The sequence below is a fragment of the Mesorhizobium sp. UC74_2 genome, from assembly GCF_042701485.1.
GTDB lineage: Bacteria > Pseudomonadota > Alphaproteobacteria > Rhizobiales > Rhizobiaceae > Mesorhizobium.
On the sequence record NZ_CP170562.1, the window covers coordinates 1,472,637 to 1,688,512 of the forward strand.

The 215,876-nt window shown below is 61.2% G+C and carries 241 protein-coding genes, 4 tRNA genes, 6 pseudogenes and 2 riboswitches (2 of these 253 cut by a window edge); of the genes and pseudogenes, 152 read left to right on the forward strand and 99 right to left on the reverse strand.

Annotated features, from left to right (window positions below; genetic code table 11):
* Together ACFJIU_RS06905 and ACFJIU_RS06910 are read right to left on the reverse strand one after the other, a co-directional pair.
* Positions 1–941, reverse strand: the beginning of a protein-coding gene (locus ACFJIU_RS06905; protein ID WP_379069136.1) for a N,N-dimethylformamidase beta subunit family domain-containing protein. The gene continues 1,279 nt to the left of window position 1, outside the view; 941 of the gene's 2,220 nt are visible here — the first part of the coding sequence; its start codon is at positions 939–941; its stop codon lies beyond the left edge, outside the window.
* Between the two features lie 10 nt (positions 942–951).
* Positions 952–1,260 carry a hypothetical protein gene (locus ACFJIU_RS06910; RefSeq protein WP_379069139.1) on the reverse strand — a complete coding sequence of 103 codons (309 nt, stop codon included), beginning with the start codon at positions 1,258–1,260 and terminating at the stop codon, positions 952–954.
* A 208-nt stretch (positions 1,261–1,468) separates the two neighbouring features.
* On the opposite strand from ACFJIU_RS06910, the gene ACFJIU_RS06915 reads away from it, so the two are divergent.
* From ACFJIU_RS06915 to ACFJIU_RS06940, 6 genes are all read left to right on the forward strand, one after another.
* Positions 1,469–2,845, forward strand: a complete 1,377-nt coding sequence (locus tag ACFJIU_RS06915; protein WP_379069142.1) for an aminotransferase — start codon at positions 1,469–1,471, stop codon at positions 2,843–2,845.
* A gap of 190 nt (positions 2,846–3,035) precedes the next feature.
* Positions 3,036–4,361 (forward strand): APC family permease, encoded by a 1,326-nt coding sequence (locus ACFJIU_RS06920; protein WP_379069144.1) that lies wholly within the window; start codon positions 3,036–3,038, stop codon positions 4,359–4,361.
* A gap of 78 nt (positions 4,362–4,439) precedes the next feature.
* The gene (locus ACFJIU_RS06925; protein WP_379069147.1) at positions 4,440–4,850 is read left to right on the forward strand and encodes a hypothetical protein; all 411 of its coding nucleotides are present in this window, start codon (positions 4,440–4,442) and stop codon (positions 4,848–4,850) included.
* Positions 4,847–5,869, forward strand: coding sequence for an APC family permease (locus ACFJIU_RS06930; protein WP_379069150.1), 1,023 nt, complete (start codon positions 4,847–4,849; stop codon positions 5,867–5,869). Before ACFJIU_RS06925 ends, ACFJIU_RS06930 begins: the two co-directional genes overlap by 4 nt.
* A 113-nt stretch (positions 5,870–5,982) precedes the next feature.
* Positions 5,983–7,347, forward strand: a complete 1,365-nt coding sequence (locus ACFJIU_RS06935; RefSeq protein WP_379072994.1) for a glutamine synthetase family protein — start codon at positions 5,983–5,985, stop codon at positions 7,345–7,347.
* Between the two features lie 129 nt (positions 7,348–7,476).
* Entirely contained in the window at positions 7,477–8,190 is a 714-nt protein-coding gene (locus ACFJIU_RS06940) for a hypothetical protein (protein ID WP_379069153.1), read from the forward strand.
* A gap of 35 nt (positions 8,191–8,225) precedes the next feature.
* Here the strand turns inward: ACFJIU_RS06940 and ACFJIU_RS06945 are convergent, their stop codons facing one another.
* The 22 genes from ACFJIU_RS06945 to ACFJIU_RS07050 form a co-directional block, all read right to left on the reverse strand.
* Positions 8,226–9,227: an alpha/beta fold hydrolase gene (locus ACFJIU_RS06945; RefSeq protein WP_379069156.1), complete on the reverse strand. Its 1,002-nt coding sequence runs from the start codon at positions 9,225–9,227 to the stop codon at positions 8,226–8,228.
* Between the two features lie 246 nt (positions 9,228–9,473).
* Positions 9,474–10,496: a tyrosine recombinase XerC gene (gene xerC / locus ACFJIU_RS06950; protein ID WP_379069159.1), complete on the reverse strand. Its 1,023-nt coding sequence runs from the start codon at positions 10,494–10,496 to the stop codon at positions 9,474–9,476.
* On the reverse strand, positions 10,483–10,689 hold the full coding sequence (locus ACFJIU_RS06955) for a hypothetical protein (RefSeq protein ID WP_379069162.1): 207 nt from the start codon (positions 10,687–10,689) through the stop codon (positions 10,483–10,485). The genes xerC and ACFJIU_RS06955 overlap by 14 nt, the downstream gene beginning before the upstream one ends.
* A complete protein-coding gene (locus tag ACFJIU_RS06960) occupies positions 10,686–11,084 on the reverse strand; it encodes a hypothetical protein (protein ID WP_379069165.1) in 399 nt (132 codons plus the stop codon). Before ACFJIU_RS06960 ends, ACFJIU_RS06955 begins: the two co-directional genes overlap by 4 nt.
* Entirely contained in the window at positions 11,081–11,290 is a 210-nt protein-coding gene (locus tag ACFJIU_RS06965) for a hypothetical protein (RefSeq protein WP_379069168.1), read from the reverse strand. The genes ACFJIU_RS06960 and ACFJIU_RS06965 overlap by 4 nt, the downstream gene beginning before the upstream one ends.
* Entirely contained in the window at positions 11,287–11,451 is a 165-nt protein-coding gene (locus ACFJIU_RS06970; RefSeq protein WP_379069171.1) for a hypothetical protein, read from the reverse strand. The genes ACFJIU_RS06965 and ACFJIU_RS06970 overlap by 4 nt, the downstream gene beginning before the upstream one ends.
* Positions 11,444–11,707 carry a hypothetical protein gene (locus ACFJIU_RS06975; protein WP_379069174.1) on the reverse strand — a complete coding sequence of 88 codons (264 nt, stop codon included), beginning with the start codon at positions 11,705–11,707 and terminating at the stop codon, positions 11,444–11,446. The genes ACFJIU_RS06970 and ACFJIU_RS06975 overlap by 8 nt, the downstream gene beginning before the upstream one ends.
* The gene (locus ACFJIU_RS06980; RefSeq protein WP_379069177.1) at positions 11,704–12,429 is read right to left on the reverse strand and encodes a hypothetical protein; all 726 of its coding nucleotides are present in this window, start codon (positions 12,427–12,429) and stop codon (positions 11,704–11,706) included. Before ACFJIU_RS06980 ends, ACFJIU_RS06975 begins: the two co-directional genes overlap by 4 nt.
* Positions 12,426–13,115 carry a hypothetical protein gene (locus ACFJIU_RS06985; RefSeq protein WP_379069180.1) on the reverse strand — a complete coding sequence of 230 codons (690 nt, stop codon included), beginning with the start codon at positions 13,113–13,115 and terminating at the stop codon, positions 12,426–12,428. The genes ACFJIU_RS06980 and ACFJIU_RS06985 overlap by 4 nt, the downstream gene beginning before the upstream one ends.
* Positions 13,116–13,119: 4 nt before the next feature.
* Positions 13,120–13,716, reverse strand: a complete 597-nt coding sequence (locus ACFJIU_RS06990) for a Lar family restriction alleviation protein (protein WP_379069183.1) — start codon at positions 13,714–13,716, stop codon at positions 13,120–13,122.
* On the reverse strand, positions 13,713–14,126 hold the full coding sequence (locus ACFJIU_RS06995) for an HNH endonuclease (RefSeq protein WP_379069185.1): 414 nt from the start codon (positions 14,124–14,126) through the stop codon (positions 13,713–13,715). The genes ACFJIU_RS06990 and ACFJIU_RS06995 overlap by 4 nt, the downstream gene beginning before the upstream one ends.
* Positions 14,123–15,058 (reverse strand): phage Gp37/Gp68 family protein, encoded by a 936-nt coding sequence (locus tag ACFJIU_RS07000; protein WP_379069188.1) that lies wholly within the window; start codon positions 15,056–15,058, stop codon positions 14,123–14,125. The genes ACFJIU_RS06995 and ACFJIU_RS07000 overlap by 4 nt, the downstream gene beginning before the upstream one ends.
* A complete protein-coding gene (locus tag ACFJIU_RS07005) occupies positions 15,058–16,230 on the reverse strand; it encodes a recombinase RecT (protein WP_379069191.1) in 1,173 nt (390 codons plus the stop codon). Before ACFJIU_RS07005 ends, ACFJIU_RS07000 begins: the two co-directional genes overlap by 1 nt.
* A complete protein-coding gene (locus ACFJIU_RS07010) occupies positions 16,227–16,406 on the reverse strand; it encodes a hypothetical protein (RefSeq protein WP_379069193.1) in 180 nt (59 codons plus the stop codon). Before ACFJIU_RS07010 ends, ACFJIU_RS07005 begins: the two co-directional genes overlap by 4 nt.
* Complete coding sequence (locus ACFJIU_RS07015; protein WP_379069196.1) at positions 16,406–17,431, reverse strand: PD-(D/E)XK nuclease-like domain-containing protein; 1,026 nt, start codon at positions 17,429–17,431, stop codon at positions 16,406–16,408. Before ACFJIU_RS07015 ends, ACFJIU_RS07010 begins: the two co-directional genes overlap by 1 nt.
* 83 nt (positions 17,432–17,514) lie before the next feature.
* Complete coding sequence (locus tag ACFJIU_RS07020; RefSeq protein ID WP_379069198.1) at positions 17,515–17,865, reverse strand: hypothetical protein; 351 nt, start codon at positions 17,863–17,865, stop codon at positions 17,515–17,517.
* Positions 17,862–18,134 (reverse strand): hypothetical protein, encoded by a 273-nt coding sequence (locus ACFJIU_RS07025; protein ID WP_379069201.1) that lies wholly within the window; start codon positions 18,132–18,134, stop codon positions 17,862–17,864. Before ACFJIU_RS07025 ends, ACFJIU_RS07020 begins: the two co-directional genes overlap by 4 nt.
* On the reverse strand, positions 18,134–18,355 hold the full coding sequence (locus ACFJIU_RS07030) for a hypothetical protein (protein ID WP_379069204.1): 222 nt from the start codon (positions 18,353–18,355) through the stop codon (positions 18,134–18,136). Before ACFJIU_RS07030 ends, ACFJIU_RS07025 begins: the two co-directional genes overlap by 1 nt.
* On the reverse strand, positions 18,355–18,615 hold the full coding sequence (locus ACFJIU_RS07035; protein ID WP_379069207.1) for a hypothetical protein: 261 nt from the start codon (positions 18,613–18,615) through the stop codon (positions 18,355–18,357). Before ACFJIU_RS07035 ends, ACFJIU_RS07030 begins: the two co-directional genes overlap by 1 nt.
* Complete coding sequence (locus ACFJIU_RS07040; protein WP_379069208.1) at positions 18,615–18,878, reverse strand: hypothetical protein; 264 nt, start codon at positions 18,876–18,878, stop codon at positions 18,615–18,617. Before ACFJIU_RS07040 ends, ACFJIU_RS07035 begins: the two co-directional genes overlap by 1 nt.
* A 4-nt stretch (positions 18,879–18,882) precedes the next feature.
* Positions 18,883–19,056: a hypothetical protein gene (locus tag ACFJIU_RS07045; RefSeq protein WP_379069211.1), complete on the reverse strand. Its 174-nt coding sequence runs from the start codon at positions 19,054–19,056 to the stop codon at positions 18,883–18,885.
* Between the two features lie 3 nt (positions 19,057–19,059).
* Positions 19,060–19,437: a hypothetical protein gene (locus ACFJIU_RS07050; protein ID WP_379069214.1), complete on the reverse strand. Its 378-nt coding sequence runs from the start codon at positions 19,435–19,437 to the stop codon at positions 19,060–19,062.
* Between the two features lie 610 nt (positions 19,438–20,047).
* Here ACFJIU_RS07050 and ACFJIU_RS07055 point away from each other — a divergent pair.
* A complete protein-coding gene (locus ACFJIU_RS07055; RefSeq protein ID WP_379069217.1) occupies positions 20,048–20,566 on the forward strand; it encodes an HNH endonuclease in 519 nt (172 codons plus the stop codon).
* 501 nt (positions 20,567–21,067) lie between these two features.
* On the opposite strand, the gene ACFJIU_RS07060 is transcribed toward ACFJIU_RS07055, so the two are convergent.
* From ACFJIU_RS07060 to ACFJIU_RS07070, 3 genes are read right to left on the reverse strand one after another with little or no spacing between them, the layout of a single operon-like run.
* Complete coding sequence (locus ACFJIU_RS07060; RefSeq protein ID WP_379069224.1) at positions 21,068–22,174, reverse strand: macro domain-containing protein; 1,107 nt, start codon at positions 22,172–22,174, stop codon at positions 21,068–21,070.
* Between the two features lie 7 nt (positions 22,175–22,181).
* On the reverse strand, positions 22,182–22,829 hold the full coding sequence (locus ACFJIU_RS07065; protein ID WP_379069227.1) for a DUF4433 domain-containing protein: 648 nt from the start codon (positions 22,827–22,829) through the stop codon (positions 22,182–22,184).
* Positions 22,826–23,443 (reverse strand): S24 family peptidase, encoded by a 618-nt coding sequence (locus ACFJIU_RS07070; protein ID WP_379069229.1) that lies wholly within the window; start codon positions 23,441–23,443, stop codon positions 22,826–22,828. Before ACFJIU_RS07070 ends, ACFJIU_RS07065 begins: the two co-directional genes overlap by 4 nt.
* A gap of 84 nt (positions 23,444–23,527) precedes the next feature.
* Between ACFJIU_RS07070 and ACFJIU_RS07075 the strand changes: the two genes are divergently transcribed.
* From ACFJIU_RS07075 to ACFJIU_RS07135, 13 genes are all read left to right on the forward strand, one after another.
* A complete protein-coding gene (locus ACFJIU_RS07075; RefSeq protein WP_379069232.1) occupies positions 23,528–23,764 on the forward strand; it encodes a hypothetical protein in 237 nt (78 codons plus the stop codon).
* Positions 23,761–24,102, forward strand: a complete 342-nt coding sequence (locus ACFJIU_RS07080; protein ID WP_379069235.1) for a hypothetical protein — start codon at positions 23,761–23,763, stop codon at positions 24,100–24,102. The genes ACFJIU_RS07075 and ACFJIU_RS07080 overlap by 4 nt, the downstream gene beginning before the upstream one ends.
* Entirely contained in the window at positions 24,099–25,340 is a 1,242-nt protein-coding gene (locus tag ACFJIU_RS07085) for a hypothetical protein (RefSeq protein ID WP_379069237.1), read from the forward strand. Before ACFJIU_RS07080 ends, ACFJIU_RS07085 begins: the two co-directional genes overlap by 4 nt.
* Before the next feature lie 11 nt (positions 25,341–25,351).
* Entirely contained in the window at positions 25,352–25,732 is a 381-nt protein-coding gene (locus ACFJIU_RS07090) for a hypothetical protein (protein ID WP_379069240.1), read from the forward strand.
* On the forward strand, positions 25,729–26,016 hold the full coding sequence (locus tag ACFJIU_RS07095) for a hypothetical protein (RefSeq protein ID WP_379069243.1): 288 nt from the start codon (positions 25,729–25,731) through the stop codon (positions 26,014–26,016). Before ACFJIU_RS07090 ends, ACFJIU_RS07095 begins: the two co-directional genes overlap by 4 nt.
* Positions 26,013–26,342, forward strand: coding sequence for a LexA family protein (locus ACFJIU_RS07100; RefSeq protein WP_379069246.1), 330 nt, complete (start codon positions 26,013–26,015; stop codon positions 26,340–26,342). The genes ACFJIU_RS07095 and ACFJIU_RS07100 overlap by 4 nt, the downstream gene beginning before the upstream one ends.
* A complete protein-coding gene (locus ACFJIU_RS07105; protein WP_379069249.1) occupies positions 26,339–26,539 on the forward strand; it encodes a hypothetical protein in 201 nt (66 codons plus the stop codon). Before ACFJIU_RS07100 ends, ACFJIU_RS07105 begins: the two co-directional genes overlap by 4 nt.
* A gap of 198 nt (positions 26,540–26,737) precedes the next feature.
* Positions 26,738–27,121, forward strand: coding sequence for a hypothetical protein (locus tag ACFJIU_RS07110; protein WP_379069251.1), 384 nt, complete (start codon positions 26,738–26,740; stop codon positions 27,119–27,121).
* A gap of 3 nt (positions 27,122–27,124) precedes the next feature.
* Entirely contained in the window at positions 27,125–27,373 is a 249-nt protein-coding gene (locus tag ACFJIU_RS07115; RefSeq protein ID WP_379069253.1) for a hypothetical protein, read from the forward strand.
* A gap of 11 nt (positions 27,374–27,384) precedes the next feature.
* Positions 27,385–27,699 (forward strand): hypothetical protein, encoded by a 315-nt coding sequence (locus ACFJIU_RS07120; RefSeq protein WP_379069255.1) that lies wholly within the window; start codon positions 27,385–27,387, stop codon positions 27,697–27,699.
* Position 27,700: 1 nt separating this feature from the next.
* Positions 27,701–28,270 (forward strand): hypothetical protein, encoded by a 570-nt coding sequence (locus ACFJIU_RS07125; RefSeq protein WP_379069258.1) that lies wholly within the window; start codon positions 27,701–27,703, stop codon positions 28,268–28,270.
* Positions 28,271–28,382: 112 nt separating this feature from the next.
* A complete protein-coding gene (locus tag ACFJIU_RS07130) occupies positions 28,383–28,727 on the forward strand; it encodes a hypothetical protein (protein WP_379069260.1) in 345 nt (114 codons plus the stop codon).
* 3 nt (positions 28,728–28,730) lie between these two features.
* The gene (locus ACFJIU_RS07135) at positions 28,731–29,894 is read left to right on the forward strand and encodes a DNA-methyltransferase (protein ID WP_379069262.1); all 1,164 of its coding nucleotides are present in this window, start codon (positions 28,731–28,733) and stop codon (positions 29,892–29,894) included.
* Between the two features lie 5 nt (positions 29,895–29,899).
* Here the strand turns inward: ACFJIU_RS07135 and ACFJIU_RS07140 are convergent, their stop codons facing one another.
* Both ACFJIU_RS07140 and ACFJIU_RS07145 read right to left on the reverse strand, forming a co-directional pair.
* On the reverse strand, positions 29,900–30,151 hold the full coding sequence (locus ACFJIU_RS07140; RefSeq protein ID WP_379072996.1) for a DUF982 domain-containing protein: 252 nt from the start codon (positions 30,149–30,151) through the stop codon (positions 29,900–29,902).
* A gap of 142 nt (positions 30,152–30,293) precedes the next feature.
* Positions 30,294–30,557 carry a DUF982 domain-containing protein gene (locus ACFJIU_RS07145; protein ID WP_379069264.1) on the reverse strand — a complete coding sequence of 88 codons (264 nt, stop codon included), beginning with the start codon at positions 30,555–30,557 and terminating at the stop codon, positions 30,294–30,296.
* Positions 30,558–30,619: 62 nt separating this feature from the next.
* Here ACFJIU_RS07145 and ACFJIU_RS07150 point away from each other — a divergent pair, with 62 nt between their 5' ends.
* On the forward strand, positions 30,620–31,207 hold the full coding sequence (locus ACFJIU_RS07150; protein WP_379069267.1) for a hypothetical protein: 588 nt from the start codon (positions 30,620–30,622) through the stop codon (positions 31,205–31,207).
* A 14-nt stretch (positions 31,208–31,221) separates the two neighbouring features.
* Here the strand turns inward: ACFJIU_RS07150 and ACFJIU_RS07155 are convergent, their stop codons facing one another.
* The 3 genes from ACFJIU_RS07155 to ACFJIU_RS07165 all read right to left on the reverse strand — a co-directional run bounded on the left by ACFJIU_RS07155 (position 31,222) and on the right by ACFJIU_RS07165 (position 32,633).
* Positions 31,222–31,956, reverse strand: a complete 735-nt coding sequence (locus ACFJIU_RS07155; RefSeq protein WP_379069270.1) for a hypothetical protein — start codon at positions 31,954–31,956, stop codon at positions 31,222–31,224.
* Between the two features lie 71 nt (positions 31,957–32,027).
* Entirely contained in the window at positions 32,028–32,309 is a 282-nt protein-coding gene (locus ACFJIU_RS07160) for a DUF982 domain-containing protein (protein WP_379069273.1), read from the reverse strand.
* A gap of 21 nt (positions 32,310–32,330) precedes the next feature.
* Positions 32,331–32,633 carry a DUF982 domain-containing protein gene (locus ACFJIU_RS07165; protein ID WP_379069274.1) on the reverse strand — a complete coding sequence of 101 codons (303 nt, stop codon included), beginning with the start codon at positions 32,631–32,633 and terminating at the stop codon, positions 32,331–32,333.
* A 122-nt stretch (positions 32,634–32,755) separates the two neighbouring features.
* Here ACFJIU_RS07165 and ACFJIU_RS07170 point away from each other — a divergent pair, with 122 nt between their 5' ends.
* Genes ACFJIU_RS07170 through ACFJIU_RS07210 form a run of 9 tightly spaced genes read left to right on the forward strand, consistent with a single transcriptional unit; the run spans position 32,756 to position 37,634 of the window.
* Positions 32,756–33,151, forward strand: coding sequence for a hypothetical protein (locus tag ACFJIU_RS07170; protein WP_379069276.1), 396 nt, complete (start codon positions 32,756–32,758; stop codon positions 33,149–33,151).
* Complete coding sequence (locus tag ACFJIU_RS07175; protein WP_379069279.1) at positions 33,148–34,599, forward strand: DnaB-like helicase C-terminal domain-containing protein; 1,452 nt, start codon at positions 33,148–33,150, stop codon at positions 34,597–34,599. The genes ACFJIU_RS07170 and ACFJIU_RS07175 overlap by 4 nt, the downstream gene beginning before the upstream one ends.
* A complete protein-coding gene (locus ACFJIU_RS07180) occupies positions 34,599–34,955 on the forward strand; it encodes a hypothetical protein (RefSeq protein WP_379069281.1) in 357 nt (118 codons plus the stop codon). Before ACFJIU_RS07175 ends, ACFJIU_RS07180 begins: the two co-directional genes overlap by 1 nt.
* A complete protein-coding gene (locus ACFJIU_RS07185; protein WP_379069284.1) occupies positions 34,952–35,719 on the forward strand; it encodes a hypothetical protein in 768 nt (255 codons plus the stop codon). The genes ACFJIU_RS07180 and ACFJIU_RS07185 overlap by 4 nt, the downstream gene beginning before the upstream one ends.
* Positions 35,716–35,877 carry a hypothetical protein gene (locus ACFJIU_RS07190; protein WP_379069286.1) on the forward strand — a complete coding sequence of 54 codons (162 nt, stop codon included), beginning with the start codon at positions 35,716–35,718 and terminating at the stop codon, positions 35,875–35,877. Before ACFJIU_RS07185 ends, ACFJIU_RS07190 begins: the two co-directional genes overlap by 4 nt.
* Positions 35,874–36,251 (forward strand): winged helix-turn-helix domain-containing protein, encoded by a 378-nt coding sequence (locus ACFJIU_RS07195; RefSeq protein WP_379069288.1) that lies wholly within the window; start codon positions 35,874–35,876, stop codon positions 36,249–36,251. The genes ACFJIU_RS07190 and ACFJIU_RS07195 overlap by 4 nt, the downstream gene beginning before the upstream one ends.
* On the forward strand, positions 36,248–36,703 hold the full coding sequence (locus ACFJIU_RS07200; RefSeq protein WP_379069291.1) for a hypothetical protein: 456 nt from the start codon (positions 36,248–36,250) through the stop codon (positions 36,701–36,703). The genes ACFJIU_RS07195 and ACFJIU_RS07200 overlap by 4 nt, the downstream gene beginning before the upstream one ends.
* Positions 36,700–36,918 carry a hypothetical protein gene (locus ACFJIU_RS07205; protein ID WP_379069294.1) on the forward strand — a complete coding sequence of 73 codons (219 nt, stop codon included), beginning with the start codon at positions 36,700–36,702 and terminating at the stop codon, positions 36,916–36,918. The genes ACFJIU_RS07200 and ACFJIU_RS07205 overlap by 4 nt, the downstream gene beginning before the upstream one ends.
* Complete coding sequence (locus ACFJIU_RS07210; RefSeq protein WP_379069297.1) at positions 36,915–37,634, forward strand: hypothetical protein; 720 nt, start codon at positions 36,915–36,917, stop codon at positions 37,632–37,634. The genes ACFJIU_RS07205 and ACFJIU_RS07210 overlap by 4 nt, the downstream gene beginning before the upstream one ends.
* On the opposite strand, the gene ACFJIU_RS07215 is transcribed toward ACFJIU_RS07210, so the two are convergent.
* The 3 genes from ACFJIU_RS07215 to ACFJIU_RS07225 form a co-directional block, all read right to left on the reverse strand.
* Positions 37,631–37,822, reverse strand: a complete 192-nt coding sequence (locus tag ACFJIU_RS07215) for a DUF2158 domain-containing protein (protein WP_379069300.1) — start codon at positions 37,820–37,822, stop codon at positions 37,631–37,633. The genes ACFJIU_RS07210 and ACFJIU_RS07215 overlap by 4 nt on opposite strands.
* A gap of 241 nt (positions 37,823–38,063) precedes the next feature.
* Positions 38,064–38,369: a DUF982 domain-containing protein gene (locus ACFJIU_RS07220; RefSeq protein ID WP_379069303.1), complete on the reverse strand. Its 306-nt coding sequence runs from the start codon at positions 38,367–38,369 to the stop codon at positions 38,064–38,066.
* A gap of 428 nt (positions 38,370–38,797) precedes the next feature.
* Positions 38,798–39,013, reverse strand: a complete 216-nt coding sequence (locus ACFJIU_RS07225; protein ID WP_379069306.1) for a hypothetical protein — start codon at positions 39,011–39,013, stop codon at positions 38,798–38,800.
* A 166-nt stretch (positions 39,014–39,179) separates the two neighbouring features.
* On the opposite strand from ACFJIU_RS07225, the gene ACFJIU_RS07230 reads away from it, so the two are divergent.
* Entirely contained in the window at positions 39,180–39,380 is a 201-nt protein-coding gene (locus ACFJIU_RS07230; RefSeq protein ID WP_379069308.1) for a hypothetical protein, read from the forward strand.
* Positions 39,381–39,430: 50 nt separating this feature from the next.
* Here ACFJIU_RS07230 and ACFJIU_RS07235 read toward each other — a convergent pair whose 3' ends face one another.
* From ACFJIU_RS07235 to ACFJIU_RS07250, 4 genes and pseudogenes are all read right to left on the reverse strand, one after another.
* A complete protein-coding gene (locus ACFJIU_RS07235; protein WP_379069310.1) occupies positions 39,431–39,625 on the reverse strand; it encodes a hypothetical protein in 195 nt (64 codons plus the stop codon).
* Positions 39,626–39,834: 209 nt separating this feature from the next.
* Positions 39,835–40,311 carry a hypothetical protein gene (locus ACFJIU_RS07240; protein ID WP_379069313.1) on the reverse strand — a complete coding sequence of 159 codons (477 nt, stop codon included), beginning with the start codon at positions 40,309–40,311 and terminating at the stop codon, positions 39,835–39,837.
* A 74-nt stretch (positions 40,312–40,385) separates the two neighbouring features.
* A complete protein-coding gene (locus ACFJIU_RS07245; RefSeq protein ID WP_379073288.1) occupies positions 40,386–40,910 on the reverse strand; it encodes a hypothetical protein in 525 nt (174 codons plus the stop codon).
* Positions 40,911–41,063: 153 nt separating this feature from the next.
* Positions 41,064–41,186: pseudogene (locus ACFJIU_RS07250) on the reverse strand (HNH endonuclease); the annotation flags it as partial.
* 38 nt (positions 41,187–41,224) lie between these two features.
* Between ACFJIU_RS07250 and ACFJIU_RS07255 the strand changes: the two are divergent.
* The 13 genes from ACFJIU_RS07255 (at position 41,225) to ACFJIU_RS07315 (ending at position 53,818) form a co-directional block, all read left to right on the forward strand.
* On the forward strand, positions 41,225–41,665 hold the full coding sequence (locus ACFJIU_RS07255; protein ID WP_379069316.1) for a terminase small subunit: 441 nt from the start codon (positions 41,225–41,227) through the stop codon (positions 41,663–41,665).
* A complete protein-coding gene (locus tag ACFJIU_RS07260; RefSeq protein ID WP_379069319.1) occupies positions 41,580–42,923 on the forward strand; it encodes a DNA-packaging protein in 1,344 nt (447 codons plus the stop codon). The genes ACFJIU_RS07255 and ACFJIU_RS07260 overlap by 86 nt, the downstream gene beginning before the upstream one ends.
* A 2-nt stretch (positions 42,924–42,925) precedes the next feature.
* On the forward strand, positions 42,926–44,452 hold the full coding sequence (locus ACFJIU_RS07265) for a DUF4055 domain-containing protein (RefSeq protein ID WP_379069321.1): 1,527 nt from the start codon (positions 42,926–42,928) through the stop codon (positions 44,450–44,452).
* Positions 44,453–44,549: 97 nt separating this feature from the next.
* Positions 44,550–45,350 carry a DUF6651 domain-containing protein gene (locus ACFJIU_RS07270; RefSeq protein ID WP_379069323.1) on the forward strand — a complete coding sequence of 267 codons (801 nt, stop codon included), beginning with the start codon at positions 44,550–44,552 and terminating at the stop codon, positions 45,348–45,350.
* A gap of 102 nt (positions 45,351–45,452) precedes the next feature.
* Positions 45,453–46,607, forward strand: a complete 1,155-nt coding sequence (locus ACFJIU_RS07275) for a hypothetical protein (RefSeq protein WP_379069326.1) — start codon at positions 45,453–45,455, stop codon at positions 46,605–46,607.
* A gap of 65 nt (positions 46,608–46,672) precedes the next feature.
* Positions 46,673–46,951 (forward strand): hypothetical protein, encoded by a 279-nt coding sequence (locus ACFJIU_RS07280; RefSeq protein ID WP_379069329.1) that lies wholly within the window; start codon positions 46,673–46,675, stop codon positions 46,949–46,951.
* Positions 46,948–47,391: a hypothetical protein gene (locus ACFJIU_RS07285; protein ID WP_379069331.1), complete on the forward strand. Its 444-nt coding sequence runs from the start codon at positions 46,948–46,950 to the stop codon at positions 47,389–47,391. Before ACFJIU_RS07280 ends, ACFJIU_RS07285 begins: the two co-directional genes overlap by 4 nt.
* A 6-nt stretch (positions 47,392–47,397) precedes the next feature.
* Positions 47,398–47,922, forward strand: coding sequence for a DnaT-like ssDNA-binding protein (locus ACFJIU_RS07290; RefSeq protein WP_379069333.1), 525 nt, complete (start codon positions 47,398–47,400; stop codon positions 47,920–47,922).
* A complete protein-coding gene (locus ACFJIU_RS07295; protein WP_379069336.1) occupies positions 47,922–48,278 on the forward strand; it encodes a hypothetical protein in 357 nt (118 codons plus the stop codon). The genes ACFJIU_RS07290 and ACFJIU_RS07295 overlap by 1 nt, the downstream gene beginning before the upstream one ends.
* Positions 48,279–48,721: 443 nt before the next feature.
* Positions 48,722–49,762, forward strand: a complete 1,041-nt coding sequence (locus ACFJIU_RS07300; protein ID WP_379069338.1) for a head morphogenesis protein — start codon at positions 48,722–48,724, stop codon at positions 49,760–49,762.
* Positions 49,762–50,175, forward strand: a complete 414-nt coding sequence (locus ACFJIU_RS07305; protein ID WP_379069341.1) for an HK97 gp10 family phage protein — start codon at positions 49,762–49,764, stop codon at positions 50,173–50,175. Before ACFJIU_RS07300 ends, ACFJIU_RS07305 begins: the two co-directional genes overlap by 1 nt.
* A 167-nt stretch (positions 50,176–50,342) precedes the next feature.
* A complete protein-coding gene (locus ACFJIU_RS07310; RefSeq protein ID WP_379069343.1) occupies positions 50,343–52,331 on the forward strand; it encodes an ATP-binding protein in 1,989 nt (662 codons plus the stop codon).
* A gap of 68 nt (positions 52,332–52,399) precedes the next feature.
* Positions 52,400–53,818, forward strand: a complete 1,419-nt coding sequence (locus ACFJIU_RS07315; RefSeq protein WP_379069344.1) for a P-loop NTPase fold protein — start codon at positions 52,400–52,402, stop codon at positions 53,816–53,818.
* A gap of 21 nt (positions 53,819–53,839) precedes the next feature.
* Here ACFJIU_RS07315 and ACFJIU_RS07320 read toward each other — a convergent pair whose 3' ends face one another.
* A complete protein-coding gene (locus tag ACFJIU_RS07320) occupies positions 53,840–54,040 on the reverse strand; it encodes a hypothetical protein (RefSeq protein ID WP_379069346.1) in 201 nt (66 codons plus the stop codon).
* Between the two features lie 105 nt (positions 54,041–54,145).
* Between ACFJIU_RS07320 and ACFJIU_RS07325 the strand changes: the two genes are divergently transcribed.
* The 5 genes from ACFJIU_RS07325 to ACFJIU_RS07345 all read left to right on the forward strand — a co-directional run bounded on the left by ACFJIU_RS07325 (position 54,146) and on the right by ACFJIU_RS07345 (position 57,052).
* Entirely contained in the window at positions 54,146–54,658 is a 513-nt protein-coding gene (locus ACFJIU_RS07325) for a hypothetical protein (RefSeq protein WP_379069349.1), read from the forward strand.
* Positions 54,658–54,954, forward strand: a complete 297-nt coding sequence (locus ACFJIU_RS07330) for a hypothetical protein (protein WP_379069351.1) — start codon at positions 54,658–54,660, stop codon at positions 54,952–54,954. The genes ACFJIU_RS07325 and ACFJIU_RS07330 overlap by 1 nt, the downstream gene beginning before the upstream one ends.
* A gap of 138 nt (positions 54,955–55,092) precedes the next feature.
* Positions 55,093–55,749 carry a hypothetical protein gene (locus ACFJIU_RS07335; protein ID WP_379069353.1) on the forward strand — a complete coding sequence of 219 codons (657 nt, stop codon included), beginning with the start codon at positions 55,093–55,095 and terminating at the stop codon, positions 55,747–55,749.
* Positions 55,746–56,261 carry a hypothetical protein gene (locus tag ACFJIU_RS07340; protein ID WP_379069356.1) on the forward strand — a complete coding sequence of 172 codons (516 nt, stop codon included), beginning with the start codon at positions 55,746–55,748 and terminating at the stop codon, positions 56,259–56,261. Before ACFJIU_RS07335 ends, ACFJIU_RS07340 begins: the two co-directional genes overlap by 4 nt.
* 365 nt (positions 56,262–56,626) lie before the next feature.
* On the forward strand, positions 56,627–57,052 hold the full coding sequence (locus ACFJIU_RS07345; RefSeq protein ID WP_379069358.1) for a phage tail terminator-like protein: 426 nt from the start codon (positions 56,627–56,629) through the stop codon (positions 57,050–57,052).
* Here ACFJIU_RS07345 and ACFJIU_RS07350 read toward each other — a convergent pair.
* Both ACFJIU_RS07350 and ACFJIU_RS07355 read right to left on the reverse strand, forming a co-directional pair.
* Positions 57,049–57,351, reverse strand: a complete 303-nt coding sequence (locus ACFJIU_RS07350; protein WP_379069360.1) for an addiction module antidote protein — start codon at positions 57,349–57,351, stop codon at positions 57,049–57,051. The genes ACFJIU_RS07345 and ACFJIU_RS07350 overlap by 4 nt on opposite strands.
* A gap of 2 nt (positions 57,352–57,353) precedes the next feature.
* Positions 57,354–57,641 carry a type II toxin-antitoxin system RelE/ParE family toxin gene (locus tag ACFJIU_RS07355; protein ID WP_379069363.1) on the reverse strand — a complete coding sequence of 96 codons (288 nt, stop codon included), beginning with the start codon at positions 57,639–57,641 and terminating at the stop codon, positions 57,354–57,356.
* Positions 57,642–57,796: 155 nt separating this feature from the next.
* On the opposite strand from ACFJIU_RS07355, the gene ACFJIU_RS07360 reads away from it, so the two are divergent.
* The 3 genes from ACFJIU_RS07360 (at position 57,797) to ACFJIU_RS07370 (ending at position 59,428) form a co-directional block, all read left to right on the forward strand.
* The gene (locus tag ACFJIU_RS07360; protein ID WP_379069366.1) at positions 57,797–58,558 is read left to right on the forward strand and encodes a hypothetical protein; all 762 of its coding nucleotides are present in this window, start codon (positions 57,797–57,799) and stop codon (positions 58,556–58,558) included.
* Between the two features lie 85 nt (positions 58,559–58,643).
* Positions 58,644–59,066 (forward strand): hypothetical protein, encoded by a 423-nt coding sequence (locus ACFJIU_RS07365; protein ID WP_379069369.1) that lies wholly within the window; start codon positions 58,644–58,646, stop codon positions 59,064–59,066.
* A 209-nt stretch (positions 59,067–59,275) separates the two neighbouring features.
* A complete protein-coding gene (locus ACFJIU_RS07370) occupies positions 59,276–59,428 on the forward strand; it encodes a hypothetical protein (RefSeq protein WP_379069372.1) in 153 nt (50 codons plus the stop codon).
* Between the two features lie 60 nt (positions 59,429–59,488).
* On the opposite strand, the gene ACFJIU_RS07375 is transcribed toward ACFJIU_RS07370, so the two are convergent.
* Positions 59,489–59,704, reverse strand: a complete 216-nt coding sequence (locus ACFJIU_RS07375; RefSeq protein WP_379069374.1) for a hypothetical protein — start codon at positions 59,702–59,704, stop codon at positions 59,489–59,491.
* A gap of 193 nt (positions 59,705–59,897) precedes the next feature.
* Here ACFJIU_RS07375 and ACFJIU_RS07380 point away from each other — a divergent pair, with 193 nt between their 5' ends.
* Genes ACFJIU_RS07380 through ACFJIU_RS07405 form a run of 6 tightly spaced genes read left to right on the forward strand, consistent with a single transcriptional unit; the run spans position 59,898 to position 67,174 of the window.
* Positions 59,898–61,976, forward strand: coding sequence for a phage tail length tape measure family protein (locus ACFJIU_RS07380; RefSeq protein ID WP_379069377.1), 2,079 nt, complete (start codon positions 59,898–59,900; stop codon positions 61,974–61,976).
* Positions 61,977–62,687 (forward strand): hypothetical protein, encoded by a 711-nt coding sequence (locus ACFJIU_RS07385; protein WP_379069380.1) that lies wholly within the window; start codon positions 61,977–61,979, stop codon positions 62,685–62,687.
* A 2-nt stretch (positions 62,688–62,689) separates the two neighbouring features.
* Positions 62,690–63,268: a transcriptional regulator gene (locus ACFJIU_RS07390; RefSeq protein WP_379069382.1), complete on the forward strand. Its 579-nt coding sequence runs from the start codon at positions 62,690–62,692 to the stop codon at positions 63,266–63,268.
* Complete coding sequence (locus ACFJIU_RS07395) at positions 63,265–63,654, forward strand: DUF6950 family protein (RefSeq protein WP_379069385.1); 390 nt, start codon at positions 63,265–63,267, stop codon at positions 63,652–63,654. The genes ACFJIU_RS07390 and ACFJIU_RS07395 overlap by 4 nt, the downstream gene beginning before the upstream one ends.
* Positions 63,654–65,792, forward strand: a complete 2,139-nt coding sequence (locus ACFJIU_RS07400) for a phage tail protein (RefSeq protein WP_379069388.1) — start codon at positions 63,654–63,656, stop codon at positions 65,790–65,792. Before ACFJIU_RS07395 ends, ACFJIU_RS07400 begins: the two co-directional genes overlap by 1 nt.
* 56 nt (positions 65,793–65,848) lie before the next feature.
* Entirely contained in the window at positions 65,849–67,174 is a 1,326-nt protein-coding gene (locus ACFJIU_RS07405) for a sialate O-acetylesterase (RefSeq protein ID WP_379069391.1), read from the forward strand.
* Between the two features lie 477 nt (positions 67,175–67,651).
* On the opposite strand, the gene ACFJIU_RS07410 is transcribed toward ACFJIU_RS07405, so the two are convergent.
* Entirely contained in the window at positions 67,652–68,119 is a 468-nt protein-coding gene (locus tag ACFJIU_RS07410) for a hypothetical protein (RefSeq protein ID WP_379069394.1), read from the reverse strand.
* 188 nt (positions 68,120–68,307) lie between these two features.
* Between ACFJIU_RS07410 and ACFJIU_RS07415 the strand changes: the two genes are divergently transcribed.
* From ACFJIU_RS07415 to ACFJIU_RS07425, 3 genes are all read left to right on the forward strand, one after another.
* Entirely contained in the window at positions 68,308–69,123 is an 816-nt protein-coding gene (locus ACFJIU_RS07415) for a hypothetical protein (protein ID WP_379069397.1), read from the forward strand.
* A gap of 2 nt (positions 69,124–69,125) precedes the next feature.
* Entirely contained in the window at positions 69,126–69,434 is a 309-nt protein-coding gene (locus ACFJIU_RS07420) for a hypothetical protein (RefSeq protein ID WP_379069399.1), read from the forward strand.
* A gap of 87 nt (positions 69,435–69,521) precedes the next feature.
* Positions 69,522–69,920, forward strand: a complete 399-nt coding sequence (locus ACFJIU_RS07425) for a hypothetical protein (RefSeq protein WP_379069402.1) — start codon at positions 69,522–69,524, stop codon at positions 69,918–69,920.
* A gap of 19 nt (positions 69,921–69,939) precedes the next feature.
* Here ACFJIU_RS07425 and ACFJIU_RS07430 read toward each other — a convergent pair whose 3' ends face one another.
* The gene (locus tag ACFJIU_RS07430) at positions 69,940–70,410 is read right to left on the reverse strand and encodes a hypothetical protein (protein WP_379069404.1); all 471 of its coding nucleotides are present in this window, start codon (positions 70,408–70,410) and stop codon (positions 69,940–69,942) included.
* A 486-nt stretch (positions 70,411–70,896) separates the two neighbouring features.
* Between ACFJIU_RS07430 and ACFJIU_RS07435 the strand changes: the two genes are divergently transcribed.
* The 4 genes from ACFJIU_RS07435 (at position 70,897) to ACFJIU_RS07450 (ending at position 74,569) form a co-directional block, all read left to right on the forward strand.
* Entirely contained in the window at positions 70,897–72,039 is a 1,143-nt protein-coding gene (locus ACFJIU_RS07435) for a hypothetical protein (RefSeq protein ID WP_379069407.1), read from the forward strand.
* 452 nt (positions 72,040–72,491) lie between these two features.
* Positions 72,492–73,085 carry a hypothetical protein gene (locus ACFJIU_RS07440; RefSeq protein WP_379069409.1) on the forward strand — a complete coding sequence of 198 codons (594 nt, stop codon included), beginning with the start codon at positions 72,492–72,494 and terminating at the stop codon, positions 73,083–73,085.
* 600 nt (positions 73,086–73,685) lie between these two features.
* On the forward strand, positions 73,686–74,090 hold the full coding sequence (locus ACFJIU_RS07445; protein ID WP_379069412.1) for a tyrosine-type recombinase/integrase: 405 nt from the start codon (positions 73,686–73,688) through the stop codon (positions 74,088–74,090).
* Positions 74,090–74,569 carry a hypothetical protein gene (locus ACFJIU_RS07450; RefSeq protein WP_379069415.1) on the forward strand — a complete coding sequence of 160 codons (480 nt, stop codon included), beginning with the start codon at positions 74,090–74,092 and terminating at the stop codon, positions 74,567–74,569. The genes ACFJIU_RS07445 and ACFJIU_RS07450 overlap by 1 nt, the downstream gene beginning before the upstream one ends.
* Before the next feature lie 13 nt (positions 74,570–74,582).
* Here the strand turns inward: ACFJIU_RS07450 and ACFJIU_RS07455 are convergent, their stop codons facing one another.
* The 3 genes from ACFJIU_RS07455 to ACFJIU_RS07465 form a co-directional block, all read right to left on the reverse strand.
* Positions 74,583–75,731, reverse strand: a complete 1,149-nt coding sequence (locus ACFJIU_RS07455) for a helix-turn-helix domain-containing protein (protein ID WP_379069418.1) — start codon at positions 75,729–75,731, stop codon at positions 74,583–74,585.
* A gap of 11 nt (positions 75,732–75,742) precedes the next feature.
* Positions 75,743–76,585, reverse strand: coding sequence for a hypothetical protein (locus ACFJIU_RS07460; protein WP_379069421.1), 843 nt, complete (start codon positions 76,583–76,585; stop codon positions 75,743–75,745).
* 35 nt (positions 76,586–76,620) lie between these two features.
* Positions 76,621–76,694, reverse strand: a tRNA-Gly gene (locus ACFJIU_RS07465).
* Between the two features lie 111 nt (positions 76,695–76,805).
* Here ACFJIU_RS07465 and ACFJIU_RS07470 point away from each other — a divergent pair.
* Positions 76,806–77,069: a DUF6460 domain-containing protein gene (locus ACFJIU_RS07470; protein ID WP_379069424.1), complete on the forward strand. Its 264-nt coding sequence runs from the start codon at positions 76,806–76,808 to the stop codon at positions 77,067–77,069.
* A gap of 15 nt (positions 77,070–77,084) precedes the next feature.
* Here the strand turns inward: ACFJIU_RS07470 and ACFJIU_RS07475 are convergent, their stop codons facing one another.
* A complete protein-coding gene (locus tag ACFJIU_RS07475) occupies positions 77,085–77,981 on the reverse strand; it encodes a histone deacetylase (RefSeq protein WP_379069427.1) in 897 nt (298 codons plus the stop codon).
* 92 nt (positions 77,982–78,073) lie between these two features.
* Here ACFJIU_RS07475 and ACFJIU_RS07480 point away from each other — a divergent pair, with 92 nt between their 5' ends.
* Positions 78,074–79,444 carry an MATE family efflux transporter gene (locus ACFJIU_RS07480; protein WP_379069429.1) on the forward strand — a complete coding sequence of 457 codons (1,371 nt, stop codon included), beginning with the start codon at positions 78,074–78,076 and terminating at the stop codon, positions 79,442–79,444.
* Between the two features lie 53 nt (positions 79,445–79,497).
* Here the strand turns inward: ACFJIU_RS07480 and ACFJIU_RS07485 are convergent, their stop codons facing one another.
* Both ACFJIU_RS07485 and ACFJIU_RS07490 read right to left on the reverse strand, forming a co-directional pair.
* Positions 79,498–80,580, reverse strand: a complete 1,083-nt coding sequence (locus ACFJIU_RS07485; RefSeq protein WP_379069432.1) for a quinone-dependent dihydroorotate dehydrogenase — start codon at positions 80,578–80,580, stop codon at positions 79,498–79,500.
* Entirely contained in the window at positions 80,577–80,927 is a 351-nt protein-coding gene (locus tag ACFJIU_RS07490; RefSeq protein ID WP_379069435.1) for a DUF952 domain-containing protein, read from the reverse strand. Before ACFJIU_RS07490 ends, ACFJIU_RS07485 begins: the two co-directional genes overlap by 4 nt.
* A gap of 109 nt (positions 80,928–81,036) precedes the next feature.
* On the opposite strand from ACFJIU_RS07490, the gene ACFJIU_RS07495 reads away from it, so the two are divergent.
* The gene (locus ACFJIU_RS07495) at positions 81,037–81,468 is read left to right on the forward strand and encodes a hypothetical protein (RefSeq protein ID WP_379069438.1); all 432 of its coding nucleotides are present in this window, start codon (positions 81,037–81,039) and stop codon (positions 81,466–81,468) included.
* Position 81,469: 1 nt separating this feature from the next.
* Here the strand turns inward: ACFJIU_RS07495 and ACFJIU_RS07500 are convergent, their stop codons facing one another.
* Entirely contained in the window at positions 81,470–81,979 is a 510-nt protein-coding gene (locus tag ACFJIU_RS07500; protein WP_379069440.1) for a GNAT family N-acetyltransferase, read from the reverse strand.
* 281 nt (positions 81,980–82,260) lie between these two features.
* On the opposite strand from ACFJIU_RS07500, the gene ACFJIU_RS07505 reads away from it, so the two are divergent.
* Positions 82,261–82,920 (forward strand): response regulator transcription factor, encoded by a 660-nt coding sequence (locus tag ACFJIU_RS07505; RefSeq protein WP_379069442.1) that lies wholly within the window; start codon positions 82,261–82,263, stop codon positions 82,918–82,920.
* Between the two features lie 8 nt (positions 82,921–82,928).
* On the opposite strand, the gene ACFJIU_RS07510 is transcribed toward ACFJIU_RS07505, so the two are convergent.
* Complete coding sequence (locus ACFJIU_RS07510; RefSeq protein WP_379072998.1) at positions 82,929–86,423, reverse strand: NahK/ErcS family hybrid sensor histidine kinase/response regulator; 3,495 nt, start codon at positions 86,421–86,423, stop codon at positions 82,929–82,931.
* Positions 86,424–86,641: 218 nt separating this feature from the next.
* On the opposite strand from ACFJIU_RS07510, the gene mscL reads away from it, so the two are divergent.
* The 3 genes from mscL to ACFJIU_RS07525 all read left to right on the forward strand — a co-directional run bounded on the left by mscL (position 86,642) and on the right by ACFJIU_RS07525 (position 89,525).
* Positions 86,642–87,064 (forward strand): large conductance mechanosensitive channel protein MscL, encoded by a 423-nt coding sequence (gene mscL / locus ACFJIU_RS07515; RefSeq protein WP_379069445.1) that lies wholly within the window; start codon positions 86,642–86,644, stop codon positions 87,062–87,064.
* A 108-nt stretch (positions 87,065–87,172) separates the two neighbouring features.
* Complete coding sequence (locus ACFJIU_RS07520) at positions 87,173–88,339, forward strand: pyridoxal phosphate-dependent aminotransferase (RefSeq protein ID WP_379069448.1); 1,167 nt, start codon at positions 87,173–87,175, stop codon at positions 88,337–88,339.
* Positions 88,340–88,433: 94 nt separating this feature from the next.
* Positions 88,434–89,525: a branched-chain amino acid aminotransferase gene (locus ACFJIU_RS07525; RefSeq protein WP_379069450.1), complete on the forward strand. Its 1,092-nt coding sequence runs from the start codon at positions 88,434–88,436 to the stop codon at positions 89,523–89,525.
* Positions 89,526–89,540: 15 nt separating this feature from the next.
* Here ACFJIU_RS07525 and ACFJIU_RS07530 read toward each other — a convergent pair whose 3' ends face one another.
* Both ACFJIU_RS07530 and ACFJIU_RS07535 read right to left on the reverse strand, forming a co-directional pair.
* A complete protein-coding gene (locus tag ACFJIU_RS07530) occupies positions 89,541–91,040 on the reverse strand; it encodes a hypothetical protein (RefSeq protein ID WP_379069453.1) in 1,500 nt (499 codons plus the stop codon).
* Between the two features lie 91 nt (positions 91,041–91,131).
* Complete coding sequence (locus ACFJIU_RS07535) at positions 91,132–92,694, reverse strand: TerC family protein (protein WP_379069455.1); 1,563 nt, start codon at positions 92,692–92,694, stop codon at positions 91,132–91,134.
* 279 nt (positions 92,695–92,973) lie between these two features.
* Between ACFJIU_RS07535 and ACFJIU_RS07540 the strand changes: the two genes are divergently transcribed.
* The gene (locus ACFJIU_RS07540; protein ID WP_379069458.1) at positions 92,974–94,086 is read left to right on the forward strand and encodes a hypothetical protein; all 1,113 of its coding nucleotides are present in this window, start codon (positions 92,974–92,976) and stop codon (positions 94,084–94,086) included.
* A gap of 83 nt (positions 94,087–94,169) precedes the next feature.
* Here ACFJIU_RS07540 and hemA read toward each other — a convergent pair whose 3' ends face one another.
* Complete coding sequence (hemA, locus tag ACFJIU_RS07545; RefSeq protein ID WP_379069461.1) at positions 94,170–95,447, reverse strand: 5-aminolevulinate synthase; 1,278 nt, start codon at positions 95,445–95,447, stop codon at positions 94,170–94,172.
* A gap of 252 nt (positions 95,448–95,699) precedes the next feature.
* On the opposite strand from hemA, the gene galE reads away from it, so the two are divergent.
* The 5 genes and pseudogenes from galE (at position 95,700) to ACFJIU_RS07570 (ending at position 102,198) form a co-directional block, all read left to right on the forward strand.
* On the forward strand, positions 95,700–96,698 hold the full coding sequence (gene galE / locus ACFJIU_RS07550; protein ID WP_379069464.1) for a UDP-glucose 4-epimerase GalE: 999 nt from the start codon (positions 95,700–95,702) through the stop codon (positions 96,696–96,698).
* A gap of 146 nt (positions 96,699–96,844) precedes the next feature.
* A complete protein-coding gene (locus ACFJIU_RS07555; RefSeq protein ID WP_379069466.1) occupies positions 96,845–98,095 on the forward strand; it encodes a D-amino acid dehydrogenase in 1,251 nt (416 codons plus the stop codon).
* A 179-nt stretch (positions 98,096–98,274) separates the two neighbouring features.
* Positions 98,275–99,450, forward strand: coding sequence for a dipeptidase (locus tag ACFJIU_RS07560; RefSeq protein ID WP_379069468.1), 1,176 nt, complete (start codon positions 98,275–98,277; stop codon positions 99,448–99,450).
* Positions 99,451–99,595: 145 nt separating this feature from the next.
* Positions 99,596–101,340, forward strand: a pseudogene (gene ggt, locus ACFJIU_RS07565) (gamma-glutamyltransferase).
* A gap of 33 nt (positions 101,341–101,373) precedes the next feature.
* Positions 101,374–102,198 (forward strand): hypothetical protein, encoded by an 825-nt coding sequence (locus tag ACFJIU_RS07570; RefSeq protein ID WP_379069471.1) that lies wholly within the window; start codon positions 101,374–101,376, stop codon positions 102,196–102,198.
* A 109-nt stretch (positions 102,199–102,307) separates the two neighbouring features.
* On the opposite strand, the gene ACFJIU_RS07575 is transcribed toward ACFJIU_RS07570, so the two are convergent.
* The gene (locus tag ACFJIU_RS07575) at positions 102,308–105,409 is read right to left on the reverse strand and encodes an efflux RND transporter permease subunit (RefSeq protein WP_379069474.1); all 3,102 of its coding nucleotides are present in this window, start codon (positions 105,407–105,409) and stop codon (positions 102,308–102,310) included.
* Between the two features lie 51 nt (positions 105,410–105,460).
* Positions 105,461–106,618 (reverse strand): efflux RND transporter periplasmic adaptor subunit, encoded by a 1,158-nt coding sequence (locus ACFJIU_RS07580; RefSeq protein ID WP_379069476.1) that lies wholly within the window; start codon positions 106,616–106,618, stop codon positions 105,461–105,463.
* A 186-nt stretch (positions 106,619–106,804) separates the two neighbouring features.
* Between ACFJIU_RS07580 and ACFJIU_RS07585 the strand changes: the two genes are divergently transcribed.
* The 4 genes from ACFJIU_RS07585 to ACFJIU_RS07600 all read left to right on the forward strand — a co-directional run bounded on the left by ACFJIU_RS07585 (position 106,805) and on the right by ACFJIU_RS07600 (position 109,961).
* Positions 106,805–107,416: a TetR/AcrR family transcriptional regulator gene (locus tag ACFJIU_RS07585; RefSeq protein WP_379069479.1), complete on the forward strand. Its 612-nt coding sequence runs from the start codon at positions 106,805–106,807 to the stop codon at positions 107,414–107,416.
* A gap of 71 nt (positions 107,417–107,487) precedes the next feature.
* On the forward strand, positions 107,488–107,682 hold the full coding sequence (locus ACFJIU_RS07590) for a hypothetical protein (RefSeq protein ID WP_379069482.1): 195 nt from the start codon (positions 107,488–107,490) through the stop codon (positions 107,680–107,682).
* 12 nt (positions 107,683–107,694) lie between these two features.
* The gene (locus ACFJIU_RS07595; RefSeq protein WP_379069485.1) at positions 107,695–108,948 is read left to right on the forward strand and encodes an MFS transporter; all 1,254 of its coding nucleotides are present in this window, start codon (positions 107,695–107,697) and stop codon (positions 108,946–108,948) included.
* Positions 108,949–109,412: 464 nt separating this feature from the next.
* A complete protein-coding gene (locus ACFJIU_RS07600; protein WP_379069488.1) occupies positions 109,413–109,961 on the forward strand; it encodes an NADPH-dependent FMN reductase in 549 nt (182 codons plus the stop codon).
* 70 nt (positions 109,962–110,031) lie between these two features.
* Here the strand turns inward: ACFJIU_RS07600 and ACFJIU_RS07605 are convergent, their stop codons facing one another.
* Positions 110,032–110,505 carry a DUF2269 family protein gene (locus tag ACFJIU_RS07605; RefSeq protein ID WP_379069491.1) on the reverse strand — a complete coding sequence of 158 codons (474 nt, stop codon included), beginning with the start codon at positions 110,503–110,505 and terminating at the stop codon, positions 110,032–110,034.
* Between the two features lie 3 nt (positions 110,506–110,508).
* Positions 110,509–111,795: an SDR family oxidoreductase gene (locus ACFJIU_RS07610; protein WP_379069494.1), complete on the reverse strand. Its 1,287-nt coding sequence runs from the start codon at positions 111,793–111,795 to the stop codon at positions 110,509–110,511.
* Between the two features lie 314 nt (positions 111,796–112,109).
* Here ACFJIU_RS07610 and ACFJIU_RS07615 point away from each other — a divergent pair, with 314 nt between their 5' ends.
* Both ACFJIU_RS07615 and ACFJIU_RS07620 read left to right on the forward strand, forming a co-directional pair.
* Entirely contained in the window at positions 112,110–112,994 is an 885-nt protein-coding gene (locus tag ACFJIU_RS07615) for a LysR family transcriptional regulator (protein ID WP_379069497.1), read from the forward strand.
* Positions 112,995–113,061: 67 nt separating this feature from the next.
* Complete coding sequence (locus ACFJIU_RS07620) at positions 113,062–114,189, forward strand: ATP-dependent RecD-like DNA helicase (RefSeq protein ID WP_129414452.1); 1,128 nt, start codon at positions 113,062–113,064, stop codon at positions 114,187–114,189.
* A gap of 24 nt (positions 114,190–114,213) precedes the next feature.
* Here the strand turns inward: ACFJIU_RS07620 and ACFJIU_RS07625 are convergent, their stop codons facing one another.
* Entirely contained in the window at positions 114,214–115,110 is an 897-nt protein-coding gene (locus tag ACFJIU_RS07625; RefSeq protein ID WP_379069500.1) for a hypothetical protein, read from the reverse strand.
* A 120-nt stretch (positions 115,111–115,230) separates the two neighbouring features.
* On the opposite strand from ACFJIU_RS07625, the gene ACFJIU_RS07630 reads away from it, so the two are divergent.
* From ACFJIU_RS07630 to ilvC, 7 genes and pseudogenes are all read left to right on the forward strand, one after another.
* Entirely contained in the window at positions 115,231–115,971 is a 741-nt protein-coding gene (locus ACFJIU_RS07630) for a pyridoxine 5'-phosphate synthase (RefSeq protein ID WP_379069503.1), read from the forward strand.
* A gap of 106 nt (positions 115,972–116,077) precedes the next feature.
* The gene (locus ACFJIU_RS07635; RefSeq protein WP_379069506.1) at positions 116,078–117,997 is read left to right on the forward strand and encodes a potassium transporter Kup; all 1,920 of its coding nucleotides are present in this window, start codon (positions 116,078–116,080) and stop codon (positions 117,995–117,997) included.
* A gap of 153 nt (positions 117,998–118,150) precedes the next feature.
* Complete coding sequence (locus ACFJIU_RS07640; RefSeq protein ID WP_379069508.1) at positions 118,151–119,005, forward strand: alpha/beta hydrolase family protein; 855 nt, start codon at positions 118,151–118,153, stop codon at positions 119,003–119,005.
* Positions 119,006–119,011: 6 nt separating this feature from the next.
* Positions 119,012–120,268, forward strand: a complete 1,257-nt coding sequence (locus tag ACFJIU_RS07645; protein ID WP_379069511.1) for an FAD-dependent oxidoreductase — start codon at positions 119,012–119,014, stop codon at positions 120,266–120,268.
* A gap of 101 nt (positions 120,269–120,369) precedes the next feature.
* Positions 120,370–121,284: a LysR family transcriptional regulator gene (locus tag ACFJIU_RS07650; protein ID WP_379069514.1), complete on the forward strand. Its 915-nt coding sequence runs from the start codon at positions 120,370–120,372 to the stop codon at positions 121,282–121,284.
* A gap of 261 nt (positions 121,285–121,545) precedes the next feature.
* Positions 121,546–122,236: pseudogene (locus ACFJIU_RS07655) on the forward strand (TetR/AcrR family transcriptional regulator).
* A 4-nt stretch (positions 122,237–122,240) separates the two neighbouring features.
* Entirely contained in the window at positions 122,241–123,260 is a 1,020-nt protein-coding gene (gene ilvC, locus ACFJIU_RS07660) for a ketol-acid reductoisomerase (protein ID WP_129414460.1), read from the forward strand.
* 57 nt (positions 123,261–123,317) lie between these two features.
* Here the strand turns inward: ilvC and ACFJIU_RS07665 are convergent, their stop codons facing one another.
* On the reverse strand, positions 123,318–124,163 hold the full coding sequence (locus ACFJIU_RS07665) for a hypothetical protein (protein WP_379069517.1): 846 nt from the start codon (positions 124,161–124,163) through the stop codon (positions 123,318–123,320).
* Positions 124,164–124,351: 188 nt separating this feature from the next.
* Between ACFJIU_RS07665 and ACFJIU_RS07670 the strand changes: the two genes are divergently transcribed.
* From ACFJIU_RS07670 to ACFJIU_RS07680, 3 genes are all read left to right on the forward strand, one after another.
* The gene (locus ACFJIU_RS07670; RefSeq protein ID WP_379069520.1) at positions 124,352–125,461 is read left to right on the forward strand and encodes an endonuclease/exonuclease/phosphatase family protein; all 1,110 of its coding nucleotides are present in this window, start codon (positions 124,352–124,354) and stop codon (positions 125,459–125,461) included.
* A gap of 2 nt (positions 125,462–125,463) precedes the next feature.
* Positions 125,464–126,177 (forward strand): hypothetical protein, encoded by a 714-nt coding sequence (locus tag ACFJIU_RS07675; protein ID WP_379069522.1) that lies wholly within the window; start codon positions 125,464–125,466, stop codon positions 126,175–126,177.
* A 99-nt stretch (positions 126,178–126,276) separates the two neighbouring features.
* Positions 126,277–126,726: a cupin domain-containing protein gene (locus ACFJIU_RS07680; RefSeq protein WP_379069524.1), complete on the forward strand. Its 450-nt coding sequence runs from the start codon at positions 126,277–126,279 to the stop codon at positions 126,724–126,726.
* On the opposite strand, the gene ACFJIU_RS07685 is transcribed toward ACFJIU_RS07680, so the two are convergent.
* From ACFJIU_RS07685 to ACFJIU_RS07695, 3 genes are read right to left on the reverse strand one after another with little or no spacing between them, the layout of a single operon-like run.
* Positions 126,727–127,935 carry an ABC transporter permease gene (locus ACFJIU_RS07685; protein ID WP_379069527.1) on the reverse strand — a complete coding sequence of 403 codons (1,209 nt, stop codon included), beginning with the start codon at positions 127,933–127,935 and terminating at the stop codon, positions 126,727–126,729.
* Complete coding sequence (locus ACFJIU_RS07690) at positions 127,932–128,639, reverse strand: ABC transporter ATP-binding protein (protein ID WP_379069530.1); 708 nt, start codon at positions 128,637–128,639, stop codon at positions 127,932–127,934. The genes ACFJIU_RS07685 and ACFJIU_RS07690 overlap by 4 nt, the downstream gene beginning before the upstream one ends.
* A gap of 2 nt (positions 128,640–128,641) precedes the next feature.
* Positions 128,642–129,937: an efflux RND transporter periplasmic adaptor subunit gene (locus ACFJIU_RS07695; protein WP_379069533.1), complete on the reverse strand. Its 1,296-nt coding sequence runs from the start codon at positions 129,935–129,937 to the stop codon at positions 128,642–128,644.
* A gap of 114 nt (positions 129,938–130,051) precedes the next feature.
* Between ACFJIU_RS07695 and ACFJIU_RS07700 the strand changes: the two genes are divergently transcribed.
* Both ACFJIU_RS07700 and ACFJIU_RS07705 read left to right on the forward strand, forming a co-directional pair.
* On the forward strand, positions 130,052–130,960 hold the full coding sequence (locus tag ACFJIU_RS07700) for a PhzF family phenazine biosynthesis protein (protein WP_379069535.1): 909 nt from the start codon (positions 130,052–130,054) through the stop codon (positions 130,958–130,960).
* 140 nt (positions 130,961–131,100) lie between these two features.
* Positions 131,101–131,176: transfer RNA gene (locus tag ACFJIU_RS07705), tRNA-Lys, on the forward strand.
* A 138-nt stretch (positions 131,177–131,314) separates the two neighbouring features.
* Here the strand turns inward: ACFJIU_RS07705 and ACFJIU_RS07710 are convergent.
* Both ACFJIU_RS07710 and ACFJIU_RS07715 read right to left on the reverse strand, forming a co-directional pair.
* Positions 131,315–131,686, reverse strand: coding sequence for a hypothetical protein (locus ACFJIU_RS07710; protein ID WP_379069538.1), 372 nt, complete (start codon positions 131,684–131,686; stop codon positions 131,315–131,317).
* A gap of 507 nt (positions 131,687–132,193) precedes the next feature.
* Complete coding sequence (locus ACFJIU_RS07715; RefSeq protein WP_379069541.1) at positions 132,194–132,460, reverse strand: hypothetical protein; 267 nt, start codon at positions 132,458–132,460, stop codon at positions 132,194–132,196.
* A gap of 76 nt (positions 132,461–132,536) precedes the next feature.
* On the opposite strand from ACFJIU_RS07715, the gene ACFJIU_RS07720 reads away from it, so the two are divergent.
* Entirely contained in the window at positions 132,537–132,950 is a 414-nt protein-coding gene (locus ACFJIU_RS07720; protein WP_379069544.1) for a hypothetical protein, read from the forward strand.
* 8 nt (positions 132,951–132,958) lie between these two features.
* Here the strand turns inward: ACFJIU_RS07720 and ACFJIU_RS07725 are convergent, their stop codons facing one another.
* Entirely contained in the window at positions 132,959–133,321 is a 363-nt protein-coding gene (locus ACFJIU_RS07725) for a hypothetical protein (RefSeq protein ID WP_379069547.1), read from the reverse strand.
* 356 nt (positions 133,322–133,677) lie between these two features.
* On the opposite strand from ACFJIU_RS07725, the gene ACFJIU_RS07730 reads away from it, so the two are divergent.
* From ACFJIU_RS07730 to ACFJIU_RS07745, 4 genes are all read left to right on the forward strand, one after another.
* A complete protein-coding gene (locus ACFJIU_RS07730; RefSeq protein WP_379069549.1) occupies positions 133,678–134,715 on the forward strand; it encodes a head morphogenesis protein in 1,038 nt (345 codons plus the stop codon).
* Positions 134,716–134,830: 115 nt separating this feature from the next.
* Positions 134,831–135,004 (forward strand): hypothetical protein, encoded by a 174-nt coding sequence (locus ACFJIU_RS07735; RefSeq protein ID WP_379069552.1) that lies wholly within the window; start codon positions 134,831–134,833, stop codon positions 135,002–135,004.
* A 26-nt stretch (positions 135,005–135,030) separates the two neighbouring features.
* Positions 135,031–135,444, forward strand: a complete 414-nt coding sequence (locus ACFJIU_RS07740; protein WP_379069555.1) for an HK97 gp10 family phage protein — start codon at positions 135,031–135,033, stop codon at positions 135,442–135,444.
* Between the two features lie 307 nt (positions 135,445–135,751).
* Positions 135,752–136,165 carry a DUF4128 domain-containing protein gene (locus tag ACFJIU_RS07745; RefSeq protein ID WP_379069558.1) on the forward strand — a complete coding sequence of 138 codons (414 nt, stop codon included), beginning with the start codon at positions 135,752–135,754 and terminating at the stop codon, positions 136,163–136,165.
* Positions 136,166–136,173: 8 nt separating this feature from the next.
* Here ACFJIU_RS07745 and ACFJIU_RS07750 read toward each other — a convergent pair whose 3' ends face one another.
* Positions 136,174–136,899: a hypothetical protein gene (locus tag ACFJIU_RS07750; RefSeq protein ID WP_379069561.1), complete on the reverse strand. Its 726-nt coding sequence runs from the start codon at positions 136,897–136,899 to the stop codon at positions 136,174–136,176.
* Positions 136,900–137,456: 557 nt separating this feature from the next.
* On the opposite strand from ACFJIU_RS07750, the gene ACFJIU_RS07755 reads away from it, so the two are divergent.
* Together ACFJIU_RS07755 and ACFJIU_RS07760 are read left to right on the forward strand one after the other, a co-directional pair.
* Positions 137,457–137,930 carry an iron ABC transporter substrate-binding protein gene (locus tag ACFJIU_RS07755; RefSeq protein WP_379069563.1) on the forward strand — a complete coding sequence of 158 codons (474 nt, stop codon included), beginning with the start codon at positions 137,457–137,459 and terminating at the stop codon, positions 137,928–137,930.
* Positions 137,930–138,145: a hypothetical protein gene (locus ACFJIU_RS07760; protein ID WP_379069566.1), complete on the forward strand. Its 216-nt coding sequence runs from the start codon at positions 137,930–137,932 to the stop codon at positions 138,143–138,145. Before ACFJIU_RS07755 ends, ACFJIU_RS07760 begins: the two co-directional genes overlap by 1 nt.
* 28 nt (positions 138,146–138,173) lie before the next feature.
* On the opposite strand, the gene ACFJIU_RS07765 is transcribed toward ACFJIU_RS07760, so the two are convergent.
* From ACFJIU_RS07765 to cbiE, 8 genes are all read right to left on the reverse strand, one after another.
* A complete protein-coding gene (locus tag ACFJIU_RS07765) occupies positions 138,174–138,461 on the reverse strand; it encodes a hypothetical protein (RefSeq protein ID WP_379069568.1) in 288 nt (95 codons plus the stop codon).
* A 144-nt stretch (positions 138,462–138,605) separates the two neighbouring features.
* Positions 138,606–139,616 (reverse strand): nicotinate-nucleotide--dimethylbenzimidazole phosphoribosyltransferase, encoded by a 1,011-nt coding sequence (gene cobT, locus ACFJIU_RS07770; protein WP_379069571.1) that lies wholly within the window; start codon positions 139,614–139,616, stop codon positions 138,606–138,608.
* Between the two features lie 24 nt (positions 139,617–139,640).
* Positions 139,641–140,408, reverse strand: a complete 768-nt coding sequence (locus tag ACFJIU_RS07775; RefSeq protein ID WP_379069574.1) for an adenosylcobinamide-GDP ribazoletransferase — start codon at positions 140,406–140,408, stop codon at positions 139,641–139,643.
* Complete coding sequence (locus tag ACFJIU_RS07780; protein ID WP_379069577.1) at positions 140,405–141,715, reverse strand: cobyrinate a,c-diamide synthase; 1,311 nt, start codon at positions 141,713–141,715, stop codon at positions 140,405–140,407. The genes ACFJIU_RS07775 and ACFJIU_RS07780 overlap by 4 nt, the downstream gene beginning before the upstream one ends.
* On the reverse strand, positions 141,712–142,497 hold the full coding sequence (gene cobA / locus ACFJIU_RS07785; protein WP_379069579.1) for a uroporphyrinogen-III C-methyltransferase: 786 nt from the start codon (positions 142,495–142,497) through the stop codon (positions 141,712–141,714). The genes ACFJIU_RS07780 and cobA overlap by 4 nt, the downstream gene beginning before the upstream one ends.
* Positions 142,494–143,252 (reverse strand): precorrin-4 C(11)-methyltransferase, encoded by a 759-nt coding sequence (gene cobM / locus ACFJIU_RS07790; protein ID WP_379069582.1) that lies wholly within the window; start codon positions 143,250–143,252, stop codon positions 142,494–142,496. The genes cobA and cobM overlap by 4 nt, the downstream gene beginning before the upstream one ends.
* On the reverse strand, positions 143,249–143,632 hold the full coding sequence (locus tag ACFJIU_RS07795) for a cobalamin biosynthesis protein (RefSeq protein ID WP_379069584.1): 384 nt from the start codon (positions 143,630–143,632) through the stop codon (positions 143,249–143,251). Before ACFJIU_RS07795 ends, cobM begins: the two co-directional genes overlap by 4 nt.
* Positions 143,629–144,864 carry a precorrin-6y C5,15-methyltransferase (decarboxylating) subunit CbiE gene (cbiE, locus tag ACFJIU_RS07800; protein ID WP_379069586.1) on the reverse strand — a complete coding sequence of 412 codons (1,236 nt, stop codon included), beginning with the start codon at positions 144,862–144,864 and terminating at the stop codon, positions 143,629–143,631. The genes ACFJIU_RS07795 and cbiE overlap by 4 nt, the downstream gene beginning before the upstream one ends.
* Position 144,865: 1 nt before the next feature.
* On the opposite strand from cbiE, the pseudogene ACFJIU_RS07805 reads away from it, so the two are divergent.
* Positions 144,866–145,632 (forward strand): annotated as a pseudogene (locus tag ACFJIU_RS07805) (cobalt-precorrin-6A reductase).
* On the opposite strand, the gene ACFJIU_RS07810 reads toward ACFJIU_RS07805, so the two are convergent.
* From ACFJIU_RS07810 to ACFJIU_RS07845, 8 genes are all read right to left on the reverse strand, one after another.
* The gene (locus ACFJIU_RS07810) at positions 145,596–146,360 is read right to left on the reverse strand and encodes a precorrin-3B C(17)-methyltransferase (RefSeq protein ID WP_379069589.1); all 765 of its coding nucleotides are present in this window, start codon (positions 146,358–146,360) and stop codon (positions 145,596–145,598) included. The pseudogene ACFJIU_RS07805 and the gene ACFJIU_RS07810 overlap by 37 nt on opposite strands.
* Positions 146,357–147,106, reverse strand: coding sequence for a precorrin-2 C(20)-methyltransferase (locus ACFJIU_RS07815; protein WP_379069592.1), 750 nt, complete (start codon positions 147,104–147,106; stop codon positions 146,357–146,359). Before ACFJIU_RS07815 ends, ACFJIU_RS07810 begins: the two co-directional genes overlap by 4 nt.
* On the reverse strand, positions 147,103–147,735 hold the full coding sequence (locus tag ACFJIU_RS07820) for a precorrin-8X methylmutase (protein WP_379069594.1): 633 nt from the start codon (positions 147,733–147,735) through the stop codon (positions 147,103–147,105). Before ACFJIU_RS07820 ends, ACFJIU_RS07815 begins: the two co-directional genes overlap by 4 nt.
* Positions 147,736–147,737: 2 nt before the next feature.
* Positions 147,738–149,069 (reverse strand): precorrin-3B synthase, encoded by a 1,332-nt coding sequence (cobG, locus tag ACFJIU_RS07825; protein WP_379069597.1) that lies wholly within the window; start codon positions 149,067–149,069, stop codon positions 147,738–147,740.
* Positions 149,066–152,413 carry a cobaltochelatase subunit CobN gene (gene cobN / locus ACFJIU_RS07830; protein WP_379069600.1) on the reverse strand — a complete coding sequence of 1,116 codons (3,348 nt, stop codon included), beginning with the start codon at positions 152,411–152,413 and terminating at the stop codon, positions 149,066–149,068. The genes cobG and cobN overlap by 4 nt, the downstream gene beginning before the upstream one ends.
* Before the next feature lie 3 nt (positions 152,414–152,416).
* Positions 152,417–153,454: a cobalamin biosynthesis protein CobW gene (gene cobW / locus ACFJIU_RS07835; RefSeq protein WP_379069603.1), complete on the reverse strand. Its 1,038-nt coding sequence runs from the start codon at positions 153,452–153,454 to the stop codon at positions 152,417–152,419.
* On the reverse strand, positions 153,451–153,882 hold the full coding sequence (locus ACFJIU_RS07840; protein WP_379069606.1) for a DUF1636 family protein: 432 nt from the start codon (positions 153,880–153,882) through the stop codon (positions 153,451–153,453). The genes cobW and ACFJIU_RS07840 overlap by 4 nt, the downstream gene beginning before the upstream one ends.
* 34 nt (positions 153,883–153,916) lie before the next feature.
* A riboswitch (cobalamin riboswitch) is annotated at positions 153,917–154,119 on the reverse strand.
* Between the two features lie 83 nt (positions 154,120–154,202).
* The gene (locus tag ACFJIU_RS07845; RefSeq protein ID WP_379069609.1) at positions 154,203–155,117 is read right to left on the reverse strand and encodes a LysR family transcriptional regulator; all 915 of its coding nucleotides are present in this window, start codon (positions 155,115–155,117) and stop codon (positions 154,203–154,205) included.
* A gap of 107 nt (positions 155,118–155,224) precedes the next feature.
* Here ACFJIU_RS07845 and ACFJIU_RS07850 point away from each other — a divergent pair, with 107 nt between their 5' ends.
* On the forward strand, positions 155,225–156,118 hold the full coding sequence (locus tag ACFJIU_RS07850; protein ID WP_379069612.1) for an NmrA family NAD(P)-binding protein: 894 nt from the start codon (positions 155,225–155,227) through the stop codon (positions 156,116–156,118).
* A gap of 32 nt (positions 156,119–156,150) precedes the next feature.
* Here ACFJIU_RS07850 and ACFJIU_RS07855 read toward each other — a convergent pair whose 3' ends face one another.
* Both ACFJIU_RS07855 and ACFJIU_RS07860 read right to left on the reverse strand, forming a co-directional pair.
* Positions 156,151–156,657: a shikimate kinase gene (locus ACFJIU_RS07855; protein WP_379069614.1), complete on the reverse strand. Its 507-nt coding sequence runs from the start codon at positions 156,655–156,657 to the stop codon at positions 156,151–156,153.
* Between the two features lie 24 nt (positions 156,658–156,681).
* A complete protein-coding gene (locus ACFJIU_RS07860) occupies positions 156,682–157,155 on the reverse strand; it encodes a GNAT family N-acetyltransferase (RefSeq protein ID WP_379069616.1) in 474 nt (157 codons plus the stop codon).
* A 186-nt stretch (positions 157,156–157,341) separates the two neighbouring features.
* On the opposite strand from ACFJIU_RS07860, the gene ACFJIU_RS07865 reads away from it, so the two are divergent.
* A complete protein-coding gene (locus ACFJIU_RS07865) occupies positions 157,342–158,205 on the forward strand; it encodes an alpha/beta fold hydrolase (protein ID WP_379069619.1) in 864 nt (287 codons plus the stop codon).
* Between the two features lie 54 nt (positions 158,206–158,259).
* On the opposite strand, the gene ACFJIU_RS07870 is transcribed toward ACFJIU_RS07865, so the two are convergent.
* Complete coding sequence (locus tag ACFJIU_RS07870) at positions 158,260–159,474, reverse strand: winged helix-turn-helix domain-containing protein (protein ID WP_379069622.1); 1,215 nt, start codon at positions 159,472–159,474, stop codon at positions 158,260–158,262.
* Positions 159,475–159,804: 330 nt separating this feature from the next.
* On the opposite strand from ACFJIU_RS07870, the gene ACFJIU_RS07875 reads away from it, so the two are divergent.
* The 23 genes and pseudogenes from ACFJIU_RS07875 to ACFJIU_RS07985 all read left to right on the forward strand — a co-directional run bounded on the left by ACFJIU_RS07875 (position 159,805) and on the right by ACFJIU_RS07985 (position 184,418).
* On the forward strand, positions 159,805–160,170 hold the full coding sequence (locus ACFJIU_RS07875; RefSeq protein ID WP_129414490.1) for an NADH-quinone oxidoreductase subunit A: 366 nt from the start codon (positions 159,805–159,807) through the stop codon (positions 160,168–160,170).
* A complete protein-coding gene (locus ACFJIU_RS07880; protein ID WP_326892764.1) occupies positions 160,161–160,742 on the forward strand; it encodes an NADH-quinone oxidoreductase subunit B in 582 nt (193 codons plus the stop codon). The genes ACFJIU_RS07875 and ACFJIU_RS07880 overlap by 10 nt, the downstream gene beginning before the upstream one ends.
* Before the next feature lie 6 nt (positions 160,743–160,748).
* A complete protein-coding gene (locus tag ACFJIU_RS07885; RefSeq protein ID WP_379069626.1) occupies positions 160,749–161,351 on the forward strand; it encodes an NADH-quinone oxidoreductase subunit C in 603 nt (200 codons plus the stop codon).
* A 126-nt stretch (positions 161,352–161,477) separates the two neighbouring features.
* Positions 161,478–162,669 (forward strand): annotated as a pseudogene (locus ACFJIU_RS07890) (NADH-quinone oxidoreductase subunit D).
* Complete coding sequence (locus ACFJIU_RS07895; RefSeq protein ID WP_379069629.1) at positions 162,670–163,890, forward strand: NADH-quinone oxidoreductase subunit E; 1,221 nt, start codon at positions 162,670–162,672, stop codon at positions 163,888–163,890. It begins immediately after the preceding pseudogene.
* Positions 163,891–163,900: 10 nt separating this feature from the next.
* Entirely contained in the window at positions 163,901–165,205 is a 1,305-nt protein-coding gene (gene nuoF / locus ACFJIU_RS07900; protein WP_144223072.1) for an NADH-quinone oxidoreductase subunit NuoF, read from the forward strand.
* A gap of 170 nt (positions 165,206–165,375) precedes the next feature.
* A complete protein-coding gene (locus ACFJIU_RS07905; protein ID WP_379069632.1) occupies positions 165,376–166,020 on the forward strand; it encodes an NADH-ubiquinone dehydrogenase in 645 nt (214 codons plus the stop codon).
* Positions 166,021–166,117: 97 nt separating this feature from the next.
* The gene (gene nuoG / locus ACFJIU_RS07910) at positions 166,118–168,196 is read left to right on the forward strand and encodes an NADH-quinone oxidoreductase subunit NuoG (RefSeq protein ID WP_379069635.1); all 2,079 of its coding nucleotides are present in this window, start codon (positions 166,118–166,120) and stop codon (positions 168,194–168,196) included.
* Positions 168,197–168,199: 3 nt separating this feature from the next.
* Positions 168,200–169,243 carry an NADH-quinone oxidoreductase subunit NuoH gene (gene nuoH / locus ACFJIU_RS07915; RefSeq protein WP_379069638.1) on the forward strand — a complete coding sequence of 348 codons (1,044 nt, stop codon included), beginning with the start codon at positions 168,200–168,202 and terminating at the stop codon, positions 169,241–169,243.
* Positions 169,243–169,734 (forward strand): NADH-quinone oxidoreductase subunit NuoI, encoded by a 492-nt coding sequence (nuoI, locus tag ACFJIU_RS07920; protein WP_379073000.1) that lies wholly within the window; start codon positions 169,243–169,245, stop codon positions 169,732–169,734. Before nuoH ends, nuoI begins: the two co-directional genes overlap by 1 nt.
* Before the next feature lie 130 nt (positions 169,735–169,864).
* On the forward strand, positions 169,865–170,485 hold the full coding sequence (locus ACFJIU_RS07925) for an NADH-quinone oxidoreductase subunit J (protein WP_326892756.1): 621 nt from the start codon (positions 169,865–169,867) through the stop codon (positions 170,483–170,485).
* Position 170,486: 1 nt separating this feature from the next.
* The gene (gene nuoK / locus ACFJIU_RS07930; protein ID WP_054308100.1) at positions 170,487–170,795 is read left to right on the forward strand and encodes an NADH-quinone oxidoreductase subunit NuoK; all 309 of its coding nucleotides are present in this window, start codon (positions 170,487–170,489) and stop codon (positions 170,793–170,795) included.
* A gap of 11 nt (positions 170,796–170,806) precedes the next feature.
* Positions 170,807–172,798, forward strand: a complete 1,992-nt coding sequence (gene nuoL, locus ACFJIU_RS07935) for an NADH-quinone oxidoreductase subunit L (RefSeq protein WP_379073001.1) — start codon at positions 170,807–170,809, stop codon at positions 172,796–172,798.
* Positions 172,798–174,303, forward strand: a complete 1,506-nt coding sequence (locus tag ACFJIU_RS07940) for an NADH-quinone oxidoreductase subunit M (protein WP_379069641.1) — start codon at positions 172,798–172,800, stop codon at positions 174,301–174,303. Before nuoL ends, ACFJIU_RS07940 begins: the two co-directional genes overlap by 1 nt.
* Positions 174,304–174,313: 10 nt before the next feature.
* Entirely contained in the window at positions 174,314–175,750 is a 1,437-nt protein-coding gene (nuoN, locus tag ACFJIU_RS07945; RefSeq protein WP_379069644.1) for an NADH-quinone oxidoreductase subunit NuoN, read from the forward strand.
* Positions 175,750–176,574 (forward strand): biotin--[acetyl-CoA-carboxylase] ligase, encoded by an 825-nt coding sequence (locus ACFJIU_RS07950; RefSeq protein ID WP_379069647.1) that lies wholly within the window; start codon positions 175,750–175,752, stop codon positions 176,572–176,574. The genes nuoN and ACFJIU_RS07950 overlap by 1 nt, the downstream gene beginning before the upstream one ends.
* 48 nt (positions 176,575–176,622) lie before the next feature.
* The gene (locus tag ACFJIU_RS07955) at positions 176,623–178,293 is read left to right on the forward strand and encodes a ribonuclease J (RefSeq protein WP_379069650.1); all 1,671 of its coding nucleotides are present in this window, start codon (positions 176,623–176,625) and stop codon (positions 178,291–178,293) included.
* A 64-nt stretch (positions 178,294–178,357) separates the two neighbouring features.
* Positions 178,358–178,762, forward strand: a complete 405-nt coding sequence (gene mce / locus ACFJIU_RS07960) for a methylmalonyl-CoA epimerase (RefSeq protein ID WP_379069653.1) — start codon at positions 178,358–178,360, stop codon at positions 178,760–178,762.
* Entirely contained in the window at positions 178,759–179,052 is a 294-nt protein-coding gene (locus ACFJIU_RS07965) for a DUF1467 family protein (protein WP_379069656.1), read from the forward strand. The genes mce and ACFJIU_RS07965 overlap by 4 nt, the downstream gene beginning before the upstream one ends.
* Positions 179,053–179,757: 705 nt before the next feature.
* Positions 179,758–181,086 (forward strand): proline--tRNA ligase, encoded by a 1,329-nt coding sequence (proS, locus tag ACFJIU_RS07970; RefSeq protein WP_379069659.1) that lies wholly within the window; start codon positions 179,758–179,760, stop codon positions 181,084–181,086.
* Complete coding sequence (locus ACFJIU_RS07975; protein ID WP_379069661.1) at positions 181,083–182,369, forward strand: lipoprotein-releasing ABC transporter permease subunit; 1,287 nt, start codon at positions 181,083–181,085, stop codon at positions 182,367–182,369. The genes proS and ACFJIU_RS07975 overlap by 4 nt, the downstream gene beginning before the upstream one ends.
* The gene (locus ACFJIU_RS07980) at positions 182,366–183,049 is read left to right on the forward strand and encodes an ABC transporter ATP-binding protein (RefSeq protein ID WP_379069664.1); all 684 of its coding nucleotides are present in this window, start codon (positions 182,366–182,368) and stop codon (positions 183,047–183,049) included. Before ACFJIU_RS07975 ends, ACFJIU_RS07980 begins: the two co-directional genes overlap by 4 nt.
* Positions 183,050–183,131: 82 nt before the next feature.
* Positions 183,132–184,418 (forward strand): lipoprotein-releasing ABC transporter permease subunit, encoded by a 1,287-nt coding sequence (locus tag ACFJIU_RS07985; RefSeq protein WP_379069666.1) that lies wholly within the window; start codon positions 183,132–183,134, stop codon positions 184,416–184,418.
* A gap of 730 nt (positions 184,419–185,148) precedes the next feature.
* On the opposite strand, the gene lipB is transcribed toward ACFJIU_RS07985, so the two are convergent.
* Both lipB and ACFJIU_RS07995 read right to left on the reverse strand, forming a co-directional pair.
* A complete protein-coding gene (gene lipB / locus ACFJIU_RS07990; RefSeq protein WP_379073002.1) occupies positions 185,149–185,892 on the reverse strand; it encodes a lipoyl(octanoyl) transferase LipB in 744 nt (247 codons plus the stop codon).
* A 253-nt stretch (positions 185,893–186,145) separates the two neighbouring features.
* Positions 186,146–186,230, reverse strand: a tRNA-Leu gene (locus tag ACFJIU_RS07995).
* Between the two features lie 236 nt (positions 186,231–186,466).
* Here ACFJIU_RS07995 and mgtE point away from each other — a divergent pair.
* The 3 genes from mgtE (at position 186,467) to ACFJIU_RS08010 (ending at position 189,723) form a co-directional block, all read left to right on the forward strand.
* On the forward strand, positions 186,467–187,870 hold the full coding sequence (gene mgtE / locus ACFJIU_RS08000) for a magnesium transporter (protein ID WP_379069669.1): 1,404 nt from the start codon (positions 186,467–186,469) through the stop codon (positions 187,868–187,870).
* 245 nt (positions 187,871–188,115) lie between these two features.
* Complete coding sequence (locus tag ACFJIU_RS08005) at positions 188,116–188,502, forward strand: MerR family DNA-binding transcriptional regulator (RefSeq protein ID WP_054308087.1); 387 nt, start codon at positions 188,116–188,118, stop codon at positions 188,500–188,502.
* 123 nt (positions 188,503–188,625) lie between these two features.
* Positions 188,626–189,723, forward strand: coding sequence for a helix-turn-helix transcriptional regulator (locus ACFJIU_RS08010; protein ID WP_379069671.1), 1,098 nt, complete (start codon positions 188,626–188,628; stop codon positions 189,721–189,723).
* A 503-nt stretch (positions 189,724–190,226) separates the two neighbouring features.
* Here ACFJIU_RS08010 and ACFJIU_RS08015 read toward each other — a convergent pair.
* Positions 190,227–190,301 (reverse strand) — tRNA-Glu (locus ACFJIU_RS08015).
* Between the two features lie 44 nt (positions 190,302–190,345).
* On the reverse strand, positions 190,346–190,951 hold the full coding sequence (locus ACFJIU_RS08020) for a hypothetical protein (RefSeq protein WP_379073289.1): 606 nt from the start codon (positions 190,949–190,951) through the stop codon (positions 190,346–190,348).
* Here ACFJIU_RS08020 and ACFJIU_RS08025 point away from each other — a divergent pair.
* Positions 190,952–191,239 (forward strand): annotated as a pseudogene (locus ACFJIU_RS08025) (GNAT family N-acetyltransferase); the annotation flags it as partial.
* A gap of 155 nt (positions 191,240–191,394) precedes the next feature.
* Positions 191,395–191,805, forward strand: a complete 411-nt coding sequence (locus tag ACFJIU_RS08030) for a hypothetical protein (RefSeq protein WP_379069674.1) — start codon at positions 191,395–191,397, stop codon at positions 191,803–191,805.
* 44 nt (positions 191,806–191,849) lie between these two features.
* On the opposite strand, the gene ACFJIU_RS08035 is transcribed toward ACFJIU_RS08030, so the two are convergent.
* The gene (locus tag ACFJIU_RS08035) at positions 191,850–193,088 is read right to left on the reverse strand and encodes a YcbK family protein (protein ID WP_379069676.1); all 1,239 of its coding nucleotides are present in this window, start codon (positions 193,086–193,088) and stop codon (positions 191,850–191,852) included.
* Positions 193,089–193,355: 267 nt separating this feature from the next.
* Positions 193,356–195,188, reverse strand: a complete 1,833-nt coding sequence (gene phaC / locus ACFJIU_RS08040) for a class I poly(R)-hydroxyalkanoic acid synthase (RefSeq protein ID WP_379069679.1) — start codon at positions 195,186–195,188, stop codon at positions 193,356–193,358.
* A 125-nt stretch (positions 195,189–195,313) separates the two neighbouring features.
* On the opposite strand from phaC, the gene ACFJIU_RS08045 reads away from it, so the two are divergent.
* Genes ACFJIU_RS08045 through ACFJIU_RS08055 form a run of 3 tightly spaced genes read left to right on the forward strand, consistent with a single transcriptional unit; the run spans position 195,314 to position 198,342 of the window.
* Entirely contained in the window at positions 195,314–195,718 is a 405-nt protein-coding gene (locus tag ACFJIU_RS08045) for a hypothetical protein (RefSeq protein WP_379069682.1), read from the forward strand.
* Between the two features lie 42 nt (positions 195,719–195,760).
* On the forward strand, positions 195,761–196,978 hold the full coding sequence (locus ACFJIU_RS08050) for an LL-diaminopimelate aminotransferase (RefSeq protein WP_379069686.1): 1,218 nt from the start codon (positions 195,761–195,763) through the stop codon (positions 196,976–196,978).
* Positions 196,979–197,028: 50 nt separating this feature from the next.
* Positions 197,029–198,342 carry a homoserine dehydrogenase gene (locus tag ACFJIU_RS08055; protein ID WP_379069694.1) on the forward strand — a complete coding sequence of 438 codons (1,314 nt, stop codon included), beginning with the start codon at positions 197,029–197,031 and terminating at the stop codon, positions 198,340–198,342.
* A 49-nt stretch (positions 198,343–198,391) separates the two neighbouring features.
* Here the strand turns inward: ACFJIU_RS08055 and ACFJIU_RS08060 are convergent, their stop codons facing one another.
* The gene (locus ACFJIU_RS08060; protein WP_379069697.1) at positions 198,392–198,862 is read right to left on the reverse strand and encodes a methyltransferase family protein; all 471 of its coding nucleotides are present in this window, start codon (positions 198,860–198,862) and stop codon (positions 198,392–198,394) included.
* Entirely contained in the window at positions 198,859–199,848 is a 990-nt protein-coding gene (locus tag ACFJIU_RS08065) for a DUF1624 domain-containing protein (protein WP_379069700.1), read from the reverse strand. The genes ACFJIU_RS08060 and ACFJIU_RS08065 overlap by 4 nt, the downstream gene beginning before the upstream one ends.
* 247 nt (positions 199,849–200,095) lie before the next feature.
* Between ACFJIU_RS08065 and ACFJIU_RS08070 the strand changes: the two genes are divergently transcribed.
* The 6 genes from ACFJIU_RS08070 to cobO all read left to right on the forward strand — a co-directional run bounded on the left by ACFJIU_RS08070 (position 200,096) and on the right by cobO (position 205,160).
* Positions 200,096–201,403, forward strand: coding sequence for an MFS transporter (locus ACFJIU_RS08070; protein WP_379069703.1), 1,308 nt, complete (start codon positions 200,096–200,098; stop codon positions 201,401–201,403).
* Positions 201,404–201,562: 159 nt separating this feature from the next.
* Positions 201,563–202,762 (forward strand): MFS transporter, encoded by a 1,200-nt coding sequence (locus ACFJIU_RS08075; RefSeq protein WP_379069706.1) that lies wholly within the window; start codon positions 201,563–201,565, stop codon positions 202,760–202,762.
* Between the two features lie 79 nt (positions 202,763–202,841).
* Positions 202,842–203,035: riboswitch (cobalamin riboswitch) on the forward strand.
* 33 nt (positions 203,036–203,068) lie between these two features.
* The gene (locus ACFJIU_RS08080) at positions 203,069–203,248 is read left to right on the forward strand and encodes a CbtB-domain containing protein (protein ID WP_129414525.1); all 180 of its coding nucleotides are present in this window, start codon (positions 203,069–203,071) and stop codon (positions 203,246–203,248) included.
* 17 nt (positions 203,249–203,265) lie between these two features.
* A complete protein-coding gene (locus ACFJIU_RS08085; protein WP_379069709.1) occupies positions 203,266–204,042 on the forward strand; it encodes a CbtA family protein in 777 nt (258 codons plus the stop codon).
* On the forward strand, positions 204,035–204,544 hold the full coding sequence (gene cobU / locus ACFJIU_RS08090) for a bifunctional adenosylcobinamide kinase/adenosylcobinamide-phosphate guanylyltransferase (RefSeq protein WP_379069712.1): 510 nt from the start codon (positions 204,035–204,037) through the stop codon (positions 204,542–204,544). The genes ACFJIU_RS08085 and cobU overlap by 8 nt, the downstream gene beginning before the upstream one ends.
* Before the next feature lies 1 nt (position 204,545).
* Positions 204,546–205,160, forward strand: a complete 615-nt coding sequence (gene cobO, locus ACFJIU_RS08095) for a cob(I)yrinic acid a,c-diamide adenosyltransferase (RefSeq protein WP_379069715.1) — start codon at positions 204,546–204,548, stop codon at positions 205,158–205,160.
* A 4-nt stretch (positions 205,161–205,164) separates the two neighbouring features.
* Here the strand turns inward: cobO and cbiB are convergent, their stop codons facing one another.
* Entirely contained in the window at positions 205,165–206,127 is a 963-nt protein-coding gene (gene cbiB / locus ACFJIU_RS08100; protein WP_379069718.1) for an adenosylcobinamide-phosphate synthase CbiB, read from the reverse strand.
* Between cbiB and cobD the strand changes: the two genes are divergently transcribed.
* Together cobD and ACFJIU_RS08110 are read left to right on the forward strand one after the other, a co-directional pair.
* A complete protein-coding gene (cobD, locus tag ACFJIU_RS08105; protein WP_379069721.1) occupies positions 206,126–207,181 on the forward strand; it encodes a threonine-phosphate decarboxylase CobD in 1,056 nt (351 codons plus the stop codon). The two genes, cbiB and cobD, sit on opposite strands and share 2 nt — an antisense overlap.
* Complete coding sequence (locus ACFJIU_RS08110) at positions 207,178–207,684, forward strand: tyrosine phosphatase family protein (RefSeq protein ID WP_379069723.1); 507 nt, start codon at positions 207,178–207,180, stop codon at positions 207,682–207,684. The genes cobD and ACFJIU_RS08110 overlap by 4 nt, the downstream gene beginning before the upstream one ends.
* A 36-nt stretch (positions 207,685–207,720) precedes the next feature.
* Here the strand turns inward: ACFJIU_RS08110 and ACFJIU_RS08115 are convergent, their stop codons facing one another.
* Positions 207,721–208,521, reverse strand: coding sequence for a creatininase family protein (locus ACFJIU_RS08115; protein WP_379069725.1), 801 nt, complete (start codon positions 208,519–208,521; stop codon positions 207,721–207,723).
* A 64-nt stretch (positions 208,522–208,585) separates the two neighbouring features.
* Positions 208,586–208,969 (reverse strand): RidA family protein, encoded by a 384-nt coding sequence (locus tag ACFJIU_RS08120; protein WP_379069728.1) that lies wholly within the window; start codon positions 208,967–208,969, stop codon positions 208,586–208,588.
* A gap of 265 nt (positions 208,970–209,234) precedes the next feature.
* Here ACFJIU_RS08120 and ACFJIU_RS08125 point away from each other — a divergent pair, with 265 nt between their 5' ends.
* The 7 genes from ACFJIU_RS08125 to ACFJIU_RS08155 form a co-directional block, all read left to right on the forward strand.
* Positions 209,235–210,242 carry an ABC transporter substrate-binding protein gene (locus tag ACFJIU_RS08125; protein WP_379069731.1) on the forward strand — a complete coding sequence of 336 codons (1,008 nt, stop codon included), beginning with the start codon at positions 209,235–209,237 and terminating at the stop codon, positions 210,240–210,242.
* 94 nt (positions 210,243–210,336) lie between these two features.
* Positions 210,337–211,149, forward strand: coding sequence for an ABC transporter ATP-binding protein (locus ACFJIU_RS08130; RefSeq protein WP_379069734.1), 813 nt, complete (start codon positions 210,337–210,339; stop codon positions 211,147–211,149).
* Positions 211,146–211,997 (forward strand): ABC transporter permease, encoded by an 852-nt coding sequence (locus tag ACFJIU_RS08135; RefSeq protein ID WP_379069737.1) that lies wholly within the window; start codon positions 211,146–211,148, stop codon positions 211,995–211,997. Before ACFJIU_RS08130 ends, ACFJIU_RS08135 begins: the two co-directional genes overlap by 4 nt.
* Positions 211,998–212,085: 88 nt before the next feature.
* Positions 212,086–213,393, forward strand: a complete 1,308-nt coding sequence (locus ACFJIU_RS08140; RefSeq protein ID WP_379073003.1) for a cytosine deaminase — start codon at positions 212,086–212,088, stop codon at positions 213,391–213,393.
* On the forward strand, positions 213,393–214,796 hold the full coding sequence (locus ACFJIU_RS08145; RefSeq protein WP_379073005.1) for an FAD-binding oxidoreductase: 1,404 nt from the start codon (positions 213,393–213,395) through the stop codon (positions 214,794–214,796). Before ACFJIU_RS08140 ends, ACFJIU_RS08145 begins: the two co-directional genes overlap by 1 nt.
* Positions 214,797–214,804: 8 nt before the next feature.
* Complete coding sequence (locus tag ACFJIU_RS08150) at positions 214,805–215,386, forward strand: NAD(P)H-dependent oxidoreductase (RefSeq protein ID WP_379069739.1); 582 nt, start codon at positions 214,805–214,807, stop codon at positions 215,384–215,386.
* Positions 215,386–215,876 carry the 5' portion of an NAD(P)H-dependent oxidoreductase gene (locus ACFJIU_RS08155; protein WP_379069742.1) on the forward strand. 94 nt of this gene lie beyond the right edge of the window, so 491 of the gene's 585 nt are visible here — the first part of the coding sequence; its start codon is at positions 215,386–215,388; the stop codon falls past the right edge of the window. Before ACFJIU_RS08150 ends, ACFJIU_RS08155 begins: the two co-directional genes overlap by 1 nt.

Below are 215,876 nucleotides of genomic sequence, written 5' to 3' on the forward strand. Positions count from 1 at the left end.
TCGTAGAGATCATCGTCGTGGAAGTGGACCGCGGCATAGCTGGCGGGGTCCTCTGTCCAGCGGTGCAGGCCGCTGCCCCATCCGCAGCCCGAAACGGCCCGGTGCGGCAGGTTGAGGAAACGGCCGTGCAGCCGGTGCGGGCCGCGATCGGAGAAACGATCGCCGCGCATGCCGGCGGCGAAATCCCAGTCTGCCGCCGGCGTCGGCGTCGCCGTCCTGCCGAGTATCGCCTTTACGATGGTTTCGTGCGGATGCACCCCATCATAGATGCGTGGATTCTCGATCTTGCCATTGAAAAAACAGCCGGGAAAACCTTCTTCCGTGTCGGTCGCGCCGAAGCGAAAGGGAGCCTGCGGCGGCGCGGCATGATCGCGGGCGGGCACGCTGGACGAGCCGAGGTCGTCGATATTCGGGAAGCTCTTCACCGGCGTCTGGCTGACGGACAGCCGCCCGCTCTGCATGTCGTAGCTCGCGACGACGACATACCAGGCACGTTCCCGGCAAGGCGTGCCGGAAGCGGCGGTGGTCGCGCGGCCGTCTCCCGTCAGCGTCACCGAGGCCATGGCATCGTCGTCGAGGAAGAGGCAGCAACCATTCTGCGCCGTGCCGGTCGAAACGATCGCCTGCCTGCCTCGCCCCGGCAAAGTCGGCCATATCAGCGCTGCAAGGGTGAAGGAGCCGGACGGGCAGAGCCTGGCCGTCTTCTCGACCAGGCCATGGGAGCCGGTGCGGATTGTCTGCTCGCGTGCCGCAAACGGCCCGCGGAGATCGACCGCGATCAGCTCGTCGCGGTAGCCCGGCCCGTCGGGATTGATGTCGCCCTGGATGATCCGCCTCAGCTCTGCGTCGTATGCAGGCAGGCCGGTCGCGCTGACCTTGATGTCGACCGTTTCGCCGGGAAAGCAGCTGATCCTGTCGGCATAGGCGGTGATCTTGAGCATGAAGGGCTCCTCAGAAGGGAAGTTCTTTTCCGGTCAGCTCGTGCCAGCGGCGGCGAAACACGTCGCGCTCGGCGTCGAGCTGACTGGTGTATTCGACGCCGGAGACGACGCTGACAGGAACGCCGCGGCGTCCCGGCAGTCGCGCCAGCGCCCAGCGGCGACAGGGCTCGATCGTGACCAGCACATATTTGCCGTCGAGCGCGCCGCCGCGCATCAGGTTGAGAACACGCTGAAGACCCGGGCTGTGATAGCCGATCGGACTTTCCATGAATTCGGCGGCATGCGGCAGGTCATCGTCTCCGAGGGTGTATCGCGCCATCTTAAGTGCCTTATACGACGTAAAAGCTCATTTTAGACTCGAGCCTTGTGCGGTGTGGATGCAGGATTTTGCCCGTTTTGTGGGTGCTATCGGCCCGATATGCATATCCCGGATGTCACAATGGCCGGATTTCAAAATTGCATTATTTATTGACAAAGCACATTTTGGCTGGTTTGGTCAATCATCGGATTTCGGAGGAGACGAAAAGATGACCGCAGCAAGCCAGTCGTGGGAGCGGCGCGAGAGCGAAAGCTTCTTTCACACATTCAGTGACCTGCCTTCGTTGAGCGAGGACGGGCCTGTGGTGGTGGAGAGGGGGGAGGGCGCCTACATCGTCGATACCGGCGGCCGCCGCTACTTCGAGGGCAATTCGGGCCTGTGGAACATGACGCTGGGTTTTTCCGAGCGGCGCCTGGCCGACGTTGCGTCCCGCCAGTATGCCGAATTGCCGGGCTATCACACCTTCTTCGGCCGCAACTCCAAGCCGTCGATCGCGCTTGCCGAACGGATGCTGGCGCTGGCGCCGGTGCCGATGAGCCGGGCGTTCTTCACCAATTCAGGCTCGGAAGCCAATGAATCGGTGGTCAAGCTGTTGTGGATGATGTGGGCGTTCGAGGCGCAGCCGCGACGCCGCAAGTTCCTGACCCGCAAGAATGCCTATCACGGTGCGACAGTGATGGCCGCGTCGCTGACGGCCAAGGACTACAACAGGGCGTTCGGCTTGCCGCTGCCCGAAATCGTGGTGCTCGATTGCCCGCACGCCTACCGCTATGCCGCGCCCGGCGAGAGCGACGACGAGTTCTGCGCGCGGCTCGCGGCCAACCTCGAAGCCACGATCCAGGCGGAAGATCCGGAAACCATTGCCGGCATGTTTGCCGAGCCGGTGATGGGGGCCGGGGGCGTCATCGTGCCGCCGAAGAACTATTTCCGGCACATCCAGCCGGTCCTGCGGCGGCACGGCATTCCGCTGGTTGCAGACGAGGTCATCTGCGGATTCGGCCGCACCGGCAATCTTTGGGGAACCGAGACCGTGGCGATGCAGCCGGACATCATGGTGGCCTCCAAGAGCATGTCGGCCGGATATTTCCCAATGGGTGCCGTCATGCTGTCCGAGGACATCGACCGGCGCGCGAAAGCCGCGGCCGAGGCGCTCGAGGAATTTCCGCACGGGTTCACCACCGGTGGGCACCCGGTCGGCTGTGCCGTTTCGCTGGAGGCCATCCGCATCATCACCGAGGAAGGCGTCGTCGATAACATTCGCGATGTCGGCGCGGTGCTCCAGAGCGGTCTGGAGCAGCTTGCCGAACATCCCATGGTCGGCGAGGCGAGGGGTGTCGGGCTGATGGGCGCTCTCGAAATGGTTGCCGACAAGCGAAGCAAGACCCCCTTCGCCGGCCATTTGCGTATCGGCGAACGGATTGCAAAGGCGGCGCGCGAGCGCGGTTTCATCATTCGACCGCTCGGCTCTTCCGTCGTGCTGGCGCCGCCCTTCATTTCGACCGCCGCCGAGATCGTGTCGCTCGTGGCTGCGATGGGAGAAATCCTCGATCTGGTCCACGCCTCGGCCCGCAAGGAGGCGGCCTGACCTCTCGCGTCCAGACCCCAGGCCCGGTCTGGACGTGGTCCAGCGGCGCGCCGCTCCGATCCCTTACGGGACGGCGCGTCGCTGGAACATCAGGACAGCAGGCGCAGGGAACGCGCCCAAACACCAAGACCAAGCCCGGCAAACGGGCGGGAACAGGCCGAAAACGGCTGAAAACAATGGGAACAAGCCAATGACAGACACAAAACCGACGCTGGAGCGGCGCCTCAGCGCGACATCGGCCGCGATGTTCGGCCTTTCCTACATGTCACCCATGGTGGTGATCGCCACATTGGGGGCGATCGCGGTCAAGACCGGCGGCGCCGTCGCACTGGCTTATGTGATCGCCACCGCCGCCATGCTGCTCACGGCCGCCAGCTACGGTTACATGGCGGCACGCAATCCAAAGGCTGGATCGGCGTATACCTATGCGTCCGGCATGTTCGGTCCGATGGCGGGCTTTGCCGTCGGATGGGTGCTGCTGCTCGACTATTTCTTCATCCCGATGGTGATCTGCCTGCTGACGGCCACCGGCCTCTCGACCCTGGCACCTGGCGTGCCGTTCTGGATCTGGGTCGTTGCGGTCGCGGCGCTGTCGACCCTCGTCAACACGCTGGGCATCAGGCTGACCGACCGCATCAACCTGGCGATCATGGCCGTGCAACTGCTGATGGTTCTGGCCCTGATCTATCTCTGCATCCGCTTCGCTCTCGGCACGCCGCAGATCGGCACGCTCGTCTCGACACGCCCGTTCTTCAACGAGGCTACCACCTTGCCCCTGGTGATGGCGGGTGCGGCGGTGGCCTGCTATTCCTTCCTTGGTTTCGACGCGATCTCCACGCTTTCGGAAGAAACCGTCGATCCGCGACGCAACATCCCGCGCGCCATCATGCTGGCCACGTTGCTCGGCGGGGCGATCTTCCTGGCCGCCGCCTACCTCATGATGCTGGTGCATCCCTCGCTCGACTATGCGAGCATCGATACCGCGGCGTATGAGATCGTCGGGCAGATCGGCGGCGAGACGTTCAAGACCGTGTTCACCGTCGTTGTCACCATCGCCTTCTTCGCCGCCGGCCTGTGCGCCCACGCCAGCGCCTCGCGGCTGCTGTATGTGATGGGGCGCGACGCGATCCTGCCGCCCATCGGTTTCGGTTACATCCATCCGTCCTTCAAGACGCCGGTGGTCAACATCGCGGTGGTTGGCGTGGTCATGCTGGGCGCCGCCAGGTTCGATATCGCGACATCGACCTCGTTCATCAACTTCGGCGCCTTCACCGCGTTCTTCGCCGTCAATCTCTGCGTCGTGGCCAGCGTGATGCGCTCGGGCGACGAACCCCGCAACCTCCTCGCCATGCTCCTTGGCCTGGCTGGAGCCGTGTTCTGCGGCTGGCTGTTCTTCAGCCTCGACGGATTGGCTGTCGAACTCGGTCTCGGCTGGCTGGCAGTCGGCTGCCTCTATCTGCTGTTCCGGACACGGGTGCTCACGCGCCCGTTGCCACGCATGGTCGTCGACGTCTGAGGGCCGGCTTCACCTTCACCATCCAGAGCGCCCGTCCGCCGAGGGCTGGCACGCCTCGATCCATCCAGGGAGTCTTCGATGACAGACCATACGGAAAGTGCATCGCCAGGCCTTCAATCCGGCGCGATCCGCATCTGGGAGAGTGTCCTTATCTCCATCGCCTCCTCGGCGCCGGGGCAGGCAACCGCGGTGTCGCTCGGCTTGCTCATTCCGGCCACCGCCTATGCGGGCGGCCTCTCCATCATCGCCACCACCACGGCCATGCTGGCCATCGCCTGGTCCTATCACCGGCTCAACATGTGGCAGCAGAACGCCGGCGGCGCCTATGTCTGGGTCGGCCGCGCCGTCAGTCCTTATCTCGGCTATCTTGTCGGTTGCCTGATGCTGGCCGGATACCTGCTCGGCACGGTCAGCGACATCCTGCCGATCGGCCCGGCGATCCTGACGCTGCTCGGCTTTGCCGACGTCTCCAATGCCGGGGTGAAGTGATTTCGGCGACGCTGCTTGGCGGCATCACGGTGATCTACGCCATCGTCGGCATTCACATGACGGCGCGCTTCCAGACATTCATCTCGCTGGTCGAGCATCTGATCCTGATCAGCTTCTGCGCCGTCGGCGTCTACGTCGTCTTCATCATGAAACGCGCTGGCACGGTCACGCCGACATGGGAATGGCTGTCACCGAAAGGGGTCGGCGGCGCCGGCAGCCTGATCGCCGGCATGATCGTCGCCGTCTATCTCTTCACCGGCTGGGACACGTCGATCTACCTCAACGAAGAGACCGAAAGGCCGGAGGTCAATCCCGGCAAGGCGGCCCTGTGGTCGGTGGCGATCCTCGGTGTCTATTACACGGTGCTGGTGGTGACGCTGCAAGGGGCGGCTTCGCTTGCCGACATCAGCGCCCACCGGGATTCGGCGCTGATCTTCATCGCCCACCAACTTGTCGGCTCGCCGTGGGACAAGGCGATGGCGCTCGCCATCGTGCTGTCGATCCTCGGCACCACCCAGGCCTTCCTGGTCGGCGCTGCCCGTATTTCCTTCGCCATGGCCCGCGACAGGTTGCTGCCCCAGGTTCTCGGCGAGATCAGCCCGAAATACCGCACGCCGGCCAAGGCAACGATCATCTTCGGCATTTCGATGATCGTGGTGACCTGGCTCTACGTCTTCCTGTCGTCGGTAGCCGGCGCCTTCGACACCGTCGTCAGCGTGGTCGGCATCATGTTCGCGCTGTTCTACGCGGTGACCGGCTTCACGGTGACCTGGGCGTTCCGCGCCACCGTGACGTCCAGCCCGCGCAACCTGATCAGCCTCGGCCTGATCCCGGTGCTTGGCGGCGGAGTGCTGCTGGCCATTGCGCTGGTCTCCATTCGCCAGCTCGAGCCGCCGGCATTCTGGTCGCTGATCGCGATCGCCATTGTCAGCTGCGTGATGATGACGGTCGCCAGGTTCGGCGGAGGCGCGGCGTTCTTCCGGACCCGCGCCGCCGAAGTAGGCCCGCAGGCGATCTGACACATCAATTCATCCGCTTTGGAGCATCGCATATGAACTACGATCCTGTGCCGCGTCTCGATCCATCGTCATTTTCCGAGCGCCCTCGGCCTGAAGGGCATTCGCACGCGCCGATCGCCGGGCGGCTGACGCTGAAGCAGCTCGGCCTGGCGATCAGCGACGGCGCGATCGACACGGTGATCGTCGCGATGACCGACATGCAGGGCAGGCTGATCGGCAAGCGCCTGACCGGCAGGTTCTTTCTGGAGACCGGTGCTGGTCGGCAGCTGTTCTGCGACTACTTCCTGGCCACCGACATGGAGATGACGCTGGTGCCCGGGTATGACAGCGCCTCCTGGGAGAAGGGTTATGGCGATTTCGCGCTGGTGCCCGACCTGTCCACGACGCGCGCCATTCCGTGGCTGGAAAAGACGGCGATCGTCCTGGCCGATGTCACAAGCCGCGACGGCGTCACGCTGCATCATTCGCCGCGCCAGATGTTGCGTCGCCAGTTGCAGCGACTGGCCGACATCGGGCTTGCCGCGGATATGGCTGCCGAACTCGAATTCTATCTGTTCAACCAGACCTTCGACGAGGCGCGGGCGGGAAAATACCAGGATCTCAAATTCTCCAGCTGGTATCCGGAGGATGGCCATATCTTCCAGACCAGCAAGGACGAGCCCTATATCCGCGCGATCCGCATCCTGATGGAGCAGGCGGACATTCCGGTCGAGGGCTCCAAGGCCGAATGCAGTCCCGGCCAGCAGGAAATCAACCTGCAATATGCCGGGGCGCTGGAGACATGCGACCGCCTCGTCCTCTACAAGAATGGCTGCAAGGAGATCGCCCACCGGATGGGCAAGGCCGTCAGCTTCATGCCGAAGCTGGACGAGAAGCTGTCCGGCAGCTCATGCCATGTCCATATCTCGCTCAGCGACATCGCCAGCGGCGCCTCGGCCTTTCATGATCCGTCCGCTGCCAATGGCATGTCGGCTACGTTCCGGCATTTCCTCGCCGGCGCCATCGCACATGCGCCGGCCGCGACCTTCTTCTATGCGCCCAACATCAATTCCTACAAACGCTTCACCGAGGGCACGTTCGCGCCGACACGACTGGCCTGGTCGGTCGACAACCGCACGACGGCTTTCCGTGTGCTCGGGCACGGCGCGTCGCTGCGCTTCGAATGCCGGATTCCGGGCGCCGACGCCAATCCCTATCTTGCCTTCGCGGCGCTGATCGCCGGCGGGCTGGCGGGCATCGAGAACAGGCTGGAACTGGACGCCGAACATGTCGGCGATGCCTATGGCGCGATTGCGGCGCCACGTGTTCCGAGGACGATGGCCGACGCGCTGCGGCATCTGGAAACATCGCAGGTGATGCGGACCGGTCTGGGCGACGGCGTCGTCGACCACTACCTGCATTGCGGCCGCTGGGAACTCGGCGCATTCGAGACAGCCGTTACCGATTGGGAACGGATCCGTCTCTTCGAGAGGTGCTGATTGCGGCAGGCGAATTGGACACGGCGACGCGTCGATGCCGATTGACGCCTCATCCCTGGTTCGTCATGAAGCTATTGGTTCGGGAACGCAGTTTCCAAAGACCAAAATATCTGCGCTAGCGTGGGTCAAATGCAGGCCCAAAAATCGATGTCCAGAAATGAATTGAAGGATCATCTGTCGACGCTCGACGCGTCTGACCTGATGGAAAAGGCAAACTACGAAGAGGGTGATGACGGCGTAAGCTACGAAGCGACCTGGGTTCTCATCGGCAGGTGGCGGGAAGGGGAAGACCTGCAGTTTCTCGTCGATCTCCTGGAGTCCGGACAATCCCGAGATCGAAGTTCCGGAGCATATTATCTCGGCGAAGTTGGTCCGGTGAACGGGCTGAAAGCAGCCGTTACAAAGCTCGCGGATGATCCGCTATCAGCCTGCCGGCGCGCCTTCGTCGAGTACGTGACGTATTCCGATGACTACGATGAAGCGATTGCTTCTGGGTTGGCCAGCTGTCTGTGTGATCTGCACCTTGGCGTAAGGTTGGAAGCCATAAGGTGGGCTGCTCGGACCTCCGACGAACGGTTCGAGGATTTTTCGAAGAGAGTTCGATCTGGAGCGGGGTCGTACGTGCCCAGATTTCCCAATCCGTCCAGTGCCGATTTTTGGAATGAAGCGATTGCGAGACGTTCCGTCAGGGCCATAGAGATTATCTGCTGCATTCGGTCTGGCATGCCAGCTGCTGAGATAGCTGCAAATTTCCCCCAGGAAGACAGCTTGATTTTTGAAAGTCTCGTTTTCCGTGAGAAGAGAACGGAAAGATTTGCTGTGTCTAAGACGTCGGCCGAATGAACAGCATCGATTGATTTACCTGAAGTCGTGGACGTTCAGTCCTTGCCGTCATCGGCTATTCTTTTCTCCACCGAGCGCGCGATCGCTTCCAGATCCTGCTTGCGGCCGGCGACCCGTTCGATGGCGGCGACGACGAGATCGCCGGCGACGTAGTCCGGCTTGTGGCCCAGATTGTGGACGACGATCAGTTGCGAGCCGCGTATGTCGCGGGCGAGGTGACGCGAGTGGATTTCGGGCGAGACGATCTTGTCGGCATCGCCCGTTATGATGACTGTCGGCGCCTTGATGTCGGGATAGTCGCGGCTGGCGACCTTGGCCCAGTCGCTGAGCGCGGCGATCTCCTGCGCGTTGTGTCGGAAACGGCCCGGGCTGATCGCCTGCAATGCATGGGTTTTCCTGACATAGTCATCGGGACGGCGGTTGGGCGCGAACACGGCGTCCGCTGCACCTTCGATCGCCGCGAAACCGAGCGGCGGGACCACCAGTGCGCTGAAGACATGACCGATGACCGGGGTCCGGGCGATGTCGTAATACCAGTCGATGCCGGTCGACCAAGGATAGACGGCTGGTGAAAGGAAAACGAGGCCGACCACCTTTTCAGGGTGGCGAACGGCGAAAGCGGCGGCAATCGCCCCGCCGAACGAATGCCCGACGATGACGGCCCTGTCGATGCCGCGCCTTTCCATCAGCACCGAGATCGCATCGGCCTGGCCATAGGGGAGGATGTTCCGTGCGCCGCCTGTGTCAGATGCGCCATGGCCCGGGCGGTCCACGAACAGCAGGGCGGCTCTTCCCTCCAGCCTGTCGCGGAAGCACAGCAGCTGATCATACAGGCTGCTGCTGGCGCCATGGATGAACACGATCGGCGGCAGGTCCGCCCGCGCGCCGGGCTGAAGCAGGACGCTGTTCAGCTTGTAGCCACCGACATCGATCCGCACCGCCTCGACCTCGCTGGCGACGCCACGATGTGCGGGCATGGCCAGAGACACAGCCAGTCCCATCAGCAGCAGCGGTTGCATGAAAGAACGAAAATCCATTCACGAGATCCGATCGGGGCGTCTGTGGGATGTATTCGGCGACGCAGAGGACATTTGGCGACTATACGCCGGAAATGCCCGATCGGATCAAAGCTGGAGCGGGTAGCGGGAATCGAACCCGCGCGTTCAGCTTGGGAAGCTAGAGGCAAGTGAGAGATTTCAGTGCCTTGCTGTAAAACTCGCCCAAATCGGCAACTCTGAACCCGTTGGGAATGCTGGGGTGTGTAAAATCGAAAATCGCTGTTTTCAGCGCTCGCGGAACTCGTCCAGGCGTTTGATTTTGTCCTGTAGCGCTGCCGTCAAACTGACGTAGCGGCGGATGATTTTGCTGACGCTCTCCTCCTCCCAAGCCATCATCTCGGCGATCTCACGGATGCTGAACCCCGCGATATAGAACTTGGTCGCGGCCGTGCCCCGGAAGTCATTAAAGTGAAGGTCCGTTCCCTCGGGCCATGTCTTGGTCTTCGCTTCAACGAAACGGCTTCCAAGGCCGTCCTTGGCCCACGGCTTCTTCAAGCTGCTGGTGAGGATCGCGGCCGATCGCTTCGGGATTCGCGACAACAGGTCGCGCAGTTCCTGGTAGAGCGGGATGATAGCCTCTTTGCGTCCGCGGGACTTGCCCGTGCGAATGATGATCGCATCCTTCCCCACATGCGACCATGAGACCTTGACCAAGTCGCCGGCGCGCAAGCCTGTGTGGGCAGCCAAGTCGATCGCCCATTGCACCTCTTCCGAGCAATGCACCTTGATCCTGGCGATGTCGTCGTCGGTCCAAATGATGTCCGCCCGGGAGTTACTGTATAGCTGCTTGATCCCCTCGCACGGGTTCGCGCCTAGCTCCCCAAGAGGATCGACCGCGTAGGCCAAGACGCGCGACAGCACCTGCAGGCCATAGTCGGCGGTGCGAGGCGTCTGGGCATACTTGCCGCGCCATTTGCGGATGATGGGGCGGATCTTGTCGGGACGGTCAAATTGCTTGGTGTGGAGGTCGCCAAAGTACTCGGCGATCCGTTCCAACCACGACGACCAATTGCGCTTCGTTGATGCAGCCAGACCTTCATAAGCCGGGCTCGCTTTGTAGCGAACCACGACTGAGCGGAAGCGCTTCTTGTCGGGAATGCGATGGTTGGCTACCGCCTCATTGTAGGCGGCCATGAATTCGGGTGTGCCTCGCACACCTTCGATCCTGGGCCCGCCGCGCCAAGCATACACATACTCACGGCCCTTCGCCCTGACGATGTGCAGCCGCTTCAAATCAACCGTCACCATGCTTAGCCTCGAATGCCGCAAGCTCAGCATCGAGGTCGTCGTCGGCTGAAATGTCAACGGGGTCAGGCTTGTGGGTATCGGGGAAGACGAACACGTCACCGTCCCGGTTCAATCTCACGACGACACCATGCTCCTTGCAGAGCTTTGCGGCCGCGGCCAATTCGGCTTTCGTGAAACGGACGATCTTGGTCATGGCTTTGGCTCTCCCTGGAGAGCGGCGCGGGCAGCATCAAGAACGTGCTTGGCGTAATCCTGATACTGGTCATCCTTGTAAAAGGTGCATGCCAGCGTTTCGAGACCACGCCTGTAGCGGTCGCGGTCGGCTTCGGCGGCTGTGGTGCGGCGATGTTCGGTACGGTACGACTTTCGCAGGCCAAAGCTCTCACGATCCATTTCCTTCTGACGGCGAACCGCCTCATCCCTCTCCGCTTTCAAATGACGGATGGTTGCCTGATGTTCGAGTTCCAGCGTCTGGGCTTCGGATAGCTGGCGCTGGAGGTCGGCAATTGTGGACCGAACAGCCGGGATGTGTTCTCGAAAATCGGAGTCTCGCCAGTTGTCGAGATGCCATTGTGTCAATCCGCTCACGGCTGCGCCTCCTTGGCTAGAGCGGCGCGGCCTGCTTGGCGAGGGTCGAATTTGCTGCCGATCAGGCCAAGTGCATCGGCGCGAACTTCCTCCACAGAGTATTTCCCGTTGAGTAATTCGGCCAAATAGCATTGGGCGTATTGCCCCCAGATAGCAGCAATGTCCTCCTCGGTGATCTGGTGTTCGCTCGACTTGGTAGCGCTCATAGCTGTGCCTCTTTCGCCAAAGCGGCGCGCATGGCCGTCACAATCTCTGCCGCCGTTTTTCCAACGTCAGCCGGTGAGAATTTCCATCCTTTGGACTTCAGGTGCGCTTCAGCAATGCGCAGCGCCTCAGCCTGGGTGCGATCTTCGGCCTGCCTAGCCATGGCGCGCATCCTCCTTGGCGGGACGCGGAATGTTGCGTTCGCGGAGAACGACGACAGGCTTGTAGAGGTCAAGCGCATCCTGCCAGTCGGCGTGCGTCATGTTCTTTTCGGCTTGAAAATCGCGGTCCGTGATGACTTCGAGACCGATGGCGCGCAGGGCAATCTCGATTTCGCCTATCACGGCCGATTTGCCGGAGCCCGTCAGGCCAGACACTTCGACATAGACGTGTTGTGATTTGGAAGGAGCTGCGCTCATTTCGCCGTCTCCTTCGAGGAAGGGCCGGCGGGGAGCGGCATCCAGCCGATCATGTCTCCATCTGACCAGCCCCGTATTGGGAAGGGGCCGTGCTTGTTGTCACTGACAACCCAAGACCAAATGTCATCACCGTGAAACTGTGTCTGGCTCGCGGACTGCACGACGATTGATCCGGTCGATACGCTGTTGCGCCAACGCCAGTAGGCGATAAGCACTTCCTCATCCTTCGGCGCGCTGTCCATCGTCTGCCAGCCCTGCACTGGCTGTGCTTTGGGCACGGCGGCGAGGGCGGCTTCAAGTGCATCGCAGATCGTGAGAATGTATTTCGGATCAAGCCGCCATTGGGTATTGGCCGCAAGCATTTCGTTCGCTGCCGCCCGAGCAATGCTGAGGGCTGGTTCCGCCTCCACCGCTCTCTCATCTGAGGCGGGGACGCTGCCGGTGCCGTTGCATTTCGAACAGTCAACAGGAACGCACTTCATGTCGTAGCCAACATAGTCGGCTTCGGCTCCTGTGCCTTTGCACCAAGTGCAGACCTCGATCGCCACCGCCTGCGGCTCTATCGCTGCTAGGCGTAGTGCTACATCAGATGCGCGGGCAAATCTGACCGCTTCAACGACAAACGGGCGCATGTCAGAAGTCGGCGTTACGCCAACTCGGTCAGCAACTTCCTCGGGCGTCAACGGGGCCTGTGCGGCTATATCAGCGGTGTTAGGCATCATGCTGCCTCCCTCATAAGCTCGTCGTTTGCGAAATCGCCCCATTGGGCAGCGCCTGCGGCCATCATTCCTGGGAAGGATCTGCTTCGCAGGCGGGAGCGCTCAGGGCCGGGCGGCATGCGATGGACGCGGTTCCACTGCTTCCATTCTTCCGTGCCACGCTCCGGCGGCTCCAGCATGTCGGTCGGCTGGAGTTCCGGCAGATTATCGAGATACCAGCCGGTCGCCTTGAACTCAGGATGCCCAAACCAATTGGGCTGGACGATGTGCGGCGCCGGGAGGTTCGCCGGCATTCGCGCCCTGGCGAGGTCGTTCATTTCGGGATTTTCGACTGCCTTGCGCTTGATCCGCGCCTTCCAGCATGCAGTGAAGATCGATACGCCTTCTTCGAATTCGGCTTTCAGATCATCCCATGTCCGGCCTACTGGTAACTGCTTGGGAGGCGTCCAAAGGCCCGGCCCACTCATCCACCTGCGGCCCGATCTGCAAAGCCGAGTGCACGGCGGATGCATTACGACGAGCAAATCCCAACCTTCGTCTAGGATGCCATCGCGGATATCGCAGATGATGTGCCTGTTCGTCCGGTCTTCTGCCGGCTCGATGTCGCACGACCACACATCATGCCCGAGAGCTTCGAAGGCACGGCGAGCGATACCGCTGGTCTCACAACCGATGAGAACGCGCGCCATCTGCTCACCCCTCCGCCATTTCATGATGAAGACGGGAGGCGGCACGGAAAATCTTCAACGGTAGCGTGGCGCCGAGAACGTCGAAGTCCGTCCAGACCTGGAATCCGTCGTCTTCCTGATCCGAGTACTCGGCTGCGATTGCCGCAAACGGCTTGATCACCTCCCTTGCTCTATCGAGCAGGGCGGCTTGTGCGGTAAGGGCGGTGGCGGCTCGAAACTCGACAAGGTTTTCCTTGGTGAAAGGGCCTTCATTCAAAGCGCGCCATTCGGCCCTATCGGTCAATTCGCGGACAAGCAGCTTTACGTCTGCCGGGAGGGTGGGAGCGGCACGGCGGTTCCAGGCTGTGGAGACGATCTCTCGCGCTTCGGCCTTGGTCTCTCCGCCGCCATATTGATGCGCACGGGCACTATAGCCACCGCACATGCACGCAATGAAGCACATGAAAGAATGGCGCTCGGCTTCTGTTGCTGCCCTCTCGGTTATTGTCGGCCCGCCTCCGCAGAATGGGCACGGCGCGACGTTCGCTGTCTCATCACGATCCGTTCCCGCTATGGGGCTAATCATGTCAGGGGATTGGCAGGTTTTGGGTGTCTGGGTCATGAGCGGGCGAGCCTCATCAATGGCGATAGCGGAAGCGGCGGTAGCGCCGACTTATCGATCCGCGGTTGCTTTGGGGATTTGGCGAAGCCGGGCGATTGGATCTTGCCGAGCGGCCGGACGGCGCCGGTGTGCTTCTGGCGGACACGAGCGACCTTGGCTTTTTCCTTCACATCGCGGGCCGACTTGCCGACGTGGCAATGACTGTGAGCCGGAGCGAGGTTCGTCTCGCGATGCTCGCCGCCGTTGATCAAGGCGATGACGTGATCAGCCTGCCAGGTCTCGCCCGGCTTGATCATCAGCTTGCACAGGTGGCAGATGCCGTTGTCTCGGTCGAAGATACGCTGGCGAACACGCGGCGGGATGTTCACGCCGTGGTGCTTGCCGATCCATTCAGGGACGGGGCGGCTCATGGCGCCACATCCGGTCGATTGTTGTGCTCGACGCCGTCGAGAAGCCGACCAGAGCGGTGCTTGCCGATCTTGCTGACGATCTCGCCGTTGAGGTTCTGGAAACGAGCCGGGTCTTTGCCGAACGAGAGCATGTTCTGAACGAGACCTTCGCCCTCGTCGAAAACCTGTCCCCAAGCCAGCCACTCGCCGTTCTGCTTGTGGTGGTAGGCCGTTTTACTTTCGGCACATTGGTCGCGCAGGCTGCGATACCAGTCAGGATGCGTTGGGCGCGCTTTGTGGCCGCCCTGGTCGGTCTCGCCGCCGGTGATCACCCAGTCGATTTCAGGTTGGTTCCACGATGGCAGGTCGTTCCAAAGCTTGTTCGGCAGGTACTCGGCAATCTGGATTGGGCCAAGCAGCGGCTCGCATGACAGGAAGGCGAAGGCCGGCTTCAATTCGGCCTTGGCTTCGAGCAGTGCCGGCACGTTGATGTCGGCGCGCTCTTGGTCCTCGACGGTCGCTCCGATCGCTGCATTGCGAGGCCACGGCATATCGAAGGCCGCTCCGTACATCCGCACGATGTTCTGCGGCCGCTTCGTCAGGAGCAGCCAAACAAGATGCGGTGTCGAACGGATCAACTCGAAAAGGTCGGTGCGCCATGCGGTCGGCACCTGGTTGTCGAATACATCGGCAAGGCTGGAGCAGAACACGAACGGACGCGTGCCGTCAGCCTCGGCCTTCTTGTTCCATCGGATAGGCTGGTGCCAGTTGCCCTTGCTGGTGCGGACACGCGTTCCAACGCCTCTGCCAGGGCCGCCCCATGCGACGCGGCCATAGCGCTTGTCCATCAGGGCTTCGGCATAGCAGCCGTCACATGCCGGTGAGACCTTCGTGCAGCCAATCCACGGGTTAAACGTGTGGTCGCACCACGAGATTGCGGTGACTCCGCCCATCACACACCTCCCGCCGGGATCTTGGCCATGAGGTAGGAATGGGCGCGATCACGCTCACCGGGCTTGCCGATCACGCGTCGAGCGGTCTCGTGACACAGGTTCACGAAGTCGGGGGCGTCGCCCAGGTTCTGAGGCTCGAGGAAGACGTTGCGCAGCTTGTCGATCTTCGCCGGCCGCTCGATCGCGGGCTCGCTGAAGGCGTCGCGGAGCATGTTGTCGACAAGCTCCTCGCAGAGCATGCGCTTCATGGCGGAGATAGGTTCGGAGGAAGACGCTGCCTGCTGACCATCAGCGGGCTTGTCCGGGTCGGTTTCCGGTGCGCCTTCCTCCTCATCAGCCTCATCGGCTGGTTCTGATTGGCCGGCAGCGACGGTTTGCTCGGGGGACGGGGAGCCGTCGCTGCCGTTGTCGTCGGCGGGGGTATCCGACGATTGGGAATTGTCTTCGGATTGGGTGCTGGCTGGCTCGCCAGTGAGCGCTGCGGTCTCGCCGGGCATACCTGCCGCCGAGAAGCCTTCCTGTGCCTGTACGGCCTCGTGCTGCTCGATCTTGGCCAGCTTCAACCTGTCGGCCAGAGTCGGTGTTACGTCGCGCGCGTTTTCAGATCCGCGGAACTGCTCGACCTCTTCCCGGTCATAGACGCCAAGGATGACTTCCGGGCAGTGGCGACGTGCCCATGACCGGGCCGAGAAATAGCCAAGCTGTTGCTGAGGATCGGATTTCCAGAGCGGGGAGTTCTTGGTCGTGATCGATCCAATGGTCGGCGAAGTGTATTCGCACTCTTCGCCGTCGAGGATGCCGACGACACGGCATGTCAGTTCAGAGCCTTCACCCTCAAAGAAGTATTTCAGGCGGCCTTGAATGCCCGATCGTGTATTGACCACGGCGGCGATGAGCTGGGCCTCGTAAGCGATGGCCCCGTTGACCGCATAGGACTTGGATGCAACCGCGAATGGAGAGAGGTTCCATTCCATGGCCTGGAGCGCCACGGCCATGCAGGCGCCGGCATTGCCGCGCAGATGCTTGGGCAGGGCGATATCGGCTCGGCACATCACTTCAGCGAACCTGACAACCTCGCCAAGGTTCTGCGGTGCGATAGAAGCCCCGCCAGCACCAGCCATGATGCCGATTTCGCGCGTAGAGGTCTGATCAGCAGGTACGAGCTGGTTCATTCGAAATCCTCGGTTTTTAAGCGGTTGAGACGCCAACTGCGGCGCATTGCGTCGTGCTCTATCCGGCAGTCGTTCCAGGCGAACCAAAGGGCGGATCGCGTTCCAGTCACGAGGCGAGCCGCGATCGCGTAGATCATGATTGGCAGGTACAGGACGATGATGAGGAGGCGGACCATCAAGCCGCCTCCTGCTCGAGGAAGCGGTCGATCTTCTCTTTCGCCCAAGGCTTCATCTGGATATGGCGGGTGCCGTCGTTGAACGGTCGGGCGCCGGGCCACTCGCCGCTGTCGAGACATTCGCGGATCTTGTCGAGCGACCAGCGGACAACCTGCTCGCCTCGGTCGATCTCGTGTACCGACACCTCGGCATGTGTGGTGTCCGGCACGTCATCCTTGAGGATGTAGAGCAGGGCGAAGGTGTCGAATGGCACGTCGAGGCCGCGGCAGACCATGCGGGTGATCGCAGCCTGCAGGTAATAGCAGGCGTCGAAAATCTGCTTCTCAAGGAATTCCTCGTCGAAGCTGGAGGCCGTTTTCAGGTCGGCAAAGACGCCATCGGCGCGCGGGATCGCGTCCGGTCGAGCCTTGAGCCAGATACCGGTCTTCGGGTCTTTCCAGAACATGGACCGTTCGATGCGGCCGTTGAGGATGCCATCCTGAATCAAGGGATGCTGTGCGGCGTCGGCGCGCATGCGCTCGATCAGTTTCAGGTCATCTCGGCTGATGACAGTTCGGCCCTTGGCGTTCGCTTCCAGCCATCCCTTGCAAACATTCGACGAAGGGTGCCAAGGCTTGAAGTTGCCGGTCTTCTCGTCGGGATATGTATCGGGACGGACGACGAACTGCTCCTCGAAGACTTCGTCACCGAGCAGAAGGCAATGCGCGGCCTTTCCGAAGTCGAGCGCCTTTGTCGTCTCCGGCGTGATGTGATCCGGGTTCCACTTCCAGCGACCCCAGAATGCCTTCGGGCTTCCGCCATGGGCTGGCACCAGCCATTTCAGCATGCTCTTGGAGATCGAAGGACCGTCCAACAGATCGCGGTTGCCGTGATAATCTTCGAGCGAAATGCCGCTGTAGATCCCCGGCTCCGAGATCGGCTTGCCATCCCAGACGCGTTCCTTGCGGATGTTGCCTACCAGGGCATTCGCGATTGAGCCGATGGACTGAAACCGATCGTGATCGATGTCGACGTGGGTGTTCATGATGCCTGCTCCTCAATGGTCAGGTGATCAGAGGCGGTTGTGAAAAATCGCGCAAAGCACAGGTTTGGAGGCGGGCGGGTCGATCACGACGCACCGCCTTTCGCCCGCTCGGCGAGCATGGCGTCGGCTAGGCGGTATCGGAGGATCGCGTTAACTTCACAGCCGAAGCGAATGGCGTCGTTTGCGTCTTCGCCGTCGATGCGAGCAATTCCAAGCTTATCAGCAAGGTCATCCGCGTTGTGAAATTCGAACTTGGAAATGTCGGCGTGGATTGCGAAGTAGTCGCGCACGCTCATCCCTTCGACCGTGTACTTCAAATCTTCTGGCGGGTTGTATGGGTCGGTCCACTGCGGCCCGCGCATGGAAGGGCCCATTCCGTATCCGCTCAAATCGTGCTGCGGAAAGGCCGGCCCACCGTCGTTGATGTTGTTCATGGCAGATACCAATCCAGTTGTCCGGCAAGCAGGATCAGCGCGCAAAGCAGGGCGCATGCGATCCGTGGATGCAGGGCGAGAAGGTTGCAGATGGAGGAAAGCGCTTCGTCAGCGCGTGACAGGAATTGGGTGACCGGGCTGCTCGCATGGGGCAGCTCAACCCGGCCATTCCCTCCGAACCGCAAAATGCCGCATGAGGTTCGGGAATGCTGCTCCCGGTAACGTACGCCTGTTGAGGCGGCGCGGCCAGTTAATTCGAAGATGCGCATCACGCAGCCCTCGGCGTGCGGCGCTCGGCCATGGTGTGGAGCGCCAGTTCAAAGGCCTCGTCGAAGGTGTTGCCATTTCTGCCGGCGCATTCACACCGGCCATCATCGCCGTTCCAATGGACGTAGACGGTCATCGGCAAGCGGTCGAATTCCATGAAGATCATGGCCGAGATCGAGGTCAGCCCGTGCTTGGCGCAGAGGTCCTTGAGGAGGGTCTCCATCAGGAGCGCCCCTCTGCCTTGGCGATGGCGTCACGAGCCGCATCAAGGGCAACTTGCTCGCCCCACGTCAGCCTGCGATTGCGGATTTGTGCGATTTCAAGCGCACATTCCTTGAGGGCGGAAAGCAGGTCCGGTGCTGCGGCGAAGAGCGCCGCGTACGCCTCAGGGTTGTCCATGTGCCGGCTGACAGTTGCGATGTGGTAGCTGCCAGATGCGCCAAGAACAGACGGTCCGATGACCTTGAGGGCTACGAACTGCATCACGCTGCCTCCCGCTCAAGCACCCGCTCACGAAGCGGATTGCCAACCGTGTTCAGCTTGGTCTCGGCATCGTTTGCGATCTCGCCTGCGATAGAGCGAGCCCATGGCGTGCCCTGCGAAAGGCTGCGACCGTCGACATACACGGCGTCGATCGTGATCAAGCCGTCGCGCTCGACTGAAACCTCGAGCTCGCACTCGAAGTCGGCGATCAGGTCGATATCCAGGAGTTCATCGCGAATGGTGAGGGCGTAGGGGAGGCGCATGTGATCAGTCCTCTTTCTTGGCGCGACGAGCGAGTTCTTCATCAACCCACTGGCTGGCGCGCTCGAAATGCCTGCGATCCATCCCGGCAAAGTCGCCATTGTCGAAGCCGTCGCCAGCAAGGGCGGCGTCCAGCGCGGCGAGCATCGCGATCAGGAGGGGTTTGGTGAGGCGTGGCATCGGTCAGGCCTCCACCTTGGCGACGGGGCGCGGTGTGCGGCGCCACGCATAACGACGCTCCGGATCGTGTGAGACCCATTCGCGAGCAAAGCGCTCCGCATCTTCCAAAGTCCCGTCGAGTTGACCGGAGCGCGAACCGGCCAGCAATCCGAAGTTCTGCAGGCCGCTGTCGTAGCGAACTGATGCCCCGTAATTGCTGGCGACAATCTCGACACCGACGATCCCGCGACGGGCTTGTCTCTGCTGCAACTCGCAGACCTGCTCGCTGTCGCGGTAGCCGTTGCGGTTTTGGACAACTGCATCTGTTTCGGCCTCCATCGCCGCCAGCAGGTCGTAGCCGGCGACAACGGTGAACAACTCAGGGCGGGAGACGATCTTCATGGCTGTTGCGTCCTCATCGTTTCCGGCAGATCGGCGAAGGCGCTGAGTGCCGGCGGTTAGCCAGATCGGCGCTGGGCGCTTCTTCGTGGCTGATGATGTGTCGTACCAAATGTACGATATGATAGCAAGTACGTTTTGTACGATTCTTGTTGCGTCGTATTTTTTGTACGGTTAAGGATGAGCGTGTCGGGTCGGTATCGAGTTGCCCGACGCCACGGAATGCCTACCTCGAAAGGGATGGCCTCACAGCATGCCGGCGTAGGTTGGAGTGCTCGTGCAGTAGGGTGCGGTGGTTGTCCGTCCGTGGGCAAAGTCGAAGGGCAGGGACCGCAAGCGGCTCACCGGCAATCAGGTGAGAAGGGCGCGCAACGACAACGGGAGATCGGCCCCGGCGCGTGAGGCTCACCAGCCAAAAGAAACCGACCATGAACCGCAGGTGGTCCAGCCCGACATATGGGCAGGCGGGGATGCACGGATACCGCAGAATACTCAGGAGCGTCCTGATCCGTGTAGCACCCTTGGCTCGGTCGTTTCCGGGTCCAAGGGGTTACTGCGCCGTGTTCCGAGAAGCCTTGGAGTTCCTAAAAAGGAGAAAAGGGCAGGGGAGAAGATGGAAGAAACAGAACAGAAGATAGTGCTGGAGAGATTTCTCACTCACCATAATGTTGAGATGCTTCCGTGGGCGCGACCCGCGCAGTTCGGCCGGCGATTTCGAAGGTTCTTTCCCGACATTGCGGACCATGTGAACCCAGATCGGAAATCGTGGCATGCCGCTATGATCAACGCGTTGGCGGAGCACGTGGCCAATCTGGATCCATCAAATTTCGTGAAGGATGACAGCGCACGGCCATTCCACGTTGCGAAGAAGTATCGAAAACTGGATCGAACGAAGACGTTTCTGCTTGGCTGGCAGTGGCGCCAGCTTCGTTACGAGGTCTTGAAGGATCGCGGCGCACGGTGCGAGCTGTGTGGCGCGACTGCTGCAGATAGTCGGATCGAAGTCGACCACATTAAGCCGATTTCAAAACACTGGGATTTGCGGCTCATGAAATCTAATCTCCAGGTGCTCTGCCGGGACTGCAATATGGGGAAAGGGAATCGTTATGCCGACGATTTCCGAGGCGTATAAATGAGCAGCGTTGGCTGGGACCGTCCCTCACCAATTGTCTGGTTTGTCGCGTGGCTTGAAGTGAATGTTGTGTGCATTACATGCACATCAGTTGCAGAAATTGCTACTTGCGCGCAGTATTGGGGTGGCGCGAACTGGAGACGGGTTGCAGCCCATCTCCAGCCTGCGGGCATAGCGCCATCTGGTACTCGGAAGCCCGTGGCTACGTCTTCGTCACAGACACCACGGGTTTCCATCCAGAGCTTGTATTCTACAATCGAATGATCGCGCGTGCTCATTGCCTCAGGCGCTTTTCACAGGCATTTTGTACTCGTTATGTTCTTGGTCGAGCAGCGTCTTTCGTACTGCGGGGGTGGCCCTTGGTTCAGCAAAACCGTGTTCCGATCGGCTGGCTTCGGTGTCGGAAGCCGCAGTCATAGTCCGATCTTGGTATTCCGTGGCTGCCACCGCATACCGTCGGAAGAAATCTCACCTCAACCCGCAAAAATCCGCTGAGATGGCCTATGCGTGCAATTGTGTGCCGATGCTGGGCTTGGCGACGTCTTTCGGCGTCATGGTTGCTGGCTTCTTCGCGTCCAGCCAGCCGCGTTCAATCAGTGTCGTATATGCCAGCGACAACTCTTGAGGCGAGAAGCGTCGTTTATGATGGTTCCACTGATATACGAGGTCTTTCACCTTGCTAAGGGTTGGCGCACCTTCGACCTTGGCGAGCCAGTAGACAGTAGCAAGGAGCTCCAACCCATAAGGCGTCTCGAAGCCGTCGACTAGGCGCGCGACCCGGTCGAACCGCCGCCTCGTTGCATCATCGTTGGCGATGAATTTGTCAGCTTCCTCATAGGCGCCAGGAACGAGTCGCAAAGACTTACCCGGCTCGTCGCCTCCATCACCGTAGCCGGCGATCAAATGGCCCTCTATTGCATTGAGAACATGCCGTAGGTTTTCAGCATAAGGGCCATAGTTGCCTTTATTGAACTGCAGGCGGAGTGGTTGCCCAGCTTCTTGTATGAAGAACAAAAGCTTATGAGCCTCAAGGAGAGTTACGAACGGGTCCATAAGCCCGTTGAGATAGCGCTGAAGTAGCACGACCAATGCTGCCCGCCCCGGAGTCATATCTGGAACGGGACGGTTCCTTGCTAACGCCGCAGAATCCGGAGCGCCTGATGGCTCGTAGATGATGACGTCGGTGTCTGGCAGTTCTTGAACTGCCTTCTCAATCAAAGGACGCACTTCAGTCCATTTCAGACCGCCGAGTCCTGCACCCAACGGGGGGATAGCAACCGACTTGATCTTGCGCGACCGAATGACATCGACGAAATCGACCAACCCGCTCTTGATGTCTTCTATTCGGCTGTTGCCACGCCAATGGCGCTTCGTCGGAAAGTTTATGATGAAGCGAGGACTGAACCTTCCGGTTTCGAACACGAACATGCGACCAGGCTGGACCTCCTTACGACTACAGGCAGCCTCATACGCTTTGAAATTATCAGGATAGGCGTTCTTGAATTGGAGCGCGATACCGCGTCCCATCACGCCAACGCAGTTTACTGTATTCACCAACGCATCCACGTCAGCATCGAGGATGTTGCCGGTACGAAATTCGACCACCATGCCCTCCTCAGTAATACCAGTTGCGTTCTATTACGACCGCAGGCTTGTGCGCGGCTTGCGATATCGCGTTCGTGGCCGCGTTGAATGTCGCTTGATTCTGGACACCAATTCGATCCACGAGGCGCCATGGGAAACTCTTATACACTAAGAATTCCGCTTGTTTCGCTTCTTTGATGGCAGCTTCCTGCCACTTATTGGCAGCAATATGATTCCAGTTGAGGTCGGAAAGCTTCGCCTTGTCGCGCCAAAAGCCTGAATAGGCAGCCCCCGCGTTTGAACTAGATATAGCCCAACTATGCTCGACGGCGTCCAATTCCTGGATCACTTTGTTGAGATCGCATTCCAAATGGACGATGGGCCCTTGCCCGCCCCTGTACGTGAGTTCTGGGCTGTTGGCGCAATGAATGACGTAGAGCATCACCGACCGCGGACAAAAATAGAAAGGCACGAATTGCCCGACGGTTGCATTCGAGTAGCACTTGACAGGAAGCTGCAGCCGCCTCGCCTTAATTGAGCCCATCCCAATTGTGGTGCCGGGCAATTGCCGTTTGACGATTTCAGAATCGCTCAGCAACTTGCCTGTAGCGACAATCGAACTAAGCCGGTCCCAATTGACAATGTGATAGATCTTAGGACTGACCGGGACGGTGTTCATATATCGACCAACACTCTGCGAGCTCGGCCAAAAACGTAAAGCTCGCCCTCGACCGGGATCGAAACGTGATCTGGGTTCGTTGAGAACGGCTGCAGCCGCTCAGGATTACGACGGTACCGCTTGAACGTTGCTGCACCGCCACCGTGCGAGAAGACGTAGTAGCGTCCGTCGATCAGGCGCTCATCGGCGCGGTTCACCAGCAAGGTTGATCCGTCAGGCGCAATTCGATCCATCGAATCGCCTTCCACAATCAGGGCCAGCCAGTCACCAGCAGGCAGATCGGCGACCTTGATCCAGCGCTCGATGTCGGAAGCCGTCACACCGGGCTGGTCACGCAAATTACCGGCGCTCACCATCGAGAGGACCGGGACTTCCGTAATCCCTTCAACCTCTTCAGACGTCACGCCGCCGTTGAACAGGATCCAGCCAGGCTCGACGCCAAATAGGCGACCATACTTCTCGGCTGCTTTGCGAGAGATCGGTCGGTTGCCGTTCTCGTGGCTGATCATAGTGTTCTGATTGATTTCTCGGAAAGCGCGCGCGGCGTCAGTCGGGCTGGCGAAGCCTGCATTGGCTCTTGCTTGCTGCAATCGGAGGCGAGGTTCTTCCTTCATTCGTACAGATTGGCCGAAATCAATCGTCCAAGGTGTACGATTTCGTATTGACCTTCCGTCGTACGTTATGTACGAATGCATTTCATGAGCACTCCCGGTTCCATCCCTGAGCTGATTGCGAACTGGTCGAAACTGACCGAGTTCGCCACCGATGTTGATTGTGGATACGAAGCCGCGCGAAAGATGCGGGACCGCGGGAGCATCGCTCCTGAGCATTGGGCAAAGGTCATCGCCGCCAGTGAAGCCAAGGGTATCCCGGGCATCACGTACGAATGGCTTGCCACGCGCCGTGCCACTCCAGCACCGGAGCAGGCGGCATGAGCTGGTCCGACGCATTCGCGAACTACACGACCGGAATGGCGTTCCACATTGCGCTTAGCCACGATCAAGCATCGATGGTCGTGTATCTTGGCTTCAAGGGTGAGCCATCGCAATGGCAGAGCAGGTCGGGACGGGGAACATTCATCCCGACCGTCAAAGCGTTGATCAAGCGCGGCCTTGTCGAACACAATCCCATGATCGGCACCAGACTTCCTTCTGGTGTGAAGGTGAAGTGGATTTACCGCCTTACGCCAGCCGGCGAGCATGTTTTCTATCTCCTGAAATTCGCAGGTCTCGCTGATCATCAGCCAATCCGTTCGCAGCAGGTGGCCGCATGATCACCTACGGCGCGATCAAGTCGGGCGAGGCGGCGGTGCCTGTGGCGAAAGTGGATGCGAACAGCATTCCATCGCTGATCGACCGAGCATCCCGTCGACTGGCCGAGGCCAAGACCTCCGCCGAGGTGCTGGAAGCTAAGGCCGCCGCAGAACTCGCCTTGCACTACGCCAAGGTGACTAAGGCTGCGAACGAAAGCCACGCTGACTGTCTGCGCATCATCACCCGTGCTGAAATCCGCATGGCGAGCGAGATCGATCGCGGGCAGGCGGCGGGTGAAGTCGCCAAGCCCGGTCGCACTGCAAATGTCCCGGCTTCGGACAATAGAGCTACGTTGGCCGATCTCGGCGTTTCCCGCCAGCGCGTAGGCGAATGGCGCAAGGTTGCGGAAGCAGGTGAGGAGAAGGTAGAGCAGGCGATCTCCGAAGCCTTGGCCGAGGGGCGCGCACCAACCAAGGCTGATGTCCACCGTGCCGCTGGCGTCGTGAAGGACAAGCCGGAGACGGGCGACGCGGATCGCGAGTATTCCGATTTGCAGGCAGCATGGGACAGGGCAGGGCCGCTCGCTCGCCGTCACTTCCTTGCCTGGAACGATCTCCTCGAACAGCCGAAGGCCGGGACGCACGGCGCGGAGGCATGCAAGCCCAACAGCAACGCCGTCGATATTGCGTCCATCAACATAGACGGCCGCGCCAATGCGGGAGGCTCCGATGTAGATCGCAGCGTAGAGCGCGCCAGCAGCGCCGTGGAAGTCGGCGCAACCAATTCGCCCGATGGGGCAAACGAGCTTCTGGGCGGGCTGCCGGTTCCTGCAACGGAAGTAAATGTGGAGAGGACCGGACGTAGTTCTGCCTACACGAGAACGGGCAGGCATGGGACGCCGCATGTATCTGGCGAGACGGGCGGAGAGACGCCTAGCGACACCCGCGAGCGAGCAGCCGCCGGAAGTGGTGTGACGGCGGGAGAGACCGCATCCAATTCCCATTCGCAGCCAGTAGCGACGGATCAGTTGGCCGACGCGAAACCTGCGGATACGGCCGCAGCGGAAACCTCCCCGGTTCCCCTCCCGCCCGCTGCGGCCAACCCTTTCAACAATCCACGCTGTCAGAAGCCCGAAACCTGTCATCTCGTGCACAGCCGGAACGAATGTTTCGACTGCACGATGGCTTGGGCCAAGCGCCCGAGGGACGAGCAGGTCAGGCTTTGGGCAGAAGCGATCCAAGCGGCGAGGGCGGCATGAAGCCCAATCATGTGACCGAAGCCATGCGCGCCGAGATGAAGCGGCTCCGCAATGAGGGAGAGACCTTCACGGAGATCGGCGAGAAGTTCGGGTTCACTGCCAGCACAGTCCATTGCGCTGTCGATCCGGTCTATGCGGAGCATCGCCGGGAGCGCGTCAACTTCAATCGTGACCGAGCCCGTGGTTGCATCGTGGTGCCGTCGGTGCGGGAAAAACCCGAGGAGCGTTCCCAAGAACGCGATCCAATCGCGCTGACGGAAACCTACTCGATCCGGCCATACGCCATGCGAGTTCCGAACCGGGTGGCTTTGGGTTCGAGCACCCTCACCGAAAAGGCTGAATGTCATTGGGTCTCGCTGCCCCGGCTATCGATCCAAGGAGCGGCAGCATGAGCCACCTCGATTGGTATGTCGGCATGGAGGTCGTCTGCGTACAGCTTGATGACGATTGTCCACCGCGCCCAGCTTTGAACGAGGTTTGCACGGTCAGCTTCATCTACGAGGTTGACGGCTACACGATGATCGATCTCGTCGAATATCCGAGCCCGGATACGGACGATTTCTATCGTGGCTACGAGGCGAGTTACTTCCGCCCGGTTCAGCCTCGCCAGACCGACATCAGCTGCTTCACGCAAATGCTCAATCCCTCAAAGGTCAACGTGGGAGAGCCGGCATGACACGCTTCGAGCAGGAGGCTCGCGCCTTCATCAAATCCCGGCCAAGGTTTGCTCGCGAAATTGCGCGGCTCATCAACGCAAACTGGTCTGTTTCGTCTTCGGCTCCTGGCGGCCTCACTCCGCGGCAGCATGAACTGTTCAAGTTCATCAGCCGCCACATTGAAGAGCATGGGGTCGCGCCTTCCTACGACCAGATGAAGGCAGAGCTCGCCCTGGCATCGAAATCCGGCATCGCTCGAATGGTCAAAGGACTGGAGGAAAGAGGCTTCATCGCCCGTCTTCCCCATCATGCTCGGGCGATCACTGTGGTGAGGACCGCAGCATGATCACGACCTTTGCCGATCTCATCTTCGCGCTTTTACCGATCGTGACGGGCATGGTCGGCTATGCCTTGGGCAGGGCCGCTTCTCGCAATCGCATCGCTCAGCGTCAGGCCGCGAAACGCGACCTTGCTGCTGAATTGCGTTCCGCTGTTGACCTCGAACCCTGCGAGTTCACAGCGCACTGGCAGGTGCGGCCATGAGAAGGGATCGTCGTCGTTGTCAGCCCTTCGCCGTCCCCAACCGGGGAACGGCAATATCAGTTGATGCGCTTTCCTTGATGCTTGGCGGCTCCTGTGATCGCGCATTGGCCTTCATTCCCGCTTTGGACTTTTCGCCGGTTTTCGCCGGCTCAGTCGCTGTCTCTGACGGACACAGAGATAGCGAAAGGAAAATCGGAAATGTCCGAAAAGGCGTCGGAGAAATCCAACATGTCCAGCGTTGATTTCGCGCAGCACGCGCTGCGGAACCACATCGCGCCCCCGTCCATCGGGTCAGTGAAAGCCAGGCTGCGGATCGCTGCGCGCCGCCTTGGCTGGAGAGCCAACCGCACGCGAGACGCTTGGTACGCACATCCCCGCATATCGCTTAGCGCCGATGAAATCCGCGAAATCGAAGAAACGACGGGACTCCGCTATGGCCGAGAAGAACTGCGCGCAAACCAAGACCTCATCGACACAGCAGCCGACCTCCTTGCGGACATGGATCCGAATTTCCATCGCCCGTTCCTTGCTGCGATGCGCGCGTTCATTGGCGCTGTGGATCGCCCCGGAATTGAGGGGTGAGTGATGTCGAAGCAGCAAACCAAATTCTGGTTGGTCTGGTCCTTCGGCGGTCGCGCTCCGACCGTGCCGCACTGGACGAAGGAAGCCGCGCAGACTGAGGCCAAACGGCTCGCCGGCAACTATCCCGGAGACGTCTTCACCGTTCTCGCCTGCGTCGACGCCTACGCCAGCCTGATCGCACCCGTCGAGCCAGTCCCCATTGTGAAGCGTCCCCCGACCGACGCCGAGAAAGGCGCAAATATCCCATTTTGAGGAGAACACGCATGTCCGCAACAGCCGATTTCGATCGAGAAATGGCCGCAAGGGCTGAGCTCAACAAGCACCTAGACCCAGAGGGGCGAGACGAAGATCTGGCGAACCAAATCGCCCGACTACTACTCGAACATAACGACGCCGATGGTGCTTACAGCGCCTTGGTCGCCGCGTCGGCTCTCTTCCTCAGCGATCCAGAAATCGACAAGGCCGACGCCGCCGAGGTTGCGAAGGACTTCGGTGAGCACGTCGCGCACGAAGTGAACCTTGGCTTCGAGGCATTCGTCACCAGCCGTCAAGCGGCATATCCCGAAGGAGCAAACTGACATGGCAAAGCGTGCAGAAATGGCGGCCGGCGAAGGCCACAACAGCGGTGAAGTGAGCACCGACACCAAGCGGGTGCTGTTCTTCATGAACAGGTCCGACTACCACGAGGCGCTTGCGGCCAAGAAGGCAGCCGATGCCAAGCTGAAGCTGGTCGGCAAGACCATCAAAGCCGATCTCGGCGACTTCGGCCTTGCGCAGATCAAGGACTACGATCTGGCGCAGACGCCGGAAGGCCAAGCCAAGCTCAAGGCCGAAGTCGACGCCAAGATGCAGGCTATGGCGTTCGCCGGTATGCCTGTCGGAACCCAACTGGATCTGTTGGCAGACCGCGCTGACGGCGTCGAGCGGGCATCACGCGACGGCGAAGAAGCCGGCATGCGCGGCGACAGCCTGACCAATCCCTACAACGAAGCGAGCCCGGAGGGTCAGGCCTATGCCGAGGCATGGCACCGTGGCCAGCGCGCGATCTTCGCCATCCGGCAGCTTCGCTTGAAGGACGATGCCGCGGAACTCATCGCCGGCCACGACAGCGACGATCCATTCGAAGACCAGCGCGAAGCGGCGGAGTGAATATCGCCCGCGTCATGCGCGCCGCGGCAATCATCATGCGATTTCGGCGCGCTGACCTTCCTCGAATTTCCATCCGCCTGCACTGCGCGGGCACTCACCTGAAGGTGTGACCATGAACGCCATTGCCATGAACATCGAAGACGAATTGGCCGAAGAGTTGAACGTGGTCAATTTCCCAGGCCGCCGCGTGTTGAGCGAGCTCGAGCAATTGGCCGATGTCCACCGGCGCGAGGCTGCCGTCGCCAAGCAGCGCATTGCCGACCGCAAGCGCTCGCTCAAAGCCGAGTTGGCCAACCTGGCACTGGCCCGTCGCATCGCCAAGGGCCGGTTCGAAACGGAGATGGCTCAGATCGCGGAGCAGGAAGCGGACGCCAAATTGAGTGCGGCCGAAGCCATCGCCAGTGATGAAAAGCTTGTCACCTACAACCTCGGCGCAATCGAGCTTTTGGCGGAGTAAGCCGTGACCGTTCAGGTACTCATCGGCGACGTCTTTGATCAGCTAGGCTCGATTCCGGCCAAAAGCGTCGATTGCGTCGTCACCTCGCCTCCATACTGGGGTCTGCGCGACTACGGCGTTGAGGGCCAGATAGGCCTTGAGCCTACAATTGGCGAACATCTCGACGTCATGGTCCGAGTGTTCCGCGAGGTCCGACGCGTGCTGAAGCCCCAAGGCACGCTCTGGCTCAATTACGGCGATTGCTATGCTTCGGCGCCGAACGGGCGTGCAGCTGCCGACGTCGAGAACGACGACCGGACATTTCGAGACAAGCCGTTCTCGACGGTAGGCGGTGTGCTGAAACCCAAAGATCTCTGCATGTTGCCAAACCGCCTTGCTATCGCCCTGCAGGAGGACGGCTGGTGGGTGCGCAGCGAAATCATATGGCATAAGCCCAATCCCATGCCGGAAAGCGTCTACGATCGCCCAACAGTCGCGCATGAGAAGGTGTGGCTGCTTACGAAGGGCGAGGACTATTTCTACAATCACGAGGCTATTCGGGAGCCTGTTACAGGTGGTGCGCATCGCCGCGCAAAAGCTCGGGGTACCGACACAGGTGTCGGCTGGGGGCATCAAGACGAAGTTGCCGGAAATCCTCGTGGCCGCGGTAGGATCAAGGTGCCGGGCGGGTGGGATACTAAGCCGGGCTCGCACGGTACCATCAACCGGAGCGGCCGCACTTCAGCGGAGTACCGAAGCCAACCGGGCGTGACCCCGAAGTCGGCACCTGAAAATTCAAACATCAAGGCCAAGGGAAGCTTCCATGCTTCGACCACCGAACTGGTGGAAACACGCAATTCCCGTAATGTTTGGACCATCGCGCCGAAGGCCTTTCGCCAGGCGCACTTCGCGACCTTCCCTCCAGCCCTCGCTGAACGCTGCATCCTTGCCGGCACGCCCGAGACAGTCTGCGGCTGCTGTGGTGCGCCCAACGGCTGCGGACCGATCTGCGAAGTCTTTGGCCGTGAGCCGGGCAAGGTGCTCGACCCATTCGGCGGTGCTGGCACGGTCTCGCTCGTAGCCGAACAGCACGGCCGCGACAGCATCATGATCGAACTCAACCCTGATTACGCAGAGATCGCGAGGGCAAGGCTCGGCCTTGTTCCTGCACGTGAGGAGGCCGCCTGATGACCTCAGTACAGCCGAAGGGACTTATCGACCGCTATTCCAGCCTGCTGCAGAGCCGCCAGGAATGCCTCACTTGCATCAGCAGGTTCCCCGTCACCATCGCACTTGTGCATGGCGTCGCTCCACGCCTTGGAGTCGTTGTCTGTCCAATTGTCGAACAGGAACCTCGACGCTTCTTCCATCGAGTTGATGAGGACAAATCCGCGCGGGTTGTGAGCGTAGATCACGATCGGAACGCGAAATCTTTTTGCGGTCATCACTCACCGTATTCCGCCATTGAGGCGAAAGAGCGTTCGGAGGGGCGGGCATGCTGATCGAAAACAAGCCAGAGTTTGTCGCCGTTGCTCACCGTCGCCTTCAAAACGACGCGCAGCTCTCCGTCGAGGAAGCCGCCTGATGCTATCGCCAGCGAAGTGCAAGACCAACCGTCATACCGGCCTGCTCGACGGCCTTGATAAAGTCTGCCCGCGCCAGCGCTATGCTTGTCGTTCCAGACTTGGCCGCTTCACAACGGTTCATTGCATCGGTCCAGAGTTGACTGTCGTGGCCGGGCCAGTTGTCGAACAGGAAATCCGCCGCTTCCCCCACGGTGGAAACCAAGTGGGAAATCCTCGAATTGACGTCGGCTACGGCAACCGGGGTTTGGAACTTTCCTGTGCTCATGGATCATCCTGCCTCGCAATAGCGGCGGAAGTGAGTGCCCTCGACACTCTGGAGGTGCGGGCATGATCATTCTCGGCCTCGACATCGCAACCACAACCGGCTTCGCCTGGTACGAGCCCGGCTCGTCGCTCGCTTCGATCAAGACTGGCCTGATTAGGGCGATCGGAGAAAGCCCCGAAGAAAAGGCGGCTTCGCTCGGAAAACAACTGCACGAGATGTTCAAGGAGATGCGCCCGGATTTCGTTGCGATCGAGGAACCTCTCCGTAACGTCAAGACGTTCAAGAAGACCATCCAGACCATGTATGGCCCGAGGGTCATTCAAACGGTCAATCCAAACCAGATGCTTCTGTACGGGCTCGTTGGCGCGGCCGTCGTGATCGTCACCGCTTACAAGAAGCCTTGGGAGACCATCCCATCATCTACGTGGCGCAAGTGCTTCTTCGGCACCGGTTTCAAGCCTCCGATCAAGCTCATCGAGAAGGAGGGTGAGGATACCGTCGAGGAGAAACAGTGGAAGAAGGCGGCTGTTGATCGCTGCCGGCTACTGCGGATCGATGTGAAGAATGCTGATGCCGCGGAGGCCGTCGGGGTGGCTATGGCCGGAGAGCGGACCCAGACCTACCGCATGATGATGGCGAGGGCGGCGTGATGGGAGCGGTCGATCTAGTTCTCGGTTGTGGGGCCTATGCCGAGGGCCATCAAGTACGTCAGGTGTGCACGGCTGACACCGTATTTTTCGCAAGCTTCATCAATGGAGGTGGTTTTCGGAGATATGTTAGTAACCTGCCCAGCCTCTTTGAGCTGCTTGCTACACTCCGCAAAACTGTGAGCCAGAACGTCGGCACGAAATGCAATCGCGAGCATTTCGGCCCGGGAAATTCCGGTCCAGTACGTGGCCAATCCTGGCAAACCGGCAGGGCGCCCTTGTTCAAAAACGTTGTCAACTTTTGCCACTTCGAGGCTGTGCCGCTGAACCATGACGGCCATAACCGGGTCAATGGGTACGATGTCAGCGATAAGATTGGTGGCAACCTCAGAAAGGCTCGGGCCGCCATCTCCTTCATTACTCATGAGGCGAAGCCTATTCGCCGTTGCGATCAAATCCAGGGCAACGATTTCGCATACCGACCGAGCTTTGCTAACGCGATCCTCCTTCCTGAACTTGGCGTCTTGAGCGATCTGTTTGAAAAGGACGAAAATCGTGATCGCAGCGGCAATAGCTGCTGCCCAACCGCTCAGGGCACTGATCCATTGCCTGGAGCACTCGGCCAGCACCTCGGTAGCAGGGCAGTAGTTCTGCCAGTTCGGCCACAGCGCAAAAGCGACCGTCGCTGCAACAGCTACGAGCGCAAAAATAACCGGCGGGCCCCAGCCCACGTCTTTCTGATGATCCCCCATGAGCGGATGCGTAGCACGAGCTCGCCGAGCTTGGCGAGGGCGGCCGCATGATTACGACCGCCCCGATCAATTCAGACGTGGCTGCTGCGTCCGCCTTTGATGGGCGGCGGGATCCAGTCCTCGGCAATCAGGCCCTTCTTCTTGGCAAACGCCACGAAGACGCCGCGCGCAGTCTCTGGATCGATCTCTCCGGTCAACGCCGCCTTGCAGGCACGTATTGCAGCGCGCTGTTCCGGGCTGTTGCCGCAATATTCCGTCGCGAACTGATAGGCGTCGACGACGGAGTTGAGTTGCCGGGGGAAGCCCAGACCTACCCACACGCGGACCGGTTCTTTGAAAGGCTGCGAGAGCATCGGAACCTCCCATGCATATCGCTACGCCGTCAGGCCGCCGCTTGGAACAGCCGTCAGCGTCAACGACGGCAGGGGCTTTGGACTTTTTTCGAGAATGCCAACAGATTTGGCGAAGCCGACGAAAGCGTTCCTCGCCGCCAGGATTGGGCGACCTTCGTCATAGGCTTCCTCGCAGGTATCAACCGCGGTGGCGTGAATGGTGCTCCGGTTGGTTTCGGGCCAGTCGTAGAGAAAATCGAGCGCATCTTCCAGCCCCGCGATCTCCTCAACCAGCCCGTCGGTGGTCTTCACATAGACCGGTTCGACAAATGTTTTCTCGCTCATCGAAATCTCCAATGTTCCGAACGATTTCAGGTGTTTGAGGGTTGGTCGCCCCATCAATTTGCAGCGACCTTCTGGAAATATGTGAAAGCTCTTTTTGAGCGTCAAGAGCAGGGAGAGTTGAGATGATGCAACTTGACCTCTTCGCTGCAACGATAGCGCCTCCGCCCACTGACAGCCCAATCATCCTGCGCGTCGATCTGGGTGGCCACAGCTACGGCCAGGTCATCATCGTGATGCTGGATGACGGAACGTGGGGCGTCGGCACCGATGACCAATTCCAAGGCTATTGCGGCCATGGGAGCCCGGTCTGGCCAAAGCACGACGGGTATCCAACGGTGCGCGATGCCGTCGCCGTGGCGCTCGACAAACTGCACGAGGGTTGGACCCGGCTGGCGGCCGATCAGTCATCCTGCTGCACGGATAAGCATCGCACTGCAGCCCGTAAGGGGCTCGAGTGGATCAATCGCCAGTACCTCACCTATGGGCTTGATCCAGAACCGGAGAAGGCTGCTGCATGAACGCCCATAGCCGAGACTTCCTGCCAGCACTTCCCGACGCGATCGACGCGGAGCGTGGTCTGCTCGGCGCACTCCTCGTCAACTCCGAGGCCTACTGGCGTGTCGCTGGTTTCCTGAAGGCGGAACATTTCTTCGAAGCCATCAATGCCGAGATCTACAGGACCATCGGGACGATGCTGAACGAGGGCAGGTCGGTGAACCCGATCACGCTCCGTCCATATCTGCCGGCCGGAACAGGTGAGGCGACATCGGCGGCCTATCTCGCAAACCTGGCTGCTGAAGCAATGCCCGCCGGCGCTGTCTATGACCTCGGCCGCGCGATTATCGAAATGTGGGCGCGTCATCGCCTGATCGGCGTCGCTCAGGATCTCGATGCTTTGGCGCGCAACATGCCGGTGGACATGACGCCGGAAAAGATCATCACCGAGACGACGGATCGGCTGACGCAGATCGCCCAGGAAGGGAACGAGCGGGCAGGGGCGATCAGGTACGGGGTCATCCTTCCAAACGCTATCGGCAAGGTCGCCAGAGCCTCGGGCGACGCTCTGGCGCGCATTCCTTGGTTCTTGCCTGAGATCAGCCAGGCGCTCGGCGATATCCGTCGCGGCAATCTCATTGGATTGATGTCGGATTCGGGCGGGGGCAAAACCTCATTCAGCCTGCAGCAATGCCGTCACGCGGCTGCGCAGGGCTTCCGAAGCGCGTTCTTCTCGATCGAGGTAACCGACGAAGAAGCCGCGCTGCAGGCGGCGGCACAACAGTCCCACATCAGCCTGCCGCGCCTCGATGCCTACACCCTGAACAGCAAAGAGACTGGCGACCTCGAGGACGAGCTCGTCGCGTCGAACGATCTGCCATTTTACATCGTCGGCTTCGGCGAATGCTCGCTGTCGGACATCCGGATCAAGGCGGAGGCGATGACGAAGAGCCAGGGCCTCGACCTGATCATCATCGACCACGCCAAGATGATCACGCTGCCCAATCCGAAGGACATGTTCGCAGAGCGGATCAATGCGCTTTACCGCGGCCTGAAGGCTCTGGCGAAGACGCTGAACATCGCGATCGTAATCCTCATCCAGCGCAACGACGACTGGAAATCCCGCTGGCGGATGGGCGGCAGCCTTCGGCCCGTCATGGGCGATGCCTATGGCGGCGGCTCCATCAAGCAATCCCTGGACGTTTGGTTTTCGATCTATCGCCCCGAGCCGCTTTACCGCGAGCTCATCCCCACGATGCCGCCCGAGCGCGTCAAGGAAGGGGAGCGGACGAAGAAGGAAATCATGATCGGGAAGATGGAGGAGTCTCGGGGCAAGGCCGCCATCATCAACCACAAGCGCAGGCGCGGGGAACCAGGGCAATCACCTCAGATCGGCTTCGATGCCGAGTTCACGATGTTCAAATCGCTGGTCGATGACCTTCCGCCAGCATTCGAAGGGATGGGTTTCTGATGACCAACGCTCCCGATTTCTTGCCCGACTACAGTTCGATGCCGGCCAACGGCCGCTACCGACCGTTGTTCAAGCTGCTCAGCACTGACAACTGGCGCTTCGTCCGCAGGGATGGGAAGCCCATCGAGGTCGATACAGCCCGCCAAGCCATCGAAGCCGCCAAGGAATGCGTGCGGCAGATCCTGAACCCTGAAATCCGCGCAGAGAAGGCGGAGGCTATCGCAGACGTTCTCGGCGTCGAGGAATGGCGACGGGAGAGGGCGGCGCAAGCTGCAGGTGATCAGGAGGCGGTTCTTGGAGCTGTCATCGTTCGCGGAAGGACGGTCAAGATTGAGCGGCGGAGGGCCAGGGCATGAAGCGTGAAGCTCCCCAATTCGCCACTGAGGCCGATCTTTGCAAGGCGTTCATTGAAGCGCTGCCGAAGGAATGGACCGCGTATCCGGAGACAGGCGGCTTTGACATCCTGCTCTCGCGCAACGCCGACGGGTTCCAAATCGGTGTCGAGGCCAAGCTACGGCTCAACGCCAAGGTGATCACCCAAGCTGCTGAATATGCGGGGTATCACTACGTCGACAGGCCCGGCCCCGATTGCCGGGCGGTACTGATCCCTGAAGGCGTCAGCATGGAACTCTCCGCTGTGTGCGAACTCCTTGGCATCACCGTGGTGGCAATGCACACCCCGTCGAAATGGCGAAGGAGCTTTGGGTTCCTGCCTGACCTTCCGAAGCCGGACAACGGAAGCTGGCGGAATGACTGGCAAGAGCTCTGCCCGGCCACGCGCATAGTCCTTCCGGACTGGGTTCCAGATGTCGGCGCCGGCCGTAGCGCACCAGTCGCCCTCACGGACTGGAAAATCCTCGCCATCAAGATCGTCATTACATTGGCGAAGCGTGGGTATGTCACTCGGCAGGACTTCGCATTCTTCAAGATTTCGATGTCGCGATGGACGCAGGAGCGCTGGCTAAAGCAGGACGGTAACGGCGGCTGGATAGCGGGCGACCGCATGCCCGACTTCAAGGCACAGCATCCGGTCAACTATCCCCAAATCGAAGCCGATTTCGAGAAATGGAAGAACCCGTCGACGGTTGAGCGAAAGCCGAAGCAGGAGGCTCTACTGTGACCTTTCCCTACATCTACTTCTGGAACCGCCAGGGCCGCAAAGGCCAGCGCTGCGCAGTCACCGCTCGCGCCAAGGTCATGAACTCAATCCGCGTCGAGTTCGAGGACGGCTTCGTGATGATCACCAGCGGCAACGCGATCAGGAGGGCGCGGGTATGACGATGCACCAACGCGACCTTCATCGCGAGAACGTCGAGCTTCGCCACAAGCTCGACAGCCTTTTGGCCGAATTGGAGCGGAGAGGGGAGCCGTTGCCCTGTGACCTCACGCCGAGCGAGGAAATCGTCGCGCGCCTGCTACGGAGCCGATCGCCCAATCTCGTGACACGGGATGTTCTTCACGCTGCGCTGTATGCCTACAGATCTGAGGCGGATGAGCCGGACGTGCGGGCAGTGGAAGTAATCCTATCTCATGCGCGCAAGAAGATGAGAGCCATCGGCATCGCCATTGAGAACGAATGGGCGCGCGGCTGGAGGATGAATGCTGCATCGGCTGCGCAGTGGGATCAACTCGCAAAGGCTCGGAAGCGATGAGCAAGCCGGGCGGCCACAACGTCTACAATGTCACGCGCCCTTTGGGCGTGAAGGTGCTCGACGCTAGCCTGCACAGCCCGACGTCTGTCCGCCCCAAGCACTGCTTCTGCATGCCGACGCTGCAGAAGGTCATCCGCAACGGCGAAGATCACCTTACGATCGTCCTGCGGCTCATCGTGGAGACCAAGGACAACGCTACCGAACTTTGGGCGGCGACGATCACGGCGATATCCGAATTGCTCCTGGCAATGCCGTGGCTGCCGGCGCGTGGGTTCGACCTTTTCGATGACTTCGACCGGATCGACCTCGGCGCGCTTCGCCGACGGGCAAAGGCCATCAGGCGGGCCAACAAGCAGGAGATCTGGGCGATCATGTTCAATCTGCTCTGCGACCATTTCCATTCCGAAGAGCAGGGGGAGATGTTCCCCGAAGACTGGAGGCGAGCGGCATGAGCCTAGACCTCCATACCGACGTGGAAGACTTGTTCCGGCGGAAGATGATGGAGTTCGTGCAGTGGTGCGACGGTCACTGGAAGATCACACCGACCGACAAGCAAACGGACGACTGGGTGCGCGAGAAGAGCCCGGACTACACTGAAGGCTATAACTCGGCAATCGAGAGCCTGCAGGGTGCATTCGAATGCTGGAATGAGGAGTTTGGCGGATGACCATCCACGTGACCTACCAAGCCTGGACCTATGAGATGGTGCGCGAGCGGATCATCGAAGCGGCCGAGACGCTACTGATGAACCCGGCGTCCTACGGGCCGCGCCTGATCGGTATGGCGCTCTTCGATGAATACCAGGACGACTACCGCCGAGGCGAGGCTACACGCGTTCGCAGCGCTCCCACGGCCCACGCCTTGGCCGAAATGGAGGAGACCTGGACCTGGATCAACACCTACCTGCCGGAGAAGGATCGCAAGCTCGTCTACGACTACGGCTTCATCATGAGCCGGAAAGGGCTCACCCTGAAGGTCTGGTGCGAGCGAAACGGCTGGATAAAGCGAACTTTCGAACGTGCTGTAGCCCGTTGCTGTCAACGGATTGCGGACGAACTCAACCGAAAGCACCAAGTTCGGTTGACAGTGGCGTTTGACTACTTGTCGCAAAATGAGGCAAAACACGCGTCATTCGAGGTAGCCTCGGATAGCCGCGCACCGGTGAAGCCAAAGCTCTACCACCGCGCGGATGATGCTACCCCGACCCATACCCCCGGCAGTGAGGCCGCGATCGCCCAGCACATCGAGAAGGTGAACAAGCAACGCCGCGAAGAAGCGGAGCGGCAGCGTAAGGCCGCGCTCAAGCGAGCCGAGGAAGAGGCCAGGCTTGCCGCCGCTGTAGCCGAGCGGTTGGCCAAGCGGCGCCAGAAGAATGCGGCTTAGGGCTCAAGGAGTTTGAGCGACGTGATAGGGAAGACGGCATTTTCCTTTTTCCAAGGAGCTTTGTCTTGGACGAACCAGTCGCAGGCCGCTGATAAAACCCCATAGTTGTCGTCCGCCCAACTGACCGTCATTTTCGGTCCACCCGACTTCAGTTGAACGACACTGCCAGCTTTGATTTCGTCTGCCATCTTTCCCTCCCGCACGACCCAAGGGAAGAAAAACATACATCGCACCGCCCGACAAGTTGATGTGCCGATATTGAATACCAGGGGAAGCTGCGGAGCCCCGAACTAGCGAAGCCTAAGCCGGGTTGGCAGCCGGCACCTGCAGTCAGCCGGGAGGGTAATCTGGCATCATTTTCGTGAAGTCGCGAAATAGATGGCTGTCGCTAGCGAATGTGAGGCGGTTATTTGCCGCCCCACATGGCAATTAAGTGGTCATGCCGCCGCCTCGACCCGAGTTTGGGCCGGTCATCCAAGGCAGCGGAACCGCCACATCTTCGAAAATCTTCGCGGAGCGCGCGAAGCCTTCAAAGGCAGATTTGGCGTAGGAGAGCGGATAGTCGCTTTGAAAAGCCTGCTGACAGGCGCGCACCGCAGTCTGGTAGATTGAGGTGCGGCGACCTTTCGGCCAATCGTAGAGAAACTCCAGGGCGTCTTCGAGGCACGCTATCTCCTGGATGAGGCTGTTTCCGTTCTTGACGAAAACAGGGCTGTCGAACATCCGATCGTTCATCAGATCCTCCAAATCGAACGATAAGCAAGGTTAGGGGCGGAGTGCCACCGACAGCGGCAGCAATCCCCTTGCGATATGTGAACGCTCCCGACAGACGTCAAGACAATCTGCGAGCAGAACACTCGATGCTGATGGTCTAGGTTGGAGAGGTGGGTTTGAACCTCTTCGCACTCAAATACATGAGCGTAGATGCAGCTTTCGAACGATCCCAACCGGCAGCTTCGGCCTCATCGAGGAGCCTGTCTATAGAGCTGGTCAGAACTTCCTTGCACTCTGTGTCGTAGGCCACCGAGTTGAGTGGGTGTTGAGGTCCCTTAAGAGTTTCCTTTGCCATTTTGTGTAACCTATGCACGTTCACTACGGCTTTGGGTTTTACCGCAATGCGCAATGTCGTCAACGGGTTAGGAGAAAGTTCTGACCACACAGGTTCAATCGGTGGCATCGATCAGCGCGATGGTCTCTTTGAGATTTTCCGCCATGCGCTCATATTCGCTGAGACGGGTTTGGCTCGTGTAGGTCCGAATACCCTGGCCGTCCACCTCATACGTTTCCATCGTTCGGCTTCGGAGTGAGGATATCAGAGCCTCGCAGGTCTGCAGGTCATTGGCGAGCTTGTCGCGAAGCGCTGTCGTCGCTGAGTTCATTGCGGCCCTCCTTGTGGTCAATTCATGCGGGTCTCAAACGTGGATGGTTGCCGCGAGTTCCAGCAGAGTGAGGCTGTCGCTAACCTCCCTGGGTGGTCGTCAAGTAGGGCAATGGGTTTGCTTCGCTTACCTTTCGACTATAGTCGTGGGTTGAAAGGAGAAGCCGATGGTCCTTTTCTGGTTTGATCAGCAAGAACGCCTGAAGACGGCGAAAGGCCGGGAACTACTGTCTGCCGACCGAAGGGGCGATATCGAGCCAACGGCGGTCGCATCGGCACCGGAGCCGGTCGAGGGCAAGATCGCCGTTCGGATCGGCGCTGACGGTCGGCCGATTGTTGTCATCAAAGACGGACCCGCGGGAAAATAGGCGTTGCGTCGTCCATAACGGCAACGAGACGCATCGGGCTGGCACCGTTGCTATTCCTGATCAAGCAGGCGCTGCAGTTCGAGAAAGGTAGAGGCTGCTGCACGGCATTTTTGCAGCGACGGTCCATATCTTGCGACAATCGCCCGGGCTTTAACCTCTGGAAGATCGAATTGATCGACAATGGACGCGACGAAGGCATCACGCTCTTGTACCGCCGATTTCGCTTTCTTCTTTTTCTTGGACATTTCATTTCCCGACTAACGAATTTGGTTTGGGAAATCGGGTGTCAGAAATCAAGTCACGAAGCAGATCGCCGTGCATTAAGGAACACAGCATAACCCCGAGAGAACAACCGCGGGGCGGGATGGGCGATCCGGCTGATCCCGCCTGCGAGTCTTCCAGGGATCACGAATTGCCCGCCAGCGCTCCTTCACCTCGCCCGAAGCGTCAGCTCTTAGTTGGCAGCGTCTTTTATGTTGGATTTGTTCTGTCGAACGTGGTCAAGGAAGCTGGCTCGGTTGCCGCTCCTATCAAGGCACACGTCGCTATAAATCGAAGTCAGAAACTTTCGAATGTTGCCGGTGACTGTGACGCGCTGACTTTCCGTAAAGTCATTCTTGTTCGGGAATATGAGCTTGAAATCGTCCCGCCCCTCGGCAGCTTCAATTGTCACACGTGTAGCGTTGCCTTGGCGAATTTCGGCCTTTGTCCGTCTTGTCTGGTTGTGTCGGTTCATCTGCATGACAATCAATTCGCCGTCTCCCGACGGGCAGGTTAGATCGACAACATAGAAGCCAGTCTTGGACGGTCCTGGGCTGGCTTCTGCGCAAATGCCGATAGATGGCGTCGCCAAAATCAATATGGCTATCGAGAGGAAGCAGGAGATGTTCCGGAAATCCCGTCGGCGCTCCGACCCCGTAGTGCTAAACATGCCCATTCTCCCCAATGTCCGTCATGAGAGCTTCGCCCAGGCGCTGGCAAGGGGCAACGAATTTGAATGACGCACTAGCCATTCAAGGCTGCGAGTGCCGCGTCCCAACTTTCGAAATGTTTGCCAACGACAACGTCGTGCACAAGGGGTAGCGGGGTGTTGGCAAACAAGGTCACTCGGACAACGACAAACCTCCGTTCGATTCGAAGGGCGAGACGGTAGCGTTCGTTGTTTTCGTAAGACTCCGTCTCACCGAAGGGGGCACCGACGTACAAGTCGATGTTCTCATCTTGGCCTGCCAACGCGTCTAGGGCTATGTGCTGAAAAGGCACGTCGCAAAAACACGCATAGCTGTGACCGATCTTGATCAGAGTCCGAGCGAGGGCGTCTATTGATTCGCCATACGCGTGACCCGATAAGATGCCAATTGGTCCTTCGGTTGGGTCGAGGTCCACATGTAAATCTGTGGCTATAGGCGCCTCTGGCGCTCCACTTAACAATCGTGGGGGCTCGATGAAAGCCAATCTAATTGTGGTGCCAGAAAAGCCCTTGACGGGTGTTTCTTCATGAATTTTGACAGCGGTCTTTTCATCGACCATGCGGAAGATGTTTCGGTCGAAAGCCTTCCGATTTCTATTCTTTCGAGAAGGGTAGCCATACCGCACCCGCGATGCCAATAGACTGCGGGTAAGTAGAGGCTGCTCAGCGTACTTGTTGATGCCCTCCTGACACTGGGAACAGCAACATTCTGGCAGAATGTGTCTTCCGCCCAGTGCATAGGGAACGATGTGTTCATCTGTGAGATCTACCCCTGTTCGGCCGCAATAAATGCAAAAACCAACTGGCTCTCCGCGTATTGTTTGCGAGGAATGCATCGGCTCGTCCCAACCAACCCAGCATCAGAAGATCAAAGATGGTGCTCACTGACAAGCAGCAGCGCTTCGTCGCGGAATACCTCGTCGATCTGAACGCAACCCAGGCTGCGATACGCGCCGGATATGCCGCAAAGACAGCCAATCGCGAGGGCTCCCGTCTGCTGTCAAATGTAGACATAGCCGATGCGATCGCTGCCGGGGCGCAAAAGCGCATCCAGCGAGCCGAGGTGAGCGCTCAGGACGTTATCGACGGCCTCTACAAGGAAGCGACACGGGAAGGCGAAGGATCGTCTCACGGCGCACGTGTGTCGGCCTGGGGGCTGCTCGGGAAGTATCACAAGCTGTTCACCGACCGGATCGAGGCAGAGGTGTCGGGCGATATCACGGTGACAGATGCAAGGACCAAGCTTCAATCTCTCCTCGCTCGCCAGCCTGCCGGAACTGCAGCGAAACGCGATCCTGGCGGGGCTGACGGATAAAGAATGTCAGGCACTCCTGCACGACTGGGGATTTCTCGCCAGGCCCGAGCAGCTTGAGCCGGAAGGGGATTGGCAGACATGGATGATCCTCGCCGGCCGTGGATTCGGTAAGACCAGAACCGGCGCTGAGTGGACGAGACAGCAGGTGAGGGCGGGCGCGACTCGGCTTCATCTCATCGCGCCGACGGCATCCGATGCCCGCGACGTCATGGTGGAGGGGGAAAGCGGTCTTCTCGCCGTCTGTTGGTCTGGCGACAAGACGTATGCCGGTGAGCCTATCGGCCGCCCATCCTACGAACCGTCCAAGCGCCGCGTGACATGGGCGAATGGGGCGGTGGCGACACTCTTCTCTGCAGAGGAACCGGAACGCCTCCGCGGGCCACAGGCAGAAGCGATGTGGTGCGATGAGTTAGCGGCGTGGAAATATCTGCGCGAGACCTGGGATATGGCCATGTTCGGCCTGCGTCTCGGGGATCGGCCGCGGACGTGCATTACGACCACGCCGAAACCGTTGAAGATCCTGCGCGAGATCATGCAGGACAGGCTCACGGTGGTGACGCGAGGCTCTACCTTCGCAAACTCTGCCAATCTCGCGCCGACCTTCCTGAAGGCGATCAGGGACAAATACGAAGGCACCCGGCTCGGCCGGCAGGAAATTGAAGCCGAGGTCATGGAAGAGGCCGAGGGCGCGCTATGGAGCCGCGCCATGGTCGAAGCGGCGTTGTGGAAGGGCAGCCTTCCCGAAATGAAGCGGATCGTTGTGGCGGTCGATCCTGCCATCACGGCCAAAGAGGAAAGCGCCGAGAGTGGCATCATTGCAGCTGGGCTGGGGCGCGACGATCGTGGGTACGTCCTTCAGGACGCCTCGGGCCGCATGTCACCCGGCAAATGGGCGGCAACAGCGGTGAAACTCTACCACGACTTAAAAGCTGATCGAATCGTCGCCGAAGGCAACCAGGGCGGTGATCTGGTCAAACATGCGATCCACACGATCGACGCAACCGTGCCAGTCACCATCGTGCATGCTTCGCGTGGCAAAGCAGCTCGAGCCGAGCCTGTGGCCGCGCTCTACGAACAGGGCAAGGTCAGCCATGTCAAAGGTCTGGCTGATCTGGAAGACCAGATGGTGAATTGGGAGCCTCTGTCGGGGATGCCGTCGCCTGATCGCCTTGACGCTGCGGTGTGGGCTCTGACCGCTCTGATGCTGACCCAAGTTGTGCCGACTGCCTATGTCGGAACGTATCAAACCTCACGGTAGCCATGGCACTCGAACCGAAGAACGATCCGTCGAACCCATCGGCGGACTATACGGCTATGGCGCCGGATTGGCAGATGATCGCCGATATCCGGGCGGGTGCGCGCCGGGTGAAGGAGAAGGGCGAGTTGTACCTGCCGCGGTATGAGAATGAGGCCGTGGCGGCGTACAAGAAGCGTCTGGAAGCTACGCCATGGCGGCCTGAGTTCGTCGACGCGCTGCGCAACCTGTGCTCGAAGCCGTTCACTAAGGCCGTGGCGCTACAGGGGACCGTGCCCGATCCGATCAAGGAGATCGCCGAAGACATCGACGGGGAGGGCAACGACCTGCACAGTTTCGCTCGTTCCCAGTTCGTGGAAGGCGTGGCGGCCGGTGTTGTCGGCATCTACGTCACATATCCCGATGCCGAGCCCGCCAAGACAGTGGCCGAGGAGAAGAAGGCGGGCACGCGGCCTTACTGGGTGCCGCTCCTGGCTGAGAACATCCTCGCCCTCTACACGGTCAAGGTGAACGGGCGCGATCTGGTTCAGCATATCCGGCTCCGGGAATGCCACGTCGAGCGCGATGGCTACGCTGAGAAGGAAACCGAGCGGGTCCGCGTCATCGACATCACGACGCCGAGCCAATCTCCGACTTGGGAACTGTTCGAGAAGCAGATCGACCCGACGACAAAGGATGTGACGTGGAACTCGGTCGGGCATGGCACGATCACCCTCGACCTGATCCCGATCGTCTTGTTCTTCACTGGCGAGCGTTCCGGCATCTACAGGGTAAAGCCGCCGCTGATCGACCTCGCAGTCATGCAGATGGAGATTTACCGCGCGCTGAGCCGCGAGGATGAAATCCTGACTTTCGCAGGTTCGCCGATGCTGAAGGCGAAGGGGATGAACCCGCCGGCGCCGAGTACGGCTCCGATCATCGTCGACGGCAGGGAACGGTTGGTGGAGACACCTGCCGCACAGATCACGGTGGGGCCCAAGACTGTCCTTTTCGCTCCTCCCAGCGAGAACAACCAGGCAGATTGGGATTTCATCCAGCCCGATGCGGCAAACATCACGGCGGTATCGAACAGCGTCGACAACAAGATCGACCACTTCAGACGGCTCGCTCTCCAGCCCGCCACGAGGAAGTCGGGCAATTTGGTTGCCACGGTATCGGCGATCGATGCCGCCAAGGCGCACAGCGCTGTCGAGGTGTGGGCGAACGGGTTGAAGGATGTGCTGGAACAGGCTTTCGTCTTCACGTGCATGTGGCTGAAGCTCGCTGCCACGGTCGAGGTGTCGGTCCACACAGACTTCGGCATTGATGCCGGCGGTGGTGACGAAACCAAGAACCTGCTGGACGCCCGGAAGAACGGGGATCTGTCCCAGCGCACTCTTTGGGAAGAGATGCAACGCCGCGGCACGCTCGGACCGCAATTCGATCCTGAAGTGGAAGAGCAGCGCCTGCTGGAAGAAGTCCCAGGCGACGACAGCCAGGAAGATATCGAGAGCGCGACAACACCGCCTCGCAAGCCGGCCAACGCGGCCTAGCACCACAATCTAACCAATTAGCCTGCCCGACGGATGTCTGGCGGGTGTTTCGGCGTGGATGCGCCATAGCCGGGCGGATGCCCAGAAAGACCACCAGATGAAACTGAAACTCGTGACTGTCGAAGGGAAGACCTACGCCGAGGTGCAAGACGGCAAGCCCGTCTTCGTCCATGACGACGGCAAGGAGGTCGCGTTCGACGCGGTCGGCACCGTCGCCACGATCACAAGGCTGAATGGTGAGGCGAAGACCCACCGGGAGGCCAAGGAGGCCGCCGAAATCAAGCTGAAGTCTTTCGAGGGCATCGAGGACGGCGAAGCGGCGAAGGCAGCTCTGGAAACGGTCAAGAACCTCGATGCTGGCAAGCTGATGGAAGCTGGCAAGGTCGAAGAACTTAAGGCCGGTATCAAGAAAGCGGCCGAGGAATCCGTCGCTGCTGCCAACAAGGCAAACGCTGAAGCGCTGGCCGCCGAGAAAGCTCGTGGCGACAAGCTCGAGCTCGCCCTGAATGGCGAAATGATCGGCGGGAGGTTCTCGCGGTCTCAGTACGTTGGCGACAAGCTCGTCCTGCCTGGTCCGGCTGCCCAGAAGGTCTTCGGCGATCACTTCAAGATCGAGGATGGCAAGGTCGTGGCCTACGACGCCGCCGGCAACAAGCTTTTCTCTCGGGCCAAGCCGGGCGAGGTCGCCGAGTTCGACGAGGCAATGGAGATCCTGGTCGATGCCTATCCCTACAAGGACAGCATCCTAAAGGGTACCGGCCATAAGGGCGATGGATCACGCGGCAGCCAGGGCAATGGCCAAGGCGGTTCCAAGACCATGACCCGGCAGGCGTTCGACGCCCTCGATCCGGCTTCCAAGTCCGCAAAGATGCGCGAAGGCTACACGCTCACTGAATAACGCCTCTCGGCGTTGTGACTGCCCCACGCGGATGCGGGAGGGGCGATCGGGCTGGATGGCCCAACCCCAAACCTCAATCCCACAATCTGAAAGGCAATCACCATGAGCAACACGCTCACCGGTCTCATTCCGACCATCTATAACGCGCTCGACGTCGTCTCGCGTGAACTTGTCGGCTTTATCCCGTCCGTGTCGTCGGACATGACCTTCGACCGTGCCGCTGTTGGCCAGACGGTCATGTCTCCCGTTGCCCCACCTGCCACTGGCACCGACATCACCCCGGCCGTTACGCCGCCGAACGATGGCGATCAGACCATCGGCAATGTGCCGATGACCATCACCAAGGCAAAGCGCTCGCCGATCCGCTGGAATGGCGAGGAAAAGAAGGGCCTCGACAACAACGGCGCTTCGTTCAACGTCATCTTCCGCGATCAGGTTGCCCAGTCCATGCGTTGGCTGGTCAATCAGGTCGAGGCGGATATCGCCGCTCTCCATGTATTCGCCTCGCGTGCCTACGGTACGGCCGGAACGACCCCGTTCGCGACTGATCTCAGCGCGCCGGCGAACATGCGCAAGATCCTGGCCGACAATGGTTCCCCTCTCGGCGACATGCAGTTGGTGATCGACACCACTGCTGGCGCCAAGATGCGCACCCTTGCGCAGCTCACCAAAGCCAATGAAGCGGCTGATGCCACTTTGCTGCGTCGAGGTGTCCTGCTCGATATCCACGGCTTTGCAATCCGCGAATCTGCTCAGGTCAAGACGAGCACCGCCGGCACGGGTGCTTCGGCGACCACCAACGCGACCGGTTACGCGGTCGGTGCAACAGCGATCACGCTTGCTTCGGCCGGCACTGGTACGCTCGTTGCTGGTGACGTGATCACCTTCGCCGGTGACACCAACCAGTACATTGTGGCCGCAGGCGACACCGATGTCTCGAACGGTGGCATGGTTACGCTTGCCGCTCCGGGCCTCCGCAAGGCGATCCCGGCTGCTGCAACGGCGATCACGGTTGTTGCTTCTTCGGTTCGGAACATGGCATTCGCGCGTTCCGCCATCGCGCTTGCGACCCGCGCCCCGGCTCTGCCGCCTCAGGGCGACAGTGCTATCGACCGCCAGATCGTGACCGATCCGGATTCGGGACTGTCGTTCGAAATCGCGCAGTACGCCCAGTATCGCCAGATGCAGTACGAAGTATCGCTGGCCTGGGGCGTCGCAGCGATCAAGCCCGAGCACATGGCTATCCTTCTCGGCTGATTGGCAATCACCACGGCGGGCGCGCTTCGGTGCGCCCGTTTCCCTCTCAATCAAGGATCAATGACATGAAAACGATCAAGGTGAAGCCTTGGGGCGAGGATCAGGGCGATTACGTGCTGATCAACGAAGAAGATTTTGACGCTGCTGTTCACGAGCCTTTCGAGCCACCGGTCGCGCTGGAAGCGAAGATCGACCTCGGTACCGACAGCGGCGAGCAATTCAGCGACGAGCAGCTGCGTGGCGCTATTGAGGCCGCTACCGGCCAGAAGCCGCACCACATGCTCGGTCGTGCCAAGCTGATCGAGCAGTTCAACGAGTTGAACGCCAAGGCGGCAGCCGAGTGACGACAGTTGCCTACCGCGATGGTGTGATGGCTGCCGACAGCGGCTCTTGGATCGGCGATGCCTCTCACGGTTGGGCGGTGAAGCTGGCAAAGGGCAAAGACGGCGCGCTCCATGGCGTAGCCGGCAATGCTGCGGAATGCGGCGCATATCTCGACTGGGTGAGAGGCGGATACGAAGGCGATGAGCCCAGGGCGGAATCTCTGCCTGACAATGCGTCGTCATTCATCGCCTTGATCGTTCCTCCAAGCGGGCCGCTTCGCCTTCGAACCGCCAAGGGTGTCGAGGTCTACGAGGCTCCATATTTTGCAATCGGGGCCGGCTCTCCCACCGCATACGGCGCGCTATTCGCCGGCGCGACGGCAGAACAAGCCATCGAGGCCGCCAAGGAACACGCGTCAGGCGCATTCGGCCAAGTCCGAACCATTCGGCACGAGGAATGACCAATCATGCTCATCGTCGAGGATGGCTCCGGCCTTGCCAATGCCGAAAGCTACGTCAGCGCGTCGGACGCGGCGTCGTATGCCGCCGATCGCGGTCTAACGTTCCCCGCGTCGCCAGCAGATAAGGCCGAGGCCGCTCTGCGTAGGGCTACCGCCTATATCGACAACACTTACCGCACCCGCTTCCCTGGGCAGCGGAAGAAGTTCCGCCTGCAGGCTTTGGAATGGCCGCGTGTCGGCGTTGTCGACATGAACGGGTTTCCGGTCACGGGCGATGAAGTGCCGGTCGAGGTCGTCCGCGCTACCTGCGAAGCGGCCGTGCGTGAACTGGCGAGCCCTGGCAGCCTCAATCCCGATGTCACTCCTGGCAAGGTAAAGAAGCGCGCCAAGGTCGGTGAGATCGAAGTTGAGTATGCAGTCGGCGCGGGTGGCGTTGGAAGTCAGCTGCCAATCTCGCCGATTATCGACGGTATCCTCGCCGCGCTCATCGCTATGGCCCAGCCCTATACGGCAACAGCGGTGCGAGGCTGATGGGTTTCTACGATGAGATGCAGGAGGTCGCGACCGATCTCTTGACCGAGTTCCAGCAAGGCTCCGTCCAGCTAAAGCGCGTCACCACCACGCCCGGCCCGAACGAATGGGACCCGCCGACGGAAACGACCGAGACATGGGAACTGAAGGCGGCGGTGCGGCGTGTCCACCAGCGTTACGAGAATGGCGTCCTGATCGTGCAGACGGGAGACATCGTGACGTTCGCAGTTCCGCCTGTAGAGCCCGCGATCACCGATTATCTCGTCATCGACGGCAGGGTATGCGCCATCACGAACCCGGTGAAGATACCAGGAGCCGGCATTGTGGTGGCGTGGAAGGTGTTCTGTGCTGCCTGATCACTTCCTAGAAAGAAAGCGATAGTCCGGTACTTTTGAAGAAGGCGACGACTGGCGAAGCGTACCTTATGGCAATCGAAATGACACCCGAAATCCAGGCCACTGTTACGAGTGACGTCAGAACCATCTGAAAAGACTGCGAGCCTTTTGGACGGAAAACTGTTCGACCCAACCACAAAAGCATCCGCCACACATTGAAAGTACCTGACATGGCTTTCCAGGAGACGACCACAGCACCCACGATGATGTACATCCACGGCTTTTCGTCTTGCGGGCTGTCAGCGAAAGATCTTGCCGCGTAGACCCCTGCGACCAGGACCAGCGTCGTCCATAGCGTCTCCAAGAGCAAAGCTTTTGTGAGGTCGAACAATCGTCGCCCACGACTGTTGTGCCACCTAACACCGCCTGGATACTTCTGAAGCACTGTCTGAGATCCCCCCTCGATGCTTAAACGCCTATCACCCCGCGAGCGCTTCGAACAGCTTGTCGCGACATGGGAACCGTTGCTCCGCGCCGCCTTCATGGAGGCGATAGACGACATCCGGTCGAACATTGTCTTGCGGCGGATTGTGGAGCGCCTCGAGCGCGCTGACATCGCCGGGGCTATCCGAGCTCTGAACCTCGACGAAGCTGCATTCCGGCCGTTGGAAGAGGCGCTGAGGCAGGCATTCAATGGCGGCGGTGTTGCTGCGGTCGAGCAGATGCCGGCGCTGCGCGATCCAGACGGGCACCAGGTCGTGGTGCGGTGGGATGCGCGAAACCTGGCTGCCGAGGCATGGCTTCGGGAGCACAGCGCAACGCTGGTGACGAATATCGTCGAGGATCAGAAGGTCGCGATCCAGTCGGCCCTGGAGGAGGGCCTTAGCCGCGGCGACAATCCGACAAAGACGGCGCTGCAGATCGCGGGTAGGGTCAACCGGGTCACAGGGAAGCGCGAGGGCGGAATCGTCGGCCTGACTGCGCAGCAGAGCCAGTATGTCGCCAAAGCGCGCCAGGAACTGGCTGTGGCCGATCCTGATGGCATCCGGAACTATCTCCAGCGGGGTAGGCGGGATAAGCGCTTCGACCGAACGGTCTTGAAGGCGCTGAAGGAAAGCAAGCCGCTCCCGGCCGAGACCGTGGATAGGATCGTGACGCGGTATGCCGACGGGCTGTTGAAGCTCCGCGCCGACACGATAGCGCTGAACGAGACGTTCGAGGCTCTGGCCACGGCCAAGGAAATCGCGTTCCGCCAGCAGATCGATAAGGGCAGGGTGCAGGCTCAGGCCGTAACCAAGACGTGGCGACATACGCCGGGCGAACACCCTCGGCTTCAACATGTCGCTATGCACGGGCAGAAGGTGCAGTTCGATCAGCCGTTCATCGCTCCCGATGGAACGCCGATCCCGTACCCAAATGCTCCCGGCGTGCCGGGGAAGCACAAGATCGGCTGCAAGTGCTTCTGTGAATATCGAATTGATTTCGTAGCTGAACTGGTGCGCTGATGGCTTCGTTTGCTGCTCAGGTCGGGTCGTGGGCGACCAAGGTCGAGGGCGCGCTCGAGGCGGTGTTCAAAGAGAGCGCTCAGGAACTGGTGAGCCAGTTGAATGAGCTCGCGCCGGTGGCGACTGGCTTCCTGCGTGCGTCGCTGATGGCCTCCACCACAGCGATGCCCCAGATGACACGAGCAAACCCGGGCGTGCCGGTGCCGCAGGACTTGAGTGACATCGTTCTAGTGATCGCGGGCGCGGACATCTCCGACACGCTGTTCCTCGGCTACACCAGCAATTACGCCGCGATGGTCCATTTCGGAACTCAGGGGCGCGCACCTCGGCCATGGGTGACGATGGTGGCGCAGCGCTGGATCGCGATCGTCGAGGCGAAGGCGGCCGAAGTGAAAGCAAGGCTGGGGCTGTGAAGGTTCGTTTGGGAAAGCCCCAACTGCTCAAGGATGTCGCGGCGGTCTCTGGATTGCTGAGGGGGATGGGGGCGATGAGATAGTCTCTTTTTCAGTAACATTGGTTTCTGTCAGTGGCACTCTACATAGAGGCGTCTTATGCTTAGGTCTCTTCGGGGGGGAATTCCATGGCAGAGATGCATTACAAAGTTGAGGTGGAAAGCGACCACATCAGAAAACTTACCAGTTCCAAGCCCGTTCCTGCCCTTGCGGAACTTGTTTGGAATTCGATGGACGCGGATTCAACTCGCGTAGACGTAGAGTTCGATCGGTCTGAGCTCGGAATGCAAAGTATCTTCGTGCGGGATAATGGACACGGGATACCCTATGCGGAAGTGCCGAAACTCTTCGGCAAGCTTGGCGGTTCATGGAAGGCCCACGGAAGTCGCTCAAAGACAAAATCGCGCATGTTGCACGGGAAAGAGGGCAAGGGACGCTTCAAAGCACTTGCTCTAGGTCGCGTCGCTGAGTGGCAAATTACATACCGCGAAGGAAGCAAGACGTTCGGGTACACGATCACGATTATCCGTGACAACTTAGTCGATGTTCGCGTCTCGGAGCTGACCGAAATTGACGCCGCGATAAAGCCTGGCGTCGAGGTGAAGATCACTGAATTGGATCGAGCCTTTAGGTCACTCGAACCCGAGCAATCGCTCTCTTCTCTCGCCCAGATATTCGCTTTGTATCTGACAGATTACTCGGACACCTCGCTTTTCGTTGACTATCAACGCGTCGATCCGTCGGCTTGGATCAAAAGCAGGTCAACGATCTCCCTTGCGGCGATTGAAGAGGATGGGAACAGCTTCCCCGCCGAGGTTGAGTTGATAGAGTGGACCACCGCTTCTGAGCGTTGGCTTTTCCTCTGCGGGCCCGAAGGATTTCCATTCCATCGGATAAGTCCCCACTTCCATACGCCGGGCGTTCAGTTTTCCGCATATCTGAAATCTCCGTTTGTCAGCCATCTCCAGCAGCTTGGAATTTTGGACCTTGCCGAAATGAACATGTCGCTGCAGTCGGCTCTTGATGAAGCTGGGGGCAAAATAAAGCTCTTCTTCCAAGAACGAGATGCCCTTGCCGCTCGTACAGAAATCGATCAATGGAAAGCGGAGAGCGTTTATCCCTATCGAGAAGAACCTCGGACGACGGTAGAGCAGGCAGAGCGCAAGGTTTTCGAGATCGTCGCGCTCACCGTCAATCGGCACCTCCCAGAGTTTTCGGGCGCCAATCGTAAAACGAAGGCGTTTCAGTTGCGTATGCTCCGACAGGCCATTGAGCGAGGCCCAGACGAACTTCAGCACATTCTTACAGAGGTTCTCGATCTCCCCGAGCGAAAGCAGCAGGAACTCTCAAAGTTGTTGGAAGAGGCTGACTTAGCAAGTGTTATCAGCGCTTCAAAATTGGTGTCGGATCGCCTCAAATTTGTGCATGGGCTGGAGACACTGCTCTTCGACCCGGACAGTCGGAAGCTCCTCAAGGAAAGGAGCCAACTCCATCGAATGATTGCGGAAAACAATACCTGGATTTTTGGCGAGGAATTCAATCTCACGGTTGACGATGAATCGCTGACTGAAGTTCTCAGAAAACACCGCAAGTTAGTTGGCGAAGATATTGTCATTGACCAACCTGTGAAGCGAATTGATGGAAAGGTCGGAATTGTCGACTTGATGCTCTCTCGGTCGGTCCCGCAAAATCACGCAGATGAGAGAGAGCATCTGGTGGTCGAATTGAAACGTCCGTCTGTGAAGGTTGGCGCGGACGAAATCACTCAGGTGAAAAAATACGCCTTCACGATCGCAGACGATGAACGATTTAGACATCTGAAGACACGGTGGAGCTTCTGGGTAATATCGAACGACCTTGATGCCTTCGCTCGTCGAGAGACAAGACATATGGGGAAACCCAAAGGCCAAGTGTTTCAGTCCGAGGACGGAAACATAGAGGTTTGGGTAAAGTCCTGGTCCGAAGTCTTAGCAGAGTGCAAGTCGCGGATGAAATTCGTCCAGGATCACTTGCAGGCAAATGTCGACAAGGAAAAGTCGCTTCGGTACCTCCAAAAAACCTACGACAAGTATCTGGCCGGGGTCGTGGAAATTGAAGCACCCGATGAGGCAGCCTGAGGATAACGCGGCCCGCCTAATTGCCGGAGTCCAAACGGCTTGGATATGATCCTCACGGGGTAGGGATCATGACAGAAGACATTTGGGCTGGGGATCATCTCAATCGCAAAGAAGATGCGCAGTTTCTTACTGCCTATCTGCTGCAGCGAAACGAACTTGCGCTTGCTCCCGGCGAGAAAGGCACTTCGATCAACGTGAGCGCACAATGGGGCGCCGGGAAGACGTTCTTTCTGACTAGGCTGGCTAAGCAATTGCGCCAAGACAGCTATCGCGTAGCCGAGGTGAATGCCTGGCGCGATGACCATGCTGACGATCCGATCTTCGCGGTGATGTCAGCCGTCCTGAAGGCGCTCGGAAAGAAGACCAAGACGGCGAAAGTCGGAAAGGCACTGATCGATAGCGCAGGGAAAATTGCCATACGTGCGCTCAAAGGGGGCGTAAAGAGAGCGGCGGCAGTTGTCATCGCCAAGGACGAGATCGACGGAATCGGCGATGATATCGCCAAGGCACTCACTGAAGCCGGCGAGGAGACGATCGGAGAGTTCGCTGACAAGGCTCTGAAGCACTTCGAAGACGGTCAAAAGGCAATTGACGAATTCCGCACCGAGTTGGCGGCTGCGGTAAAAGGCGAGAAGCCCCTTTTCGTCTTAGTCGACGAATTGGACCGCTGCAGGCCCACCTACGCGGTCTCGCTATTGGAGCGGATCAAGCACCTTTTTGACGTCCCCAATGTCATCTTTGTCTTCGGGACGAACAGCGATCAGCTTACCCATACGATCAAGTCTGTCTATGGCATTGGTTTTGATGCTGAGCGATATCTCCATCGTTTTTTCGATCGAACGTATCAGTTCGATGCCCCGTCAACCCGGGCCTTCATCGGAGCCAAGTGTGAGGCCCTCAGTCTCAAGCAAGAGAGGTTTCTAGGGATTTCCAAGCCGGATCAATGGGATTGTCTCGAATACATATCTGAACGGAAGAATCTATCGCTTCGAGACATCGACCAATGCTTGGAGGTGCTTTGGAGCGTTTCTGAGCAATTGGACAAGCGCGTCCCAATTCCGCTTCTCTATCTCTATCCCCTTATTGTCGCGTTCCATTTGAGAAAGATCGGGATTTTCGACGCCGCGTCATCCTCAACATCGCCGAATCCCGCATCACCTGAAGAGCTTTCGACATTCTTCGATAGAACTCCGTTTTTTGACCATCCGAATTATCGGTCGCCTTCCTTTGGACAGCATACGGTTGCTGGCAGTCTCTACGAGGTTTGCGGAAACTTCCGTTCCATCATCCAAAACGGTTTGAACATCGATCTGGCAGAGACTAGCGGCGGCGCTGAATATGCGGAACGATATCGACAAGGTGAACAGTCGATACGATCAGATCGCCACGCTCAAAGGTTCCTGGGGTCGATGCTGCAGGAATATGGAAGTATGATTAGGCGCGCGGGTCGGATCACGACAACGGTCAACCCGAACCAACGGACGTGAAATTCGAGCAAAACGTGAAACTCAGTCCGAAGCTTTGAGATAGCCGTGGCTGATGAGCCAGTCGCGGATGATGCGGCGGATGGCTTCTGGCCGGTTGAGAGTGTCGGCTTGCTCGGCTGCGAAAGCGTCTATGCTGTTGATCACGTCACGCTCGGCGCGGAAACGCAGTAAATCGCTATCTACAGATGGTCGTCCCGGGCCTCGAATATTTTTTGTGCTCATTAATTGACAGCCCTGAATTAATGAGCATATAAATAGCGGACTGGTAGGGCGCTTGCAACACCCATCCAGTCCTAACCGAAGCGACGATCACTGGAGGATCATCGAATGGCTGCGAACAGCAGTACCATGCGCCGGCGTGCGCGCTCAACTCAAACGAAGCAGGAAGCGGCGAAAGCTCAACTTTCTTCGTTTATTCACAAGGTGATGGAGCCGCTGCCTGATGAGTGCCTTGTGGACACTCAATACAACAGCATGCTCCGTCAGCAGCGCTTCACCGCATGGCGAGCCATCTTAAAAGAGCTCCGCTATTTCGAGGCGATCTCCAACTTTTCGCTTTACAGTTTTGACCCTCCCGAGCCGTATCGCGTGCCCGGGTTGAAGCTTGCTCAGCGGCAAGTTTACGTTGATCGGTATCGCGACGTCTTGGCAAGGCTACTCCTCACCCCGAGCCCCAGCCAATTGGAACTCCGGTGGAAGCGGCAGGAACTTAGGAGTATGTCCGGCTGCGTGCCTGTGAAGCGTGAGGACGTCGAAGCTTCTATCGCGGCCGATGAAGTCTTTCTAGCAGCCCATCCGACGAGACGTTCGTCGGGTTCGCAAAGGAAAGAGGCGCTGTGATGGAAAAGCTCACTCGCCGTCTATTCCTCGGCAAATCAGCCGCTGTTGGTGCCGCTACGGTTGCCATGGCAACCACGACATCGGCGATCGAGATTTCGTCGCCCTTGGCTCTGGCGCTGACCAATCTGCAGGCGGCACACCGCAAACAGAAAGACGCCGAAGCGGTGTTCAATTTGTTGCGAAAAACCAAGCGTACCAAGCCGCTCTTTATGTCCCCGGAATACGATGATTTCTGGGACGCGAAACTCGACTGCGACCGTGCGCTGGCCGCGTTCATGAAGGCCTTGGAGGCCTGACCATCTGAACAACTGAATTCCGCCTCTGGCAGGGCGGTTTAGACGCGAAATTCGAGAGCTTCTTCGGCTCCCGGTTTCGCCAACGCGAACCCGTGCGTCTCGGGCCTGCCAGGGCCGGGATGCCGAAGGAGACATCACATGGCACAAGCAGCCAAGAAGGAAATCGGTATCGAACTGCCTCCGCTCAACCTCCAAATGATGGACGTGGTCCTAATCGGAGATAGCCCGCTTATCGTTCACGCGTGGTCGCACAAGGCCAAGAACGAGATGTTGGCGAAGCAACTGAAATTGCCGAAGGGCGCGCGTGAGGCCAAAGACCCGCGTGCAGATTTCGAAGCGTCGATGTATCGCCTCAGCGACGGCGGCTACGGCTTTCCTTCCGTGGCTTTCAAAGCGAGCGCTGTCACCGCAGCAACTTCGGTCGGAGGATTGACGAAAATCGCAGCCCGGCAGGCGTTTGCTGTGATTGGCGAAGACGCTGACATTCGTGGAGCTTTCGAAGGTTCTGTTTCGCGGGTCAATCTTGCGAGGATCTACGGAACGCCACAGATGCGTGAAGACATGGTCAGGGTCGGCTTGGGAACGGCCGACCTGCGTTACCGTGCCGAGTTTCCCGATTGGCATGCTCGCATCTTGGTCAAGTACAACGCCAATGTGTTGAGCGAGGCCCAAATCCTCAACTTGCTGAATGTCGCCGGTTTCGCGGTCGGCTGCGGCGAATGGCGTCCTGAGCGTGACGGCCAATATGGCTGCTTCCACGTCGCGACCGAAACTGACTTGGAGAAGCTGTCATGAGGATCGGCGGCTTCGAATTCAGCGACGGCGCACGGTTCCAGGCCGGAGCCCCGCACGATGCGAAGGCAGCGAAGGCGGTCGGGGACCATCTAGAGTTGCTACGGAAGCAGCACCAGAACGAGTTGACGCCTGAGGATGTCTTGGAGGACGCGAAGCACGACAACTCACCTTTGCATCCGTACTTTGAATGGTCAGACAGTGCCGCTGCGCATCAGCACCGGCTCGCGCAAGCGCGAGGGTTAATCAGGAGCGTCGTCGCGATCTATGTCAGCGAGGATAAGCCGGCCGTGAGGACGAAGGCGTTCGTGCATATCGCTGAACCGTCTGCACCTCACTATCGAGAAGCATCGCACGCGATGAGTCAGCAGAAGACACGAAAGATGGTTCTTCAGCAGGCGTGGCGAGAGCTCCAAGCTTGGAAGTCCCGCTACAAACATCTGCAGGAATTTTCTGATCTTATCACCGTCATCGACGAGGTAGATCGGCATCTGCCAAAGGCCGCAAAGCATTAGGGCTTCAAGGCAGGCGGGGTCTGGCATGTCCGGGTTCGGTGTGCCGTGGCGCGCCATGGTTAGGCAGGTGAAATGCGCGGAGCCGGATGCCCATCCGGCTGGCGAGGATCAAGGTAGGGCAGGCTAGGTAAGTTTTGGCTAGGCGGGTTGCGGCTAGTCGCGGCACGGCAGGCAAGGCATCCCGAGGTTAGGCTAGTCACGGCTCGTTTGGGCAGGCAAGGCATTGCGAGTTGAGGCTGTGCAAGGCACGGCACGGCAGGGCAGGCGAGGCACGTCCAGGCGTGCTCTGGCGTGCTCCGGTGTGTCACGGCCGGTAAACAGTAGGGCGGTTCCAACGCGGAGCCGCCCATTTCATTGGGTGAAGCATGTCCGTTCCGACAATTGAAGCAGCGATGCGCGAAGCCATAGAGGATCGTGTGGCAACATTGCCATTGGCCGGCACGTATCCCATAGTCTGGACCGACGGACCAACATACACGCCAAATGCAGACAGGCCCTACATTCGGGCGACATGGATACCGAACGTGACCCGCCGGTTGTTTATCGGGTCAACCGATCCGCATCAGCGCTTGGGCCTTCTACAGGTTGACATGATGGCAAAGAAGACCTGGACCGGAAAGCAAGCCACTCAGGTCGCGGCACAGATCGCAGCCCATTTTCCTGCTGATTTGAAGATGACGTACAGTGGCGTGACGTGTCGCGTAACCAGCGCGCCGCATGTAGTTGGCGCAATTGCTGGTGATGTCTTCTTGCAGGTGCCGGTGACAGTGCCTATCGAATGCTTCGCTTAGGCAGCTTCTGCCGGCTCGCGGGCGGCAATGGAAAGGCGCAGGCCCATCGCCTCAAGGACAGAGGCAACGGTTGCCAAGGAGGGATTACCATTCTCGCTGAGGGCCTTGTAGAGGCTTTCGCGAGACATGCCGGTCTTCTTGGCGATTTCAGTCATGCCATGGGAACGAGCAGCATTACCGAGGGCCTTGTAGATAAGAGGCAGGTCGCCGTCCTCCATGGCCGCATCGATATAGGCCAGAACGTCTTCCTCGGTCTTGAGGTATTCCGTTACGTCCCACTTCTTGGTTGTGATGGCCATTTCTAGACCTCCTTTGCAATTTCGAGCGCCCGTTTGATGTCTCGATCCTGACTGCCTTTGTCGCCGCCGCACAGAAGGATAACGACCACATCGCCGCGCTTGACGAAGTAGACGCGGTATCCGGGGCCGTGGGCGATACGAAGCTCGCCGATTCCGGAAAAGAACTTGTGATCACCGAGGTTTCCTTCCTCGACACGGTCGATCCGAGCTTGAATGAGCGACCTCGCGCGACGGTCGCGAAGCCTGCCCAGCCATTCATCAAAGACATTGGTTGTGACGACTTCGACCATGAATATTTGTAGTCTATAGGATACGAAATTGCAAGCCAAATCCTCTGGCTCGCTCGCCTAACCGCCCTTCGGCAAGGTATCCTCATTCCCGACGTGATCGGGTCAATCGCCCCGCCATCGAGCGGGGTTTTCTTATGCCATAGGAGACCCCAGACATGGCAAATACGAACAAGGGCCGGAAGTTCTACGTTGCGGTAACGGCTCCCGGTGGCACCACGCCGGCGCCGCAGCCGACAGACCTCAATCAGGCTCAATACGAGGCGCTGAACTGGCTAGAAGTGAAGAACGTCGGCAGCATCGGCGAATCCGGCACGGACACCAACCTTCCGACCTATGACGAGTTGGCGACGGAAGTCACCCAGAAGCAGAAGGGCATTTCGAACGCCGGTGATCCTGACGTCGAGGTCGCGCGCAACGCGGCCGACGATGGCCAGAAAGCCATGCGTGCCGCGGCGAAGACAAAATTCAACTATGCGTTCAAGACTGAGGACAACGACGCGCCGGATGCGAACCACACCAATTCAGTCTACTATAACCGCGGAGTCGTGACAGGTCCCCGCCGTCCGAACGGCCGAAACGAGGACTTCGTGCTCGAGGTCTACAAGCTCGGCCTCAACCAGATCGAAATCGTCGTCGATCCGGTATCGCTCGTCGCGCCAGCCAACACGCAACTGCCGTCGATCGCTGGCGTCCTGACGCAGGGCTCTACGTTGACAGCCATTCCTGGCAAGTGGACCGGCGAGCCAGCCTTCACCTACCAGTGGAAGCGGGACGGGACGAACATCGCTGGCGCAACTTCGGCCAGCTATACGCTCGTGGTCGCAGATGCCACCAAGAGCATCAGCGTGTCTGTCACCGGTACCAACCCGGCCGGCAATGCCTCGGCGACCTCCGCCGCTACCGCTGCCGTCGTCTAGCCGCATTCTGCGCAGGAACGGGCCGCTGGCGCTGTCGGGGCGCTGGCGGCCTATCCCCGACACCCGACATTCCGACAGGTGAACAATGGACATTCTTTCCCTTCAGCCGGGGAATATCTCGGTTGAGATCAAGCATCCGGCCACCGGAGCCCCGATCGGCCTGACGATCGAGTGCGTCAGCCTGGAAGACGATCGTGTGAAAGCGGTCGAGCGCCAGATAAAGAATCGTGCCCTTCGTGGCGGCCGCAACACCGTCACGGCCGAGAAGATCGAAGACAATACGGTCGAGATCCTTGCCGCCGCCATTGTCGGCTGGAAATGGGAGCGCCCACTGCTTGCCCCGGCCGTTGGCAAGAAGGAGGCGGTCTACGGCGAACAACCCAACCTCGATGGTGACGAGAACCCGCAACTGACGAAGATCAACGTCAGCAAGCTGCTCGCCGTCAGCTGGATCGCGAAACAGGTCGACACTGCGCTCGGAGACGAAGCCGCTTTTTTCTTGAAATAGGGCCGGTTCTGGCTGAGCACATCGCTCAGATAACACGGCTCAATATCGCAGATGAGAAGGGCGAGACGCGACGACAGCGGAACGAGCGGTTCGGGATTGAGACCGTCGAGCCTGATCCTCTACCACCAGACCTGCAATACCTGCTGGAATGGTTCTGGGATATTGCCTCGGCCCGGTCACAGGGCATCAACGGTCCAAATCCGCTCTCCATGACCGAGATAGCCAATTGGTCGGTCCTAACCGGCACGATCATAAGGCGCGAGGAGGTCGGCATCATCCGCGACATGGATGCCTCCTATCTCGACACGATCGCCAAAGAGCAAGCTGACCGGCGGCGCTCCGATCCCCAGAAGAAGGAGTAGAAAATGAATAAGCCCGACAAAAAGCCTTCGCCCTATTCGCAGGCTAAGGCGATCGGACAATCAGTCAGCCTTCTTCTCAAATGGCTTAAGCCGATCAAAGGCTAGTTTCCCGGCGACTGTGTCCGTGTCGAAGGTCGTCTTCATTGCTTCGATGCTGTCGTGATCGAAGACGCCCTTCCGCATAAGCTCGGCAATGATAGCGCTCTGAACGAGCATGATGGCGCCGAGCGTCTGTGTAATCCGCTCTGCTGGTGGAATGTCTGGAAAGTCGGTCATGGAATTCCCCATTAGTGCCCGCTTCATCAAAGCAGTGGGCAGGACCAGAGTCGAGAAGCTACTTAAACTCTTCCTTGGTGCCGTCGGCGTAGAGCACGGCGCGCACGCAGGTATAGGGCGAAACCTCGTTCTTCTTGAGCGTCAAGAGCCGTTCGAACGTAGATAGCGCCGGCACACCGCAAAGGTAAAGCCCATGGCAGACGTGGCAACTCTTGGCCTTGAGGTCCGAAGTGACCAGGTTGAGAAGGGCACCCGCGCCCTTGATCAGCTCACGAACTCGGCGAAGCGTGCCCAGGTAGCCGCAACGGGTGTGTCCAATGGCGCCCAGAACGCTGCTGCTGCTATCAACGCCGAGGCTGCGGCGGCGAACAAGGCTGCCCAGGCCATGCGTGCCCACGGCGTAGCGGCCAATTCTAACGTGAAGTCGCTCAGCAAATTCAACACGGCGAATATAGCGGCGCAGTTTCAGGACATCGCTGTCAGTGCCCAGATGGGCATGGGTGCGCTTCAGATCGGCTTGCAGCAGGGCACTCAGTTGGCGGCTGTGTTGGCCACCATGGAGAACCCGGTGCGTGGCCTCGGCGCTGCGTTTCTTTCGGTTCTTTCGCCGGTAAGCCTGATTGTCATTGGCCTGACATCGCTTCTCGCTGCCGGCCTTCAGTTGGTGAACTGGGCGAGCGTGGCGGCATCAGCTTTGAATGGTCTTGCCAGCATTCTGCCCACTATCGCACCCTATGCCGTGGCCGCTGCTGCCGGCCTCGCGCTGCTTTATGCTCCTGCGATCCTCGGTGGCCTGACGCTCCTCTCGGAGATGATCCTCGGCATCACGGCTCGGCTCATCGGTCTGGCGGCGGGCTTTGCAATGGCCAATCCGGCAACGGCTTTTGTCCTCGGCATTGCTGCAGCTGTGACGGCCGCAGTCATTTTCCGGGATGAACTCGCTCAAATCTTCGGCGTCGATATCGTCGGCGCTGCAAAGACCGGCGTGAACTACATCATCGGCAGCTTCGTTGCGTCGTTCCACGATATCCAATTCATCTGGAACCAGCTTCCGAACATCGTTGGTGCCGCTGCGGTGGGCGCGGCCAACGCTGCGATATCCGCCATTCAACAGATGATTAATGCAGCCTCGGGGATGCTTGATAGCCTCATCGAGAAGGTCAATGGTGCCCTTGCGAAACTCCCCGGCGGGTTCAACATCGGGAAGATCGGCACAGTTGACTTCGGCCAGATCGCCAATCCTTATGCAGATGCACTGTCAAAGGCGAACAACACGCATTTCGGGCAAATCCAGAAGGACCTGTCGCGCGACTACCTTGGAGATATTGGCGGGGCTATCGCCAAGGGCGCTTCAGCCGCATCCGCAAAGCTCAAGGAACTGGCGAGCAACCTGACTGCCGTCGACGACGCAGGCAAGAAGGGTAAGGGCGCCAAGGAAAAGGCCGACCCCTACAAAGAGATCGTTGATGGCGCAAACAGGCGCATCGCTTCGCTAAAAGCGGAGCAGGCGGCAATTGGTCAGACCGAGGAAGAAGCCCTTCGGTTGAAATACACGCAAGACCTGCTCAACCAGGCACAGCAGAAGCATATCACGCTATCTGCAGCGCAACGGGCAGAACTTGGCGCGCTCGCGGCCGAGATGGCTCATGTAGAGGTCCAGACCAAGGCGGCGAAGGCAGTTCAGGACGCTTGGAACGAGGCCGGCAAGGGCTTTGGTGGCGTCCTGAAGGGACTACTCGACGGAACGGTTTCGTGGCGTGATGCGCTCCAGCAGACAATCCCGATTGTGCTCAAGCTGCTCAACGACATGAACGTTGCCGGCGGCGGCAAAGGCATATTCGGCGGCGGCTTCTTCCAAAGCCTGCTTGGTGGCCTACTGGGTTTTGCTCGAGGCGGCGTTTTCATGAACGGGAATGTGACGGCATTCGCGCGCGGCGGTGTGGTCAACACACCGACAGTGTTCCCGATGGCCAAAGGTATGGGCCTGATGGGCGAAGCAGGACCGGAGGCCGTGATGCCTCTTCGCCGTGGTGCTGGCGGCCGTCTTGGCGTCTCGGCCGCAGGTGCACCGGTCTATGCCAACCAGAATTCGCGTCCTTCCAATGTCACAATCCAGGGCTCCACTGTCGTAATCCAAGGCAATGCCGATCAGAATACCGCCACGCAATTTAAGCGCATTTTAGACGAGCGCGATCGGAAGATGGCCAAGGATTTCCCCAAGTTGGTCGATGGCCGCAACAAGGTTGCGCAAATCCGTGGAACGAGGCCGTAAATGGCGCGACTACTCTCCTGGCCCGTCGATCTCAGGGTCATACGTGTTGAACGGCTGAAAGGTCCGAGATCCATCAACTCTGGTATCACTGAATCACTGGCGGGTGGCGAGCAGACCTACTCGTCCCCCTTCGGATCTATCTCGCTGCAGATCACATTTCAGCCCATGCAGGATCGGCTTGCGCGACAGCATCGCGGTTGGATTAGCGCGCTCCATGGCGGCGCCAACGCTACCCGTTTCAACTACGTCGATGCAGATCGAATGGAGCCTGTTGAAGCCGGTATCGTTGGCGAGTACGAACCCCAACGCTGGTCGAACGGCCAGCCATGGTCAAACGGGCAATGGTGGAAGCCGTCTTATCCCGTTGTTCCAGTCGTAAGTGGCGCGGCGAGGGGTGGCACAATCGTCTCGCTCGATAATGTGTTTTGGGGCCATGCGCTTGGCATGGGAGACCTCGTTGGGTTCTTCCCCTTTCACTTTGGTATGTACGAGATCACAGAGGTTTTCGAACAGGGGCGCTACCGCATCTGGCCTCCGCTGCGCAAGACGATCAGCGTCGACGAGTTTTGCACTCTTTCTCCTACGCTCGCGTTGCGCCTAGTCGGGATGGACGGAGCAACCGTGTATCGGGAGCAGCCTGCGGCACAAGGGCTGACGGCGACGTTCATCGAGGCGTTCGACTACGACGTGCGCGAGTACTTTGCGGATTGACCATGCCAATGTTCTCCGAAGCCGACTTTGACTGGCTCTCCGGGCCGCATGTGGCGCGGCTGTGGTTCGCCGAGATCGATCTGCCATCAGGCATCAGGCGCCTACACAACGGCGTGGGCCGTGTCACGGTTGGCGGTTACGAGTGGCGAGGCGTGACCGATCCAATCGGCAGCCAGTTGATCGCAGTGGATGCTGTCGAGGATCCGCGCTTTGGACAGGCCGCCGCCGTCAAGATCACACTTGGCGGGATATCTGTCGACTTCTGGAAAGAGATCAAGGCGACTGCACGCCAGATCGAGGGCCGGCGTTGCGACTTGTTCTGGGCGGCGTTCGACCCTGAGACGGCGGAAAACACCATCAGCCTGAAGAAGATGTTTCCCGGCAAGATCACCGCGCCGCAGTTGCAGCACGCCGGCATTGGCATTCGTGCCGCCGCTTTCACGATCGAAAGCCTGTGGCAGAGCCAGAACTATCCATTCGGTGGTCGCTGGAATGCTTCCGACCAGGAACGCCGTTATCCCGGTGACAAAGGCGGCCAGTTCATCGGCGTGAAGGTGCAAGAGGTCTTCAATCCATCATGAGAGAAAAGCTCGCTGCCTTTCTCGCCGGCTATGAAAACAAGCCGGTGGTGTGGGGCAAGGACGATTGCTCGGCATGCCCGCACGCATGGCTGCGCGAAAATGACATCGCCGCCCCTCTCCCGCCCTATTCCAGCCAGGCCGAGGCGCACGCGCTCATAGCCAAAGCTGGCGGCCTGGTCGCTATGTGGGATGATTGCCTTGTCGGCACCGGCGTCATGGAACGCTTCGGTGCGCCTCAGCTGGGCGACATCGCAGTTATCGACACGCGCCGGCTTGGACCGATCGGCGTCATTTGCGCCGCCGGCAGCGTCTGCTGCTGGCGCAAGGAAGGCGGGTTCTTCTGGATCGCGCCACGAACTTATCTGAAAGTCTGGGCTATCTCCTGATGAAATGGATCAAGCTTGCCTTGGCCGGCTGCGTGTCGCTGCTGGCGATGACAGCACATGCGCAGGCGGATTTCATCATCACGCCGATCGCATTCTCGCTGTTCGCCGGGCCGCTCGGCGCCGTGGCTTCCTTCGGCGCGATCTACACTGGAGTCCAGATAGCTGCCTATGCTGCTGTAATCGGCGCGCAACTGGCGTTCGGCCCGAAGCAGCAGAAGATCGACCCCGGAGAGATGAAGAACACCTTTCAGGAGGCGGAGACTTCTGAGTTCAACGCGGTGGGACGGGTGAAGCTTGGCGGACTTAAAGCCTTCGGCAACACCAAGGCGAATGTCATTTCCAGACTGATCTGGCATGTCAAAGGGCCGATGGTCGCGGTTGAGCAGTATTTCCTCGGTGGAAGGGAAGTGACTGTCGAGCATGACGGTCAAGTCAGTTCGCCACCTTGGGCCAAGTCATCCGGCTCATGGGCGTACATCCGAAGCAAAGTCGGTGATGGAGACGAGGTCGCATGGTCCGAACTTGCGGCGGATTTTCCTTCATTGTGGACTTCGGCGCATCGATGTCGGGGAATTTTTCAATCGTTGGTGCGCTTCGTTGTTCCGGATTTTTCCAGCGAGGACGGCAATAAGAAGTTCCAGAAGTTGTACCAGGGCGGTGCGCCCGATTGCGAAGTGGTAGCCCGCGTTTCGCTTATCTACGACCCTCGCGATCCAACGCAGCATGTCACCAACTGGATAACCTGGAAATGGTCGGACAACGGCATCCTGTGTGCCGCCCACATCATGCGTTCATTCCCCGATTTGACCAGTGAAGACTTCGATTGGGAATTCATCAAGACGGAGGCCAGCCGTGCGGATGTGCTGGTGGGCACACAGACCGTCCCTGAACATCGGGCAAGATGTTGGGGCATCTGGCCGTCAGAGAGCAAGCGCGCTGACACGATGCAGCAGGTGCTCGACTCCATCGGCGCAGAGATCGTTTTGAGCCAGTCCGGCCTTATTCGTATTCGTTTGATCGATGATGCTCCGGTCAAGGAACTGACGTTTACCGATCGTCATATCCAGGAGTTGAACTGGAAGTCAGGCCCCGAGGCTGTCGAGCGTCCCAACGTCTGCCGCATAAAATATTATTCGCCAGAACGCGGCTACGACATGGGCGAGATCAACATGACAGGCATCGCCTGGGCTCGGGTTGATGATGAAGTCGCTCGATACGGTGAGAAGATATTCGATGTCGAGTTGCCGTTCTGCCCCTCTCCATCTCAGGCCCAACGCATTGCGCGCCGGTTGTTCCTGCAAGCCCGGGCCGATGCCGGCGGATTGAAAACCAACATGGCCGGCCTTGCCGCTTGGGGCGTCACATATTGCGAGATCGAGGACAGCCTTGACGATAAGATGATGCTCTGCCGCATCGCGTCGCCGCGCATAGACGATGAAGCAGGCATGGTGGAAATACCCTACATCGTTTGGCCACAGACCTTGATCGCTCAACCATGGGACCCCGGCACCATGGAGGCACCGGCACCACTCAGCGCCCCTGATATTCAGTACGAGTCGGAATTGCCGACGCCAGATGCGCCATCTGACGCGACCGTTGTGCAGTACCCCGATGGATCATTCGAGACGAGAGTTCGCTTTGTTGCTGTGGTCGGCGGAACGACTGCGGAAGCGGTATATCGAACCTACACGGCCGGAAACCCAAATCCCTATGCTTCTATGGGTGAATACAACGGAATTGGAAGTGAACGTTTCGGCTACGCCGGCTTGAACAGCGTTGGTTTGAAGGTCGACTTCAAGTGCCGGTTTTTCAATGCTGATGATGAGGGTTCCTACTACTCGTCACCACTGTCCATCGATCCGATGGTGATCGAAAATACGGCGCCAGACGCACCCACTCTAAACGTCACTGGTTCCTGGACAGCCAATGTCACCGCGCCTGGTAACCTCAATGTCGCTCGCGTGGAGTTGTGGCGCAAAGTCGGGGCCGGCTCATGGGCGCTGTTTGACACGTATCAAAGCGTGCGTCCTCGCGAGGTCAAGTCCTGGTCTTCGACTGGAGCATGCCAGTTACAGGCCTTCGCCTACACGTCGAACGGCACCGTTTCGCCAGGGTCTTCAATCGTCACAGTTGCTTGATGTTTGAGTGCTGCATCGAGAAGTTTTTCAACATATTGCCCACTTGGAGACCCTAGATGTCGTTCACGCCCACAAAGCCGGCCGTAGTTGTTTTTGCGCCGACTACGGCCGGAGGAGCCCCTCGCGGTGCCAGCATGGCCGAAGCCCAAACTTGGGGCACCGAGATGGAAACATACGCCGAAAGTATAGAAGCGCGCCTCGTAACGCAGCTTGGTACTGACACCATTGTTGTCGGCGTTTTTGGACAGTCCAATGTCGAACGCATTCTGGCATATAGCTGGACACCGCCGCCAAACCTGTTTCTCTGGAACTCAGACTCCGCCAACCCGGGAACAATTCTGGCACCCGTCCCTGGTTCGATTATGGGAGTCGGGTATTCGTTCGGCGCCGAGATCGCGCGACGCAATCCGACAAAGCGCGTCGTGGTGATCAACGTTGGTCGCGGCTCGACACCGATCGCAAATTGGGTGGTCACTTCCGGCGCAACGCCGAATATGTATGCCGCCAGCAAGGCCGCTGTCGAAGCGTGCCTTGCCTACCTCGGCAAGACGTCCATTGACTATGTTTTGTGGTGGCAAGGTGAAAGCGATTATCTCGCTGGTGCCGCCACGATTGCCAACTACGTCAAGAGCTGGAGCGCCATGTGGTTTCAGTTCTTCGGTGAAGTTTGGTTTCCTCGCGAAACCCCATTTGCCATCATGGCCGTTTCGGAACGTTATGTTCCCGATCCGCTTATGAAGTCGTTCAATCGCGAACTTAGACGCGTCGCAGACTTGGAGCCGCCTTACCGGACATTTGTCGATACGAAGTATCTGGCTGCCGATCTTTGGGACGATCCCACTTCGCGCATCCATATGACCGCAGAGGGATATGATGTCGCCGGAAGAACTGCAGCGCTAGCGGCTCTTGCTGGCTTCTCCCAGGGGCGCGATGCCACACCGTGGCAGACGGTCGTGAAGCGAATTACGGAATCGCGTACCAACACAGCGATTCCGATTGCTGACAAGGAACTCAAACTTTCTCTACGGTCTGGCTATACCTACAATATTCGCGGGAAAATTTGGGGCAGCACCTCTGCTGCTGCTGATTTCAAATGGGCGCTTGATGGTCCCGCTGCAACGCTCATTGGTGGCACCCGCAACTATATGACGCGCGATGCATCAGGTACTCGCAATGACCTCATCTATTCTGCCGGCTATCCTAGCGGCCAGGTTGTCCCAATTACAGGTGGCGATGGGTTTTTCATGGTTGAATTCGACCTGATAGTCACGCCGACATCGTCTGATGCGCCATTTTCATTCAGTTGGAGCCAAACAGCTGCGACAGGGGACAATACCTATGTGTTTGCAGGCAGTTTCGTTGAACTGACGGAGGTATCGTAGTCGGGGTTCGGGGGCAAAGGTCTCGGCTCTATCTGGGCAGTGCCCCGCCGCATCTCTGCTATTTGATAGCGTGGAACAAAACCAATTCTTGTTGTTCATCATCGTTCATATAGCGATACTGCCACCCACCAGGTACGCGTCGACGATAGCACCAGAACCCGCTTGGAAGGATATTCCCGCCAACATCGATGACGTCCTTCTGTGGCAAATGAGATTGCCATGTCGGAGATGAAAATACATCAAGCAGTTGATCCCAGAGACGCGTGAGCATTGCAACTGCTTTCGAGATTACGCGAAGAATGTCCAATAAGCGCGCGCAGAATAGCGCGGGTCAAGTTCGCTGGCAATGGATACAAGATGACGGTGGAAATCCTAACCTGTGACTGTCCTCGCGCAGAGGCAATAACGATCAGGCTCTACTGGTAAGACCGTCTGCGTTTCTACGCGACATTGCGCCAACGCACGTCCGGCTTTTCGCTACCTCCGTCCCGGCGCCATCGACGAGGGAAACTCTAGAATGACCGCCTTGTCTCCTCTGAGGATTTCAACCGGCAGATCGTTGTCAGCGTTGGGCACCAAAAGATTGCAGTTGCCGCACTGGAAGTATCTTCCAGTTTGACCCTCGGCCAATGTGACATCAATGTCGAAGCCATCTCGCGCAGGCTTGAAGTGGACGAAATAGTCCTTGTCGGTGCACCACTTGTCTCGATCGCAGGGCAGAAACACGAGGCACGTCTCCATTGAGCACGTCATGTTGTCCTTCATGCCGCGCGCGACGATTCTTACTTTTTGGTCGATACATCTTCTAAATTCGCTTGGTGTGATGGTCTTTAGATAACAATCGCTGCGGATCGATGGGATCGTGAAGAGCGGTCGGCTGATGGCATATGCCGGATCTAATACAAGGTAAATTGCTACTATTAGAAGTTGCGAAAATAGTCGCATGTGGTCTCTGAATCAATTTTGAGTAGCAGGCTATTTAACTAAGTCTTTGCGCTTGTTCCTCCCCCAAATGAGGGAGGTGACCTAGTACTTGATACGGCATCGGACTTTCGCAGCCGCCAAAACGAAAACCGCCGACGCGAGGACGCTGGCGGCCGATCTCTTTGTAATCTTTGAAAGGACACATCAGTATGACGAACGCACCCTCGGGAGCGGGCGACCGCTATTACGTCTATCGCCCCATGCTCGACCTGGTCGGCAAGTCCGAAGGCACCGACAAAGGCCGCAGCTACAACGAAACTCTGGGCTACGGCGCCTATACCGGTGGCAACCAGGATCTCGTCGGCATGACGCTCGACCAGATTGAAACGCTGCAAACCAGGATGCTGGCCAACCGGAAGAACAAGCTGAAGTCGTCAGCGCTCGGCCGGTACCAGATCATCCGCACCACGCTCAGAACCATGCGCCAGCAGCTCGAGCTCACCGGCCGCGAGAAGTTCGATGCCGACATGCAGGACCGCTTGGCCTGCTATCTGCTCGGCCAGCGCGGCATCGATAAGTGGCTCGCCGGCCGGCTGAAGCTCGACACGCTGATCGACAACCTGGCGCTTGAATGGGCGTCGTTTCCGAAGGTCGACGGCAAGGGCCATTACGCCGGCCAGAACGCCGGCGTTTCTCTTTCGCAGGTGAAGGCCGCTCTCGCAGAGGTCGCGCGCCGGCATGCCGAGGGACAGCCGAAGGTCATCGAGAAGGTTCCCGTCACGGTCGAAACGCCGGTCGTTCCAGAGGCCGTCGACAAGCAGGTCAAGAAGAAGACCGGCCTCTGGGGCTGGCTCACGACGATCTTCGGCAGCGGTGGTGTCGGTGTGGCCGGGTTCCTCGGTGCCGACTGGCAGACCATCCTGGCGATCGGCGGTGTTGCTCTGGTGGTGTTGTTGATCGTGATCGTGCTTCGCCGGCAGATCATCGGCGCGGTTCAGGATATCCGCGGCGCGGTCGAGGGCTGACCATGTGGCCCTTCCTAACGTCCAAGCTCGGCGTCTCGGTCATGTGCGGCTTGGCGATCACCGCCTTCCTCGGCTGGACCCACTACGAAATATACGAGACCGGCCGGCGCTACGAGCGCCAAACCGTCTTCACTGCAGCCCTCAAAGCCTACAAGGACCGCGCCAATGAAAACGCCGCTGTTGAAGCTCTCGATCCTGTTCGCCTGTGTGTCGAGCTTGGCGGGTTGCCAGACCAATGCGCCGCCGAGTTGCGCAGGCTGGCAGAAGATCGACGTCCTGGCACCGACGGCGGTCTATCTCGCGGGCAATGATCTAAAGGCGGGGCAGAGCATCGCTTCGCACAATAAGCACGGCCAGAACACTGGCTGCTGGAAATAGGGGCAACCACGGTGAGCGACATGGCCAACACCTCCGAAAAGATCGTCAACAGCGTGGTCATTACGATGATTGCGCGGTTGTCGATGACGCTGGCGATGCCGACGCTGGCGTTTCTATTTTGGCTCTACACCGGGTGGCAGGATGACAAGTTCGACGGAATGAAATCGCAGATCGAGCAGTCGCAACGCTCCGCGCAGCAGGCATCGGATCTTGCTATCAAGCTTTCTGAACGACTGACGACCGTCGAAACCAAGCAGGCCGAGGCGACGATTAGCTCCGAGAAATTTCAGAACGCCACGCTAACAAGGCTCGACAGGGTGCAAGACAGCATCGTCGGTTTGTCCAACACTGTGGCAGCCCTTACTGCGACACTTCAAGCAGTCGCCGAAGACCGCGGTAGATCATCTCTCCCACGCTAGTGGCGCAACCGAATTCCGGCTATCGTCGCGATGCTGATCCTGGCGTTGAGGTCGTACTCGGAGAGGTTTCAGGCTGTGCAAGTGTCGTTTGCTTTGGGAAAATCATCGGCATAAACGACCGAATCCCATGTTCGCCTAGCCAGCCGCCGAATGTGCCATCGCCGTCTATGCCGAGCTTTGTACCTTTGTCCGTGGACCTGTCCTTGTCGCCGTGCGTGTCGACCTTTTCAGGAGTGTTCGAGGTATTGTTAGTCACTTCGTTCTGCTTGGCCGCCTGGCGTTGTTGATCTGCTGTGTACTGAGCCTTCTCGCGCTCATTTGACACTGTTGTGTTTGGACGGGTGAAAAAGCTTGTAATCACGCGCCAAGGTTTCAGTGAAAAGTCGCTCCAGGAATACGTTTGATCGTGGTCGTCCGGATAATCTTCCGCAACCAGTTCTGTCGAAGAGCATGTAATAATCAGCACACTCAAAACCACGCGAGTATCCATCCTGCGATCCCCCCAACATGACCTGTAATCGCCCGTCCAGCCGAAGCTGGACGGGCCTTCTTGCATTTCGGGACCGTGCGGCCGGCTGGTGTTTCTTAAAACACCAGGAGGCAATTTCCAGCCGACCATAGCGCCGAAGCGCGTCGAGGAGGATAGCAGCGAGAAATCCGGTTGGCGACTCACTCACACCCACATAGACCGCTTAGATGGAAGCGGCAGTCGATCCCGAAGCCGGACATTCACTCTCTCAGGAGGTGCCTGGATCGGCACTTATCCGATCTCAGATTACGAGCGACGGGTGAGATCCTATCGTGGCCAGCAGGAGCGTTACCCGCGGCACGCCCGATCAAACCGTGAAGAGATATTCGATGCCTGCTTCACCCAATTGGGTGTGTTTCCATCGAGCTGTCGGGACTATGCTCTAGGATGTCGTAGCCATACGTCGGATGTTGTCACTAGCGTGGCTAGGTGGGCAGTTTGAGGAGCGTGGACCACAGGACCATCGTCAACGAACTCAATGAACTCATTGAGGAGGCTGGCATTCGTCCAGGGCAATGGCACAACGTGGTAAGTACGTTTCGACACCATTTCCCTGAAGCCAAGATTTCTTTCCAGGCTATTGATCGACTTTCAAAAAGGCCGATCCCGTTCATTTATTCCGGATGGAGCGAAGGGCGCATTCGGGATTATCTCGCCCATTTCGGAATGATTAATCCTTGGCGTGTGGCATGGCTGAACATGGGGTTCCTGACGGCTGAGTGGAGTGAACACTATCTGAGTAATACCGATCTCAGAAAATCAGAATATTATGCCGATATGCTTCGGCCGGAAGGTGAGTGCGACAGTGGTACGGGGCTGAAACTGATCGATGAAAGTGATCAGTTTGCAACCTTCACCGCAAACTATGCAAGTGAGAAAGGCGAGGGAACTCACCAACGTATTTCCGCAGTGTTTCGCGATATCGCATTGCCGATGCGAAAGGCAATCAACACCAACAGGCTAGTGGGACGGGCGGCGATGTCCGAGCTTATGGAAGGACAGCTCCTACAGGCTCTTTGCGATGCAGCCCTCGTTTTGGATCGGAGAGGCCGGGTCATAGCAGCGAACGTGATGGCTCAAGAGATGCTGGCCAAAGGTTCCTTGATCCGAACGGATGTGGAGGGACGTGCATATCTCTACGATATCTCGAAAAACGAAGCCTTCTTAAGTTCCGTTTTCTCGATCTGTAGCGATGCTCCCGGCAGGCATATCGCGCGAGACTTTGCTGTTGAGAGACGTGGAGAGCAGTACCGAATTACGCTACTGCCAGTTTCTCCTGGCCAGATTGGTCGGGATTCTGATCGCATCCTGCCGATGTTCATGTCTGGTAGAGCTGCACTGATCATTGTCAGGCCCGAAGCCAAGCCGGATCGTGAGGAAATTCTCCAAAGGAAATATGGCTTCACGAAAGCTCAGGTTTCGATAGCGCTCGGTCTCACCGAAGGTGGCGCGCTGGTTGAGGTGGCAGATCGTCTGGGCATGAAATACGAGACCGCTCGATCGCATTTGAAGGCGATATTCAGCAAGACAGGCGTGAACAAACAAAGCGAGCTCGTGGGTTTCCTGTATCGGCTGGGCAGCGACGGCTGAGATGGCGGTTCAGACTTTCCGCCGATGCCAATTCTCGCACCCAATCGGGTGAAGAAGCCTGAAATCGAGGTTGGTAAAGTCCGTCTATCGATCGGCGGGGGCCATTCCAATGACTATCATCCGGTGCTTGAAAGTCGCGGAATTTATCCTAGCGATCTGCATACCCTGTAGCGTGAGCTTTGCACAGCAATGCGTCGATGCCGAGAGGGAGAACACCGCTTTCAAATTCTACAATAACTGCAGCAACACGGTGATCATCAAATACTGGAGCGATCTCATCGGAGACGGGGTTCTCGGGCCGCTAAGACCGGTGCCCAGGAGATGTCGGCGGCCCCGTCAACGCACAGGGTGCGCTACCACTGGTGTGATTACGACGAATGGGTCTCTGGTTCCTGCACTCTGCCTGATCAGTTTTGAAGCGGCTGAAGCTTCTTTCATTCAAGGAGACCACGATGATCAGGCTGTCGGCTTCCGTGCTCGCAATATTCGCGTTTGTGACGGCGAATGCCAATGCGGCCGAGTGCAATTTCGACAAACCCGTTGGCAAGTGCATCGGCTCGATTTCTGTCGACAGCACGAGCGGTTCAAAACCTAGCTTCAGCGCAGAGATCACCGTGAGCAGCACGGCGTCGGCCTGCTCCAAGGTCGAATGGTACCTTGATGGAACTCCCTATCAAACGATCCTAAAGTCGACGAATTCGGACAGCGATAGCGTCCACGGCACCAAGCCCATCACTCGCAAGAGTTTCTCATCAATCAAATGCATGACTTATGAAGGCGGTGGAAACTTAGCTACAGGCGGTAACAGTATCGCCACGTGCGAGGCCAAGCTACGATCTCGGATCGAAAATGATTTTCCGGCTGTGAGCAAACCAATATGGGCTCAGTGCGCCAAAGCAGGTGACTCCCAATGCTACATAAAGATACGAGCAGCAAGGCAAAGTGCCCTTGAAAATTATGTTGCCGAGGCAAATCGGTGCGCCGGGGATGACCTGTTTGTCGCCAATAATGCTGCAGCTGCCGAAAAGTACTCTAGGCGCAGGTGACCGAGGGTAAGAAGGCCTTACACGGCTTCTGAAGAAAATACTCCCGGCACTTCCCGACTGGAACTGCGAATAAGCCGCCAGTGAATGCGTGACCGTAGGCTCTTTATCTCGCCACATAGTGCCGCTACCCGCACTTGGCAGTTGGCAAGCGCAATCAGGCAATGGCCCCGTTCAGCTTCGGCTGGGCGGGTGCTTTTCTGCGTTCAGGGTTTGCTAACCAACCTCTCGAATCCACTGTCGATCTACGGCATCTGCCGTATGCCCATCCGCTTACCTCGCGATCATAAAGGGTATCGCGTAACAGGCGCTCTGATGGAGAGGTAGCGATGATGAAAATTCTGATTACGATTTCAGCGATGTTCCTGGTCACGAGCATGGCGTCAGCTGGCGTTCCGTCCAAGCCGACTGTTTCCAAGCAGTCCGCATCCAATGATGTCGTAGAAGTCCACGTCAAGCCGGGCACATCTAGGCCCCTGCCGTGCTATCCGTTCATGCGTTGCTACAAATAAAAGCCGACTAGGCACGCCATTTGCCCGCTCAGCTTCGGCCGGGCGGGCTTTTTTCGTTTCTAAGGCTGCAATTGCTCTTCGATGACAGCCTTTGCTTGCATATAGATCGACTGCATCACCGGGTCGCCGTCGCCGTGAGGCGATCATCCCGCTTTACCAGGAGTTGCATGACGTGCTCGTGCGCATACCGAAGCGCTCTCCTGTCATCCTGACGCACAGCAAGAAGGGTGCATGGGCGCCGGGCAGTCTCACCAAGGCATTCGACACGGCCAAGAAGGAGGCCTGGCCGAAAGGCGACAATCTGCACTTCCACGATTTGCGCGGCACTGCCGCGACAAAGTTCTACCTTGCAGGTTTCACAGCGCGAGAGATTGCCGAGATCATGGCCTGGGAGGAGAAGGCCGTTGAGCGAATTATCCGCCGCTACGTTGGCCGCGGAGCCGCGATCAAGGAGAAGATCCGCAGGCTCAACGAGGCGAGGGACAAGGCGCGCTAGTGTCAGACCCTTCAAAACCCGCTGAGGAAGACAAGAAGAACCAGCGCACCAGCCCGCTCGGCCTCTTCCACTACGACGTTTCCTATCATGAGGCCGCGCGAGCCCTGAAAGGGATAAAGATCGGAGCGACCCATCCAGATACGCCGATCTACTTCCTGCATTGTCCCGCGGTCGAACTCTTTATGAAAGCCTTCCTTCGCCTACATGGCCTGTCTGTCACCGAATTGGCGAGCAGCAAATTCGGCCCCAGAACTGATCGGCTCAGCAGCCGGGCTTCCGACTGCAGGCTAACGTTTGACGACGAAGACATCGAAGTCCTGAGGGTTATGGCAGAGACCGATGTCGTGGTCCGATCCAGATACATTGTCACCGGATACTTCACGATGCCGACCTTGGAGGCCATGGATCGGGCCTGTCAAAGCCTGCGCCAATCGGTAGGCGATGCGATCCAGAAGACCGGAACCTTCGTGCGGAAGTGAGGCGAAGCGATGATCAGCCGTATCTGTCTGATCTGAGCCGCAGTTGCACCAACTTCTCTCCAAAGAAGCCACGCCCAGTCCCGCACAGCATCTCGATGTCATGCGCGTTCAAACTGAGGTCGTCGACGATCTCAGCCTTGGTCCGGACGCGATGCTCAATAAGCATCTCCAGCGCAGCAACGAGGATTGAAGGCTCCTCGGTCTTGAAGGCTGTGTCGAGCGGCTCTTGTATCCTCATCCCCTTCGCGGAGAGTTGCCTATAGAGGTAGCTCACTTGCGTTGGCGACAGGATACCAAGCTCCTTGCAGCGATAGACCATAGCTGCGACCGAAACGCGCCACCGCTCCTTCAGCTTGAGAAAATAATGAATTGAAGTCGATACCACCTCGCGGGAAAAAAGCTCCCTTGGAAGCAAGAAAGCTCCAGCGAAATAGTTAGCTTGACGTTCTATCTTGTTGATGTTCTCCGACGTAACCTCGACGCCATTGTGAAGCAAGACATGTCCCAGCTCGTGCGCCAGGTCAAAGTTAAACCTAGGCAACTCGTCTCTGTCCGCACTGCACAGAATGAAAGGCCGTCCGCCCTGCCAACGCGAGACTGCATCCATGTCTTCGCATTCGACAGGCTCTTTTATGATCACAATCCCGTTGGCTTCCAAAACCTTTGAGATGTGAAAGATCGGGCCGCGGCCCAACTGCCAAAAGTCACGCACTGCAGCTGCGATGCGCTCCAGCGCATAATCATCCCCAGTTTCCCAGTCCCAATCAAACGCTGGCAGGTTGACCTTCGGGAGATCGATGAAACTCTCAAGATAGCTGACAATGTCCGACGCCCACTCGAGCCTGCGGGCTATCCTAAGTCGGTCCGGCCTGTTCATACGCTTAAGGCCACGCCAGAAAGGCGATCCAAAATTGCCGACATCGCGCGCACGCGATGCAGTGAAAAAGGCCGGCGGCTGTCCGGTCACAGCTATGATCTTTGAAAGAGCTTCGGCAGAAGGGGTTATCTGACCAGTTTCATATTGACCGACAGCCTGCCGAGTTACACCGAGCATTTCAGCGAATATTTCGACCGTATGGCCTCTGGCTTCTCGAGCTTCGCGAATCCTCTCTGGCACGATCCGCGGCGGTGTGGCCGAGGCCGTGTGTGTAATTTTCGACATGGTCAGACCTGCTATCGCTGCTTCTTGTGGTCCGGTTTCGCGTCCATAAGTCGTTCGATGATTTCGCGCTTGAACTTCAGCGACGCGGTTGGATCAGGCGGCGGCGGCACGTGCGGGTCGACAGACGAGAAAGCTACACCGCGCAAAATGTTTATGCGGCCAAGGAACACCTTCCGCTTCGCTTCCGGCATACACCAGCAAACGTGGGTGAGCTCGCCGGCCTGATCGGCGTTAAATGAAAGCCAGGCATAATACTTGTCTGGAGCTATCTGGTGGAGTGGGACGATCTTGCCGTCATTGAACAAGTCAGGCTCATTGCTTAAGCTCTTGTCCTGGCGGATAGGAGCATCCTGAGGAAACGCTCCTTCGGAATCGGTCCGGACGATGTGCGCATCGAAATTCGACGAGCTGATGTTCAGCAGGTGCGAGCTGCCAGTTGTGTTGGGCACCTCAGCTGCCTGGAATGGAAGATTACCAGCTATGCAATCTTGGCGAAACTGCCACATTGCAGCTGCGCGCCGGAAAAGCCCTCTGTGATCGTCGCCGATGTTAGTCATTAGCCATGGCGTGTTTCGCCGCATATCATCGGCGAGAGACACACCCGTGGAGAGGGTGCGAATAACAGCGACGTCCGTGTTTGCAGGGAAGGCGCCTCGCAGTTCCGCTTCAAACTCATCCGACATCGAAAATCCCTTGTCATCGTGAGATGAAAGTAGATTACCAGATTCGCCAACTCGCGCAAAGTGAATTCTCTTTTGACCCATTCGACGGATGATTGCCCTGCAACACTGCACGCGGAACTGAATAGGAACAGTCGCGGTAAAACCGCCTGTAAAACCACCGGTTTTCAGCATTTTCTAAATGAGGCGCAAACCCTTGCGGCATAAGCTGGAGCGGGTAGCGGGAATCGAACCCGCGCGTTCAGCTTGGGAAGCTGACAGGCTACCATTACATCATACCCGCGCGTCGCCTCGTTAGCATGGCCTCAGGCTGTCCGGCAATGACAAAGCCGCAACTTGAAGCAGACGCCGCGAGCGCGTATCTCAGCAGAGGAACTTCGAAGGAGAAGAGCCTTTGTCCGCATTGACCCGCTTCCTCGGCGATTCGCCGTTCAAGGTGTTTCTGAAGCTGCTGGTGGTGTCGTTCCTGGTCGGCATCGTCATGAGCGCGTTCGGCTGGTCGCCATTCGACGTGCTCTACGGCATCCGCGACTTCTTCGTCGATCTGTGGAATCTCGGCTTCCGCGCCGTCGACCGTTTCGTCGGCTACATCCTGCTCGGCGCGGCCATCGTCATCCCGGCCTTCATCCTGCTCAGGCTGGCGAGTTATCGCAAATAGCGCGCCACTCGGCGGTCAGGCTACGGCTGCCGCCTCCTCGAACAGGATGGCGTGGCGTCCAACAAGCGTCGGCACGTCGGTGGAATAGCCGCCGCCGATAACCCCGCACAGCGGCATGCCGTGCGATCGGACGGTTTCGATGACCAGCCGGTCGCGGGCGCGGATACCGGCATCGCTCAGCGACAGCCGGCCGAGCCGGTCCTCGGCATGCACGTCAACGCCGGCATTGTAGAAGACGAGGTCCCAGCGCCGCAGGCCGCACAATCTCGGCAATTCATCGGCCAGCCGTTTCAGATAGGCTTGATCCTCCATGCCGTCCGGCAGGCCGATGTCGAGGTCGGAGGCGATCTTGCGCACCGGATAGTTGCGCTCGCCGTGCATGGAGAAGGTGAAGACGCGCTGCTCGTCGCGCAGGATGTCGGCGGTGCCGTCCCCCTGGTGCACGTCGAGATCGACCACCAGCACATTGCCGACATGGCCTTCCTCGATCAGCGCCAGCGCGGCGACGGCAACGTCGTTGAAGGTGCAGAAGCCCGCGCCCTGCGTTCGCCTGGCATGATGGCTGCCGCCGGCGGCGTTGCAGGCGATGCCGTATTCAAGCGCCAGCCTGGCCGCCAGCACCGTTCCGGCTGCCGCGAGCTGCGCGCGCAGCGACACCCGCGGACCGACCGGAAAGCCGATCTCGCGCTCGATCCTGGCTGGCACGGCGCAGTCGATGACCTGGTCGACATAGGCCGTGTCATGCGCAAGCTTCAGCCATTGCGGCGCTGCCGGTTCCGGCTGATGCAGCGCCTCCGCCAGTCCGCGCGCGATCAACGCCTGCATCAGAAGCGGATACTTGCGCATCGGGAACCGGTGGTTGACGGCGAAACCGGCGTCATAGTCGGGATGGTGGGCGATCTGCAGGGGCAAGCGGGTACTCGGGACCTGATGGCGCCAGGGCGGCAATTCGATTGCCCGGGCTGATTGTCAGTTGCATGGCAGGGTGAAATTGGGCCACATCGATGCCACGTTCAAGACATCTCCGGGAGAGCAAGCTGGATCAGGCGTCGTCAGCGGTCGCGGGCCGGCCGTTCTCCGTCACCAACCGCTCGGTGCTTGCCATCGCGGTGCCGATGACGCTTGCCTATCTCACCACGCCGCTGCTCGGCCTGGTCGATACCGCTGTCGTCGGCCAGTTTGGGGATGCGGCGCTGCTCGGCGGGCTTGCCGCCGGCGCGCTGGCGTTCGATGTCGTCTTCACCACGTTCAATTTCCTGCGTTCCGGCACCACCGGGCTGGTCGCCCAGGCCTTCGGGCGTGGCGATAGCGCCGAGGAACAGGCGGTGTTCTGGCGCGCGGTGCTGGTCGCCATCGTCGCCGGCGTCATCCTGGCGGCGCTGGCCCCGATGGTGTCGCTGCTCGGCCAGAAGTTCATGGGCGCCGAGGCGCGTGTCAGCGAGGCAATGGACACCTATGTCCGCATCCGCCTGCTGGCGGCCCCCTTTTCGCTCGTCAACTATGCCATCCTCGGCTACGTGCTCGGGCGCGGCGAGGGCAATCTCGGCCTGTTCCTGCAGATCGTGCTCAACGGCATCAACATCGCCTTGTGCATCGTGCTCGGCCTCGAGCTGAACTGGGGCGTATCAGGCGTCGCCTGGGCAACGGTGATCGGCGAATTCTGTGCCATGCTGCTCGGGCTGGCGATCGTCATGAGGCGCTTTGCACGCAGCGAGCGCGTGCCTCTGGCCCGCATCCTCGACTGGACTGCTTACAAGCACATGATGTCGCTCAATCGCGACATCATGATCCGTTCCTTTTCGCTGCTGGCCGCGTTTGCCCTGTTCACCCGCCAGGGCGCACAGTTCGGCACGGTCACGCTGGCCGCCAATGCCGTCCTGATGAACTTCTTCCTGATCGCGGGCTATTTCCTCGACGGTTTCGCCACCGCGGCGGAGCAGCTCGCCGGCCGCGCCATCGGCGCCCGTGCCGAAAGCTCGTTCCGCCGCGCCGTGCGCCTGACGCTGTGGTGGGGCTACGGGCTGGCCGGTACGGCAACCCTGGTGCTTCTGTTCGGTGGCGCGGCGCTTGTCGGCGTCGTCACCACCTCGGATGCGGTGCGCGACGTTGCCGACACCTATCTGCCCTGGGCGGCGTTCACGGCAATCAGCGGCGTGCTTGCCTTCCAGATGGATGGCGTCTTCATCGGCGCAACCTGGTCGCGCGACATGCGCAACATGATGCTGGTGTCGTTCTTCGTCTTCCTGGCTGCATTGCTGACACTGGCGCCGGCCTTCGGCAATCACGGCCTGTGGGCCTCGCTGCACGTCTTCCTGCTGGTGCGCGGCTTCAGCCTGTTCTCGATCATGCAGCGGCGGGTGCGCGAGGCGTTCTAGGAAGGCAGTAGGGGTTTTCGTCCCAGCTATTTGCGCGCCACTGCCTTAATGCCCTATTCCCCTAATCCCTTCTTCAGCCACTCGGCGAGCCTTGTGTCGCGCAAATCGCGGATGGATTTGAGACCATCCTTCTCCACCACCCGCAGCATGCCGGTGACGATGCGTCCCGGCAAGGACGGGCCGGCATAGATCATGCCGGTGTAGAGCTGGACGAGGTCGGCGCCGGCGCGGATCTTTTCCAGCGCGGTTTCCGTGGAATCGATGCCGCCGACGCCTATTATGGCACGGTCTGGACCGAGCAGCCTGCGCATCCTGGCCAGAACCGCCGTCGAGCGTTCGAACAGCGGCTTGCCGGAAAGCCCACCGGTCTCGCCGGCATGGGCAGCACTTTTCAGTGGCGGACGCGAAATCGTCGTGTTGGAGACGATGATGCCGTCCAACGCCTTGTCGGTGACTTCGGCGGCGATGTCCTCGAGCTCGGCCTCGACCAGGTCGGGCGCGATCTTCAGGAACACCGGCGGCTGCTTCGCCGCCTTGGCCCGTGCCGCCATGACGCGCGACAGCAGTTCACCGAGTTGCTCGCGCGCCTGCATGTTGCGCAGGCCCGGCGTGTTGGGCGAGGAGATGTTGACGGTGAGATAGGACGCCAGCGGCGCGAAACGCGCGACACCTTTTTCATAGTCGCCGCTGCGGTCGGTGCTGTCCTTGTTGGCGCCGATGTTGACGCCGACAATGCCGCTCCGGCCCTTGCGCGCCAGCAGGCGTTTCTCGGCGGCGTCATGGCCCTCATTGTTGAAGCCCAGCCGGTTGATCACCGCCTCGTCGCGGGTGAGGCGGAAGATACGCGGTTTCGGATTGCCTGCCTGCGGCAGTGGCGTCACCGTACCGACCTCGGCAAAGCCGAAGCCGAGACCGAGCAGCGCGTCCGGCACCTCGGCATTCTTGTCGTAGCCTGCCGCCATGCCGAGCGGGTTCGGGAAATCGAGGCCGCACAGGCTGACCTCGAGACGGGAATCACGTGGAGCGCGCGAAGCTACGGGCATGCCGCAGCGCAGGGCGGTGATCGACAGTCCGTGCGCTGTTTCGGGATCGAAGCTGAACAGGACCTGCTGGCCGATGCGGTCGATCAGGCTCATTCTGCCTCCAGCGGCGGGAAGACATGGTTGCCGTCGGCGCCGAGCGGCAGCGGCTTGACCCAGGCGACCACGTCGAGCGTGAATTCGGCATAGAGATGCGGGAACAGGTCGCCACCCCGCGAAACCTCGTATTTCAGCGCCGGCCCGAGCTTGGCTTCATCGAGCGCCACCAGCACGAGGTCGTCCAGGCCGGCGAAATAGCGGGCCGCGGTTTCCCTGACCTGGGCGCCGGTCGAGAAGTGGATATAGCCGTCGGTCAGGTCGATCGGGGCTCCAGTGAAACGGCCTAGGGCTTCGGCTTCCTGCCACAGCGACTGCGGCGCGATCTTGTAGACAAATCGTGACATGGCAGCGCTATAGTCCGATTGTGGCGACCGGGAAAGTGCGAACCGCACGCTTCCGCAATTCTGGCGCAAAGCGCGACCACACTGCGCAAAACGGCTGAAGGAGAACACCATGCGTTTCGAAAGGCTGATCGTTCCCGCCGCATTGGCCGGACTGCTGGCGGCTCCTGCGCTCGCCGAGGATGCCAGCCGCTACAAGCTGGAAAAAACCAATGACGGTTATGTGCGCATGGACACGCAGACCGGCGCTATGTCGATCTGCAACGAGCGCGACGGCCAGCTGGTTTGCCGTGTCGCCGCCGACGAACGCACCGCTTTCCAGGACGACATCGACCGGCTTCAGGGTACGGTCAAGGCGCTGGAGGAGCGTGTGACCAAGCTCGAGAATTCGCTGACGGCGCGGCTGGAATCCAAGCTGCCGTCCGAAGAGGAATTCAACAAGACGATGGGTTACATGGAGCGTTTCGTGCGCGGCTTCATGGGCATCGTCAAGGACATGGACAAGGAAACCGATCCGGCCAAGCCGAACCTGCAGAAGACCTGATCTAATCGGTCAGGGCACGTTCGTAGAGGTGCACGTCCGGGTCGCCGCCATGGTCGCGCTCGCGAAGGCGGAAGCCGAGTTTCTGCAGCAGGCGAATCGATTTCGCATTGGCGCGGTCGACCGTTGCCAGGACGGTTGCGATGCCGCGCCCGTCGGCGACGCCGAGCAGCGCCTTGACGATCTCGTTGCCGAGGCCTTGTCCCCAGTTCGCGACAGTCAGCCCGCAGATGATCTGCTCGGGCCCGTCCCTGGGTCGAGCAAATCCGGCCCAGCCGATCAGTTGCCCGCTCGAGCGGGCGATCACCGCACCTGTTCCGTAGCCGTGGCGCTTCAGGTTCTCGCCGGACCTGGTCACCCACAGTCTCGCAGCCTCAAGCGACAGCGGTTCGCCGTCCCCGACATGGCGCGCGACGTCCGGGTCGGAGAAGACAGCCACCAGGATGGCCGCGTCCGAGAGGACGAACGGGCGGATCGTCAGCCGCGGGGTTTCAACCATTCCGTCCAGGATCATTCTGTTCCCCGGCGCTCAGTCCTGTCCAGCCAGGACCTGTGGCGGCGAGTGGACTATTACGCCATTTGCGACAGCCATGCCTGTTGGAAAACTGCCACCGTGGTCTTTGCCGCTTGAAAACGCCGGCCGTGACCGCATAATCCGGTCCGCTTGATCCTGCGGGAAGAGGACCGGAGCATGATCCCGAGACGCTGCAGACGTGTCGGGATCATGCTCCGAAGCAAGGAGACAGGGCGGAATTCATCTCGATCACGTTCCGCTCTGGGATCGGGGAGGACCATTTGCCGGCAGGCTACAGCTTCGTCATCGCTGACGATCACCCACTGTTTCGCGGTGCCCTCAAGGCAGCGCTTGCCGGCGTCGGCGACGTTGGCGCCATTCACGAGGCCGGCGACTTCGACAGCGTCAAGGCGCTGGTCACCGCCAATGAGGATATCGATCTCCTGCTGCTCGATCTGTCGATGCCGGGTGCCAGCGGTCTTTCGGGACTGGTGGCCTTGCGTGGCATCCATCCGTCGGTGCCGATGGTCGTGGTCTCGGCGCATGACGACCCGGTCACAATCCGCCGGGCACTGGAGCTTGGCGCTTCCGGTTTCATCTCCAAGTCAGCCAGCATGGAGGAGATCCGCGAAGCGGTGAAAGCCGTGCTTGCCGGTGATATCTCCGCCCCTGCCGGCATCGACCTCGGCGTCGAGCGCGACCCTGAAATCTCAGATCTCATCAAACGCCTGCAGACGCTGACCCCGCAGCAGACGCGGGTGCTCGGCATGCTGGGCGCGGGCCTTCTCAACAAGCAGATCGCCTATGAGCTCGGTGTCTCCGAAGCCACGATCAAGGCGCATGTCTCGGCGATCCTGCAGAAGCTCGACGTCGACAGCCGCACGCAGGCAGTGATCCAGCTGTCGAAGATCGGCACCGATCCACTGCAGGGGAGCGGCTGACCGATCGATTATTCCGCTGCCGGTGCCAGCGGCTTCACGCGCGCCATCATGGTGCGCAGCGCCGCCGGCTTCACCGGCTTGTTGATGACCGGAACATCGAGTTCGGCCGCCGCCGTGCGCACTTCGCCCGACCTGTCCGCCGTCACCAGCACCGCCGGTATGGCGTCGCGGTAGTGACGGCGCAGCCGGATGATGACCTCCAGCCCGGTTTCTCCATCGAGATGGTAGTCGGCGAGGATGAGGTCGGGCTGCGGTGCGCTTTCCGCTCGCGCCTGGAAATCGGCGGAGCCGGAGAAGGTCGCAACGGTACAGCCCCAGCCTTCAATCAACAGCCGCATGCCTTCCAGGATGCGGGAGTCATTGTCGACGCAGGCGACCGTCAGGCCGGAGAGCGTTGAGCCGGCACGGGTGATCGTGCGTGGTTTGATCTCCGGCGCCGCCGCGGCAGTTTCCGCCACCGGCAGCACGATCGAGAAACGGGTGCCCTTGCCCTGGTTCGAGAACAGCCTGATCTCGAGCCGCAGCACGCGGGCGATGCGGTCGACGATGGAAAGGCCGAGGCCGAGGCCCTGCGCCTCGCGTGCGCCTTCGTCCAGCCGGGTGAACTCGCGGAACACCGTGTTCAGCTTGTCGCCGGCGATGCCGATGCCGGTGTCGATCACCTGCACTTCGGCCAGTTCCCCGCGCCGCCGTACGCCGACGAGAATCTGGCCCTTGCGGGTATATTTGATGGCGTTGGAGACCAGGTTCTGGATCAGCCGGCGCAACAGGTTGCGGTCGGTGGTCACCGACAGCGATGACGGCACGATGGTCAGCTTCAGCTGCTTTTCGGCGGCGAGCGGCTTGAAGTCGGTGCCGATCTGGCGAAGCAGGCCGTCTAGCCGGAATGTCGTCTCTTCCGGTTTCATCGCACCCGCATCGAGCCGCGAGATGTCGAGCACGGCGCCGAGGATGGTTTCGACTGATTCCAGCGAGGATTCGATGTTGATCGCCGCTTGCCCGGCGACACCCTTGCCGGCTTTTTCGATCAGCGATGCACAGTAGAGCCGGGCGGCGTTGAGCGGTTGCAGGATGTCGTGGCCGGCGGCAGCCAGGAAGCGTGTCTTGCCGAGATTGGCTTCCTCGGCCAGCATCTGCGCCTGCGCCAGCTCCTCATTGACGCGGGTGAGCTCGGCGGTGCGGCTTTTGACCCGCTGCTCCAGCGATTCATTGGCGCGCTTCAGCGCAAGGTCGGATTCCACACGCGCCGAGATGTCTGCATAGGTGGCGACAAGTCCTCCATCCGGCATCGGATTGGAGCGCAGTTCCACGATACGGCCGCTATTCTTCAATTCGAGTTGCCATGGGCCGGCGAAACCGGCCAGCCGGTCGAGCACGGTCAGCCGCGTATCCGGCGAGATGTCGCCGCGATCGGCGAGATGGCGCAGGATCTGGTCGAGCGACACGCCGACCTGACCCATGTCGTCCGGCAGGTCGAACAAGGCGCGGTATTGCCGGTTCCAGCAGATCAGCCGGAAGTCGCGGTCGAACACCGTGATGCCTTGCTCCATCTGGTCGAGTGCGATCTGCAGCAGGTCTCTGTTGTGCTGCAGCGCTTCGGTGGCGTCATCGAGCAGTCGGAACGCATCCCTGGATTCACGGTCGTTGCGACGGAACAGAAGCGACAGCACCAGCCGTGCCGAGGATGAACCGACGGCGCTCGCCAGCAACTGCTCGGAAAAGCGGATCACCTCCATGCTGGCTTGCTCGTTGCCGTGGAGCGGGATGCCATTGTCGCGCTCGAAGCTCTGGAACGACCGTTCGGTACGCTCGACGCCGAGATAGCGACCGATCGTGTCCTTGAGATCGTTGACCGTCGTGGCGGTACGGAAGCGGCGCAGGCTGGGCATCGGGCTGGCGTCGCGCGGCACGAAGATCGCCGCCTGGATGCGCTCCAGCGGTACCGAGACACGCGACAGCGACCCCAGCAGGAAGAACAGCGCGTTGATCGACAGGCTCCACATGACACCGTGGTTGAGCGGTTCGGCAACCGTGCCGAACAGCGCCTGCGGCCTGAGCGCCTCGATGCCGAGCAGGCCGTTGACGACGATGAAATTGTCGGGCGCTGCGAGCGAGGGAAACAGCAGCGTGTAAGCCCAGATCGCGATGCCGGCCATCATGCCGAGCGCGGCACCCCGCCCATTGGCACGGCGCCAGATCAGCCCGCCGATCAGCGCCGGCGCAAACTGTGCGATCGCCGCGAACGACATCAGGCCGATCGAGGAGAGGCGGGCGCTGTCGGTCGAGGCGCGGTAGTAGAGGAAGGCGATGAACAGCACGATGAAGATCGAGCCGCGCCGTACGTTGAGGATCAGTGTCGACCAGTCCTCGTTTTCCGACGCGCTGTTCTTCAGGACACGGCGCACGAACAGTGGGATGACGAGGTCGTTGGAGATCATGATGGCGAGCGCCACGCTCTCGACGATGACCATCGCCGTGGCCGCCGAAAGCCCGCCGATGAAGGCGGCCATCGCCAGGGCGTCATGGCCGCCGAGCAGCGGCAGCGACAGGACATAGAGATCGCTCGAGGTGCGGTCGCCGACGACGGTCAATCCGGCCAGCGCGATCGGCAGCACGAACAGGTTGATGGCGATGAGGTAGAGCGGAAACACCCAGGTCGCGGTGCGCAGTTCGCGCAGGCTGCGGTTCTCCACGATCATCACGTAGAACTGGCGCGGCAGCATCACGATGGCGAAGGCGCTCAGGCCCGTCAGCACCAGCCAGGTGGCAAGCGACGTCCGGTAGGTCATCGCCTGCTGCACCTGGGCATTGGCACCGAGCTTGTCGAACATGTCGCCGGGTCCGCCGAAGACCAGGAAGGTGACGAGCAGGCCGATGGCCACGAAAGCTGCGAGTTTCACCACCGATTCCACCGCTACCGCCAGCACCAGCCCGTCCTGATGTTCGGTGGCGTCGGCGTGGCGCGTGCCGAACAGCACGGCGAAGACCGCCAGCAGCATCGCCACGATCAGCGAGATGTCGGAAACGAAGGGGTCGAAGGAGGGCGGCGAACCGGAATAGTGCTCGACCATGAGGCTGACCGAGCCGGAGATCGCCTTCAACTGCAGCGCGATATAAGGCACCGCGCCGATGGTGGCGATCAGCGTGGCGATCGCAGCCACGGTGAAGCTCTTGCCGTAGCGGGCGCCCAGGAAATCGGCCACCGAGGTGATCTTCTCGGCCTTGGCCAGCCGCACGATGCGCGACAGCAGCGGATAGCCGAACATGAACAGGAGCACTGGGCCGATATAGATGCCGAGGAACTCCCAGCCGCGCTCGGACGACAGTCCGACCGAACCGAAGAAGGTCCAGGAGGTGCAGTAGATGGCAAGGCTGAGGGCAAAGATCAGCGGCCGCGGCCGACCCGGGCCGCTCACGGCGGCGCGCCGGTCGCCGATGCTGGCCACCGCGAACAGCAGCGTCACATAGGCAAGCGCTATGATGACGATGAACCAGCCCTGCACGCCGGATGTTCCTCCCTGGCTGATTGCCCTTTTCGAGGCAATCACAGCTTCGTTGATGTGTCCATTACGACCTTGGGTGCGATCCGTCATATGGGCATCGCAACCCTGCGTTTCGTTTTTGCTCGTGCTGTGATGTGTTTTTGTTATTGTTCCTGCGAATCGGCATTGAGGCCGGTTGCCGAGGGTCGTGGCGCGGCGCCACGAAAAAGGAGGACAAAATGCTGAAAGAATTTCAGGAGTTCATCTCCAAAGGCAATGTCATGGATCTGGCGGTCGGTGTCATCATCGGCGCCGCCTTCAGCAAGATCGTCGACTCGCTGGTCAACGACATCATCATGCCGATCGTCGGCGCGATTTTCGGGGGCCTGGATTTCAACAATTACTTCTTCGGTTTGTCCTCGACCGTAACTGCCACGACGCTGGCCGAAGCCAAGAAGCAGGGCGCCGTCTTCGCCTATGGTTCTTTCATCACAGTGGTGCTCAACTTCCTGATCCTGGCTTGGATCATCTTCCTGATGGTCAAGGCGGTGAACAACATGCGCCGGCGTCTTGAGAAGGAAAAGCCAGCTGCCGCTCCGGCCGCGCCGCCCGCCGATGTCGCGCTGCTCACCGAAATCCGCGACCTGCTCGCCAAGAAGTAGCTTTTCTGTCCTCTGGACCAAGAACCCGGTCGCTTGCGGCCGGGTTTTGCTGTTTTCGGGCCTTGGGAAACGCGCTAGCACTCCGGGCTGAAAAGGATGGATTTTCGTATGGATCTGGTCGAAACCCTGCGCGCCGAAGCACGTGCTGCGCCTGAAAGCGGCATTGTTGCCGTCATGAACCACGGCCGCGGCCGCGATGGCATGATCCCGCTATGGGCCGGCGAGGGCGACCAGCCGACGCCTGATTTCATCGCGAATGCCGCCAGCCATGCGCTTGTCGGCGGCGAGACCTTCTACACCTGGCAGAAGGGTATCCCGGAAGTGCGGCAGGCGCTTGCCCGCTACTACGAGCGTCATTTCGGCAGGAGCTTCGCATCCGAGGAGTTCATCCTCACCGGCTCGGGCATGCATGCCATCCAGCTCGCGATCGATGCCGTTGCCGGCAAGGGTGACGAGGTGATCTACCTGTCGCCGGCATGGCCGAATTTTGCCGCGGCCGCCGGTATCAGCGGCGCCATCCCAGTGCCGGTCGTGCTTGACCTTACCGACAATGGCTGGTCCTGCGATGTCGAAAAGATCGCGGCGGCAATCACGCCGCGCACGCGGGCGATCTTCGTCAACACGCCGTCGAATCCGACCGGCTGGACGGCGGACCGCGAGACCTTGCAGTCGATCCTGGAGCTAGCGCGTGCCAGGGGCCTCTGGGTCATCGCCGACGAGATCTATGCGCTGTTCCACTATGACGGCGGCCGTGCGCCATCCTTCATCGATGTCATGCGCGACGACGACCGGATACTGTTCGTCAACAGCTTCTCAAAGAACTGGTCGATGACCGGCTGGCGCGTCGGCTGGATCAAGACGCATCCTTCGCTGCAGCAGGTGTTCGAGAACCTGATCCAGTATTCGACCTCGGGCGTGGCGCAGTTCATGCAGCGCGGCGCGGTAGCCGCTCTTGACGAAGGTGACGCCTTCGTCGCCCGGCAGGTTGCCCATGCACGCCAGGCGCGGGATCTTGTCTGCGGCATCCTCGCGCAGACCGGCAAGGTGCGTTTCGCGGTGCCGGCCGGCGCCTTCTACCTGTTTTTCTCCGTCGATGGCCTGAGCGATTCCCGCGCTGCCGCCTTCGACATCGTCGACCATGCCAATGTCGGCTTGGCGCCCGGAACCGCCTTCGGGGCGGGGGGCGAGAAGTTCCTCAGATTGTGCTTCCTGCGCCGCCTGGATCAGCTTGAAGAAGCCGCAACCCGCATCGCGGACTGGACGCGGCGCTTGTAATTTCGCGCAAGATTGTTACGAGCAATATTATTACGTGCCTCTGTGAAGGCGATATTTGCCGCTCCCGACGGACGGCTTGAGGAAAGTACGCCAGATGACCGCCCAGACGACTGCAAAGCCGCGCATTGAACTGATCCCGCATGCCTCGCCGACGTCGCCGGAGGCGCGCGCCGCGCTGATGGCAAATCCCGGCTTCGGCAAGGTGTTCTCCGACCACATGGTCACGATCACCTGGAGCGTCGATCGCGGCTGGCACGATGCACAGGTTCGCGCCCGCGCTCCCTTTTCCATCGACCCGGCTGCAGCCGTGCTGCACTACGCCCAGGAAATCTTCGAAGGCATGAAGGCCTACCGCACCCCGGACGGGCTGGCACTCTTCCGCCCGGAAGAGAATGCGCGCCGCCTCAACCTTTCGGCCGAACGCATGGCGATGCCCTCGATCCCGGAAGACCTGTTCATTGAAGCGGTCGAGACGCTGGTGCGCACCGACGCCGCCTGGGTGCCGGAAGGCGATGGCAGCCTGTATCTGCGCCCCTTCATGTTCGCCAGCGAAGCCTTCCTCGGCGTACGCCCGGCCACCGAATACATCTTCTGCGTCATCGCATCACCGGTCGGCGCCTATTTCAAGGGCGGCTACAAGGCAGTGAGCGTCTGGGTGTCGGATGACTACACCCGCGCGGCCCCCGGCGGTACCGGCGCGGCCAAATGTGGTGGCAACTATGCCGGCAGCCTGGTCGCCCAGGCCGAAGCCGCTCGCAACGGCTGTGACCAGGTCGTCTTCCTCGATGCAGCCGAGCGCCGCTGGATCGAGGAACTCGGCGGCATGAACGTCTTCTTCGTCATGGACGACAAGCGCATCGTCACCCCGCCGCTCGGCACCATCCTGCCCGGCATTACCCGGGCGTCGATCATGAAGCTCGCGGCGGAAGCCGGCTACACTGTCGAGGAGCGCCTCTACGGCTTCGACGAGTGGCAGGCCGATGCCAAGAGCGGCAAGCTGCGCGAGGCTTTCGCCTGCGGCACCGCCGCCGTCATCGCCGGCATCGGTACGGTGAAGTTCCGCGAAGGCTCGTTCTCGATCGGCAACAGCGGCGACGGCGAGGTCACCTCGCAGCTGCGCGCCAAACTGGTCGGCGTGCAGCGCGGCACCGTCAAGGACGACCACGGCTGGATGCGCAGCATCTGATCGAAGACGGACAAGTCAAGGCGACAGGCGCACGACAATCTTTGCGTCTGGCGCCGACAGCTGCTCGGCGAGGCTCTTGGCTGTCGCTGCATCGAAGCCGTTGATCGTGATCATGCCCTGAAGGATGGGTTCGCGAACGATCGGCTCGAGGATCACTTTCTCCCCGACCAGAAGCTGTGTCTTTTGACCGATTGCGGCGCGTGTGAAATCGCCGAAGACCTTGGTGCTTTCTGGGGTCAGCACGACACTCACGACGGTTTCGCCATAAAGCGGGTCCCTGGTGGTTCCGGCCTTTGCGATTTTGAGTGAGATCGGGGCAATGGCTTTCGGTGGCTCTGTCGCCGCTTGTTGCTTTGCCGGTGCGTGGGACTTGGCCTCGCCACTGAATTCCTTCAGGTCGGAAGGCGGCGTTGTGATCTGTCCCAGCGGACTGACGCTCTGCGCCGAGACTGTCTTCGCTTTCCACGCCGGCGGTTCGGGCAGGGCAGGCAGTTGGTCGTCGCGCCAGATATGCGTGACGATTGTGAGCTTCGTGCCGGCGGTGTTCACCATCACGCTGTCAAGCGCTTCTACGGTCGAACCGTCCTGCAGCGAGACGACGAGCGTCAGGTCCCGGGATTTCTGGGAGCTTCGTACCCTTGCCATCTGTTCGTCGGTCAGCTGGCTGGCGCGCTCGCCGAACCCCGCGATCATCTTTTCGACCCGCGCATTTACGGCCGACTGCAGGGCCGCCGCATCGAAACTCTGCTTCATGCTGAAGGTCGCGGTGCGCCTGACACTGTCGGCGGATTCGAATTTCCAGTCCGATGTCGCGGGAACGATCGCGTCGCCGACGCTTTCGTCGCCTTTCACGGTCCACGCGCTGCCGATCTCGGTGGTGCCCTCCTGCGAGGCTTGTCCCAGGCTGAGAGTGATGACCTCGGGGATCAAGACGTCGACAACCCTTAGCGGATTGTCCTTGACGGCCTGAAGCATCTGGCTGGCTACGCTGTCGGTCGGCACAGTGGCACCACCAGCTCCCGAAGTTGCGACGAGGCTCGCCATATGGGCGATGATCTGGTCGGATCCGACCAGAGCTGTGGGATAGCCCGTGAGATCCGTCTCCAGCTCCAGCTGTTGTACGCCATAGGCTGCAAGTGAATTCGCATATTGGGGATTCATCGCGAAGGAATCCGCCCCGCTGAGCGATGCGGGAGGAAGTTCGGCCGAGAGCATCCAGCGCATCCGCATCCCCTTGTCGTCGCGTGACAGCACTGCCGTCTGCTGGCGGAAGTCGCCGCGCATCACCATCGAGGTTGCTTCCGGCTTGTCGAACCACAGCGACATATCGCTCTCAGTCGTCTTCTGGATGCGATAGGTGTGTACGGTGCCGATCTCAGGCTGGTAGCGGGGAACGGTGACGCTTTCTCCCGCCTGTGCCGCACCGATCAGCGTGAGGTGACTGCCCAGCGCCACAGCAAGTGGGATCAGCAGCCGCAGGCGCCTGTACCGGTCGTCGTTGATGTGAGGTGGCATTCCGCATTCCGTTCAAGGGGCCTGAAGGCAACCTAGGATATCGATCCCGGGCAAGGAAGGGCCGATGTGGACCAAACCTCCAGCAACGGCATCATTCCCGTTCCTGCGCGCCGACCCTTTCGCTGATGCGCACCTTGCCGATACGGCGCTTGTCGAGCGAAATGACCTCGAAGCGCAAGCCGTCCGCGTCGAGCGCCTCACCTTCCTTCGGCAGGTAGCCGAGTTCGGTCAGGATATAGCCGGCGAGCGTGGCGTAGCGGTTCGCGTCGTCGACGAGGTCATGCTCGATGGTGCTGCTGAGCTGGCGGACATCGATGAAGCCGTCGGCCAGCCACGAGCCGTCCTCCTGGCGTTCCAGCGCGGCAGCTTCTTCGTCCATGTCGGGAAACTCGCCGGCGATGGCTTCCAGTATGTCGGTCGGGGTCGCTATGCCTTCGAGCGATCCGTGCTCGTCGACGACCATGGCCATCTGCACCGGCGAACGGCGCAACTGCTCCATCACGGTGAGCACGTCGGTGGTTTCGTGCACGATGAGCGGCTGTCGGGTCATGCGGGCCCAGTCGATCATTTCGCCATCCAGCAAAGCGTTGGAAAGATCCCTGGCGACAGCCACGCCGACAAAATCCTCGACGCTGTCGCGGGCGAGGATGACGCGGCCGTGCGTGAGCCTGCGAATGGCCGCTCGCAAGGTCTCGGCGTCTTCGTTCAGGTTCAGCCATTCCAGCTCGTTGCGGGGCGACATGATCGAGGAGACAGGGCGTTCGCCAAGGCCGAGCACGCCGCGGATCATCTCCGTCTCTTCGGGTTTGAACAGGTCGCCCTGCCTGCTCTGCTCGGCTATGACGTCGACGATCGCGCCCAGCGGCTGTTCGCCGACACGGCCGCCAAGCAGCCGGAGCACGGCCTCGGAGGTCCGTTCGCGCAGGTCGCCGGTGCTGATGATCTTTTCGCGATTGCGGCGGCCGAGCTGGTTGGCCGCCTCGATCAGCACCGAGAAGCCGATCGCGGCATAAAGATAGCCCTTCGGGATGTGGAAGCCGAAACCTTCGACCACGAGGCTGAAGCCGATCATCAATAGGAAGCCGAGACAGAGGATGACCACGGTCGGATGCCGCGAGACGAACGCCATCAGCGGTCTGGAGGCGGCGATCATGACGGCCATGGCCACGCAGACGGCCGCGATCATCACCCACAGTTCGTCGACCATGCCGACGGCGGTGATGACGCTGTCCAGCGAGAACACGGCGTCGAGCACGACGATCTGGACAATGACCTGCCAGAAGACGGCCTGGACGATCCGGCCCTGTTTCGGCTTGTGGCCGCCCTCCAGGCGTTCGTGCAGCTCCAGCGTGCCCTTGGCGATGAGGAACACGCCGCCGAGGATGAGGATGATGTCACGACCCGAGAAGGAGAAGGTCGCGATCGAGACCAGCGGCTGCGTCAGCGTGACGATCCAGGAGATCGAGAACAGCAAGGCGATGCGCATCAGCAACGCCAGCGTAAGGCCGATCACCCGCGCCCTGTTGCGCTGATGCGGTGGCAGCTTGTCGGCCAGGATCGCGATGAAGACGAGGTTGTCGATGCCGAGGACGATTTCGAGGACGATAAGGGTGATGAGGCCGGTCCAGATGGCTGGATCCGCGAGGAGTTCCATTGTTGGTCCTAGAGGTTGTTGCGTGAACGCAGAAAGCCTCCGGTGGGATCACCGGAGGTCGAAACAAAGCGAAGTGGATGATGAGAGAGGCAGCTGGTTCCGCATCGCGGAACCAGCTGCCTTCGGTGTCGACCGTCGCTTGTACTGTCGCCGTCGTCGGGCAAGAGTGTGTAACTTCCTGTTACGAATTTCTGCGACGTTATCCTAACAGCAACAAATCGGCTTCGAAAGTCCGGTCGCCGGAAGGTGGCCAACCCTTGGAAAAAGGACTCATACGCAATGAGCGACACCTCTATCGCCTCAGCGAAGTCCGGCTTTACGATGGCGGATTTTCTGAGCACATACCGCTATTGGGCACTCTTTTTTGCCTCGCTTCTCGTGGCCTTTGGCGGGGAAGGGCTGAGCACGTTCTTTCCCATGGCCTTGCAGCGAGCCGGAATCGACCCTCAGGGCGTGGGAATATTCTTCATAGGATCCACCCTCGGCTTGATTGTCGGTGCCCTGGTGGCGCTTATCGCGGCGATGAGCCGGGGCAGGACGGCCCTGATCTTGTCCATCCTCGTCTGCGGCCTTGCCACGGCCGGATTTCTGGTGATGCCTGTCGCCTGGGGATCGCCCGCGTTGCTGTTTCTGTTTGGATTGGTGGTGGGAACGGTTCGGGCGGCTCTCCCTCTCGCGGTCGCGATCATTCTGGTAAGTGGGCGGCCGGGAAAACTCGATTTCGCCTGCGTTGTCATCCTGATGTCGGCGACCATACTGGTGTCGCGCTTTGCCCCAATGGCCACGGGACTGTTGTATGCGTTCGATCGAGACGGTTTGTTGATCGTCTGGCTCCTGCTGGGCTGCATGATCCTGGCAGCGCTGGTTCTGCTGCCGGCTCGGCCTCTCGACTTCGGTGAAACGCCACGCCATCGTCACGAGCCGCTGCCGCCGCGCCGGCGATCGCCCGTCATGGTCGCCGCCATCCTGCTGGCACCGCCGATCCTGTTTCTGCTGATGGGACTTGCCGCCCGTTTCCTGCAGGTGCCGACATTCGGCAATGCCGGCCTGCTCGCCCTGATCCTTTCGTTTCTGCTGTTCTGTACCGCGGTAGGTGCTGTGATCTATCTCGCCTACTGGGTTTACCACATCCATGGCGAGCTGGCGGGCGCACAGGCTTCGCAACGGCTGCTCACACCGCGTGCTGCCACGCTGGTTGCGATCCTTGCGCCGTTCGGGCTGCCAATTCTGCTGGTGACGCTTGGCGATCTTCTCAACGATCGTGCACGCGACAAGGGGGAGGCGACCTTGGTGTCGTTGCCCTGGCTGGCGGTGGCTGGCTTCCTTCTGCCGCCGCTTGCCATCGCCCTCATACAGAATGCGGCGAACAGGAGTTACGCTGGCGGCAACTGAAGCAGTTCATCCGGACCGCCAGAACCGTTCATCGCTCCGGCGGCAGATCGCTGCACGCGTTTTCCTGGAATTGCCCCGGCGGCTCAGCCGCCGGACTTCGGCACCAGCAGCGGGATGATGCGCTCGCTTTCGGTGACGGCCGGACGGCCGGCGGAGCCGTAGGGAATGCCGAGCGCATCCCAGGTCTCGACCAGCGCGTCGCGCAGGCCGTCGATCAGCGCGTCGTCATGGAACGGCGTCGGTGTGATGCGCAGCCGCTCGGTACCGCGCGGCACGGTCGGATAGTTGATAGGCTGGATGTAGATGCCGTGCACGCCGAGCAGGCGGTCGCTCGCCATCTTGCAGAGCTCGGGCTCGCCGACGAGCACCGGCACGATATGCGTGGCGGAATTCATCACCGGCAGGCCTGCGTCGGCCAGCACCCGCTTGGTGCGGTCGGCCTGGCGCTTCTGGCCGTCGCGCTCGACCTGCGAGGCCTTGAGATGGCGGATCGAGGTCGTGGTCGCGGCAGCGATTGCCGGCGGCAGTGCCGTGGTGAAGATAAAGCCGGGTGCGTAGGAGCGCACCGCGTCGATGACGGCGCGTGGGCCGGTGATGTAGCCGCCCAGCGTGCCGAACGCCTTGGCGAGCGTGCCTTCGATGATGTCGATGCGGTCGACCAGGCCTTCCTGCTCGGTGATGCCGCCACCATGCGGGCCATACATGCCGACAGCATGGACCTCGTCGATATAGGTCATGGCGTTGTACTTGTCGGCGAGGTCGGCGATCGCCTTGATCGGCGCGATGTCGCCGTCCATGGAGTAGACGCTCTCGAACACGATCAGCTTGGCTCGTTCACGCCCGGCACTCTGCAGCAGGCTTTCCAGGTGTGCCACGTCGTTGTGGCGGAAGATCTTCTTCTCGGCACCCGAGCGGCGGATGCCTTCGATCATCGAGGCATGGTTGAGTTCGTCGGACAGGATCAGGCAGTTCGGCAGCAGTCGCGCGATGGTCGAGATGCCAGCCTCATTGGAAACAAAGCCCGAGGTGAAGACCAGCCCAGCCTCCTTACCGTGCAGTTCGGCGAGTTCGAGCTCAAGCTCGACCAGCGGGTGGTTGGTACCGGAAATGTTGCGCGTGCCGCCTGCACCCGTGCCCATGCCGCCGGCTGCGGCCTGCATTGCGGCGATGACATCGGGATGCTGCCCCATGCCGAGATAATCGTTCGAGCACCAGACGGTGATTTCCTGGGCGCGGCCATTGGCGCGCCAGATCGCACGCGGAAACTTGCCCGCGATGCGTTCCAGGTCGGCGAATACCCGGTAGCGGCGCTCCGCATGGAGCTGGTCGATCGCTTCCTCGAAGAACCGCTGATAGTTCATCTGTGCTTCCCAATTTGCGCGCGGATCATAGTCATAGGCCCGTTCGGCGTCCATGGACCAGCTTTGGTCAAAATGCCACGCCTTGAACCAAATCTAACGAACACGGTCTGTGAACTATTCCCTTGATGTGGATCAAAGGCCGTTTCGCAAAAATGGCAATACCGTCACATTGCTTCTTAAGGCTTTCCGGCTAGCGTCTGCAACAATCCAGCAGATGAGACAGTTTGCGGATTCTCGAGGGGAGTGGGCCGTATGGCCGTGTTGGTGACGGGGGGTGCCGGTTACATCGGCAGCCATATGGTCTGGGAACTGCTCGATGCCGGCAAGGAGGACGTCGTCGTCCTTGACCGGCTGTCAACCGGCTTCGACTGGGCGGTAGCACCTGAAGCCACGCTTGTGGTCGGGGATGTCGCCGACAAGGACCTCGTCGCCAGGATCATCCGCGAGCACGGGATCGATTCCATCATTCATTTCGCGGGTTCCATCATCGTTCCGGAATCAGTGGCCGATCCGTTGGCCTATTATGAGAACAATACCTCCAAGACCCGCTCGCTGGTCGAGGCGGCGGTTCGCGGCGGCGTACAGAACTTCATTTTCTCCTCGACTGCGGCGGTCTATGGCGGCAGCCGGCTGGAGCCGGTGACGGAAGACGCCGCCACCATGCCGGAATCGCCCTACGGCTTGTCCAAGCTGATGAGCGAATGGATGTTGCGCGACGCCGCCGCCGCCTACGGTCTGCGTTATTCGGCGTTGCGCTATTTCAACGTCGCCGGCGCCGATGCCAAAGGCCGCACCGGACAGGCTTCGCCGCGTGCGACGCATCTGATCAAGGTTGCTTCCGAGGTGGTGATCGGCAAGCGACCGTCGCTGGAGGTTTTCGGCAACGACTATCCGACCCCGGATGGAACCTGCCTGCGCGACTACGTCCATGTCAGCGATCTTGTCACTGCGCACCGGCTGGCCCTGCAGCGGCTGCGCGCGGGGGCGGGCAATCTCGTCGCCAATTGTGGCTATGGCCATGGCTACTCGGTGCTCGAGGTGATCGAGGCCGTGCGTCGCGTCAGCGGCATGGATTTTGCCGTTACCGTGGGAGCGCGCCGTCCCGGCGATGCTGCGTCCGTCATCGCCAATGCCGATCTTGCCCGGGCTGAACTGGGCTGGACGCCGCGCCGCGACGATCTCGAGCTGATCGTGCGCGATGCGCTCGCGTGGGAGCGCATCCTGGCGACCAAGAACTCCGCCCGCGGTTGAATTCCGCAAACATCTGGACCATCAGGTCGAGGCTCGAAATGCCGGCCGATTGCCGTTAAGAGGACCGCCGGCAGGTGGGTGCCTCAGACATGAACCCGAAAGTTGCAGACTTTTCGGGTCGTTGGTCGGTTTTTGGGGAGACGATTTTGAAGATTGTGGTTCTGGGCGCCGGCGTTGTCGGCACGGCGGCGGCTTATTACCTGGCCAGGGATGGCCACGAGGTTACCGTCGTGGAGCGCCACGAGACGGCGGCGCGGGGCACCAGCTATTCCAATGCTGGCCTTGTCTCGCCTGGCGATGCGACGGCCTGGGCTTCGCCAGCTGCGCTGAAGACTTTCCTGCGGGCGCTCTATAATCATGATCTCGGCATCAAGGTGCGGTTGCGCTTCGATCCCTATTTTTTCGCCTGGAGCCTGCGGTTCCTGCGGCAATGCACGCAGGAACGCCTGCGCGCCAACAGCGAGGTCAAGCTGCGGCTGGCGCTCTATTCGCGTGACTGCATCAACGCGCTGCAGCAATTCACGGGTGTCAGCTATGATGAGCGTCGCCGCGGCATCCTCTATTTCTTCCGCACCCAGAAAAGCCTTGAGCACGGAACGTCCAACTACGAGTTCCTGGCCAAGCACGGCCTGCCGATCGAGATCGTCGACCGCAACAGGCTGGTCGAACTCGAACCCGGCCTTGCCGGCGCCAAGGACAAGATTGCCGGCGGCGTCTATTCGCCGATCGACCAGACCGGCGATTCCAGGCAGTTCGTCGAGAACCTCGCCGCTTTCGCCGTCGAAAGGCTCGGCGTGAAGTTCCTCTATGGTGCGAATGTCGAAGGGCTCGACATCGAAGGCGATACGGTCCGCAATGTGATGACCTCCAAGGGGCCGGTTTCCGGCGACGCCGTGGTGATTTCGATGGGACCGGAAAGCGGCCTGCTCGGCCGCCGCTACGGCATCGACCTGCCAGTCTATCCGGTCAAGGGCTACACCGCGACGGTGCCGCTGGAAGACGAGAGCAAGGGGCCGACTATGGGCGGCGCCGACGAAGACCAGCTGATCGCCTATTCGAGGCTCGGCAACCGTCTGCGCATCGCCTCGACGGCCGAGTTCACCGGTTTCGACCGCTCTTACCGGCCGCGTGATTTCGCGGCCATGTTCAGGACGGCGAAGGATCTGTTCCCGGGCGCCTTCGACGAGAACAAGGCCGAGCTGTGGTCGGGTCTGAGGCCAATGATGCCGAATTCGGTTCCAGTCATCGGCCGCGCTAAATACAAGAACCTCTATCTGGACACCGGACACGGCCATGTCGGCTGGACGATGGCCTGTGGTTCGGGTGCCTTCCTGGCCGATGTCGTCGCCGGTCGCAAGCCGGAGATCGACCCGCAGGGGCTGCTGTACAAGGGCTAGGCTGGAACAGAACAGGCTACGGCCATGGCGGGCAGGGGCGTCGAAGCGCTTTACGAAACCGGTTGAGAACCGCTCAGTCGCCCGACCTTCACCTCGACTTCCCGGTTTTGCCGGGAAATGATCGCCGCCTGGGCAACGCCTGGCAAAGTGTACAGCGAGCTTGTAGCGGCGGGGGGGTGATGCGGCGTTTCTGGAAGTCTGTTCTCGTGGTGCTGGTGCTGTTGCTCGCCGCCGGGCTCGGCTTTTTCTTCTTTGTGCTGCCGGGACGTGTCGAGCAGGCAATGAACGGCGTGATCAATCCGCCGCCCTATGTCGCGTCCGACCGAGCCAAGGCGCTGCATGAGACGCTGACCGTCGCCGATCTGCACGCCGATCCACTGCTCTGGGGCCGCGATCTGCTGCTGCGTGGCACCCGTGGCCAGGTCGACATTCCGCGCCTGGACGAGGGCAATGTCGCCCTCCAGGTCTTTGCCGTGGTCAGCAAGTCGCCGCGTGGCCTGAACATCGAACACAATGACGGTTCGACCGACAATGTCACGCTGCTTGCCATCGGCCAGCGCTGGCCGATTTCCGCGATCTTCAGCCTCAAGCAGCGGGCGCTCTACCAGGCCGCCAGGCTCAACGACATGGCGGCGCGCTCCGACGGCCATTTCGTCGTCATCCGGTCGAAGCGTGACCTGCGCCGTTTCCTCGATCGTCGCAAGGTGGAGTCCGGCCTTGTCGCCGGCCTGCTCGCCATCGAGGGCGCACAGGTGCTGGAAGGCGATCCAGCCAATGTCGACGCGCTGTTCGACGCCGGCTTCCGCATGATGTCGCCGGCGCATTTCTTCGACAGCGAGATGGGCGGATCCGCACACGGCGTCGACAAGGGCGGGCTGACCGACAAGGGCCGCGAGATGATCCGCCGCATGGAGGAAAAGGGCATGATCCTCGATCTCGCACATGCCTCGTCGGCCACGATCGATGACGCGCTCGCCGTCTCGACGCGCCCCGTTGTCGTCTCGCACACCGGTGTGAAAGGCACCTGCGACAACAACCGCAACCTGTCCGACGAGCAACTGAAGGCGCTGGCGGCCAAGGGTGGGCTGATCGGCATCGGCTATTGGGAAACCGCCGTCTGCGGCAAGGATGCGACCGCCGTCGCAAGGGCGATCAAGCATACCGTCGATGTGGCCGGTATCGATCATGTCGCGCTCGGCTCGGATTTCGACGGTGCCGTCACGATGCCGTTCGACACCACCGGGCTCGTGCAGATCACCGACGCGCTGCTGGCCGCCGGTTTCAGCGACGAGGACACAGGCAAGGCGATGGGCGGCAACGAAATCCGTTTCCTCCTCGAAAACCTGCCGAATTGATGGCGCGGTCTTGACCGTGATTGCTGCGCCCGTTGTACCGATTATTTCCTGCACATGGCGCCTTGCGTCGAAGCGGTTTTGAGGTGAGTCATTGGTCCCGTCGTGAATCACTGCTCTGGGGCGGGGGTATCTCTGGAGAATGGTCATGCAACCAATCCGCCATGTGCTGATATCCGTCAGCCTTGCTGTTTCGCTTGCCTTCGCACCCTTGGCGTCCGCCATCGCTGCTTCACCGGCACCGGCCAAGGGTGAAAACGGCATGGTCGTCACTGCCCAGCGCCTCGGTACCGAGGCCGGTGTCGAGGTGCTGAAGAAGGGCGGCAATGCCGTCGATGCGGCCGTCGCCGTCGGCTATGCGCTCGCCGTCACCTATCCGTACGCCGGCAATATCGGCGGCGGCGGCTTCATGACCATCCGCTTCAAGGACGGCAAGACCACCTTCCTCGATTTCCGCGAGCGTGCGCCGCTGGCCGCCACCAAGACCATGTACCTCGACAAGGACGGCAACCCGATCAAGGGCGCGAGCCTGGACGGCTATCTGGCTGTCGGCGTGCCGGGCACGGTCGCTGGTCTCGAAATGGCGCGCGAGAAATATGGCACATTGCCGCGCTCCGACCTGATGGCAGCGGCGATCCGGCTGGCCGGGGACGGCTTCACAATGGAGCAGGGCGATGCGACAATTCTCGCCTCAGGCGCCGAAAGGCTAGGCAAGGACCCGGCTGCTGCCGCGATCTTCCTGAAACCGGACGGGAAGCCGTTCGGCCTCGGCGAGAAACTCGTTCAGCCGAACCTGGCGGCGACGCTTTCCACCATTTCGGACAAGGGCGTCGATGCCTTCTACAAGGGCGGCATCGCCGATGCCATCGTCGCGGCCAGCAGCGCCAAGGGCGGCATCCTCGCCAAGGCTGATTTTGAACAGTACAAGGTTCGCGAACTCGCCCCCATCACCTGCAACTATCGCGGCTACGAGATCATCTCGTCGCCGCCGCCAAGCTCCGGTGGCGTCATCATCTGTGAAATCCTCAATGTGCTCGAAGGTTATCCGCTCGACTATCTCGGCGCGGGGTCTGCCGACACGGTGCATCTGATGGCCGAGGCGATGCGTTATGCCTATGTCGATCGCAACTCGGCGCTGGGCGATCCGGACTTCGTGCAGAACCCGGTCGATAAGCTGCTCGACAAGGGTTATGCGGCGGGCATCCGCGCCAAGATCGATCCGTTCCGTGCCGGTGTCTCCAAGGATCTGATGCCGGAAGGTTTCGGCGAGAGCAAGGAAACGACGCATTATTCGATCATCGACAAGGACGGCAATGCCGTTGCCGTCACCTACACTTTGAATGGCGCTTTCGGCGCCGGCGTCGTGGCCGACGGCACCGGCATCCTGCTCAACAACGAGATGGACGACTTCACCCAGAAGCCAGGCGTGCCCAATCTCTACGGGCTGGTGCAGGGCGAGGCGAACGCGATCGCGCCGAAGAAGACGCCGCTGTCCTCGATGAGCCCGACCGTTGTCGCCAAGGACGGCAAACCGTTCATGGTCATCGGCAGCCCTGGCGGCTCGCGCATCATCACCATCACACTGCAGGCGATCCTCAACGTCATCGACCACGGCATGAACATCCAGGAAGCGATCGACGCGCCGCGCATCCATCATCAATGGCTGCCGGACACGCTTTATGTCGAACACAGCGGCCTGTCGCCGGACACTCAGAAGCTGCTCGCCGGCATGGGCTACAAGCTCGACATTGCCGAAGAGGGCAAGACCCGGGCCAGGCGGCCGGCATCCTGATCGGTGGTCGCAGTCTCGGCGAGATCCGTAAGGGCGGTGGCGCCCGCTACAATGGCGCCATCGACAGCCGCGCGCTTGCAGGGGAAGCGCAGGGGTACTGACTACCCCGGCATTGCGAGCGTGGATGGACGCTGATGTTTTATCACATCCTGACCTACAGCGCGGATCATGACCGTCGCGTTGCGCCGTTTCTGCGGGGGCGTCTCGCCCCTGTGCAGCTTCGTCGCTATACCGATCTCGATGGCGAGCCCCGCGATAACCATTGGAGCGAGGCTGAGTTTCGCTACGTCTTTGACGGCCCGCTGTGGTACACGTCACGCGAGAGGCGGATCGATCTCGATTTCTATCCGATCTATGATGGCTTCCTCGCCTCAAACAGATTGATCGGGCTTCTTGAGCATCATATTCCGAGCGGGCTTCGCGTTCATCCCGTCGAGATGGTGCATGAAGACGGGCAGTCGAATTCGACGCGAAAAATGAGTTTCTGTCAGATCCGCGACCGGCGACCGGCCTGTGACCTGTCCTGCATGGATATCGGCGGAGCGATCCACCCGGAATTGGCAGGTCCGAATCGGATCCAGACGCTGCGGGGCCGGACAGTAGTCGCCTGTGCGCAGAGCATTGTCCTCCAGTCGAATCTGCCACGCTGGTTCGAGGCAACAGACGTTATCCCGTTTGGCTTCCTGGTCGATGACGGGGTGCGGACCAAATGTGAAAAGGCCGATCTTGTTGGTCTCCGCTTCGTTGATCTGCGGGAGGTCGTTATCGTTGACTTCATGCCGAGTGCTTCGAGCGGATATTCGCTGCAGGGCCCGCAATGGCGGCTGCGTGATGATCTGAATACGTGGCGAGAGATCAACGGTCCGCCGATCCGCGATCAGTTCTTTGATCCATCAAAGCCAGATCCCGAGATCGCGGCTCTGATTGCCAATGCGAAAACAGCCTATGGCAAGCTATGATCCCCTGGTTATCGCGGCTCTTCGCTTCCCTTGGATAGAGTGCGCAAACCAAAAAGGGGCGCAGGGGTGGTGATTACCCCCCCGCGCCCGGCCAAACCCAAGCTGGAGCTTAGGGGTTCGGCATCTCTGCCTGCTTTGCCGCAAGCAGTTCTCCGGCGGCGCGATCGGCGTCGGTGACGGAAGTCAGCGGCCGCAGCCTGCGCGCCAGCCAGCCGTTCAGGTCGTCCATGACGGTGAACATCACCGGTACGAACACCAGCGACAGCAGCGTCGATGTGATGAGGCCGCCGATCACCGCAATCGCCATCGGCGCGCGGAAGCCGGCATCGGCGCCAACACCGATAGCTGCCGGGATCATGCCTGCCACCATGGCGATCGTCGTCATGATGATCGGCCGCGCGCGGGTGGTGCCGGCCTTCATCAGCGCGGTGCGCCGGTCGAGCCCCTCGCGCCTGGCTTCGATCGCGTAGTCGACCAGCAGGATCGAGTTCTTGCCGACGATGCCCATCAGCATCAGGATGCCGATGACCGACGACAGGTCGAGCGCCGAACCCGCGATGATCAGCGCCAGAGCGGCGCCGCCCAGCGACAGCGGCAGCGCGATCAGGATCGTCACCGGCTGCAGGAAGTCCTTGAACAGCAGAACCAGCACCGCGGTCACCATCAGCACGCCCGCCAGCACCGCCAGCGCGAAGTTGCGGAACATCTCGGTCATGGCTTCGGTGTCGCCATATTCCTTGAGGCTGACGCCGGCCGGCAACTGCTTGTAGGCCGGCAACTGCTTGATCGCCTCCATTGCGGTGCCGAGCGTGGCCTTGTTGTCGAGGTTGGCTTCGATGGCCACCTGGCGCCTGCGGTCGAGCCGCTCGATCTGGCCTTCCTCGGCGCCGAAGGAGATGTCCGCCACCGACGTGAGCGGAACCATCTTGCCGCCGGAGGTGCCGACGCGCAGCTTGCGCAGCGCTTCCAGGTCGGCTCGTGCGGAACTGTCCAGCAGCACGCGGATCGGCACCTGGCGGGTGCCGAGGTTGAACTGCGCGGAGGCGGAATCGATCTCGCCCAGTGTGGCGATGCGGGCGACGGTGCCGAGCGTCATCGATGACACGCCAAGGCGCGCCGCCTCGTCCGGCCGCGGTTTCACCAGCAGTTCGGGTGCCAGCGGCGGCTCGCTCGACAGCACGTTGGCCAGTTGGGGCAGGCCGCGCATCTCAGTTTCGAGCTTGCGTGCCGCATCCGACAGCACCTGCGCGTCCTCGCCTACCAGGTTGATCGTGACCTCCTTGCCGCCGCCATCCGAGAGGAAGGTGAACTGGATGTCCGGGGTCAATGCAAAGATCGGCCGCACCACTGCCTCGAAGCCCTTGCGGTCTTCGTTGCGTTCGCTGCGCGGTGTCAAACGGATCAGGAAGTTGGCCTGGTTGACGTTTTCGGAGGTGACCAGCACCGTCTCCACTTCCGGCCGGGCCAGAAGCTGCTTGACGATGCCGTCGGTCACACCTTCGGTCTCGGTGAGCCGGGTGCCGGGCGGCAGCGTCACCTTGACCTGCGACAGGTTGCCGTCGCTGGTCGGCAGGAAGCCGGTCGGCAGCATGGTGAGCAGTCCGATCGAACCTGCGAAGATCACCGCTACGATCGCCAGCGCGGTCTTGCGGTGGTCGAGCGTCCAGGCGAGCAGCGCAGTGTAGACGGTCGAAATCCTTGACGGTTCCGCGTCATGGTCGACCTGTTTCGCCGGCTGCATCAGATAGGCGGCCATCAGTGGCGTCAGCAGGCGGGCGACCAGCAGCGAGAACAGCACGGCAATGGCGACAGTCAGGCCGAACTGCTTGAAATACTGTCCGACGGCGCCACCGATGAAGCTCACCGGAGCGAAGATTGCAACGATGGTCAATGTCGTCGCAACCACCGCCAGGCCAATGGCGTCGGCCGCCTCGATCGAAGCGAGATAGGGTCGCTTGCCCATATGGATGTGGCGCTCGATGTTCTCGATCTCGACGATGGCGTCGTCGACGAGGATGCCGATCACCAGCGTCAGCGCCAGCAGACTGATCGAGTTCAGTGTGAAGCCGAGCAGGTCCATCGCCGCGAAGGTGGGCAGGATGGACAGCGGCATTGCCAGCGCCGAGATCATGGTGGCGCGCCAGTTGCGCAGGAAAAGGAACACCACGATGACCGTCAGCACCGCGCCTTCCACCAGCGCGGTCGAGGCGGCGTCGTAGCTTTCCATCGTATATTGCACGGTCGAGATCAGCTCCTTGATCTCGATATCCGGCGAGCGGGCCTGGATTTCGGCGATACGCGCGCGGGCCGCGTCGGCAACGGTGGTGTCGCTGTAGCCCTTGCCGCGCGAGACCGAGAAGCCGACGGTGGATTCGCCGTCCTGTCGTGCGAAGAAGCGGGGCTCTGCCGCGCCGTCGGTGACGGTCGCGATGTCTGCCAGTTTCACCCAGCGCCTGTCTGGCAGCGGCAGGGAGAGCTGCGCCAGCTCTTCCACCGTCTTGACGCTGCCGAGCGCGCGGATGGATTGCTCGCGCCCGCCGATGGTGCCGCGGCCGCCGGGAATATTGGCGTTGTTGTCACGCAGCGCCGCATTGACCTGATCGGCGGTCACGCCGAGTGCCAGCATCTTGTCGGGGTCGAGCGAGACCCGGATCTCACGGTTGACGCCGCCCAGCCGCTGCACTTTCTGGACGCCGCTGACCGCGAGCAACTCGCGGTTGATGGTGTCGTCGACGAACCAGGACAGTTCGACCGGCGTCATGCGCGGCGCCTTGACCGTGTAGTAGAGGATGGCGCTGCCGTCGACGTCGACGCGCGAGATCACCGGTTCCTGGATCGATTGCGGCAGATCCGAGCGGATCTGCTGGACTGCCTCGCGCACATCGTTGGTGGCGCGGTCGGGATCGACGCCGATCTTGAACTCGACCTCGGTGACCGAGGAACCGGTGGTGACGGTCGACTTGATGTGGTTGACGCCGGCAAGGCCCGACGCCGCGCCTTCGACGCGTCGGGTGACCTGCGTCTCCAGCTCCGCCGGGGCAGCACTCGACTGCGTCACCGTCACTGTGACGATCGGGAAGCTGACATTGGGATTGGCGTTGATCGGCAGCCGCATGAAGGCGGCGAGACCCGCAAAGGTCAGCACGATGAACAGGACGATGGTAGGGACCGGCTTGCGGATCGCCCAGGCAGAGATATTGCTAGTGTGCATTTTTCATACTCGGTGGTCCTTCCGAAAATCGGTTCCGATTTTCGGGGCCTGTCATTTCTTCACGCTGCCGGCCTGCACCAGGTCGACGACCGTGACGGCGTCGCCTTCGCGCAGGGCCGCGCCGGCCTTGGCGACGATGCGTTCGCCGGGCTCAAGACCGGCGCGGATCTCGACCTTGCCGCTCTTGCGCAGGCCGGTTTCGACCGGTCGGCGCTGCACGCGGCCGTCATTGACGACAAACACAGCGCAATCGTCGGTCCCACGGCCGTAGACCAGCGCACTGTCGGCCACGACGATGGCCTCGCGCCTGGCGAAGATCACTTCGGCCTTGCCGAAGGCGCCTACAAACAGTGGCTCCCTGGTGTCGAGCGTGACTTGTGCCGATCCCAGTCGGGTCTCGCGATCTATCTTCGGGGCAACGATGCGCACCTTGCCGTCGATCTCTCCGGTACGGCCGGCGAGCCTCACCTTGACGGGCTGACCGATGGCGAGCGCCGGCAGATCGGCTTCCGGAACCTCGGCGGCGAATTCGACCGCGCCGTCGCGGATAAGGCGGATCAACGGTTCAGCACCGGCCTGCGCACCGGCACGCGCCAGGCGCTCGGAGACCACGCCGTCGGCGGGCGCGCGGACGACGGCGCGCTCGAGTTGCCGCTCCGCTTCGGCACGCTGCGCCTGCGCTTCGGCATTCTCCGCCCGCTGCACGGCAACAGCCTGTTTGGCCACTGCAACGGCGGAAGCGCGGTCCTCATAAGTCTGCTGTGAGATGGTTCGGGTCATTTGCAGCCGTTCGGCACGATCGAGTGCCGACTGGGTCTGCGCCAGCGTTGCTTCCTGCTGGGCAAGGGAGGCCTTGCTGCGCGCCACACGACCGTCCGATTCGCGTAGCTTGTTTTCCAGCATCGCCGTTTCCAGCCTGACCAGCACCTGGCCGGCCTTGACGTGTTCGCCGACTTCCACTTCGACCGCGGCGATGCGCTGGTCCTGCAGGGCGGTTCCCACGGCGATCTCGTCGCGCGCCACCAGCACCCCGGTGAAGGTCAAGGTCCATTCGGCAGGCTGCCGTTCCGCGATGAAGGTGGAAACGGTGCGCTGTGAGAAATCGGCCGTGGCTGCCGCGGCGCCTTCGGCCTGCAGCGATCCGATGCCTGCTGCGCCGATGAAAAGAGATGCCACCGCTGCCCGAACAAAGCGAGAAACGTAACGCATGGGTACTGTCGCCTATATCTGCGGCGTCCCCCGCCGCGCTCACTTATTTATTAGACTAGTCGATCTAATAAACGACTCTATAGGGTGTCAAGACGCCGAAATGTGCTAATTTCGGCATTGACATGGCCCATGTCGCTATTTATTAGACTGAGTAGTCTAGAAATAAAAAGGCGGAATTGAGGCGGAATGCGCAAGGTTGATCCCGAGAGGCATGAAGCGAAGCGCCAGCAGATTTTACAGGCGGCGGTCGCCTGTTTCGCGCGCAAGGGATTCCACCGTACCTCGACCGCGGAAATCTGCGCCGAAGCCGGCATGAGCCCCGGCAATCTTTTCTATTATTTCCCGAACAAGCAGGCGATCATCGCCGCCATCGTGGAGGAGGAGCGACGCCAGACCGCCGACTATTTCGAGGGCACCATTCAGTCGGCGGACCTGTTTGCCGAACTGCTCGACTTCATGGACATCGTGCTCGAGCTCGCTTCCGACCCGACCTATCTCAAGCTGGCGCTCGAGATCGCGGCCGAGGCAATGCGTGACGAAGGGATCGGCAAGCTTGTCACCAAGAACGACAACGAATTGCAGACGGCGCTGAACACGCTGTTGCGCAATGCTGCCGCCCGGGGCCAGGTCGATCCGTCGCTTGACCCTGCCGACAGTGCCCGTTGGATCGCGGCACTCATCGACGGCGTCTTCAGCCGGGTTGCCATCGACCCCGGTTTCAACCCCTTGGAGCAGCGGCCGATGCTGCGACTCCTGATCACGCGCTTCCTGCGGCCAGGCGCGGCGCCGACGAGCTGAAGTCGGCGATCAAGGCGGCTTCCGGCATTGGAAAAGCCGCAAGTCGCATCCGGTTTTGGAAAGAAACGACGATGCAGATGCAGAAACGCTGGTGGCTGGGTTTTCTCGGCTTCATCGGCCTTTACAAGCTTCCCGACGTGATGGCGGCCTTCAGCGGGCAGGCCAGCGCCTGGGAATACATCTACCTCTCCTGGCTGATCTGGCTGCTCTATTTCGTGCCCGAGAAGGCGCCGAAGCATGACGCCGCCGCACAGGACAAACAATAAACGTTCATCATCATGGCCGACGACCAAAAGGCACTGCGGCTGGCGCGCACGATCTGGCCTTATACCGGGCTCCAATTTGCCAGCATCACCGTTAATCTCGCCAACGCGATCACCGCGGTGGTCTATCCCTGGCTGGTCTACGACCTCTCGGGCAATGCCAGCTGGATGGGCATCATCGCGGCGCTGACGCTGTTTCCGGCCATCTTCGGCTCGGCCTTGGGCGGCATCGTCGCCGAGAAGGTCGGTATCCGCCGGATGGCGCTGCTTTCGGTGGCGATGGGGACTGCTGCCGCCATCGCCGCGGCCGCAGCGTATGATGCCGGCCTGCTTACCATTGGACTGCTGGCAAGCCTTGCCTTGCTCGGCGCCATTCTCGACGGGCCGGGCGGCATCGCAATCGAGGCGCGTGTGCCCGAGATCGCCAGGCTGGCGCGTCTGCCCCTGATCCGCGCCAACGCCATAGACGACCTCGTCGACAACGGCGCGGCGATCGCCGGGCCGGCGATCGCGGCTTTCCTGGTCGCCGTCGCCAGCACGACGGTTTTGTTGTGGGTTATCGCTGCCATCAATCTTCTGGCCGCCATTCTGGTCGCCGTCAGTGTGCCGCGCTTCCGGCTGCGCCGCATCGCCGGCTCGACGCTCGGCCAGATGAAAGCTGGGCTCAGCTTCATCTTCGGCCAGCCGACGCTGCGTTCGGCGCTGATCCTGGCTGGCATCGGTACGAGCATCTTCGTCGCGGTCGAAGGCATTGCCCTGCCGGCGATCCTGCGCACGGAAGGCAGGTCGGCTGCATTGCTCGGCATGTTCTTGTCTGCGGCCGCCGCCGGCGCGATCGCCTCCAATGTCGCCCTGGCCTTCGCCAGCCAGGCACCGTCGCTGCGTGGCATCTTTTCTACCGCCTTTGCCGGGCTCGCCGCTGGCGTCGCCCTGCTGCTGTTTGGCCGGTCGGTACCGATCATGATCGCCTCGGGCGCCATGCTGGGCGTTGCCGCCGGCCCGCTGTCGCCGGTCTTTGCGACCCTGTTGCAATCGAGTGTGCCGAAGGACCTGCGCGCCAACGTCATCGGCATCTCGCTGAGCCTTGTGCTGCTGGGCGCGCCGGTGGCAGCCCTCATTGCCGGGGTGGCGTTGGACACTTTCGGTGCGACCGCCGTGTTGGTCGCCTGTTCGGCTTTGCTGTCGTCATGCGCGCTTGCTGCGCTCGGCATGCCGGGCCTGCGCGGGGTGGCGGCCAGCCTTTCGAGCGAGGCGGCAAGGCCAGAGTAGCGCAACGCTTACGCTTGGCGGCATGCGCTTTCGTAAGGGCATTGCCACAAAGTACAATTCCTTTGCCCGATCAAAGCGATATCGTCTTCCTTGCTCTATGCGTACGGGGATGATTCATCGTGCGGGGGCGGGCCCGTCTGCAGGCATATGCCTACAAAAGTAGCAGACGGGCTTTCCTTTGTCCGGCGTGCGGTCTGGAACCGTCACCGCTTTCCAGTCTTCCCCAATATTCACTATCTCTCCGCTTCGGAGGGGCTGCGCATCCGTCGCTTTTCGACAAAGGGCAGCAGGTCACCGCCGAACAGGTGACGCACTGTTCTCAAAACATTGAATTGCCGCATCAGGTGATATGAACTATTCGGCGACCGCTTGGCGCCGGCCGAGGGGATCACATGGCCACCAGGGATATCTGGCGGCTTCCGGCGTTGGGAGCGTCTCTAACCATTGTCTCAAGGGATATTTCCATGACCAAAGTGGCCGTACTCGTCGGCAGCCTGCGCAAGGACTCCTTCAACCGCAAGATCGCCAAGGCGCTTGCTGCACTGACGCCGGGTCTTGAATTCGACTTCCTCGATATCGGCGCCGTTTCCTTCTACAATCAGGACCTCGACACCAACCCGCCGGCCGACTGGGTGGCCTTCCGCAAACACATCGCCGATGCCGATGCCGTGCTGTTTGCAACCGCCGAATACAACCGTTCTGTTCCGGGCGTGTTGAAGAATGCTGTCGACGTCGCCTCGCGCCCCTACGGCCAGGGTGCATTGAACGGCAAGCCGGCGGCGATCATCTCCACCTCGATCGGTGCTATCGGCGGCTTCGGCTCCAACCATCACCTGCGCCAGTCGCTCGCCTTCCTCAACATGCCGGTGATGGGACAGCCGGAAGCCTATATCGGTGGAGCTGCCAGCTTGTTCGACGAGGCCGGCAATCTGACCAACCAGGGCACCAAGGATTTCCTCATCGCATTCGGCAAGGCGTTTGCGCAGCACATCGCCCTGCACGCCAAAAAGTAGCGGCTGGCTCCCTGAAAAGAAGAGGCCGGAGGAAAGATCCGGCCTTTTTGTCTCGGCTGGATTGCCTTGGTCAAAACCAGGCGATCGATGGTTTCGTCAGCATGAGCCAGAATATGGCGAGAACGCAGGCGAAGGCCGGCCAGCCGAAAGCGAACCAGATTCGATAGAGACGGTAATACCGTTCGGGCAGCGGGCTCGCTGCCTCTGCAGCCTCCCGCGCGAGATCGCGCAAGCGAATTTGGATGACCACCACCGGTAACCAGAATAGTCCGGTGACGACATAAAGAACCAGAGAGAGAACGATCCAGCCTTCGGAAAGCGACCAGCCGAGCTGGTAGGCCAGAAGGGCGCCGGTGACTGGCTGCAGGATGACAGCTGTTGCCGTGAAGATCGTATCGGCTATGACGACCGTGCCTGCGACATGGGCAATCAAATCCGGCCTGAGGCTGCGGTGCGCGACGACCATGAAGAATGCGATGCCCAGGCCCGTGCCAAACAGCACCGTGGCGCCAAGCACATGGGCGAGCCGCAGAAGATCCACCATTGCTCAGCGTTCCTCGATGATGGCGAGCGCGACAACCGCCAGAACGATCTGCGGAATGACCTTCACCAGAACGCCGAGCGGGTCGAGCCAGAGCGAAGGTGCCAGCATGGACGCAGTCGCGAGATAACACAGCGAGAGGCCGATCATGCCAAGCAGAGCCGGGCGAACCGTGCGTCGCGCGGCGGCAGCCAGCCCCAGCCCGATATCCGCAAGACTGGTCGCGAGGGTGAGCAGCATAGCGCCCGCCAGAGGAACACCCACTTTTGTCAGATGAGCGCTGGAGGCATCGAAAAGGGTTAGTGACACCACGCCCGAGACGAACCAGAACAGTGACAGCGTGCCTATGACCAGCGGCTTCAGGAGATAGAGCCGAGCGAACCATAGATCCTGAGCTCCAGCGGGCTGGGCGTGGAGGGTTTCGTCGAGCGTTTTGGGGATGAAGGGCAAATTCACGTCGCCGGTGCTGGTCACCCCACCAGACGCGGCGACCATCGCTGTCGATCGCAAGGGCGAGCGCCATCCAAGCCAGCCGAGCCCATCGGCCAGGCGCGACACCGCCGATGCAACAAATATCGGGACAGCCAGGACAGATGCAGTCGGCAGGCCAAGCCACGCCCGGTGTCGCGCTACGATCTCTGCCAGCGTGAAGGTCTGCGGTGCGGCGACATGCAGATCGCGGCCGGCAGGAATACCGTTCTCCAGCGCCAGGATCACGGCGAGAGTGACATCGTCCAGCGCAGTCACCTCGATCGGTGCGTCTGCATTCACCAGCGGTGTTACAAGTGGAAAGGCGGCCAACGCTCGCAGCAGCGATGAACCGCCGTAACAATTGCGGCCGATGACGAGCGCGGGTCGCAGGATGACGAACGGTAAACCGGACCGTGTCAGTGCTTCGTCAGCTTCTCGCTTGGTGGCAAGAAATTCTGTTGCTGCAGCGATCCCGTCGGTCCGAGCCGAGATCTGCACCACAAGTTTGATGCCGGACCTCACCGAAGCATCGTAAAGGGCGAGCATTGCGGTTTCCTGCAATGCCTTTACATCGTCGCGAGCTCCGTCTTGCAAAGCGCCTGCGCAATTGACGACGGCATCCATTCCCTTGAGCAAGGGTAGCCAGGCTTCGGCATTGGAAAGGCGGGCGATGTCTGCCTTGCGCCAATCGACACCTGGCATGCGTCGCGATGGGGCAACGATATCACGCCCGATCGCCACGAGTTCGTGACCGCGCCGCGCCAGCGCTAGCGTCACGGCCGAGCCTATCAATCCGCTGCCACCCAGAATCAAGACACGCATGTCTGTATGATAGCGGGTCACCCGGTGCGGTACAGTTGGGCGCTTTTCCCGTCGGCTGCCCGGCTGACAGGCGCGCCTCGCTCGCTTGTCGCTTCGTCAGCGCCAGATCCGTCAACAGATGCGCGTCCAGCTCGCGCAGCGCCGCGCGCTGGCGTAGCCGCGACGATGGAGACTGGGCGAGATAACGCAGCAGTTCGAGGATGATGGTGCAGACTGGCATGGCGATCCCGGCTGGTGTGGTTCGCTATGATCGCGGGATGCAGCCTGCAAAGGAATTCTTGCATAGCTGATACAAAGCATTAGAATTTCTTTGCATGCGCGGGTTAAATCTGGACCAATTGCAAACCCTTCTCGATGTTGTCGAACTGGGCAGCTTTTCGGCCGCCGCTCGAAAACAGGGGCTGACGCAACCTGCGATCAGCCTGCAAGTGCGGGAGCTGGAGAGACGGCTTGGGGTGAGGCTGATCGAGCGCATAGGTCGCAAGGCACAGCCGACGGCAGCGGGCATCGAGCTTTCCTTGCACGCCGAACGTATTGGTGCCGCGGCAGATGCCGCGCTGGACGCGATGGCGGGTCATGCCAGCAACCAGCCTGGCCGTGTTCGCATCGGCACCGGCGCCACGGCCAGCATTCATCTGCTGCCACCGGCGTTGAAAGCGTTGCGGGAACGCTTTCCCACAATGGAGATCACGGTGAACACCGGCAATGCGGCGGCGATCGTCGAGGCCGTGCAGGAAAACCGTATCGACATCGGACTCGTGACCTTGCCGGTCTCCGGCCGTTCGCTCGACATCAGGCCTCTGGTCGAGGACGAATTCGTCGCGGTTTTTGCCTCCGGCGCGCCGATACCGGTCGAAACGACACCCGAAACCCTTTCCGCCTTGCAACTCGTATTGTTCGAGACCGGCGGCAATGCCTACCGTCTCGTCGAGGGCTGGTTCGCGGCGGCGGGTATCCGCATGAAGCCTGCGATGTCGCTGGGCAGCGTCGAGGCAATCAAGGAACTGGTGGCGGCGGGGCTTGGCTGTGCGATCCTTCCCCGACAGGCCGTGGACAACGAGCGGGACGCCAGGCGTTTCGGCATCAGGCAGCTGTCGCCGCCGCTTTCGCGTACTCTGGCCATGGTGCTGCGCACGGACAAGCTGCGCGACCGGGGGCTGCGCGAAACCGTGAAGGCTTTCGAGAGACTGGCAAAGTAGTCTCCGGTGGCAGCTATGTGACCAATGGGGTCTTGCCGTCGGCGACAGAATCTCCTTTGTCTCGGCCATGGAACTTTCACCCCAACAGGATGAGGCGCTGAAGGCGGTTGCACGCTGGCTGAAAGTCGGCCAGCCGCAGGTCTTTCGTCTGTTCGGCTATGCGGGCACCGGCAAGACGACGCTGGCGCGTTATTTTGCCGAGCATGTCGATGGCCAGGTGCAGTTCGCGGCTTTCACCGGCAAGGCCGCGCAGGTGCTCCGTTCAAAGGGAGCGGTCAATGCCCGCACCATCCATTCGCTGATCTATCGCCCGCGCGGCGAAGAGGCCGTGGAGGACGAAACCACCGGCAAGACCTCGATAAACCCGACCTTTTCGCTCAACCGCCAGAGCCCGATCGCCAAGGCGGCTCTGGTCATCATCGACGAGTGCTCGATGGTGGACGAGCAGCTCGGACGCGATCTGCTGTCCTTCGGTACGCCGGTGCTGGTGCTGGGCGATCCGGCGCAGCTGCCGCCAATCTCCGGTGGCGGCTTCTTCACCGAGCATGAACCGGACTATCTGCTCACGGAGATCCATCGCCAGGCGCGCGACAACCCGATCATCCGACTGGCACTCGACGTGCGCGAGGGGCGTGAGTTCATGCGTGGTGATTATGGCGCCGCCCAGGTCATCGGCCGCGAGGAGGTCAACCAGGATCTGGTGTTGAAGGCCGATCAGGTGCTGGTCGGACGCAATCAGACCAGGCGGCGCTATAACCAGCGCCTGCGCGAACTGAAGGGTTTTACCGCAGACTACCCACAGGCCGGCGACAAGCTGGTCTGCCTGCGCAACGATCCGGCGAAGGGGCTGCTCAACGGTTCTCTATGGAAGGTGATGACATCTTCGCGCGAGACGGTGAAGCCGGGTATCAACCTGCTGGTCTCGCCGGAAGAGGACGATCCCGATCGCGGAGTCGCCAAGATCAAACTGCTCAAGGCGGCTTTCGAGAATCCGGAAGAGGAGATTTCCTGGCAGCAGAAGAAACGCTTCGACGATTTCGACTTCGGTTATGCGCTTACCGTGCACAAGGCGCAGGGTTCGCAGTGGAACGAGGTCGTGCTGTTCGATGAGAGCTTCGCCTTCAAAGAGACACGTCAGCGCTGGCTTTATACAGCCATCACCCGTGCTGCAGAGCGACTGACGGTTGTGCGCTGACCTGAGGACCGACGTGCGGCCACCTCACGCTAGCCAGGCAACGATTTCGAATAACACTGCCGTTGCATCGTCGCTTACCTTGAAGCGTGGATATTGCTGCCCGTCGGGATCCTCGTCGCGTTCGATGCGGCGCAGCTCTTTCATCAACTCGTGCAGACCGTGTTCTCCGGCGGTCCGGATCAATCCGGCGCCGTCATATCGCCCATATTTGTCTGCCAGAGCGGAAAAACCGTCAGTGCACAAAAGTCCGCGTGCCGGCAGGGCAGGGCCGAACCGGCGGATGGAAAGATGGGCGGCGGCGTCCGGCGCGCTGCCCAGCGTCCACACTGCGCCGCCGGGCTGGTTGTGGCGCGCCCGCGACCGACGCAGGGCTTCACGCACCACAGGCTCCTCGGCAAGCGAGCGCCAGGCGGCCAGGCCGCCAGCTTGTGCCACGGCGCGGCGCGCACCTTCGCTTTCCGCCTTGCTGTAGTCTCCGTTGGTCTCGAACGCCGTGCCATCCGCGCCAGCCAGGAACAGCCGGCAATCGCCGAGACCGTAGACAGCCAATTCCCGGCCTTCCATGCGCACCAGTTGAAAGCTCGCTGTCGGCAGAGCCCAGGTTTCCAACGTGTCCCCGGCGGCGACTTCGACGATTCTTTGTCGGACACGCATGTTCACGTTGCGGACCACATCGGCGATCGGGTTGGTCATGTGGATTTCCGCTTCGAAAGCCTGTGCCGCAAAGACAGCAAGCCAAGCGGCGTCAGACGTGGCGTCGAGCAGGGGCTTGCCGCCGAGCCCCGTGGCGCCATCGATGACGAAAGCGCAAGCGGCGTTGCCACCGGCGATATCCTCATTGCGGCGAGCCGCGTTGCCGGGATCGGAAAGCGAATCGAGAATGCGCAGTGTCGGCATGGGAATCCTTGAGATGCTGCTCATCTTGCCTATCCAGCCCGAGCACGCAATCGAAAGCGGAAGGCTGGAACAGCCGAAAAGGATGTTGGTTTCGCCAGCGCTGGGCTATAGGTTCTGCCGCCCGCAACCGCCTCAAGGCCGACCATGCCCGCCAAGCTTTCCGTGAACCTCAATGCCATCGCGTTGCTGCGCAACCGTCGTGATCTGCCTTGGCCAAGTGTGACGGGTCTCGGTCGCGTTGCGCTTGCAGCCGGTGCGCATGGCCTGACCGTGCATCCGCGGCCCGATGAACGTCATACCCGTCATGCCGATTTGCCGGAGCTTCGCGCGCTGATCGACGACGAGTTCCCCCGGGCCGAGTTCAATATCGAAGGTTACCCGACCGAGGATTTTCTCGAGCTTGTGGAAAAGAACCAGCCCGAGCAGGTGACTTTGGTGCCGGACGATCCTGCACAGGCGACCTCGGATCATGGCTGGAACTTTGTCGAGCAGGCTGATTTTCTTGAACCCATCGTCAGACGTCTGAAGAAGGGCGGTTTCCGCGTTTCCCTGTTTTCTGATCCCGATCCCGCCGGTGCAACAGTGGCGCGTGATATCGGTGCTGATCGCATCGAGCTCTATACCGGCCCCTACGGCGGTTACCATTCCGATTCGGAAAAAGCGGCCAAGGAATTGGAAAGGCTAGGAAAAACGGCGGATGCGGCGATGGCTGCCGGGCTCCAGGTCAATGCCGGACACGATCTGGTGGTGTCCAATTTGCCGCCCTTGGTGAAGCGCATCCCGGCGCTGGCGGAAGTCTCGATCGGACATGGCTTGACAGCCGATGCGCTGGAGTATGGCATGGCAGGCACGATAGGGCGGTTCCTGAAGGCGTGCGGGTGGTAGAGGCGATTTGTTCGAACCCGCGAATGTCAGCGTCATGACGCCGGGGCACTTGATATTGCATTGCGGCAAGCGTAGAGCACCGCGCGCTTGAAACGGAGTGTCACCGATGGCCGCTGCCAACCATGGCGCTGAGGCTGAAGGAACCGAACTGCCCGAGCATTCAGGGGTTGAGCAGCACAGCACCAAGGTGTTGATGCTGGGCGCTCTCGGTGTCGTCTATGGCGACATCGGTACGAGCCCGATCTATGCTTTCCGCGAAGCGCTGGTCGCTGCATCCGGCAGCGAACTGTCCAAGCGCGAGGATGTGCTCGGCGTCCTGTCACTGGTGATCTGGGCGCTGACCATCATCGTCACCATCAAATACATCATGTTCGTGCTGCGCGCCGACAACCGCGGCGAGGGCGGCACACTGTCGCTGATGGCGCTGGCGCGCGCCACGTTTCAGAAGCGCTCTGCAATCGTGCTTGGCATCGGCATGGTCGGTGCTTCGCTGTTCTACGGCGATGCCGTCATCACGCCGGCAATCTCGGTGCTGTCGGCCGTCGAAGGCATGAAGGTGGTCACCCCGGCGTTTGATCCCTATGTCGTGCCGCTGACGCTGGTGATCCTGGCGATCCTGTTTTCGGTGCAGCGGTTCGGCACCGGCAGCGTTGCCCTGATCTTCGGGCCGATCACCGCACTCTGGTTCCTTGCCATTGGTGTTTCCGGCATCGTCCACATCATCGATGATCCGGAAGTCCTGCTGGCGATCAATCCGTATTACATCGTGCATTTCCTCATCAATTCACCGGGCGTTGCCTTCGTCACCGTGGGTGCGATCTTCCTGGCGGTGACGGGCGCGGAAGCGCTTTATGCCGACCTCGGTCATTTTGGCCGCAAGCCGATTGTGCTTGCCTGGCTCTGGGTCGTCTTTCCCAGTCTGCTGCTCAATTACGCCGGGCAGGCTGCCTATGTGCTGGCGCGAGGTGGAGAAATTGGCCATCCGTTCTTCGAAATGAACGAAGGCTGGGCGCTGATCCCGATGGTGGTGCTTGCGACCGCCGCGACCGTCATCGCCAGCCAGGCGGTGATTTCGGGTGCTTTTTCGCTGACCCGCCAGGCCGTGCAGCTCAACATGCTGCCGCGTCTTGAGATCCAGCATACGTCCGAGAAACAGTCTGGCCAGATCTACATGCCGCGCGTGAATTTCATCCTGGCGATCGTGGTCATGTTGCTGGTTGTCGGCTTCCAGCAGTCGAGCTCGCTGGCCTCAGCCTATGGTATTTCCGTGACCGGCAACATGCTGGTCACGACCGTACTGCTGTTCGTGATCATGACGCGTATCTGGAAATGGCACCTCGGTGTCGCCGTGGCGCTGACGGCGCTATTTGCGTTCATCGATGTCGGCTTCTTCGTCTCCAACATCGTCAAGGTGTTCGAAGGCGGCTGGGCTTCGCTTGCTGTTGCATTCTCGGTGGTGCTGGTGATGTGGACCTGGGTGCGCGGCAGTCGCTATCTCTTCGAAAAGACGCGCCGCAACGAGATCCCGCTCGATTTCCTCGCCGGCAATCTGCTGAAGAAAAAGCCGCAGGTGGTTGCCGGTACGGCCGTGTTTCTGACCAGCGATCCGCTGAGTGCGCCGACCGCGCTCATGCACAGCCTCAAGCACTACAAGGTGCTGCACGAGCAGAACGTCATCCTGTCTGTGGTGACGGCGCCGCAACCGGTCGTGCCTGACAGCGAACGCGTCAAGATGGAGGCCATCAACGAGCTGTTCATGCGGGTTTCGTTGACCTTCGGCTACATGGAGCAGCCCAACATCCCGAAGGCGCTGGCGATATGCCGCAAGCAGGGCTGGAAGTTCGATATCATGACGACGTCGTTCTTCCTGTCGCGTCGGTCGCTGAAGGCTTCGCCAAATTCGGGCATGCCGTTGTGGCAGGACAGGCTGTTCATCGGCCTGGCGCGTACCGCCGCCGACGCGACCGAATACTTCCAGATCCCGACAGGTCGTGTCGTCGAAGTCGGTACGCAGGTGACGATCTAAGGATGGTCAGGCCGTGACCGATGTCGCGGCCTTCAGGGCCGCGATCAGTAGGCGCAGTCGATCATCCAGCCTAAGACATCGGGGCGACGGATCACCGCGTTGACAGTCGCAGCCGGAGCGACAACTCTCGGTCGTGTTTCCACGAGGGTTACCATGCACGCCTTGTTCAAACGCTGTGCGGTTCTGGTTGGCGTTATCGTCACGGCCGTCTGGCCATTCAACGCCATCGCCGGTGAAACGGTGGTGACTTTGGAAAACGGCATCGTGGGTACGCTCAACCTGCCGGATGGCGCCGGCAGGGTGCCTGCGGTGTTGATGCTGCACGGCTTTGCCGGCAGCCGCGATGAGGTTGCTTCCATATACAAGCGCGAGGCGGAGGCTCTTGCCGCCACAGGTATCGGCTCGATGCGCGTCGATTTCCGCGGCTTCGGCGAAAGCAACGGCAATGCAGAAGACCTGACGGTCGACAGCCAGCTGCAGGATGCACTGAGCGGTCTCGCCTTCCTGAAGGGCAATCAACGCATCGATGCGGCGCGGTTGGGCGTGCTCGGATTCAGCCTTGGCGGCGGCATTGCCATCCTGGCCGCGGACCGTCTGCCGGCTACCGTCAAGTCGCTGGCGACCTGGTCGTCGGTCGGCGATTTCCACAAGGACATGGTGGGTGACGTTGGCCAAACGGCTTTCGACAAGGCTGCCAGCAGGGGGGTCGCCGTCATCGACTTCGGCGATCACCAACTGGTGTTGAAGAAGGATTTCTTCGATAGCCTCGACCGGTTCCCGCTCGCACCGGCCATTGCCCGTTATCGCGGCGCCTATCTCGCCATCGCTGGCGATGCCGATTTTTCTGGAGCCTATGTCGAGCCTTTCGTGGCGTCTTCGGCGGCAAATCCCAAGGAGGCCCTGGTGCTGCCGGGCGAAGATCACATCTACCATGCGCTCAGCTTCTTCAGCAGCGGCGTCGAGCCGGTCATTGCCAAGACCGCCGACTGGTTCTCCAAGACGCTGTAGCCACGCATGGGTTTGCCTCTCGACATTGCGATCGCCGGTAGCGGTCCGGCAGGGCTCGCCGCGGCGCTTTATCTTCATCGCGCGGGTCACCGCGTCACCATCTTCGAGCGCTTCAGGGAGCCGTCGCCTGTCGGCTCCGGCCTGATCCTGCAGCCGACGGGGCTGACAGTGCTTGCCGATCTCGGCCTGCTGGATGCCATCCTTGCGCTTGGCAACCGCATTGAACGCCTGCACGGCGCCGACGCCGCGAGCGGCCGCACGGTACTCGATGTGCGTTACAACGCCCGGCCGGGTGGACGCTTCGGCCTCGCCGTGCATCGCGCGGCTCTGTTCGGCGTGCTCCATCGTGCGGTGGACGATGCCAACATCGGCATCGAGACCGGCGTCGAGCTGGCAACGCTGGAAATTGATCAGCGGGCCCACCTGGTTGGAGACAACGGGCGCAGGATCGGCCCCTTCGACCTGATTGTCGATGCTTCCGGCTCCCGCTCGAAGTTGCGGCACCATGCTGCGACGCCGGCGGAACCGCGTCCGCTCGCCTATGGTGCGTTCTGGGCTTCTCTCGGCTGGCGCGGCGAGGGCTTCGACGAACACGCACTCACCCAGCGCTATGATCGTGCCTCGGTCATGATTGGCGTGTTGCCGATCGGTCGCTCAAGCCTTGGCGGCGAGAAGATGGCGGCTTTCTTCTGGAGCCTCAAGCCGGCCGAGGCCGAGGTTATACAAGCGAGAGGGCTGGAGGCATGGAAGGAGCGGGTGCTTGCGTTGTGGCCGGAGTGCGCATCCTACCTCGTGCAGATCGACAGTTTCGACCAGCTGACGCTCGCTCGGTATGGCCACCATACCCTTAAGCGCCCAACTGGGCGGCGGTTGGCCGTCATCGGTGACGCCGCGCATTCAACGAGCCCGCAGCTTGGTCAGGGCGCCAATATGGCGTTGCTCGATGCCGCTGCGTTGAACCACGCGCTGAAGACGAGCAGCCACATCGAGGATGCACTCGCGTCTTATGCCAGCACACGGCGGCGTCACGTGCGCATCTTCCAGATGCTTTCCCTGATGTTCACGCCCTTCTACCAGTCGGATTCGGTGTTTCTGCCGTTCATGCGCGACCGGCTGGTCGCCATCGCGGCTCGCATGCCGCCCATGCCGCAACTGCTGGGCTCGATGGTGGCCGGAACGATGGTCGACCCGTTCCGGTTGATCGGCTTGACCGAACAGGACTGGACCAGGCTTGGCCTGACTGCTGCGAAGGCAGGATCGTGACAGGGCCTTGTTTATGCTGGGGCACTGCAAAATGGACAGGTTGGCTGTCATGAACTAGCTTGCCGTCAAGCAAACCATTCATGAACTGATTTCACAAAAAGATGGCGTCCTCCCGCATCGACACCAACCGCCTCGGCGAAATGGATGTGTTTGTGCGCGTGGTGGGCTTATGCGGCTTTTCGCCGGCGGCCAGGGCGCTCAGGCTCTCGCCTTCCGCTGTCAGCAAGCTGATCGCGCGGCTGGAGGTGAGACTTGGTGCCCGCCTGTTCAACCGGTCTACCCGCAAGTTGGCGCTGACTGCCGAAGGCAGCATTTTCTACGAGCGTTGCGTGCGCATCCTGGCTGATGTCGACAGCGCCGAACGCGAGGCCGCCGCGGGTGCGGTGCCGCGGGGGCGCTTGCGGGTCAATTGCAACACCGCCTTCTCGCAATGGATGCTTACTCCGATCGTACCGGAGTTCCTGGTGCGCTATCCTGAGATCGTGCTCGACCTCGTCGTTTCCGACGTGGTGGTGGATCTGCTGCAGGAACACGCCGACGTGGCGATCCGCGTCGGTCCGCTTGCCAATTCCAGCCTGATTGCCCGCAAGCTCGGGGAGAGCAAGGCAATCGTGGTGGCTTCGCCTGCCTATCTGGAACGCGCAGGCACGCCGAAAACGCCGGCCGATCTCGCCGATCACAATCTGCTCGGCTTCGGCTTTTCCCGGCTGATCGAAGGCTGGCCGTTTCTCGACGAAAACAGGCAGGTGATACGCATCACTCCGCAGGGCAACGCACTGGTCAGCGACGGCGACACCATGAGGCGTCTGGCGCTTGCCGGTGTCGGCATTGCCCGCACGGCTCGCTTTCACATGGAAGAAGACCTCGCCGCCGGTCGTCTCGTGCCGCTGCTCGAAGACTATAGCCCCGGTGAAGTCGAGCCGATCCATGCCGTCTATGTCGGACAAGGTGGCGTGCTGCCGGCACGCGTGCGTGCCTTTCTCGATTTCCTCGCCGAGAAGGTGAGGATACGATAGGCGTCCCCGACACGGGACTACCGAGCGGCGAATCCTGCGTGCCACGGAACCCGACCTCGTTCAGGCCTTTCGGGCGGACCATTCTCGGCGAGCGATTGCAGCAGACCGTGCCTATCCGGCATGGTGATCCGTCAACGGGTGGGTCTTGCGTCGAGCCATGGTCCGATATCCGGAGCACGCAATTTTGTTCGAGCGGGATTGACGGGGCAGGTTCCTGTTGTTAAAGCCGAACCGTAACGTACGGTACGGTAATAGTCGGCGATGGAAACGGAAACCAATCAGGGCGGAGCGGAGGCGCAGAATGCGCAACCCGACGCGCTGACCGATCGCCAGAAGGACGTGCTGGACACCGTTTTGCGGCTTCTCGTCGAAGAGGGCGACAACCTTTCCATGACGACGGTGGCGCGGCGCGCCTCCTGCTCCAAGGAAACACTCTACAAATGGTTCGGCGATCGCGACGGGTTGCTCACCGCGACCGTGCGCTGGCAGGCGTCGAAAGTGCGGGTCACTCCGGTCGACCAGGGTAATCCCGATCTGATTTCCCTGGTGGAAAGCCTGGAAGGCTACGCACGGGATTGGCTGAAGGTGATTGCCAGTGACACGTCGATCGCGCTGAACCGCGTTGCGGTCAGTCATGCTGGTTCAGGCAAGGATAACCTTGGCGCCATCGTTCTCGAAAACGGCCGCTTTGCACTCGCCAAGCGTCTGAAGCCGGTGCTCGATGCCGGAAGGCGGGCAGGGCTTCTTGTTTTCGAGGATGCCGAGACCGCCTTTCGTACTTTTTTCGGGCTGGTCGCGCGCGACGTGCAGATCCGTCTCCTGCTCGGTGATTGGCCTGCGTCTGACCGAAGCCACCATCGAAACCGACGCGGCGCGTGCCACCCAGCAGTTTCTCGCTCTTTACGGGCAAAACCCCGGCCGCAAGGCCACTGACTTCAACGGGAAGGACTGAACAAATGCGTGTCTATTACGATCGTGATGCCGATCTGAACCTGATCAAGGGCAAGAAGGTCGCCGTCATTGGCTACGGTTCGCAGGGCCGTGCCCATGCGCTGAACCTCAAGGAGTCCGGCGTCAAGGAAATCGCCATCGGTCTCAAGGCTGGTTCGCCCACCGCCAAAAAGGTCGAGGCTGACGGTCTCAAGGTGCTCACCGTTGCGGAAGCCGCCAAATGGGCCGACCTGATGATGATGGCAACGCCTGATGAACTGCAGGCCGACATCTACAAGAACGAGATCGCTCCGAACATCCGCGACGGTGCCGCCATTGCTTTCGCGCACGGCCTTAACGTGCATTTCGGCCTGATCGAGCCGAAGGCAACCGTTGACGTGCTGATGGTTGCGCCGAAGGGCCCGGGCCACACCGTGCGCGGCGAATATCAGAAGGGTGGCGGCGTGCCATGCCTTGTTGCCGTCCATCAGGACCCATCGGGCAACGCGCTCGACCTTGCGCTGTCCTACGCCTGCGGCGTCGGCGGTGGCCGCTCGGGCATCATCGAGACCAATTTCCGTGAGGAATGCGAGACCGATCTGTTCGGCGAGCAGGTGGTTCTGTGCGGCGGTCTGGTCGAATTGATCCGTGCCGGTTTCGAGACGCTGGTGGAAGCCGGCTATGCGCCGGAAATGGCTTATTTCGAGTGCCTGCACGAAGTGAAGCTGATCGTCGACCTGATCTATGAAGGCGGCATCGCCAACATGAACTACTCGATCTCGAACACCGCCGAGTGGGGCGAGTATGTTTCGGGTCCGCGTATCATCACCGCCGAGACTAAGGCTGAGATGAAGCGCGTGCTCACCGACATCCAGACCGGCAAGTTCACGTCAGAGTGGATGCAGGAATATCGTTCCGGTCTCGCTCGCTTCAAGGCAACCCGTCGTCTCAACGACGAGCATCCGATCGAACAGGTCGGCGAGAAGCTGCGTGGCATGATGCCGTGGATCTCGAAGAACAAGCTGGTCGACAAGGCCAAGAACTGAGGCCTTACCGACCACTCCGCACCGGTGCGGAGCGCAGGATGCTTCGCGACGACATCCTCAAGTAATGTTCAGTCGCAAAAATCCAGGCCGGCGAATCACTTCGCCGGCCTTTTTCATGTGCCATTCCGGCACGGTTCCACCTGGCATGAAGGTCGCTTGTCGCTGGTTGGCGGCAGCAAGATCCTGAAATGGGTGTGCCGGGGTGGCCAGGCCCGGATGGTGACCGGGAAGCCAACAGTTCCGTACCGATGCGACCGGTCCCGCGGGGGCTTCCGGTGGCGGTGCGAGAGCCGGCGCGGCGGGGGGCCGCGCCGGCTCGGTCATTTGAGCGATCTGCGTCTCAGTAGCGGTAAGGCGATACGCACTGCCGGCGCGGTCCGTAGTTGGGCTGGAAGGTGTTGTCCAGGCCCGGTACGAACGATAGCGCGAATAACACCACTGCACGTGGCCGGATGCGCGAGGTGCGCGATAGATGCGCGGGCGCGGCCGATAGTAATAGTCGTCATAGAGCAGCCCGGAGCCGAGAAGGCCGAGGCCCAGGTAGACACCCGAATTGTTCCAGCCGCGACGGTGGTGACGATAGCGCCAACCGTCGTCCCGCCAGCCGCGACGCCAACCGCGATCACCACGCCAGCCGTCGCCACGCCAGCCGTCGCCACGCCAATGGCGGCCGCGCCAGCCATCTCCTCGCCAGGCGCGATCGCCGCGCCAGCCACGTCGCCATTCATAGCTGGTACTGCCGCGATCATTGCCGCCGGCCCAACTGTCGCGAACTTTTACGATGTCGGCGTTTGCTGCGGGTACAGCAGGTGCTGGCATCGGAACGGAAAGGGCCGGCGTAGCAAGGCCGACAAGCAGGCCGAGCGTCACGAGCCCGGTACGAAAGTTGATGAGCCGTTTCATAACACTCTCCAATGAAACACAGGCCTCCGCGCCCTTGGATTCCGAGGGAGGACGCGACAATGGGCTTCGATCCATGAACGGGCGATGAATGGAAAGGTTTCATCAACTATTCCAAACGGCTTGTCGCGTCCCGTTATCGAACAGGTTCAGCCTTGTCTTTGGTGCGGCTTGCAGGCAAAGCTCGGATCATGTCGCTGCGCCTCGCCACCTTCAATGTCGAGAACCTGATGAACAGGTTCGATTTTTCGGGCTATCGCAATCAGCTCAACGAGGATCGCACGCTGGCGCTCTTCGATATCCGCAGCGAGGCCGAGTACCGGCAGCTCGAACAGGCGCGGGTGATCGCCCATTCAGACGATACCAGGCAGCTCACGGCACTGGCTATCGCCGCGACACGGGCTGACATCATCTGCCTGCAGGAAGTGGACAATATCGAGGCGTTGAAAGCCTTCGAATACGGCTATCTGTTCAAGATGGTGGGTGAGGGCTATCGCCAGAAATACACCACCGATGGCAACGATTCACGCGGCATCGATGTCGCCGTGATGATGCGGACCGAAACCGCGCATGGCCAGCCGATCGACTTCGTGCGCATGACCAGCCATGCCTATGTCACCTTCGAGCAATTCGGCCTGTTCACGCCGGAGCTTGCGGCGCTCGGCTATGAAGCCAATGAGCGCATTTTTCGGCGCGATTGCCTGGAGATCGATGTTACGGTCGGTGGCGTGCCACTGACGCTCTATCTGGTGCATTTCAAGTCGATGGGGCCGCCGCGCAACGGGCTCGACGGCCGTGCCGCCACGATGCCGCTGCGCAATGCGGAAGCCCAGGCGGTGCGCCGCATCATCGAGCAGCGTTTCGGCGCCGAGCATGCCGCTGCCAAGCGCTGGGCGATCTGCGGCGACATGAACGACTATCGTCACCGCGTGCTGATCGGTGGCGATGCCTATGGTGGCTACAATTTCCAGCCGGTGGCGGAGACCGAATCCTGCCTGAACGTTTTCCTGGCAGATGGTTTTGCCGAGAACATCGTCGAGCGACGTCCTGAAATTGATCGCTGGACGCTCTACCATACGCGTGGCCCCCAGGAACGGCACCTCTGCCAGCTCGACTACATCCTGCTGTCGAAAGGCATGGCCGCGCGCAATGCGGCCATTCCCGACATCATCCGCAACGGACAGCCCTGGCGCACGCCATTCCCGCCCGGCCAGGAGATCGAGCGTTTTCCACGCATCGGATGGGACAGGCCCAAGGCTTCCGACCATTGTCCGGTGGCGGTCACGCTGGATCTCGTCTGAGAATGGCTCGCTTCGAGATTCCGCGCGGCACCATTGTGCCCGTTGCCTCGGTGGATGTGCGCCTCGACCCCGAACCGCATCCGTTCGAACTCGAGAACATGGTGCTCATCGAAGAGAACTGGCGGCGGGAGCACGCTGCCAATCCGCGTCTTTATGATGGCACCTTGACGCTGCCGTCGGAGTTGAAGCTCAACAGTCGGGGTGAACTGATTGGCCGCTGCCACGTGGCGCGGTTCGCAACGATGCTCTACTGGCGCAAGAATAAGGGCAGCCCGGACATTGAACATTGTTTTGCGCAGGCCGCATTGGTGGCAGGCGACGGTGCATTGATTGCGGTGCGCATGGGGCCGCACACGGCCAATGCCGGCCGTGTCTATTTCGCGGCGGGTTCCTTTGAACCCGAAGATTTTATTGATGGCCGCGCCGACACGGTGGGCAACATGCATCGCGAGGTTATGGAAGAGACCGGGCTCGACTTGACCCATACGCCATGTGAGCCGGGCTACCATCTGCATTCGATCAACGGCTCGACCATGCTGTTTCGCCGTTATTATCTCGACGAGGCTGCCGAAACCGTGGCTGACCGGATACGAGCCTTCGTCGCCTCTGAGGTCGAACCGGAGATCGAAGGTCCGGTGATCGTCCGTTCTGCACGTGATCTGCCCGAAGGAACGCTCAATCATCTCGCTGCTGTCGCACGCTGGCATTTCACCTGAGTTCACTGCGCGTCAGACAATCCTTGCTACCGGGATATCGTTACGTCACTGGTTGGCGTCGGCGATTTTGCCCGGCTGTTCCAGAAGGAGATCATGATCATGCAGATTGTTCGAAGGCGCCTTTTGTCCAGCATGGTCGCGCTGGCAGCAATGTCCTTGAGCGGTGCTGCGGGCGCTCTCGACAGCGGTAACACCGGCGCCAAGGTGGTCGTAAAGCCGTTGGCCTCGGCTACGACCACCGCCAGCGGGCAACCGATCGTTCTGCCGCAGAAAAACGTGCAGGTTCTGGTCTCGGCCTATGAGATTCCGAGCGGCGCTACCTTACCGGTGCACAAGCATCCGTCGGCCCGCTACGCCTATGTTCAGGGCGGCACCTTGCAGGTGACCAATGTCGAGACAGGCCAAAGCAAAACCTACCAGGCCGGCGATTTCATCGTCGAAATGATCGATACCTCGCATCAGGCCGTCAATCTGGGCGCCGATCCGGTCAAGCTGCTGGTCATCGACCAGGTCGAGGAAGGGACCGCGAACACGCTGCTGTGGAAATAGCTATTCGTGCCGCAGCGCTTCGATCGGATCCAGCCTCGCGCCGCGCAAGGCCGGGAAAAAACCGAACACCATGCCGATCAAGGCCGAGAAACCGACTGCGAGCAGGATGACCGCAGGGCTCGGCGAGAAGGGGATAGACATCGTCACGGCTGCCAGTCCAGCCAGGGACAGGCCTATAAGGATGCCGATGATGCCGCCGAGCAGGGACAGCACCGTGGCCTCGACCAGGAACTGGATGAGGATGTGACGCTCATGCGCTCCAATGGCGAGCCGGATGCCGATCTCGCGGGTGCGTTCGGTGACCGAGACCAGCATGATGTTCATGATGCCGATGCCGCCGACCAGCAGGCTTACACCGGCGACGGCGCCCAGCATGCCGGTCATGGTCGCGGTGGCGCTCGCCATCGTGTCAGCGATCTGCGTCATGTCGCGGATGTCGAAGTCGTTTTCGCCATCCGGCGGCACACGCCTCGCATCGCGCAGGATGCCCTCGACACGCGGCAGAAGCACCGATGTCGGCGTCGCTTCGTCGGCGGCGACATAGATGTTGTCGACATTGCGGTTGCCGGCAATGCGCCGCTGGAAGGCATGCAGCGGCATCAGCACGACGTTGTCCTGGTCCTGGCCGAAACCGGTATAACCCTTTGCCTCGAGCAGGCCGATCACCTGGCAGCTCATCTGGTTGACACGGATTGCCTCGCCGACCGGGTCGCCGGCACCGAAGAATTGCTGCCGCACCGTCTCGCCGATCAGGCACACGCCCGTGCCCGAGCGGGTCTCTGATTCGGAAAAAGTGCGGCCGGAGGCGAGTTTCCAGTCGCGGGCATCGAGGAAGCCGCTCTCGGTTCCGGTCACTGCCGTGACCAGGCTTTCCGTGCCGAAGACGGCGCGAACCTGCTTCTGTGCTGCGGGGGCGATCGCACGCGCGCCGGACAATTGCCTGGACAGCGCCTCAGCATCCTTTTCCTCAAGTGGTCGTGCAACGGAATCGGAGGTTCTGGGGCCATTGAAGCGGCCGGAACGCACCACGAGCAGGTTCGACCCCAGCTTGGAGATGTCTGCCTTGACCTTCTGCGTCGTGCCGGAGCCGATGGTCAGCATGGCGATGACGGCGGCGACGCCAATGACGATGCCGAGCAAGGTGAGGAAAGAGCGCAATGCATTGCGGCGCACCGAGCGCAGCGCCAGACGAATGGTTTCCCAGATCATTGGGTCGCCTCCATGGTCGTCGCGTCGGAAGCAATATGGCCATCGAGGAAACGGATGGTCCTGCCGGCATAAGCGGCGATATCGGGCTCGTGCGTGACCATGACGATGGTCAGGCCGAGTTCCTGGTTCAGCCGGGTGAGCAGGTCCATGATCTCGTGGCTGCGGGCAGTGTCGAGGTTGCCGGTCGGTTCGTCGGCCACCAGAAGGGTCGGGCGGCTGACGATGGCACGGGCAATCGCCACACGCTGCTGCTGGCCGCCGGAGAGCTCGGCCGGCGTATGGTGTTCGCGCCCGGTCAGCCCGACCTCTGCCAGGGCCTGCATGGCAAGCTGGCGGCGCTCGTTATGAGCGACGCCGCGATAGATCAGCGGCAGTTCGACATTCTCGACGGCCGTCGTGCGCGGCAGAAGGTTGTAGCCCTGGAAGACGAAGCCGATATGCAGGTTGCGCAAGGTGGCTCGGCGACCACGATCGAGCCTGCCGGCATCGACATCCATGAAGCTGTAGGTGCCGGCTGTCGGCGTATCGAGGCAGCCGACAATGTTCATCGCCGTGGATTTTCCGGAGCCGGAAGGGCCCATGATGGCGACGAATTCCCCGCGCGGAATGGCGAGATCTATGCCGGCCAGGGCATTTACCCGAGCCTCGCCTTCGCCATAGGTTTTCCAGACCTTGTCGAAGTTTATCAGGGGAGCCGCACGCATGGTCAGCTGCGCTGTTGCGCTGCAGTGATGACGAGATCGCCGTCGTCCAGTCCCGACAGAACCTCGGTCAGGTCGCCGTTGGTCGAACCCACCGTGACGTCCACGGGGCGAGGGCGGCCATCCTTCAGGATGAAAAGGCGTCGCGTGCCTTCCGGACCGCGAGCCTGCTGACGGTCGCGAGGTCCCGCATTGACGCGGTTCGGGCGGCCGGTGAACATCGACAGCAGGCTGAATTCCCGGTTGCGCGCATCCGCGGACGGGCGGAAGCGGAATGCTGAAGAGGGGACGGTCAACGCCCCCTTTGACTGCTTGGTCACCACCGAGACGGTGGCCGTCATGCCGGGGCGCAGCAGCAGTTCGCCATTGTCCACCTCAAGGCGTGCCTTGTAGGTGACGACGCCGTCGGTGGTGACCGATGCGTAAGCGATTTCACGGATCTGCGCGTTGAACGGCCGCTCGGGGAAAGCATCCACGGTGAAACGCGCATTCTGGCCTGGCTGCACTGTGCCGATGTCGGCCTCGTCGATCGCGGCCTGCACTTCCATCTTCTTCAGGTCGGCGGCAATGACGAACAGGACGGGCGCTTGCAGCGACGAGGCCACGGTCTGACCGGGATCGACCGAACGGGTGAGCACGATTCCGTCGATCGGCGCATAGATGGTGCTCTTGGCGAGATCGGTCTGCTGTGCCTTCAGGTCGGCGTTGGCGATGGCGAGGCTGGCTTCCGCGCTGTCCAGGGCAGCCTTGGCGCGGTCGCGCGCTGCCTGCGCGGTATCCAGCGCCTGCTGGGTAGCCATGCCGCGCTTTGTCAATTCGGAGGTACGCGACAGGCTCTGTTCGCTTTCACGCAGCGTCACCTCCGCCGTTTCGACGGCGGCGGCCGCCGCCTTGGCCGAGGCAGTGGCCCGTTCGATCTGGACTTCCAGCTTGGTGGTGTCGAGCGAAGCCAGCACGTCACCCTTTTTGACCTGCTGGTTTTCCTCGACGGCAACGGTACGCACGATACCCGACAGCTCCGAGGAGATGTCGACCTGGGTGAGGGGCTGCAAGGTGCCGGTGGCAGAAACCTGGACAGTCAGATCCGCACGCGCGGCGGCTTGCGTGGTGTAGTCGATACGGGCAGGTGCGCCTGCATACCAGCGCCAGCCGCCAAAGGCCGCCGCGATGACAAGCGCGGCCAAAGCCGCATAGAACCAGCCACGCCGGCGTTGCCGCCTTGCACCGGGTGTATCGAGGTTGAGGGACGCCTTGATGGCGGAAGCCTCCTCCGCCCCTGGCTGCTTGACAGTCTGGTCCACGTTGGACCCCTATGCTGCTCGAAATGTCCCTGATTGCGACACATCAGGTTTTGTGCGGGCAATAGCAAATTAATTTTCAGTCATGTTGGCTGGCAGTCGAACGGGAATTCGCAAATGGCGGTACGTAACTATCTGATTTATGACGTTTTTACCGACGAGGGCCTGGCCGGCAACCCTCTGGCCGTGGTGCTGGACTGCGAAGGGCTGGACCTCGATGCCATGCAGCGGATCGCGCGCGAGTTCAACCTGTCCGAATCGGTTTTCGTGCTGCCGCCGGAGAACCCGCGGCACCGCGCCCGTATCCGCATTTTCACGCCGGACTACGAGATGCCGTTCGCCGGCCACCCCACCGTTGGCAGCGCCGTGGCGCTGACAGAGCTGGCAAGCGGCAAGGAAGATGCCATCTTCGTGCTGGAGGAGAACATCGGGCCGGTGCGGTGCGCCGTAAGCCGCGGTGAGGGTGCCACCTTCGCCGAGTTCGACCTTGCCAAACTGCCGGAACAGCTCAAGCTCACGGCCGAGCCTGAAGCCATCGGTGCGGCGTTGGGGCTGGGACCGCACGAGATCGGTTTCGAGAACCACCGCGTCGCCTTCTTCAGCGCCGGCGTGCCCTATGTGACCATCCCGGTCGCGAATCTGGCGGCTGCGGCCAAGGCGCGTCTCAACAACGACATGTGGGCTCAGCTGGCGCCAAAGAAGAGCGAATGGGCTTTTGCCAGCCCCTATGTCTACTGCCGCGAGACGGTGAACAAGGAGAGCGCCTTCCATGTGCGGATGATCGTGCCTGGCAATCCGTCCTACGAGGATCCGGCGACCGGCTCGGCGGCGGCGGCCTTCGCCGGCGCAATCATGCATTTCGACCAGCCGGGCGACGGCATGACACGCTGCTGGATCGAGCAGGGGCTGGAAATGGGACGTCCATCACGAATCCGTCTTGAGCTCGACGTCGCTGGCGGCAAGCTGGCGTCTGCCCGCATCGGCGGCCAGGCGGTGAAGGTGGGCGAGGGCAAGCTGTTCGTCTGATCCGGCAGGCGCAAACCGGGCTCCAGACAGGTGCGGCAAAAAGAACCGTATCGATTTGTCGGGAAATGAAGCGACAGGGGCTGGACAGGAGGGGGAGTGGCGGCTATATGCCCGCCCAAGCTGGTTTTCACCAGCCCCGTGGGTGATTAGCTCAGTTGGTAGAGCAGCTGACTCTTAATCAGCGGGTCGTAGGTTCGATCCCTACATCACCCACCATTTCAACTACTTAGACAGCATTTCGAAAGCGCCTGTTTTCACAGGTGGCTTCTGTATTGCGGAAATCGCGCCGGTTCCGCTTCGGCGCGATTTGTTTCGAAGTGGTGTCGCGGCTGGCGAGGCGAGAGCCGAAACAGCTCAGTCCTGATAGACTTCGACATCGATGAAGTCGGGATGGACCTTGACCCTGATCATCGGCGTACCGTTCACAATCGCCTGCCGGGACGCCTTGCTCGCCGTCCCCCGGTTCAGCATGTTTTCGAGCTTGGCCCGATTGCCCTTGTCGGAAAAGAACGAATCCGTCTCGTCCTCAGGGTCACCCTTTCCGTAGACATACAGATTGGCCCTGTCCTGGCGGATGATCGCGGCGACGCTGGTGAGGCGTTCGCCATTCGAGTTGAAATGGTCGGCGGCGCTCAACCTGGCGACATAGGATTCGATCTGCTGCGCGAAAGCAGCAGATGGCGGCACGGCCAGCAAAAGACCGACAGACAAGAACAGTGATTTCATGATGCCCTCTTTTTCGAGGGGACATTTACCGGGTCTCGCGATGACTGTCATCTCGACGGGATGAAATTTGGGACGGCAAATGGCCTGGCTGTGGAAGGCGGATGTGCTTGAGAAGGCCTGGAGGTCAGTCGAACCACAGCAAAGAAGGCAGGGTGATCGGGCTCGCCTCCCTCCGGACCGACAATGTTGCCTGAGCTCGCCGAGAACTGCTGTCAGGCGACCCCGATCGGCCGTGAAACTATCTATCGCTGCAAGCGCGCCAACTACTACGATCGTCGTAGTTGGCGCAGTTCGGATTTAGGAGACACGATCTATCTCGACGACAGCATTCGTGCACTGCGGGCATGAGGTTGGTCCTCCGTTGCGCGATGAGCGAGGCATTTGTGAGGGGTGCCTCAGCCTCTCCAACGGCGATGCGCCCAGTTTTTGAGGGCGGTGGAGGACGCGCTGCGGTGCATTTTGGTGCCAGCCAGCGCTTCCGTCGATCTGGTTAGGATTTGATGGCTTTCAGCCCTGTTCATCCTTCGGAAATCCCCTCTTGAGGAACCATTTCCACGGGCTGTCGCCGAGGAGCACATTCCCGACGATGAAGTAGCTCACGATCAGGCCGATATAGAATGCAAGCGACCAGCCTTGAAACCAGAATAGGCCTTCTCTGAGGTTACCAGTGAGCGCCCCTGCAACGTAACCCATCAAGACGGATGCGGTAAGCGTATCCAGCATCACCCCGATCGTCATTCGCCAGAGTGGCGGCTCTACGTTTTTGTCGCTCATTGGGGCCTGCAACCGATAGTTGGACCGATGGCCGCCATCGTACGCAACCAACTACTGATTTGGGATTAAGGCCTCCATGGCTGATTTCTACGATGAGATGCGCGGCGTTGCCGACGATCTGCTCGGCGAGTTCAAGCAAGGCTCTGTCCAACTCCGTCGCGTCACCACCACGCCCGGCCCGAACGAATGGGACCCGCCGACAGAAACGACCGAGACGTGGGAACTGAAGGCGGCGGTGCGGCGTGTTCACCAGCGATATGAGGACGGGGTCCTGATCGTGCAGACCGGCGATGTCGTCACGTTCGCCGTGACCGCGATGCTGATCATACAGAATGACGTACCAGTCGACCCGCCCGTACCCGTGGATGTCACGGACGTGAAGATCACTGACAGCCTCGTTATCGACGGTAGGGTGTGCGCCATCACCAATCCGGTGAAGATACCAGGAGCGGGAACTGTGGTGGCTTGGAAGGTGTTCTGTGCGGCCTAATCGCCTTCCTAGAAGGAAAACGAAAGTCCGGTGCTTTTGAAGAAGGAGACGACGGGCAAAGCGTACTTTATGGCGATTGAAATGATGCCCGAAATCCATGCCATTGTTAGGAGTGACGTCGCAATCATCTGAAAGGTCTGTGAGCCTTTCGGGCGGAAAACTGTTCGGCCCAACCACAAAAGCATACGCCACGCATTGAACGAGCCTGAAATGGCTTTCCACGAGACAACCACTGCGGCTGCAACAATGTAGATCCACGGCTTGTCGTCTTGAGCGCTGTTAACGAACAGCCTTGCTGCGTACACACCAGCGATCATGACCAGCGTCGTCCATATCGTCTCTAAGAGCAAAGCTTTGGTGAGGTCGAACAATCGTCGCCCGCGACTGTTCTGCCACTTAACACCGTCAGGATACTTTTGAAGCACTGTCTGAGACCCCCGTCCGATGCTCAAACGCCTATCACCACGCGAGCGCTTCGGACAGCTAGAGCAATTGAGAGGTTCGATCTCGCTCCTGCCATTCTGGCAGGCCTTGCGCGTAAATCCGATCGACTTTGTGTTTCGCCTTGGCAAGCGCCCGGGATCCAAAGCCTCCATTGTTTGGTTCTTCTAACGAGCGAAGCAACGCCCTAGCCGAGTTCAGCCCGTCCAGCCAGACCTCTTCGGAGATGTATTTGGTTTCCACAATCTGCTGTTCATAGCTCTTTTTGAGGAAGGTAGGCGCGAGAATGCTCCAACGCCTGTCATCGCGTCAACGCCTTGAAATCCTGGTTCAGCAGTTCGAGCCGGTCATTCGCGCCGCCTTCATGGAGGCGATCGACGACATCCGGTCGAACATCGTATTGCGGCGGATTGCGGAAAGGCTGGAGCGCGCCGACATCGCTGGTGCGATCAAGGCTCTGAACCTCGATGAGGCGGCATTCCGACCGCTGGAAGAGGCGCTGAGGCAGGCATTCAACGGCGGTGGTGTTGCAGCAGTCGAGCAGATGCCGGCTCTGCGTGATCCAGATGGCCATCAAGTTGTGGTGCGCTGGGACGCAAGGAACCTAGCTGCAGAGCAATGGCTGCGTGAGCACAGCGCAATGCTGGTGACGAACATCGTCGAAGATCAGAAGGTCGCGATCCGGTCTGCACTTGAGCAAGGGCTTAGCCGCGGCGACAATCCGACCAAGACCGCGCTGCAGGTTGCGGGACGGGTCAACAGGGTCACAGGGAAGCGCGAGGGCGGCATCGTCGGCTTAACCGCACAGCAGAGCCAACATGTCGCCAGCGCGCGCCTGGAATTGGCTCTGGCGGATCCTGATGGCATCCGGAACTATCTCCAACGCGGCCGGAGGGATAAGCGCTTCGACAGATCGGTTTTGAAGGCCTTCAAGGACGGCAAGCCGATCCCGGCCGAGACAGTCGACAGGATCGTGACACGTTATGCTGACGGGTTGCTGAAGCTGCGTGCCGACACGATCGCGCTGAATGAGACCTTCGAGGCTTTGGCGGTGGCCAAGGAGATCGCTTTCCGCCAGCAGATCGACAAGGGCAGGGTGCAAGCTCAGGCGGTGACGAAGACATGGCGGAGGTCGCCGAGCGAGCATCCCAGGCTGCAGCACACCGCGATGCATGGTCAGGCGGTGCAGTTCGACCAGCCGTTCATCGCACCTGACGGAACGCCGATCCCTTACCCGTATGCTCCGGGAGTGCCGGCGCGGCATAAACTCGGTTGTAAATGTTTCGCGGGGTATAAAATCGACTTCGTAGCTGCGAACGCTTGATCTCGGGGAGGTGGGCTTGCATTGGGTTCTTACCGCGATAATTGCCGGGGCTGTGCTCGCATTCCCACCCAAATTCTATTCAATCTGGCTTACCCGACAGAAGCCGGAAGTCGTCGTGAAACCGGTACCTTATGCCGGGCCGAACAGTATGCTCACCACCTTTGCGATCCTCAAGGAACACGCGAAGCAAGGTGATGTCTGGGCGAGCCGGATGCACACTTCGTTGGTTCTCGCGGCGTTGATGCCTTTGGTCGTCATCCTTTGCATCGTGTTCCTCGTGCGCGGCTGACCAGATCTTTGATCGGATGAAATGCCATGGCTTCGTTTGCTGCTCAGGTCGGATCGTGGGCGACCAAGGTCGAGGGTGCGCTCGAGGCGGTTTTCAAGGAGAGCGCCCAGGAACTGGTCAGCCAGTTGAATGAGCTGGCTCCGGTGGACACGGGCTTCCTTCGTGCCTCTTTGATGGCATCGATTACTGCGATGCCGCAGATGACACGGGCGAATCCAGGCGCAGCCGGTCCTGCCGATCTCGGCGACATCGTGCTCGTCATTGCCGGCGCGGATCTCGGTGACACGATCTATCTGGGCTACACGGCCAACTATGCGGCCTACGTCCACTACGGTGCCCGGGGCAATGCTCCGCGGCCGTGGGTGACGATGGTGGCTCAGCGGTGGATCGCGATTGTCGAGGCCAAGGCGGCCGAAGTGAAAGCCAGACTGGGGCTTTAGTCAGGCACCTTTGACCAAATGCCGCCGGTGCCATGATATGTTTCCGCCGAGAGCCTGAAACTCTGACTGCAGGCCGTGCAGCGGAAGAGGTGGTCGACTACATCATCCCACGGTCCATTCTGCTCGATGTCGAGAAAGGACCGATCCTCAGGGGCCAAATGACCGCTGTGGATCGCTGCTTGTGCAGTGCGGATAGCCGCCGTGAGTGCGGCTGGGCTTCGGATTGGAACCGTGTTTTCGAACTGATCGCAGCATGTGCAGGACATACTGCGGACTAAGCACACCATCAGTTTCTGGGCTAGAGCAAATGCCATCCATCGAAACATCGATCTGGCTCGCTCTCAAGGCAAGAGTGGAAGCGCTTGTGTTATCGCCAACGCTGCCAATCGCCTGGCCGAACCTGAGCTTCACCAAGCCGTCGACGGGCTATCTGCGCGTCACCCACGTACCGAATATGAACCGCCGGCTGTTCATCGGCTCGGCTGATCCGCATCAGCGTCTCGGGCTGCTCCAAATCGACGTGTTCGGCAAGAAAAACGAGAACATAGCGGTTGCGGTTGAGGTGGCGGGGAAGGTTGCGGCGCACTTCCCGGCCAATCTCAGGATGACCTACGGCGGCGTCACGGTGCGTATCACGGCCGCTCCGATCGTTGCTCAGCCCATGGACGATGACACGCACGTCCTGGTGCCGGTGACGGTCGCCTACGAGTGCATGGATTGATCAATTCCCTAGAGATCGCCCTCTTCTGCCAAGCCTAGCCGCCGGAGGACCAGCCTACCAAGCGATGTAATGTCGTGACCGTTCGCTTTCACCATGCCGGTGTTCGAGTCGAATTCTGGCAAGTCGCCTTTTCGCACGGAATTGAAGCGTGGCCTCAATACCCCGAGGCCCACCAATGCAGAAAGGGCGAGCTCTTTCACTGTCGCCTTGTCCATCTCATCTCGAGACGAGCGCATGTGAATAGACGCGACGTGCAGGAGTTCCTTATGCTTCTCGCGGAATGCAGCGTCCCGCCAATACCTGTCGAGATTGCTTGCTAGAATGATAACCTGATCGTCATCAATCGAACGGAGCAGAGCCAAGATACGCTTTGCCTCTATCCGATCGTTTTCGTCTCCCTTCAATCCAAACGACACCAGGGATGCGATGTAACTCAGCCGCTCCTGAGAGAGAGCTCTGGCTGCTTGAGAGCCGCCTTCTTCAAAAAGGTCAATGGCCTCTGGGCTTTTCGATATTGCGGCCTTCTGTTCGAAAGTGAAACCTTCAATGCGCTCGTCGAGCAGCTTTACGTACGCAACAAGCCTGTCGAACCGTTGGTTGGGAACAATGCTCTCGATCAACTCGGTGATGAACGAGCCGGCGAACGGTAGTAGCCCTGATACCGCGCGGCCCGCCATCACTGCATAGTCTGTTTTCGTATTGCCAAGCTCAGGCTTGCCTTCGTCTTCCGCCATTTGGAGCCCCCACCCATGTGCAGAATCGTCCTGGCGCTATTCTGCGGTACGATCGGCGCGTTCGCTATTGGATATGCGCTGGCCATCGCTGGGGAACCTCAGATGCATTGGGCGATGTGCACGGTGATGCGGCTTTGTTGACGGTCTGTCAGATCCGCCCCTCGGCAAGGCTGACATGAAACCGGAAGCAATCGCTTAGCCCGTTCTTCCGGCTCTCAACCATTGGAAAACCTGCCAGGCTGTGACGCATGCCAGAAGTGCGGATGCGCCGAGTAGAACCAGGTCGGCGACAAAGAGAGCACTGCCCCAGCCGCTATACGGCGCATTGCACTGGAACCCGCCGAAGCCAAAGGCGCAGTAGCTGCTCGTCACCTCTTCAACCCAGAACGCAGCCAAGAGAGCGGCAACAAGCAAAGTCAGGCTGATGTACGGAAGCCGGTGCATTGCCTGCTCATAGCACCGCAAGCCAGTTCCCGGCCATCAGCACACTTGGCCTACAAGTGCTTCGCCTAACCGCCCTTCGGCAAGGCAATCCCACAATCTGGAAGGAAAGACCGATGACGGTGACAACCGCTTCGGGGTCGAAGGTATCGATCGGCCCGACAACCGCCGCGGCGAATGCCGCCGCCTATGCCGCCTTGACCTATGTGTCGATCGGTGAGGTGCAGAACCTCGGCGAATTCGGCGACCAGTCGAACGACGTCACGTTCACCTCGCTGTCCGACGGTCGCGTTCGCCACCTTAAGGGCGCCCGCGATGCCGGCGTGCTCGCCCTGGTCTGCGGCCGCGATCCTCTCGATGCTGGCCAAGTGGCTCTGAGGGCTGCCGAGAAAACCAAATTCGCCTATGCAATCAAGATCGAAGCGGCGGATGCTCTCGACGCGAATGACACCAACAGCGTGTTCTATTTTCACTACCTGGTGCAGTCGGCACGAGACAACTTCGGCGAAAGCGACGGCATCGTGACGACGACTTTCAACCTCGGCATCACGACCGGAATCATCGAAGTTCCAGCGACGGTGGTGCCGTAATGGATCTCGCCAAGTTTGATGGTTTCGCCAAGTCATTCGATGAAGGCATGTTGGTCGAATTCGTCCACCCTGCAACGGGTGAAAAGCTCGGCATGTCGGTCACGGTCGCCTCTTATCAGTCGGAGCGGGTGAAGAAGCTGCAGCGCAAGATGGCCAACGTGGCCATGAGGGAGCAAGATTTCTGTACTTCAGGCTCATCAAAGCCGCGTTCGTGAGTCGGTTCATCAGATCGCGAAAGCACAACTACTTCCCGCAATAGCGGTCGTTGATGTCATTGACCGCATTGGCGTCAGGACCGACGCGGTGATAGGCGCAAGGGCCGACAGCCGTCGTGAACATCTGTTTGTCGTAATAGCGCGGGCCGCCGAACAGCATTTCGACAACGGTGCGTCCGGCCGGCACGTAACGCTCCTCGTGATGAACACGCTGCTTTTTGTGATGGCGCTTCTTCTCGCCGGCGAAGGTTGGCGCGCTCAGGCCAATCGCCAGGACCGCCATGAGTGCGCAGGTTGCGAAGTGCTTCATCGCCATCGAAAATCTCCATGCCGTCGGTCAGAAAGCAGCAGCCAGGGCGAAAGTTCCTGAGCATTGGAGATTCTCCGAAAAGCCGCGCGTTGGCAATGCCGCGCTGGAGGCTTGCCACGGCGCCCGGAGGACACGCTGCCTGCCATCCGGCTATTTTTCCGAAACACCTGCTTCCGCGAAGCTTGCCATGCCTGCGTGGCAGGCCAGCGCCGAGCGGACGAGATTGACGGCGAGGCAGGCGCCGGACCCCTCACCAAGCCGCATGCCAAGATCGAGCAGCGGTGTCAGGCCAAGCGCCTGCAGCAGGCCGCGATGGCCTGCTTCCGCCGAGACATGGGCAGCAAGGGTGTGGGCAAGGCCTGCGGCATGCAGCTTGGCCAGGGGGGCCGCTGCCGCGGTACAGACGAAGCCGTCAAGCAGCACCGGCACGTTGCGGTGACGCGCGGCAAGTGTGGCGCCGAAGATGGCCGCCAGTTCGCGGCCGCCGAGAGCGGCCGCCGCCTTCAGCGGGTCGGCAAGCACCGCGGCATGACGGTCCAGTCCAGCTTCGATCGCAACGACCTTGCGCCTTAGGCCGGCATCGTCGACACCGGTACCGCGACCTGTCCATTTCTCGGCGCCGCCGCCGAACAGGGCAGCAGAGATCGCCGCCGCCGGCGTGGTGTTGCCGATGCCCATTTCGCCCAGGCAGAGCAGATCGAGATCCGCGTCCACGGCATCATAGCCGGCAGAGACCGCGGCGAGGAAAGCCGCTTCATCCATGGCAACATCCTGGGTAAAGTCGCCTGTCGCATGATCGAGGTCGAGTGGGATGACATCGAGCTCCGCACCGGTCGCCCGGGCAAGCTGGTTGATGGCCGCGCCGCCATGGGCGAAATTGGCCACCATCTGCACCGTGACTTCGGAAGGGTAGGCCGAGACACCCTGGGCGGTGACGCCATGGTTGCCGGCGAAAACGAACACTTTCACCCGATCGAGCCTCGGCATGTCGCGGCCCTGCCAGCGCGCCAGCCAGGCGGCGATCGTTTCCAGGCGGCCCAGGCTGCCTTGCGGCTTCGTCAACGTGTCCTGGCGGCGGGCGACCGCAGCCGCGGCCGCCTCGCTGCCGGTCGACAGATCGCGGCAGGCTGCGCGCAGTTCATCGAGTGATTTGAAGGGCATGACGGATTTGTCTCCGAAACGGAATCAGGTGAGTGCGACGGATGCAACGATGAGTACGGCGATTTCGCAAAGCTGCTGCAGGGCACCGGCGGCATCGCCGGTATGACCGCCGATCTGGCTGAGGCAGAGCTTGCGAAAACAAAGGAAGACCAAACCGAGCAGGGCGGCGGCGGCAAGTGCGCCACCAAAGCCCAGCACCAGCAGCGCGATGGCACCGAGGATGATGCCCGCCTGCGCGGTGCCCAGCGAAACCGTGCCGATGCGGGAAGAGAGACCTTCGGCGGTGGTCGAGGGCAGCCAGTGCAGGAAAGCCCCGAGCAGGCCGCGCGAAGCGGCATGGGCGGCGACCAGCGCAAGCAAGGCGGACCAGCCACTGGAAAACTCCGCCAAGGCACTCCAGCGGATGAGGATGCTCAAGCCGAGCGCGGAGGCGCCATAGGCGCCGATGCGGCTGTCATGCATGATCTCCAGCTTGCGCTCCGGCGTGCGGCCGCCGCCGAAGCCGTCGGCGACATCGGAAAACCCGTCCTCATGCAGGGAGCCGGTCGACAGCATCATGGCAGCCAGCGCAAGCGCGGCGGCTGGGCCGGACGCAACGCCGAAGCTTGTCGCCAGCGTGAAGGTGGCCGCGCCGACGATCGCCACCACCACGCCGGCGATCGGGGCTGCCCAGATCGCGTCGGCCAGCTTGCGGTCGCCGAAATCCAGAACCGGCAACGGCAGCCGCGTGAAGAAGACCAGCGACAGCGCGATGTCGGTGGCGGTCCTGGCCGGGGTTGGGCTGGTGCTCATGGGTTCACCGCAATGGCGTGGAAGAACGTGCCGCTGACAAGGCCGCGCCGCGCACCGGAAGCGCCAAGCGGATTGCCCAGCCCGTCGGCAAGCTCGGCAAGCGGTTCATCCGAACCAGCGTCTGTCACCTGTGCATAGTGGAATTCATGGCCGCGCACGACCGTGCCGGCTGGTCCAAGGGCGCAATCGCTCCTAAGCCGGGCTTCGCGATAGCCGAGATTCATCTTGCGCCTGGCAAAGGATGTCGAATGACCGAGCAGCCCGAGCATCGGGTGGGTGACGCTGTCGGCGTCTTCGAGCGCTGTGCCCAGCGTCATGAAGCCACCGCACTCGCCATGGATCGGTTTTGATGCCGCGAAGTGCTGCATGCCGCCGCGGAATCTCCCGGCGGCGGCGAGCCTGCCGGCATGCAATTCCGGATAACCGCCCGGCAGCCAGCAGACATCGCAGCTTGCATCCGGCGCCTCGTCGGCGAGCGGCGAGAAAGGCACGATCTCAGCGCCGGCGTCGCGCCAATGTGCTGCCACGTGCGGATAGACGAAGGTGAAGGCAGCATCCTCGGCCAATGCGATGCGCTGGCCAGGTGGCGGCAGTGCCGCGCTGAAATCACCGATTGCCGGTTGCAGCGGCGCGGCCAGGGCCATGATCGCGTCGAGGTTGAGCGAGGTTTCGGCCATGTCGGCCAGCCGGTCGAGATGCGACATCAACTCCGCATGCTCGCTGGCCTGAACGAGACCAAGGTGGCGCTCGGGCAAGGCAAGGGCTGAATCGCGCTGGATGGCACCCACCACAGGCAAGCCGAGAGCTTCGATGGCATCGGCGCAAAGCTTGCGGTGGCGTTCGCTGCCGAGGCGATTGAGCACGACGCCGGCGATGCTCACATTGGGGTCGTAGCAGGAAAAGCCCTTGGCGATTGCCGCCGCTGTCGTCGACTGGCCGGATACGTCGAGCACCAGAAGCACCGGCAGTCTGTAGAGTCGAGCAAGGTCGGCTGCCGAACCGGTGCGGCCGTCTGGCGACGGAATGCCGTCGAAAAGCCCCATGGCGCTTTCCAGCACCACCAGTTCGGCATCGCCGGCAGCGCGTGCCGCAAGGCCGTTGAGCAGGGAAGGCGGCATCGCCCAGCTGTCCAGATTGACGCCGGGAAGACCGGTGGCGGCGGCATGGAAGCCGGGATCGATATAGTCTGGGCCGGATTTCGCACCGCGCACGCGCACGCCGCGCCTTGCCAGCGCGCGCAGGATGCCGATGGTGACGCTGGTCTTGCCCGAGCCGGAACGCGGGGCGCCGACGATGATGGCGCTCATGATCTGGCCGCCAATCTTTCGCGCATGGCGACGATACCGCCAACGATGATGAGTGCCGGTGAAACGATCGCTTCCCGTGCGGCCGCATCCACCAGCGTGCCGAGGGTGGCGACGACGGTGCGTTCCTGCGGCAGCGTGGCGTTCTCGATCAGGGCGGCCGGCGTGTCGGATGCCAGCCCGCCGGCGAGCAGATCGGCGACGGTCGCTTCCATGTGGGTCAGGCCCATGTAAATGACGATGGGCTGGCCGGTGCGGGCGAGCGCCTGCCAGTCCGGGCGGTCGTCGGAGACCGCGGCAAAGCCGGTCGCCAGGATGATGGCGCCGTTGATGCCCCTCATGGTCGCCGGAATGCCGGCCGAGGTCAGCCCGCCGAAAGCGGACGTCACGCCCGGCAGGACACGATAAGGAATGCCGTTTTCGGTCAGCGCCAGCGTTTCCTCGCCGCCGCGTCCGAAAACATAAGGGTGACCGCCTTTCAGCCGAACCACCTTGCGGCCTTCCCTGGCGAGCTTCACCAGCAGCGTGTTGATCTCGCCCTGCGGGATGGACAACCGGCCGCCGCGCTTGCCGACATAGAATTTTTCAGCCTGCCCGGCGACGTCGATGATCTCCTGCGAGACAAGCGCGTCATGCACCAGCGCATCGGCCTGGCTGAGTGCGGAGAGCACTTCCAAGGTGAGCAGGCTGGGGTCGCCCGGGCCGGAGCCGGCCAGCCAGACATGGCCGGGCTCGAGCTTTGGCTTGTGTGCGGTGAGCTTTTCGAGCGTCGCGGAAAGCATCATAGCCGGTTCCTGAAACGGCGCTGGTAGTAGGCGTCGTAGAGCGAGCTTTCGGTGAAGTCCTCGGCTGCCAGCGAGCGCCCGACGAAGATCAGCGCGGTGCGCTCGATCGGATCGGCGGCCAGTGCGGCTGCTACAGTTTCCAAGGTCGCGCGGATGACGCGCTCGTCCGGCCATGTGGCGCGAAAGACTATGGCGACGGGACAATCGCCGCCATAGTGCGGGGTCAACTCCGTCACCACCTGCTCGATGGCGTGGATGGCGAGGTGGATCGCCAGCGTTGCGCCGGTGCGGCCAAAGGCCGACAAGGTTTCACCCGGCGGCATCTTGGAGGCACGGCCCGAAACACGGGTCAGTATCAGGCTTTGTGCCACTTCCGGGATGGTCAGTTCACGCTTTAGCGCTGCCGCGGCTGCGGCGAAGGACGGCACGCCGGGGGTCAGCGTATAGGCAATGCCGTTGCGTTCGAGGCGACGGATCTGCTCGGCGACGGCGCTCCATACCGAGAGATCGCCGGAGTGCAGCCTCGCCACGTCCTGCCCGGCCTTGTCGGCGGCAACATACTCGGCCTCGATTTCGTCCAGCGACATCGGAGCGGTGTCCACCAGTCTCGTGCCGGGCGCGCAATGGTCCAGCAGTTCCGGTGCCACGATGGAGCCGGCATAGAGGCAGACGGGGCAGGATGCGAGCAGCCTCGCGCCGCGCAAGGTGATGAGATCGGCAGCGCCCGGACCAGCGCCGATGAAATGCACGGTCATGCCGAGGCTCCGTTGACAGCGATGGCGCAGGTAACAGCGCCTGTTATGAGGCGCGGTCCAAGCAGTCGCGCGTTTTTGCCCGCCGCCGCGAGTGCCGCGCCTTCCGATACGGATGGTGAACCGGCAATGGCGAGGGAAGTATCGGAGCGGGTAAGCCCGGCCTGGGTGTTGCCCGCATCAGCGTCCTCAACGACGATCACCTCGAGGCCGAGCAGGTCCGCGGCGGCAAAGATGGCAGCCTCATCGCGCTTGAAAGTGGTGGTGGCGAGCGCGGAAAGCGCAGAGCGATCGAGGTCATGACTGAGAAGGGCTGCGTCGACCGCCGCCAGAACGCCGGCCGCGTCCACGCCCTTGCGACAGCCGATGCCCGCGACGATCATGGCTTGATCCAGCTCCATTGCGTCACCGGCAGGGCTGGCCGCCAGGCCTGCATGGTGCCGACGGGTGCCGCGCGTGAAATGGCGATGCGGGTCAGCGTGCCGCCCAACTCCGCCTGACGGGCGACCAGCAGCGCTTCCATCTCCAGGGTGACGGCATTGGCCACGCAGCGACCACCAGGCGGCAGTGCCTTCAGTGCCGCATCGAAGACACCGGCATCGGTGCCGCCACCGCCGATGAAGATGACATTTGGTGCCGGCAGGCCAGCCAGTGCTTTCGGTGCCTCGCCTTCGATCACCGTCAGTCCCGGTACTCCAAAAGCCGTGGCGTTGTACCGAATGCGCTCGGCGCGCTCGGCATTGGCCTCGATGGCAAGGGCGCTCAGCGAGGGATGCGACAGCATCCATTCAATCGCGATGGAACCGGAGCCCGCGCCGATGTCCCACAAGACCTCATCCCGGCGTGGCGCCAGCGCGGACAGCGTTATGGCGCGCACTTCACGCTTGGTGATCTGGCCGTCGGTTTCGAAGAGATCGTCGGAGAGACCGGAGGCGAGTGGCAGGATCCGCGCCTGCGCTTCCGATTCAATTTCGAGCGCCAGCACATTGAGCGGATTGATGTTTTTGAGATTGAAATCGCTGGCTCTCGCGCCGCGGACGACCTCGTCCGGGCCACCCAGTGCTTCCAGAACGGTCAGCCTGGACGGGCCGAAGCCAAGCTCGGCAAGCAGCGTCGCCAGCCCGGACGGTGCTGTCCCGTCAGAGGTCAATGCCAGGATCCGGGCGCCGGGCTGCAGCAACGGCCGGATCAGGTCGTGCGGGCGACCATGCAGGGAAATCGTCTCGACCTCCTGCAGTGCCCAGCCAAGTCGTGAGGCTGCGAGCGAGATGGAGGAGGGCGCAGGCACCACCACCATGTCAGCGGCGGCGACCTTGCGTGCCAGCGTCACACCGACGCCGTGAAAGAATGGATCGCCGGAAGCAAGCACACAGACGCGTCGGCCGGCGCGATCGAGAACCGCTTCCATTTGCGGATCGAAAGGTGTCGGCCACTGGTGCATCTCGCCGGTGACAAGTGAGCCGGCGAGATCGAAATGGCGCTTGCCGCCGAAAACGAACTCGGCCTCCGCGATCAGTCGCTTGGCCTCGTCGCCCAGACCCGCTACACCGTCCTCGCCGATGCCGACAATGGCGAGCCAGGCTGGTACGGCGCGCGTTTCTTTCTCAGCAGGCATGATGTCCCACCGTATTCTCATTCTGGGCGGAACCACCGAGGCCAGGCAACTGGCCGGTCGATTGGCGGCAAGACCCGATGTTGAGTTGACCCTTTCGCTGGCGGGGCGCACGGAAAACCCGGTTGCCCAGCCTGTGCCGATGCGTGCCGGCGGTTTCGGCGGCGCCGACGGCCTCGCCGCCTATCTGAAGGACAACCAGACCGATCTGCTGATCGACGCGACGCATCCCTACGCGGCGCGCATTTCCACCAATGCGGCCAAAGCCGCGCGACTTGCCGGTGTGCCGATCCTGGCGTTGCGCCGCCCCGGCTGGGAACGACGGGAAGGTGACCGCTGGACGGAAGTGGATGGTGCTGCAAATGCCGCCGTCGCGCTCGGTCCCGCCGCTCGGCGTGTCTTCCTGGCGCTCGGCGCCAGGACGTTGGCGTCTTCGAAGCGGCTGCCCATCACCACTATCTCCTGCGCAGCGTCGACCCGGTCGAGCCACCGCTCGGTATTCCCGGTGTCGACTATCTGCTGGCTCGCGGGCCTTTCGATGAGGCGGATGAGCATCGACTGCTGATCGAACACCGCATCGACGTCATCGTTTCCAAGAACAGCGGTGGCGAGGCGACCTACGGCAAGATCGCCGCGGCGCGAGCGCTTGGTATCGAGGTGGTTATGATCCGCAGGCCGGTTCTGCCGACGGTGCCTTCGGCGGCCGGCATCGTGGAACTGCTTGCGATGGTCGATCATTCCCTGCGTCCCGTCGCCGAGCGCGGTGTGTAGACCAGCGCTGGTTTGCCGTTGCGCTTGATGACACGGGTTTCGGGCGATCCGATGATCACGCAGGTTGCCATATCCGCCATATCTGCCCGGGCGAAGGCGAGCGAAGCAACTTCGATACGCTCGTCGGGACGGCCGGCGGCGCGACCGAAAATCACCGGTGTTGTACCCGGCAAAATAGCGGCGAGTGCCTCGAAGGCACGACCAAGCTGCCAGGGGCGGGCCTTGCTGATCGGGTTGTAGAGGGCGATCACCAAGCCGGCACCGGCTGCCGCCAGCAATCTGAGTTCGATCAGATCCCAGGGTTTCAGGTTGTCGGACAACGAAATGGCACAGAAATCATGGCCGAGCGGTGCGCCGGCACGGGCGGCTACGGCGAGCATGGCGGTGACGCCCGGCACGATCTGCAGGTCGATGTCACGCCATTCGGCAGGGCCATCCTCGATCGCTTCGCACACGGCGGCCGCCATGGCAAAGACGCCAGGATCGCCACCAGAGACGACAGCCACTGCATGGCCTTGCGCCGCCTTGACGATCGCCTCCTTGGCGCGCGCCAGTTCCTCGCGATTGTCGGAAGCGATCCGGGTCTGGTGCGGCTTCAGCTCGAGCCGGTCGACATAGGGTTTGTAGCCGTAAAAGAACTCGGCCTCAGCGACCGCAAGGTTTGCTTCCGGTGTGACCTGGTCGGCATTGCCGGGGCCGAGGCCGATGACGAAGAGACGGCCGCTCACAGGCTTGCCTCCGGGCGTCCGGACCAGCCGGCCACCAGCACCACGGCGAAATAGGGCGCCTTGTCGTCCGGCTTGTCCTGCAATGGCATCGACACCGAACCCGGCATCGTGCCGCGTTCGACATAGACGGCGCGTGCGAGCTTGCCGGTGGCGTCCAGCGCGCGGCGAATTTTCGCCAGGTTGCGGCCTACCTTCATGATGACCGCAGCGTCGGTGTCGGCAAGCCGCCGGGTCAGTTCGAACTCGTTCATGGTGCCGGGCAGGACGGTCAGCACATCGTCACCCTGCACGATCGGCAGGCCGTTGGCCGACCAGCAGCCGGACATGGCCGTCACGCCGGGAATGACCTCGGTCGGGTAACGATGCGCAAGGCGTACGTGCAGATGCATGTAGGAGCCATAAAAGAGCGGATCGCCCTCGGAGAGGATGGCGACCGTGCGACCCTGGTCGAGATGCTCGGCGACCCGCATCGTCGACTCCTCATAAAAACCGGTGATCGCCGCCTTGTAGTCGTCGCTGTCCTTGTCGATCTCAATGGTGACCGGGTAGACCAGCGGCAGTTCGATCCAGTCTGCCCGACAATGTGCACCGACGATGGTGCGGGCATTGCCGTTGGCGCCGCGCTTGGAAAAATGCGCGACGACATCGGCCTCGGCCAGCGCACGCACAGCCTTGAGCGTCATCAGTTCAGGATCGCCGGGACCGGTGCCGACGCCGATGAGGCGGCCTTTCGCCGACGCGCTCACAGGCCAGGCCTCGCCAGCGAATTCAGCGCGGCAGCGGTCATGGCACTGCCGCCCAGCCGGCCACGCACGATGGCGAAGGGCACGCCATAGGAGTTTTCGGCCAGGGCATCCTTGGATTCGGCGGCGCCGACAAATCCCACCGGCATGCCGATGATCGCGGCCGGTTTGGGTGCGCCGTCGCGCAGCTTCTCCAGGAGGTAGAACAATGCCGTTGGCGCATTGCCGATGGCTACCACCGCACCTGCAAGCCGGTCGGTCCAGAGGTCGATTGCCGCAGCCGAACGCGTGTTGCCAATCGCCTTGGCGATGTCGGCGGTACGGGGATCGCGCAGAGTGCAGATCACGTCATTGCCGGCCGGCAGGCGGGCGCGGGTGACGCCATGCGACACCATTTCGGCGTCACACAGGATGGGCGCGCCTGCCTTGAGCGCATCACGGGCGGCGGTGGCGAAATCCGGCGAGAAGACGAAATGATTGGCCGCCTCGACCTGGCCGCAGGCATGGATCATGCGGATGGCAATGTCGGCCTCGGCTTCCGAGAAGCGCGACAGGTCGGCCTCAGTGCGGATGATGGCAAAGGAACGCTCATAGATGGCGTTGCCGTCGTGGATGTAGTCATAGGCGGCCATACTCAATCCGTACCCAATCTCGCGAAGGCGTCGGTGATCGCCGCTTCACCCAACCGGGCAAGGCAGGTGGCGGCGGTTTCGTTGCCGCGCCTGGCACTGCCTGCCAGCGCGGCGACGCGGCCAATGCCGCGCGCGGCTTCATATCGCGGGCTGTATCGGGGCGGAAGAGCTTTCGCCGTCCCGTCCACGACAAGTCCGGCTCCGTTTTCGCCGCCGACCAGGGTGAGCGCTGCCGTTGCAGGATGCGCGCAGCCCTTGGCGCAACCGGAAACATGCAGGGTGAACGAGCCGTCGAGCAAACCGGCATGGCTGGACGCAACCGTTTCGGCGATTTCGCGTGTCGCGATCCGGCCGGAGGCGCAGGCAGGCTCGCCGGGGCAGGCTGCTATATGCAGGCGCGGATCGCCGGTTTCTGTTACGAAGCCGAGCCCGTGGGCGGCCTGCTGCAAATCGAAACAGTCTTGTTCGCCTGGTATCCGGAACAGCAGGGTGCGCCGCGGTGCCGGGCGGATTTCGTCGGCGCCGCGTGCGTGTGCTTCCAGGCAGAGTTGTGCGATCCTTTCCGCAGGCATCGAACCGAAGGGCAGGGCGATGCCGACGGCGTGGGTATCGTCGGCCAGGGCAAGGATTCCGATGAGAGCAGAATCGCCTCGACGGCTTTGCTGATGTGTCGCTGCAGTGGCGTCGGCTGGCAAAAATGTGGCGCTCAAGTCGCGCGCGCGTCCCTCATGTCCGATCGCCGCAATGGCCTGGAGGATCGCTAGAACTCTATCGCATACGTCTGATTCATCCAGCAAAGCCAGCGGCCGCGCGGTGGCCGCGGTGCCGCCAATCGCTAGATGCCATCTCATGTTGCCGATGCCCCTGGCCGCGACGAGCCGGATGTCGGCCAGGATCGCATCCACGCTGATGGCGCCGCCACCGTCTACGACGATGGAGACCTTCGGTCCGAGCCTGCCTGCCAGGTCCGTTTTTGCGATCGCCTGGCGGATCGCTTCAGCCAGCGGGCGCGGATCGGCAATTTCCTGCGCATCCAAACCGGCCAGCGGGCCGGTTTCGACAGGAACGCCGGTTCGCACAGCGATGCCCAAGGCGTTTACTTCCGCAGCCAGCTGGCCGGCGCTCGCAGGGGCCAGGCCGCGGATCTGGATCGAACCTCGGGCAGTGACTTCCATGATGCCGTTGCCGTGCCGTGCGGCGGATTCCGTGAGTCCGATCAGGGCCTTGGGAGAAAGTCCTCCAGCAACCGGGTTGAGGCGCACCAAAAGCCCGTCGCCGGTCTGCATCGGCGTCGACAAGGCGGGGCAGGCACCGCGGCGCTGGAAGGCGTTCATTCCGCCGCCTCCGCTCCCTTTGGCTCATGGCCTTGGGCTTTAGCGATCAAAGCAGCAAGGTCGTCGTCGACCGAATTGCGCAGTGGGTGCCACAGGCCGCGCCGCCGGGCCGACTGGAAGCGCTCGGCGATGAATTTGACAGCGCGAGGGTTCTCGGCCAGCAGAAATGCCCGTACCTCGTCGTCGCCGAGGTAGGCATCGTGCACGGCACCGATCAGATTGCCGGCAATGGCATGGGTGGTCTCGGCGAAGCCGATCAGGCGATCGACCGTCTCGGCGAATTCCGACGCACCGCGCGGGCCGTGCCGCATCTGGCCCTCGATGAAGCGGCGGTTGATGGCGCGGGCCCGCACCACGCGTGTCACCGCCTCCGATACCGAGCGTGGCTTGGGTTTTGCGGGATCGGTCGTGTCGAGAACGATGACGTCCGCACTTTTACCGAGCGCGGCAAGCGCCGCGGAGAAGCCGCCAATGAAAGCGACGTCGGCCGAACCCTCGAGGATGTCGCGACCCGGATCGTCGCCCGTGTGGACAAGCAGATCAGCCTCGGCGATGCGCCCCGCAAAGGCGCCGGGCGCGGCGGAGCCTTCACCTTCAGCCCCGCCATAGGCATGCGAGGCGGCTTCGAGATAGGCGCGGCCAAGTTCCTCGCGACGATCCCATTCGCCGCTGGCAAGCATCGCCTCCAGCCCGGCGCCATAGGTGCCCGGCGAGGAGCCGAAAATGCGCGGTTCGACCCGGCCTGCTGCACGCGTTGCCGCCGCAAGCGGGTTTTCGCTGTCGTCCTCGTCACGCTGGGCGACTGCGCGTGCCGCCGCATCGATCAGGGCGATCTGGGTGGGGAACATGTCGCGAAACAGGCCCGATATGCGCCAGGTGACATCGACACGCGGCCGCCCAAGCGTGGCTGGCGGCAGCACTTCGATACCTATAACGCGACCAGTGGCGGCATCCCATTGCGGCCGGCAACCCATCAGCGCGAGCCCCTGCGCAATTTCCTCGCCGCCGGTGCGTAAGGATGCGGAGCCCCAGAGGTCGATGACCAGGGCCCGCGGCCAGTCGCCATGACCTTGCATGTAGCTGACCACGATTTCGTCGGCTGCCGCCTTGCCGAGATCGAATGCGGTCGGCGTTGGCATGGTACGCGGATCGGCGGTGAACAGGTTGCGCCCGGTCGGCAGGACATCGCTGCGGCCACGAGCAGGCGCGCCCGCTGGGCCCGCAGTGACGTGGCGGCCATTGAGCGCCGCGAGCAACGCCGTCTTTTCGTTGGCCGCGCTTTGCAGGCGCAGCGGATCTGCTTCGCCCTCCGGAGCACGACCATAAACGTGCAGGCCGTCCTTGACCGCGAAATCCTTGAGATCGCACAGCCAGGCATCGATGCGGCGTAGCGCTTCGTCGGGCGCATCGGTTTTGGCGACGCCGGCTTCCGAGGCAAGGCCGGTTTTAGCCGCGGTTTCGACAATCAGCCTGGCCAGCCGGTCGCGCCGGCGGCGGTCGAGCCCGTCGGCCTGCGCGTATTCATCGACGAGACGCTCCAGTTCCTGCTGGTGGTCGTCCAGGCCTGCGCCGGTCAATGGGGGTGGCAGATGACCGAGTGTGACTGCCGCGATGCGACGCTTGGCCTGCGCCGCCTCGCCTGGGTTGGAGACGATGAAAGGATAGATCACCGGCAACGCGCCGGTGACGATTTCTGGGAAACAGTTCGAGCCCAGGGCAACCGTCTTGCCGGGCAGCCATTCCAGCGTGCCATGTGCGCCGACATGGATGATCGCGTGCACGCCAAGCGATTTCTGCAGCCACAGGCCGAAGGCGACCAGTTCGTGGCGCGGTGGCAGCGTCGGGTCGTGATAGTCGGCGCGCCGGTCGGCGGAGCGGCCACGATCCGGAGCCAGAGCTACGGTAACGTTACCGAAGCTGGCGGCGCGGAAAGGAAAATCGGTTGACGAAGCTTTGCCCCATGCATCGACCACCGCCTGGCGCGCGTCGATCGGCAGATTTTCGGAGAGCGTTGCGTAGTCCTCGGCATCAAGATGTTCGCCACCTTGTTCCAGGAGGTCGAGCAAAGCGCGCGCGGATTCAGGAATCTTCTCAACCGTGTAACCGTCTTCCTTAAGGTCGTGCAGCATGGAGAGCACGGAAGAGGGCACGTCGAGGCCAACAGCGTATCCGGTGCGTCCGGGCGCGCTGGGATAATCGGGGATGAGGATGACGACGCGTCTCTCAGCGGGTTCCGCCTGCTGCAGCCGGATATGAGCCACAATGCGGTCGGCGACGCGCTCGACGCGATCGGGTTCAGGCCTGTTGGCGAAAGGTCGGAAGGCAAGCGCCGAATCGGCCGCCACTTCGGCCTTGAAGGAAACCGCGCCGGCGAGGATGCGGCCGTCCAGCTCCGGCAGCACCACATGCATGGCAAGATCGGCCGGTGCCAGGCCACGCTGGTTGGTCTCCCAGGCGTCGCGGCGTGTCGTGGCGACGATGACCTGGAACACCGGCACCCCGGCACGGTCGAACAAGGTTTCGGCTCCCGGTTCCGCGCCGGAAGCGAATGCGGTGGCTGTGACGATGGCTGCCGGGTTCAGAGCGCCGAGTGTCTTTTCCACGAAACCCAGCGAGGCCTGGTCCTTCAGACTGGGCACGAAGATGGGTACGGCCGTGATACCGCGCACCTCCAGAGCTCCGGCCAGGGCATCGATGGGGGCGGCATCGGCCGCGAGCAGCATCGAACGATAGAAGAGGATGGGGACGGCCGGTTTGCCGGCGACGATCGGAGGAAGCGCGTCCACGACACCAACGCCGGGTTGATAGAAACCTGCCTTGGGCAGTTCGACAGGCGGGAGAACAGCGCGATCGTGGCCGCAAAGCCCAGCCAGTCGGCTGACCAGCGCAGACATGTTGGCCGGTCCACCCTGGCGGAAATAGGCAAGCAGGGTTTCCAGTTCGTCCGCGGGCAGGGTGGAAGCTTCGGTGAGGCGCGCATCCTCGTCGTGGGATTCGCCGGGCAGCAGCGCCAGCTTGATTCCCCTGGCGCGGGCTGTTGCCGCAAGCTGGTCGCAGCCGTAGCGCCACCAGTCGTAGCCGCCCAGGATACGCACCAGGATCACCTTGGCGTGCTGCGCAACGCTGTCGATCCACAGATCGACGGACATCGGGTGGCGAAGGTCGCGCAATGCCGCCAGCCGCATCGAGGGCAGGGCGGCGGCATCCGCCTGCCAGCCGGACGCCAATCCGGCCAGATCGCTGTCGGTGAAAGACAGCGCCACCATCTCCGCCGGCTGCTGGCGCAAGTCTACCGGCTCGGCGATATCGTCGAGCGAGGCGGAGGTGGTGGTCAGGATATGCAAGGTTTATCCCACCAGGATCTTCTCGATGGCCGGGCGGTCGAGACCCTTGAGGCCAATCACCACCAGCCGCGAGCGACGGTCGTCGTCTGCCGTCCAGGCGCGATCATAGTAGTGGTTCACACGCGGTCCAACCGCCTGCAGCAGGAGCCGCATCGGCTTGGCATCGACTTCGACGAACCCCTTCACGCGCAGCACATTCTCCTTGTCCGCGGCTTCCGCGACACGGCGAGCGAGATCATCCGGGTTGGCAACTGCAGGAATCTCGACGACGAAGGTGTCGAAGTCGTCATGCTCATGGTCGCCCATGCCGTCATGGTGGCTCTTGCGGTTTTCGATATCGTCCTCGACGGCAAGACCGAGGCCGAGCAGCACGGACGGATCGACCTTGCCCTGTGCGGTCGGCACCACCTTGACCGCGCGGCCAACATGCTCGCTGAGAACGGCATTGGCGCGGGCAGCACCGGCCGCATCCAGCAGGTCGTTCTTGGAGAGGATGATCAGGTCGGCGCAGGCGACCTGATCTTCAAACACCTCCTCGACCGGATCGTCGTGGTCGAGTGAATCGTCGGCGGCACGCTGCGCGGCGAGCGCGTCCATGTCCGAGGCGACGCGACCTTCAGCCAGAGCCGGGCCGTCGACCACGGCGACGACGCCGTCGACGGTCACGCGGTTTTTCACAGTCGGCCACTGGAAGGCCTGCACCAGTGGCTTCGGCAGCGCGAGGCCGGACGTCTCGATCAGGATGTGGTCGACTTTCGGCGTGCGTGCCAGGATCTGGTCGAGCGCCGGTACGAAATCGTCGGCGACCGTGCAGCAGATGCAGCCATTGGCGAGTTCGACGATGTTCTCCTCCGGGCAGCTTTCAACGCCGCAGCCCTTGAGGATCTCGCCGTCGACGCCGACGTCACCGAATTCGTTGACGATGAGGGCCAGCCGCTTGCCCTTTGCGTTCTCGAGGATATTGCGGATCAGCGTCGTTTTGCCAGCGCCGAGGAAGCCGGTGACGACGGTGCAAGGTACGCGGGAAACGGAAGCGGTCATATCTGGTCCTTCAACACAGCGAGGGGAGGGATACGCGCGACGAGGCCGCGCTTGAGGGAATCGGGACGGCCACGCCATGGGATGAGACCATCCTGCGACGTTGCGAAAAGCTCTGCGCCAGTCACGAGGTCGGAACCTGATTCAACCGTCAGGTCGCCGAAGACGTAGCTCCAGCAATCGTTGCGCAGCAGTGCTGCTGAGAGGCGGCGCTTGCAGTTACCCAGGCATTCGACCGAGCGCACTTGAATGGTCTGGTTGCCCCGGGCGGCAGTCCTCGTGGCTTCGGCCAGCAGCGTGCCGGCACGAGGATGGGCATCCGAACCGCTCTCGTCCCGACAGGACGAGCAGACGATGATGGTGACGGGGGCGGTTTCGACATCCGCCGTCACACTCGTCGTCCCGGCCGAGAAACTATCGCTGCGATCCAAATCAGGCTCCTTGCCCGGGACACCCGCCAGGCGTTGGGATTCTTGGTTTGACGGCAGGTCTCCTGGCTTGCGGGTCGCTGCCTCGGTGCCGCCTTCCCGGGAAATCCCAGTGGCTATCGGCCTTGGCTCGTCGCTCACAGTTGCGGGGACAGCCGCGGACTTGAAGCTTTGCCTCGCACCGCATTCCCTCTTCGCTCCTCCCGGTGAAGGGAGGAGACCGTCTTTGCCGGATTTAGGCTTGGGCAGGCGGCGCTGTCAACGCGCCGCAACGGCGGATCGCGTCGCAAGCGTGATGGTGCGGTTGGGCCACCGAGCCGACATCACGCCACGACGCAATCACGTTCCCGACTTTGAATGTGCAGATTGGCTGCCAGGAAGTCGATGAAAAGTCGTGTCTTTGCGAGTGGCAGGCGAGCTGCTGGCCAGACGATGTGGACTGGAATCGCGGGCTGCTCGAAGCCCTCCAGAATCACCTCGACGGTGTTGCTGTCGACGAGATCCTGGATTTGCCAGAGTGGCACGCGGCCGATGCCGAGGCCAATGGCAACCGCCGCGTGGCTGGCGGCCGCGTTGTCGAGATGCAGCCGTCCGCCAACTTTCACGCTCAATGGCTTGCCGCCTTCCTGGAATTGCCAGGCGCCGGCATCACGATCGGTGTTGCGGAAGATACATTGATGTTCGGCGAGTTCGCGTGGGTGGCGTGGCCGTCCGTGTTTGCCGAAATAGGATGGCGCGCCGAAGACGACCCGGCGCATGACGCCGAGCCGGCGCGCCTTCAAGTCGGAATCCGCCAGTTCGCCAATGCGGATGGCAAGGTCGAGCCCTTCCTGGGCTAGGTCGACGAAGCGGTTCGACAGGCTGAGTTCTACTTCGAGCTTGGGGTGCATTTCCATGAAACGTGCGACGATGGGGATGAGATAACTGGGCCCCAGCAGTTCCGGTCCGCCAATCCTGAGCAGTCCGGTTGGCTCTGCGCTGCGGTTGCCAGCTTGTATCCTGGCTTCGACAATTTCCAGAAGCGCCGGTTTCACCCGCTGGTAGAAGTCATATCCCGCCTCGGTGGGCTGCGCCTTGTGGGTCGTGCGGTGCACGAGTTCGACGCCCACACTTCCTTCAAGGGCTGCCAGTGAACGGCTGACCGCCTGGAGAGAACGGCCGAGATGACGGGCAGCTGCCGACAGGTTGCCGCGTTCGACGATCGCCAGGAACGCCTCGACATCACCAAACCGATCCATAATGGTTCTCCGATTTTCGAGAGACCATATCACGAATTGACCATCTACCAATCGGCTGTCGATAGATCGATGTTCCGGCAAGTGGTTCCAACATGTCAGGAAAATCGATGTCTGATCCGAACAGGAAAACCGTACTCGTGGTGGGCGCTTCCGGCCGCAGCGGTGGCTATGTCGCGGCGGAACTTGCCCGGCGCGGTGTCATCGTGCGGGCGCTGGTGCGCAACGAGGTCGCCGCGCGCGCGGCACGCGACAATGGCGCGTTGGAAATCGTGGATGGCGATCTGCGCGATGCCGAAAGTCTCGACGGCGCGCTCAAGGGGGTTCATGGGGTCTATCATGTCGGCCCGCCCTTTGTTGCGGACGAACCGGCACTCGGCATTGCCATGGTTGATGCGGCGAAACGCGCGGGAATTGGCAAGTTCGTGTTTTCGTCCGTCATCCATCCGGCTAACGGACTGGCCAATCATGCCAGCAAACTGCCGGTGGAGGAGGCGTTGCTGCGTTCCAATCTGGACTACACCATCCTGTACCCGGCGACGCTGTTCCAGAACATCGCCCCGGCATGGCAGGCCGTGGTTCGTGATGGTGTCTTCGCGGAACCCTTTTCGAACACGGCGCGGCTGGCGCGTGTCGATTACCGCGACGTCGCTGAAGTGGTGGCCAAGGCGTTGACAGGCGATCAGCTTGCCTATGGCTCTTTCGAGCTTGCAGCCGATGGGATGCACAACCGCATCGAGATCGCCGCCTTGATGGGCGCCTTGCTTGGACGCGCGATCGAACCGGTGGAACTCAGCTTCGAGGCATGGGCGGCAGCCGCCAAACCGCCTTTCGAAGGCGAGGCGCTGGCTCAACTGGCACGCGTATTTGAATCCTATACGGCGTTCGGCTCTGCCGGAAACAGCCTGACCCTGCGCGCCATTCTCGGACGCGAGCCCAGTACGCTGAGGCAATATTTCGAAGAACTCGCGGCTATCAATACGGACGCTCTCCTGCGGGCCTGATACAGATTGTGCGAGCTCGTGACCTGCTCCACCTAAGGGCTCGGGTGTCGCCAGACCAACTGAAGGATCTGGTCGACGGTCTTTTCGACCGGTGCGCTGGAATCAATCTCGTGGTCGGCCGACTCCCGAAGCAGCGGTTCGATCATTGCGATCAATTCGCCAATCCTGCGTCGTTCCTCATCGACATGACCGTATCCGCCCGGCGCTCGCGCGGACACGCGTTGCATAACCGTATCGATCGGCACAGAGAGCAGGACGATCGTGTCGATCAGCGGGAAAAGCTCGTCCATGTTCTCGGCACAGCCGCTGATGAAGAGTGCCTCGTCACGTGGTCGGGAAAGCAGCACGCGAACCTTGTCGAGCTGCCACACCCAATCCTTGCCGTCTCCGGGCGTCAGTGTGTCGCCAGGAGCGGCTTCGATCCAGTGTGACCACTCCGGCGTATCAAGGTCGTAGGCGGCATGGCCACGTGCAGCCAGTTCCCGGATCGTGGCCGATTTGCCGGTTCCGGACATGCCGGTGATCAAGACGCGTTTCATGCGGGTGCTCGAACGGCTGGCGGTTCAGAGATGAAGTGCGAGACGCTTGCGCATATAGACCGTGGTGCCTTCCATGTATGGCTCCCGTTCGGTGATGACGTAACCCAGGCGCTCATAGAGTGCGATGTTGGCTTCGAACGCGGCGTTGGTCAGCAGCCGGGTTTCGTTGTGGCCTGCCTGGCGAGCCATTTCTTCGGCATGATGGAGCAGCACTTTGCCGAGCCCTTTTCCTTGCTGAGCCGGCAAGACACAGACGTTCTCGATCCAGAGATGATCGTTTTCCTGGACGGTCTCTATCAAGCCGGCGATCTCGATGCCCAGGTAGAGCAGCGTGAACTGGTGCTTTTGCAGGGCCTCGTCATAGTCGGCTTTCATCGGACTCGGTTCGCGGCCGATCACCGGGATCCATTTCGAGTAGGCCGCGCGCACGATGTCGCGGACCAAAGCCACGTCTGCCGGAGTTGCAGCTCGAAATTGCGCAGCAGGTTCGTGCGGCATGGGGCAGTCTTTCGGTTGGCCGTTGGGCATTCGAAGATTCGGAGACGTGACGAGAGTGACACTGCCTCGCTGCTGGTCGCCAGCCGCCAGACAGAAATTTTGTCTGGCCATGTCGGAATGCGAAACGCTGCTTCGTCTTATTGTCAGCGTTACCGAAAACGCATGAGACAACCAACGGAGACCCCTATGTTCCGCGCATTGCTAGTTGCCGCTGCCTTTGTTCTCGCCAGTCCCGCCTTTGCCGGGACCGAACCCGCCGGCGATCGTGTCGAGGTCAACGGCATGCAGATGTATTACGAAGTATCGGGCGCGGGCGAACCGCTGGTCGTCCTGCACGGCGCCTACATGAACATCCCCTCGATGGGCGAGATCATCCCGATGCTGGCCAAGACCCACAAGGTCTATGCGCTGGAGTTCCAGGGACATGGCCGCACAACCGACATCGACCGGCCGATCACCTATCCCAATCTCGCCGACGATGTCGCCGGCTTCATGGACAAGGTGGGGCTCAAGAAGGCGGATGTCTTCGGCTACTCGATGGGCGCGGCAGCAGGCCTGCAACTCGCCATCCGCCATCCTGAAAAGGTCAACAGACTGGTTGCCGCATCCGTCGCCTATGATGCCAAGGGCTGGCAGCCCGAATTCACCGCCTTCGTCCCGCAGATGAACGTCGAGATGTTCGTCAACATGCCTTTCGCCGCCGAATACAAGAAGCTTGCCGCCAATCCGGACGGGTTCCCCGCTCTGGTTGCCAAGCTGATCCAGCTCGAAAAGGAGCCGATGGCGTGGGAGGCCGACGTGAAGGCGCTGAAGATGCCGGTGCTGGTCATCAGCGGTGACGCGGATGTGGCTACGCTCGAACACTCGGTTGCGCTGTTCCGGCTGCTTGGCGGCGGCGCCATGGGCGACATGGGCAAGCCGCTTGCCGCTTCGCGTCTTGCCGTCATGCCGGCAACGTCGCACACGGCAGTCATTACCCAGCCGGCGCTGCTCTCCGCCTTCACCGAACCCTTCCTGAAGGGCGAGACACCCAAGGGCATGTTCCAGTAGGCCGGATAGAGTGTGGCAGATGAGGAGGCGCTGCGGCGCCTCCTTTGCTTATTGTCAGGCCGCCCTTGCGGTCATGGCAATATCGGCGAGCGCCGGGCCGAGATCGCCAGCAGGCGTTATCTCGATACGTTCAAGGCCAAGCCAGTCTTGCATCAGCTTCAGTTCTTCGAACAGTTGGGCCGCGGTTTCCGGTGGCGCGCTGGGTTCGGCATAGGCCGCATGGACCCGCAGCACGCTGGCAGGCCGGTCGGCCTTGAGGTCGATGCGGGCAACGATCTTCTCGTCATAGAGGAAGGGGAGCACGTAATAGCCGTACTGCCGCTTGTCGGCCGGCGTGTAGATCTCGATGCGATAGCGGAAGTCGAACAGGTTCTCGGCGCGGCTGCGCTCGAACACCAGCGGATCGAAAGGGGCGAGCAGGGCGCGCGCTTCGACCTTGCGCGGCTGGCGCGCGTCCTTGTGCAGATAGGCCGGCTTGTCCCATCCCTCGACGCGAACCGGGATCAGTTCGCCGTCCTCGACCAGTTCTTCAAGCCGCCCCTTGGTGTCGTGCGGTGCGAGCCGGAAGTAGTCACGGAGACAGGAATACGTTGCCACACCATGTGCACGCGCCGACAGGCGCAGCAGTTCACGATGCGCGTCCTCGGGAGAGGGGACAGGCAAGTCACGCACGGCCTGTGGCAGCACGCGCTCAGGCAGGTCGTAGAGGCGTTCGAAGCCGCGGCGCGAATGCGTGGTGATGCGCCCGGCCCAGAACAACCATTCGAATGCGTGCTTGGCGGCGCTCCAGCCCCACCAGCCACCATTGCCTTTGTGGCCCTCGATCTCGGAAGCGGCGATGGGACCACGGGCTTCGACCTCCCGGTAGATCTCCTCGATCATCGACGTGTTCTGGCAGCCCCATTTGGCGAGGCCCAGATACATTTCCTCACCGCGCCCGGCGCGTTCCATGCGCCAGCGCATCAGGGGATAGGTCTCGACCGGCAGCAACGAAGCCTCATGCGCCCAGTACTCGAACAACTGGCGCTTGCGGCCCGGCGCCATCGCCTCGTCGAGCATGGACATCGGGTAGGGGCCGAGACGCGAATAGAGCGGCATGTAATGCGCGCGCACCACCGCGCTGACGGAATCGATCTGCAAAAGGCCGGTGCGCGAAAGCACGCGGCCGAGGTGACGGCGGTCGGGTGTGCCAACTGGTCGCGGGTCGGCGAAGCCTTGTGCTGCAAGTGCGATGCGACGGGCTGTTCTGAGCGAGATCCTGTCTTTCATCCTGACGACATTTTGACTGTTGGAGTGAGCCGGAGCTGCCGGCGATTCCACCCATGCTAGCAGGGTTTGGCCGCCGATCCTGTCAGGAGAGAAAAGTGGAGTAAAAAGTGAAGGAAATCAAACGGGAGCCGATCGGACCAGTTTTGCTGGAAGAGGCGTCCACAGTCGCATTTTGAACAAGGTTTGACTTGCTTCGCCGAATGCGCTGCGCTAACCGTCGCCGCATTGCAGCATGGGCCCGTAAATCGGTTCAGCGGTTGAACCCACGTGCTTCCGCGCCAGGGTCATGTGCTGTATCAGGTGGATCAGCCACCAATGGAAAGTCGCAGCATGAACGCACTCCTCAGTTCGTATCTGCCCATCGTCCTCTTCATCGGTGTGGCGCTGGTCGTCGGCCTTGCCCTTATCGTGGCGCCATTCCTGGTCGCCTACCGCAATCCGGACCCGGAAAAGCTGTCGGCCTACGAGTGTGGTTTCAACTCCTTCGACGATGCCCGCATGAAATTCGACATCCGCTTCTACCTGGTGTCGATCCTCTTCATCATCTTCGATCTGGAAGTGGCCTTCCTGTTCCCGTGGGCGGTTTCTTTCGGCCAGATCGGCATGCTCGGCTTCTGGTCGATGATGGTGTTCCTCGGCGTGCTGACCATCGGCTTTGCCTATGAATGGAAAAAAGGAGCGCTGGAATGGGATTGAATGACAGTTCCGGCACGCTCGTCGCGCCGAAGCCGAAAGGCATTCTCGATCCGAACACCGGCAAGCCGATCGGTTCGGACGATCCGTTCTTCCTGGACATCAACAACGAGCTTGCCGACAAGGGCTTCCTCGTCACCTCGAGCGAGGCGCTGATCACCTGGGCGCGCACCGGCTCGCTGATGTACATGACTTTCGGCCTGGCCTGTTGCGCGGTGGAGATGATCCACAGCGCCATGCCGCGCTATGACAGCGAGCGCTTCGGCATCGCGCCGCGCGCTTCGCCGCGCCAGTCGGACGTGATGATCGTCGCCGGCACGCTGACCAACAAGATGGCGCCTGCACTGCGCAAGGTCTATGATCAGATGCCGGAGCCGCGCTACGTCATCTCGATGGGATCCTGCGCCAATGGCGGCGGCTACTACCACTATTCCTATTCTGTGGTTCGCGGCTGCGATCGCGTCGTGCCGGTCGACATCTATGTGCCCGGCTGCCCGCCCACTGCTGAAGCGCTGCTCTACGGCCTGCTTCTTCTGCAGAAGAAGATCCGCCGCACCGGCACGATCGAACGGTAAGCGATCATGAGTGAAGCCCTCAACGACCTTGCAGCGCATATCAAGGACAAGCTCGGCGCCACGGTGATCGACAGCGTTCTTGCCTATGGCGAACTGACTGTGCTGGTCGATGCCGCCGACGTCGTCAAGGCGGCAACCTTCCTGCGCGACGATGCCAAGTGCCAGTTCATTTCGATCATCGACGTTTCCGGCGCCGACTATCCGTCGCGGGCTTTGCGTTTCGATGTGGTCTATCACCTGTTGTCGCCAAAGCAGAATCTGCGAATCCGCCTCAAGGCCCATGCCGACGAGGAGACCGTGGTTCCGTCCGTGACCACTGTCTGGCCGGGTGCCGACTGGTTCGAGCGCGAGACCTACGATCTCTATGGTGTGCTTTTCTCCGGCCATCCAGACCTGCGCCGCATCCTGACCGACTATGGTTTCGACGGTCATCCGCTGCGCAAGGACTTCCCGCTCACCGGCTTCGTCGAGGTTCGTTACGATGACGAGGCCAAGCGCGTGATCTACGAGCCGGTGGAGCTGAAGCAGGAATTCCGCAGTTTTGATTTTCTCTCGCCCTGGGAAGGCACGGAATACGTGCTGCCAGGGGATGAAAAGGCGAAGCAATGACCGGCGGCAAAGCGGCTGGCGGCTCGATCTTGCGCAAGGTGCTGTGGCTGGTTCTGGCCGGCGCCACCGCGTATGTCGTGGCTCAGCTCGTGAAGGCGCTCTAGGCAGCAAGGTCTGTGAAAACAAATGGCTGAGACCTCAGTTCGCAACTTCAATATCAACTTCGGCCCGCAGCATCCGGCCGCGCACGGCGTTCTGCGTCTCGTGCTGGAGCTGGATGGCGAGGTGGTTGATCGCGTTGATCCGCATATCGGCCTGCTGCACCGCGGCACCGAGAAGCTGATCGAGCACAAGACCTATCTGCAGGCAGTGCCTTATCTCGACCGGCTCGACTATTGCGCGCCGATGAACCAGGAGCATGCTTTCGCCCTGGCCGCGGAAAAGCTGCTTGGCATCGAGGTGCCGAAGCGCGGTCAGCTGATCCGCGTGCTTTATTCCGAGATCGGCCGCATCATGTCGCACATCCTCAATGTGACGACACAGGCCATGGACGTTGGCGCGCTGACCCCGCCGCTGTGGGGGTTCATCGAGCGCGAAAAGCTGATGGTGTTCTACGAGCGGGCTTCCGGCTCGCGCATGCATGCCGCCTATTTCCGTCCGGGCGGCGTGCATCAGGATCTGCCGAAGCAGCTGATCGAGGACATCGGCAGGTGGATCGATCCGTTCCTGAAGTCGATCGACGATCTCGACGCCCTGCTCACCCCCAACCGTATCTTCAAGCAGCGCAACGCCGACATCGGCGTCGTCTCGCTGGCCGATGCCTGGGCCTGGGGTTTCTCAGGCGTGATGGTGCGTGGTTCGGGCGCTGCATGGGACCTGCGCAAGTCGCAGCCCTATGAGTGCTATTCCGAGCTGGAATTCGACATTCCGATCGGCAAGAACGGCGACTGCTACGATCGTTATCTCATCCGCATGGAAGAGATGCGCCAGTCGGCTCGCATCATGCGCCAGTGCGTCGATCTCCTGCTTGGCAAGGAGAGCGCTGGGCCGGTGTCGAACATCGACGGCAAGGTGGTGCCGCCGAAGCGTGGCGAGATGAAGCGTTCCATGGAAGCGCTCATCCATCACTTCAAGCTTTACACCGAAGGGTATCGCGTGCCGGCCGGCGAGGTCTACGCGGCCGTCGAAGCCCCGAAGGGCGAATTCGGCGTCTTCCTGCGTCTCGGACGGTACCAACAAGCCTTATCGCTGCAAGCTGCGCGCGCCTGGTTTCGCGCACCTGCAGGCCATGGATTTCCTGTGCCGCGGTCACATGCTGGCCGACGTCACCGCCATCCTCGGCTCCCTCGACATCGTGTTCGGAGAGGTTGACCGCTAAATGTCAGTCCGTCGTCTCGCAGATGCAAGCGTCCAGCCAGCTTCCTTCGCCTTCAACAAGGCGAATGCGGCGTCGGCCAGGAAATGGATCGCCAAATATCCGAAGGGCCGTGAACAGTCGGCCATCATCCCGCTTTTGATGCTGGCGCAGGAGCAAGAGGGCTGGGTCACCAAGGCGGCGATCGAGTCGATCTGCGAAATGCTTGGCATGCCCTATATCCGTGGGCTGGAAGTCGCCACCTTCTATACGCAGTACCAGTTGAAGCCGGTCGGCACCCGCGCCCACGTCCAGGTGTGCGGCACCACGCCCTGCATGCTGCGTGGCTCCGAAGAGCTGATGGATGTCTGCCGCTCCAAGATCCACCACGACCAGTTCCATACCAATGCTGACGGTACGCTGTCATGGGAGGAGGTCGAGTGCCTCGGCGCCTGCGTGAACGCGCCGATGGTCATGATCTTCAAGGACACCTACGAGGATCTGACTCCCGAGCGGCTTGCCGAGATCATCGACGATTTCGAGGCGGGCAAGGGACATTCCGTGCCGGTAGGCCCGCAGAATGGCCGTTATTTCTCAGCGCCGATCAGCGGCTTCTCCTCGCTTGCCGACGAGAAGGCGATCCTCAAGAGCACGCGCGACAAGGCTAGCAAGGCTGCCGCCAGAACCACCAAGGAAGCGCCCGCTGTTGTCGCCGAACCGGCCAAGGCCGCAGCTGTGCCACCCTCCAACGCTGCCAAGCCGAAGACCGATGCCGTTGAAACCAGTCCAGCGGTGAAGACGCCATCCAAGGTCAAGGCCGCTCCGGCCGCTGAAAACGCAGCAAGCGTCAAGGCTCCTAGGGCAAAGGCTGAAGCCAAGCCAGCCGCGGTGAAGGCTGAGATCGCCGCTGCGCCGAAGAAGGCGCCGGCAAAGAAGGAGGCGGCCCCAGCCAAGCCCTCGCTCGAAGACAAGAACCGGCCGAAGGGTATCTCGAAGCCGGCCGCCGTCGATGATCTCGAACTGATCTCCGGCGTAGGCCCCAAGATCGCGGCCACGTTGCATGAACTCGGTATCTTCACCTATGCCCAGGTGGCGTCGTGGAAGAAAGCCGAGCGCGAGTGGGTTGATGGCTATCTTTCCTTCCACGGCCGCATCGAGCGCGAGGACTGGGTGAAACAGGCCAAGGCGCTCGCCAAGGGTGGCGTCGAGGAATACATCCGCGTGTTCGGCAAGAAACCGGTCTGAGGGACGAAAAATGCTTCAGGACAAGGACCGCATCTTCACCAATATCTACGGCCGCTTCGACCAGTCGCTGCAAGGCGCCATGGCGCGTGGGCAGTGGGATGGCACCAAAGCCATCATCGACAAAGGCCGTGACTGGATCATCAACGAGATGAAGGCGTCCGGCTTGCGTGGCCGCGGCGGCGCGGGCTTCCCGACGGGCCTCAAGTGGTCCTTCATGCCCAAGCAGAGCGACGGCCGCCCGAGCTACCTCGTCGTCAATGCCGATGAATCGGAACCGGGAACCTGCAAGGATCGCGATATCCTGCGCCATGATCCTCACACGCTGGTCGAGGGTTGCCTGCTCGCGGGCTTCGCCATGGGGGCCGTCGCTGCCTACATCTATGTCCGCGGCGAGTTCATTCGTGAGCGCGAGGCGCTGCAGCGGGCCATCGATGAAGCTTATGAAGCCAAGCTGATCGGCAAGGGCAACAAAAACGGCTACGATTTCGACATCTATGTCCATCACGGCGCAGGCGCTTATATCTGCGGCGAAGAAACCGCGCTGCTGGAGAGCCTCGAAGGCAAGAAGGGCCAGCCACGCCTCAAGCCGCCGTTCCCGGCCAATGTCGGCCTTTATGGCTGCCCGACCACGGTCAACAATGTCGAGTCGATCGCCGTGGCTCCGACGATCCTGCGCCGCGGCGCGGCGTGGTTCTCGTCGATCGGTCGTCCGAACAATGTCGGTACCAAGCTGTTCATGCTGGTGGGGCACGTGAACACGCCCTGCACGGTCGAAGAGGCCATGGGCATCACCTTCCGCGAACTCGTCGAGAAGCACGGCGGCGGCATCCGCGGCGGCTGGGACAACCTGCTCGCCGTCATCCCTGGGGGGGCTTCCTGCCCGGTCGTGAAGGCTGAGGATATCATCGACTGCCCGATGGATTTCGATGGCCTGCGCGAGAAGAAATCCTCGTTTGGCACGGCTGCCGTCATCGTCATGGACAAGTCGACGGATATCGTGAAGGCGATCGCCCGGCTCGCCTATTTCTTCAAGCATGAGAGCTGCGGCCAGTGCACGCCGTGCCGTGAAGGCACCGGCTGGATGTGGCGCGTGATGGAACGGCTGGTGCGAGGCGAGGCGCAGAAGCGCGAGATCGACATGCTGCTCGACGTCACGAAGCAGATCGAAGGTCACACGATCTGCGCGCTGGGCGACGCGGCTGCTTGGCCCATCCAGGGTCTGATCCGCAACTTCCGCCCGGAGATCGAGCGCCGCATCGATGAGTTCACCCGCAACGCACACCGTGCCGAGCCGGTGCTGGTGGCGGCTGAGTAAGGATAAGGCAAAAAACGGAAACCGGGACAAACCCGGGTTTCAAGGAAACGGCTGAAAGCAGGGCATCAGGAACGAAACGGCTTAGGAGTGAGCCAATGTCGATGTTTCCCATACCCGACACAGTGCCTGACAGGAACGAATTCGAGAAGATGACCCAGGATTGACGCAGGATGATGCCGCAGGAGATGGCCAATGCCGTCAACCTGTTCGCGCATCCGGTTGCAGGCGCCGCCGCTTTCTCGGCACTCGGCTTCGGTTTGGCCAGCCACGCCTTCGGCGTCTGGGTCGGCGCGCTGACCGGTGCCGCCGAAATGTCGCAGCGCCTGATGCAGCCGGTTCTGGACGATTTCCCTGGTTCCGCGACGAGTTTCGCGGACCGCGACGAAACACCCGCCGCCAAGGCTCCGGCAGCGCGGGCACGCGTTGCAACAAAAAAGCTGATCGCCGAGGTGCAGTCCGTGGCCGAGAAGATCGCGGAACCGGTCGTTGAGACGATGGAAGAAATCCAGTCCACCGAGACCGCCACGATTGAAGTGCCTGCAGTCGCCGTGACTGCCCTGATGCCGGAAGATTTCCGCAAGCCCGCAAGCATCGACAAACCTGCCGCTCCGGACGACCTCAAGGCAATCACCGGTGTCGGCCCGAAGCTTGAAAAGGTCCTGAACGACCTCGGTGTCTGGACCTATTCGCAGGTCGCTGCCTGGACGCCTGCCGAGGTTGCCTGGGTGGACGACTATCTGGGCTTCAAGGGCCGCGTCGAACGCGACGGCTGGCTGAGACAAGCGGCGGCTTTGACCGCCAAGACGAAAAACTGAGCGAAGGAAAGGCGACGGCGATGCAGGTCCACGACACGCGCGATGTGCTCGCCGTTCGCAACGCATACGAAGCGGCTCAGGCCGCCAGGAGCAATTGATGGCAAAGCTCAAGGTCGACGGGAAAGAGATCGAGGTACCCGACCACTACACGCTGTTGCAGGCGGCGGAAGCGGCGGGCGCCGAAGTGCCGCGCTTCTGCTTCCACGAGCGGCTGTCGATTGCCGGCAATTGCCGTATGTGCCTGGTCGAGGTGAAGGGTGGCCCGCCCAAGCCCCAGGCCTCCTGCGCCATGGGCGTGCGCGATCTGCGCCCCGGCCCGAACGGTGAACCGCCGGAAATGCTGACCAACTCCCCGATGGTCAAGAAGGCGCGCGAAGGCGTGATGGAGTTCCTGCTCATCAACCATCCGCTCGACTGCCCGATTTGCGATCAGGGCGGCGAGTGCGACCTGCAGGATCAGGCGATGGCCTTCGGCGTCGACTCCTCGCGCTTCCACGAGAACAAGCGTGCGGTCGAGGACAAGTATATCGGCCCGTTGGTGAAGACGGTGATGAACCGCTGCATCCACTGCACGCGTTGCGTCCGTTTCACGACCGAAGTAGCAGGCATTTCCGAGCTCGGGCTGATCGGTCGTGGCGAGGACGCCGAGATCACCACCTATCTCGAGCAGGCGATGACGTCGGAACTGCAAGGCAACGTCGTCGATCTCTGCCCGGTCGGTGCGCTGACCTCGAAGCCTTTCGCCTTCACGGCGCGTCCGTGGGAACTGACCAAGACTGAATCGATCGATGTCATGGACGCGGTCGGTTCGGCGATCCGCGTGGACTCCAGAGGCCGCGAAGTCATGCGCGTCCTGCCACGCGTCAACGAAGCGGTGAACGAGGAGTGGATCTCCGACAAGACCCGCTACATCTGGGACGGCCTGCGCACGCAGCGCCTCGACCGGCCTTATGTGCGCAAGAATGGCAAGCTGGCTCCGGCTACCTGGGCGGAAGCCTTCGAAGCCGTGAAGGGTGCGGTCGGCAAGGCGGCGCCAGAGAAGATCGGCGCCATCGCCGGTGATCTCGCCGCTGTCGAAGAAATGTATGCGCTGAAGCTGCTGGCGCAGTCGCTCGGCTCGACCAGCATCGACTGCCGCCAGGATGGCGCAGCGCTCGATCCGTCGCTCGGTCGTGCCAGCTACATCTTCAACCCGACCATCGAAGGCATTGAGCAGGCCGACGCCGTATTGATCGTTGGCGCGAATCCTCGTTTCGAGGCATCGGTGCTCAATGCCCGCATCCGCAAGCGCTGGCGCGTCGGCAATCTGCCGGTCGCCGTGATCGGCGAGGTCGGCGACACTCGCTATGATTATGAGGCGCTCGGCGCCGGCCCCGAAACGCTGAAGGACCTTGCCGAAGGCAACGGCAAGTTCTTCCAGACGCTGAAGAAGGCCGAACATCCGCTGATCATCGTCGGCCAGGGCGCGCTGTCGCGTTCGGACGGCGCCGCCGTGCTCGGCCAGGTCGCCAAGCTTGCCCAGGCGGTCGGCGCGGTGAAGGACGGCTGGAACGGCTTCGCGGTATTGCATACCGCCGCTGCCCGCGTCGGCGGCCTCGACATCGGTTTCGTGCCGGGTGAGGGCGGCAAGGACACTGCCGGCATCCTGAGCGACAGCGAAGTGCTGTTCCTGCTCGGCGCCGATGAACTCGACATGGCCAGGGCATCCGGCTTCGTCGTCTATATCGGCACGCATGGCGATGCCGGCGCGCACCGCGCCGATGTCATCCTGCCGGCTGCGGCCTATACGGAAAAATCAGCCACCTATGTAAACACCGAAGGCCGCGTGCAGCAGACCAACCGTGCCGGCTTCGCTCCGGGCGATGCCCGCGAGGACTGGGCGATCCTGCGGGCGCTGTCGGATGTGCTGGGCAAGAAACTGCCCTTCGATTCGCTGGCCCAGTTGCGGCAGAAGCTCTACGGCGAGTACCCGCATCTTGCCCGCATCGATCAGATCGCGGCAGGCGAGGCCGGTGATGTCGCCCAGGCGGCGAAGCTCGGTGGACGCCTCACCAAGACGGCCTTCACGTCTGCGGTGACGGACTTCTATTTGACGAACCCGATCGCGCGCGCTTCCGCGGTGATGGCCGAATGCTCGGCGCTCGCGAAGAACGGCTTCAGGCAGGCAGCGGAATAAACCATGGACAGCTTCTTCTCCTTCTACGTGCTGCCAGCGCTGATCATTCTGCTGAAGTCGTTCGCGCTGATCGTGCCGCTGCTCGTCATCATCGCCTTCCTTCTCTATGCCGATCGCAAGGTCTGGGCGGCGGTCCAGCTGCGCCGCGGCCCGAACGTGGTTGGGCCCTTCGGCCTGCTGCAGTCCTTCGCCGATCTGCTGAAGTTCGTGTTCAAGGAGCCGGTCATTCCATCCGGCGCCAACAAGGGCGTGTTCCTGCTCGCCCCGCTGGTTTCGGCGGTGCTGGCGATCTCGGCCTGGGCCGTCATCCCGGTCAATGCCGGTTGGGCCATCGCCAACATCAATGTCGGCATTCTCTATGTCTTCGCCATCTCCTCGCTGGAAGTCTATGGCGTGATCATGGGCGGCTGGGCTTCGAATTCGAAATATCCATTCCTCGGCGCCTTGCGTTCGGCGGCGCAGATGGTGTCCTACGAAGTCTCGATCGGCTTCGTCATCGTCACCGTGCTGCTTTGCGTCGGTTCGCTGAACCTCACCGACATCGTGCTGTCGCAGCAGGACGGCCTGGGTACCAAGCTCGGCCTGCCCAACACCTTCCTCGACTGGCACTGGCTCAGCCTGTTCCCGATGTTCATCATCTTCTTCATCTCGGCCCTGGCCGAGACGAACAGGCCGCCCTTCGATCTGGTCGAGGCAGAATCCGAGCTCGTCGCCGGTCACATGGTCGAATATTCGTCGACGCCGTTCCTGCTGTTCTTCCTCGGGGAATATGTGGCGATCGTGCTGATGTGCGCGCTGTGCACCATCCTGTTCCTTGGTGGATGGCTGCCGCCGTTCGACTTCGCGCCCTTCACCTGGGTGCCGGGTGTGATCTGGTTCGTGCTCAAGGTCTGCCTGGTCTTCTTCTTCTTCTCGATAGTGAAGGCATTCGTGCCGCGTTACCGTTATGACCAGCTGATGCGGCTGGGCTGGAAAGTGTTCCTGCCGATCTCGCTGTTCATGGTCGTTGCGACCGCGGCATTCCTCAAGATTACGGGATGGGCATGATGGGTGCTCTCGCTCAAGCCGCCAAGGCGCTGCTGTTGAAAGACTTCGTCGGCGCGTTTTTCCTGTCGATGCGTCAGTTCGTGGCGCCGAAGGAAACGATCAACTACCCGTACGAGAAGGGGCCGCTCAGCCCGCGCTTTCGTGGTGAGCATGCATTGCGCCGTTATCCGAATGGCGAAGAGCGCTGCATCGCCTGCAAGCTCTGCGAAGCGATCTGCCCGGCGCAGGCCATCACCATCGAGGCTGGTCCGCGCCGTAACGATGGTACGCGCCGCACCGTTCGTTACGACATCGACATGGTGAAATGCATCTATTGCGGCTTCTGCCAGGAGGCCTGCCCGGTGGACGCGATCGTCGAAGGGCCGAATTTCGAATTCGCGACGGAGACGCGCGAAGAGCTCTACTACGACAAGGACAAGCTGCTGGCCAACGGCGATCGGTGGGAGCGCGAGATTGCGCGCAACATCTCTCTGGACGCGCCGTACCGGTGAGTTTTGAAAAGTGGACGTGCCGCAACGGCTCGTCTAAGGACAACGCGGTTTCGCGACCGGAGGCGGGGCGAGACCGAACTGAATGGGGCAGGGCGTCAGCCAGGCCCGACAGGAACCCGGGGGAACCCCAATGTTGAACGGACTAGAGGCGGCTTTCTTCTACCTCTTCGCCTTTATCGCTGTGGCGTCGGCCTTCATGGTCATCTCGTCGCGCAATCCCGTGCATTCGGTTTTGTACCTGATCCTGACCTTCTTCAATGCGGCCGGGCTGTTCCTGCTTACCGGCGCCGAATTCCTGGCGATGATCCTGCTCGTCGTCTATGTCGGCGCGGTCATGGTGCTGTTCCTGTTCGTCGTCATGATGCTGGATGTCGACTTCGCGGAACTGAAGAGCGGCGCCTTGCAATATGCGCCAATCGGCGCGCTGGTTGGATTGATCCTGGCAGCCGAGCTCATCGTCGTGCTCGGTGGCTACACTTTTGCACCGCAGCTCGCCACGACGGTTGCGCAGAAGACGCCAGACATTGCCACCCGCACCAATACGGCAGCGCTCGGCGACATCCTCTATACGGATTACCTCTATTACTTCCAGATATCGGGTCTGGTGCTTCTGGTCGCCATGATCGGCGCGATCGTGCTGACGCTGCGCCATAAGCCGGGCGTCAAGCGGCAGTCGATCGCCGAGCAGGTCGGCCGCACGCCGGCGACGGCCATCGAAATCAAGAAAGTCGAGACGGGGAAGGGCATCTGAGATGACCGTCGGCATCGCACATTACCTCACGCTTTCGGCGATCCTGTTCACGCTCGGCGTGTTCGGCATCTTTCTGAACCGCAAGAACGTCATCGTCATCCTGATGTCGGTGGAACTGATCCTGCTTGCGGTGAACATCAATTTCGTCGCCTTCTCGGCGGCGCTGGGCGATCTCGTCGGCCAGGTCTTCGCGCTGTTCGTGCTGACAGTGGCGGCGGCTGAGGCGGCGATTGGTCTTGCCATCCTGGTCGTCTTCTTCCGCAACCGCGGTTCGATCGCGGTCGAAGACGTGAACATGATGAAGGGTTGAGCGAAGCTATCATGTATCAGGCAATCGTCTTTCTTCCTCTCATCGGCTTTCTGATCGTCGGGTTGTTCGGCAATTCGCTGGGCGCCAAGGCATCGGAATACATCACCTCGGGTTTCCTGGTGATCGCGGCGGCACTCTCCTGGGTGGCCTTCTTCACGGTCGCGCTGGGCTCGGGCGAAGCTTTCACCGTGCCGGTTTTGCGCTGGATCCAGTCGGGCGCGGTCGACGCCTCGTGGGCGCTGCGCATCGACACGCTGACCGCCGTCATGCTGGTGGTGGTCAACACCGTCTCGGCCTTGGTGCACATCTACTCGATCGGCTACATGCACCACGATCCGAACCGGCCGCGTTTCTTTGCCTATCTGTCGCTGTTCACCTTCGCCATGCTGATGCTGGTGACGTCGGACAATCTCATCCAGATGTTCTTCGGCTGGGAAGGCGTCGGTCTGGCGTCCTATCTGCTGATCGGTTTCTGGTACAAGAAGCCGTCCGCCAACGCCGCTGCCATCAAGGCTTTCGTCGTCAATCGCGTCGGTGACTTCGGCTTCGCGCTGGGCATCTTCGGCGTCTATATGCTGTTCGGTTCGGTCAATCTGTCGACGATCTTCGCCAACGCCGCTTCGTTCGCACCCGCAGGCCATGATGCTGCTGCCGCCGCGACGGCACATGGCGAGACCGTGCTGACCTTCCTCGGCTATGCACTGGACAAGGGCGCGGCTCTGACCGTCGTCTGCCTGCTCCTGTTCATGGGCGCGATGGGCAAGTCGGCGCAGGTGCCGTTGCACACCTGGCTGCCGGACGCCATGGAAGGCCCGACGCCGGTTTCGGCGCTGATCCACGCAGCGACCATGGTCACCGCCGGCGTGTTCATGCTGGCGCGTCTGTCACCGCTGTTCGAGCTGTCGCACACGGCACTCACCGTGGTGACCTTCATCGGCGCCATCACTGCCTTCTTCGCGGCCACCGTCGGCCTGGTGCAGAACGACATCAAGCGCGTGATCGCCTATTCGACCTGCTCGCAGCTCGGCTACATGTTCGTGGCGCTCGGCGTTGGCGCGTATGGCGCAGCGATCTTCCACCTGTTCACGCACGCTTTCTTCAAGGCCTTGCTGTTCCTGGGCTCGGGCTCGGTCATCCACGCGATGTCGGACGAGCAGGACATGCGCAACATGGGCGGCATCCGCAAGCTGATCCCGACCACATATTGGATGATGGTGATCGGCACGCTGGCGCTGACCGGCGTCGGTATCCCGGCAACGGTCATCGGTACCGCCGGGTTCTTCTCGAAGGATGCCATCATTGAAAGCGCTTTCGTCGGCCACAACTCGGTTGCGATCTTCGCCTTCACGCTGCTTGTCATCGCAGCCTGCTTCACCTCGTTCTACTCCTGGCGTCTGATCTTCATGACCTTCCATGGCAAGCCGCGTGCAAGCCATGACGTCATGCATCATGTGCATGAATCGCCGCCGGTGATGCTGGTGCCGCTGTTCATCCTGGCAGTCGGCGCGATTGCCGCGGGCTTCCTCTTCCATGACTACTTCATCGGCGAGGCCTATGCCGAATTCTGGAAGGGCTCGCTGTTCACGCTGCCGGACAACCACATCCTGCATGACATGCATGGTGTGCCGATGTGGGTGAAGCTGTCGCCGTTCGTTGCCATGGTGGTCGGCTTCCTGGTCTCGTGGAAGTTCTACATCTCCTCGCCGCACATGCCTGTCGCACTGGCACAGCGCCATCGCGGCCTCTACGCCTTCCTGCTCAACAAGTGGTATTTCGACGAGCTCTACGACTTCCTGTTCGTGCGGCCGGCCAAGCGTCTCGGCTACTTCCTGTGGAAGAAGGGCGACGGCGCGGTCATCGACGGCCTCGGACCTGACGGCGTCTCGGCCCGCGTGGTCGATGTCACCAACCGCGTGGTCAAGTTGCAGACCGGCTATCTCTATCACTATGCCTTCGCCATGCTGATCGGCGTGGCGGCACTCGTCACCTGGATGATGCTCTGATGACCGACTGGCCAATTCTCTCCACGGTCACCTTCCTGCCGCTCGTCGGCGCGCTGCTGATCCTGTTCATTCGCGACGACAGCGAAGCAGGACGTCGCAACGTGCGTGCGATCGCACTGTGGACGACCATCATCACCTTCCTGGTGTCGCTGCCGATCTGGATCTATTTCGACAACTCCAGCGCCGGCTTCCAGTTCGTCGAGAAGACGAACTGGCTGGATAGCGGCATCTCCTACCACATGGGCGTCGATGGCATCTCGATGCTGTTCGTCATCCTGACGACCTTCCTGATGCCGCTCTGCATCCTGGCGTCGTGGAACTCGGTGGAGAAGCGCGTCAAAGAATACATGATCGCGTTCCTGATCCTGGAGACGCTGATGATCGGCGTGTTCTGCGCGCTCGACATCGTGCTGTTCTACGTCTTCTTCGAAGCCGGCCTGATCCCGATGTTCATCATCATCGGCGTCTGGGGCGGCAAGCGACGCGTCTACGCCTCGTTCAAGTTCTTCCTCTATACGCTGCTCGGTTCGGTGCTGATGCTGCTCGCCATCATGGCGATGTTCTGGCAGGCCGGCACCACCGACATCCCGACGCTGCTGACGCACAATTTCCCGGCCAATATGCAAACCTGGCTATGGCTGGCCTTCTTCGCATCCTTCGCGGTGAAGATGCCGATGTGGCCGGTGCACACCTGGTTGCCGGATGCGCACGTCGAGGCACCGACGGCCGGTTCGGTCATCCTGGCCGGCATCCTGCTGAAGATGGGCGGTTACGGTTTCCTTCGCTTCTCGCTGCCGATGTTCCCGCTGGCCTCCGAGTTCTTCGCGCCGATGGTGTTCGCGCTTTCGGTGGTGGCCATCATCTACACCTCGCTGGTGGCGCTGATGCAGGAAGACATCAAGAAGCTGATCGCCTATTCGTCGGTCGCCCATATGGGCTTCGTCACCATGGGCATCTTCACGATCAACCAGGAGGGCGTGCAGGGCGCGATCTTCCAGATGCTCAGCCACGGCCTTGTGTCGGGCGCACTGTTCCTGTGCGTCGGTGTCATCTACGACCGCCTGCATACCCGCGAGATCGCTGCCTATGGCGGCTTGGTCAACAACATGCCGAAATACGCCACGGTGTTCCTGATCTTCACCATGGCCAATGTCGGCCTGCCGGGCACCAGCGGCTTCGTCGGCGAATTCCTGACCATGCTCGGCGCCTTCAAGGTCAACACCTGGGTGGCGTTCTTCGCCGCCACCGGCGTCATCCTGTCGGCTGCCTATGCGCTGTGGCTCTATCGCCGCGTCATCTTCGGGGCGCTGACCAAGGAAAGCCTGAAGGGCATGCTGGACCTGTCGCTGCGCGAGAAGGTGGTGATCTACCCGCTTGTGGTCCTGGTCATCTTCTTCGGCGTCTATCCGGCGCCGGTGTTCGACGCCACGGCCGCCTCGGTCAAGTCACTCGTCACCAACGTCACCGCATCCATCGGCTCCGCGCAGACCGCGGCGGCGCACTGAGTAGAGCATCATGACCACGGATCTTATCTCCAGCCTTTCGCTCACCACGCCGGAGCTGATCATCGCCATCGGTGCGCTGGTCCTCCTGATGGTTGGCGCTTATTCGCGCGAAGCTTCGAGCGGAGCCATCACCGGGCTTGCGGTTGCGATCCTGATCGTTGCCGGCGGCTGGATGCTGTTCGTCTCGGGCGAAGGCAACGCCTTTGGCAGCGCCTTCGTACAGGACCCGTTCGCCCGCTTCATGAAGCTGCTCTCGCTGGTCGGCTCCGCGGTCACACTCATCATGTCGGTCCGCTTTGCCAAGGCAGAGCGTTTCGACAAGTTTGAGTATCCTGTGCTGATCCTGCTCTGCACGCTCGGCATGATGCTGATGATCTCGGCCAACGGCATGATCGCGCTGTATCTCGGGCTCGAACTGCAGTCGCTGGCGATCTACGTGCTGGCTGCCATCAACCGCGACAATGTCCGCTCAACGGAAGCCGGCCTGAAGTATTTCGTGCTCGGCGCGCTGTCGTCTGGCATGCTGCTCTACGGTATCAGCCTGGTCTACGGCTACACTGGCAATGTCTCCTTCGAGGCGATTGCCTCGGCGCTCGGACAGGGTGAACGTCAACTCGGCCTGGTCTTCGGCCTGGTCTTCGTGCTTGCCGGTCTTGCCTTCAAGATCTCCGCCGTGCCGTTCCACATGTGGACGCCCGACGTCTACGAAGGCGCCCCAACCCCGATCACGGCGTTCCTGGCCGCCGCGCCGAAGATGGCTGCGATGGCGCTCATCGTGCGCGTGACGATGGGAGCTTTCGAGCCGATCGCCAAGGACTGGCAGCAGATCATCGTCTTCATCTCGATCGCCTCGATGGCACTCGGTGCTTTCGCCGCTATCGGCCAGACCAACATCAAGCGCCTGATGGCGTATTCCTCCATCGGCCACATGGGTTATGCGCTGGTCGGTCTCGCAGCCAACTCACAGGCCGGCGTGCGCGGCGTCGTCATCTATATGCTGATCTATCTGGTGATGACGCTTGGCACCTTCGCCTTCATCCTGGCCATGCGTCGCAACAACGAGAATGTCGAAAAGATCAGCGATCTCGCCGGCCTCTCTTCCACCAATCCGGCGATGGCCACCATCCTCACCATCCTGATGTTCTCGCTGGCCGGTATTCCGCCGCTCGCGGGCTTCTGGGGGAAGTGGTACGTGTTCCTGGCAGCCATCAACGCAAATCTCTATGCACTGGCGATCATCGGCGTGCTGGCTTCGGTGGTGGGCGCGTTCTACTACCTGCGCATCATCAAGATCATGTGGTTCGATGAGCCGGTCGGCGGCTTCCAGCCGATGGCCGGCGAACTGCGGCTGGTGCTGGGCGTTTCCGGTGCCTTCGTGCTGTTCTACGTGCTGATCGGCGGTCCGATCAGCGCTTACGCAGAAGCCGCGGCGAAGACGTTCTTTTGATGGGCTTCACGCTGGCGCCGACTGCGGCTTCCCAGGGCTATCGCCTCGAAGCGCATGACAGCGTCGGTTCCACCAATGCGCTGGCGCTGGAGCACGCCCGTGCCGGCGATCCGGGCAAGCTCTGGGTCGTTTCCAGAAAACAGGAAAGCGGACGCGGGCGTCGAGGGCGTGCCTGGGCGACGCTTGAAGGCAATCTCGCCGCTACGCTGCTCGTGGTTGTGGAAGGCGAATTGCGCACGGCTGCAACGCTCGGCTTCGTCGCCGGGTTGTCGCTGGCGGATGCGCTCGATGCAGTCGTGCCCAAGGGACGCGTCGCTGTCGGACTGGACGGTGCGAGTGCCGGTCGTAACCGTTTCGAACTGAAATGGCCCAACGACGTGCTGGCTTCCGGCGCCAAGCTTTCCGGCATCCTGCTGGAATCGGCGTTGCTGGATGGCGGCCGGTTTGCGGTGGCGATCGGCATCGGCGTCAATGTTGCTACACATCCGGAGGGGCTGCCTTATCCAGCCACGTCGCTGAAAGCTCTGGGCGCGACCTGCGATGCCGAGACCCTGTTCCTGGCGCTGTCTGACGCCTGGGCAGAAAATGCACGGCTGTGGGCTGAGGGGCGGGGGCTTGATGCCGTCCGCCAGCGTTGGCTCGAGCGAGCGGCGGGGCTTGGCGGCGAGGTCGCGGTCAGAATCGATGGCGATGTCGTGCGCGGTATCTTCGAGACCATTGACGAGGACTGCCGTTTTGTGATCCGCGAAAGCGGAGGACGCATGATAACAGTTGCCGCCGGCGACGTGCATTTTGGCGCGGTGGCTTCGACTGCCGCGCAATAGCTTCCGCGGCGCGAGTTAAGCGCACGATGGAACGAAAGGAGAGACTCGATGGCGAAAGCGGATAACGCCGAACTCGTGTTCGTGCCGCTGGGCGGTGTCGGCGAAATCGGCATGAATTTCGCCCTCTATGGCTACGGTCCCGCCAACAACCGCGAATGGATCGTCATCGATGTCGGCGTCACATTTCCGGACCCGGCCCATCCGGGCGTTGACCTGATCCTGCCGGACACCCGCTTCATCGAAGACAAGCTCGCCAACCTGCGCGGCATCGTCATCACGCACGCGCATGAGGACCATTATGGCGCTTTGCACGACATCTGGCCGAAGCTGAAGGTGCCGGTCTGGATGACGCCATTTGGCGCCGGTCTCCTGGAAGCCAAACGTCAAGGCGAGGCCGACGCTCCGAAGATCCCTGTGACGGTCTACCGGGCAGGAGAGAAGTTCACCGTCGGGCCTTTCGAGATCGAGGCGATCCCGGTCGCGCATTCCATTCCCGAGCCGATGTCGCTGGCAATCACAACTCCGGCCGGCACTGTGATCCATACCGGCGACTGGAAAATCGATCCGGCGCCGTCGATCGGCCCGAAGACTGACGAAGCACGTTTCCGCGCTTATGGCGACAAGGGCGTTCTTGCGCTGGTGTGCGATTCCACCAATGCGCTCAGGGACGGGGATTCGCCTTCCGAGCAGGAAGTCGGCGCAAGCCTGAAAAAGCTGATCGAGGAGGCCAAGGGCCGTGTCGCCATTTCGACCTTCTCGTCCAACGTCGGGCGCGTGGTGGCGATCGCGCGTGCCGCTCGCGATGCGGGCCGACAGGTGCTGGTGCTCGGCCGTTCATTGAAGCGCGTCATCGATGTGTCGAGCGAACTGGGTTACATGGATGGGTTGCCGGAGTTCATCGGCGAGGAAGACTACGGCTTTATTCCGCGTGAGAACCTTGTCATCATCTGTACCGGCAGCCAGGGCGAGCCGCTGGCGGCTCTTGCCAAGCTCTCACGTGACGAGATGAAATCGGTCGCGCTGACCGCCGGCGATACGGTCATCTTCTCGTCGCGCACCATTCCCGGCAACGAGAAGGCGATCCTCGAGATCAAGAACCGCCTCATCGATCTCGGCATGAAGATCATCGAGGACGGCGATGCGCTGGTTCATGTGTCCGGCCATCCGCGCCGCAGCGAACTGAAGCGTATGTACGAGTGGGTGCGGCCTGAAATCGGCGTGCCGGTGCACGGTGAGGCCGCGCATCTGGTGGCGCAGGGATCACTGATGTCGATGTCGGGCATCCGCCAGGTCGCGCAGGTGCGCGACGGCGATATGCTGAGGCTCTATCCGGGGGCTGCCGAAGTCGTCGACCAGGTGCCGTATGGCCGCGTCTACAAGGACGGCAAGCTGGTCGGCACCGACGAGGCGATGGGTGTCCGTGAGCGGCGTAAGCTGTCCTTTGCCGGCCATGTCGCGGTCAATGTCGTGCTGGACGACAAGTATGAGCTCGCCGGCGATCCCGACCTTGTTGCCATCGGCGTGGCCGAGGCCGACGCTACCGGCGAGCTTCTGGAAGACATCATGCTCGACGCGGCCGTTGGTGCGGTTGACTCCATCCCCCGCCAGCGCAGGAAAGACCTCGATCTGGTCCAGGAATCTGTACGGCGTGCCGTGCGCGCCGCCGCCAACGAGACCTGGGGCAAGAAGCCGCTGGTGACGGTGTTTGTGACGAGGTGAAAAAGGGATAGGCAAACGGCAGTCGACGGCTGAATGTCGTTTGCTGAACTGGCTTGGAGTCTTGATGCTCGGACGATTGAATCATGTTGCGATTGCCGTGCCGGATCTGGCCGCGGCCAGTGCGGTCTATCGCGACACGCTGGGTGCCAGGGTAACGTTGCCGCAGGCGCTGCCGGAACATGGCGTGACCGTCGTTTTCATTGACCTCGGCAACACCAAGGTCGAGCTGCTCGAACCGCTCGGCGAGAACTCGCCGATTGCGGCCTTCCTCGAAAAGAACCCGTCCGGCGGCATGCACCACGTCTGCTACGAGGTGGACGACATCCTTGCGGCCCGCGACCGGCTCAAGGCCGGAGGTGCGCGCGTGCTGGGTGACGGCAATCCGAAGATCGGCGCCCATGGCAAGCCGGTGCTGTTCCTGCATCCGAAGGACTTCGCCGGCACGTTGGTGGAGCTCGAACAGGCATGACTGGAGGCAGCATCACCCCGTGGGACTGGATCTCCATGGTCGCAGTCTACTTCGTGGTATGGTGGATCACGCTGTTCGCCATCCTGCCGTTCAGCTTCCGTCGGCAGGACGAGGAAAACGAAGTGGTGCTGGGCACCACGGCCAGTGCGCCCAAGAAACCCCGGTTCCTTTACGTTATCATCTGGACAACGATCTGGGCCTTCATCGTCCTGGGTGCTTACTACGGAGTGACTGCCGGCCTCGGCTGGACCGTCGATGACATTCCGCAGATCCTGCCCAAGTTCGATTGAGCCGGACAGCTTCCGGTAACTTTGCTGCGGCGCAGCATGAAATCTTCGCCGATGATTTTTTAACCAGCATCGCGGTGGCGTGGATGAGAGGCTTCGCATAGCCATTTTTGACACTGCCATGACACTTGCGTGACATTGCGGTCGCCATGGGATTGGCGGCAAGGGAGACCAACACTCAGTCAAGCATGGCCAAAAAAGCTGAGTAAATTCGGAAAGAAAATCCGGGCTGAACAGCAGACAAATACCGGCTGTCTGTCCTGAGCCGGCTTCACGGATTGCGTCAGCGAATGAGGTCAATTTGCTGATTGCACAAAAAAAATGCAAGGCACGAAGCCTTGCAATTTAAACGCGTCCGATCTGCTTTCCGTTTCCGGCGGCTGCGAGTTACCGCGCCTAGATCGCATCCTCCCAAGACTTTGACCGCGCAGGAGAACAGGTCTTTAACCCGTCCTCTCGGTTATGTTGTCACAGTAGAACAGCGCGCATGAAAATGTCACGTTAAATTTTACGTCTAAACGTACTTTCCTGTGCTGCATTGCACAATAAAACGGCTTGGCTTGCTTAAGGAAAGAACAGCTTTTACCGGCGCGCACTTGCCACGGACACGCGGGTTTTCATTCCGCCATGAAATGGCTATGAAGCCCTTGCATTGAAGCCTGCTAAGCGCCGATTCCGGCGCGGCCTTCCTCATTTACGGACCAGCCCATGCGTTTGTCGCGCTACTTCCTGCCCATCCTGAAAGAGAACCCCCGCGAGGCCGAGATCGTCTCGCACCGCCTGATGCTGCGCGCCGGCATGATCCGCCAGCAAGGGCAAGGCTCCTTCACGATGCTGCCACTGGGCAAACGTGTGCTCGACAAGGTCTGCGCCATCATCCGGGAAGAACAGAACCGCGCCGGCGCGCTGGAGATCCTGATGCCGACCATCCAGTCGGCAGAGCTGTGGCGCGAAAGCGGCCGCTATGATGCGTACGGCAAGGAGATGCTGCGCATCAAGGACCGTCAGGATCGTGAACTGCTCTACGGTCCGACCAATGAGGAGATGGTCACGGAGGTCTTCCGTTCCTACGTCAAGTCCTACAAGGACCTGCCGCTCAACCTCTACCATATCCAATGGAAGTTCCGGGACGAGGTGCGCCCGCGTTTCGGCGTCATGCGCGGCCGCGAGTTCCTGATGAAGGACGCCTACACGTTCGACCTCAACTATGAGGGCGCCAAGGCTGCCTATTACCGCATGTTCGTGTCGTATCTGCGCACTTTCACCCGCATGGGCCTGAAGGCGATCCCGATGCGTGCCGATACCGGCCCGATCGGCGGTGACCTTTCGCACGAATTCATCATTCTGGCGGAAACCGGCGAAAGCCAGGTGTTCTGTCACAAGGACTTCCTGTCGCTGCCTGTGCCCAGCGAAAACGTCAACTATGAGAACGATGCCGAAATCGCCGGCATCGTTCAGGAGTGGACGACGCCTTACGCGGCGACCGATGAGATGCATGACGAAGCCGCCTGGGACAAGATCGCCGGCGGCGAGCGTCTCTCCGCACGTGGCATTGAAGTCGGCCACATCTTCCACTTCGGCGATAAGTACTCGAAGCCGATGGGTGCCAAGGTGCAGGGGCCGGACGGCAAGGAACATAACGTTTCCATGGGTTCCTACGGCATTGGCCCGACGCGCCTGATCGCTGCGATCATCGAGGCGAGCCACGATGACGCCGGTATCATCTGGCCGGAGAGCGTAGCGCCGTTCGACATCGCGCTGATCAACATGAAGGCCGGCGATGCCGATTGCGACCGCACCTGCGACGAGCTCTATGCGACGCTCACCGCAGCCGGCAAGGAAGTGCTCTACGACGATACGGATCAGCGTCCCGGGGGCAAGTTCGCCACCGCGGACCTGATCGGTCTGCCCTGGCAGGTCATCGTCGGCCCCCGCGGCGTTGCCGCCGGTGAGGTCGAGATCAAGAACCGCAAGAGCGGCGAGCGTGAAACGGTGCCGCTGGCGACCGCTCTACAGCGCCTGGGTGCTGCTGCATGAGCCAGACGGCGGCAGCCAAGCCGGCAGGCGCCGGACCTTTTTCGGGTTTCGAGCGCATGGTGGCATGGCGCTATCTGCGTTCGCGCCGCAAGGAAACGGTGATCTCGGTGATCGCCTCGATCTCCTTCCTCGGCATCATGCTCGGTGTCGCGACACTGATCGTCGTGATGGCGGTGATGAATGGTTTTCGAGCCGAGCTGCTGTCGCGCATCCTCGGCATCAACGGCCATCTCATCGTGACGCCGGTCGATCTGCCACTGGAGGATTATGCCGAGCTTGCCAAGCGCATCAACGGCGTTCCCGGTGTCAAATATGCCATTCCGCTCGTCGAAGGCCAGGTCCTGGCGCAGGGCAATGTCGGCTCGGGTGGAGGTGCGCTGGTGCGCGGCATCCGCGGCGAGGACCTGGGCAAGATCACGCTGGTTGCGAACAACATCAAGCAGGGTTCGATCGTCGGTTTCGACACGGCCGGCGGCGTCGCCATCGGCCGCCGCATGGCCGAGAATCTCGGCCTTGTGCTGGGCGACACCATCACGCTGATCTCGCCGGATGGCGACGTCAGTCCGCTTGGCACCACGCCGCGGCTGAAGGGCTATCCGGTGACAGCGATCTTCGAGGTCGGCATGTCGGAGTACGACACCTCGATCGTCTACATGCCGTTCTCGGAAGCGCAGATGTACTTCAATTCGGAAGGCAAGGCGCAGAGCCTCGAGGTTTATCTCGACAATCCCGATGATGTCGAAGCGATCAAACCCAAGGTGGAAGAGGCGGCGCAGCGGCAGATCTATCTGACCGACTGGCGGCAGCGCAACCAGACCTTCTTCTCGGCGCTGCAGGTCGAGCGCAATGTCATGTTCATGATCCTCACGCTGATCGTGCTGGTGGCGGCGCTGAACATCATTTCCGGCCTCGTCATGCTGGTGAAGGACAAGGGGCACGACATCGCCATCCTGCGCACCATGGGCGCGACGCGTGGCGCTGTCCTGCGCATCTTCCTGATGACCGGAGCCGCGATCGGCGTGGTCGGTACCGTCGCCGGCGTCCTGCTCGGCGTTCTCATCTGCCTCAATGTCGAGCGCATCCGCGAGTTCTTCTCATGGCTGTCAGGTACGGTCCTGTTCAACCCCGAGCTTTATTTCCTCAGCCAGCTGCCGGCCAAGATGGACGGGGGCGAGACGCTCTCTGTCATCGTCATGGCACTCGTGCTCTCCTTCATCGCAACGCTGTTCCCGGCCTGGCGGGCGGCGCGGCTCGATCCTGTTGAAGCGCTGAGGTACGAGTGATGGCCGAGCCGGTGCTGGAACTGAAAAGCGTCGAGCGGCATTATGTGCAAGGCCCCCGCAAGCTGACCATTCTGAATGGCGCCGACTTCACGTTGCGGCGCGGCGAGATGGTGGCGATGGTTGCGCCGTCGGGTACCGGAAAATCGACACTCCTGCACACCGCAGGCCTGCTCGAGCGGCCTGATGGTGGCGATGTCATCCTGTCCGGCAGAGCCTGTGGACGGCTATCGGATGACGAACGTACGGCAATCCGCCGCAATGACATCGGCTTCGTCTATCAGTTCCATCATCTGCTGCCGGAATTCTCGGCGCTCGAAAACATCATGATGCCGCAACTGATACGCGGCCTGTCGAAGCCGGAAGCCGCCAAGCGTGCGGCGCAATTGCTGGACTACATGCAGATCGGCAAACGCGCGCAGCATCGGCCGGCGGAGCTGTCGGGCGGCGAGCAGCAGCGCGTCGCAATCGCGCGCGCCGTGGCCAATGCCCCGTTGGTGCTTCTGGCGGACGAGCCGACCGGCAATCTGGATCCTGCGACGGCGTCTTATGTCTTCGACGCGCTGGAGGCACTGGTCAGGCAGTCTGGGTTGGCCGCCATGATCGCCACCCATAATCACGAACTCGCCGCCCGCATGGATCGTCGTGTGACGCTGGCCGAGGGCAAGGTCGTACCGCTGTAAGGAAGGGACACTTGGTTTCCATGGGCTCCTACGGCATCGACCCGACCCGCCTGATCGCTCTGCAACACCTGGATGTCGCTGCATGAGCCAGACGGCGGCAGCCAAGCCGGCAGGCGCCGGACCTTTTTCGGGTTTCGAGCGCATGGTGGCATGGCGCTATCTGCGTTCGCGCCGCAAGGAAACGGTGATCTCGGTCATCGCTTCGATCTCTTTCGTCGGCATCATGCTGGGTGTCGCGACGCTGATCGTCGTGATGGCGGTGATGAATGGTTTTCGAGCCGAATTGCTGTCACGCATCCTCGGCACCAACGGTCATCTTATCGTTTCGCCGGTCGATCTGCCGCTGGAGGACTATGCCGAGCTTGCCAAGCGCATCAACGGCGTTCCCGGTGTCAAATATGCCATTCCGCTGGTCGAGGGCCAGGTGCTGGCGAAGGGCAATGTCGGTTCAGGCGGCGGTGCGCTGGTGCGCGGCATCCGCGGCGAGGACCTCGGCAAGGTCACGCTGGTGGCCGACAACATCAAGCAGGGCTCGATCGCCGGTTTCGACACCGCCGGCGGCGTCGCCATCGGCCGCCGTATGGCCGAGAATCTCGGCCTTGTGCTGGGCGACACCATCACGCTGATCTCGCCGGATGGCGACGTCAGCCCGCTTGGCACCACGCCACGGGTGAAAGGCTATCCGGTGACAGCGATCTTCGAGGTCGGCATGTCGCAATACGATGCCTCGATCATCTACATGCCGTTCTCGGAAGCGCAGATGTACTTCAATTCGGAAGGCAAGGCGCAGAGCCTCGAGGTTTATCTCGACAATCCCGATGATGTCGAAGCGATCAAACCCAAGGTGGAAGAGGCGGCGCAGCGGCAGATCTATCTGACCGACTGGCGGCAGCGCAATGAGACCTTCTTCTCGGCGCTGCAAGTCCAGCGCAATGTCATGTTCATGATCGTCACGATGATCGTGCTGGTGGCGGCGCTGAACATCATATCCGGCCTGATCATGCTGGTGCAGGACAAGGGGCAGGATATCGCCATCCTGCGCACCATGGGCGCGACGCGTGGCGCAGTCCTGCGCATCTTCCTGATGACCGGAGCCGCGATCGGCGTGGCCGGTACCGTCGCCGGCGTCCTGCTCGGCGTGCTCATCTGCTTCAATGTCGAGCGCATCCGTCAGTTCTTCTCATGGCTGTCAGGCACGGTCCTGTTCAACCCCGAGCTTTATTTCCTCAACCAGTTGCCGGCCAAAATGGAAGCCGGCGAGACGCTCTCTGTCGTGGTCATGGCACTTGTGCTTTCGTTCCTGGCGACGCTGCTTCCGGCCTGGCGGGCGGCGCGGCTCGATCCCGTCGAAGCACTCAGGTACGAGTGATGATCGAGCCAGCGCTTAAGCGCCATGCGTCGCCATGTGAGGGCACGTAAGCTGACCATCAGCGCCAGCCATAGCCATGAACTTGCCGCCGGCATGGACCACTGTGTGATATTGCCTGAAGGTCAGCTGGTACCGCGGTAACCGGCTGACACCGGCTTGGCGTCTCGCCGTCTGAGACCTTTTTCATGGGGTCGGGCACGGGGCGCCTGTGAATTGCCGGCATAACCGGCATCCCTTCGATCTCGTCAACCTTTCTTTAACCTTGGCTCCACGCGCCACCCGGATTCGTCCGGTGGTGCTGCTTTGTTCCGTTGACTTTAGAACAAAATTAGAACAAATTACGTACATATTAACAACAGGAGCCAGCCATGACCGATTTGATCCAGGACGTTGCCTCTCTTGTCTGCATGAGCGCTTTCCTGGTCTCGATGGCAATGTGGATCGGCGCGATGTGAGGAAATCGTCGCGGCCGGCGGGCCGCGGCCCTATCACCGACGCTTCAGTCGACCACAAAAGACAGACTGCAAGTTTGGCCCGCTACGGACCTTTGGGCAAATCCCATCAGAACCAGCATTCATGAAGTCTAGGCGCGGTGTATCGCTCGTACGCTTGCGGGGATCGCAACGCGCTTGTTCCTACCTCGCTGCTTCCAGGGCGACGATGGGAACCTTCTCAGGTCGTAGAGGCGGAGTTTGCAGGACTTTGCCTTGATCTCCAACTCTACAGGGCTTCAGCCTGCCTTGCGCTGCAACTCGACTTCGGGTGCCTCAGCAGGCCCGAATACGGTCTCGAAGCCTGCCTTCAGGGCGACGTCGAGATCAGCCATTGTCACCGGCAGGCCAAGATCAACCAGCGAGGTGACGCCATGATCGGTGACACCGCAAGGAACGATGCCACCGAAATGCGAGAGGTCCGGTTCGACATTGATGGCGATGCCGTGGAAAGACACCCATTTGCGCAGGCGGATGCCGATCGCCGCGATCTTGTCTTCAGCCGGGGCGCCGTCGAATGATTTTGGTCGGTCGGGTCGCACCACCCAGACGCCGACGCGGTCTTCCCGCCGCTCTCCCTTGACGTTGAAGGCGGCAAGGGTTGCGATGATCCACTGCTCAAGGGCTGCAACAAAGGCGCGTACGTCTTCGCGCCGGCGCTTGAGATCCAGCATCACATAGGCGACCCGCTGGCCAGGACCATGATAGGTGTATTCGCCACCACGTCCGGCTTTGAACACCGGGAAGCGCTCCGGGTCGATCAGGTCGCCTGACTGCGCACTGGTGCCGGCGGTGTAGAGCGGGGGATGTTCGACCAGCCAGATCATCTCGCCCGCAGTGCCCACGCGAATCGCCTCGGCGCGCGCCTCCATGACGTCGAGCGCGCGTGTGTAGTCGACAAGACCGGGCTCGATGCGCCACTCCACCGGCGCGGAGCCGGCAAAAGGCAGGAACGTCGTGGCTATCTGGCTGCGTTCGGTCATGGTGCTCACGGAAAGGCTGGACATCATATGGCGTCAATCCGCGCCGACGTCCAGTTCCGGCGATTGTCCCAGCCGTCCGGGAAATCTCGCAAGTTTGGGAAAGGGGCTGGCATTCGCCGTCCGGTCGAGCTGCGGATATCACAAGGTTCGCGCCGACGATGCCTGCCTGAAACGTCGTCCCCGACTGTATGTAAAGGCGCGACCTGAGATTTTCAGATGAAAATCAATCAATGAGAATCGCCTGTCAGGCGAATGGTGCGGTCGAGAAGACTCGAACTTCCACGGGTTGCCCCACAGCGACCTCAACGCTGCGCGTCTACCAATTCCGCCACGACCGCACGTGGTAGGAGCCGGAGTGGACCGGCCCGCGGCGTGTAGCAAATCGTTTCCGGTGAAACAAGGCCATCTCAAGCAATAATCGCACTTCCGGCAAAGAGTTTTTGCCAACCGGAGCTGGCTGCTCGCGGAAGCCTGGATTGGCACACTTTTCCGGCGTTCAAACGGCTTCAATCCGGCGGCGTCTTGTTCTACACCGGCACTGACCCTTTCCCTTCAAACCGGTCGCGGGGAAATCATGCAAGGTGAAGAGCGCAACGAGGCCGAGCCGGTTCACGCCGAAATATACGGCGAGGACGGCGTCATCCGTGCGCCCTTCGTCGCCCATATCGGTGCAGCCATCGCCGACCGCGACATCCTCGCCCTCAAGCGGGAAGTGGGCGATCTGCACCAATCGGAAGTCGGCGATCTGCTGGAAGCGCTGCTGCCCGAACAACGCAGGGCTCTCGTTGACCTTCTCGGCTCCGATTTCGACTTCTCGGCGCTGACCGAGGTCGACGAGGCGATCCGCCTCGACATCGTCGACAACCTGCCCAACGCGCAGATCGCGCAGGCTGTGCAGGAGCTCGATTCAGACGACGCCGTCTACATCCTGGAGGACCTCGACCAGGAGGACCAGGACGAGATCCTGTCGCAGCTGCCGTTCACCGAGCGCATTCGGCTGCGGCGTGCTCTCGACTATCCGGAAGAAAGCGCCGGCCGGCGCATGCAGACCGAGTTCGTCGCCGTACCGCCGTTCTGGACTGTCGGACAGACCATCGACTACATGCGCGAGGACAAGGATCTGCCTGACCGCTTTTCCGAGATCTTCGTCATCGACGCGACATTCAAGCTGCTCGGCGCTGTCGGGCTCGACCAGGTGCTGCGCGCCAAGCGCGCGGTCAAGGTCGAGGAGATAATGCACGAGACCCGCCACGCCATTCCGGCGACGATGGACCAGGAAGAGGCGGCACGCGAGTTCGAACAATACGACCTTCTGTCTGCTGCGGTCGTTGACGAGAATGAACGGCTGGTCGGCGTGCTGACCATCGACGATGTCGTCGATGTCATCCAGCAGGAGGCCGAGGAAGATCTTCTGCGCATGGGCGGTGTCGGTGACGAAGAACTGTCCGACACGGTGGCGGCGACCTCGCGTTCGCGCGTGCCGTGGCTGCTGGTCAATCTCTGCACCGCTTTCCTTTCGGCATCGGTCATCAGCATGTTTGGTGCCACCATCGAGGAGATGGTGGCGCTGGCCGCGCTGATGCCCATCGTTGCTTCGCTTGGTGGCAATGCCGGTACACAGACCATGACTGTGACGGTGCGGGCGCTCGCGACCCGCGATCTCGACATCTACAATGCTGGTCGCGTCATTCGCCGCGAAGTGCTGGTCGGGCTGCTCAACGGGGCCATCATCGCGACCTTGCTTGGGCTGGTCGCAGGCACCTGGTTCCAGAATGTGGATCTCGGCCTCGTCATTGCGGCGGCGATGATCGTCAATATGCTGGCCGCATCCCTCGGCGGCATCCTGATCCCGCTTTTTCTCGACAAGTTCGGAGCAGACCCCGCGATCTCGTCATCGATTTTCACCACGATGATCACCGACGTGATCGGTTTCCTGGCTTTCCTGAGTTTCGCCAGCTGGTGGCTGCATCTGGGGTGAGTGCCATTCCGGGGCGCTAGCGAACTGGCCTGGCTCGCACTTCGCTCGCAGCAATCTGCTGTGAGCGAGGGCAAAGAGCATTCAAGCCGCTGAGTTACAGAAACAATTGAGGATTTTTGCCTGCAATTGACTTTTACGTAAATGCCGTGCGAAGCTTCAATGGAACCCGCATGCTGTTCGATTCTCGCATCATTCGTCTGCGAGGAGTGGCACGACGGACAACGGCGCAAGCGCCCGGAGTGACTATGCGGGAATACTACACGATCACCGAACTGACGCGCGAATTCGATATTTCGACGCGCACGCTGCGATTTTACGAAGACGAAGGGCTGGTTGCTCCGGTGCGGCGCGGGCGTACGCGTCTGTTTCGCCCCTCCGACCGCCATCTCATCCGTCAGATCCTGCGCGGCAAGCGGCTAGGGTTCGCCATCGCCGAGATTCGCGAAATCATCCAGATGTACAAGGAGCCGCCCGGCGAAGTCGGGCAGCTCAAGCTGATGATCAAGCGCATCGAGGAAAAGCGGGATTCGCTGCGCCAGAAGCGTCGAGACCTTGAAGAGACACTGGCTGAACTCGACCAGGCCGAGGAGTCCTGCGTGGAGCGGCTTGTGGAGCTGGGCGTCAGCACCTGAGCCCCGCCGGGTCTCATCCTTTGGTACTCCCCGGAACAGACGCCAAGCTTTTCCGTTGTACTCCCATCAGCGTCTCTGCAATGATCTAAGGGTTATGCGAGCTGGGGGGCTCGGGATTTGGATATGGACCTCAAGGGGCTCGACCTTGCCCTCGACAAGGTTGTGGAAGCAACGCTCATTCCGTCGCTTTGGCAGGAGGTGGTCGATGGTATCGCCCAGGCGACAGGCTCGCATGGTGTCAACATCATTCCGGTGGCAGAGCGAGCACCGGGGCTGATCGTATCGACCGAAAGCCTCGGGAGAGCTTTCGAGGACTATTTCAACAACGGCTGGTATGCGAACGAATGGCGGCTGCGTGGTGTGCCCTTCCTTCTGCGGCAAGGCACCGCCTGCGATCCAGAATACACGTCGCGTGATGATTTTGAAAATCATCCCTATTACCGCTTCCACGCCAAGCACGGTATTGGGCGCTCGTGCATGGTGGCCTTTTCGCGACCTGAGGACATGCTGGTCATGACGCTGCATCGCAAACTCACCGACGACTTCTTCAGCGATGAGGAGGTCGCGGTGCTGCGTGCGATGCGTGATCGTCTTACCATGGCATCGACGCTGATGCGCAGCGCCATGCAGCATCGAATCACCGGCATGATGGACGCTTTCGAGATGGCGGATGTGGCGGCCATCTTTTTCGACCGCTTCGGTAAGGTGACGAGTGCAAACGACACCGCCAGCCGGTTGCTGGGGGGCGAGCTGCAGGTCAGCAAAGGAGAACTGCGCTCGCGTCGTTCCGAAGAGACGAAGCTTATCCGAGAACGGATGCGCTCCGTACTCACCGAATCGTGGTTGCGTCCCGACGGTTCTGACGGCCCGATCCTGATAGCGAGGGAGGGAAAGCGGCCGCTGGCAATGCGCATCCAGCGGTTGGGCGGCAGCCTGCCAGACTTTTTCTCACCATCCGTCGGGGTTTGCCTCCTGGAGGACCCGGAGCGGCGCAACACGGCCGAGCCGCGACTTTTACGCCAGACCTTCGGGCTGACACGCACCGAGGCCGAAGTCGCCGCACTGCTCGGCCAAGGCTTGCGGTTGCGGCAGATTGCCGAACAAAAGTCGATCTCCTACGAAACGGCACGTGCGCATCTGCGTGCGATCTTCGCCAAGACCGGCGCCAGCCGACAGGCGGATCTCATCGTGCTGGCAGGCAATCTCGGAAGCCTCGGCTAGCTTCGCCGGGTGCTGTCGACACAGTCCTGTCATCGGCCAGCAGCTTGAATATCGCCACCTGTCCGCGGCTCTTCTGACGCCCTAATTCAGAGCGGGAAGCACCCACTCCAGCGCCGCGGTCACCGCAGCTCCCGCCGAAAACACGATCAAAGCAAATTTGTAGAACGGTGAAGGTGACGGGTCATACCCCCGAATTTCGTGTCCTGGATTACTCACAGTGATACTCCCCAACATCACTCAGCGTTCCAAGGCTAACACCGATGCGTTACCAGAAGGTACCAATGGCAATCCCTCCGAAACCCAAATCGAGCGGGATGGCTCGGCTTCGGATATTGCGCGCCCATCGGTGTCTCCGGGAGATCCGGGGCGGCTTCGAATGCGCAATGAAGCCTTCGAGTTGCTCTCTTGCGGCGATCGCATCAGGTTGATGGAAGCGCGCATTCGCTTGCTCGACGGATGCTTGCCGTGTTCCGGCGATATATCGCTAAGTACTTTGGAGAAACTGGTACGCCCAAGGGGAATCGAACCCCTGTTACCGCCGTGAAAGGGCGGTGTCCTGACCGCTAGACGATGGGCGCAGCCAAGGCGGCTTATAGTGGCGTTGTGCGTGGCGGGCAACCCGTCAAAATCGGGTTTTTGCATTTTTTTCCAACCTTTTCGAAGCAGGCCCGAAACAGCAGGATTTGCAGGGTTTCCACGCCCCGATCTGCGTGGATGCCCCGAAATTGGTCTGGCGCAGCAAAGGTCGGAGCGCTGGCATGGTTGGCGCCGCATTGTTGCCGCCTTGTCCGACGCAGCGAGGGAACGTGACTTTCCGCGCGAACGCGAATCCGCCAGGGCGTGTGCGGCAAAGGTCGATGCGGCAGTCGGTTGGATATGGAGTATGCCATTGTTTTCGCAAGATATTGTTGATTTTTGGAGGTTTCCTTTCGCAGGTTGCGACGTGCTCCATGACGACGACGCCTTTCTGCTCGCGATCAATCCTGCTCTCGACGAGGATGAGAGAGTGACTGTGCTGGAAACGACGGCAGGCAAGATCCTGGCGGCGGTGACGCCGTCGTTGGCCGACAAGGCTGGCCTTGATCGAGGGCAGCGGTTCTCGGTGCCGGTTTTCCACCAGAAGCTGGACAAGGCGGGAATCAGTCTGCACGGCGCCGACTATCTTTTCTATTTCAGAGAATCGGGACGGATCGAGCTTGCACTGGAAAGCGAGGATGTTGCTCGGCACTTGTCGCAACGAGACGAGGCCGTCTTCTCAGACTTCCGGGCGGCAGCCTCCGAACAGGACCTCGATGACGCCTTTGTCGAACTCGATCACTGGGCGGTGTTCGGTTCCTTCCAGCAGGATCGACTGGTCAGCGCCGCCAGCGCCTATCCCTGGCGCGCCGATGGCCGGAATGATGCGCGGCTGGCAGATATCGGCGTGTTGACCCTCGCCGAATTTCGCGGGCGGGGACATGCGCGCAAGGCGGTGCGCACTCTTGCCAGGTACATCTATGAACAGGGCTACCATCCGCAATATCGCTGCCAGACCGACAATGTGGCCTCCGTCGCGCTGGCCAGGGCCGCAGGTCTGGCGCTGTTTGGCAGATGGCGTCTGATTTCGCCGGATTGCCTGCGTCTGAACGTTTCGTTGCGAGCGTGCTATCCTTTCCAGAGGGAGAGGATGATATGGCGTTCGCGATCAAGACCGAGATTGCCGACCCGCAAGCAGAGCATTTTGCGTTCAGTGCGCAGAAGACGATGTATGGCGGCAAGGCCATTGCTGCCGGCGATACCATTTTTCTGTTCGCCAGCGAGAACGAGGGCGGAAATGGCTTGGTTGCGCGCGGTATCGTGCTGTCGGCCGAAGCGCTTGCGAGGCAGTCGGACATCGAGCGACAGACGCCGCGCGTCAGCATCACCGTCAGGCGTACCGCGCTTGCCAGGCGGTCGCTCGGCCGCAGCGAACTCAGGCATCTGACAGACTGGCAGGATGGCCGGCCAGGAACCGAGCTCAATTTCAAGTTCTACCGCCAGGCGACGAACAAGATCGTCGGCCTCTCTGAGAGTGCGGCAGCGTTTCTGAAAAAGTTCTTCTAGGGCAGTTCCGGCCGGAATGCGCAGCGGAAACGCGCCAGGTCGACCTAACCGCGACGGCGGCAGCGCCAGTTCCAGTCGCGCTCGGGGCCAACGTCGACATGCACGGATTCTGTGTGGCAGTACGTGCCGACACCGCCGCGCCCCGGCAGCGAGCGCACATAAGTCGCCAGATCCCACTTGCTGACACCGGCGATCTGGATATCGGCTGCCGCGCAGTACATATGCAGCGAGTTCTTGGCGCCGCGCGCACGCACATTGCGGGCCTGGTCACGATAGCCGGAAGTCACGATCAGCTTCTTGCGATAATGTCCTTCAATCTGCTTCAGCACGCGTACCAGCGATGGCTTGAGGCAGGCGACATCCACGCTTTCGGTCTGTTTGAGCAGGCCGTTGGGAGCAAGGCGTGCCATCCCGGCTGCGGAAGCCACCTGATAGGGGCCGTCATCGTCCTCGTTCAGGTCGACGTCGCTGTCATCGTAGGTACCCGAGCGGCGCGTGATCTCGAAGAGTGCGGTCTTGCGCACGCCAGGCAGATTGTTGAAGGCGGATGAACCGTCCACGGAGGCGAGCATCGCCTGCTTCTGGCCGGCTTCGGCTGAAGCCAGCGTGATGATCGGCTTGGCTGGCTTGTCTTCAGGAATGATCGCCTGCCTGGCTTCAGCCTGCTCGGTCGGCACGATCGGTTTCGGCTTCTCAGCAACCGGCGTCGCCTTGGCAGGCGATGAGCCGAACAGCGAGGCGAGGAAGCCTTTCTTTTCAGGTTTGGCCGGTGCTACGGGCATTTCGCCCGCGGTCACATAGACCGGGTGATTCATTTCAGGCGTTGCCGTGCCGGCTGCTTGTGTTGCCGTGGCTGCCGGATCAGCCGCGCGCTGGCTTGCCGCGATGCCTTGCTGCGGCAGGACGGTGGTGGTTCCGGCCGCAACCTGCTGAGCTGCAGCCGCCGTCTCCTGGGCGCTCTGCTCCGGTGCGACCAACTGCTGGGGAGTGGTGCCGGCGATCGCCTGCGCGTCGGCAGGAGCCGTCAGCGGGAATGCCGGCGTGCCGGGCTTTGCCGTGGGCAGATAGGCGATCTGCTCGGGCAAGGCGGTATCGCCTTCGGCAGTCATCAGTGTCTGAGGTGTCGTCGTGCCTGCGAGGGCCGGATCGGTGGTGTTTTGCGCGGTGGGCGCGGCTGGATTCGTTCCGGCCTGGGAAGCCGCATAATTCGGATCGGCAACGCCGAGGTCAGGGGCACCGGTCGAGGTGCAGGAAGCCAGCAGCAACGCGCACAACGCGGCCATGACGGCGCGGCGTTCTCCTTTCGCGAAGCGCGAGCTGTTTGCCCTCAAATCCAAATTCCCCCTCGCTAGCCGATACGAACCGTCATCTCAGGCGCTGAAGCGCCGCCGAATGATCGAGTTTCCGCAATCGGAAACGAGACCTGTGACAAATCCGCAAGCTTCCTTCTGAAATCGTTCGAGCCTGCGTGATTTGCGTCAAAATGATGATTGACGTGACCATTTCGCCCGCTTTGGCGGACAGGTCAACTCACCGCATATTACAGATTGTTACACTCGCACCTTCACGTAGTCGCCTGGGGCATCGCCCAGCGTTTCCATGGTCTTGCCCGGAATTCGAGGGGGCACGCGCGTGCCATCCTTCGCTTCGATCCAGCGTTGCCAGTGCGGCCACCAGGAACCTGGGTTCTCCGTCGCAGCGGCAATCCAGTCCTCGAATCGTCCAACCGGCTTGCCGCCGGTCCAATGCTGGTATTTGCCGAGGGCAGGCGGATTGACGACACCGGCGATATGACCGGAGCCCGCCATCACATAGTCGACTTCGCCGCCGAAATACTGGCAGCCGAGAAAGACCGAACGTGCCGGTGCGATGTGGTCTTCCTTGGAGGCCAGATTGTAAACCGGAATTGTGATGTCGGAGAGCGAGACCGTGTGTCCGGCAAGCTCCATCTGGCCGCGTGAAAGATTGTTCTCGAGATAGCAATTGCGCAGATAGAAGGAATGGTTGGCGGCTGCCATGCGTGTGGAATCGGCGTTCCAGTAAAGCAGGTCGAAGGGAAGGGGCTCCTTGCCGCGCATATAATTGTTGACGACATAGGGCCAGATCAGGTCGCCCGAGCGAAGCATGTTGAAGGCGGTCGCCATCTTGGTGCCGTCGAGGAAGCCTTTGCCGCGCATGGCGATTTCGAGTGCCGCAATCTGTTCCTCATCGACGAAGACCTTGAGATCCCCGGCATAGGTGAAGTCGACCTGCGTGGTGAAGAAGGTGACGGATTTGACGCGATCGTCGCCTTCCTGTGCCAGGAGAGCGAGCGCCGCAGCCAGCAGCGTGCCGCCGACGCAATAGCCGATGGCGTTGACGCCGCGTTCGCCAGTCGCCTGCTCGACGACGTCGAGGCCGTATTGCAGCCCTTCACGGATGTATGCTTCCCAGTTCTTGGTGCCGTGGCGTTCATCCGGGTTGATCCAGGAGATGACGAAGACCGTGTGGCCCTGTTCCACCGCCCAGCGGATGAATGACTTCTCAGGATTGAGATCGAGGATGTAGAACTTGTTGATCCATGGCGGGCAGATCAGCAATGGTCGTTTCAGGACAGTTTCGGTTGCCGGGCTGTACTGGATGATCTCGGCAACGTCGGAGCGTCCGACGACCTTGCCTGGCGTAACCGCGATGTTGCGACCGATCTCGAATTTCGAATAGTCCGCCTGGCGCAGTTTCAAGTCGCCTTTGCCGGCGGCGATATCCTCGGCGAACATCTTCATGCCCCGCACCAGGTTTTCCCCATGCGACGAAACGGTTTCGCGGAACAATTCCGGGTTGGTGAGAATGAAGTTGGACGGCGAGATCGCGTTTGACACCTGCTTTACGTAGAAACCGGCCTTGTGACGCGTGTGCTCGTCCAGCCCTTCGGCATGTTCGACCAGGTCAGATGCCCAGCGCGAGGTGACCAGATAGGCCTGCTTGAGAAAATCGAAGAAGGCGTTCTTGCCCCATTCCGGGTCCTGGAAGCGCTTGTCGCCGCGTTCTGGCTTGATGCCGGTGGCGTCGTCCTCGACGCCGCCAACGCGGTGGATGGCGCTGGCCCAGACATTCATGTAGCCCGCGAACAGCCTGGTTTGCGCCTCCAATGCCCGCTTGGGGTCGGCCAGCCAATATTCGGTGAGCTTGGAGAAGGTCTTGACCATGTCGGCCATCGGCTCGGCAACGCTGTCGCGCACCTCGCCGCGTTCACGCGGTTCAGCCCAGGCCGAGGCAGCTTTGCCCGCCTGCTCAACCACGCGCGCGAGATTGAGCGCGAAACGCTCTGGATCCTTTACCAGATACTGCTCGACGGATGGCGGTTCATGGGTGTCCGTCTTGCCTGCATCGGGTCTGTCGGCCATGGTTTGCGCGGTTCCTCCCTAGGCATTTCTTGACATAGTATCATGCAAGGTCGAATAGGAGCCAAGATGCTTTTGCTCTCCCGTGACGGGAAAGTGAGCTTTAATGGCCATTGCGGGAAAGTAGTATGACAATTCGTTTTGGTCAGCTTCTGGTTGCCGGTGCCGAACGGTTGTCGCTGGCGCTCGTTGTCGCCGGTGGTCTTGCCATGGCTGGCTGCGCGAGTTCGAGCAGTGGCCCTTCGATGGCAGTACAGTCCGGTGGTTCGGTGACCGGTCCGAAAGACACTGGCACATTCCCCAATCTGAACATCAAGCCGCGAAATGCGGCTACGCAGTTCACGGAAGACGAGAAGAACGCCAAGCTTGCGCAGCTGGCGGCTGCGAAGTCCAATGTGCAGGCCCATCCCGGCGACCCAGCCGCCGCGGCGGATGCCGCCGAGCTCGACAAGCTCAAGGCCAGCCACGCCAAGAATGCCCTGAAGCAGATCGGGGCCAAGTGTGACCCCGCTCTCGACCCGAATTGCAAATAAGGCTATAGCGCGCCGCCAAAGCGCCTCTCGATCGGAACGAACATGGAAGAGTTTCACAAAGTCCGCCGTCTTCCACCCTACGTCTTCGAGCAGGTGAATCGCCTGAAGGCCAGCGCGCGGTCACGCGGTGCCGACATCATCGATCTGGGCATGGGCAATCCCGATCTCCCGACCCCGCAGGCCATCGTCGACAAGCTCTGCGAAGTGGTGCGCGATCCACGCACGCATCGCTACTCGTCCTCGCGCGGCATCCCTGGCCTGCGACGCGCCCAGGCCAATTATTATGCACGTCGTTTTGGCGTGAAGCTCAATCCCGATACCCAGGTGGTGGCGACGCTCGGCTCCAAGGAAGGCTTCGCCAACATGGCGCAGGCAATCACCGCGCCGGGCGATGTGGTGCTGTGTCCGGATCCGACCTATCCGATCCACGCGTTCGGCTTCATCATGTCGGGCGGTGTCATCCGTTCACTGCAGGCCGAGCCGAATGACGGTTTCATCCCGGCGCTGGAACGGGGCGTGCGCCACTCGATCCCGAAGCCGCTGGCATTGATCCTCAACTATCCGTCCAATCCGACGGCCTATGTCGCGACGCTCGACTTCTACAAGGACGTCGTGGCTTTCGCGAAGAAGAACGACATCATCATATTGTCGGACCTGGCTTATTCGGAGATTTATTTCGACGGCAACCCGCCCCCCTCCGTGCTGCAGGTGCCGGGTGCGATCGACGTCACCGTCGAATTCACTTCCATGTCGAAGACCTTTTCCATGCCCGGCTGGCGCATGGGCTTTGCTGTCGGCAATGAGCGCCTGATCGCGGCGCTGACGCGCGTGAAGTCCTATCTCGACTACGGCGCGTTCACACCGATCCAGGTCGCTGCCACCGCCGCGCTCAATGGAGACGGCTCGGACATCGAGGAAGTGCGCGATATCTATCACAAGCGCCGCGACGTGATGGTCGACGCTTTTGCCCGTGCCGGCTGGGACATCCCCGCGCCAGCGGCGACGATGTTTGCCTGGGCACCTATTCCGGAGCCATTCAAGCATCTCGGTTCGCTCGAATTCTCCAAGCTGCTGATCGAGCACGCCGATGTGGCGGTGGCGCCGGGCATCGGTTTTGGCGAGCATGGCGACGATTACGTACGCCTGGCTCTGGTCGAGAACGAGCACCGCATCCGGCAGGCGGCTCGCAACATCAAGAAGTTCCTGGCGACTACCGCCAAGCAACCCAACAATGTGGTGCCGCTGGCGGCGCATCGCTGAACCGCTGCCGCCAATCATCCTGAATGATCGAGAAAGAGGGGCCGTCCATCATGGCTGAATCCTTGCGTGTTGGAATTGCCGGCCTCGGCACCGTTGGTGCCTCGGTTGTGCGCGTGCTCACCGAAAAGGCTGCCGAACTCACCCGCCAGTGCGGTCGCACCATTACGGTGACCGCCGTTTCGGCACGCAGCCGCGACAAGGACCGCGGCGTTGACCTTGCCAAGGTATCCTGGTTCGAAAACCCGGTCGATCTTGCTCGCTCGAACGAGATCGACGTGTTCATCGAACTGATCGGCGGCGACGAGGGACCAGCGCGCGACAGCGTCAGGGCAGCACTCGAGGCCGGCCGTCATGTGGTGACCGCCAACAAGGCACTGCTTGCCAAGCATGGCGTGGCGCTGGCCGAGATTGCCGAGAAGAAAGGCGTGCTGCTGAACTATGAAGCGGCGGTGGCCGGTGGCATTCCAGTCATCAAGACGATGCGCGAGGCGATGGCCGGCAATTCGGTCAATCGCGTCTTCGGCATCCTGAACGGCACCTGCAACTATATCCTGACCCGTATGGAGGCCGAAGGCCTGTCCTTCGAGGCATGCCTGAAGGACGCACAGCGTCTTGGCTATGCCGAGGCCGACCCGACCTTCGATATCGAAGGCAACGACACGGCGCACAAGCTCGCTATCCTCACCAGTCTTGCCTTCGGCCACAAGATCGCTGCCGACGACATCTATCTGGAGGGCATTTCCAACATCACCCAGGCCGACATCCGTGCCGCAGCCGAACTCGGCTATCGCATCAAGCTGCTCGGCGTTGCCCAGCGCACCGAAAGCGGCATCGAGCAGCGCGTGCACCCGACCATGGTGCCGACCGCCTCGGTGATTGCGCAGGTGCACGGTGTCATCAACGCCGTGGCGATCGAGACCGACATACTGGGCGAACTGCTGCTGTCCGGCCCCGGCGCCGGTGGCAATGCCACAGCTTCGGCCGTCGTCGGCGACATCGCCGACATTGCCAAGAGCCGCCCCGGTTTCCAGCATGGACCGGTGTTCGGCCGTCCTGCCAAGGAGCTGAAACCCTACAAGAAGGCCCAGATGCGCAGCCATGCGGGGGGCTATTTCATTCGGCTAACCGTGCATGATCGCGTCGGTGTGTTCGCTTCCGTGGCCAAGCGCATGGCAGACAACGACATTTCACTGGAATCTATCGTCCAGCACGCCGTCGGGCCGGAGGCGGTCGACAAGAAGACCGTCATCCTGGTCACGCATGAGACCACGGAAGCGGCGGTACGCAAGGCGGTTGAAGCCATCACAAAGGACGGTCACTTGACCGACAAGGCACAGGTGATCCGCATCGAACGGGCTGGCTGAGAACGCATGCCGCAATGGTCCAACGACATCCGATGAGGGCCGAGAGGCTTCAGATCCAGCGGCGCACGCGTTTAGCGTAGTCGTGATACTTCTTGCCGAATTTGCCGGCGAGGGTCTTTTCCTCGCGCTGGATCACCAACCTGCTTGTCACCAACCCTGCCGCAAACGCCAGCAGGATGAGCCAGACGTTGCCGATGATCAGCCCGATACCGATGACCAGGGTTGCCAGAGACAGATAAATCGGGTTGCGGCTGAGGCCGAATGGTCCGCTGGTCAACAGGTGTGCCGGAGTGGCGACCGGGTTCAAGGGCGTTCTGGCCCTGTACATCAGGCGTATGGCGGTGAACCACAACGCCACCGCGCCCAGCGCAGCCAGCCAACCGAAACCGAACAGGATGTCGCCGAGGACGTCTCCGAACCAGGGCAGTGGATAGAGAATGCCCAGGCCAACTCCGACGATCAGCGCAATCAGGAAGATGATCGGCGGCAACGGAAACGGCAGGCGCGGGGCGTCGGTCATTGCGGTTCCCCAGGGCTCATGGCGTCCTCGGTCTGAACCGTGCATGTGCTGGCGAGGTCACTGATGCGCGTCCTGGCCGAAGCCGGCTGGTCGCCCTTCATGATGCCTGTCAGCAGGCCGTCCTTCTCGACCGCGGTGAGCATGCAGCCACAATAGCGCACACAGAACGCGGCGTCTCGGCTGTCCTGGCACGATGCCTGGCAGGCATTGGTGAAGCCGAGCTTCGGATCCTGTGCCGGGGCAGGCCATATCTGTGCGAACAGCCATACGCAGCCGATCAGCACCGGCTGGTGGATGAGGTAGAAGGCCAGGCTGTGGCGACCGATGAAAGTGAGCGGGCGTTCAAGTGTCCGGCCGAACGAGACGTTCGCCAGCCGTTCGAACAAGCCAGCTGCCTTGGCGGTCTTGGTCAGGCCGATGCCTACCAGCACGGCGCCGAACCAGGGAAACAGCGGCACATAGTCGTTCGAGCGCGGATCGGCCGACGAGAGGCCGACCCACAGGAGTGCGGGATGATCGAAAATGGGCGAGCGCAGATAGAATGGAGCTGCTATCACCAGTGCGGCGACGACGAATGCCACCAGCGCCGGCACGCGCAGGAACAGGAGGCCGAGCACGCTGGCCAGGGCGATCTGATGCAGGATGCCGAAGAAGATGAAGCTGCTGGGCGTTGCGAAATACGTCACCAGCGAGATCGCAGCGGCCGCCACCACCACCATGGCGAACCGTTTCCAGAAGCCCGGCCAGCGGATGCGGTCGCCGTGCGCAAGCACCAGCGAGACGCCGACCAGGAAAAGGAAACTCGACGCAATGCAGCGCGCATAGAGCTTCCAGGGTCCGTGCGCCGTCAGTCCGGCGCTTGCATACCCGAAGAACTCAAGGTCCCAGGTGAAATGGTAGCTGGCCATCGCCAGAAGCGCGATGCCGCGCAGGGCATCGATAACGGTAATGCGACGGGAGGGATTTGTCTGCTGTTCGAGGCTCATGCGGCGGGATTCGAAATTGCAACCGCACAATGCCTAGCACGGATACGGCCCAAGCGAGAATGGTTGGCGGCGCTTCTTCCGGTCAACCGCTCGAGCAATGGAATTCTGAAACGTTGACCGGATCGCCGCCGCCGTCTAGCAATGCGATCATGAACGTTGAAATGATCGCATTCGTGGTAGGAAGGCGCATGGGCGGGGTGGTGTAACCATCCGGCGAAAGCACCCATGCGCGGCAAACAGGCTCCTGATGGAGCCTTTTTTATTGCCGTCGGATCGGGTCGGCCATGTCCGATCCGCCAACCTCCACAAAATCAAGGACGCGATCATGACGAAAGATCGTCATTTCCCGGACACGGGTATACCGGGTGCGGGGACTGCGGGCAGCATTTCGAAATCTCGATTTGTCATTCTTGTCCTGCTGTCCGCACTCTCGGTGCTGCCTGTCAACATCATATCGCCGTCGCTGCCCAAGATCGCGATGGAATTTGGTGTGGACTTCGAGCTGATCAGCCTTGCGGTCGCGGGGTATGCGATTGTGACCGCGCTCGTGGAACTGATCTCTGGCGCGATGTTGGATCGCTACGGACGCAGACCCGTGGCGCTGGTCTCGCTCTCGCTCTTCATTCTGGCTTCTATCGGTTGCGCGCTAGCCCCTGATATTGTTGTTTTCCTCGTGTTCCGCGCAATGCAAGCTTCGATTGCCGCCTGCTTTTGCGTGGCTCTTGTCGCCATCAAAGAGACATCGAATGAATATGAGGGGACGAGCAGGGTGGGCTACGCCGCGATGGCATGGGCCTTGGCGCCGATGCTCGGTCCTACCTTAGGAGGAACGCTGGATGAACTCTTGGGGTGGCGGACGATCTTTGTCGTTCTTGCGGCCTTCGGCGCAATTATTCTCTCTCTGTCGAAACGAGAACTGAGCGAGACACTCTCTCCAGTCAGGCGAAGCGGGGTCTATCTCGGCTCATATGGACGGCTGCTAAGTTCGGTTGTGTTCTGGGCTTACATAGTCGTGATGGCCTCATCGTCCGGGATACTTTACATCTTCCTGGCCGGTGCACCTCTGGTGGTCGGTGGATCGAGTGCGCTGCTCGGCCTTTTCATGGGGATGGTGCCCGCGGGCTTTGTCTGCGGCAGTTTTCTGACCGGCCGTTATGGCTTGAGGGTGCCTCGGGCCACATTGCTCATCGCTGCTCGTTTGCTGACCTGTGTCGGGCTCCTGTTTGGCCTGGTTCTGTCCGCGTTCGATATGACGCATCCCTTGGCGTTTTTCGGCCCGTGCATGTTCATCGGCCTTGGCAATGGGTTGACGCTGCCCGCCGCCAATATGGGGGCCATGACAATCCAAAAGGGCATGGCAGGCACCGCAGCGGGACTGGCAGCAGCAATGTCGATCGGTGGCGGGGCGTTGATCGTCGCGGTGGCGGGGCAGTTCCTCGGCGCGTCGGGAACTGTCAATACGCTTTTGAGCTCGATGTTGATCGTCTCTGCGATAGCCTTGGCGGCCGCGGTTGCCGTGGCCTTTGTCGATCCAGGCTCACGAAGAACGCACTGATCGATCCTCACAGGCTTGATGCGGCAGCCTATCGTTGTGCCAGCCGGTGCAAAGTGGTTGGCCGGCTTCGCATTCCGGCGCTAGCGCGTCGGTTTCCTGCTACCGGCCCGGCCATCGGCGACGCAGATTTCCCGTTGCGAGTCGTTAGTTTGGGAATCCATGTCCACGCATGTCCGCCATCCGATCTGGCTACCGGCGGTTCCGCCGGCGGACGCGCGCACCTTTGCTTCGCTTTACGCCATCGAATCCGCCGCGCGAGCCACGGTTGCCTCGGTTATCCCGATCCAGGCCTATGAGATCCTGAGGAACGAGCAGACGGTCTCGATCCTCTATACGATCGTCTCGTTGCTTGGTCTCTCGGTCACGCTGTTCATGCCGATGCTGATCCACCGCTTCGCACGCAGATGGGTCTACACAGCCGGTGCGCTGCTGCTTGCGATCGGTTCGCTGTTCTTCGTCACCCATTCGCTGCCTGGTCAGATCATCGGCATGCTCTGCCGGGTAATGGGCGCGAGTGCGCTGTCGATCACGCTCAACCTCTACATCATGGACCATATCCGCAAGACCGACCTCATGCAGGCTGAGTCCCTGCGTATGGCGTGGTCGATGATCGCCTGGACGAGCGGCCCGACGCTCGGCATCTTCCTCTACACACGCTACGGCATTTATGCTGCGCATGGAGCCGTGGCCGTTTTTGCACTCTGCCTGCTTGCGCTGTTCTGGTACTACCGGCTTGGCGACAATCCGATGATCGTGCCGGGCAAGAGCCGCCCCATCAATCCCTTCGCCAATATCGGGCGCTTCGTCAGCCAGCCCCGGTTGCGGCTGGCCTGGCTTATCGCTTTCGGCCGTTCCTGCTACTGGACCACGTTCTTTGTCTACGGCCCGCTGTTCATGGTCATTACCGGCCAGGGTGAACTTGCCGGGGGCTTGCTGGTTTCGGCCGGCAACGCTCTCCTGTTCGCTGCCATTTTCTGGGGCAGGGCAGGCAAGCGTTATGGTGCACGCAACGTGATGACGCTCGCCTTTGCCGGGATGGCGGTGTCGCTGTGGCTTGCCGGCGCCATCGGCGAACTCATCCCGCTCGCCACCGCCGGCCTGCTCCTGGTCGGCGCCTTGTTCACCATCGCACTCGATGCGATCGGCTCCACCGCCTTCATGCGCTCGGTGCGCGCCTACGAGCGGCCGCAGATGGCTGCAGTTTACCGCACCTACCTCGATTTCTCGGAGCTGACACCACCCTTGGTCTATTCGCTGGTGCTGGCCTTCTTCGGCCTGGGATCGGTTTTCGCCACACTTGGTTGCCTTGCTGCCGTCTGCGCCATTGTTACCTGGAGATATCTGCCGAAATCGATGTAGCGACGACAGCCGGTCACCAATGACGCGGATGCGTCTGGCGATGGCGGAATTTGGTTTGCCGGGCGCCAGAATTCTTTCTATAGTTCCCGCCGTCGTCGGTCCCTTCGGGACCAAGAGGGAATACGGTGGGGAGGGGGAAACCATCCGAAGCCGTGGCTGCCCCCGCAACTGTGAGCGGTAGTCCTCTCCAATGCCACTGAGGCTTGTCTCGGGAAGGTGGAGAAGGGCGCTGATCCGCAAGCCAGGAGACCTGCCGGCGACGGCAATGACGGTAATGCCCTCGGGTGGAGGGCGAAAGGACAGACCATGAATACCGCTTCCGTTTCTCTCGGCGCTTCGACCTCTTCGCAGTCGCGCTTCCTTCAGCTGGCAATGGCTGGCCTGCTCGGCATCTTCGTCATCGGCTTCACCGGCTTCTCGCATATCGAGGCCGTGCACAACGCCGCCCACGACGCACGCCACTCGATGGCGTTCCCCTGCCACTAACCCAGGGGGAACCCACCATGTCTGTTTTTCGCAACGTCGTGTTTGTCGCGGCGATAGCGGGCCTGTTGGCCGGCATCGTTCTCGCCTGCTTGCAGGCCTATGCAACCGTTCCCCTGATCCTGAAGGCGGAAGTCTATGAACAGGCCGCCGGCGGCCATGAACATGCGGCTGCGCCTGCAGCCCCCGCTGCCGATGCCGGGACCAACGCAATGAGTTCGGCTGCGCCAGCGCCCGCGGCTGCTCCGGCCGAGGAAGAGGAAGGTTGGGCACCCGCCGACGGCATCGAGCGGTTCTCGTTCAACGTACTCTCCAATGTCGTAACCGGTATCGGCTTCGCGCTGATCCTTGTCGCCTTCTCGGAATTCGCCGGCGGCATCGGCAACTGGCGCCAGGGTGTGTTCTGGGGGCTTGCCGGTTTTGCCGTCTTTACGCTTGCGCCAGGCCTTGGCCTGCCGCCGGAATTGCCGGCGATGCCTGCTGCCGATTTGCTGCCAAGGCAAGCCTGGTGGATCTCCACCGTCGTCGCCACGGCCATTGGCCTTGCGCTCATCGCCTTCCGCCGATCCTTGCCGCTTACCGTGCTCGCGATCGTGCTGATCGTCGCGCCTCACGTCGTTGGCGCGCCGCAGCCGGAGAGCTACGACACGCCGATCCCGGAAGGCCTGCATCACCAGTTCGTGGTGGCGGTTACGCTGACCAACCTGGTGTTCTGGGTTGTGCTGGGTGCGGTCGTTGGCGTTGTGCGCGGCCGCTTTACCGGGCAGGCATCGAGCCTTCGCGACAGCTTTGCCTGATCGCCTGACCTTCATCATCGGCGGTGCGCGCTCCGGCAAGAGCGCGCATGCCGAAAAACTGGTTACGGCGCTGCCGGCGCCCTGGACGTATATCGCGACCGCTCAGGCTTACGACGACGAGATGCGCGAACGCATCGCGCATCATCGTGCTCGTCGAGGCGAAGGCTGGGAAACGGCGGACGCGCCACTCGACCTCGTCGAATTGCTGGTGCGCCTGCCTGCCGGGCGACCGGTACTGCTGGATTGCCTTACGCTCTGGCTGACCAATCACATGCTGGCCGGGCATGATATCGAGGACGAATGCGCCAGGCTGACCGCCACACTGTCGAAACCGCGCGGTCGGTGGTTCGTGGTGTCCAATGAAGTCGGGCTTGGCATCGTGCCGGACAATGCGTTGGCGCGTCGCTTCCGAGATGCTGCCGGGCGTCTCAACCAGCAGGTTGCGGCGGTGGCCGACGATGTGGTGCTGACCGTTGCCGGCCTGCCACTCAAGGTGAAATGACATGGTCGAGATCGATGACAGCGAAGCCGAGCGCCATCGCACCAAGATGGCCAAGCGCAAGGCGGTGCAGGACGCAGAGGTGGCGCAAAAGACCATCGAGAAGGGCCTGCTCATCGTCAACACCGGTCCCGGCAAAGGCAAGACCACGGCTGCCTTCGGGCTGGCACTGCGCATGCTGGGCTACGGCCGGCGCGTCGGTGTGGTTCAGTTCATCAAGGGCAGATGGCACACCGGTGAGAAGGATGCTTTCAAGGCGTTCGGCGATCGGCTGGTCTGGTATTCGATGGGCGAAGGCTTCACCTGGGAAACGCAGGACCTGAAGCGGGATGTTGCCGCCGCAGAAGCTGCCTGGATGAAGGTGGAAGAGCTGATGGCCGATCCGTCCATCAGCCTGCTGGTGCTGGACGAACTCAACATCGCACTGCGCTACGACTATCTGGATGTCGATCGTGTCGTGACTGCCCTGAAGGGGCGGCGGGAAGACCTGCATGTTGTCGTTACCGGCCGCAATGCCAAGCCGGCGCTCACGGAAGCTGCCGATCTCGTCACCGAGATGGGGGCGACAAAGCATCATTTTTCCGCCGGCGTGAAAGCGCAGCAGGGAATTGAATTCTAAAGGCCTACCAGAGCGCCAGTGCAATCACGCCAAACAGCGCGACGAGCAGCATGTCGGCGGTCCAGTAAAGTCTTAGCGCCTGGCGGATGTCGGCGCTGGTAACGGCGGTGCGGCCGCCTTCTCCCATATGGCGGCCTTCCACCAGAACACCGCCATAAGAACGCGGGCCGGCAAGCGCGAGCCCCAGGGCGCCAGCCATCGCGGCCTCCGGCCAGCCGGCGTTGGGCGAACGGTGATGGCGTGCATCGCGGCGCATGGCGCGCCAAGCTTCGGCTGGATCGGCACCCTTGATGAAAAACGCGGCGGCAACGATCAGGAGGCCGGTCAGGCGTGAAGCGGGCAGGTTGACCAGATCGTCAAAGCGCGCCGCGGCCCAGCCGAAAGCCTCGTGGCGCTCGGTACGGTGGCCAACCATCGAATCCGCGGTGTTGGCGGCCTTGTAGGCAGCGCCGCCGGCCAGGCCGCCGACGCCAAGCCAGAAGGCGGGGGCAACAATGCCATCGGAAAAATTCTCTGCCAGGCTCTCTATGGCAGCCCGTCCGACAGCGGCTTCATCGAGCTTTTCCGGATCTCGGCCGACGATCATCGACACTGCTTTTCGCCCTGCGACAACGCCGCCGCTGTCAAGCGCATCAGCCACTGCTTCGACATGGCTGGCGAGGCTTTTCTGCGACAGCAGCGAGCTTCCCAGCAGCGCAACGACGACAATGCCGAATGGCAGGGCCAGCAGGGCAGACTCAGCGATCCGAGCGATCATCGCCGGCACGGCAACGATGAGCAGTAGCGCAAACAGGCCGGCGATGCGACGCGCCGCGTCGCTGTCGGCGGCGCTGTTGAGCCTGCGATCGAGACAGGATATCAGGGCGCCGATCCACGTCACCGGATGTCCGATGGCGCGAAACAGCCGGTCCGGATAGCCGAGCCGAGCTTCGATCAGCAGCGACAGAAAGGCGGTCAGGGCGGACATGAGGCTTCCAGGCGAGGCAATTGCGGCAGTTGATCACGGCGGAAGCCTTGGCCGGGCCCGGGCGCTGTTTCCTGATGCACCGGAGCCGTTTGTCGATCTCTCGACCGGGATCAATCCGCACTCCTATCCGCTTTTCGATCCGCCCGCCACAGCGTTCACCCGATTGCCGGAAGCTGCGCGCCTGGCCGAATTGCTGGCGGCTGCAGCAGCGACCTATGGTGCGCCCTCGGCCGCAAACATCGTCGCAGGCCCCGGCACACAAATCCTGTTGCCGCGTGTCGCCTCGCTGGTGAATGCGGGACGCGTTTTGGTGCTGTCGCCGACCTATGCCGAGCACGCACGGGCAGCCGCCATCGCCGGCCATGTCGTTGCCGAAACCACTGATTTCGATGCGCTGGCCGAGGCGGATGTCGCCATCCTGGTCAATCCCAACAATCCGGACGGACGCATCGTTCCGCGCGAGCGGTTGCTCAAGCTCGCCGATGCCATGAAAGCAAAAGCTGGCCTGCTCGTGGTCGACGAAGCCTTCATGGATGTCGGCCCGTGCGATGCGAGTCTCGCCGCCGATGCCGGACATGGCGGACTGGTGATTCTGCGTTCCTTTGGCAAGTTCTTTGGACTTGCCGGCGTGCGTCTCGGGTTTGCGCTGACGGATCGGGCGACTGCCGCACGGCTCGAGAGCCAGCTTGGTCCCTGGGCCGTGGCAGGGCCGACGCTGGAGTACGGTATTCGCGCGCTAGGCGATATTGCCTGGCAAGAAGCGATGCGGCGGCAATTGAGCGAGGATGCCACACGGCTCGATGCGTTGTTTGTGCGTCATGGCGTGCCGGTCGCCGGTGGAACGTCGTTGTTCCGCTATCTCGATTTCGGCGATGCGCCTGGCCTGTTCCGGGCGCTCGGCCGACAGGGCATACTGTTGCGGCATTTCGCTGAACGACCGCACACGCTGCGTTCTGGCCTGCCGGGTTCGGAAGACGAGTGGCAACGGCTGGATGCTGCACTTGCCGGCTGGGCTGCAAAGACCGATGGTTCACAAAACAGGATACGCGCATGATCATCGTCTGCCCGCTCTCCAAGGTCGAAACCACGGTCAATCGTGTCGGTGCCGAGCGGCTGCTGTCCCTGCTGGCGGCTGGTACGGACATGGTGCGTCCGGCAGCCATCCGGCCCGAAAACCATCTGCATCTTGTCATGCATGACATCGCCGAGGCTCAGGAGGGCATGACGCTGCCCGGCGAAGAGCATGTGCGTGCATTGCTTGGTTTCGCACAGGGCTGGGATCGGTCGCGGCCTCTGGTGATCAACTGTTATGCCGGCATCAGCCGCTCGACCGCCTCGGCTTTCATCATCGCGTCCGCTCTCGCTCCGAAGCGCGACGAGATGGAGCTGGCCAGGACATTGCGCTGGCTTTCGTCCTCGGCCACGCCCAATCCGCGTCTTGTCGCTGTGGCAGACCACATCCTTGGCCGCAATGGCCGCATGGTTGCGGCTATTGCCTCGATCGGCCGCGGTGCCGACGCATACGAAGGCGTGCCGTTCGAGCTCGAGATAGAGTGAGGGACGCTTTCCATCGAGAATGGACGCGCTTCGGCCTCAAAGCACCCAGTCGTTTAACTTTGCTCCGCGCACATCCTTCAACAATGCGATGAAACCGTCGGCCTGATGCTCGGCGGTCAGCCGGCCTTTCTCAGCGGTGGCTATCGAAGCGTCGCCCACGACACCATCCGGGTTCAGATCTCGCGCGATCCAGGCGTAGGCGTGGGTGCCAGTCTGGCGCATCAGCGAAAAGGCCTTCTCAGCCTTGGCGACGTTGGAGACGAAGTTCTCGGCGTTTGCCATGTCGACCAGGTCCGGTCGGAAATGCAGCATCAGCGATGTCTCGACGTCGCCGCCGTGGATGCCGTGGCGATCTTCGAGTTCGGTGTACAGTCCCGCTGGGCGGCCGAAACGCTGCCAGCTGGTCTTCACGGCAAGCATGTTTTCGCGCACACGCAGTTCGCGTGTGACGATGCCCATGATCTCCTCATTGCCACCATGGGAATTGACGACGACGAGCTTTTTCAGCCCTGCACGCGCAATGGAAAGACCAAGCTCGGTCCAGGCGTCGATCAGTGTTGCCGGCGGCAAGGTTAGCGTCCCTGGCGCATGCATATGCTCGTTGGACTTGCCGACTGCCTGCACGGGCAGGATGCGGATGTCGAGATCGGCTGGCAGGCGGTCGATCACCGTTTCCAGCATGCCGTTCATGATGCTGGTGTCGGTCGACACCGGCAGATGCGGGCCATGCTGCTCGATCGCGGCCACTGGAAGCACCGCGATCGTCGTTTCGGGGTCTAGGGAAGCATATTCCGTTGTACGGAAATCGCCCCACCACACGCGTCTTTTCGTCGTCACATCAGTCTCCGGATTGTCGGCAACTCATTCGAGCTACTCTGTCATAGGGAAGGGCGCAGGCAGCTCACCCTGCCGCAATCACCTCAACCTCGACCTTGAATTCCGGTCGGGCGAAGCCGCCGACGATCATCAGGGTGGAGGCTGGCGCCGGGTCGGTGAAGGTGCGGTCGCGCACGGCCATGTAAGGCTTGAGATAGGCGCGATCGGTGACATAGGCATTGATGCGCACGACATCCTTCAGGCTGAGGTCTGCCTCGGCCAGGACGGCTTCGATATTCTTGAAGCACAGCTCCGCCTGTTCCTCGACCCCTTCTGGAATATGATCGTCGGCGGTGATCGCCACCTGACCGGCGCACAGGACGAGGCGCTTGCCGGCAGGGACCTCCACGCCGTGGCTGTAGCGGGCAAAAGGCGCCTTGATCGATTTCGGCATCAAATATCGGAACATCGCGATCTCCATTCGAGGCAGGGAAACTAGGCCGGGATGCAGTCACGATTCAAGCGCTGCTCGTGCGGTGACAGTATTACTTTCACCATGAACTATTCGTGGACAGTTGCCCTGAAAGTGGGCACGATGACGTTTGAAGCTGCAGGGCAGGGAACACCCAACACAATGCTCTTCCGGAATTGCGCGGCGGGCGTTGTGGCACGGCCTTTGCTTTGTCGGTCGATATGACGCTGTGTCGCGTGCGAGCGAAGGGGAGAGGAAATCGATGACGAAGATCTTGACCACGGCCACCGTGGCGGCCGCGGCGTTGCTCGGCGGCTGGATGTCCGCTGCGATGGCCAATGAGAAGGTGACGTTTGCCACCAACTGGCTCGCCCAGGCCGAGCACGGCGGCTACTACCAGGCTGTCGCAGACGGCTCCTATGCCGCATGCGGACTGGATGTAACCATCCAGCAGGGCGGCCCACAGGGCAGCGGACGGCCACTCCTGATGGCCGGCAAGATCGATTTCTATATGGGTGGCAACATGCTGCAGGCATTCGATGCCGTGCATCAAGGCATTCCGCTGCGCGTCGTCGCGGCCACTTTCCAGAAGGAACCGCAGGTCATCATGGCGCATCCGGGCGAGGGCCTGGACAAATGGGAGGACCTGCCCAAGGCCGACCAATACATCATCGGCGACGAGGGAGCGCAGAGCTTCTTCCTTTGGATGGTGTCGGAATTCGGCTTCGACGCGGCCAAGCGCGTGCCGTACACCTTCAATCCGGCTGCCTTCATCGCCAACAAGAAGTCGATCCAGCAGGGTTATGTGACCTCCGAGCCGCATGCCGTGGCCAAGGAAGGCGGATTCCAACCCAACCTGTTCCTGCTCGCCGACTACGGCTTCAACACCTACGCCACTACGATCGAGGCGATGCAGACCACGATCGACAAGCGGCCGGAGGTGGTTCAGTGCTTCGTCGATGGCTCGGCAAAGGGGTGGTACAACTATCTCTACGGTGACAACAAGGCCGCCAACGAAGCGATCAAGAAGGACAATCCCGACATCAACGATGAGCAGATCGCCTTCTCCATCGAGATGATGAAGAAGTACGGCATCGTCGATTCCGGGGACACCGAGAAGCTTGGCATCGGCGCCATGACGGATGAGCGCATGCAGAGCTTCTACGACAAGATGGTCAAGGCAAAGGTGCTTCCGGCCGGCATCGACATCAAGAAGGGCTACACGCTGCAGTTCGTGAACAAGGGCGTCGGTCTCGATCTGAAGAAGTGAGCGGTATTCCGGCAAATCGCGCGGCAGGCGCAGACCCGTCCTGCCCTCTCAAGGGGCGCTGGAGAGACGGGCGCTTATCCGCGGAAAGGCACTGATGTTGCAGACGGTAGCCGACAGGGATGACAGCTGGCAGCGCGGAACCGCGCCGCTGCTTTCATTCAAAGGCGTGGGCAAGGTGTTCTCCAATGGCGTGGCTGCCTTGGACAACGTCAATCTTGCCATTCGCGAAGGCGATTTCGTCAGTCTTCTCGGCCCTTCGGGTTGCGGCAAGTCGACGGCACTCAGGCTTATTGCCAGGCTTTCCACGCCGACCTCCGGCCATCTGGAGTGGCGCAAGGCGCTGGGAGACGATTGCGTCGGCTTCGTTTTCCAGGAGCCGACACTGCTGCCCTGGGCAAGCGTGTTCGACAATGTCTGGCTGCCGCTGCGCCTGCGCGGCATCTCGCGCATCAAAGCCACGCCGGCGGTGATGGAGATGCTGGCGCGCGTCCACCTGGAAAATTTCGCCGATGCCGTGCCAAGGGAGCTTTCCGGCGGCATGAAGATGCGCGTTTCCATCGCACGCGCCATGGTCACCAAGCCGCGCGTGCTGCTGATGGACGAGCCGTTTGCGGCATTGGACGAGATCACGCGCTTCAAGCTCAACAACGACCTGCTGGAACTCTGGCAACAGGAGCGGTTCACCGCCGTCTTCGTCACCCACAGCGTGTTTGAAAGCGTCTTCCTGTCCAGCCGCATCGTGGTGATGGCCGCCAAGCCGGGACGTGTATTCCGCGACATGACGGTCGATGCACCTTATCCGCGCGACGAGGCGTTCCGTACGTCATCAACCTATGCGGAGCTGTGCCGGCGGACGTCGGACGCGTTGAGCGCGGCCATGGATGCCAAGGTGGAGGCGCGACCATGAGCGCCGTCGAAAACCGGTCGGTCGTGCTCGACCCGGAAGAAGCGCGCCGCGTTCGCCAGCAGCGGCTGGAAAAGGTCGGCTCCTGGGTGCTGCCGCTTGCCATCATGGTACTGGCCATCTGGTTCTGGGACCGGATCTGTGTGTGGAACGACATTCCGAAGTACATCCTGCCGCGGCCAGGTGTGGTCGTGCAGACCCTTCAGGACGATGCGCCGCTGCTGTTTTCCTCGTTGCTCGTCACCCTCAAGATCACGTTCCTCAGCCTTGCACTGGCGATTCTCGGCGGGGTGGGGCTGGCCGTCTTGTTCGCCCAGTCGAAATGGGTGGAAATGTCGTTTTTTCCTTTCGCAGTCATCCTGCAGGTGACGCCGATCGTGGCGATCTTCCCGCTCATCAACATCTATGTCGACAACCAGACTGCCAAGCTTTTGCTGTGCGCCTGGATCGTCGCTTTCTTTCCGATCCTTTCCAATACGACGCTCGGACTGAATTCCGTCGACCGTAATCTGCGTGATCTGTTTCGGCTGAATGGCGCGACGCGCTGGCAGGAACTGTGGCACCTGCGCCTGCCAGCGGCGATGCCCTACTTCCTGGGTGGCCTGAAGATCGCAGGAGGCCTTTCGCTGATCGGTGCGGTGGTGGCCGAGTTCGTCGCTGGCACGTCGGGCCAGGCGTCGGGTCTGGCCTCACGCATCATCGAAGCCGGTTATCGACTGAATGCGCCACGGCTGTTTGCCGCGCTCATCCTGATCTCTCTGACCGGCATCGTCATCTTTCTAGCGCTGTCCCTGCTGTCGCATCTCATCCTGCGCCGCTGGCACGAGAGCGCGCTGAAGCAGGAGGCATGATGGCAGCCGTTTCAGTCACTTGCCGAGGCTGCATTCCGTTCACCTTGAGTGACCGAGCTGTGGCGGACGCGGAGGTGCATTGAATATACTGCCGATCCCGCCATCTGGAGCCTATGTATTCGAAAATGCTAGCCTTCATGTTTCTCTGACCGTTGGCTTCGACGGCTTGGCAGACGCCGACGGCTTTGTGAGCGCAGATATCGCTGTTGACGGTGACCGCATCATCACAATCGCTCCACATCGTTTGGGGCCGTCGCCCGCGTCAGGAGCGATCGATCTCAAGGGGCGCATCGTGCTGCCCTGTTTCGTCGACTGTCACACCCATCTCGACAAGGGCCATATCTGGCCACGCAGCCCCAATCCGGACGGTTCGTTTGCCGGCGCATTGCGCGCAACGCACGCTGACCGGACCGCGCGCTGGAACGCGAAAGACGTTTCGCGGCGCATGGACTTTGCCTTGCGTACGGCTCTCGCGCATGGGACCAAGGCTATCCGCACACATCTCGACAGTGCCGCACCGCAGGATGGAATTTCCTGGCCGGTGTTCGAGGAAATGCGGGAAAAATGGCAGGGACGTATCGACTTGCAGGCCGCTTGCCTTGTCGGCATCGAGGAAACCCGCGACCAAGTCTGGTTCGCAGGATTGGCGCGCCGCGTGGCAGCGGCGAGAGGCGTCCTGGGCGCTGTCACCTATATGGTTTCTGATCTTGATGCCTTGCTGGACCAGATGTTCGCCCTCGCCATCGAGCATAAACTCGATCTGGATTTTCATGCCGACGAGACCGATGCTGTCGACGCAATCTCCTTGAGGAAAATAGCCGAAGCAGCGCTTCGTCATCGTTTCGAGGGAAACATCCTCGTCGGTCACTGTTGTTCCCTGGCGCGCCAACCCGACAGTGATGTGCTGGATACCTTGGACAAGGTGGCGCGGGCAAAAATGGCCGTCGTGTCACTGCCAATGTGCAATCTCTATCTGCAGGACCGCAGGCATGACGGGACTACGCCACGCTGGCGCGGTGTGACACTGCTGCATGAAATGAAGGCGCGGGGCATTCCCGTCGCGGTGGCTTCGGACAACACGCGTGATCCGTTCTATGCCTATGGCGACCTCGACATGCTTGAGGTTTACAGGATGGCCACCCGCATCCTGCACCTTGATCATCCGGTTGGCGATTGGCCACGCACGGTCGCGCAGACTCCGGCGGACGTCATGCGATTGACCGGCACAGGAGTGTTGCAGCCGGGCGGACCAGCCGACCTGGTTGTTTGCAAGGGGCGGAACTGGACCGAATTGTTGTCCCGCCCGGAAGCCGATCGCATCGTCATTCGTGACGGCAGGCAGATCGACACCAGCCTGCCGGACTACGCCGAACTCGATGAATTGATGGGGACATGATGGATATCGCGGCGCTGAAACGAGACATTGAGGGACTGAAGATCGAGGACAACGAAAAGATCGTCCAGCAGAAGAGCCGCGACTTCTACTGGTACAGCCCGGTGCTCAAGCGCCAGCTCGAACATGTCACGGGAGACCTCGTCGTATCGCCGAAATCCGAAGCTGAAGTGGTGCGCATACTTGCAGCCTGTTTTTCTCACGGCGTACCGGTGACGCCGCGCGGTACTGGCACCGGCAATTACGGGCAGGCGATGCCGCTTTCCGGCGGTGTGGTGCTGAATCTGGCCGACATGAATGAAATCGTTGCGATTTCTCCCGGTCGCGTGGTGTGCCAACCGGGCGCCATCCTGGCCGATATCGACAGGGCGACGCGTGCGCATTCGGCGCAGGAACTGCGCCTGCACCCATCTACCTACAACACTGCTTCCATCGGTGGTTTTATCGCTGGGGGTTCCGGTGGCGTCGGCTCGATCAACTTCGGTGGTCTGCGCGACTTCGGCAACATCATCCGGTTGCGCGTGGTAACCATGGAAGCCGAGCCGAGAGTGCTGGAACTGACCGGCGAGGACCTGCACAAGGTCACCCACGCCTATGGGACAAACGGCATCATCACCGAAGTCGAGATGCCGTTGACGGCGGCCTACGACTGGGTGGACGTTCTGGTCGGTTTCAACAGTTTCATGGCTGCTGCGCGCTACGGCAATTCACTGGCCTGCCAGGATGGCTTGCTGACCAAGCTGATCACCCCGATCGCGGCTCCCGTGCCTCAGCTTTACTTCAAGCGGCACCAGAAGTTCCTGCGTGATGGACAAAGCATTTGCGCGGTCATGGTCGCCCCGCATTCGCTCGATGCATTTCTTGCCTTCACGCGACGCGAGGGCGGCGAGGTGATCCTCAACGCCGCGGCTCTGAGCGACGACGAGAAGAGAGGCCTGCCGCCGGCATTCGAACTGGCGTGGAACCACACGACGCTGCGGGCGCTGCGCGTCGATCCGGCAATCACATACCTGCAATCGCTCTATCCGTTTCCCGATCATCTGGCCTTGGTCGAAAAGATCGACGCGTTGTTTCCAGGTGAGGTGTTCTCGCATCTGGAGTTCGTGCGGCTGGACGGCAACATCACGTGCTTCGGCCTGAATCTGGTGCGCTTCACCACGGAGGAGCGGCTGGACGAGATCGTGCGGCTGTTCGAGGCGAATGGCTGCCCGATCTTCAATCCGCACCGTTATACGCTGGAGGAGGGAGGCATGAAGCAGACGGATTCCGTCCAACTCGCCTTCAAGCGCGAAGCCGATCCGCAAGGGCTGCTCAATCCCGGCAAGATGATCGCCTGGGAAAATCCAGACTACGATTATCGCTCGGGGCGAACGTTCCTGTTCAAGGGTCTGGCAAAAGCAAGTTGAGTGCTGCGATGCGTGTCCTGGTTCTTTATGCGCATCCGGTCGAAACAAGTTTCAACGCTGCGCTGCACAAGATGATCGTCGAGCGTCTCACGGCGAACGGACATGAAGTCGACGATTGTGATCTGTATGCCGAGGACTTCGATCCGCGACTGACACGCGCTGAGCGCATGGCCTATCACGATGCACCGGGCAATATCGAGCCAGTGCGAGGCTATGTAGAACGACTGCGCAAGGCGGAGGGGCTGGTCCTATGTTTTCCGGTTTGGAATTACGGTTATCCGGCCATTCTGAAAGGGTTCTTTGACCGCGTGTTCCTGCCAGGTGTGTCGTTCCGGCTGGTCGAAGGCAAGGTGCGTCCCACGCTCGACAACATCCGCAAGGTGGTGGCGGTGACCAGCTATGGCGGCTCCCGCCTGCGCGCTTTCCTGGTTGGCGATCCGCCACGCAAGCTTGTCCAGCGCCTGTTGCGCGCTTCCATCAAGCCGGGTACCCCGGTCTCCTATCTGGCGCACTATTCGATGAATTTGTCGACGCCACAGTCACGGGATCGTTTTATGGCAAAAGTGGCGCACAGGATGGAAACGTTCTGATGCGGGTGCTGGTCGTCTATTGCCACCCGGTGCCGGAAAGCTTTTGCGCGGCCGTGCGCGATGCCGCGCTCGACGCCATCGCGGCCAAGGGATGCGAGGCGCGGCTGATCGATCTCTACGCGGAGAATTTCGACCCGGTGATGCGGGATGGCGAACGGCGTGAATACAACGAACGAGCGCCGGCGGACCCTGCGCTCGTGGAACATATCGCTCACCTGAAATGGGCCGAGGCGATCGTCTTCGTCTATCCGACCTGGTGGTACGGGTTGCCAGCAATGCTGAAGGGCTGGCTGGACCGCGTCTGGGCCAAGGATGTCGCTTTCGCGCTCGATCCCGGTGGGAAGATCACTCCGCTGATGGGGCACGTCCGGAAAATCGCGGTGGTCACCACCTGCGGTGCGCCGCGCTGGTGGTCGCATATTGTGGGCCATCCGGGACGAAAAACCATCCTGCGCGGCATCCGTGCCTTGTGCGCCAAACGCTGCAAGAC

Bases quoted from the DNA above. Each gene is read 5' to 3' on its own strand.
- ACFJIU_RS06985 (WP_379069180.1), bottom strand. From the start codon at position 13,115: ATGGCGCGCGTTCTCATCGGTTGTGAGACCAGCGGTATCGCTCGCCGT.
- ACFJIU_RS07055 (WP_379069217.1), top strand. From the start codon at position 20,048: ATGGAAGAAACAGAACAGAAGATAGTGCTGGAGAGATTTCTCACTCAC.
- ACFJIU_RS08125 (WP_379069731.1), top strand. From the start codon at position 209,235: ATGACGAAGATCTTGACCACGGCCACCGTGGCGGCCGCGGCGTTGCTC.
- ACFJIU_RS07870 (WP_379069622.1), bottom strand. From the start codon at position 159,474: ATGAAAGACAGGATCTCGCTCAGAACAGCCCGTCGCATCGCACTTGCA.
- ACFJIU_RS08070 (WP_379069703.1), top strand. From the start codon at position 200,096: ATGGAGCCTTTTTTATTGCCGTCGGATCGGGTCGGCCATGTCCGATCC.
- ACFJIU_RS07630 (WP_379069503.1), top strand. From the start codon at position 115,231: ATGCCCGCCAAGCTTTCCGTGAACCTCAATGCCATCGCGTTGCTGCGC.
- ACFJIU_RS07625 (WP_379069500.1), bottom strand. From the start codon at position 115,110: ATGAGCAGCATCTCAAGGATTCCCATGCCGACACTGCGCATTCTCGAT.
- ACFJIU_RS07965 (WP_379069656.1), top strand. From the start codon at position 178,759: ATGACTGGAGGCAGCATCACCCCGTGGGACTGGATCTCCATGGTCGCA.
- ACFJIU_RS07975 (WP_379069661.1), top strand. From the start codon at position 181,083: ATGAGCCAGACGGCGGCAGCCAAGCCGGCAGGCGCCGGACCTTTTTCG.
- ACFJIU_RS07485 (WP_379069432.1), bottom strand. From the start codon at position 80,580: ATGAGCCTGATCGACCGCATCGGCCAGCAGGTCCTGTTCAGCTTCGAT.
- ACFJIU_RS07150 (WP_379069267.1), top strand. From the start codon at position 30,620: ATGATCATTCTCGGCCTCGACATCGCAACCACAACCGGCTTCGCCTGG.
- ACFJIU_RS07610 (WP_379069494.1), bottom strand. From the start codon at position 111,795: ATGCGTGTCTTGATTCTGGGTGGCAGCGGATTGATAGGCTCGGCCGTG.
- ACFJIU_RS08060 (WP_379069697.1), bottom strand. From the start codon at position 198,862: ATGACCGACGCCCCGCGCCTGCCGTTTCCGTTGCCGCCGATCATCTTC.
- ACFJIU_RS07600 (WP_379069488.1), top strand. From the start codon at position 109,413: ATGACCAAAGTGGCCGTACTCGTCGGCAGCCTGCGCAAGGACTCCTTC.
- phaC (WP_379069679.1), bottom strand. From the start codon at position 195,188: ATGGCCGACAGACCCGATGCAGGCAAGACGGACACCCATGAACCGCCA.
- ACFJIU_RS07115 (WP_379069253.1), top strand. From the start codon at position 27,125: ATGTCGAAGCAGCAAACCAAATTCTGGTTGGTCTGGTCCTTCGGCGGT.
- cobG (WP_379069597.1), bottom strand. From the start codon at position 149,069: ATGAACGCCTTCCAGCGCCGCGGTGCCTGCCCCGCCTTGTCGACGCCG.
- ACFJIU_RS07170 (WP_379069276.1), top strand. From the start codon at position 32,756: ATGATGCAACTTGACCTCTTCGCTGCAACGATAGCGCCTCCGCCCACT.
- ACFJIU_RS07070 (WP_379069229.1), bottom strand. From the start codon at position 23,443: ATGAAGGAAGAACCTCGCCTCCGATTGCAGCAAGCAAGAGCCAATGCA.
- ACFJIU_RS07265 (WP_379069321.1), top strand. From the start codon at position 42,926: ATGGCACTCGAACCGAAGAACGATCCGTCGAACCCATCGGCGGACTAT.
- ACFJIU_RS07425 (WP_379069402.1), top strand. From the start codon at position 69,522: ATGGCCAACACCTCCGAAAAGATCGTCAACAGCGTGGTCATTACGATG.
- ACFJIU_RS07300 (WP_379069338.1), top strand. From the start codon at position 48,722: ATGCTTAAACGCCTATCACCCCGCGAGCGCTTCGAACAGCTTGTCGCG.
- ACFJIU_RS07020 (WP_379069198.1), bottom strand. From the start codon at position 17,865: ATGAACAACATCAACGACGGTGGGCCGGCCTTTCCGCAGCACGATTTG.
- ACFJIU_RS07850 (WP_379069612.1), top strand. From the start codon at position 155,225: ATGTCTGATCCGAACAGGAAAACCGTACTCGTGGTGGGCGCTTCCGGC.
- ACFJIU_RS06980 (WP_379069177.1), bottom strand. From the start codon at position 12,429: ATGATGCCTAACACCGCTGATATAGCCGCACAGGCCCCGTTGACGCCC.
- ACFJIU_RS07230 (WP_379069308.1), top strand. From the start codon at position 39,180: ATGGTCCTTTTCTGGTTTGATCAGCAAGAACGCCTGAAGACGGCGAAA.
- ACFJIU_RS07580 (WP_379069476.1), bottom strand. From the start codon at position 106,618: ATGCGTTACGTTTCTCGCTTTGTTCGGGCAGCGGTGGCATCTCTTTTC.
- ACFJIU_RS07395 (WP_379069385.1), top strand. From the start codon at position 63,265: ATGAGAGAAAAGCTCGCTGCCTTTCTCGCCGGCTATGAAAACAAGCCG.
- ACFJIU_RS06990 (WP_379069183.1), bottom strand. From the start codon at position 13,716: ATGACCCAGACACCCAAAACCTGCCAATCCCCTGACATGATTAGCCCC.
- ACFJIU_RS08085 (WP_379069709.1), top strand. From the start codon at position 203,266: ATGTCTGTTTTTCGCAACGTCGTGTTTGTCGCGGCGATAGCGGGCCTG.
- nuoF (WP_144223072.1), top strand. From the start codon at position 163,901: ATGCTTCAGGACAAGGACCGCATCTTCACCAATATCTACGGCCGCTTC.
- ACFJIU_RS07330 (WP_379069351.1), top strand. From the start codon at position 54,658: ATGGAAAAGCTCACTCGCCGTCTATTCCTCGGCAAATCAGCCGCTGTT.
- ACFJIU_RS07160 (WP_379069273.1), bottom strand. From the start codon at position 32,309: ATGCTCTCGCAGCCTTTCAAAGAACCGGTCCGCGTGTGGGTAGGTCTG.
- mce (WP_379069653.1), top strand. From the start codon at position 178,358: ATGCTCGGACGATTGAATCATGTTGCGATTGCCGTGCCGGATCTGGCC.
- ACFJIU_RS07295 (WP_379069336.1), top strand. From the start codon at position 47,922: ATGGGTTTCTACGATGAGATGCAGGAGGTCGCGACCGATCTCTTGACC.
- nuoL (WP_379073001.1), top strand. From the start codon at position 170,807: ATGTATCAGGCAATCGTCTTTCTTCCTCTCATCGGCTTTCTGATCGTC.
- ACFJIU_RS07145 (WP_379069264.1), bottom strand. From the start codon at position 30,557: ATGAGCACAGGAAAGTTCCAAACCCCGGTTGCCGTAGCCGACGTCAAT.
- ACFJIU_RS07245 (WP_379073288.1), bottom strand. From the start codon at position 40,910: ATGGTCGATGAAAAGACCGCTGTCAAAATTCATGAAGAAACACCCGTC.
- ACFJIU_RS07520 (WP_379069448.1), top strand. From the start codon at position 87,173: ATGGATCTGGTCGAAACCCTGCGCGCCGAAGCACGTGCTGCGCCTGAA.
- ACFJIU_RS07845 (WP_379069609.1), bottom strand. From the start codon at position 155,117: ATGGATCGGTTTGGTGATGTCGAGGCGTTCCTGGCGATCGTCGAACGC.
- ACFJIU_RS07200 (WP_379069291.1), top strand. From the start codon at position 36,248: ATGAGCAAGCCGGGCGGCCACAACGTCTACAATGTCACGCGCCCTTTG.
- ACFJIU_RS07430 (WP_379069404.1), bottom strand. From the start codon at position 70,410: ATGGATACTCGCGTGGTTTTGAGTGTGCTGATTATTACATGCTCTTCG.
- ACFJIU_RS07005 (WP_379069191.1), bottom strand. From the start codon at position 16,230: ATGAACCAGCTCGTACCTGCTGATCAGACCTCTACGCGCGAAATCGGC.
- ACFJIU_RS07360 (WP_379069366.1), top strand. From the start codon at position 57,797: ATGGCAAATACGAACAAGGGCCGGAAGTTCTACGTTGCGGTAACGGCT.
- ACFJIU_RS07400 (WP_379069388.1), top strand. From the start codon at position 63,654: ATGAAATGGATCAAGCTTGCCTTGGCCGGCTGCGTGTCGCTGCTGGCG.
- ACFJIU_RS07060 (WP_379069224.1), bottom strand. From the start codon at position 22,174: ATGGTGGTCGAATTTCGTACCGGCAACATCCTCGATGCTGACGTGGAT.
- ACFJIU_RS07455 (WP_379069418.1), bottom strand. From the start codon at position 75,731: ATGTCGAAAATTACACACACGGCCTCGGCCACACCGCCGCGGATCGTG.
- ACFJIU_RS07225 (WP_379069306.1), bottom strand. From the start codon at position 39,013: ATGAACTCAGCGACGACAGCGCTTCGCGACAAGCTCGCCAATGACCTG.
- ACFJIU_RS08055 (WP_379069694.1), top strand. From the start codon at position 197,029: ATGGCTGAATCCTTGCGTGTTGGAATTGCCGGCCTCGGCACCGTTGGT.
- ACFJIU_RS07305 (WP_379069341.1), top strand. From the start codon at position 49,762: ATGGCTTCGTTTGCTGCTCAGGTCGGGTCGTGGGCGACCAAGGTCGAG.
- ACFJIU_RS07350 (WP_379069360.1), bottom strand. From the start codon at position 57,351: ATGGCCATCACAACCAAGAAGTGGGACGTAACGGAATACCTCAAGACC.
- ACFJIU_RS07385 (WP_379069380.1), top strand. From the start codon at position 61,977: ATGGCGCGACTACTCTCCTGGCCCGTCGATCTCAGGGTCATACGTGTT.
- nuoH (WP_379069638.1), top strand. From the start codon at position 168,200: ATGGACAGCTTCTTCTCCTTCTACGTGCTGCCAGCGCTGATCATTCTG.
- ACFJIU_RS07760 (WP_379069566.1), top strand. From the start codon at position 137,930: ATGGATCTCGCCAAGTTTGATGGTTTCGCCAAGTCATTCGATGAAGGC.
- ACFJIU_RS07140 (WP_379072996.1), bottom strand. From the start codon at position 30,151: ATGACCGCAAAAAGATTTCGCGTTCCGATCGTGATCTACGCTCACAAC.
- ACFJIU_RS07015 (WP_379069196.1), bottom strand. From the start codon at position 17,431: ATGAACACCCACGTCGACATCGATCACGATCGGTTTCAGTCCATCGGC.
- ACFJIU_RS07335 (WP_379069353.1), top strand. From the start codon at position 55,093: ATGGCACAAGCAGCCAAGAAGGAAATCGGTATCGAACTGCCTCCGCTC.
- ACFJIU_RS07635 (WP_379069506.1), top strand. From the start codon at position 116,078: ATGGCCGCTGCCAACCATGGCGCTGAGGCTGAAGGAACCGAACTGCCC.
- nuoK (WP_054308100.1), top strand. From the start codon at position 170,487: ATGACCGTCGGCATCGCACATTACCTCACGCTTTCGGCGATCCTGTTC.
- ACFJIU_RS07185 (WP_379069284.1), top strand. From the start codon at position 34,952: ATGAAGCGTGAAGCTCCCCAATTCGCCACTGAGGCCGATCTTTGCAAG.
- ACFJIU_RS07025 (WP_379069201.1), bottom strand. From the start codon at position 18,134: ATGCGCATCTTCGAATTAACTGGCCGCGCCGCCTCAACAGGCGTACGT.
- ACFJIU_RS08010 (WP_379069671.1), top strand. From the start codon at position 188,626: ATGGACCTCAAGGGGCTCGACCTTGCCCTCGACAAGGTTGTGGAAGCA.
- proS (WP_379069659.1), top strand. From the start codon at position 179,758: ATGCGTTTGTCGCGCTACTTCCTGCCCATCCTGAAAGAGAACCCCCGC.
- ACFJIU_RS07040 (WP_379069208.1), bottom strand. From the start codon at position 18,878: ATGCGCCTCCCCTACGCCCTCACCATTCGCGATGAACTCCTGGATATC.
- ACFJIU_RS07315 (WP_379069344.1), top strand. From the start codon at position 52,400: ATGACAGAAGACATTTGGGCTGGGGATCATCTCAATCGCAAAGAAGAT.
- ACFJIU_RS07895 (WP_379069629.1), top strand. From the start codon at position 162,670: ATGTCAGTCCGTCGTCTCGCAGATGCAAGCGTCCAGCCAGCTTCCTTC.
- ACFJIU_RS08120 (WP_379069728.1), bottom strand. From the start codon at position 208,969: ATGTTCCGATATTTGATGCCGAAATCGATCAAGGCGCCTTTTGCCCGC.
- ACFJIU_RS07085 (WP_379069237.1), top strand. From the start codon at position 24,099: ATGATCACCTACGGCGCGATCAAGTCGGGCGAGGCGGCGGTGCCTGTG.
- galE (WP_379069464.1), top strand. From the start codon at position 95,700: ATGGCCGTGTTGGTGACGGGGGGTGCCGGTTACATCGGCAGCCATATG.
- ACFJIU_RS07000 (WP_379069188.1), bottom strand. From the start codon at position 15,058: ATGGGCGGAGTCACCGCAATCTCGTGGTGCGACCACACGTTTAACCCG.
- ACFJIU_RS07075 (WP_379069232.1), top strand. From the start codon at position 23,528: ATGAGCACTCCCGGTTCCATCCCTGAGCTGATTGCGAACTGGTCGAAA.
- ACFJIU_RS07290 (WP_379069333.1), top strand. From the start codon at position 47,398: ATGCTCATCGTCGAGGATGGCTCCGGCCTTGCCAATGCCGAAAGCTAC.
- ACFJIU_RS07730 (WP_379069549.1), top strand. From the start codon at position 133,678: ATGCTCCAACGCCTGTCATCGCGTCAACGCCTTGAAATCCTGGTTCAG.
- ACFJIU_RS07460 (WP_379069421.1), bottom strand. From the start codon at position 76,585: ATGCTGAAAACCGGTGGTTTTACAGGCGGTTTTACCGCGACTGTTCCT.
- mscL (WP_379069445.1), top strand. From the start codon at position 86,642: ATGCTGAAAGAATTTCAGGAGTTCATCTCCAAAGGCAATGTCATGGAT.
- ACFJIU_RS07235 (WP_379069310.1), bottom strand. From the start codon at position 39,625: ATGTCCAAGAAAAAGAAGAAAGCGAAATCGGCGGTACAAGAGCGTGAT.
- ACFJIU_RS07885 (WP_379069626.1), top strand. From the start codon at position 160,749: ATGAGTGAAGCCCTCAACGACCTTGCAGCGCATATCAAGGACAAGCTC.
- ACFJIU_RS08130 (WP_379069734.1), top strand. From the start codon at position 210,337: ATGTTGCAGACGGTAGCCGACAGGGATGACAGCTGGCAGCGCGGAACC.
- ACFJIU_RS07775 (WP_379069574.1), bottom strand. From the start codon at position 140,408: ATGAGCACCAGCCCAACCCCGGCCAGGACCGCCACCGACATCGCGCTG.
- ilvC (WP_129414460.1), top strand. From the start codon at position 122,241: ATGCGTGTCTATTACGATCGTGATGCCGATCTGAACCTGATCAAGGGC.
- ACFJIU_RS07390 (WP_379069382.1), top strand. From the start codon at position 62,690: ATGCCAATGTTCTCCGAAGCCGACTTTGACTGGCTCTCCGGGCCGCAT.
- ACFJIU_RS07120 (WP_379069255.1), top strand. From the start codon at position 27,385: ATGTCCGCAACAGCCGATTTCGATCGAGAAATGGCCGCAAGGGCTGAG.
- ACFJIU_RS07260 (WP_379069319.1), top strand. From the start codon at position 41,580: ATGCAAGGACCAAGCTTCAATCTCTCCTCGCTCGCCAGCCTGCCGGAA.
- cbiB (WP_379069718.1), bottom strand. From the start codon at position 206,127: ATGTCCGCCCTGACCGCCTTTCTGTCGCTGCTGATCGAAGCTCGGCTC.
- ACFJIU_RS07035 (WP_379069207.1), bottom strand. From the start codon at position 18,615: ATGCAGTTCGTAGCCCTCAAGGTCATCGGACCGTCTGTTCTTGGCGCA.
- ACFJIU_RS06920 (WP_379069144.1), top strand. From the start codon at position 3,036: ATGACAGACACAAAACCGACGCTGGAGCGGCGCCTCAGCGCGACATCG.
- ACFJIU_RS07105 (WP_379069249.1), top strand. From the start codon at position 26,339: ATGATCACGACCTTTGCCGATCTCATCTTCGCGCTTTTACCGATCGTG.
- ACFJIU_RS07500 (WP_379069440.1), bottom strand. From the start codon at position 81,979: ATGATCCTGGACGGAATGGTTGAAACCCCGCGGCTGACGATCCGCCCG.
- ACFJIU_RS07640 (WP_379069508.1), top strand. From the start codon at position 118,151: ATGCACGCCTTGTTCAAACGCTGTGCGGTTCTGGTTGGCGTTATCGTC.
- ACFJIU_RS08045 (WP_379069682.1), top strand. From the start codon at position 195,314: ATGACAATTCGTTTTGGTCAGCTTCTGGTTGCCGGTGCCGAACGGTTG.
- ACFJIU_RS07415 (WP_379069397.1), top strand. From the start codon at position 68,308: ATGACGAACGCACCCTCGGGAGCGGGCGACCGCTATTACGTCTATCGC.
- ACFJIU_RS08065 (WP_379069700.1), bottom strand. From the start codon at position 199,848: ATGAGCCTCGAACAGCAGACAAATCCCTCCCGTCGCATTACCGTTATC.
- ACFJIU_RS07280 (WP_379069329.1), top strand. From the start codon at position 46,673: ATGAAAACGATCAAGGTGAAGCCTTGGGGCGAGGATCAGGGCGATTAC.
- ACFJIU_RS07240 (WP_379069313.1), bottom strand. From the start codon at position 40,311: ATGTTTAGCACTACGGGGTCGGAGCGCCGACGGGATTTCCGGAACATC.
- ACFJIU_RS07210 (WP_379069297.1), top strand. From the start codon at position 36,915: ATGACCATCCACGTGACCTACCAAGCCTGGACCTATGAGATGGTGCGC.
- ACFJIU_RS07365 (WP_379069369.1), top strand. From the start codon at position 58,644: ATGGACATTCTTTCCCTTCAGCCGGGGAATATCTCGGTTGAGATCAAG.
- ACFJIU_RS07595 (WP_379069485.1), top strand. From the start codon at position 107,695: ATGGCCGACGACCAAAAGGCACTGCGGCTGGCGCGCACGATCTGGCCT.
- ACFJIU_RS07045 (WP_379069211.1), bottom strand. From the start codon at position 19,056: ATGCCACGCCTCACCAAACCCCTCCTGATCGCGATGCTCGCCGCGCTG.
- ACFJIU_RS07620 (WP_129414452.1), top strand. From the start codon at position 113,062: ATGGAACTTTCACCCCAACAGGATGAGGCGCTGAAGGCGGTTGCACGC.
- ACFJIU_RS07675 (WP_379069522.1), top strand. From the start codon at position 125,464: ATGGCTCGCTTCGAGATTCCGCGCGGCACCATTGTGCCCGTTGCCTCG.
- ACFJIU_RS07325 (WP_379069349.1), top strand. From the start codon at position 54,146: ATGGCTGCGAACAGCAGTACCATGCGCCGGCGTGCGCGCTCAACTCAA.
- ACFJIU_RS07375 (WP_379069374.1), bottom strand. From the start codon at position 59,704: ATGACCGACTTTCCAGACATTCCACCAGCAGAGCGGATTACACAGACG.
- ACFJIU_RS07985 (WP_379069666.1), top strand. From the start codon at position 183,132: ATGAGCCAGACGGCGGCAGCCAAGCCGGCAGGCGCCGGACCTTTTTCG.
- ACFJIU_RS07410 (WP_379069394.1), bottom strand. From the start codon at position 68,119: ATGCGACTATTTTCGCAACTTCTAATAGTAGCAATTTACCTTGTATTA.
- ACFJIU_RS07780 (WP_379069577.1), bottom strand. From the start codon at position 141,715: ATGAGCGCCATCATCGTCGGCGCCCCGCGTTCCGGCTCGGGCAAGACC.
- ACFJIU_RS07795 (WP_379069584.1), bottom strand. From the start codon at position 143,632: ATGATCGTCGCGGGCATCGGCTGTCGCAAGGGCGTGGACGCGGCCGGC.
- ACFJIU_RS07480 (WP_379069429.1), top strand. From the start codon at position 78,074: ATGCCACGTTCAAGACATCTCCGGGAGAGCAAGCTGGATCAGGCGTCG.
- ACFJIU_RS07820 (WP_379069594.1), bottom strand. From the start codon at position 147,735: ATGGCCGCCTATGACTACATCCACGACGGCAACGCCATCTATGAGCGT.
- ACFJIU_RS07095 (WP_379069243.1), top strand. From the start codon at position 25,729: ATGAGCCACCTCGATTGGTATGTCGGCATGGAGGTCGTCTGCGTACAG.
- ACFJIU_RS07535 (WP_379069455.1), bottom strand. From the start codon at position 92,694: ATGGAACTCCTCGCGGATCCAGCCATCTGGACCGGCCTCATCACCCTT.
- cbiE (WP_379069586.1), bottom strand. From the start codon at position 144,864: ATGCCTGCTGAGAAAGAAACGCGCGCCGTACCAGCCTGGCTCGCCATT.
- ACFJIU_RS07525 (WP_379069450.1), top strand. From the start codon at position 88,434: ATGACCGCCCAGACGACTGCAAAGCCGCGCATTGAACTGATCCCGCAT.
- ACFJIU_RS07950 (WP_379069647.1), top strand. From the start codon at position 175,750: ATGGGCTTCACGCTGGCGCCGACTGCGGCTTCCCAGGGCTATCGCCTC.
- ACFJIU_RS07590 (WP_379069482.1), top strand. From the start codon at position 107,488: ATGCAGATGCAGAAACGCTGGTGGCTGGGTTTTCTCGGCTTCATCGGC.
- xerC (WP_379069159.1), bottom strand. From the start codon at position 10,496: ATGGTGACGGTTGATTTGAAGCGGCTGCACATCGTCAGGGCGAAGGGC.
- ACFJIU_RS06940 (WP_379069153.1), top strand. From the start codon at position 7,477: ATGCAGGCCCAAAAATCGATGTCCAGAAATGAATTGAAGGATCATCTG.
- ACFJIU_RS08050 (WP_379069686.1), top strand. From the start codon at position 195,761: ATGGAAGAGTTTCACAAAGTCCGCCGTCTTCCACCCTACGTCTTCGAG.
- ACFJIU_RS07165 (WP_379069274.1), bottom strand. From the start codon at position 32,633: ATGAGCGAGAAAACATTTGTCGAACCGGTCTATGTGAAGACCACCGAC.
- cobW (WP_379069603.1), bottom strand. From the start codon at position 153,454: ATGACCGCTTCCGTTTCCCGCGTACCTTGCACCGTCGTCACCGGCTTC.
- hemA (WP_379069461.1), bottom strand. From the start codon at position 95,447: ATGAACTATCAGCGGTTCTTCGAGGAAGCGATCGACCAGCTCCATGCG.
- ACFJIU_RS07585 (WP_379069479.1), top strand. From the start codon at position 106,805: ATGCGCAAGGTTGATCCCGAGAGGCATGAAGCGAAGCGCCAGCAGATT.
- nuoI (WP_379073000.1), top strand. From the start codon at position 169,243: ATGGGTGCTCTCGCTCAAGCCGCCAAGGCGCTGCTGTTGAAAGACTTC.
- ACFJIU_RS07010 (WP_379069193.1), bottom strand. From the start codon at position 16,406: ATGGTCCGCCTCCTCATCATCGTCCTGTACCTGCCAATCATGATCTAC.
- ACFJIU_RS07215 (WP_379069300.1), bottom strand. From the start codon at position 37,822: ATGGCAGACGAAATCAAAGCTGGCAGTGTCGTTCAACTGAAGTCGGGT.
- ACFJIU_RS07765 (WP_379069568.1), bottom strand. From the start codon at position 138,461: ATGGCGATGAAGCACTTCGCAACCTGCGCACTCATGGCGGTCCTGGCG.
- ACFJIU_RS06970 (WP_379069171.1), bottom strand. From the start codon at position 11,451: ATGGCTAGGCAGGCCGAAGATCGCACCCAGGCTGAGGCGCTGCGCATT.
- ACFJIU_RS07310 (WP_379069343.1), top strand. From the start codon at position 50,343: ATGGCAGAGATGCATTACAAAGTTGAGGTGGAAAGCGACCACATCAGA.
- ACFJIU_RS07560 (WP_379069468.1), top strand. From the start codon at position 98,275: ATGCGGCGTTTCTGGAAGTCTGTTCTCGTGGTGCTGGTGCTGTTGCTC.
- ACFJIU_RS07865 (WP_379069619.1), top strand. From the start codon at position 157,342: ATGTTCCGCGCATTGCTAGTTGCCGCTGCCTTTGTTCTCGCCAGTCCC.
- ACFJIU_RS07665 (WP_379069517.1), bottom strand. From the start codon at position 124,163: ATGAAACGGCTCATCAACTTTCGTACCGGGCTCGTGACGCTCGGCCTG.
- ACFJIU_RS06945 (WP_379069156.1), bottom strand. From the start codon at position 9,227: ATGGATTTTCGTTCTTTCATGCAACCGCTGCTGCTGATGGGACTGGCT.
- ACFJIU_RS07650 (WP_379069514.1), top strand. From the start codon at position 120,370: ATGGCGTCCTCCCGCATCGACACCAACCGCCTCGGCGAAATGGATGTG.
- ACFJIU_RS07690 (WP_379069530.1), bottom strand. From the start codon at position 128,639: ATGCGTGCGGCTCCCCTGATAAACTTCGACAAGGTCTGGAAAACCTAT.
- ACFJIU_RS07905 (WP_379069632.1), top strand. From the start codon at position 165,376: ATGATGCCGCAGGAGATGGCCAATGCCGTCAACCTGTTCGCGCATCCG.
- ACFJIU_RS06995 (WP_379069185.1), bottom strand. From the start codon at position 14,126: ATGAGCCGCCCCGTCCCTGAATGGATCGGCAAGCACCACGGCGTGAAC.
- ACFJIU_RS07275 (WP_379069326.1), top strand. From the start codon at position 45,453: ATGAGCAACACGCTCACCGGTCTCATTCCGACCATCTATAACGCGCTC.
- ACFJIU_RS07110 (WP_379069251.1), top strand. From the start codon at position 26,738: ATGTCCGAAAAGGCGTCGGAGAAATCCAACATGTCCAGCGTTGATTTC.
- cobT (WP_379069571.1), bottom strand. From the start codon at position 139,616: ATGCCCTTCAAATCACTCGATGAACTGCGCGCAGCCTGCCGCGATCTG.
- mgtE (WP_379069669.1), top strand. From the start codon at position 186,467: ATGCAAGGTGAAGAGCGCAACGAGGCCGAGCCGGTTCACGCCGAAATA.
- ACFJIU_RS07420 (WP_379069399.1), top strand. From the start codon at position 69,126: ATGTGGCCCTTCCTAACGTCCAAGCTCGGCGTCTCGGTCATGTGCGGC.
- ACFJIU_RS07720 (WP_379069544.1), top strand. From the start codon at position 132,537: ATGGCTGATTTCTACGATGAGATGCGCGGCGTTGCCGACGATCTGCTC.
- ACFJIU_RS08135 (WP_379069737.1), top strand. From the start codon at position 211,146: ATGAGCGCCGTCGAAAACCGGTCGGTCGTGCTCGACCCGGAAGAAGCG.
- ACFJIU_RS07575 (WP_379069474.1), bottom strand. From the start codon at position 105,409: ATGCACACTAGCAATATCTCTGCCTGGGCGATCCGCAAGCCGGTCCCT.
- ACFJIU_RS07700 (WP_379069535.1), top strand. From the start codon at position 130,052: ATGGCGGTACGTAACTATCTGATTTATGACGTTTTTACCGACGAGGGC.
- ACFJIU_RS07030 (WP_379069204.1), bottom strand. From the start codon at position 18,355: ATGGAGACCCTCCTCAAGGACCTCTGCGCCAAGCACGGGCTGACCTCG.
- ACFJIU_RS07405 (WP_379069391.1), top strand. From the start codon at position 65,849: ATGTCGTTCACGCCCACAAAGCCGGCCGTAGTTGTTTTTGCGCCGACT.
- ACFJIU_RS07715 (WP_379069541.1), bottom strand. From the start codon at position 132,460: ATGAGCGACAAAAACGTAGAGCCGCCACTCTGGCGAATGACGATCGGG.
- ACFJIU_RS07100 (WP_379069246.1), top strand. From the start codon at position 26,013: ATGACACGCTTCGAGCAGGAGGCTCGCGCCTTCATCAAATCCCGGCCA.
- ACFJIU_RS08075 (WP_379069706.1), top strand. From the start codon at position 201,563: ATGTCCACGCATGTCCGCCATCCGATCTGGCTACCGGCGGTTCCGCCG.
- ACFJIU_RS06915 (WP_379069142.1), top strand. From the start codon at position 1,469: ATGACCGCAGCAAGCCAGTCGTGGGAGCGGCGCGAGAGCGAAAGCTTC.
- ACFJIU_RS07345 (WP_379069358.1), top strand. From the start codon at position 56,627: ATGTCCGTTCCGACAATTGAAGCAGCGATGCGCGAAGCCATAGAGGAT.
- ACFJIU_RS07255 (WP_379069316.1), top strand. From the start codon at position 41,225: ATGGTGCTCACTGACAAGCAGCAGCGCTTCGTCGCGGAATACCTCGTC.
- ACFJIU_RS07125 (WP_379069258.1), top strand. From the start codon at position 27,701: ATGGCAAAGCGTGCAGAAATGGCGGCCGGCGAAGGCCACAACAGCGGT.
- ACFJIU_RS07750 (WP_379069561.1), bottom strand. From the start codon at position 136,899: ATGGCGGAAGACGAAGGCAAGCCTGAGCTTGGCAATACGAAAACAGAC.
- ACFJIU_RS07440 (WP_379069409.1), top strand. From the start codon at position 72,492: ATGATCAGGCTGTCGGCTTCCGTGCTCGCAATATTCGCGTTTGTGACG.
- ACFJIU_RS07855 (WP_379069614.1), bottom strand. From the start codon at position 156,657: ATGAAACGCGTCTTGATCACCGGCATGTCCGGAACCGGCAAATCGGCC.
- ACFJIU_RS07605 (WP_379069491.1), bottom strand. From the start codon at position 110,505: ATGGTGGATCTTCTGCGGCTCGCCCATGTGCTTGGCGCCACGGTGCTG.
- ACFJIU_RS08035 (WP_379069676.1), bottom strand. From the start codon at position 193,088: ATGGCCGCGTTGTGCGCGTTGCTGCTGGCTTCCTGCACCTCGACCGGT.
- ACFJIU_RS07065 (WP_379069227.1), bottom strand. From the start codon at position 22,829: ATGAACACCGTCCCGGTCAGTCCTAAGATCTATCACATTGTCAATTGG.
- ACFJIU_RS07955 (WP_379069650.1), top strand. From the start codon at position 176,623: ATGGCGAAAGCGGATAACGCCGAACTCGTGTTCGTGCCGCTGGGCGGT.
- ACFJIU_RS08030 (WP_379069674.1), top strand. From the start codon at position 191,395: ATGGCGTTCGCGATCAAGACCGAGATTGCCGACCCGCAAGCAGAGCAT.
- ACFJIU_RS06955 (WP_379069162.1), bottom strand. From the start codon at position 10,689: ATGACCAAGATCGTCCGTTTCACGAAAGCCGAATTGGCCGCGGCCGCA.
- ACFJIU_RS08005 (WP_054308087.1), top strand. From the start codon at position 188,116: ATGCGGGAATACTACACGATCACCGAACTGACGCGCGAATTCGATATT.
- ACFJIU_RS07495 (WP_379069438.1), top strand. From the start codon at position 81,037: ATGCGTTTCGAAAGGCTGATCGTTCCCGCCGCATTGGCCGGACTGCTG.
- ACFJIU_RS07370 (WP_379069372.1), top strand. From the start codon at position 59,276: ATGACCGAGATAGCCAATTGGTCGGTCCTAACCGGCACGATCATAAGG.
- nuoG (WP_379069635.1), top strand. From the start codon at position 166,118: ATGGCAAAGCTCAAGGTCGACGGGAAAGAGATCGAGGTACCCGACCAC.
- cobM (WP_379069582.1), bottom strand. From the start codon at position 143,252: ATGACCGTGCATTTCATCGGCGCTGGTCCGGGCGCTGCCGATCTCATC.
- ACFJIU_RS07490 (WP_379069435.1), bottom strand. From the start codon at position 80,927: ATGTCACGATTTGTCTACAAGATCGCGCCGCAGTCGCTGTGGCAGGAA.
- ACFJIU_RS07615 (WP_379069497.1), top strand. From the start codon at position 112,110: ATGCGCGGGTTAAATCTGGACCAATTGCAAACCCTTCTCGATGTTGTC.
- ACFJIU_RS07155 (WP_379069270.1), bottom strand. From the start codon at position 31,956: ATGGGGGATCATCAGAAAGACGTGGGCTGGGGCCCGCCGGTTATTTTT.
- ACFJIU_RS07645 (WP_379069511.1), top strand. From the start codon at position 119,012: ATGGGTTTGCCTCTCGACATTGCGATCGCCGGTAGCGGTCCGGCAGGG.
- cobD (WP_379069721.1), top strand. From the start codon at position 206,126: ATGAGGCTTCCAGGCGAGGCAATTGCGGCAGTTGATCACGGCGGAAGC.
- ACFJIU_RS07180 (WP_379069281.1), top strand. From the start codon at position 34,599: ATGACCAACGCTCCCGATTTCTTGCCCGACTACAGTTCGATGCCGGCC.
- ACFJIU_RS06965 (WP_379069168.1), bottom strand. From the start codon at position 11,290: ATGAGCGCTACCAAGTCGAGCGAACACCAGATCACCGAGGAGGACATT.
- ACFJIU_RS07380 (WP_379069377.1), top strand. From the start codon at position 59,898: ATGGCAGACGTGGCAACTCTTGGCCTTGAGGTCCGAAGTGACCAGGTT.
- ACFJIU_RS07220 (WP_379069303.1), bottom strand. From the start codon at position 38,369: ATGAACGATCGGATGTTCGACAGCCCTGTTTTCGTCAAGAACGGAAAC.
- ACFJIU_RS08080 (WP_129414525.1), top strand. From the start codon at position 203,069: ATGAATACCGCTTCCGTTTCTCTCGGCGCTTCGACCTCTTCGCAGTCG.
- ACFJIU_RS07340 (WP_379069356.1), top strand. From the start codon at position 55,746: ATGAGGATCGGCGGCTTCGAATTCAGCGACGGCGCACGGTTCCAGGCC.
- ACFJIU_RS07680 (WP_379069524.1), top strand. From the start codon at position 126,277: ATGCAGATTGTTCGAAGGCGCCTTTTGTCCAGCATGGTCGCGCTGGCA.
- ACFJIU_RS07050 (WP_379069214.1), bottom strand. From the start codon at position 19,437: ATGAAGATCGTCTCCCGCCCTGAGTTGTTCACCGTTGTCGCCGGCTAC.
- ACFJIU_RS07670 (WP_379069520.1), top strand. From the start codon at position 124,352: ATGTCGCTGCGCCTCGCCACCTTCAATGTCGAGAACCTGATGAACAGG.
- ACFJIU_RS07570 (WP_379069471.1), top strand. From the start codon at position 101,374: ATGTTTTATCACATCCTGACCTACAGCGCGGATCATGACCGTCGCGTT.
- ACFJIU_RS07080 (WP_379069235.1), top strand. From the start codon at position 23,761: ATGAGCTGGTCCGACGCATTCGCGAACTACACGACCGGAATGGCGTTC.
- ACFJIU_RS07175 (WP_379069279.1), top strand. From the start codon at position 33,148: ATGAACGCCCATAGCCGAGACTTCCTGCCAGCACTTCCCGACGCGATC.
- cobO (WP_379069715.1), top strand. From the start codon at position 204,546: ATGGTCGAGATCGATGACAGCGAAGCCGAGCGCCATCGCACCAAGATG.
- ACFJIU_RS07880 (WP_326892764.1), top strand. From the start codon at position 160,161: ATGGGATTGAATGACAGTTCCGGCACGCTCGTCGCGCCGAAGCCGAAA.
- ACFJIU_RS07195 (WP_379069288.1), top strand. From the start codon at position 35,874: ATGACGATGCACCAACGCGACCTTCATCGCGAGAACGTCGAGCTTCGC.
- nuoN (WP_379069644.1), top strand. From the start codon at position 174,314: ATGACCACGGATCTTATCTCCAGCCTTTCGCTCACCACGCCGGAGCTG.
- ACFJIU_RS07355 (WP_379069363.1), bottom strand. From the start codon at position 57,641: ATGGTCGAAGTCGTCACAACCAATGTCTTTGATGAATGGCTGGGCAGG.
- ACFJIU_RS07205 (WP_379069294.1), top strand. From the start codon at position 36,700: ATGAGCCTAGACCTCCATACCGACGTGGAAGACTTGTTCCGGCGGAAG.
- ACFJIU_RS07270 (WP_379069323.1), top strand. From the start codon at position 44,550: ATGAAACTGAAACTCGTGACTGTCGAAGGGAAGACCTACGCCGAGGTG.
- ACFJIU_RS07130 (WP_379069260.1), top strand. From the start codon at position 28,383: ATGAACGCCATTGCCATGAACATCGAAGACGAATTGGCCGAAGAGTTG.
- ACFJIU_RS07940 (WP_379069641.1), top strand. From the start codon at position 172,798: ATGACCGACTGGCCAATTCTCTCCACGGTCACCTTCCTGCCGCTCGTC.
- ACFJIU_RS07320 (WP_379069346.1), bottom strand. From the start codon at position 54,040: ATGAGCACAAAAAATATTCGAGGCCCGGGACGACCATCTGTAGATAGC.
- ACFJIU_RS07925 (WP_326892756.1), top strand. From the start codon at position 169,865: ATGTTGAACGGACTAGAGGCGGCTTTCTTCTACCTCTTCGCCTTTATC.
- ACFJIU_RS06910 (WP_379069139.1), bottom strand. From the start codon at position 1,260: ATGGCGCGATACACCCTCGGAGACGATGACCTGCCGCATGCCGCCGAA.
- ACFJIU_RS06925 (WP_379069147.1), top strand. From the start codon at position 4,440: ATGACAGACCATACGGAAAGTGCATCGCCAGGCCTTCAATCCGGCGCG.
- ACFJIU_RS07530 (WP_379069453.1), bottom strand. From the start codon at position 91,040: ATGCCACCTCACATCAACGACGACCGGTACAGGCGCCTGCGGCTGCTG.
- lipB (WP_379073002.1), bottom strand. From the start codon at position 185,892: ATGACCGAACGCAGCCAGATAGCCACGACGTTCCTGCCTTTTGCCGGC.
- ACFJIU_RS07710 (WP_379069538.1), bottom strand. From the start codon at position 131,686: ATGAAATCACTGTTCTTGTCTGTCGGTCTTTTGCTGGCCGTGCCGCCA.
- ACFJIU_RS08110 (WP_379069723.1), top strand. From the start codon at position 207,178: ATGATCATCGTCTGCCCGCTCTCCAAGGTCGAAACCACGGTCAATCGT.
- ACFJIU_RS07860 (WP_379069616.1), bottom strand. From the start codon at position 157,155: ATGCCGCACGAACCTGCTGCGCAATTTCGAGCTGCAACTCCGGCAGAC.
- ACFJIU_RS07540 (WP_379069458.1), top strand. From the start codon at position 92,974: ATGAGCGACACCTCTATCGCCTCAGCGAAGTCCGGCTTTACGATGGCG.
- cobA (WP_379069579.1), bottom strand. From the start codon at position 142,497: ATGATGCTTTCCGCGACGCTCGAAAAGCTCACCGCACACAAGCCAAAG.
- ACFJIU_RS07755 (WP_379069563.1), top strand. From the start codon at position 137,457: ATGACGGTGACAACCGCTTCGGGGTCGAAGGTATCGATCGGCCCGACA.
- ACFJIU_RS07745 (WP_379069558.1), top strand. From the start codon at position 135,752: ATGCCATCCATCGAAACATCGATCTGGCTCGCTCTCAAGGCAAGAGTG.
- ACFJIU_RS07740 (WP_379069555.1), top strand. From the start codon at position 135,031: ATGGCTTCGTTTGCTGCTCAGGTCGGATCGTGGGCGACCAAGGTCGAG.
- ACFJIU_RS06975 (WP_379069174.1), bottom strand. From the start codon at position 11,707: ATGAGCGCAGCTCCTTCCAAATCACAACACGTCTATGTCGAAGTGTCT.
- ACFJIU_RS07875 (WP_129414490.1), top strand. From the start codon at position 159,805: ATGAACGCACTCCTCAGTTCGTATCTGCCCATCGTCCTCTTCATCGGT.
- ACFJIU_RS08145 (WP_379073005.1), top strand. From the start codon at position 213,393: ATGGATATCGCGGCGCTGAAACGAGACATTGAGGGACTGAAGATCGAG.
- ACFJIU_RS07685 (WP_379069527.1), bottom strand. From the start codon at position 127,935: ATGATCTGGGAAACCATTCGTCTGGCGCTGCGCTCGGTGCGCCGCAAT.
- ACFJIU_RS08150 (WP_379069739.1), top strand. From the start codon at position 214,805: ATGCGTGTCCTGGTTCTTTATGCGCATCCGGTCGAAACAAGTTTCAAC.